The organism is Lysinibacillus fusiformis (genome assembly GCF_003049525.1).
GTDB classification, from domain to species: Bacteria; Bacillota; Bacilli; order Bacillales_A; family Planococcaceae; genus Lysinibacillus; species Lysinibacillus fusiformis.
This window is the reverse complement of sequence record NZ_PYWL01000002.1, coordinates 288,358-519,043: the sequence shown is the minus strand read 5'-3', so window position 1 is coordinate 519,043 and position 230,686 is coordinate 288,358. Positions and strand designations below refer to the sequence as shown.

The following is a 230,686-nucleotide window of genomic DNA, read 5'->3' as shown; positions in this document are numbered from 1 at the left end:
GAATGATACATTCCCTACTGCATTGCATATTGCGGCAGTTTTAAAAGTGGAAGATTACTTATTACCACGACTTCGTTTATTAAAATCGACTTTGGAAGACAAAGCAGCTCAATTTAAAGATATTATAAAAATTGGCCGTACGCATTTACAGGATGCAACACCTCTTACATTAGGTCAGGAAATTAGTGGCTGGGCAGCCATGCTAGCAAAATCAGAGCACATGATTCTTCAAAATATCGACTATATGAAAGAGCTTGCGATTGGTGGAACAGCGGTTGGTACTGGTATCAATGCTCACCCAGAATTTGGGGATCATGTAGCAGCGGAAATTAGTGAGCTAACAGGTAAACCATTCACCTCTGCTGCGAATAAATTCCATGCCTTAACAAGCCATGATGAAGCCGTTGTTGCGCATGGTGCTCTTAAAGCTTTAGCGGCTGATTTAATGAAAATTGCTAATGACGTTCGTTGGCTTGCAAGTGGGCCTCGCTCAGGGATTGGTGAAATCACAATTCCAGAAAATGAACCAGGCTCTTCTATCATGCCAGGTAAAGTAAACCCTACCCAAAGTGAAGCGATGACAATGGTAGTTACACAAGTAGTAGGTAATGACGCGACGATTGCTTTCGCAGCATCTCAAGGGAATTTTGAACTAAACGTCTTTAAGCCAGTAATTATTTATAACTTCTTACAATCAACTCGCCTATTAGCAGATACAATGAAATCATTTAATGATCATTGTGCAATTGGCATTGAGCCAAATAAAGAAGTGCTTGATCATAACTTACAAAACTCATTAATGCTTGTAACAGCATTAAATCCATATATCGGCTATGAAAACGCAGCAAAAATTGCGAAAAAAGCTCATAAAGAAGGCACGACGTTAAAAGCAGCAGCTATCGCAAGTGGTCTGCTTACAGAAGAACAATTCGATGAATATGTAGATCCAGCTACAATGATTTATCCGAACGTGAAATGATTTAAGTGTAACAAAATAGGTAAAAGGATTGGGGTTATGTCCCCAATCCTTTTATTTTTCATGAACGTTGATTATGATTTTTCAATATTGATTAGAGAATAAATATATGTATCATATGGCACATTATTTTGATGCATATATTTCTTTAGTAAGCCTTCTTTTTCGAAGCCTACTTTTGTTAATAGCTTGTTAGAAGCATCATTTTCTGTGAAAACGATGGCTCCTATCCGCAATAACGCCATCTCTTGAAAGCCAAACGAAATTACTTGGTCCAATGCCTCTCGTGCATAGCCTTTTCCCCAGCTGTCAGGGAAAAGGGCATAACTGATTTCAGCTTTCTTATGCTCTGTTGACCATTCTTGAAATCCAATAGTACCTATTAGGCCTTCTCTCCCCTTTAGTTCTATCCCCCATTTAATACCTTGTTGTTCCTCATAGTTTTTTGAAAAGCGATTAATGATTTGTTTAACTTGCTCTAAACTAGTTAATGGATTTTGACCGTAATGACGTAATACGTCAGGGTTAGAAAAGCAATTTAAAATAGCTTGTGCGTCATTTTCTGTAATTTCTCGTAATACTAATCGATCCGTATTTAAAGTAGGGAACATGTGGCCACCTCTTTCAAGTATGATATATCTTCCATATTTTATATGAATAGAGCGAAAATTGCTTCATTTATTTTTTAGTAACACTATTATTTAAGTTTAATTTTTTGAATTTCAGCAACAAATATAGACTCTTCCGTTATTTTCACATATTGATAGGTGGATTCTTTCAAATAGCCTTCTTTGTTTAAATACTCTTTTAGGTCTGACTTTCTCTCAAATATTTTTTCGTTCATCTGTTGCTCGTAATCCTGCTCATCATTTCCTTTAGTAATGGTCATCAAATAAATTTTCGTCATGTCCTTTTCCCCCCTTGGTTCATGCCATATTGATGCTTATCATAAAAAAACCCTGTCAGTGGACAGGGCGTCAGCAACGAAGCTGTTGATATCGTAAAAATATAAGTATTGATGGACGTACGACTAAACTCTTTATGAACATGACCATTTCGTCCAGTATTTTCTTTTGAAATGGCTGAATGGTCATCGGCTTGAAACGACGGGTTGTCCGTTTCTTTTTATTTGGCTTGCTACCGTAATATGTTCACGGTAATAGCCGTTGCTTTGATCGTTTGATGTTGCGGTGGTGTTTTGGGTTCCATATACAATGTTGTGTAATACGCATCCGCAATAACAATCAAGTAAATAATTAAAAGTAATCGTTTTGTTCAATGGCTCAAAAATTTCAGTTCTCCCTTTTCAAATCTAATCTGTTTCTACTAATTCATACGAACAGAGATGAAAAAGGTTTCAACTATTTTTAGGGAGACAAATATGCCTCCCCTTTCCCCCTATACTGCTGCCACCATCATTTTCCCAACGATCGATATCCCAATGATCCTGATCTTTTTCTCTGCTTCTCGGAACGAATGCCAACTCCCTCACCCTTTTCAAACGTTCTTATCTAGTTTATGAAAAGATAAGGGTTTTCGTTCATCGTAAAATAGGCTTAATTTTAAACCCTAAGGCAATCGCCGCTCCGATACAACTGGATAGACAGCCCACAATCAAATAAATGCTTACTGTAGATTCACCAATCAAAACAGAGGCAATGCCGCCAATAACAGGAAATAATGCGACCATATAGCCACTTTTGGCTCCTCCAATCCTTTCGACTAGCTTTAAATAAAATAGCCAGGCCAGAAACGAGGCAATAACTGTTAAATACAGCAATGCCGATAGATACGTAATGGATGTCGGAATCATCATTTTTTGTCCTTCCATCCAAACAATTCCACACATGACCACACTACCTACAGCAAAACCAATCGCATTGGCATATATCGGGTCAATTTGGCGCTTCGCATTTCTGGCAGAACTAGCATCACCGATTGCTGTCAATAGTGTTCCTAAAAACGCAATCAGAATCCCTTTGAAATCAGCGAATCCTGAGAAACTATGTAAAGTTGGATAGATTAATACACCCACTCCCATAACGCCTAAAATACCGCCAAGAAGAACACGGCGATGTAACGGCTCTTTCAGAAAAATTCGTAAAGCAATAGGCGTTAATATCACTTTTAATGAAAAAATTAACGTGACCATGGCTGCTGAGCTGAGCATCGTCGCGTAATACAAACATAAATAACTGAATGCAAAATTACACACTCCAAAAACAATGATAAAGGGGATATCCTGCTTTTGTGGTTTACCCTGTGGTTTCATGAACCAAGCAAGTATTAAAAATAACAGAGCTGTTATGACTAAACGATAGGTTAACGATAATTCTAAACTAACGGGGGTCCCTTGTATTTTTACAGCAATAAAGTTAAGACCCCAAACGATTAAACAAAATATATACATAAAATTCGTCATACTGTAAATTCCTTCAACTTCCCTATACCTTCCATCTGCCCATCATGATAGTGTGATAGTATTGTCCATCTGAGAGGCGCTTATCATGTTTTAAAATACCTTCTACCTCAAAGCCACATTTTTGATAGAGCTGAACGGCCTTATCATTGGATTCTAACACTTCTAATGCCATTTTCTGAATACCATTAGCATCTGCCCAGTCGATCGATACTTGCATCAGGGCTTTACCAATGCCATAGCCCCAAAAATCCTTCCTGACACCGACACCAAAAATAACCTTATGGGCAAGCCTTATCAATGTAGAACCCTCACATCTTGAGTATCCTACAAGTTGATCATCAACGACTGCTACTAAACATAGATTTTTAGGGCTTGCTAGGTCATTGGAAATGAGCTGCTCGAATCCTACTCGATCAATGAACCCCTCCCCTTGTGCTCGGTCAAAGTTTTCCGTTTCACCATCTAATTGTAAACGTAAATCTGACAAGGCTTGGGCATCGTCCGGTTCGGCACAACGGACCGTATAGCACAACTCTTTATATTGATAGTTTTTTTTTGTTAATCAGCATGCTGGAACTCCGCAACTGGCTGAATTCGTACAAATCGATTGTGCCAGATACATTCATGGTGCTGAATGATTTGTGGTGCTGCAAGAACATCATTAGATAATGTACTGTGGGCATCCTCCACTAAAATATTGTGATGATAGCCATGACTGAAAGCACTACGAATCGTTGTATCAAGGCAAAACTCCGTTTGTGCACCAGCAAATATTAATTGCTCAATATGTTGCTCCTGCAAGTATTGGGCAAGCTCAGTTTGAAAAAAGGCATCCCATGTTGGTTTTTGAATCACCTTATCCTCCGCTTGTTGATGAAGACCATGATATAGCTCCCATCCAGGCTGACCGTAAGCGAAGTCTACATCCTCGGCATCAGTATGCTGAATAAAAATAATAGGTACTTCATTGTGGCGCGCCCATGCAATTAACGAATTAATATTGTTGATGACCATTTCGTCATTCCATAGATTCTGTTGGCTGTCTAAAAAGAAGGCTTCTTGTATATCGATAATGATTAGAGCTTGTTTCATAGGATTCTCCTTTATTTGCGACTTTTTCTTAATTATTGTACTGAATTTTTTATTGGAAGAAAATATAAAAAAAGAAGTACCTAGCGATTTGCTAGATACTTCAACCTCTTTATTTCATTAATTCTTCAACAAACTCAACCGGCACATATGTTTTACCACTCTCTAATAAAGCAGGTGCTACGTCAAATTGGCGAATCGCTTTATTATAGCCATATTCTTTTTGACCACGAGTAATTGTGTAGGAAACAGCACCTTTAGAAATAATTGCACCTTTAGGCGTTACTTCTACTTCAAAGCCAAGCTTTTCTACGATTAATCGTAGAGGAACCATTTTTGTCCCTTCTACTTCATAAAAATCTTTTTGAATAATCTCTTCAATGGCTCCATTATCTGGTGTTGGTTCAGGCGTTGGCACTGGGTCCACTTCAACTGGCTCTTCCTTCTCAATATTATCTAACACGATAACCTTTGAAGGTGGTGTTTGGGCAGGAATACTCATTGTTGCGATTGTATAGAACACTACTAAGTGCTGCTCTTCTAAATCACTAGCTTTTAGCTCTTTGCCAGAAACACTTTCAATTTTTGTATCTTCCCCCACATTTAATTTCAAATAATTGTCAGTATCGATTAAGTTTTTATCGAAGTAATCGACTTCCACACTGCCCATATTATCTTTTTCTACAATAATTACTTCTGGGTTATACTGTGGTGGATAAATAGCAAGCATAGGCTTTTTCGCATAAGAGTAAGCTGACACCTTATCCCCTTTTTGAAGCTTCACTTCTTTCCCCATATTGTCGAATACTAATGAATCTTTATCGACAACCACAATATTCGTCTGTTCACCTTCTACCACCGTATAGTAGGTTGCGTTGTCACGGACATCAACGTTTTCAACTTTTCCAGTTACTTTAACAAAAACTGGCTGAGCTTGTTGCTCGTTAGTTTCTGAAGTATTCACAACAGCCTCAACCTCGCTCGCTGATGCAGTTGGAACGCCCATTGCGCTCCCTACTAATAATGCTGTCATAGCAAATGGTACGACCTTCTTCATTTTCATACAAAAAGCATCTCCTTCATTTCACGAATTCATAGAAGTAGTCGTCCTCATATGAAAAAGGTTACAATATGACCAAATTTTTTTGAAAGCAGTCATTATACAGGTATCACATTCCTTATTAAAATATAAATTTCAATCGGTTTAGGATGCGTTGCAAGAAGTATTGATGTTCGCTTTGTTTTGTCCTTAAATCGTGGGCAACATCAGGATGATCGGTAATGACGCCGCTCACATTTTTCTCGATAAAGGTTTGTAACGAACGGTCATCATTCAGCGTCCACACGAATAAATCCATCGGGTTCTGCTTCAGCTCCTCAATAAGCTGCTCTGTTACCCATGACTCCTCTAAGGCAATGAAATCCACACCTTCTTCCATTGGACCGATATTAAGCGCGTAGACAATACCCACTCTTAGATTCGGTACTAATTTTTTTAATTGGGTCATTTTCTGTCCATCTGTAGATTGCACATAATACGAATCCAGGACCTTGTATTTTCGTAGCTTTTCCACTAATTTGGGTAACACATCTTCCGTTTCCTTGCCATGTACCTTTAACTCAATGAGTAACGCAACATCTAAAGCTTTAGCAATTTCGATACAATCCTCTAAAGAGGCAATTTTATCACTATAGCCATTTTGATGAATCGTTAACGTTTTTAATTCACTTAAGGTCATATTAGCAATGACCCCGTTTTTACCTGCCAATCGCCGCAATGTACGGTCATGGAATACGACAAATTCACCATCCACTGTTTGCTGAATATCAATTTCAATGAGGTCTGCACCGGCATTAGCCGCGCTCACTAGCCCGCTAATCGTATTTTCAACATTGCCAGCCACATAGCCTCGATGGGCAATAATTTTTGTATCGGGTGCATAGACACTTTTCTCTAAAGAATTGATATTGATCATACTTAATACTACAAACACAACAAAGCTAATGAGCAGTAAAGGTTTATAACGTCGTTTCCTATGCTTACCCGATTTGTTGATTTTCCCTATAACCGATGTATTGTAAGTAATGGCAACCATGACTTGTGAAAACATAGCCTGTAATAAACTAAAGAGCACCACAAAGACCATTTCTAAAAAGGCGAGCGTTAACCCCGCTGTCACCAATGCGGCATTTGGTAGCAAGCGTTCCATTAAATAAAGTGGAACCGTGCTAATTACCGTTATACTGAGCATGACGAATAGATGCCCTGTTAAAAGCATGACCAATAAGGCTAAAAGCTCCAATAAACCTCTTTTGGAAAATCGCCAGCTTTGCTTGAATGAACGTAAAATAGAAATGTTTGGCTGAATCGTAAAAATAGGTAACGTTAAAATACTCCGAATGCCGATCATTACTAAAATACTTGCCACTGCGGTATATGCTAACCTACCTGTTCGACTACTCATGATTTCTTCTGTTAAAAAATTTGGAAGTGAGATGGATTGGGTTAAGGTGAGTGGTAGCATGAAAGAAGCGAGTGGCATTAATAGAGCAAGATAGACGATTAAAAATAGTACTTGGACACTAAAAAAATAAACAACCTTACGATTCAGTTGTTGCCATATAGAAAAAAATCGATAGCGCATTCCTCTTTGTTGATGAAAGGCCATTAAAAATAAAAAGCCCATTTCATAATAAACAAATAATAAGAACAACAAGATTAATAGACAAATCATCATAATGACAAAGGGATGGGCCACAAAGCTTTGCCAATTTTGCTCGGTAATATGTGTATATCCTGTTACTCTGAGCATGAGCTTTAACATCGTAGAGCTTACAGGGATCATTAATAAAAACTGAAAGATTCTAATTAATGCGAAAACCTGTACATAGTCAAATCGATATATATAAATATTATAAACAGCCTGTCGCATTACTTGTCCTGCCTTGTGCACATAATCACCCCTGTTACAGTTAAAATCGCTCTCTTCTAACGTATGTTTTGACCGCCACGGCACAGTACTCAAAGCAATAAAATAGCAATATGTTCAAGTATCCTATGCAGCTTGGAGAGAAAAGATTTGTGTATTTATCGTGACGTTCTCCATTTTCTTGAAACTTTTCTCGAAGCTATCCTGTATATAACTAGATACCCCGTAGCGAAAGGAGCGCAAACATGAAATTCGACATTGGCGATATGATTAGTACAACGGTTCTTCTATGCCTGTTTTTAGCTATCTTTTTCGGCATGATTCGTATGATCAAAAAAATGAAAGCAACAATACCTGTGCCTCCTCCACCAACCATGCAACAGCAAGTAGAGGACTTAACAAAACGAGTGACAAGCTTAGAACACCAAGTAAATAATTTTACAAATAGGAAATAACTAAAAAAATCGCTGCAAGGTTACCCTTCAGCGATTTTCATATACAATCTTACCATCTACCACAGTACAAAATACTTCAATGTGAGGTAGTTGCTCTATAGCCACAGTGAAAATATCCTCTTTTAAAATCGTAAAATCGGCTGTATAGCCTTCTGCAATTTTACCACGACTGTGCTGCTGTCCAATGATTTCAGCCGCTCCCCCTGTATACAAATGGACCGCTTCGAAACGAGAAATTTTCTCCTTAGGATTATAGCCATCATGTTTTTCTCCCACATTACATCTTGTGACAGCAGCATAGATTCCGATTAATGGATTCGGTACTTCAATCGGCGCGTCACTACCACCAGCCACCACAAGTCCACGGTCAAGAAGTGACTTTAAAGGATGTAAGCCTTGAGCGCGCTCCTCTCCAAGCTTTAATAGCTCGGCGTCATACTCCCCCTGTACAAATTGCGGCTGCATATCGATAGCAACAGGCAATTCAGCTAGTTTAGTTAATATGCCCTCATCGACCAAGCTACAATGGATTACCCGATCAAGCTGACCAGCCTGTGGTGGATGTGCCGTAAAAACATCTAAAATCAGTTCGATGGCTAAATCTCCGATTGCATGGACGGCGACAGTTTGTCCATATTGACGAGCTAGCTGCACATACTTCGTTAATTGCTCTGTCGTATGAATAAGCATTCCTGTATTGTCTGGATCATCATTGTATGGTTGACGTAGTGCTGCCGTTCTTCCGCCAAAGGCTCCATCAATAAAGATTTTCATGGCACCGAACTCCAAGAAAGGCGAGGAAGTAGTATCCAACTTTTCTACCTCCTTAAATACGGTATGATGCTGCAATAAATGAACTTTGAAAGATTGCTGAGATTCCACTATTTTACGGTAGGCTTGAATGGGTTGGCTTGGCGGTCCGTAATAGCTTAAATCTTCCGAATGACCTCCCACTAAACCATATGCTTGTAATGAGGCAACCGCTTTCACTAAAGCATCCTCTATATATACAGGTGTAATATGGGGCATCTGATTGACCACTAAATATAAAGCCGCATCCTTTAATACGCCCGTGAGCTGACCATCTATTTTTTCAACGATCCCCCCCTCTGGTGAAGGTGTAGCATTGGTAATCCCTGCAAAAGCAAGTGCCTTAGAATTAGCTAAAATTAAATGGTGACAGCTACGCTTGATGATTAAATAGGCTTCACCAAGCGCATCCAGCTCTGCTAAAGTTGGGAAAATGGGCTCTTCAAATTGGTTTTCATTTAATCCAATCGCTATGACCCATTCTTTGGGGGATGCCTTGGACATACGCTCTTGAAGCTTTTCAAGTAACGCCTCTTTACTCGTAATAGCCGATACATCAATATGCTTTAATTTTTCCCCGTAACCAATAATATGTAAATGACTATCTACAAAGCCTGGATACATGACATTGCCTTGTAAATGTCGAGTAGAAGTAGCTAATGGCGACAAGCTCTCCACTGAGCCTGTCGCCACAATTTTCCCATCTTCTTCAAGGACTGCTTCTACTGTTTCACCAACCTGAGCCATCGTGTAAATCTTTCCACCTGTCCATAATGTTGCCAAAACAATTCCCCCTATGTCCTATGCTATTGCTTCAATTAAATGTGCTCTTTCTAAGCGGCGACGGACAATCACACCAATCCATGCCGCCATTACCGCTTTGACAATCCCTACTACTATAAATGGTGCAGTACCACCCAAGAAGGCTGCTGTCCATGTATAATCTGCTACGATTTTTAACCATACCGTACCAAATGATAACGTAATAATCATGCCGATGATATTTGCAATAATCGCTTGGGTAAATGTAATACCAAATTTATCTAAGTATAAGCCCATAATAATCGCTGTGGCAAGGAATCCTACAATATATCCCCCTGTCGGACCAACTAAAATCCCTAGACCTCCAGACATTCCACTAAACACTGGTAAACCAGCTGCTCCTAGTAAAATATATAATAGAACAGATAATGTTCCTAATCTTGTCCCTAAAATAGTCACGACAATGCCGACTGCTAAAGTTTGTCCTGTAATTGGAATTAGAGGTAGTGGAATGGTCACCTGTGCCAAAACAGCAATAATCGCTGCTCCAAATGCCGCTAACACATATTGATATGTACTTCCTTTTTTCAATGTAAAAAGCCTCCCTTTGCTATACGTTAACTAACAATAAAAATAAGTTAACACAAATATAAAGCAAATGAAAACGCTTGTCAATGTATTTTGGTGTAAAAAAAAGAAATTGCTAGATAACTATCGCAATTTCTCTTCGCTATTATTATTACCATAAAGGTTCATTCATAGAATCCTTGTCTTGTAGCTTAAAGACATATGGCACGACTTGATAAAGAAAAATCAGCACCCCTACTAGAAAGAAAATAAAACCGATGAAGTAGTTATGGAACACATGTTGCAACATAATGAATAGTGGTATCGGCATTGAAAGCATGCCCCCTAATTGCATGGATTTTTTCGTACGATACTGTTTTTGTCCACAATGAGGGCACACAATTTCTCCATTTTTGCGATACAATTTGCGTGCCTCCTTTTCAGACCAGCTCTCCCCGCATTCTATACAAATAGGAAGTCCATATCCTTTTTTTAGTAATACACGCTTGACAATATAAGCAGCACCGATAAAAAAGCCCAACAACAAAATTCCTCGAACATAATCAGAATTGAATATTGTCCACCAGCTCCAGGCATCGGACTGTATAGTTGCTGCTTGGTGACCTGTGGAGCGCTGTTCCTTCTGCTCTGACAAAAGATAACTAAAACTAATGACCAATACAGTAAAGGTTGCTAGTACGACGCGGTACGTCCATTGATTACCTACTTTATGCTTTCCTTTCCGTCTAGCCTTTTCTGCGATTAATTGTTTACGCTTCTCAGAGAATTTTATATCTTGTAGTTCCTTTAATAGCTCTTCTTTAAATTGATTCATGACGTAGCACCTCCCAATCAAAGTCACCGATTGCTGTTGCCAGCTGTTTACGCGCTCGTTGTAGCCTTGTACGAATTGTCGCTTCTGGGCATCGGACAAGCTGTGCAATCTCTACAGTTGTCATCTCCTCAAAATAATACAAAATTAGAACCTCACGATAAGCGACCGATAACGTAAATAACGCCTCTGTCAGCTCTTGTTTGACCGACTTCTCGAGCACTTCCTTCTCTGGTGTAATCGCCGTTGTGCGGCCCGTAATCTTTTCAAATAATGTCAGGCGTTTACTTTTCCAGCTCCGTAAATAATCATGGCTCCGATTGACTGTCATTTTTACTAAATATGTACGCAATGATGCTTGCCGGCGAAACTGCTCCTGCTTTTGATAAAAAGCGATGAACACATCCTGCACAATATCTTCCGCTGTCGCTTTATTCTTCACATATAAATAGGCGACCTTTAGTAAGTAATCCCCATGCTCCTCGATCACTTGTTCAATATCCATCATTGCTCTCACCTACTTTCTATACTACTGACGGACGCTATTGCAAAAGCGATTCATTTTTTCTAAAAAAAATAAAAAATCCGCAACGGCTACTGCCAAGTCGTTGCGGATTTTTTGAATTCATCTATTAAATACCAATTTCTCGCATCGTCGTTGCAACTTTTGCCATTCGATCATTCAAATCTTTACCGATGAATGGTGGTAAACGCAATTCACTGATGATAGAACCATCACTCATAAAGAGAATACGCTCCGTTCGTGCAGCTATTTTCGGATCATGTGTCACAAGCATAACCGTTGTACCTTCTTGATTGATAGAGGCTAGAATATCCATAATTTCCTGAGCAGACGTTGAATTCAATGCGCCTGTTGGTTCATCACCAAAAATCATCGATGGACTACTAATTAAAGCACGGCAAATGCCTGCCCGCTGAAGCTGGCCACCTGAAACCTGCGTAATATCACGCTTTGCTAAGTCTGCAATCCCTACTTTTTTCATGATGCTTTGTGCTTTTTCCGTTAATGCATCCACATTTTTTCGCTGATCACGTACTGCAGGTAATACTATATTATCAAGGATATTTAAGCTTTTAAGAAAGGTTGGCTGTTGAAACACAAAGCCCATTCGCGTTCGGCGGAGCTCGGCTAGCTCCTTGTCATGGAGTGTTGCTACATCAACTCCATCAAAAGAAACCCGACCATGATCAATGCTATCCATACCACTAAGAGCATACAGTAAGGTTGATTTGCCGCAACCTGAGGGACCCATAATAGAAACGAACTCGCCTTCATATAAATCGATGGATACAGCCTTTAAAACCTCATGTCGTTCTGTTCCGACCTGAAATGACTTGACTATTTGTTCACCAGTCACAAGTTTTTTCATGTTCTACTCCTTTATATAATCCATTATTTTTAATTGTCCCGCCTTAACAGTCCCAATAAGCGTTGCTAGAAGTACGACGCATAGGAGGGCTAATGGGCAAAAAACATAGGCAGCTAGTGGATTAATTATAAAATTAAATGAAGCTGCACCAAAGGATGCAATGACCGTGGTCGTCAGAATTTCACCTAATGTGTTGGCGAGCAATGTCCCCACAAAAATAGCCAGTATTAAGACAACAACTGATCGTGCCGCATATTGTATGGAAATATCGACGTTTGTAAAGCCAATCGATTTCAAGATAGCGATGGGAGATCGATCCTTTGCGATCAGCATTTTCATAAACAACAGTGTCACCAGCACACACATAAAGAGAGCTACTATAAGTGCCGCACTCGATACTTGCTTCATAGAGCCGATGGTCGTTCCAAATGTTTGATAAATATATTCATCAATGCCTGAAACCTTGGCAAAATGGAAGCTATCTGTATACTCTGCAACCTTTTTTTCGACTTCCGATTGTTTCGATAGCGAACCATAGAAGACATTCCACATACTTTCTGTGGAATCATCAGAGAATGCTGCCTTCGCTGTTTTTCCACCATTTGTAATATCCGAATAGATGCCACTTACGGTTAGGGTTTTCGTTTCACCTTGGATGATAAGTAAAATGGTATCGCCCACTTTTTTTTGAAGCTCCTCCGCATTAAGAACAGAAAGTGCTATTTCATCCTGAGCTCTCGGCGCACTCCCTTGCGCATATTCTACTGGGAAAACGGTATGGTCGCCCAACTCAATTTTTAGACTTTCTTCCACCCCATTATTTGTAATGGTTGTAAACTTTTTCGTCGTCAAAACCGTATAATCTGTAATATCTTGATCACGCTCTAGCGTTTTGACCACAGTTGTTACATCCTGAACATGTTGACTGCCTTGCGAAATATCGATGCGGATGTCGCTATTGCCAATCCCCATATACGTAATAAAATTTTTGGAGGAAATGGTATGGTATAAATTTTGAGGCACAATGATAATAAAAGTTGCTACTATGAAGACAGTGAGCATTGTGGCATATAAACCTTTACGGGAAAGCACATCCTTCACGCCTAAAAAGAGATTGATTGGAAGGCTTTTATTGGAGCTAATATTTAGCCACTTCCCATGTTTTGCTTTACTTTGTATCACGCCAAATCGGATAGCCTGAACAGCCGAAAGCTTGCGAAACTGTTTCAACATTAATTGTACATAAATTAGGATAGAAGCAAATACTAGCACCAGACCGATAATGGTGAATAGCCAGACCAATGATGTATTGGCTGTATCCCCCATATATAGGCGGATATTGGCTAAAAGAATATCCCTCACCATAAAGGAAAGTATAAAGCCAAGCACACAGCCAATTGCCGCTATTACACCATATTTTGCAAAATACATTTTCTGAATATCTGAAACACGTATACCAATGGCCTTCATTACACCGATTTCACGATAATCCTCTTCCATTTTAGTTAGCAATGTAAAACGGATACACATAAATGCAATGACCACCACGAGTACGCTGATTAATAAAATAACAGCGATCATCAAACCATCCGATATGGCATTTAGCATTTTGAAGAGCGGCCATGTAATCGTTGGTCCGTTCGCTTCTAAATGTGCACGATGATAGTCCTCTTCAAAGCTTCTTAAATCAGCCAAATCTTTCAAACGAAACTCTATTAAATATTCAATAGTGCCGGCTGCCTGAATCGCTGCATAATCCTCTTCACTCACGAGGAATCGCTTGGATGATGCTAACATGGAATTCATTTGCGAATCCCGTAAAAAACCTGCAACCGTAAATGGCTTATTATGGACCATCACTGTATCACCTAGCTTGGCTGTGCCGTCCTTCATATAGCCTACAGGTACATAAATGTCTCCGTTATCCGCTTCAATTACATGGCCATCAAGGTCTAGTAAAAAATCAAACTTCTCACTTTGCGTAGTCAGCCCATTGTCCTGAACATTTTGTGCAAGTGTGTTGCCTGCAATGTTGATCTTGGTACCATCTACATTGAGAAATTCGTTGATCTGAAATTCATCCACCAGCTCATTTCGCTCGGCAAAGTCAATGAGATGCGCTTGATCGATAGTACCCGAATGCATCTGTAGAAAATGTGGTGTTTCCGCTTGCTTTAATAATGTATCAATAGAAGTTGATAAATGAACAATAAGAACGGCCGAAAGCGTAACAAGCATAGCCGCACCTGCTACAAACAGTGTTGTCAAACATGTAATCAGCTTACTATTCGCTATATCATTCCGTACAATTTTGAAATACATAGGTCACCCCTTTGTCAGTTTTAAGACCCTAAGTACAATTATTTCGTCCCGTCTTCCCCTTCATGACCAAACATTTTCATCATGTACAACAAACTACCGCTTTCCACGCCAAGCATTCGCTCCACATTGAAGATAAATGCTGGGACACGAGCAGCCCGCTCTTCATCTGACAACAACACCAAATCATCATCAAAAACGGTATTTGTATATGCGACAATCATCTCCATGCATTCGTATGGGTAGGGTGTATGATAAATCCCTTGTTCAATACCCTCACGGATGATACTCGTCAATAATGGCGGTACATGATTCATGACCACCTGCTGTATTTTTCGATGCATTAATGCATTTTGCGGCTTATGAATATGGTCCATAATTTCCTGACCATTTTCATTCTGCATATTTAATGCCATCACAGCCCTCAATATGCGCTCATTCACCGCAATGCTACTATCCCGTGCCACTGCCCTTGCCCTCGTTAACATCGTTTCCGTATAACGTTCGATGAGGGCATCCATAATATCTTCCTTGGATTTAAAATGATAATAAAGAGTACCGCGTGCAATTCCTACTTTTTCAAGAATATTATTTGTGCTAGTGCCATCAAATCCCTTCTGCGTAAACAGTTCATCTGCTGCATCTAAAATTTCATTTCTGCGTTCTTCTGCCTTTTTCATTTCCCTCATCTTAACAACCCCTTATAATCGACCGACTGACTGTCGAATTATCTTAGCTTTATCGTAGCACAACTATATTCCATATGGCAATATTTTCTACAGTCTTTTTTCAATAAAAAAAGCTACCTCGTTCCAATTAAATACGGATGACCCGCCAAGAAAAAACGACAAAAGCCATCGAGCGTGCTCGACGGCTTTTACCTACAGTCTTTATTCTTCGTTCCTTTTATATTCTAAAATATCCCCTGGCTGACATTCTAACGCCTCACAAATCGCCTCTAACGTTGAAAAGCGAATCGCTTTCGCCTTACCATTTTTCAATATAGAAAGATTCGCCATCGTTATGCCAACCTTCTCTGAAAGTTCTGTTACACTCATTTTCCGTTTTGCCAACATGACATCAATATTGATAATCATCGCCATAGTATTCACCTCAAACCGTTAAATCATTTTCTGATTTGATATCGATGGCATTTTTTAGAAGCTTTTGAAGAACAGCAGCAAAAACTGCAACTACAAAAGAAGCACCAATAATGACCATTCCAATAAGTATAAGACCTGGGGCATCGTCTACTTCCGCAGCATAGTATATCAGTGGCATGCCAACCACGTAAACACTACTAATGACAATTGCACAATATTTAATTTTAATTAAAGCTTTCACTGATAGCTCTGAAAATGCAATGTTTTGATCAATATAGCTTAGCAGCTTGATCGTCGTATATAGAGCAACAAAATAAGCAATTGCCGTTGCATAGACGCCAAGTAATGCAGTAATTGTTAAGACCGGTGAATGCTGAGCTGTATCTAAAGCAACACGTGGCACCACCCATATACATAAGGCAAAAACCGGCAACCCCATTAGAAAAACAGCAATCTTTAAAAAGAGTGTTTCCCGTTTCATATTACGCACCTCTTTTATTTAATATCCTGTTCAATTTACCATATAATTTATCGTTTTTCAATAAATTTTTATCTAATTTCATGGTATTAATAATATCCATTATTTGGTTTATTTTTCTTTTTATTGTGCTATAATCGTTTTTATCATTGTTGAAGGGGGTATTTCAATGAATTACCAAGCTGCAAAAAAAACAATAGAAACAGAGCGTCTCATGCTCCGACTATTCACAGAAGCGGATGCACCTGAAGTAAGTGCATTGTGTAATAATTTTGCTCTATATAAAAGCACGTTAAATTTACCTTATCCCTATACCTTAGACTGTGCATTGTCATGGATTTCCAATCATCAACAAAATTTTGAGCAAGAGCAGCTCTATGAATTTGCCATAACGGACAAACAAAGTGGGCAATTATACGGGGCCATTGGACTGTCGAATCGTCAGCAACACCAAAATGGAGAAATGGCTTATTGGATTGGTGAGCCGTATTGGGGAATTGGCTATGGAACAGAAGCTGCCCGTGCCATCATTGAATTTGCTTGTAAGGAAAAACAGTATCATCGTGTTTATGCGCAGTATTTTCTTTCCAATCCTGCCTCTGGCAAAATCATGGAGAAGTGTGGCATGCAGTATGAGGGAACGTTAAAGGATCATGTTTTTAAAAACGGTACTTTTGAGGATATCATATTTTACGGCATTATTAATCCTTACCGTAGCTTGTAAACGTACATGAAAGAGGCACCTCCTATAAAGTTATGCCTCTTTCTCTTTAAATACCATTTCCCACATCACAATAATGGTTATAGTGTGTAATTTGGTTGCGTCCATTACGCTTCGACTTGTAAAGCGCTTCATCCGCATGTTGGATAAGCTCTTCCACTATCTTTATCTTGCCAAAATCATTAGTACTAACACCAATACTAAATTCCAATTGAACTGTTTCACCATTCACCGTAAGTGACAAAGCCGTTAAGGTTTGATAAAGATTGTCGGCCAATGTTTGCACCGTTTCTCCCTCTTTTACTTGACTGAGGATTATAAACTCATCTCCACCAAAACGTGCGACAATCGATTCAAAGGGTTGAAAATAATCTTGCAATGTTTTGGCGGTATTCGTTAATGCATCGTCTCCAAATAGATGACCATTCATATCATTAATTTCTTTAAAATGGTCTAAATCCACCATCATTAACGCTAATTGCTGATTACCTTCAGCTGCTTTTTCGAGCATCCTCTTTGCATTTTCATCAAAATAGCGTCGATTGTAAATATTCGTCAGCGGATCGAAATAAGCATTTTTTTCAAATTGCTTCTTATGATCGTTATACTCCATTTCAAATAATACATGAGAGTAATTTTCACGTTGAATTTCTAACAAAATATTAATATATTCTTTCTGAACAGCACATAAAACAATTTTATTGCCCTGATCCTCTATAAGCTTCACTAATGAATTATAGATAATTTGAAGCAAAGACAGATCATTGTTTTGCAAAGCATAATGTTTAGTCTTTTGATATAAATCAATAGCTTCACTTACACGTCCCTGTCGTTCACAGAGAATGGCATAGGCATTGAAAACCTCTAATTGTACTTTTGAATAGGGTGGGTTATGAATCGTGGCTAGTAGTTCTTGTAATAGTACATTGGCCTCATCAAACTCATCCAGCCATATAAGTGATACGGCTAGGTTTGTTTTTGGATACATAATTCCTGTATAAGGCTCTTTATGCTGCACTTCAAACGCATTCGAGTAATAAAGACTTTTTAAGGCGAATTCCTTGGCTGTACGATAATTGCCCATCGATATTTCCAAATCGCTTAGATTATTATAAATTTTCCCCAAGCTCTCCACATGTTGAATAGATTCAGCAATTTTTAAGCCCTTTAGCATCAGCTCTTCAGATTTCTTTAAGTGACCAAATGTCCCCCAATAAATCGCGGCTATATTATAATACTGAATGAGGTCAATATCATTGCCATGTTGAAAAGTTAGCTCACGATATTGTTCAAGTACACTAATCGATAGCTGTAAATCACCTGTTTGAAAATAACTGGCACAGCTATAGCGTAATAAAAGGATTGCCTTATCATACATTCCAAGCTTAATGGCACTTTCGATTGCGGCACTACTTATTTCTATATATTCTAAAAAACGATCCGCGTTATATAATTCATTGAGCGTAATCCATAATTCTTCAAATTCTTGTACGTTCATACCGCTCCCCCTTATCTTCAACCTTACTTCTTTAATACTACCTGCATGAATAAAATATTACAATTCTTTGGACTCATTTATTTTTACAAAATTAAGCAATTAATACTAGACAAACAAATTATTGTGTATATTATCCTATGTTTCTAATTTTATATTTTAATGGTAAATTTAACATAGTACTTTCACTATAATTTTCTCGCTAACAAAAAACAAGCCTCTTTCACAGAGACTTGTTAAGATTCTTCTATACCTAATAATTCTTTTAATTTCTTGGCCTTTTCGGAGCTTAATTTGATTTCTCCACTCCCTATCTTTTGGAGGTAAAGTGAACCTCCATAGCCTTTCCATATTTCAATACGCACCCCTTCCACCTGAAGGGAGTAATCAGGGGGCCTTCGCATATAGTCAGCCATCTGCCAGGGCATATCCTGCAAGAATTCAGCTACTTCTTGTTCATTTTGCAGATTTAGCTCTACAGTGACATCAGGCTCTAATACCTCCACATCGTTTAATAAGCCATATATCCTGACAACCCCATTTTCCTCTATGCTACCCGTTTCAGTCGAATGAAGGGTAATATAGTCCCCTTGTTCTACAGGAAAATCGGCTAATACAGGGTACCAGTCAGCTTGCTCATACTTTTCCTCCAGCTGTTCTTCTGTCATATGATCGAAATCTTTTGGAATAATACCCTCGATAAATAAAAAGGCATTTGACTCAACCTTTGCAACGGTTCCCACTAAAGAGGTGCCAGATGTACTAGGAGGGTTCACGATGTTATTTTCCTTTTGAAAGGCCGTCGCCTGTTCAGCAAAATTCATTTGGAAATACCGAATAGCCTCAATATCTGCTACGCCTTTATAGGCATAAAAAGTTGGATATTTTTCCTTATACATCGCGTAGAGCTTCGTTCTAGCTGTATACATTGGCAGGAGAGGTTCCATATAAACATCCACATATTTACTCGGTTCTACACCTCGAAAAAAGGCTTTATTTTTAGGTGATTGCTGTAGCATTTCCATTTGCTCAACGAAGTTTTTCCTCTCCGTCTCAAGTTCATCCTTCGTATAGGTAATTCCTAATGACTCTGCAAAAAAATATGCGGCAACAAGCTTCTCATACGAACGATAAGCCTCTTCTTTATAATATTCCTTGTTTTGATTGGGCCACATCATTTGTGTTATACGCTCAAAATGATCTAGCTGTGTTTCATGAAACCATATAGTCGTCTGGGTCGTTTCCTTCCCTAACAGCTGTACCAATATAAAACCTGCCACACATAGGGTGAGCACGACCGATAAAAGTGTGAATCGATAAGGCTTCTTGTTGGAATTCTTAGAATGTAGCACATGTTGTTTAACACGTTCTTTGCTACTCGTCATATCCCCCGATACTTTCACCAATTCTTTGTGTACTTTATTCATCCTTTAGCACCTCCCATTCGTCCTGTTTTAGATAGGACCTTAATGCCTCTCTTGCCCGTCTCAGCCTTGTTTTCACCGTATTATCTGAAACCCCTAATAATCGGGCAATGTCATGTATTTTCATTTCTTCAAAATAATAAAGAACAATCGGCTCTCGATACAGAAGTGATAGCTTTAATATTGCCGCTCCCACAGAGGATCGCTCCTCCGCCACGACTAGCTCATCACGCTGTTTATTCCACTTCATAGGAAATACTTTTTCTTGTACAAGTAGTTTTTTATAATGCCAGCTTTTTAAATAATCCTTGCTTTGATTAATCGTTAAAGTGGATAAGAAAGCGCGTAGCTGCCCACGTTCCTCATAATTACACTGAGAGAATTTAATAAAAACCTCCTGTACAATATCCTCCGCCGTTTGCCGGTTCTTTACGTAAAAATAAGCGAGACGCAATAAATGCTCTCCATGTTCATCAATGATTTGTTCAAGTATGCCACCCACCTACCCTCTTACACAATAAACGATTCCCAATGAATCTCCGTTTCAAATTTTTTCTAAAAGTGTATTGACCTTGGAGCATACTCCAATGTTAGGATGATTGTAGGAGGTGCTCATATGAAAATTAAACAATTTGCCGAGAAGTTTCAATTATCCACCGATACAGTCCGTTATTACGAAAAAGAAGGACTCTTACATCCACAGAAATTAAACAATGGTTACCGTGTGTATGATGGCACATGTGAACAGACCATGAAATTTATTCTCGTCCTACGCCAGCTCGGCTTTACCTTACAAGAAATCAACTATTTACTGACACTCGAAAAAAAACCTATATCCACAGAGTGTAATGAAGAAACGGTACAACTATTTTCTGCAAAGATTGCCCATATTGAACAGCTCATGCACTTTTATCAGCATGCACGACAATCGCTACAGCTAACTAAAATATTAATGGCTGATGGACAATTTAAAAACAATCAAGAAAAAATTAATTCACTTATTGAAGATATGTACCAAAATTTACAGGAAGGTCGTGGTTACAATGAAACTACGTAAAATTATCTCTCTAGAATATGTCATCGCCTTTATCTTGACGGTCTTTTTCTATGCGCACTTAGATTTTTCATGGCTATCATTTATTTTATTTTTATTGCTGCCTGATATAACTATGGCCGGTTATATAATCAATTTAAAAATGGGTGCCCTTTGCTATAATACGGGGCATAGCTTCTTCATACCCGCTATCCTTCTCGTAATTGGCTATACGCTCTCCATCCCAACACTACTGATGGTTGCCTTGATTTGGCTGGCACATATTTTCTTAGATCGAGCACTCGGTTATGGCTTAAAATATGATGAAGCCTTTACGAAAACACATTTACAGCAGATAGCATAATGAACAAAATGAAGTATTAAAAATAGGAGCTTGGGTATCCACGCTCCTTAAGGGATCTATACATGTTCATTTACTTGAATGTCCTGCCAACCGTTTACATCACATTGGCCATACTCATTTTCACCGACTACAACCACAGTACCGTCAGATTGAAGGCCAAGTGTATGAGCGCATCCCGCCGCAATTGCCACAATATCTCGCCAGCCACTCACTTGACATTGGCCATGCTTATTCGAGCCTGCAGCCATCACCGTCCCGTCAGCCTTAAGCCCAATGGTATGATAACTACCCGCTGCAATTGCCACAATACCTTGCCAGTTCATAACTTCACATTGTTCATGTTTATTCGAGCCTACAGCTATCACCCTGCCATCCCGCTGTAGACCAATTGTATGTAGATAGCCTGCAGAGACTTCCACAATATGACTCCAGTCGTTGACATCGCATTGACGATATCGATTATTCCCCACTGCCACTACCGTTCCATTAGCACGAAGACCGATTGTATGCCAGTCACCTGCCGCGACCGCTACCATATCCCTCCAACCACTTATATTGCATTCCCCCTCCTTATTTTTCCCCACTGCCACCACAGTCCCATCTGCTGTAAGCCCAATGGTATGGCACCAACCCGCAGCCACTGCCACAATATTGCGCCAGTCACTGACATTACACTGATCATGCTTATTCCAGCCGACCGCTACCACCGTTCCATTCACGCGAAGACCAATTGTATGCGTGTTCCCCGTGTTCCTCGCCATATGAACATTACCAGCCCTAACCGCTACAATATCCCGCCAGCCGCTTACCTGACATTGACCATATCGATTATCACCTGTAGCCACCACAGTCCCATCCTCTCTAAGCCCAACCGAATGGCGGCACCCCGCCGTAATCGTATCTTTCGGCCACCTTTTCACCTTTAGCACTGCTTCGTTCGATGCCATAAAATCCATATTTCACCTCCAAGTGTATATGTAATTCGATTGTTTATTATGTAAAATGAATAATCATTGACCCATCATTTGTACGCGTATATTTCTATTATCACTTATCACAAAACATAATCACATTATAAAGAGCTGGAACAATCCATGCGAGTGCTAAACTTATCACTGCAGCCCATTTAGTTTTCCTCATTTTCCTTTTTTAGATAAAAACGTTAACATAAAATAGAAGTAAAGAACCATAAAAAAGGGCAATCACTTGAGCATGACCATGAATAAATGTAATCTACGATAAAACTTCCTTTTAAAAACCTTTTTACTTAAATATTGTAATAGATAACGTAATCGTACTATAAAAAGCAGGATCCTCAACCGAGATCCTGCTTCTAAACTTTTTATATTAATCGTTTTAAAAGTGATTCATAAAGCCCTACCATCAATAATCCAATCAATATCGGAATAAGTGAAGTAAAGCTGAAATAAAAACCGACTTCATCATATCGGCCCGTAAAATGAAATTGTAGCCAAGAAACTTGATAGGTATCGCCTACCCCGTATAAAAAAATAGTAGTAAATAAAAACAATGCAAGACTCTTCAACCCCTGTGCCCTTTTCATAGCATCACCTCATTGAACAAATTCCATTTGTTGTGCATAGCTTACAAGATCCTCAATCGTTAACTCTGGATTTTCGCCAACGATACTATACTGGTAGCCGTTTTCTTGCCAAGCAATCGAGCGGAAATTTTTATCATCCATAACCGTTCCTTTTTGTCCTCGAATATCCATCTCTTTTTCATTTAAGATGGGACCAATTTCACTCATACTCTCATCCGCTTTAAAAATAGTGATGAAAAAAGCTGGCTGCCCATCTAATCCAAAGTCAAAGGAATATTCTGGTCGATCCTCTAATCCTTTAACCATTGAAATTTTATCTATAGAAAGGCCATTTTCTTGCGGAACCATTAAAAACTTTTCTAGTTGTTGCTTTGCTTCGTCCAATGAAATTAATTCTGAAGTATCTTCACCGCTAATTTCTTGGATCGTTACATCCTCTGGTAGATCAAGTATAAATTGTTGATCATCTATTTTTTCATCAACAATTATTTTTGAGTATTCAGTGATCATCGCAAGACAAGCCGCTGGTAAACCGAACATCATAATTGGGAAGAATCCAGCTTGGAAATGTCCAGCTGTTGGATCACCTGCTAAGAAACGATTAATATCCCCTTTCACAATTTCTCCCGCGGCATTCGTAAATTCACCGAAGTCGAACCAAATAACCGTATTGATTACATGGTGAAGACCAACTGGTATTAATAGACGGTTGAAGAAACCATACATCCCAACACCAAGTGATCCTGCACCGATCATCCAATTGCCGACAGCATCAATACCGCCCTGAATTGGTCCCCAAACGATCGCTAAAATACTCGCTAAAATCGCCATGGTGATGGACGTAATTATTGGTACAAACCGCCGTCCACCAAAGAATGATAACCATTCTGGAAATTTCACATTATAATATTTGTTATACAGTAACCCTGCCGTAATACCAGCAATAATACCGCCAAATACACCCATATTTAATTCTTCATTAACCGTCCCTAAAACGGCTATTAATACGAGGTGAGCAATCGCACCCGCAAGAGCGGCTCCCCCACTGCTATCATGTGCTAACCCCATCGCAATACCAATCGCAAAAATAATAGGTAAATTGCCTAGTATAGCATTTCCAGAAGCGGCCATAATACTAGCAATATACTGAATGGCTTCATTCGGTACTGCTCCAAGCATATCCCCAGAACCTAAACGCAAAAGCAAGGCTGCTGCCGGTAATGTCGCGATTGGAAACATAAGTGACTTACCGATTTTTTGTAAGAAAGCAAACATTCTTTTTCCCCCTTTGGTATAGTTGTCTAGACCACTTTTATGAAAAAAAAAGCGTTTTCATTAAGTTGCTATTATTATAGGCGCAATTTGAAAAAAAATAAATACTTTTTTAATAATTCATGATATAAAAAAAAACCGTACCCCAATAAAGCATTAGGGCACAGTTCTTATTTAAATTATGCAGTAACATCTCGTTTCATAAAGGATGTATAACTAATCACTAGGAAAATTACGGCGTAAATAGCTAATACAGTTAGCGAGAATGGCATTGTCATATCTGGAACCATTAAAATATCTTTTTCATATTGAGTTAAATCTGAATGTGTTAGCCAAATGTATTTTACGATATCGTATCTACTTAAGAACATGACTATCATGCCACCTGTAAATGAAAGGAACATTGTTAAGCCGATTGCTAATGAGCTAGAACGGAACACTGAACCAACTAAAAAGGCAAATAATGTAGACATGACAAAATCACCTCCAGATAGTAGGTAATGATAAGCTAAATCACTCCATACTGCCTTTTCAGCCACCTGACCATTGACAATTTCTAATTCCACACCTGAGCCTATACCAAATAATACCAAACCTACAATTGCACTCACGACTACGTTTACAGCCACTAAAAACAAACCGAATAAGAAGGTCGTCAATAGTTTAGACGTTAACACTTTCGCACGGGACATCGGGCGAGTCAACAGCATTTTTATGGTACCTGTTGAAAATTCACTGGAGACAATACTTGCGGCTGTAATCACCGTAAATAAAGTGACAAGTGTTAGCATATTGCTTGTAAAGGACATAAAGCTTGCAAGGCTGTTATCTTTTTGACTCGGCGCATCATGGGCTAAACGGTACTCCGAAATAGCAATTTGCTCTTCAAAAAATGCTTTGTCTTCCTCGGATATATCCTCCTCAGCTAGCATTGCCTTATTATTTTGGATAGACTGCTGCTCTATCTCCTGCCATGATCCCTCATCTGACGATTTACCCTCATAATATTTCATGATGCCACCAGGAACTAGAATGACAAGGACAAGCATAGCGACCATTGCCCACGTCCCTTTTTTATGCCATAATTTCATCCATTCATTTTGAATTAGCTTCAGCAATTTGTCCGCCTCCAGTCATTTCTAAGAATTGATCCTCTAATGTTTTCTGATGTGGCTGTACGGCAAATAGCTGCATACCTGCTTGCACAAGCCCTAACGTCAATGCAGGAACATCTTCTTTCTTCAATTCAATTACATAGCCTTGATTCACTGCCTCAAACTTGTAATCATGTTGTGCCAGATGGGCAGAAACCTGCTCTTGTGGCTGTGCTTCCACATAGTAGAACGACGTACTTTCATTGTGAATTTCACGAATGTCTATCAGTTTCCCATTTTGTATTACGGCTACTCGATCACACATTAATTCAATTTCAGATAATAAGTGACTGGATACAAAAACAGAAACATTATCTTCTGCCGCAATTTTGCGAAGGTACATACGGAATTCCCGAATACCAGCAGGGTCTAAACCATTCGTTGGTTCATCTAATATTAGAAATTTTGGTCGATGTAATAGCGCCTGAGCAAGCCCTAGTCGTTGACGCATACCAAGAGAATACGTTGCAACCTTCTCATGGATACGATTTTCTAGACCCACCTGTTTAACGACTTCCATGATTCGTTCTTTTGTAACATTTTTATGCATCCGTGCAAAATGCAATAAATTTTTATAGCCCGACATAAATTTATACATTTCTGGATTTTCGACAATCACACCGACCTTGCTAATCGCTTCCTCATAATGCTCCTGTAGAGAAAGCCCATCAATGATTACCTTGCCCTCTGTTGGATGCATGAGACCTGTCATCATACGAATTGTCGTTGTTTTCCCTGCTCCATTGGGTCCTAAAAAACCTGTAATTTGTCCTGGATATAAATCAATGTTTAATTGTTGTATTAATTTCTTTCCACGAATGGTCTTCGATAGATTTTGCAATTGAACAATTGGTTCTGTCATATTTATTCACCCTTTCTTTTTTGTTACGGCTAAGCCTTTATCGTTAAAAGCTATTGCGGTCTGTGTCATTAGTAGAAGGACGATAAAAACCTTTCATCCACTCAACCGCATCTTTATTGGTCACATCACGTAATGTCTCTACATCTTCATAAGCTGTGATAGAGCCCGCTTTTAATAAAATTATTTGATCTAAAATAGGTTCAACCTCATATAATTCATGTGTAGACAGCAAAATGGTTTGATTTTCAATGTCCGTAAATTGAATTAAACCTTTAATGAGCTGCTCTCGCACAATAGGATCTAGCCCAGCAAATGGCTCATCCATTAAATAATAAGGAACTTCTCGGCCCAGTGTAGCAGCCATTTTCATACGACCACGATTCCCTTTTGATAATTGACGTAGCTTCGTATTTTTATCCACCTGTAAAAATTCTGCTACGATACAAGCCTTGTCATAGGAAAAGTCTTCAAATTGAGAGGCGTAGTGCTGAAAAAGCTGTTCACCCGTATAATAATCAAAAAACAAATCTGTATCTGGTAAGTAAGCAATTTGGTCCGCACTCCGTCGGGAAATGGGTTGACCATTCAATACTACTTCACCAGTTGAAGATCGTAGTAAGCCCGCTAAAACTTTGAGAAGTGTAGATTTACCACTACCATTTTCCCCAACTAGCCCAATTATCTGTCCAATAGGAAAGGAAAAGGATATATCCTGTAAAATGGGCTTATTCTTATACTGAAAAGAGACATTCGATAGCTGTAACATTCCTTCACCTCACGCTTTATTTTTTAAAACAATGAGCATTTCTTCTTTAGAAAATCCCAATGCCTCGATGGATGTTAAAAAACTTTCGGCTAACTTATTTTTCATATCATCCCGTAACACTTCAATGCGTTCCTCATTGGTCGTAATAAATGTGCCCTGTCCTCGTTTGGTTTCCGTTATATTCATTGCCTCTAACTCCTTATAGACTCGTTGCACCGTGTTAACATTGACACCCGTTTCGACTGCATATTCTCGAACAGAGGGCAGTCGATCCCCGAGCAATATGTGCCCCTTCAAAATGTCCCCGCATATCCGATCGACAAGCTGACTATAAATCGGTTTATCACGTGAAAAATCCATCGTCATCGTAATACCACCTTTTCAAGCCACTTGGATGCCGCTAAAAAGAGCAGCACGATGAGTAATATAGAAGCAACTTCTTCCACAACATAAATAGAGCCTAGCCTCCATTCCATCGTTGTCGCCGCTCTTACTTTGGGTAGAAATGGTTCTAATTTGCTTAACGAAATGGCGCCACGTTGGAAAACCGTTTCATAAAACGGACTCTCCGTTATTCGTACCCAAGCAGATGTTGTTAAGCCAAAAGCCACCATCGTCAACACAATGGAAAAACGCCCAATTACATGCTTCAATTGCAAGTAAAAAGCTAAAAAGAACAACAGTAAAACAAATAGCATAAATTGGAAAATAGTTAATCCAATAACGATTATTACTAAAACAAAAATGATTTGTCCAATATTTGCAATAAACTCTTCTTTTAGATGAAAGAGGGCAAAACTCACAAAGAGCGTATTAAAAAGCGCATACCCTATTAGTGAACAGGTTATCTTTGCTCCAATAAGCTTTGTGATGGAACTAGTGGAATGGAGCCAACTTTCCTTAGCTTTAATATCCAAACGCATACTCGCTAAAAATTGTAAGACGGAATAAAATCCACCTATAAAAAGGACGAGAAGTGTAAAGGCAAATGCAAGCTGATTTTCTTGAGCAAAGAGATCAACAAATTGATGCAATACATAGGGAACGATCCAGGAAAGCATAATGCCCGAAAATATTCCCATCAAAAACCATGAGCGATAAAGTACCCATTCTTTTTTTAAAAGTCCTACAAAACTTTTCATGCTCAGCACCTCGTGTCATAGTGTACTAGTCAGATATTACACTATGACTTCTTGATTTTCAAGTGCCAAATACAAGAAAAAGGAAGATAGAGCCTCATTTGATTAGAATGAAACCTTTAACCTGTATAGCATAGGGACTTCACGCATCAATTTAGTAAAATCACAATACATTGAGAGCACACAAAGACGAAGAAAAGGTGATAGTGGAATGGAAAAAAGGGTGCTATTTGATTTTGACATTGAGTTCACAAATGGAGGGGGCATTCAAGGACAAAAATTCCGCCTTGATATTGAAGGAGATGACATATCTGACGAAGAGTTAGCTCAATATATTGTAGAAGATATGAGGTTGCTAATGGTTGACAAAGTAAGCATTCTTAACAAGAAAATTATTAATGAAAAACATAAACGACAAGATTAGTCCAACTCAGACCTCTTAATGCATTAAAAAAGAAGAGCCCTCTTTAGGACTCTTCTTCACTAAACCATTTTCCCTACTACTTTTACTTTTAATCTTGTTGCGTTTTCTGGATGATAGGCTAATGGCGTTTCTTCCACTTCAACCAATTCAATGGTATCCGCAAGGGCACCTGCTAATACAGCTTGTTTCACTGCTTTATGTTGTGCATCCTTTAGAGATTCCTCTCGAGGTTCTTTGGAATAAATATAAATTTGCTCGTATTGTCCACTAATTTGTGCAATGGATGCTCCAATGGCATTTGCTACACCACCATATTCCGATTTGGCAATCGTTGAAACACCTTGAATTTTTTCTGGCACAATAATACTACCCCCGCCCACTAAAACAAGCGATACATCCTCTGACGATGTTTTCATTTTATCAATGGCCTGTTCTAGTAACGAGGAAATTTCTTCTTGAACGGCTTTAGCAAATGCTTCATCAATATGTGCCACTAAATTTGGATCTCCTACTTCTGCAAGACCTAAACGGACGGCAATATCTGTTGTTGTCATCGTCGACCCACCAAATACTAATGCCTCTTCACTAATTTTATAGCCAACACTATCTGGTCCAACGGTAATTTTATTATCCTTCACTCGAACAATACTACCACCACCTAGTCCGACTGAAATAATGTCAGGCATTCTAAAGTTAGTGCGGATATCCCCTACTTCCACCGCTACTGAAGATTCTCGGGGGAATCCATCTTGTAACACACCAATATCCGAAGTCGTACCGCCTACATCTAATACCATTGTATTTTGAATTTGTGATAAATACGAAGCACCTCGAATACTATTTGTAGGCCCACAAGCTATCGTCAAGATTGGAAATTGCTTCGCATAGTCGATGGACATTAATGTACCGTCATTTTGACAGAGGTACACTTCTACATTAAAAATGCCTTCCGCTTGAAGGGCTTGAATAAAACCCTGTGTTGTCGCCTCAATGACCTTGCATAGAGCTGCGTTTAGAATCGTTGCATTTTCACGCTCAATTAAGCCTACAGAGCCAATTAACGATGAGCAAGAAACCGGGAAATCTTCACCATAGATCGCTTGAATCCAATTACGAACCTGCAATTCTTGATCATTTTTAATAGATGAAAAGACACCTACAATGGCAATTGATTCTACTTGGTCACGCCATTCTTCTAAGAGCTTTGTAATCTCTTCCTGATCAAGCACACTCAATAACTGGCCATCGTATTCATAGCCTCCATGTGCGATCGCATAATTTCCTGATAATTTTTCAATCATATCGGATGGCCAAGCTGTATAAGGTAGCACCGATGCTGTAGCTGGATAACCCAGTCGAATCACACCAACCCTTGCTAGCTTCTTACGTTCAACGATGGCATTTGTACATTGAGTAGTCCCTAGCATGGCATGTGTAATTTTCGTTTTATCAATGTTTGCACCCTGTAATAATTGCTGTAACGATTGTTCGATACCTGTTTTAATATCTAAACTTGTCGGTGACTTCACACTATAAACAAGCTGACTATTATGATCTAAAAGTATGGCATCTGTATTTGTTCCGCCTACGTCAATTCCGATTTTATACATGTTCAGCTACCCCCTTTTTCACCAATTCTTCAATTGGCACGAAATCATAATCATAGCCAAAGTATTTTGGTCCTGCTGTTTCTATCCCTTTTGCTGTGCGCCATTTTTCATGTGATGGTAAACCAATGACACGCACACGTTTACCGTATTTTAAACTTTCTGTCGTCACAGGCAATAGTGTTTCATAATCGACTAAACAAATCAGGTCAGGTGTCATCGCCACAACTTGATCGTTCTTCTCTGCCAGTAAGTTTTCATTTTGGAAATGCACCTTCATTTGATCCTCTTTATAGCCATCAATTCCTTCAAGAAGCATTTTCCCTAAGTTAAAGCCGCCCTTCGTTTCACGAATCACATCAACAATTTTCCCTTGAAATAGCTCGTACCCTGCAATAAGCTTTAAAAGTCTTGCTAGCTTATCGTTTACCTCTTGATCTTTAGAAGCAATAATTTCACCGATTTTTTCAGAAAGTGTCACAATATGATGCACACCACTTTTTTTAATTTGAGCTCCAGTTGTTGGATACAAGCTCACTAAAGAGCTCGCTCCCATCTCAACAGTTGCCGAGCGGGCGATACGCTCTGTCCATTTATTATCAATCGTTTCAAAAATGCCGATATTACCCTTTTCATCTGTGATGGCCATAGGGGTTGCCGAAATACCATCTAGATTAAACGTCACCATTTGCAACTCTGGGAATGCGCGCCCCATACCATCGCAATCAATTAAAGGTAAACCTAGCTGAGCAGCCACCACAATCGGAATCATCGAATTGACCCCACCCGCTTCCATCGGGTATGTACCAGCAATTTTATCCTTCCCTAAATATTGCGCAAGCTTTTGGAAAACTTTTACGAACTCGTCGCCACGAGGAAATTTTTCAACTAAAACCGATGGTGCTCCCATCATAGCTGCGGGAATGAAAAAATCCTCATCCTCAATTTCATCCACGGAATACAACCGAACAGGGCCATTTTTTTCAATAGCAGAAAGTGCCATTAATTTCCCGATATACGGATCTCCGCCACCACCTGTTCCTAAAAATGCTGCACCTATAGCTATATGTTCAATAGCCGCTTGATCTAAATATCTCATCTATGTTCCTCCAATATGACAGTTTTTTGTACGGATACACGATACCCAATATAATAAATAGCAAATGAAATAATAATGCCGATCATCGGTTGATTAGGTAATGTCGGCAATTCAGGAAATAAAGAGAATACGACGGGCATACAGGCAATCACTGCCCCAATTAGCCAAGAAAACACCCCTAAGCGATTAACGCCTTCCACCTCAACCCAGCTATCTTTACGACCTTTATGGATGACCCAATAGGAAGCAATCATGACTCCTGCAACAGGTGGAATCATCGCGGATAGAATCGACATAATCGGTGTGAAGTAATTTAAAATCCCTATGACTGCTAAAATCGTACCAATTGTTCCAGCAACAAAAATTGCGATTCTCTCTTTGTTTTTTGCTACGTCAAATACATTAATTAAGGCAATACCGCCTGAAATCGCATTGACCAAATTGGTTTTCCAAGTAGCTAAAATCAAGCCAACCCCGCCGATAAATGGTGTAGCAATATGCAAAAAGACTGCGGTAATGTCACTTGTTTGATAAGCAATTGTTAAAATAGCGCCTACGCCAATCATTAGCACTCCAGCAGGAATAATACCTAACGTAGCAGCCTTGAAAACATCCGAACGTTTTTTGGAAAATTGAAAAAATCACCCGCTATAACTGCCCCTAATGCGAATGAACCAATTGTCACTGCTAAACCATCCATAAAACTCATATTTCCTTGTGGTTGGTAAGCACGTATGAACTCCAGCTGATCCCCTGTTAACGTTTGGACTAAACCATATACGCAAATAATGACTAATAATGGGACAGCAATATAGCTTAATGTACGTAATACTTTGATGCCATAAATAGCAGATACAACCATGACCATACCGCTTATGAACGAAGCTAGAGGAACTGGTATATTCAAGTGATAGATTGCTAGCAAATTCGCTAAGGCAACCCCGCAAACATTAGCCTGAATACCAAACCACCCTAAGCAAGCAATAGCTAGGATAATAGATAAAATAGTACGAGAGCCTTTTTTACCGAACACTTGCCCAGCGACATGGACAGTCGGCTTACCTAAATCACTACTTTGCATTCCTTGTAATATCATAATGAATACGACGATCGCGTAGCCTACAAACGCTACAGCCAATGCCTTCGATAAACTCATACTTGTAATGAGTGCATTTCCTACCAATAAACTAGGAATACATATCATGGCACCAGCCCAAATAATCCCTAAGCTATACCACGATTGAACATTGTTGTCATTTCTCAAGCGACTCCCTCCTTATTCTTGGGTGTGGATTAATGTTTTTAATTATAAAGAAAGCATAAAAGGGAGTCTTTTGCGTAAATAAAAAAAATAATCTGAAATTTTGTTCAAAATAACAAAATTCCAGATTATTCTAATCATTAATTAATCGAAAAAGCATGCAAGCCATATACACATCATAAAATTCAGCGTAAATGGTCACATCTGTGCCAATCAGCTCACTAATTTTTTTGATACGATATTTCACCGTATTTTTATGAATATAAAGTAGTTCCGCACAGCGCTCCACACTTGCATTCGCATCCAATAAAAAGGTAATCAATGTCTGTAATGTATCATGATCATGTAAAATAGGGTCAATGACTGATAAATATTCCTCAATCATTTCTTCCCCCTGCTTACTTATATCAATAGCTCGTTTCATGGAACGAACCTCGGCTGCCGTAAACAATTTTCGCATGGGGTATATCGTGTTGGCTTTATCACCTACCTGATTGACCAACTGATACATTTGACGAACAGCCTTTGTGTTTTTCATTTTTGGAGCATAGACGATTTCTGCAATTTGCCCAGCATAATTGGTAGTTTCATTATATTCGACAGTAATTTCCAACTCATGGTGTTTGTACAAGCAATTCCCGAGTAGCACAATCATACAATGGTCAATACATTGAATGACTCTTGTTTGATAGTATTTAGACAGCTGCTCTTCTAACTCATTTCGAACCTTTTTTTCATCCGCTAAATCATGCATATAAACTAACCACATCATTTGAATAGCAGAAACATCAATATGGAGGAGATTGGCTAATCTTCTCATTTTTTCACTTTCATCATTAATGATTGCTTTGACTAAGGCATATTCGCTGACCTCATCATGCTTGTCTCCCCATAAATTAATTGCGACTTGGACAACCTCACTCACCTTTTCAATTGTCTTGGCAGGTAAATCGGTATTTTCCTTTATAAGGAATAAAAAGAGAGGCTCCCCATTTTTTTGATGCACTCTTTTATAGTCAATCACACATGAGATATCACTTCGTTTTAACTCGAATTTACCTGTTTCACGATAAACTTGTGATTGTGAGCATTCATGCACAGCGTGGACCACATCTAATGATGAATTTCTTGGCCACATGACTTGATTGATAATATCCAAATGACTATTTGTTAACAGAATATTGGCTTTCAAGCGATCTGATAGCATTTTCAATGTAATTTCGACACTTCTTAAATGCTCAGGCAATAAGGATACCTTCTCTAATGTTTCCTTAACGAAGTGGTCATTGACACCCTGATTACTAACAATCGCTTCCATAACTTCATAAATAACCTCATTATAACGGAGAGAATAATCATTCTTTGGCATACAGATGATAATAAACCCTTGAGATTCGGCTAAGGCAAGCACTTCCTCAGGTATATGTGGCAACACAATACCAACATAATATAAGATAAGGCCCAGCTCTCCTAAATCGTGTAAATGCTGAATTGTTTCACATTGCTGTTCCACACTATCTCGAATGGAATAAAAGGAGCTAATCACCAGTTCTTCTGCATACCATTCCTCTTGCACACGATTGATAATTTTCGAATAAAAATCAACATTCGATACTTCTAAAACGGATAAAGAAGAGACCGTGCGATGCAGATTATCTCGACCTGTTAAAACCTCTGCCCCGCGAAAGGATGGCAATTGCAATAAATCTTTTACCGTTACCCCCATGTTCAACCACCACTACTTTTCTAAATTTTCTATACAACGTCTTGTGAAGAAGAATACCATAATCGCACCTGTCTTTCAAAATATGGTTGTATTCATATTTCATAAGCTAGCATGTACATGCTAAAATAATAGCTAAGTTTATGAGGTAAGAGAGGGAAAAAGAGGATGTCAAATCTAACAAATAGAGACTCATCGTTTGGCACGACAATCCGAGAAATCTTACAGGCAGATTGCCAAAGCTGTTTTGGGTTATGTTGTACAGCATTAAATATAGTGGCTTCTAGTGATTTTGCCATGGATAAACCAGCAGGCAAGCCATGCTCCAATTTAAAGGAGGACTATAGCTGTCAAATTCATAGCAAGCTAAGAAAAAGTGGCTATAAAGGCTGTACTGTTTTTGATTGCTTAGGGGCCGGTCAGCAAGTTTCCCAAGTGACATTTAAAGGGCAAGATTGGCGCCAATCACGAGAACATGCTGAGAAGATGTTTCAAGTGTTTCCAATTATGGAGCAGCTATATGAAATGATTGCGTATGTAGCTGAAGCTCTCTCCTATCCTGTTGACGATACGCTCCATGAACAGCTCCTCGTTCAATTAGAGCAGCTACAGCAGGCAACGGAGCTTGACGCTAATAGCCTATTGGCGCTGGACATAATTGCTATTCGTATGCCAGTAAACGCACTTCTTTTAAAAACAAGCGAACAAATGCGGCAACAGCTAGTAAAGGGGAAAACTTCTCCCAAATTAAATCAGCGTGGTGCTGATTGGATGGGTAAAAATTTCAAGGGGAAAGATTTGCGAGCTACTGATTTAAGAGGTAGCTATTTAATTGCTGCCAATTTACAAGGAGCCAATTTACAAGGGGTAGATTTCATTGGGGCTGATATGCGTGATACCAATTTACGCGGCGCAGATCTATCGACAAGTTTATTTTTAACACAAATGCAAATCAATGCCGCACAAGGTGACAGCACTACTAAACTACCTTCTTATATTAAACGTCCAGCTCACTGGCAGTAAAAAAGGATGCCTCTCTAAAGAGACATCCCTTTCCGGCCATAAGCGTTTGCTAAAGACACTTAGGCTTGCTTCTTTTTATAAATAATGGTTGCCACGATCAATGCTAGTAATATCGCTTGGCCAATCATCGTTTCTACGGTTGGATAGAAACCAATCATGCTTATGACAGGTAAGCCATCAACAATCGTTGTAGAAATCTTATTAGTTAGCTGCAATGTATGCAGACTGACACCGATAATTTTAAAGGCTAATATATAAATAAGCCATGTCGCTACGGCAAAGAATTTATGAATAGGCATTTTGCCACTTGCCTTAAACAACACAACGGCAAGCACGGCAAGGATAATGAGCGCCACGACAATCCCTAGGATAAATTGAGAAGTCGCCATTTTCGGTGCAATACCCGCATAAAAGACAAGCGTTTCTGCCCCTTCTCGGAAAACGGATAAGAAGCTAATCGCTGCCATCGCAAAAATAGAGCCACTTGAAATGGCATTGCCCATTTGCTTCGAAATATAGCGATTCCAACTGACCACACTCGATTTACTATGCAGCCAGATACCTACACCAATCATCATTGCTGCAGCCAGTAAGCCTACATAGCCTTCCATTAATTCACGATTCGTATCAATTGTAGCCGAATTTAAAATCGTTGACATAAGAACTGCGGCAACAGCTGATAACAGAACGCCCACAAACGCTCCGATATAAATCCATTTACGCATTTTCTTCTGCCCTGATTTATTAAGAAATGACACAAGAGCTAATATAATGAGTAAAGCCTCTAGCCCTTCTCGAAGTAATATTAACGCGGCATCCCAAACTGTATAATCTGAATCACCTTGAATTAACTCAATTTCCGTACGGAAGGTATTTAATTTTTTCGTAATAGCCTCTTGATCGACAGAGGATTTTAATAAATCACTCGCGATGATGGGCATATCACTTTCAATTTTTGTATAGAGGCTACCATTACGAGTTGAGATTTCTATTTCAACTCGTGGCCAAATCGTAATAAATTCTCGAACCTTATTAGAGGCTGCCTTATAATCACCATCATCTACATAGTCCAACGCCTCATCAATATAAGCAATTAATGTAGCTAACGAATAGTCCCCTTCTACCGCTTCAGCCGTTTCTTTACCCGCTACAAAATCTACAATCGTTTGTTGTAAATCTGCAAATTGAGTTTTCATTAATGCGATATCCGGCTCTTCCGCAGAAATAGAGATTCGTAGAAATGCCATCTGTGTTTCGATTTGCCCATACATGGCAATACTTTGCTCACGTACAGGTCGCTCACTTTTATTCCACTTAAGATTAAAATCCTTGTAGGCTTCATCAATAGCCTGAACATCACCACTAGCTAAAGCATTTTCAAAGTCTGCCAAAATTGGCTTCATCTTTTGCCCAAACTCTGCTCGCTGTGCAGCCTCATCCACTGGGTTTTCCAGTTTTTCTAGCGCACGTAGTGCATTCGACAATGCTGACAACGCCTCTAAACGGTCATCCTTTGACTTGGCCTCTGTTGCTTGCGCAAGGATCTCATCAACCTTTGCTTTCGCCTCTTTTTGTTCAGAAGAAACCTTAGCCCAGTCTGTGGCAAACTGTTCAATCGCCTGTTTCGCCTCTGCCTCTTTATCCTGCTTCGTATTCATCAATGCATCACTAATCGCAATATATAAAGGACTATACGATTGCGCAGCTTGCACAGGTAAAGCTAAAGTCAGAACTAAAGCAATCACCATACTACAGCGCGTTAAAAAGTGCTTCACCTAAATAACTCCCCTTTTGTACACCAGGGAAGCAAGCAAACACTGCACTGCCTCGATGGGTAATATACTCATTCATTTTATCCATACGCCCTAAGCTATTTTGTATCGTTGTAAATTGGGCTGGGTCCTTTTGAAATGAAATAAAGATAAGCCCCGCATCATGAGTACCTGTATTCGACATCACACCTGATGCATAGGAATAGGATCTACGTAAAATACGAGCTCCTGATTTACGGGCTAAATGAACATGTGATGTATCAGGCATAATATAATTCCCTTTATCATCCTTCGCCTCTACATCAAAATCATCAAATTCCTTTGTCTTACCCATCGGTGCCCCACTATCACGGTAACGTCCAAATGTAGCTTCTTGATCTTTTAAAGATGTACGATCCCATGTTTCAAGATGCATTTGCACTTTACGTGCAACTAAATAAGAGCCGCCTTTTAGCCAGCCTTTATCCACCCAAACAACCTTTTTTAAATCCTTTTCATCTGTAATGGATGGATTCACTGTGCCGTCCTTGAATGCAAAAAGATTTCTGGGGGTCCCACCACCTGCTGGAAACGAGTTAAAGCCAGACTGTGACCATTTAATCTCCACTTTCCCAGATGCTGCACGCACTAAATTACGGACCGCATGGAATGCCACCTGCGGATCATCTGCACAAGCCTGAATACACAAATCACCACCTGTATATTCTTTCAGTAGCTGATCCTTTGGGAAATGTGGTAAATCCTTTAACTCCGCTGGCTTTAAATGCTGCATACCAAGCTTATCGAATAAGGAAGCACCCACACCAATAGTAATTGATAAATTGGCAGCATCTAAGCCCTCTGCCTCACCGGTATCACCAGTCGGTACTCTCGTATTCGACGAAATATCAGCCATTAATTCACCATTCATTAAACGTACAACAAGAGGTGTCCATTGCTGGAATAACTCTTGCAATTCCTTCTTCGATGTCACTAACACATTTAAAGAAGCAAAATAAATATTCGTTTGTACAGGTGTTACAATACCTGACTGATGGTTGCCGTAGAAATTGACCTTATTGCTTGCCGTAGTACTGTCAGCCACAGGCTCAAAAACATCATAGCCCATTGCTTTCATTACACCACCTAAACCAGAGGCACCAATGGCAACACCTGCCACCCCAATGCCTGTCAGTTTCAACATATCACGTCTAGAGATTTTTTTATTCATCCATTTTTCTTCATTTGATGCTGTCATTTATGTTCACTCCAAAATGATTCCCATTTGACTTAATGGTTCTCCAAGCTGATTCACCGCTGCCGCAAGCGCTTTTGTGTTGTCCTCTGTTAATTCCTCATAGGATATATAACCACCATCGGCAGTTGCATGCTGTGCTAATAAATCGTCCACCGCTTTGAATTTTTCATCAAGTGCTGTGACTAATTTTGAATCTTTCGCTTCTAATTTTGAACGTAAAATTTCAAAGATTTTTTCAGCACCTTCAATGTTCGCTTTAAAATCATACAGGTCTGTATGGGAGTAAATTTCTTCCTCACCCGTAATTTTAGATGTGGACACTTCATTTAATAAATCAACTGCACCTGTAATCATTAAATCCGGAGTCACTTCAACTGTTTGTACAAGGGCATGTAATTCCTTCGCATCTGCAAGTAGCTGGTCAGCCACAGCCTCATAGCCTTTTGTTGTATTTTCTTCCCATAGCGCATACTCAAGCTTATGATAGCCTGACCATTCTTCTTCGCCTTTTCCTTCTTCCTGTATATCAGCTAAACGACCATCAATACGTGGATCAAGGTCGCCAAAGCTTTCCGCAATTGGTTCAGAACGTTCAAAATACATTCGCGCTGGTGCATAGGCAGCTTTTGCTCCTTCAATATCGCCAGCCTTAACAAGATTCACAAATTTCTCTGTTTCTAGTAAAAATTGATCCATTTGCTCTAAAGCAAATTGTTGATAGTCTGATAGTTCAGAAGATAAATCAACCTCTTGTGCAGCTTTGTCTGTTTGCTCTGTTTCAGGCTTATCTTCTTTTTTTGTATCTTCTGTATTACCACAGCCAGCCATTAGAATGCCTCCTGCTACTAATACTGACAATAATGATTTATTTTTCATACTTCGTACCTACTCCCGATTTTGTTTTATATTGTGATGATAATGATTATCATCCTCTAATGCAAGATAATTTTTTTGAAAAAGAAAAAAACGTCATTTTTAAGTTGTTTTCTAAGAACAACTAGAAAAAAGACGTTTTTTCCACAATATAATGATTCTAATCTACGAAATTTTTGATTGTTTCCATTTTTCATGTTTACCATGTAAGAAATAATAAAGCACAATTGATAATAAAATGACAAAGACCATCGCAAAGAATATGGCTCTGTAGCCCGCAGATGGAACAAATAATCCTAAGAAATATGGCCCTACACCTAATCCTAAATCATAAAAAATGAAGTAAGTAGATGTCGCAAGTCCTAAACGTTCATTCGGAGTTACTTTAATAGCAATAGCCTGTGCAACAGAGTTGAAGTTACCATAGCCAATACCGATACAAGCAGCAGCAATTAAAAAAGCAATCGTTGTTGACGCTGAACTAAATGCATACATACCAATAGCAAAAATCACCAAACATGGATAAATGATAATATTAGCGCCTCTTGTATCCAGTAATTTTCCTGTAAATGGACGTGTAGCTAAAATGACAATCGCATAGATAATGAAGAAATAACTACCTGCTGATACTAAATCAAGCTCCTTCGCATAAAACGTCATAAAGGACATGACGCCTGAATACGCAAAACCGATGACCAGTGCAACAAAAGCAATCGGTACAGCTCGCAATTCAATGAAGTTTGTCACCTTAAAGCCAGCCTTCGTTGCCGCATCCTTCGCCTTCTTCGGTGCATCTGGCACTGTTACGATAAAATACATGAAAAAGCAAATAATAGCTAAAACTGAATCTACAGCAAAAATCATGCGGTAATCCTCAAACAGCTGCGTTAATAAAATACCGACAAATGGTCCAATAGCTGTGGCCAAAATCGCACTTAAGCTATAATAACCAATTCCTTCACCGCGTCGCTCAGGAGGTAAAATCTGTGCAATAATCGTCCCCGTCGCTGTACTTGCCACCCCTAGGGCAATCCCCTGTACTAAACGATTTAGCATAAGTAAAGGTAAATTCCCTGCTATAAAATAGGACATCGTTGACAGCATAAATAAAAGCAATCCACAAAATAATGTTTTCTTACTGCCCCAATCCCCAATAATACGGCCCGTTCCAAGACGCCCTAATAATGTCCCGATAATAAAAATACTCGATACAAGACCCGCTGTACTTGTAGACGCATTAAAATGCTCCACTGCATAAGCAGCAATCGTAACCATTAATAAATAAAAGATTAACGTAATGGTAAAATTAATGAGTGAGACAATTAAAAAATCCTTTGTCCATAGTTTCTTTCTTGTTGTTCCTTCCACGTTACTCGCTCTCCTATTGATTAATATTCATACAAATTCTTTCAAAAACCTGTGTCGCTATTTCAATATCTCGCTGAGGTACACCTGCCAGTGCATGCTCAAAAAATGGCTTCAAGTGCGCTTTAATCTCCTGCACAAGCTTCTCCCCATACGCCGATAAATGGACAAGCTTTTCCCGCTTATCCTTGCCCGCCATCGTTTCCACATAGCCAAGCTCCACAAGTTTATGTACAAGCTTCGTCACACTCGGCTTCTCAATAGACATAAAATTCGCGATATCCACAAAGGAATGCGGACCTTTATCCTTTAAAAAACGAAGAACTGCCCACTGTGAGCTATATAACTGATACGGTTCAAGTTGCACATTCAGCTTATTGATAAATGGTCTATACATTAAACGATACTGATTAAAAAACTCCTGCTCACTTGTCACAAGATCACTTCCTCTTTATAATAGTTAGCCTAGCTAACTATATACCTAAAATCTTTATTTGTCTAGTTGGGATTTCTAGTATATAAAATAAGGGTATTTTGGTTAAATTCGTTATTTTTTATGTAACACTTGATGAAGTGGTGAATTTCTTTGGAAGGAGAAGGAGAAATAATGAAAAAGGGTATAATTTCAGGCATGGTATTTATGTCACTTTTATTAGTCGGCTGTAATGGAGAAGAGAAAGGATGGACAAGGAGTAGAAAGTGAGCAGGAGTATCCGTCACTTTTCCTTTTCTATCCGTCACTCTTTGCGATTCCCTCATTTCGCCTCTCCACCCGCGCCTTCTTCATGCGTATCCATCACTTTTCACTCTCTATCCGTCACTTTTTCCGTTTTATCCGTCACTTTCCTCCCTCTATCCGTCACTCTTGATGTTCCGCTCACTTTGCCTCACCATCTCCCCACAAAAAAACTACAATTCAGTCTGGCTAAATTGTAGTTCGTTTCTATTCCATGATTCAATACTGTCTATGTTTCTTTGTTCTGTCTGCTTTTAATGGGAGCTGCTGTAGTAGCTTGTAGGCGACGTTTGGGGAATCGATGGCAAAGAATTCGCGGAAGCTTTTATTGGTGAGCTTTGGACCTACTAATAATCGATAATCTTCGAGGGCTTTTTTCAATGCATCCTGGTCGACCCATTTACAGCGAGGGCAATGCCATTTTTTATAATGGTAGTTCATTGGCTGACCATTCGCACAATGGGGACATAGAACCCCCTTTACCATCTCCTCAAGAGGCACCTTCACCTCTCTTTTTATTGTGCTATGCAGGGACATAAGGTGCATAGCACATCGAAAGAGATTTTCAGTCTCTACTGGTTGATGCCGGTCGAACCATTTTTGTAAATGTGTACGTAATCCGGTTACATGAAATATTGGCTGTCCATGAAAACCTTCTGATAAAATTCCATTTTTTGTTACTAGCACGACTGCATGCAAAACAGGCAATTGAAATTTTTCTTGATGTAACAGTTTTTTCATCCATCCTACATGTCGTTCAAGTTGAAGAAATGGGTCAGTCATTCCCTCTACCTTGCCTTCTGAGGTCATCCGTGTCAATTGTGCAAAGGCGGTATCATATGAGAGAACGCCTGTTATATTTTTGATTTCTACAATCAGTAAAAAGTGTCGACATAGAAAAATGGTGTCCATTTGGTGAGTAGAGCCGAAGTTATTCATCGTTTGAAAATCATGGAGAAAATAATAGGGGGTAGGTAGGTCTATCTCAAGCCATTCTGCATCCACACGCTGTTCGCCTGCGTGTCCAGCCTTTAAACGTCTTTAGTTTTCATCATAATTCGAGTACTCCCGGTGAGAGTTTGAGAGTCTTCAAACAATGGCTTCTAGTGTCTTCTGTGTTTCCAATGTTCGACGTGCTAATAGAATCATTTATTCACCTTCTGTCTTGATTATATAAAAAAAGAACCTCAACAAATGAGGTTCCTAAAAACTTGCCATATACATTTAGTAAAATAAATCTTTCATTCATTTCAGTAGTTCAAAAGCCTTTGCTTTCGTGCATCCATTTACTCGTGCTATCACTTTTCTATACATTCTTCCGTAATAAATATAAAAAGTAAGGTGCCCCGATAAAGGCAACAATGATACCCGCTGGTACAGTTGCAGTAGCAATGGCAACACGACCAATAGTATCGGACAGCATTAATAGACTTGCGCCAATGAATAATGTCAATGGTAAAAAGAATTGGTAGCGTGGTCCGACAAGCTGTTTGGCAATATGAGGTGCCATCAACCCTATAAAGGCAATACCACCTGTTACAGAAACTGCTGCTGCTGCTAGTGCCACAGCGACGATTAATAAGCGTAACCGTTCGCGCCCGATATTCATCCCAAGACCTACAGCTGTTTGCTCCGTCATCGCCAAGACATTTAGGACATTGGATTTATAGAAAATATACGGAATCCCCACGACAAGCCAAGGCACTAAAGCCCAGAAAAATGGCCAATCCGTACCCCAAACACTACCTGCAAGCCATTGGGCAATAAATTGCACATCACTTCGCTCTGCTGAGGAAATTAATACCATCATTACGCCAGATAAAGCAGAGGCTACCCCTACCCCAATTAAAATCAGTTGGACGGGTTGCACTCCTTTATTGCGTTGATAAGAGAAAAAGTAAATGCAAAGGGCAGTGAAAAGCGCACTACAAAATCCTACAACTGGCAATATATAAGCAAAGTGTGGAAGATCTCCATTTACAAGTAAATAAAAGACTGTAATCCCGACACCTGCCCCTGCATTAATACCAATGATCCCCGGATCTGCTAAATCATTGCGTGTAACCCCTTGTAGGACTGCACCTGCTAAAGCTAATGCCATCCCAGCCGCTGCTAATACCAACATTCTTGGTAAGCGAACTGAGAATAATACGAAGGATTCTTTAAAACTACCATCGCCTAGCAAGGTTGGGAGAATGCGATCAAACGAAACAGAGGCAGGTCCTAAAGAAATGCCTAAAACAAAAATGAATAACGTGACGATAAGCCAAGTAAAAAACCATTTTCGCTGTTTTTTGCGACCTTCTTTAAACAAATTGGCGTCCTCCCTTCCGTACTAATAGTAGGAAGAATGGTAGACCAAGAATCGAAACAATCGCTACAACCGGCGTTTCAAATGGTGCATTAATCATACGTCCTGCAAAATCAGCGGTCACCATAAACCAGCCGCCAATAATTGCGCTCATCGGTAAGACAAAACGATAGTCTGTCCCTACAAATGCGCGAACAATATGCGGAACCATTAAGCCAACAAATGCTAGATTCCCAACAAGAGCTACGGCAGAGCCTGCTAAAATAACGACAGCAAACATCATAATACCTTTAATCAAAGTTGTGTTTTGCCCAACACCTACCGCTACTTCTTCATTTAAACTTAAAATCGTTAATTGACGACTAAAAGCAAATGACAATAGGAGACCAATGACAATGACCGGAACGATCAATAACGCCTGCCATGTCGTGCCAATGAATCCGCCACTTGTCCACATCGAAACATCCTTGGAAATTTGAAATAAAATGCCCGTGCCTTCAGCAACCGCTTGTAATAAAGCAGTAACTGCTGCACCAGCTAAAACAAGTCTCAATGGAGAGAAACCTTTCTTAGTAGAGGCACCGATCCCATAAACGATCATCATACCAATTCCAGCCCCAATAAAGCAGGCTAAAATTAACGTATAATAGGAAAATTTCGGGATAAACGCCATCGTTAAAGCAAGGGCAGCATTTGCCCCTGCTGTTAAACCAAGTAGCCCTGGATCAGCTAATGGATTGCGTGTAACCCCCTGCATAATCGCTCCCGCAACTGCGAGTGCACTGCCAACAAAAATGGCAGCAATGATACGAGGAAATCGAATTTCACGTAAAATCGTGTAATGCTTACCACCACTTTGTCCGACAATTGCTTGATAGACATCTTGAATGCTCGTATTCGCTGCACCTAAGCACAGCGAGATACTAGCCGTGCCGATTAATACGATCAATGCAAGCAATACCTGAAGCCAAAATGGTAACTGTCGAAACTTTGTCATTTGCCTTCGCTACTCTCTACTAATTATTGTAAAAATTTTTCTTCAAAGAACTTTAGTTGATGTTCTAAAGTGATCGGGTCATTGAAATAAAAGGCATTTGCATTCACTTCAAATAAATGACCATTTTTCACTGCTTCTAAATCTTTAAACCATGCTGCATCTGTAAATGAGTTATCTTGGTCTTGGAACATACTGAAAATCACATAATCCCCTGCATAATCCCCTAAAACTTCTTGAGAAATTGCATAGTAGCCAGGCTCTAAAGCTGTTTCTTTAACTTTTTCAGGCATTTTCAAGCCCATTTCTTGATATAAAATCTCTGTTCCACGACCCCAGTTATCGCCATAAATATAAAATTGTTTATTAAAGTTTTCCGCCACTGTTACAGTTGCATCTTCACCGATTTTTTCTTTAATTTTTTCACCTGATTCTGCTGCACGTGCTTTAAAATCTTCTACCCATGCTGTTGCTTCTTTTTCTTTATTGACAACTTTACCGATTTCAATAAATTGTTGTAAATAATCTACTTTCCCATACGTAAATAATACAGTTGGTGCAATTTCTGATAATTTATCAGCATTTTCAATACCATTTAAACCAATGATTAAGTCTGGCTCTAGCTCAAGAATTTTTTCAACATCTGTATTTTCTACAACTACTGCATCTTTAATAGCATCTTCAAAGTTTGGATTTTTTGCTGCCCATGCATCTACACCGACAACATCAACATCAAGCTGTAATAAATCCCCTACAAAAGAAGATAATACGACTACACGTTTAGGGTTTGCCGGTACTTCAATAGGACCTGCTTCTGATTGATAAGTAATTGTCTCAGCTGAAGTTGCTTCTTTCGAGCCTTCATCAGCCTTTTCTGTTTTCTCTTCTTTATTGCCGCACGCCGCAAGTACGAGTACAAGCATCATAAACATTGGTAATAACCACTTCTTCATTGTCTTTCATTCTCCTTTAAACGGTTTGTAATAAGTTATATGTAATGCACATTGGTTTGTTCGTTCGTGGATCTTGACCAATTACAGCATCAATATTAAACACTTTTTTTAATACTTCTGGAACCATGACTTCTTCAGCTGTTCCAAATTTCACAAGCTCTCCTTGTGACAGTGCCACAATATAATCAGAAAAACGTGCAGCTTGATTTAAATCATGGAGGACCATAACAATCGTGCGCCCTTGTTCTTCATTGAGCTTATAAAGTAACTCTAGAACCTCTAATTGATGTGCCATGTCTAAATAGGTTGTCGGCTCATCTAAAAATATAATGTCGGTTTCTTGAGCTAAAGACATTGCAATCCACACTCGTTGACGCTGTCCACCTGATAAAGCATCTACAGATTGTAAGCGGAAGTCTTCTGTTTTTGTCACCTGTAAAGCCCAGTCAATGACCTCTTTATCTTTCTGTGATAAATTGCCAAAGCCCTTTTGATAGGGAAATCGACCGTAGGATACAAGCTCTTCCACTGTTAAACCATGTGCACTTTCTGGGCTTTGCGGTAAAATAGCCAGTTCTTTCGCCAATTCTTTCGTGTTCATCTTGGAAATATTTTGACCATCCAGAATGACCTGTCCACTCTCGTGCTTTAAAATACGTGTAATGGCCTTTAATAAGGTAGACTTTCCGCAACCATTTGATCCAATGATCGTTGTGATTTTGCCATCTGGAATTTGCAGCGATAAGTCATGCACAATCGTTTTATTCTCATAACCAACACGAATCGATTCTACTTCTAAACGCAATTCGGACCCTCTCTTTCTTTTTACTTCATTCCATGCTATTATAGGCACTGTTAAAAATGATAATCATTATCACTAAAATTAGTCTAATTTTATGATAAGATTTTGTCAATTACTTTTTTACTATTAATTAAGGATGTGGCAATAAAAATGCAACATGTGTATGATGTGACAATTATTGGCGGAGGCCCTGCTGGCTTGTATAGCGCCTTTTATAGTGGTTTACGAGGATTAAAAACAAAATTAATAGAGAGCCAATCTCAACTTGGTGGAAAAGTATTACTTTATCCTGAAAAGCTTATTTGGGATATAGGAGGTCACCCCCCTATTTTAGGCGAGAAATTTGTTAAACAATTGATCCAGCAAGCTAAAACATTTGACCCTACGATCCTAACAAACACAAAAGTAGATTTTATTGAACAACAAGAAAATCTATTTATTGTACATACAGCAACTGGTGAAAGGCATTATTCAAAAACAGTTCTACTAGCGGTTGGTGGAGGGATTATTAATCCTCAGAAACTAACGCTGGAAGGTGCTGAGAAATATGAAATGTCCAATTTACACTATACCGTTCAATCCTACAAACGTTTTGTAAATAGGGATATCCTTATCTCTGGTGGCGGCAATGCGGCCATTGATTGGGCTGTCGAACTGAGCCCTATCGCTAAAAGTGTGACAGTGGTTTACCGTAAAGAAACATTATCAGCGCATGAGGCAACCGTAAAAGAAGCTATTGATGCTGGCGTCCTTATTGAATGTAATACGACGATTACAAAGCTTTTAGCAAATGACGATAAAACGGCTATTCAATTAGTGAGATGTGAAAACTCAAAAACAAAGGAAAGCTACACTCGTCAAATTGATGAGGTCATCATTAGTCATGGCTATAATTGTGAAGCGTCCCTCACGTTTGATGAAGCGATTTCGATTCCTAAAAAGGATGATTATTATTTTGAAGGCAAAGCAACAGGTGAAACCGTACAGCCTGGTATTTTTGCGGCAGGAGATATTTTATCATTTGAAGGAAAAATTAATTTGCTACTTGGGACATTCCAAGATGCAGCCAATGCGGTCAACTCTATTAAAACTTATTTAGAGCCAACTGCTTATCGCCATGGAATGGTGTCCTCTCATAATGAACTATTTAAAGAGAAAAACCGCTCCATTATCGAAAAGGAACTTGTCCCATCCCATTAATCATAATAGAAACCCTCTTAAAGAAAGCATTCTTAAGAGGGTTTCTTTCTTTTATCTGAATAAACTTAATAGTGCCCCCATCTGTCTTAACATATTTACGCCATTCGTAATCGTTCCAGCATGACCCATAATTGTATTTAGATGATCTGGCAACCTCCCTCCTATTCTAGGACCTTGAAATTGCTGATTGGGTGGATAGTTAGGTTGCATCGCTCTACCTCGAAATGGAGGACCAAAAGTTCCCATATTGTTTGAAGGATAGACTCCTCTTCTATAATTCGGCTGAAAATGTGGCATTTATACACCTCCTATCTAAAAGCTCTTCCCTAGTATATGTGCGTCTTTTATGAAGGAATTAGACGTATGAAGAAGTATCAAAAATTATCTATTTTTGTCCTATAAAAAATAGGGATTTCTAGCTTTTTACCATATGTAAGGGAACCATACTAGTTTTCTTTTCATACTATATAAAAAAGAAGGTGGTTTTCATTCAAAATTCTAATTATCTCCAATTTTTAGCGAAATTTGGTGTGGGTGGTGCCCATCCTGGGGGCATTAATCTATCAAAGGAAATCATGAAGAATGAGCGTATTCTACCAGCCTCACATATTTTAGATGTTGGCTGTGGAACAGGACAAACAGCTGCCTATTTGGCTTCCCATTATGCAGCCCACGTAACGGGTATCGATATCAATCCCATCATGATAGAAAAGGCGCGTCACCGCATGAAAAAAGCACATGTATCAGTCAATATTATTCAAGGCTCGATTGAGGAAACATCATTACCCAATGAAGCATTTGACTTTGTCCTTGCTGAATCAGTTCTTGCCTTTGTAAATAAACAACGTGCATTGCAAGAGATTTTCCGTTTATTGAAAAAAGGTGGACGCTTAATTGCCATTGAATTTACCGTCCCTATGCTCCTTTCCACACAGCAGGCAGACGACATCCAACAATTTTACGGATTTGATAAGCTCCTCACGAAAAAGGATTGGGTTGCTTTATTCCAAGAGACAGGGTTTCAAGATATTCGCATACAAAAAAACAAGGATATCTTATCCAAGCCAGAATTCCACATTTCTAAGGATATCGAATCCACCTTGTATGATGTCATGGATCAGCATATGAGGATGAACGAAAAATACGATACTATTTTAGATTATCGCATCTATATATGTACAAAATAATCTTTTAGCCAGCATACAAAGCGTTGCTGGTTTTTTGTTATGACACCTGTCATATAGTTTCTTTGACTCGTGTGAATAGGTTTTCCCTTCCTGTTTTTCTTATCATGAATATAAGAAAAACAAAGAAAGAGTGATAGAACAATGCAAACACAACAAAGGCTTCCCTTTATCGATATGCTAAGAGGCTTCGCTGTCTTAGGAACGCTCGGAACAAATATTTGGATTTTTGCTTATCTCGGTGATTTATCGTATATCACAACGAGTAATTATACTGGTTGGTGGTCTTTCAATGATTTTTCACGAATGTTAGTGCTATTTTTCGTCAATGGAAAGCTCCTAGGATTATTAACGATTATGTTTGGAGTAGGTTTACAGCTAAAATACCAGCAAGCACTTCGTAAAGGAAATGCTTGGCCAGGCATGTATCTATGGACGATTGTCTTTTTAGGGTTGGAGGGACTGCTTCATTACACACTTGTCATGGAATATGATATTTTAATGAGCTACGCCGTTACGGCTTTTATCGTGGCTATTGTAATTAGATTAGGCGACAAAGTGATGACATGGGCTTTCTATCTTTTTGGTAGCTTTCATGTCCTCCTCATTCTCTTTATTTTTGTCATTTCCTTGCTTGCTGGTAGCGTTTCCCTAAATGGTATGGAAACTGTTTCAGCCATCTATGAAAATGGTACATGGCTGGAGCAAGTACAGCATCGCCTAACAAACTTTTTATTTTATCGGACAGAAGCTATTTTTATTATCCCTATGAATGTTTTTTTATTTATTCTTGGCGTCAAGTTCATGCGCAATGAGGTTTTTTCACCAACGAATAAAGGTCATCAAGCTCGGCAAAAGCTGTTTACAATCGGTGTATTCATTGGAATTCCATTAAATTTGCTAATTTTTATTCCAGGGGGGCTTTTTGATTTACCTGTTCGTTATTTATGTGCTCCGATTCTATCGATTGGCTATATTGGAATTTTAGGTAAACTGGTAGAATATAAGAGGCTAGATTGGCTTTGGCAACGATTTGCCAATGTCGGCAAAATGTCATTAAGCTGTTATGTGCTGCAAAATGTGCTGGCGTCTATTATTTTTTACGGCTGGGGACTTGGCTTAGGTGGTCATGTAAATAGCATTCTTATCATAAGTATTTGGATTGCCCTTTCTTGCCTACAGCTAGTCCTAGCAACATTTTGGCAGCAGCAGTTCCATATTGGCCCGATGGAATGGGTACGTAAAAAAACGATTCACGCGCTGACAAAGAATAAGCAACAGAGGATGGTGTAAGCCATAAAAATATATCCCAGAGAACAAGTTAAACATTATTTAATTATCGATGTTGTATCTATAATTGTATTAGTAGCCATGGTGTTATGGTCTCAATCCGCTCTCCCTTTCATAGCTAAATTAGCTATTTTATTCTTGTACCTAGGTGCCTTCTATATGGCTTTATGGAATCGAGATTGGAAGCTACTACTTGCCTCAATTGTAGGCTTCCTTCTTATTACCATCCTTGCTATTTACGAGGACATCTTCATGCTTATTTTCGGATTTACCTTTGCCGATTTATTAGGAAGAGCGAAATCAAAATGGCATATTGCTAGTGGAATTTTAGGGATGGCTGTCATGTTTTTAATCGTTTTCTTGGCGACCACAAATTCCCTAGCACTTGTTGATTCACAGGTACTAGTACCCATGATGATCATTCAATTGGTATTCCCTATCCTCATTTATTTTGTAGAAAAATCGAAAAATCTACAAAACGAATTGACAGATGTTAATACCCAGCTTGTTCAGCAGGAGGAAAGACAGCGCATTGCTAGAGATCTTCATGACACCATTGGTCACACCCTGACGATGATTAAAGTGAAAACAGAATTGACTACTAAACTTATCGACCGGGATCCTTCCAGTGTCAAACAAGAATTAAACGACATATTAGCTACAACGCGTACAGCCCTAAAGCAAGTACGTGAGCTTGTTTCGGATATGAATTTCGTGTCTCTACAAACGGAGCTGCACCACTGCCAGCAGCTATTACAAAGTGCCAATATTAAGACCACCATTCACAATCACTGTCCAAAAATTGTTCTTTCAAGTGTTGAGGAAACAATGCTAGCTTTATGTGTACGTGAGGCTACTACTAATATGCTAAAGCATAGTCATGCTCAGAACTGCCATATGCAAATCCACTGTCGAACTAGACAATATACCATTGCTATTCAAGATGATGGGATTGGTTTGGAACAAAAGGGACTGGGCAATGGCATGAACTCGATGAAAGAAAGAATGCGTGTTCTGCAAGGGGATGCCCTGTTTGAAGACAATACAAAGACAGGCACAAAGGTGATATTGAGCATACCCATTCAAGATGGAAAGGAGCCCCCGTCATGATACGAGTTTTACTAGCAGAGGACCAACAAATGTTACGTGGTGCCTTAACATCCCTTTTGTCATTCGAACCCGATATTGAAGTAATCGCTGAAGTTTCTGATGGTCAAAAAGCATGGGACTACATTCAGCAGGAATTACCCGATGTTTGCCTTGTAGATATTGAAATGCCCCATCTCTCAGGGTTAGAACTTGCAGAAAAAATTAAAGTGGCCAATTTGCCCTGCAAAGTGATGATTGTCACAACGTTTGCACGCCCAGGCTATTTACAAAAAGCAATGGATTGTGAAGTACACGGCTACTTACTGAAAGATGAACCGATTGATTATTTAATCGCTACGATTCGCAAGATTATGCAGGGTGAAAAGGTGGTCAGTAAAGATTTAGCCGCTACTTTATTTATGAAGGAGCAAAATCCTTTAAATGAGCGAGAAATTGCCGTGCTACAACTAGTGAAGGAAGGCTTAACCACTCACGAAATCAGTAAACAATTATTTTTAACTAAAGGTACCATTCGTAATTATTTATCAACGACTATACAGAAACTACAAGTAGAATCAAGACAGCAAGCTGCTCAAATAGCGAGTGATAAAGGCTGGCTATAAATCAAAAAATCTCGCCACCACTGTGACGAGATTTTTTTATAGGAGAACGTATGACTGTTTATTTACCTTGTAGAACTACATTTGTCGCAGTAGCCCAATTATTTAATGGCATTACTGTATAGCTTACACCAGCTTTTAATGTGCCACCATTCGCAATATCAAAGATCCCTACTGCCCCTTTACGTGATGAATATCGATATTGAGCTTGTAATGTGCTGCCATCATTACCACGAAGTTCGACACTTCGGCCAGCTAATAAATCCGATTGGGGATCATTTGTTAATTGTAATTCAAATGATTGACTATCGATAGCATTAGCTGATTGCAATGTAAATGGTGCCTTTTTATTGGCAACAAAGCTCTTTTCATCAATTTCTGCCCATTGAGAATACACTCGGTATGTGACACCTTGTTTTAAAGTTTGACCTGCTGGTAATCTAAATTGAGGTGCTTGTTTACCATCAGCTGCTTGTGTGAAAGGCACATAATTAGCAACAAACTCCTCCCCTTCACTTGTTTTCACTGTCACATAGCGATCGCGTAAAGAAGAAATAACATCAAATCGCTTCCCACTTGCATCACGATTTTGACGATTTATGCTAAATGCAAGATCTCCACGTCCTCCACGGTAAGCCTCAATGATATTGGCATAATCCACCACACCATCCTCTTGGAATGACTCCAATGTAAAAGTATCATCAGTTACTTGCGTCACATTTCGTACAAGTACTTTTTCATCTGTCCCTTCAAAGACTCTATTACGTTGTTCTTTATAGCTCAATCTGTAGATGAAATCATCTTCCTGGAACGTAACAGGTACAATATATGTACTCGTAGAATCGGTCATTAATCGTGGAACATTGACAATCTCTAAATTTCCATTAAAATTAAAATCTTTTTTAATTGCCTCTAAATTGTTTGGATCAATATCGGCTGCTGCTAAAGGTTGGGTAAATGTAACTTGTAATGTCATTGTGTTGATTGGCTTAACTTTAGTAATTCTCGCCACCTGCTCATTGTTCGCAGCTGCTACTACTTTCTGACCTGCTGCATCTGCATTTAACGGCTCACTAAATGTAACTAGACCTGCTGATAATACCGATAAAGCTAGTACTGCTGGGACAATACGTTTTCTCAATTTCATCTTACAAACTCCCCTTTTGGTTTAATTTGGTTTACAATATTTATCATAAAGTCCATATCTAAACTGCCAATAAATAAAATATTAAAAAAGAATTAAAAAATAGAGAAATATATTTAAGATTAGAGTTGACGATAGAAAAGAGCCATCGAGAGTGAACTTCTCGACGGCTCTTATTCAGGACGACTATTAGATGAATGACTTTAGGGAGAAATGAGAAATATAGTGCTTTATGCAGAAAAGTGCTTGGAACGAAGAGCGACGACTCCTGTACCGGCTTTATTTGGCTCCTGCGGCAATAAGGATTTCTTCAATCTCCTTAAACCCTTTCTGTTTCGCGTGCTGTAAGGGTGACACATTATTTTTATCTGGAATATTGACGTCAGCACCATAATCAACCAACAGTTGAATGGCCGTTTGCTGTGTCGGATTGCCGTTATTTAATACAATCGCTTCCATTAATGCCGTCCATCCCAAATGATTGACATGATTCACATCGATATTAGTGGTAGTTAATAATTCCTCAATGACATCAATATAGCCGTGCTCAGCTGCAGGAATTAATGCCGTTCCCCCATAGCGATTTACAATTGTAGGATCGGCACCTGCTTGAATCGTTAGCTTTAATATATCCAAATAGCCTTCCGCACCAGCATATAAGAAAGGCGTGTTTTTCATATCATCCTGGATGTTTACATCGGCACCTGCATCGATTAGTAATTTCGCTACTTCCACATCCTGATTATAAGTAGCAATCATTAATGCTGTTCGATTATTTGAGTCCTGCGCATTAATATCTACTTTTTCATTGATAACCCTTTTAAGCGATTCTATATTTCTATTTTCTACCGCTTGAAACAATTGACTAGCCAAATCTGTTGCCACCTCCTCATTTCCATCTTTATTAAGCTTTATGGCCTCCGTATCATTTGGGGCACATCCCTGCAGTAAAAATGATAAAGCGATCGTGACCGCTTGCATTTTTTTCATTTACCATGCACCTTCCTCACTAGGTAATTTCGTTGTTATATTCTTAGTTTACAAGTCATTGCTAAATTGCCTATTAACCATTTCTTAAAAAAGTCTAAAATTTCAATAAAAAAACCTCGTCAAGACGACGAGGCGTTGATCTTATACATTTAGGCGGTAACCTGCACCCCATACGGTTTCCAAAAACTTGGGCTGTGCAGGATCACGTTCAATTTTTTCACGAAGCTTTCGTATATGCACAGTAACGGTGGAAACATCTGCAGCGGATTCATAGCCCCAGTTTCGCTCATATAATTGTTCTTTACTTAATACTTGATTTGGATGTTTGACAAAAAATACAAGCAAATCGAATTCCTTAGTTGTAAAGGCCACTTCTTCACCATTCACAAATACCTTACGAGCGGATGTATCGATCGTAATACCATGGATAGACAACATATTATTCGTTGGCTGGTTAGACGCTAAACGCTCATATCTTGATAAATGCGCCTTGACCCTTGCCACAAGCTCACTTGGACTAAAGGGCTTGGTAATATAATCATCTGCTCCTAAACCAAGCCCTCGGATTTTATCTATATCCTCTTTTTTTGCCGACACAAATAAGATGGGAATATTGTTCACTGCTCGAATTTGTTTACAAATTTCAAAGCCATTCATTCCTGGAAGCATAATATCTAAAATAATTAAATCATAATCTCCATGAAGTGCCTGCTTCAGCCCCTCATCGCCATTATGTTGTATATCTACCATAAAATCATTAATTTCTAAATAATCACGTTGGAGCTCTGCTATGCTCACTTCATCTTCAATTAATAGTATTTTTTTCATGATCTTTCCTCATTTCCTCATCCTTTTTCAATGAAATGAAAATGCTCGTTCCCTTTGTCAATTCGCTCTTTGCCCAAATATCGCCGCCCATTTCAAGGACGATTTGTTTTGCAATCGCTAACCCAAGACCGCTACCACCTGTTTGCGAATTTCGAGAAGGCTCCGCACGATAAAACCGGTCAAATATATGTGGTAATGCTGTAGGATCAATACCCGCACCATTATCCGTAACTTGAATGATGGCATCATCTACTCGTTCATGCAGGGAAATAATAATTTGCTTATAGGGTTTATCCATATATTTTTCACTATTGCTCAATAAATTAGATAAGACACGTCTTAACTTATCCCTGTCTGCCATAGCAAAAAGCGGTGAGCCTGCTGATATATATTGTAAATGAATATCTCTGGCAATAAAGTCAAAACTAGCATCCTCCACATAATCATGCATATATTGTTGAAGATTCACACTGTCCATTTGGAACGGAACCTTTTTCAAATCCAATTTGGAAAATAAGAATAATTCATCAATTAATACGTCCATATCCTTAGCTTTCGTATAGATCGTCGTTAAATATTTATCCATTTTCTCTTCGGTATTCGCTACACCATCTTTAATACCTTCTACATAGCCAATAATAGAGGTCATCGGTGTTTTTAAATCATGGGAGATATTCGATAAAAGTTCTTTCCGATTCTCTTCATATTGAAGCTGAATTTGTACAGACTCCTTGAGCTTGACTCTCATTTCCTCAAACGATCGATTGAGCTGACCTATTTCATCATTAGAACGAGATGATATTTCAAAATCTAAATCACCCGATTTAATTCGTTGAGCCCCTTCTTTTAAGGCTGTGATAGGGTTAATGATACTTCTAGACACTAAATAATTTAATAAACCAATAATCATTAGAAATAATACAAATAAAATACCTAATAAAATAGGTAATAATTCTCGCGTTATTTCCGCATGTGAACTTACCTCTCTTAAAACAAAGATACTCCCCTCCGTTTTGTCAGGGAAATAAAAATCAAACTTCACATACGTATAAAACGCTTGATTGATCATGATTGTGTCACGTGAATTAATATTGGTCGCCTCAAAACCTGGTAAACTTTGCAGTAATAATTGTTGATGCTCTTGCTGTGTGGCATAAACAATTTGATGGTCTTTCCGCACTACAATCTCAATGGAAGGAGCATTGATCGTTTGTAGCTGTTCAATATCTAAAAGCTGCTGGGGATTATTTTTAGCCAATAATTTCAAATCTAAAAAAGCATTTTCCTCTACTGTTGTTAAAGGCTTTTGGACATATGACTTTTTATAAAAATGCTCAATTGCTTTAACATCACCTGTGATCGCAAAGGCAAAAAGAAAAACAGCTGCAAGTAAAAGCGTGATTGCAATAATAATAACGCCTACATAAGATAGCAAAAACCTCGTTTTAATCGACATCTAAATTCCCCCAATTAGCTGAAACTAATAGCAATGTACCATACAAATCTTAAAACTTTATAAAATCGCGCTGAAAAATCTATAAATAATTTTTAGCATCAACATAGTATTCGGCTTACACCATATGAAATAATCAACACAAAAAAAGATACGACACCTTTTGGTTGTGCCGTATCCATTATCGTTATTTAGTTTCTTCTGCTCTTAGTTTCTTTTTAGTTTGCCATCCTAAAATGAAATATTCAATCAACACCACTGCGATCAATGAGGCACCGAATAATGGCATGATAATCCCTAAAATAATAAGGAAGATGACGAAAGGAAGTGAGATTTTATGTGAAATTTGTGGTGGAGCAGACAGCTCACCTTTTTTCCTACGTAAAATCCAAGTGCGAATTCCCCATACAATTACTGCTAAAAAGGCTAAACATACGAGTAAGTTTAACAGCTTATTTGGCCAGCCAAACAAATGTCCTTCATGTAAAGGAATGCCCCATGTAAAGAACTTCGCCAGCATACCATAATCCTTGTAGTTAACCTGATCAATAAACTTGCCGCTATATTGATCAAAATACATCGTTGCTTCGTCTGTAGGCTTGACATCAAGTCCTGTTACACCTGAATTACTAGCCTTTGCCACTGTATAAACGCCTTCTTCGTTTGACGGATAAATAATCGAATACGGTTTGGCGATATTCATGGCCGTGATTTCTTTTTCAAGATTAGCAATCGTCATTTGGTTGTCGTTTGTATAACGGACAGACCCACCACCGTGATGCTGTGCATGTTCTCCCTCAGATGTTGGAGCCTCTAATTGACGAGTTGCCCACGGAATCTCAGACACATCTGATGTTGGTGGCTTTTGCTGTAATAATGGGTAGCCGAAAGTTGGACTTTCTGACGCTATATTGGCCAGTATTGAACCTTGAAAAGCCGACCATAAAAGCCCTGTAGAAATAAACATCACCATTGGAATAGTAATGATGGTCCCAACAAGCGCATGGTATCTCTTACTTTTTTGTCGTTTATTTTCCGACTTGCGCTTTTTCAATAAATCGCCTTTAAATGTCATATAAAGTCCGGATAGCAATAAAAAGATCGTCCAGCATGCCGCAAGTTCTACTAAATAATTGACAAATGTACCACCAATAAATAGAGAGCTATGGGTATTTCTCATAATATTAGAAAATGTATAATTGGCATCCTGACTACCAACCATTTGATTTTGATCATCTAAAAATACATATTTCTGTTCATTGCCATTTGATAAAGTTAAACGTGTATTATAAGGCTCTTCCAACATAATCACTTTTGTCGTGGAGTATCCTGCAAATGCTGCCTCTGCTTTTTCCACTGCTTCATCAATAGTTAAGACCTCTTCTTTATGGCTATCGCCAAAAAAATAATCATCATATAAACGATTTTCTACATCTGTAAAAAACAAATAACCGATCCCACTTAATGTGAGAGATAGCAGTAATGGCGTAATACACAGAGCTGCGAAAAAATGCAAACGCCAAAACCTTGAATAAAGCAGATTTTTCATTTTTAATCTCCAATCTATTTGATCAAATACACCTCACCGTAATTGCCGCTGTTGTTAGGCTGCGACCAGATTTTGAAGAGGAGCTTGGCCGGAAAGTTCATCTTCAAAATCTGTGATATCCGCTTGAGGCATTATCTTGATTCAGTAGGCGTTTGAACACTCAATTAGCATGCATCCCCCTATGAAGGAGGAACCTTCTGTATTACAAACATTTGCTGAATGAAGATAAATATCAAATTTATTATATAAAGTAAAAGTGAAATATGAATGAAGTCCTAAAGGCAGTTTTATGACAAACAAATGTATTCCTAGTGGTATTATGCTATTTATCAATAAAAAAATCATAGCCAAACAAGTAATGATACAAATTTGGCTACGAATTAGGGTAAATTTATAAACTCATATTCACAAGGATTTTACATTGGCTACGATCTTTCATTAGTGCTTCAAATCCTTTTTCAACGATATCCTCTAAAGCAATTTGGCTTGTAATCACTGCCTGCCCATCGATTACCTCACGTGCTAGTAATCGAATGACCTCTGGGAAAATATTCACGTAAGCGAATGAACCGCTAATTTTCACTTCAGGTGAAACTACCGCATTCGGATTGAATTCAACTGGTTTTTCCCAAACACTGACGATTTTAAATTCACCACCCGGATGAACAGCACTTACGCCGCTTGAGAAAGTTGCTTGTACACCTGCTGCGTCATATGCAACATCCACACCGCCATTTGTTTTTTCACGAATAAAGGCAACAGCATCTGTGTCGATTGGATTAACGACATAGGTTGCGCCTAGCTCCAATGCTTTTTGGCGTCGTTCATCAGAAACCTCTACTACAAAGATTTCACTTGCTCCTGCTGCTTTCACAGCTTGCAAAATTAATAAGCCAATGGGACCTGCACCAAAAATAGCGGCTGTATCTCCTAGCTTTAATTGACTTTGACGAACAGCATGAACAGCTACGGCTGTAGGTTCAACAAGTGCGCCTAGCTCTAAGCTCATACCTTCAGGGAGATGATAAATATTTTCCTCACGAACAACAGCATATTCTGCAAAACCACCTGAAATCGTATAGCCATATGACTGGCCGCTTTTACATAAGTTTGAATAGCCACGTTTACAGTTCGCACATTTTCCACATGGGATAGGTGGTTCCACTGCCACACGATCTCCCACTTTGGTGTGAGTGACACCCTCTGCCACCTCCACCACTACTCCCGAAAATTCATGTCCTAATATTGGCTGTGTACGGAAGGCATAAGCACCTCCTACATACTCATGTAAATCACTGCCACATATCCCTGCAAATGCGATTTTTACTTTCACCATTCCATTTTTTAGTACAGGTAGTTCGGCTTCCTCTACGCGAATATCTTTCATGCCATAAAATTTTGCTGCTTTCATTGCGATTACCTTCTTTTTTAATAGTTTGTTTGTAGACCATTTAACACGAAATCGACTGCAAGATCTGCAATTTGTTCAGGTGTTAATGGCAATGCGGATCGATTTAAAAATGGATTATTGAGTGAGTACATTAATGTCCCCATGATGAAGTTAAGAGCAATATCAATGGAATCAAAATGAATTGATCGTTGCTCTAAACAAGCTTGTAAAATTGTCCGAAGCTGCTCCCAGGAAGGTAGAAATACGTCCTTCAGCATCTCTAATCGTGGACTATTCATCACAATTTCTTGCTGTAAAATATCAATTAATTCATGCTCATGTATGCGATAAAGGACAAAGTTTCTGCAAAAGCTACGAAGTGCTTCTAGTGAATTATTGACATCATAATGCGCATTCATAAAAGTATGGCGGAGTGGCTCGAATAGTGCATTAAAAACATTTTCTTTGCCACCGAAATGATAGGAAACAAGGGCGAGTGATACATTTGCTTCATCACAAATTTGTCTCACCGTCGTTCCATCGTATCCTCTTGAAGAAAACAATAATTTTGCCGCCTGTAAAATTTGATCTTTTACCTCTTTATTTTTTTCTTTTAGTATTAAATCTTTTTTATCGACAGGTCTCACCTCTTTTTTTGAACAAATGTTCAAAACGATTGTTCAGTAGAATCTTACGCCTCCTACAAAATGTTGTCAACAAATGCGCAATAAAAAAGGCTACCCCATAAAGAAGTAGCCCTTCAAACTTTCACTATCCAATTAATTCCTTCATCACATTTGCATACGCTGCTAAAATAGATTGCTCATGTGCCGTATCATGCCCAACATATTGTTCAACAAGCTCCTTCAAAGGCTTTGGCTCTTGCATAATTTCAAATTTAAATAAACTTTCATAGTACTCAACAACTTGTGGATTCATGTGGACCACTCCTTTAATAATTTACATAAAAAAGACATCTTTCCCTCATTAGAAAGATGTCTTTTATGACAAATACACGACATAATACGATGTTTGCCATATGGAAAAAAGCTTTCTATTATTCATAGAAGCTACCTTGTTAGCAATCATCATACTATGAGCATGCAGGAGAATTTCTCTAGTCACACTCAACACCCCCTATCCGCGTAGGTTTTTTGGCTGTACTGGATAAAGGCAGGTCTCCTGGCTTATGTTCATCACACCTTTCACCTTCCCATTACAAGGCGTAACAGTGGTCTCTTGAAATGTGCTCCCATTTACAGTTGCGGGACAGCGTCGGATTTTCACCGATCTTCCCTTTTAAACAAACCCAATTCGGTTTGTACCTCTATCCTATTATTCCGTTTTTATTATTATACCATAAGGTTTGTTCGATCTTAATAGATTCAAAAAAACTATAGTTTATTCACCCATTCAGCTATTTCCACCATATTTTTAGCATTGCACACCCTATTTAAAGTGAATATTGCAAAAACTAATTAAATTAGTTAAAATAAAAATAAGATTAGCTTATAGGAGGTATTATAAGAATGAAGGTTTCGACTATTAACACCGTATATCAATTGTCATTTATGCCGAGAATATTTCCTGTTAATTGTTATTTTGTAGAAGAGCAACATGAGCTAACACTGATTGATGCCGCATTACCATATAGTGCAAAAAGTATTATAGATGTAGCTAAAACTATAGGAAAACCAATAACGAAGATCATTATTACCCATGCACATAATGATCATCTAGGAGCGTTAGATACATTAAAAGAAGAAATACCTGATTGTCAGGTGTACATCTCTTCAAGGGATGCCCTCTTATTGGAGGGGAATAAAACTTTGCTTCCTAATGAAAAGGCTGTACCGATTAAGGGAGGGCTTCCTAAAAACATTAAAACGAAACCAGACCTATTACTGGAAGAAGGTGCACGGGTTGGTTCATTAGAAGTGATTGCAACCCCAGGTCACACTCCTGGTTCTATTACTCTTTTCGACACACGCAATAGAAGTTTAATTGCTGGAGACGCCCTTATAACAAGAGGAAAGCTTGTCGTATCAGGTATGATGAATCCATTATTTCCGTTTCCTGCCCTTGCTACATGGGATAAAAGCACAGCACTTGAAAGCGCAAAAAAATTAAGTAAATTAAATCCAAGCCTACTAGCTGTCGGACATGGAAAGATGTTAATGCAGCCACAGAAGCTTTTGGAAATAGCTATTGCAGAAGCAGAAAGAAGTTTACTAAGACAATAGGAGATGAGGAAATGTCTCGTCGTATGAAATTAGATTTATCTATTATTGTACAAAAGGCAATAGAATTAGTTGATGAACACGGATTAGACCAACTGTCAATTGGGCTATTAGCAGAGAAATTGGAAGTGCGACCGCCTTCCCTATATAACCATCTTGATGGATTACCTGAATTGAAGCAAAAGTTAGCCATTCAAGGCGTCAAGAGCCTGCAAGCATCTATGCTTCAAGCAGCAGCGGGACGCTCAGGCGATGATGCCATCCGTGCAATTAGTAAAGCTTATATTCAATTTGTTCGAGAGCACCCTGGCTTATATGATGCTAGCACTCGCTTTCCAGATGCTAATGATCTAGATTTGCAGCAGGCTCAAGAATCTATCGTACAGCTTGTACTTCGTGTATTAGAAACCTATCATTTGCAAGATGAAATGGCGATTCATATGGTCAGAGGACTACGCAGTATTCTTCATGGATTCACCTCTATTGAACAATTAGGGGGATTCGGGATGCCTCTTGATAGAAATAAAAGCTTTTCCATCTTACTAAACACTTTTATAGAAGGTATTCATGCAGTTATGCTCAATCAGCCTGAAACGTAGATGTTGACACACCACCCTAATTTGTAAATATTTAGTGATTAATCTATAATTAGCTATAAATATAATGGGAGGTAAAACTATGATTATTGCTTTACATCATGTGCAAATTACTATTCCAAAAGGTTCAGAGGAGCAAGGGAAAGATTTTTATTGCGGTGTCTTAGGTCTAAAAGAAATAGAAAAACCCCATTCTCTTAAAGGTAGAGGCGGGTTTTGGTTACAGCTTGGTCACCAAGAGGTACATGTAGGAACAGAGGATGGCTTTGATCGATTGTCGACAAAGGCTCATATTGCGTATCAAGTTGAAGATATTGATTATTGGAAGACGAAACTAGCCAAACATCAAATCGAAATAGTAGAATCTGTACCTATCCCAAGTTATGAGCGTTTTGAATTCCGAGATCCATTTGGTAATCGACTAGAAATCATACAGGCAATTGCCTAAACTGTCCTATTTGAGGGCAGTTTTTTTAAATGAAACCCGCACATATTACAGTTTACTGAAACATTTGTAATATAACTGTAAATTCCTTCGATAAAGCCATTTATAGCAGGCGTTGAGGCACTCCCCACTTCTCCCTGGCAACATTTACCGTCAAGAAGCCCTATATTTTCATGCTACGATTATTTCCAGGCAAGACGATACAGGAGAAATCCTACTAGAAGCTTCAGGAGGTAATATACAACATGAATAAACGATTTTTATCTACAACACTTGCATTAACAATTGGATTTAGCTCATTCGGATTAGTCCAAACAGCGATGCAGCCAATTCAAGTAGAGGCAGCTACAACAAATGCACAAAACAACGCTCAGGCAGTTGCCGCTAAAGCCGATCAATTGATTCAAACTGGTAAAAGCTTAATGGGTCAATCGACATATAGCAATACGGTTTACAAGCCTACATATCCTTATAAATTTTCTTGTGCTTCATTTTTAATGTATATCTTCGAGAAAAATGGTGTAGATCTTGGGACGTATAATGAAAACTATATGATACAACAAGGCACATATGTAGCGCGAAACCAATTACAAAAAGGTGATTTACTATTCTTTAAGAGTAAAAAAACAGGCACGGATCCCGATCATGTAGGTATGTATATTGGTAACAATAAAATGATCCACATGGCTGATTCCAAGCAAAATATCGTAATCTCAGATTTAAATAGTAAACCATATTATACTGAAAACTATGTATCCGCACGACGCGTTTTACCTACCCTACTATCTGCCAACCCAGCAACAAAAGGCGATAAAATTGTAGAGAATGCGCTAACGTATAAAAATAAAGCAACGATTAGTTCTTCAACGAATGAATCGAGCCTACGCTTTACAGCTCCAGCATTTGTCGATTTCGTCTATCGTAAAAGCGGTGTGACACTAGGCGCAAAAACGTTAACTGATTTAATGAACCAAGGATCAACAGTAGCACGTGCAAACTTGAAAAAGGGTGATTTAGTATTCTTTAATAGTGTGGCAGGCTCAAAAAATCCTTCAATTGTTGGGATTTATGCTGGTGATCACCGTATTATCATCCCTAATTCCGATGGTGTAATGACGAGAGTTTTATTAGTTGATTACTATAAAGAACACTATATTACAGCTAAGCGGGTTTTCTCTGACACCCCCTCGGTAAGTGCACCTTCAGCGAATACGTCTGCCGATAAGATTATTGCTACAGCTTCAGGTTTAACTAGCAAAGCAAAATTTGGCTATACGTATAATGAGAGTGCACTAACTTTCACAAGTGCGGGATTTACGTACTATGTATTTAACAAGAACGGCATTGATTTAAAGGATAAACTAGCGAGCAAACAGGCTTTAGTTGGTACAAAAGTACTCAAGTCTCAGCTTCAAAAAGGTGATTTATTGTTCTTCTCAACGAATGATGGAGGAGCAAATATTACACAAACAGGTATCTATTTAGGAAATAATCAATATATTAGTATGACTACAAACAATGTTGTCAAACAAAATTTAAGTTCCACTTGGGCGCAAAAGAATTATGTTACAGCTCGACGTGTGATAAAATAACAAAGCTTTAAATGGTAGGGTGTCTCAATATTGGAGACACCCTTTTTAGTTAGGATAGATTTTTAAGATTGTTGGCAAATTCAATCATGGATCTACTCGACATCGGTCCTTTTATGAGAACAATCGTGTCCGCGTCAAGCTTTGGTTTCAATATTTCTAATACACCTGTTACATCTTTAAACGTATGAACCTCTGCTTTAGTTCCATCTTTTTTTGCTTGGTCAGCAATTGCCTCTGCCCTTTTGCCGATCGTAATTAATGTATCTATCTGTCTTTCAGCTACTTTGGAGCCAATTTCCCGATGATATTTTTCTTCAAAATTTCCTAATCGCTTTATATCCCCTAGCACAAGAATAACTTTTTTCTCTTTTCCTACTGTATCTAACACTTTCAAGGCTGCTTCGACAGAAGTCGGATTATTGGTCCACGTATCATCAATAATCGTACTGTCACCTATCCCTTTCGTAAATTCTAAATGTCTCGCCATCTGTTTAAAGGTTCTTAACCCTGCAATGGCTTGACGTATGGAAAGTCCCATTTCGCTACAGGCAGCAATGGCGGCTAACGCATTATATACTTGATGCTCACCGTAACCAGGTACAAACACATTATACTTAGTGTCTGCTACTTCTAGCACGAATTTCATGCCTGTATGAGCAAATTCTATAGCGGAAGCTTTGTAATCAGCCGAATCCTGTAAGCCAAATCTAATAATTTTCCCTTTAAATTTTTGTAATGATATTTTTTCGATATTGGTATCATCTGCATTAATTAGTAGTGTACCATCTGCTCGAATTCCCTCGACTATCTCTGCTTTTGCTTTAATATAACCTTCAAGATTGAGACAGCCATCTAAATGGTGAACACCAATATTTGTAATAATGCCGATAGTTGGTTGATAGATCATGCATTGATGTTTTATATTACCTGTATTCCCTAAGCCTAGTTCAAAAATGGCTGCCTGTGTTTTATCATCAACACCCGTCAAATAGGGCAATGATTGCCTTGGCTCATTTTTACTACTAACAGATGCTTGCACTTGCCAATGTTTACTAGCGATATGTTTTAGCATCTCTTTTGTTGTCGTTTTACCACAGGTTCCTGTCAATGCCACTACCGGAATTTGAAAAAGGCCTCGATAATATTCAATAAATGTCCAGTATGCCTGTGCAACGCTTTTGACGTGTAAAACCGTTGTATTATCTAACGCATTTTTCAACTCAGTAGCCGGTTTATCAGAAATGACAAGGGAGGGCCCCTTTCTATCAATCTCTTGCCAATTGATTTTATCACTTCGACTAACAAACATAAGTGTGTGATTGTGAATTAAATCATGTCGATTATAGTAGATTGCATGCTTCACAGACCATTGATCTGATCCATGGATAATTTTCCCCTGTAGGACGCTTCTAATTTTTTGCACACTAATGGATTGCAAGTATACTACGCCTCCTTTCTTTATCAATCTTGTACAGACCTATTAATTCTCTTGATCAAGAATGCTACATTTCTGATCAATTACTATACGTTATTAGATTGGCATTCTATATGACACAGTTAATATCCTATAAATGAAGAAGTGAGCTAAATTGTGGGAGGTGGCGGTTTAAATTTAAGCTCAGCTGCTAATTTGGAAACCTGTTCACTATACATATCACCCTTTATAAGGACTATCGTATTTTCATCTACAATCTTCTGCAACAATGGATAAACAAGCGTGCTATTTTTATAGGTATAAACAGGAGCGTTAAACCCTAAATTCACAGCATGATCAGCCATGATTCGCGCGTGCTCTCCAATAGTAATGAGCACATCCACACCAATACGGTGAATTAATTCACCCGCCTGCTCATGAATAATATAGCCCCATGAACCCAAATCGGTAATCGTGCCAATAACAGCAATTTTTTTCTTGCCTTCTCCGAGATCATTCAACACTTTTAAGCCTGCCTCTAAGGAAGTTGTAGTAATACTCCATGTATCATCTAAAAGCATGGAATGATTAATGCCCTCAAAGAGCTGTAATTGCTTTTTCAATTGACGGAAAGATTGGAGTTGATTGGCTGCCACCGGAATGGGTACCCCTATTTCATAAGCCGCTGCAATGGCAGCAAGGGCGTTGTACACTTGATGTTGGCCAAACCCTGGTACAAATATGTCATAGATTTTTCTATTATGGTGCAGCTTAAAGTTCATACCCTTTTGATAATATTGGATATGGCTTGCACGAAAATGACAAGAATCATGGATGCCTACCTTCAATACGCGCCCATTAAACTTAGAGATATCTAGTTTTTTAGTATTCATATCCTCACCGTTTATGATGAGGGTCCCTTTTGGCTGAATGATGTCTAGCATTTCTCCCTTCGCCTGAATATAGCCTTCAAGCGTCTTACAATAATTCAAATGATGGGCACCAATATTAGTAATAATCCCAATAGTCGGCTTAAAATATTTTCCTGCATTCGTGACATCCCCCGGTGAGCCAACAGCTGTTTCAAATACAGCTGCCTCAGTGTCATCTTCAATATTCAGTAAATATTGCAATGATGCCGTTCTTGAGTTACTACTTAATGTCGTTGCTGTCACTTGTCGATCAGCAGAAAGAATATGTTTAATCATCTCTTTCGTTGTTGTTTTGCCTGAAGTACCCGTAATCGCAACAATCGGGATATGAAACTGATTGCGATAAAAATGAACAAATCTCCAATATGCCTCATCTACATTCGCAACCTGTATGATGATGATTTGGGTTGGAATGTCATTTGGCCGATATGCTCTGTCGGTCACTATTACAAGAGGAGAAAGTGGCTCAAGACTTTTCCAATTAACAATACGTTTACTTGTAAAAAGGGCTGTATTGGGCTTTTTCACTTGTTTTAATCGATAAGCACCATGCTGTATTAGCATTTCCTCAGACCCTTGCACTAAATAACCCGCCGTAATCATTGCTAAATTTTTCACCGAAAGAGGCTTCATATCTTTTCTCCCTCCTTTCTTTTCTAGTATATGTAACCTCTTAAAAGTTGCTTGGATGTAGACAAGATACACAACTAGAAGAAAACTATTTCGTTGCATATATATAAAGGTGATTAAGTATCTAAGTACCAATAGAAGGAGTGATATACCTGAAAGCGATTGTATTTATCGGTACAAACAAATCCGGGTCTAGTCGTGAAGCAACAAGAGCAGCTGAAAGATTAGGCTATTTCACAATACTTTTCACCAATAATGAAAAACAACTTCAGCAGCGCCGATCTTACCCCGATATTCATAGAATGATACTCATTGATACTTTGAATATCGAGAGAATGAAAGAGGAAATTGATAAACTAGGAAAAACCGGATTAGAGATAAAAAGTATCGTTAGTTTTGTTGATCCATTTGTCCATGTTGCTTCCATGCTATGTGATGAATTTTGTCATAACTATACATCCTCCTCCGCCATTGAAATTATGGAGGATAAAGAAAAGACTAGAAATTATTTAAAAAACCAACCATACTCACCAAAATTTTCACTCATGAAGCCTAATGAACCCATTGCGAAAAATTTAACATTTCCATTAATCGTGAAATCACCAAAGTCAACAGGTTCAAAAGATGTACTATTAGCAACAGATGCCGACCAGCTGAATAACCACCTCAAAGCATTGCGCAGTAAAAACCCCTATGAAACGATTATGATTGAAGAATATTTGGAAGGCCCTCAATATTTAGTGGAGGCGGTCGTATATCAACGTCAATCACATGTCATTGGCATTATTGAGCAGGAAATTACCCAAGGAAAACGGTTTATCATAACAGGCTATGGAGTATTAGTGAAAGCTCCTTTGGATATTCAGGCAGGCATTGAGGAAGTTCTTCAATCCATCGTCAAAGCTTTTGATATTGAAAATGGCGCTCTTCATTTGGAACTCCGCCTGACAAAAAACGGCTGGAAGCTCATTGAGATTAACCCAAGGATTTCTGGAGGTGCTATGAACAATATGCTTCAAGCGGCTCTCGGATTTAGTTTAGTGGAAGAAACACTAAAGCTCCTTCTTGGTGAAGAGCCTAATCTTAAGCCTAGACATAAAAAGTTTGTTTACACAAAATATGTCATTGTGGAAAGCAAAGGAATATTAGAAAAAGTGATTGGCAGAACAAGAGCGACGAATTCAACTGGAGTAGTTGAGGTTTATGTTAAGCCAAGGAAAGGTACTTTATTAACCCCTCCTTTATCAATGGGTCACCGTTATGCCTATGTCATTGCACAAGGTTCAACCCTATCAGAAGCTCGGACTCATGCAACAACTGCCGCCAAAGAAATTAAATTTATTTTAAGAGTATGAAAAAAAATCCCGAATAATTGCCGCTTGCCAGTGGACAGTTACTCGGGTTTTTATATTCATTCAGTTACCTTGAAGTCATTGATTATTCTTCTTTTAATGTTTGGTCCAAATATTTCACCGTTTCAAACATATTCGTTTTACTAGCACCCTTGACGAGAATCGTATCATGAGGTTTGATGAGTTTATCTAGCAGTGCATGCAAGGCATCTTTATTAATAAAATGGTGTACCCTAGCTGGGTCCATACCCATTTCAATCGCTGCATTGCTCATTTCATCTGTCCTAAATCCATAGGTAATGAATTCATCAATGCCTTCCTCGTAAATATACTCGCCAACCTTCCGATATTCTTCTTCCCTCAACACGCCAAGCTCACGCATTTGTCCAATAATCGCCACTTTACGTTTCTTAGCAATATTCGTCAATACATCAATAGCTGCTCGGACTCCTTGTGGATGGGAGTGAACCGTATCATCTATAACCGTAATATCATCGCGCAAGTTATAAATCGTTAAGCGTCTTGGTGGCTTTTTAAAGTTGAGCCCCGCCTGAATATCCAATGGACTAAACCCTAAATAATCTGCTACTGCTACAGCATTAAGGGCATTGTAAACATGATGCTCTCCCAGAATAGGAATATACAATTCTATTTCTTGCCCATGCAGCTTCATTTTAAAGGACATGCCAATATCCTTATACTGAAGATCATATGCTCGGTAATCAGCATCTCTTTTTATACCTACCGTTAGCATTTTCCCTTTAAATTGCTGTGTCTCTAAAAATCTTGAATTATCATCATCTTTATTCAATATTAATAGCCCTTGTTGATCCATCCCATGAATCAATTCAGATTTCGCCTTTGCAACGCCTCTTACATCCCCATCAAAGTTACCTACATGGGCTAAACCAATATTCGTCACAATACTAATATTCGGTTGAATGATGCTACAGTGATTCGTAATAATACCTGGATAGGCCATGCCATACTCTAATACGACAGCCTGATGGGAATCATTAATTTCTTCCTTATGCTTTTTTGTATGCTCTGTCGTATTCCAATAATCCTTTGATTCAAACACATTCCATTGTTTTGATAAAATCGAACCGACAAATGCTTTGGTTGTTGTTTTTCCCGCACTTCCCGTAATCGCAATAATAGGAAGGTTCTTTTTGATCTCCACTGGATTGCTTTTCTGTTGTACAATCTCCTTTTTGACCTCCACTGGATTGCTTTTCTGTTGAACCATTTTCTTTTTTACACGTTTTGGATTTTTTGCAAGATACATCGCATAGCGGATGGAATTAATCACGACATCTAATTCTAAATAAAAAGCAGGAGGACAGCCTGGGCGCCAATTTACCTCATACATCCAAATTTTTTGTTGTTGATCTAAACCGACATCAATGCCAATTTCATCAATGACTTCCCCAAATTTCTCCATTTGTATGTCATCTAGATGATGAGCCAGTGCTAAAGAGAAATGCTCGAGCATTCGCCGAATGTTGTAGGCTTCTTCCTTGAACTCTTGCTCTAAAAATGGATCTAAGTAATTGGTGAATCCGCCATTGTTAATATTCGGGATGATAGAGCCATTTGGAGCAATCCGAGGATAAACAGTCGTCACCACCCATTTACCTTCCCCATTCTTTTGGACATGCAGACGGAAATCATATACTTGGCCTGCCTTTGTAATCGATTGAATATAAGGCTGCATAATAAAAGTACCAGACGCTAGCTGCTCTTTTAACAAAGCATCTAATTGAGGCTTTGAATAGATTGTGTTCGTACTATCCTTTTTAACCTCAAAATTCTTCGGTCCCGCCTTCGTAATAAAATAAATTCCTTTTCCTTTACGTCCATCAATCGGCTTAAAGACAACCCTTTTATAATAATTAATGAACTTATGAAATACATCAGCATCCTTGACAATTTCAGAAGGAATCAAATACTGTTCGAATTCCTTGGCTTCCTTTAATCGCTTCATTACATTCCATTTATTCCCTATCGAATACGTCGTAAAGGGAATCTCTTCTTTTAAGCGATCAATAATCTCCTTGGACACAGATAGCTTTTCGGGACTCCCCGCATTATAAATAACATCTGGAAAAGGCATTGTTTTCTCCTGCCACTGCCCATCCTCATAAACCTTAGCTCGAATGGAACGTTTTGCAAAATCAACACTTTTAGGTGTAAAATAGAAAAACTGTGCCCCTTCTGCCTTTGCAACTGCTGCATACGCATAAGACTTGAGAACTGTCGTTGGATCAAGCCGATGATGCAGCATACCAATAATCGTCATAGCTAAACTTCCTTTCATTAAATTCTCTCTCTATTACATTCACACTTAATCCCTTTCATATAGACAGATGCTCTAGCTCTAGTAGTTTAATATGAGGCTACCATTTAGGCTCTATGATAAATTTCCCTTTTAGCATATCTGGCTTTAATAGTTGTATCGCTGAAATGCCACTAAGTTCAATGGATTTTTCTGTACTCGTTTTTTCTAGCCTCACAACATCTGCAAGGAAATTTGTATCGTTCCCCTCATAGTCAAAGGCGCGCAGCAATGACACCGTGCCACGATATCGATCCTTATCGACATCCTCTATACGGAAAAATTCCGTTTCAAAATTCTTTACCGTATCCATTAACCTTAAATGAGCGCCACTATTGGTAATTAAAAAAAACGGAATCGTATCACTCCCAACTATTTTGACAAGCAGCTGACCGAAATATTTAGAATGAAAATCCATCATAATATCCTGAAGATCCTTCAAATCGCATAAAGCTTCGCATAAAAAATGATTTCTTTTTTTCTCACTATTCAAATTGTAGCCCCCTTTCTAGTCTGAATAAGTATCTTGGTCCCCGTAAGTTGCCCTCTCGTTATAATATGTAGCGATCAATAATATGACGACCTTTTCACAAAGAAACTAAAAAAACCTCTACCATTCGAAATGAATGGTTAGAGGTTCGAAGCATTTCATTATTTGACAAAGCATGCCAGTAGACCTTCTAAATCATATTGTTCCAAGGTATCTATTGTATGATGACCTGTAGCAAAAGGTAATTGCTTGGTGATGGTATTGGGAACAACTACCGTATGAAGCCCTGCTGCCAAAGCTGCACGTGCTCCATTCGGCGAATCCTCCATAGCGATCGCTTCACTAGCACTTACTCCTAACTGTTCAAGCGCCTGCAAATACAGCTCAGGATCAGGCTTAACATTTGTCACCGTATCAGCCGTACAATAACAATCAAAAAACTCGCGTATCCCTAGTGCCTCCACAAACCGATCAATCCATTGACGACTTGAGCTACTAGCAATACCCATTTTTAAACCCGCTTCCTTTGCTTGCTGCAAAAGATTTAAAATACCAGGTCGTATCACTTCCAATTCCATCAGCTCCGCATGCTTTGCTTGAATAGATGTACGAAATGCCTCCACATCCAAACCCATGTGATGATGTGTCACGAGATAAGTATAAGGATTAAAATCTTGAAGATTTGTCCCAAGGCATTTTGCATAAGTCTCTAACGATAATTCCACACCATATGATGCATAAGCATCCTTAAAAACCGTATACCAAGCTGTTTCTGTATCAATAATCGTCCCATCAAAATCAAAAATAATAGCCTTCATTAACATCCTCCTCCCCTAAACAGGTAATCTGCTATTCTCGCAGGCTTTCTGGCAAAGTGCCTGCTCTATCCGGCACTTTGACTGCTCTATCCCTCACTTTGCCAGTTCTATCCGGCACTTTGCCAGTTCTATCCGGCACTTTGCCTGCTCTATCCCTCACTTTGCCAGTTCTATCCGGCACTTGGCCAGTTCTATCCGGCACTTTGCCTGCTCTATCCGTCACTTTACCTGCTCTTTCCCTCTATTCCTGCAGGCTATCACGCTCTTCCACTTTGCTATCGGCCTCTCTGCCATTTCGATCTCCTTGATTCAGCAAAATCACGCCGCCTATTATGAGGGCGATCCCAAGTGCAGAGTAGAGGTTAAACAAATCGTTCCAAATGACAATGCCTACAATCACCGTCAAGGCGGTACCGACACCTGACCAGATGGCATAGGCTAGGCTTAATGGCAAGGTTTTCAAGCATAGGGATAGGCTGTAGAATGATATTCCATAGCCAAGTGCCACCGCTACAGATGGTCCTGGAACAGTAAATCCATCCGATAGCTTCAGCATAGTTGTCGCAAAAACCTCACTAATAATCGAAAGTGTTAAAAATAAATAGCCTTTCATGGCGTTTGCCTCCTAATGACCACCCGCAAGATTGAGCACCACGACACCTACAATAATACAAAGAATCCCTAGTACCTTCTTACGATTGAATATTTCCTTATATAGCACAACCCCTACAATGGCTGTTAGTGCTGTGCCTAACCCTGCCCATATTGCATAGGCGGTGCCAATGGGTATGGTTTTTAAGGTTAAGGCTAAACAATAAAAGGCCGTTCCATAGCCGACCACCACACCGAGAGATGGCCAAATACGGGAGAAGCCTTCGGTGCGCTTGAGCATGGAGCTAGCAAAAACTTCTGCTACAATGGCGATGAATAAAAAACTGAAAACCTTCATTTAAGAAAAACCCTTTCTTGCTACTATGTTTAGATGACGAAAATTAATCTTCATCCTCGACATACTCTAATATATCTCCTGGCTGGCAGCCCAAAGCCTTACAGATGGCATTTAAGGTAGAGAAACGCACGGCTCTTACCTTGCCTGTTTTTAAATTTGAAAGATTGACGATCGACACATCAACCTTCTCTGCAAGCTCACTTAGCTGCATTTTACGATCCGCTAGCATCCGGTCTAAGCGAATAATTATAGTCATATTTTCACTTCCTAAGCTGTTGCATCATATTCATCTTGGAGAAAAGCACCGTAACGGAAAATACGAGCAATGGTCCAAATCACCAAGCCACAAAGTAATAGTGTCCAATTAATGCCTGTGAAATGATAGCTGATCCCTGTAATAAAATCTGTCTTTACCAATAGTGATTCAAGCTTAAATGGTTGCATCATTAGATAGACGATATATGTACGGAATGCACTCACAGTTAAGCTCAAGACTATCACACAATACGCAATTCTTTCTATTTTTTTACTATTATCTAGTGAAAATATGATCCCTTTTGATAAATTATTTAAAATATTCCTTACTTGAACAACCATCAAAAATAAAATAGTTATGTATATTGTAGCAGTTAATACTAATTTCACGACATCTATTTTGGAGTAGTGCATATCTTGAACTGTCTGCTCGGACAGCAGCATTTCCAGCCCCTCAAAATGGATGGAAGCTGTCACACTTGCCTTGGCTAACCAACCATTTACATCATTTTCTGACACAATCATTACGCCAACCAAAATAACTGCCATTAACGCCATGCCCAAAATCATAAGAACCATGATGATTGTAAAAATCGTACGAAGCCCCTTTGTCAACAATTGAAATTCTTTACTTTGAATCGTTTTCTCCATTGTCAGCATCCCCTTCCCTCTATTTCATTATACAGTTTCTATTATCTCTATCCATAATAAATTAACGTTTATCATTAAATTATTTATGATAGAAATAAAACCCTCTTGCATACTAATGCTCGAGGGTCCTATCGTTTATTTCAGTAAGCCGGCATTTACTAGATACTCATTGGCTACTTCTGCTGCTAGCTTTCCTTCTACATTCACTTGATAATTCATTTCTCGCATTTCATCATCTGAAATTTGATCAGCCAGTTTATTTAAAGATGTTTCAATCTCTGGATACTTGATCAGTGTTTCTTGCCGTAATAACGGAGCTCCTTGATAAGGGGGGAACAGCGCTTGATCATCCTCTAATACGTGGAGCCTATATTGACGAATTTCACTATCCGTTGAATAAGCATCGAGTAGGTTGATATCTCCCGATTCAATCGCTTGATAGCGTAGCTTAGGCTCCATAGTTGCAATAGAGGGAAACGCAATATCATAGCGCTTTTGAATACCAACATAGCCATCTTCACGATCATTAAATTCTAATGTAAACCCTGCCTTAACAGCTTGTTCTATCGATTTAAGGTCCGAAATAGTTTGGAGCTGATACGTTTCAGCCAAATCCTCCGATACTGCTAACGCATACGTATTGTTATAGTTCATTGGGCTAAGCATAACCATATCAAATTGCTTTAGCATCCCATCTTTCGCCTGCTGATAGACATCTGCCTCACTGTTATTAATGGCTTCCTGCTTTAAAAACTCCGAGATGGCTGTGCCTGTAAATTCTGGGTATACATCAATACTGCCAGACTTCAACGCATTAAATACAAATGAAGTTTTTCCAAGTCCTGGCTTTAATTGCACCGTTAAGTCTGTATCCTGCTCAATTAATAACTTATACATATTGATGAGAATTTCAGGCTCCGCTCCGAGTTTTCCAGCGATAACAATTTCATCTTGGTCTTTGTTATTGAGAAGCGGAATGCAGATCATCATCAAAGCCGCAATACTGACGATACTTACAGTTATTACTGTTTTTCTGAATGATAGCGATTCAAGCTTTTTCAGTAAAACATCGAAGATCAATGCTAATATCGCAGCGGGCACAGCCCCTAAAATAATGAGTGCGGTATTATTACGATCAATGCCTAGTAAAATAATATCCCCTAAACCACCTGCTCCAATTAAAGCAGCTAATGTGGCTGTTCCAACAATTAACACCATCGCTGTTCGAATACCAGCCATGATGACTGGCAAAGCAAGAGGCAATTCAACCTTCAATAAACGTTTAGGCGTGTTCATGCCCATTGCCAAAGCTGCCTCCTTCAATGAAGGGTCCACTTCCTTAATGCCTGTATAAGTATTTCGGAGAATCGGTAACAGTGCATAGACTACTAAGGCAATGATGGCAGGAACTTTCCCAATCCCGAATAATGGAATTAATAACCCAAGTAACGCTAAAGATGGAATCGTTTGTAGCACGGCACTCATACCAATTATCGTTTCTGCTATTTTCTTTTTATTGGTTAAATAGATACCTAGAGGAATGGCAATAATGATAGCAAAAAAAAGAGCTATGAAGGAGATTTGTATGTGTTCGAGTAAGGCTGACAGAAGCTGTCCCTTTCGTTCCTGAAACATTGCTACAAAATTAGTCATGGGCTCGACCTCTTTCCTGGAAATCCTTTGCTACATATTGCAGTATAGTTGTTCGAGTCACCATACCAATCATCTCTCCATCCTCTTCCACGCCAAGAACGCTATGCTCTGTCAGTTTTTCAAGAATCGTTGTGATCGGCTCATTGATAGCAATAGTATCCCCTAGCTCACCAACACTTACGATTGGTTGCATAACCGTCCGAATATCAAACCTATTGTGAACTGGATTTACCCCTATAAATTGTTGGACAAAATCATTCACTGGATTTTCTACAATTTCCTGAGGAGATCCAACTTGAACAATTTCTCCATCTTTCATGACACATAGTCGATCACCTAGCTTCAATGCCTCCTGCATATCATGCGAGACAAAGACGATGGTTTTTTGAATCTTACGCTGCATATCCAGTAGATCATCCTGTAACTTCGTACGACTAATGGGATCTAATGCACTGAAAGGTTCATCCATCAAAATAATTTCTGGATCAGCCGCCAATGCCCGAAGAACGCCCACTCTTTGCTGCTCCCCTCCAGATAACTCCTTTGGCTTGCGCTGACGATACTTTTCAGGCTCAAGCCCTACCAATTCCAAAAGCTCCTCTACTCGCTTTTGAATTTTTGTTTTACTCCATTTTTTTAATTCTGGAACAATCGCAATATTCTCTTCAATGGTCATATGCGGAAAAAGAGCAATTTGTTGTAACACATAGCCAATACTCCAGCGTAACTCGTGAATATTATAATCACTAACTCTTTTTCCATTTATCCAAATAGTGCCTTCCGTCAATGGAATTAATCGGTTAATCATCTTCAATAAAGTAGTTTTGCCACATCCACTCGGGCCGATAATAACAAAGAATTCACCTTTTTTAATCTCCACATTGAGGGCTTTGACAGCCACATGGTCGTTACTATACATTTTTGAGACATTATCAAATGTTATCATCTGCCAGCTCCTTATAATTCGCTAATGACATAGTAAATTCATATTCGTCTATATATTTCACAAATAATAGCCCTTCCAAACATCTTTTCGAAAGCTAGTTGGTTACCCTCACCTCCAACTTCTCAGCAATTGGTAACAATGGTCATAAAACCTCTTTAAGATTTATCATAGCATTTTATTCCCAATTGCACATAACTCTACCAATCTACTAAATTGACTGTTAATTCCTCCGTATGAGAAGATAAAAAAAACGGCAATTGGGAGGTAGTGAACTATGAAGAATGTCTTTCAATTTATACCTATTAACAAACTGGCTGATAAGTTTCCCGAAAACTCTTGGTGGGCAAGCCATTACACGGATTTTAGTGAGAACGACCTTGTTGCGTACTATGAGGGAGATTTGAAGCTTCCTTTTCTTGATTTGGATTGGGACATTCCTTTCCCACAGCAAGACAATGTGATCATTATTTTTATTGATGGTCATTTGACGGTAGATCATTTATACAATGCAGAAACGGATGGTGCAATAGGACTGATGGTAATGGGCAATTTGACAGCTAAAAATATAGCTGTAGGTGGTCAGGAAATCTATGTTCACGGACATCTGACAGTAGAGGATATTTTGTGTGGCTCCTATAATCATGGGGAAACGATTGTCAATGGTCATCTTCAGGCAAACGTATTAGTTCAAGACGATGAGTATCGCTTTAACGTTCATGGACAGAAGTCACTGCAATGTATCGTCAACATTTGGCACGGAGATGGCGTTTTTCAGGAACTCCCTATCCGTATACAAGATGTGTTAATTGACGAGGTTTTTTATGATATGGATGAAGAAGAGATTGAATTTTCATTCGTCACATTGGTGAGTATCCTTAAAGAAGGACGCTCCTCACTGACTAATTTACAGGAAATCCCCCACATCAAGAAGGCAACTCATGTATATTTTACGGACCATCACATCGATGTGGAAAATATACTAAAGCTAACAAAGTGTATTTTGATGACTGGAGACAAGCCTTATTTTGACCTTGAGGAACATGGTGTGCATTTCACTGTTCAGCAAGCGCATATCGATGATGACGGAGACAAGACGAATGATAGCATTTATATGAAAACCTCCCAGTATCATTATTTTATTTGGCTCAATGAAGATCAAACCGTCTCCCTATTGAGAAAATCATTCGATGAAGGAGATGAATGGTGGGACATTACGGATTTACCTCAGGAGCATTTAGTGGATATTCAGGATCACTGGATTATGTTATTAACTTATGTAAATGTCGCTACCCTTTATGTGCCTAAAATCGAGGTTCAATATGTAGAACGAATTTTACAACATCCAGAAATTCAAGGGCTTGACGAGGATGACGATGGTTTCTGGGACGGTTCTAAATATTATAGTTTCCGTCAGGCCTATACGGATGAAGATGGTGATTTTATTCATGCTCGTATTGAAATTAAGACGCCTGATGAAGCGTATTATTTTTATTCATTAGAAAATCCATCCTATGTTTCTCGACACTACCAACCACCTAACCATTTTGGTCGCCAAGAGATAGCTTTTTTAAATACTAGACGCTGGGAGGCTTCCGAACAATATTTTGAGAGATTTAAACAATTTATGTCTCAAAATTTTAAGATAGACATTTTAGCGGAATGACATGGAACTATTTAACGTTCGCAACGTTCTATTAATGATACAAGCTATTTATATATACAGTTCTTTATTTCTCTTTCACTCTTTGTCATAATAAGAGATAGCTAATCTTTTAATAGAAGGGAGGGAGATGTGGTCACTACCAACATCAAGCCTACCATGAAATACGTAGTTAATTTTTTAAAAGGACTTATGATTGCTGTCGTTGTTATTTGTATTTCATTTTTTATGGTGACACAGTTGTTTAATACGACAGAAAAAGAAGAGCCTGTCGTCATTGATGATCGCCCGAGTGCGGAAGAATTTATCGGCGAAATCGCTGAAACTGCACGAAATCTTGGTGCCAATAATGACTTATATGCATCCGTGATGATTGCACAAGCTATTCTAGAAAGCGAGAGCGGACAAAGTGGTCTTGGCTCTGCCCCCAACTATAATCTGTTTGGCATGAAAGGCAGCTATCAAAATAATTCCGTAAAACTCGAAACGTCAGAGGATGATGGATCAGGTAATTTGTCGACCATTATGGCTGATTTCCGCAAATACCCTTCCTATGAGGCTTCTATGCAGGACTATGTAAAGCTAATGCGCAATGGTGTTTCGTGGAACAAGGAATTTTATGCAGGTGTTTTCAAGAGTAACACCAAATCCTATTCAGATGCGACAAAGTTTTTAACAGGCTCCTATGCCACTGATTCAAAATATAACGAAAAATTAAATTCACTTATCGCTCAATACGACCTACAACAATATGACAGCCCCGTAAAGAATAAGAAAACGATAACGGTCACGGATGGTGACTCTATAGTAGATATCGCCGAGGTCTATAATGTCAACGTGACTTCTATTAAACAGTGGAATCAGTTGCGTTCAGATCGACTTGAGGCTGGTATGCAATTAAATATTTATCACTATTAGTCGAAAATCTCCATGCTCAGAAATTGTGCATGGAGATTTTTTGTGCGAAACCATTCTTTTTTTCAAACGTCCTTATGTAAAAATGAGGCAAGGCAAGGAAAGGATAGGAATATAGTGACTCGTACACAACTGCTCAGCCTGATCATCATCAATCTAGTACTATTGCCAATCATTCAGCTTAGCTATAATTTATTATTTATGACTCAAATAGCTGAAAGTTTGTTTCAAATATTCCTGTTCCCACTATTCATTATTGTCTTGAACCTGTTCCTTTGTTGCTGGCGATTAAAAATATCATTTTATATCCATTGGATCTTTATTTATGTAGGACAGGGTACTGCATTAGCCTGTTATTTCGTGTGGCATTATAGTCAATTAACGCCCTTCCCACATATGCCTCTCGGTGAAGCAGCCTTTGATTTATACATGGTCACTTTTTTAATCGGGTTATGGCAGCTGGTCGCATTATTTATCATCAATATCTGTACATTTGTCGTTTATTTATTTTGGCAAACCATCCAAAATAATGACCATAAAAAAAAGCTTTATAGGATTTGACCTCATAAAGCAAGACAATAAATATGCACTGAATTGATTAGCTGGTGTATGACGGTTTCTATTTCAAACACACGCGTATCCTAACGCCCCTGTATGATTCTTTACTTGAAGCGCGTTTTTTTCCGTACATTGACCCAAAATTCCTCTCGACATATTTTTTGAAATTCTGCTTGTTTATCCTTCAAGCCTGTAATTGACGAGTGCTAATTCTTCTCTTAAAACGAAACGTAATAATTGATGTTAATCTTGCCCCAACTGTTGCTTTGAAATAAAGTTTGAGCAAAAATACCTCGAAAACCCTTATTTTCTGTTAAATTAAGAAGAATCCCTTTTGAAAAAAGATTGATCAAAACGGATTCTTCCTCTGTGAAGTATTGTTTCATTTTTATAAAAAAATTTGAGCATTTTCTGTGATCTAATCTTTAACAAATACCTATCCCTTTTCCTCTCTTAAAATGCAGGTATCGGTTTAGTAGCCTTTTGAAATTTTGAAAATGATGATTTATGAAATTGATTCAGTTAATTTTAAACATAATAAAAAAGCACTCTCTCAAGAATGCTTTATAAGTCGGAATATATTGTGGTATGCCTTTATATCTATCTCAAAATATTGCTGATACCGGTTGAAATAAACTTTCTTTAACTAGCTTGATTTTTAGGATGATTTTTACGATGAAGCTCAGTAAGATCTTTTATATAATATAATGAATAGTCATCGTTAATATCCACTTCGAAAAAGTAATAATTTTTAGTTTCTATATCTTTAACTTCTATTTCAAACAAACCCATTCCTCTCAAGTAATCGATTTCTTCTGATTTTAAATTTTCTCTAGCAATGCCATAGTTAGTCTCAATATAGTTTTCCACATAGTTGTATACGATAGCGTTTCGAGATTTAGAATTAAAATAATTGTAATTAACAAACATAACTACTATACAAAATAATAAATTAAAGATAATTATTTTTTTCATTTCCCTCTCCTTCCGCCCTATCAAGTATCAAGACTATATTTATTAATAATTACAATTTTTCAAACTATAAAAATTCGATTTTAGTGTCTTTACCTACCAATTTAACAATAAAGAAAATTTATAATAATACAATTAATTATTAATTGAAAAACTCACCATCGATATAATTGCAGAGTTAACGTTATAGTTTATATCACGTATAGTACTGTTAGGAGCTAACGTTTGAACTCTTAACATTGTACCTGTGGAAGCGTAGATATATCCAAGTCCAGGTGTCCAGTGATAATCATATGCATAATCTGCATTAGGTTCAAAAAGAGTAAAGTATTTATCAAATTTTACTGCAAGCGGTCTATTATTATCTATTTCAGTCTTATATGAGAAAAAATTATTAAAACTACTTGATGAAGCTGAATATCCTCTTGCAATCGCTTCATTTTCTAGACCTGAACGCACACCTTTTACACTCATACCATAGAAAGTGCCTCCACGATTAGCATACATGCTATTAATAATGCTCCTTTAGCAAATCAACACCACCTACTCCCCATTTGTCCTTTGAGTTTAGTATAGCTGCTTTATTGAAGTCAAAAAGAGAAGCCTATCGATTTGGCTTCTCCGGAAATAAAGAACCTACTTCTGTTAGGGTTGTGGCTAAATCATGGCGATAGAGTGCATGCTGTTTATCTAAGCTATTAATGGTCACTTCATTACCACCAAGTGAAGAATGGACATATAGATTATCGCCCATATATAAAGCGATATGGCCTGGGAAATAGAGCAAATCACCTTTTTGCCTATCCTCTTTTTCTATTTTCACAATAGGAAAGCCCTCTACCATTTTAGCATCCCGAAAAATAGTAACCCCATTTAACATATAGGCCATTGAACATAAACCGGAGCAATCAATGCCTAATGGTGATTTGCCACCCCAGCGATAAGGTGTAGCTAAATAGCTTAGCGCTGTTTGGACTACGTTTTCTCGAAAGGAATGCTCGGTTATTTGAGTTTGAGATGGCTTTTCCTGTAGCCATTTTGTGCGAACATAGCCTATTTTTCCCGACACTAATTGTATAGCAGACCACTCTTCCGGTACGTCCTCTTGCGTAACAACGCCTATACTAGAACCTTTCACAAGAGTCATCAGCTTTGTGCTTTGGATACGAGGCTGCTGTAAAACATCTGCAAAGCTTTGAATAATGATAGGCTGTGCTTCGCTGTGCCATTTAGCAGCCGTTTCTTCATCCAGTAGCAAATCAGCCTTCTGACAATATCCTTTATAACGATAAGCAGTTTGAACATATACCCAATCCTCATGACAGTCTGTCAGAATATCTACTGTCATGCCATAAAGTACCTCATCTATTAATTCAGAAGTTTCATCAGGCTTGGCATGCAAATTGGCAATCATGGCTGTTACGATAGACTTCATTGCTGTTCCTCCTTCTGCTCCATCATATGGTCATAAACAACCTTTGAAAGACGACCAATCAATTGGCGAGCCAGATCATTATCCGTTACATTTGTTATGAAAATACCAATCAGATAATCAAACGAGCTACCGTAGACAATTCCTACATCATGATCGACTGTGTCAAGCCCACCTGTTTTATGGGCCAGTTTTACATCATCCACGAGGTAACGCTTTAAGCCTTCATATACGCGCTGTCTACTTAAAATGTCGATGACCAGCTCATTGTAAGGTGATGCTAGTAAATCCTGTTGATATATTCGTGTAAAAAGATGGGCCATGTCCCGTGCAGACGTAAAGTTGTCAATCCCCATTGCAAGTCGCTCGACATCCATCATTTTTCGCTGTAGCAACGTTTCCTGTAAGCCTATTTGACGGAAATAATCATTTAAAAAATCCATTCCCACTACATCAATTAGGACGTTTGTTGCTGTATTGTCACTCGTTATAATCATCCATACTAGTAGCTCGTAAACTGTGCTTTGCGTCAGACGTTGCTCACTTATTACACTAAAATCTACCCAATCAGTAGGAGTGATTGTTAAGGCTGAATGAAGGGATATGTTGTGTTTCCCGGTATACGCTAAAACAGCTAGAAGAATCGGCACTTTTATAATACTAGCGCTAGAAAATGACTCCTCTAGTTGATGACTAAATAGGAATTGCTCGGTTTTTGGATCTTTAACAAAGAGATGTACCTTATAGGGAGTTTTTTGGATGAGATTTTGGATTTGATTCTCCATTAGACACCTACCTAACAACACGAATTCGGTGATTATCTGCATCCATTGTAATGGTTCTTCCTAAAGGCAGTGACATCGTTGGTAAACAATGTCCACACGTGATCCCTGAAATAATAGGTTTGTTAAAAGGCACTAGAATTTCCTCGAAGATCGTTTGTAGCGATAAACTTTGCTCGGGCTTTTGTGGATTTTCAGGTCCACAATTTGTCCATGCTCCCAATAAGATACCTGCTACGTCATCTAATTTCCCCGCCAGTTTTAATTGCGTTAACATCCGGTCAACTCGTTGCTCACTTTCATCAATATCTTCTAAAAATAGGATTTTTCCTTTTGTATCAATTTCATAGGGTGTACCAAGTGATGCAGTCACTAATGTTAAATTGCCCCCAATAAGTGTACCTGTAGCACTACCAGCTACGAGCTTGGACATTGGTTGGTCTACAGGATTTTCTAAGTCATACTCCTCTACCCCTACCGCCATTATTTGCTGGCAGAAGGATTGCCATGTGTAATCGTCCATCTCCTGCCTAATAAATTCAGTCGATGGCATTGGTGTATGGTACGTAACAAAGCCACTAAGCTGGTTGAAGGCTATATGTAGAGCAGTCACATCACTATAGCCTACAAAGACTTTAGGATTCGCCTTAATTACCTCAAAATCTAAAAGCGGTAAAATTTTCGTAGCCCCATAGCCACCGCGAACACAAAAAATACCGTCAATCGTTGGATCTTGAAACATTCGATGAACATCCGCTGCCCGCTGATCATCAGTGCCTGCTAAATAACCATGTCGCGCGTGACACGTCTCTCCTACAACCACCTTCAACCCAAGCTTTTCAATACTAGCTATAGCTGGCTGTAATCTATCGGGTGGAGTAGCTCCTGAAGCACTTATTAGACCAATTGTGTCACCTTTTTTCAATGCCTTTGGACAAATCATTCATTTACCTCCCGTTTCAATGAAGTACGATAAACCGTTAGCTCTTCTTCATTAGCTAAAATAAAATGGCCATCCTCAATTTCCACAAATGACGGAGGACTGTCCGCATAACGATGTTGTGCTGGATCATATATCTCAACAACTTTCTTTCGCTCCTTATAAGGATTTGGCTCCGGTACAGCTGATAACAAAGCTCTCGTATACGGATGAAGCGGACGGGTGAAAAGCTGTTCTGTTTCAGCTAGCTCGACAATTTTTCCTTGAAAAATGACGGCCGTCCGATCCGTGATAAAACGGACAACGGATAGATCATGGGCAATAAATAAAAAGGTTAAATGATTTTTTCGTTGAAGATTAGCTAATAAATTCAACACCTGTGCCCGAATGGATACGTCTAAGGCGGATATTGGCTCATCAGCAATAATAAATTCTGGCTCCATCACTAAAGCACGAGCAATGCCAATACGCTGGCGTTGACCACCTGAAAACTCATGAGGAAATCGATTCGAAAATTCCGGAAGTAGACCAACATTTACTAATGCCTTGCGTACCTTTTCTTGCCGTTCCGCTTCATCTTTATATTTTTTGGAAGGGTATAATCCTTCCGCCACTATATAATCAACCTTGGCACGTTCATTGAGCGACGCCATCGGGTCCTGAAAAATCATTTGGATTTTCTGTGTAATTTCCCTATCCCAATCTTTTGGAATTTTCCCATGAATAGTTTTGCCATGATACAAAATTTGTCCTTCGGTGACCTCGTTGATGCGCATAATAGAACGACCAATCGTTGTTTTCCCTGATCCCGATTCACCTACTAAGCCAAATGTTTCGCCTTTAAAAATATGAAAACTGACATCATCAATGGCCGTAAATTTATGCTTCCCCTTACCAAAATCAACGGTTAATTTTTTCACTTCCAGTACTATTTCTTTTTCACTCACTAGCATACTGCCTCCCCTCTGCAAAAAAAGCTTGTAAGGCAGCAGGAGGTTCTACCTTTGGAGCAAGCGGATCTAATAACCATGTTCGTGCATAATGCGTGTCACTAACCTGAAAAAAAGGTGGGCGCTCGATAAAATCGATTTTCAGTGCATATTGATTGCGCGGCGCAAAGGCATCCCCCTTTATTTCCTGAAAAAGATTGGGTGGCGACCCTTTGATCGAATACAACGCTTCTCCCTTAGAGCCGAGCTGCGGCAGGGAGGAAATAAGGGCCCATGTATATGGATGCTTACTATTAAAGAAAATTTCATGAGTTTTCCCAACCTCAATTACATCACCCGCGTACATGACCGCAATACGGTCAGCCACCTTGGCGACCACACCTAAATCATGCGTAATATAGACGATCGTTAAGCCATACTTAAGTTGAAGATTTTTTAATAGCTGTAAAATTTGTGCCTGTATCGTTACATCTAGAGCGGTTGTTGGTTCATCACATATTAAAATATTTGGCTTACAGGCAATCGCAATCGCAATGACAATACGTTGGCGCATACCTCCTGAAAATTCATGAGGATATTGCTTATAGCGTTTTTTCACATCATGTATTCCAACATCTGTAAGTAGTTTTAATGTTTCTTCATAAGCCTCCTTCCCCTTTAAGTCCTGATGCAACACCACACATTCCTCAATTTGCTTACCAATCGTTTTAAGTGGATTTAAAGATGTCATCGGGTCCTGCGTCACCATGGCTATTTCCTTCCCTCGTATATGGAGCCATTCTTGCTCTGTCGTAAATTGTCCTAGATCCTGTGCTTGGTAAATGATTCTGCCCTGCTTAATGCTGCCATTTTTGTCGAGCAAGCCCATAATAGACTTCATTAGCACAGATTTGCCCGAACCAGATTCTCCAACAATCGCTAGACTTTCCCCTTTATATAAATCAAGAGAAATATCTCGAATTGCAGTTAAAACACGACCACGTAATGTGAATTGAATAATTAGATTTTGGATAACTAATAGGCGTGATTTTTTAGATGTCACTGATTTCATCTCCTTATACATGGTTTTTTGGATCTGCTGCATCTGCAAAGGAATTACCAATTATATAAAATGCAATAGTAATGACACTTAACACAATACTCGGGAAAATCAGCTGATATCGTAAGTCTGGCGACATCATGAGCACACGCCCTTCATTGATTAAATTACCTAAGGACGGTTCACTAATTGGTAGCCCTAAGCCAATATACGTTAAAAATACTTCTGCCCCTATAGCAAAGGGAATAGCTAGACTCATACGTAACATAATGACAGAAATTAAATAGGGTAATAGATTTTTTACAATAATACGGTAATCAGGTGTCCCTAAACATTTAGAGGCTAGGTTGTATTCACGGTCCCGCAAAATAACAATTTGATTGCGAATAAACCTAGCCATTTCCACCCACCCCGTTATACACATGGCGATAATAATCGTTGATATACTTGGTCGCAAAATATAAGACATTAAAATGAGTACAATGGTTGTTGGAATATTATCAACAACGTTATACAGCTGTGTAATAGGTACCTCTAGCTTTCGCGAAAAGCCCCATAGTGTACCAACTGTAATCCCAACCACAGCTTCTACTAAGGCGACTACACAGCCAATAAATAAGGATGTCCTTGTCCCCGCCCAAATTCGTGACCATAAATCCTGCCCAATTGAGTTTGTACCAAACCAAAATTCAGCATTGGGGGTAATATTACGTGCCTGCATCCCTGTTTGCTCATCTAGGTAAATTTCCGTTGGTGATTTTTGTGCTGGTAAATACGGCTGAAGGATCGTAAAGCCAACAATAATAAGCACGCCTACTAATAAAAAAACAGCTAGTCTATTTTTCAAAAAGGATTGCCATGTGGAACGCCAATATGAGTAATTAGAATGGCCTGTTTCTTCTGCTTGTCGCGCATCGACTTCCGCAAATTCAAACAATGTTTCCCGTGATTTATTAGAAATATTATGAATTTCATTCGAATACATGCCCATTAACGTACTCCCCCTCCTTTGCCGAGTTTAATCCGAGGATCAACAAGTGCCATGGCAATATCCCCTAAAATAAGTCCGATAATACCAAGGGAGGAGAACACCAGCACTAAGCCTTGAACAATCGTATTATCCTGTCGTTGAATCGCATCAACGAGTAAGCCCCCCATCCCTGGAATGGAATACAAAGATTCGATATAAATGGAGCCTGTAATGGTGAACAAAATGGTTGCAGGTAAATATTGCGCCATTGGGATAAAGGCATTTCGCAAAACGTGCTTGAACATTAATGTTCGTTCCTTTACTCCTTTAGCCCTCGCTAGTTTAATATAGTCCTTGTTCAATTCGTCCACCATATAACGCCTCATCCACATCGCGTAGGAGGCTGTAGGAGCCAACGCCATAGAAGTTAGTGGGAGAATCCATGTAATCGGTCTATACTCATCAAAGAGCATCGGTAATTGAAAGAGATCAGTAATATACATTTGTATCACTAAATAATAAACGGCTGCAGGTACAGCAACGACAAAAACAATATAGCCTGTCCCAAGTCGATCGAGCCAACGCCCCTTACGATAGGCCATCATAATACCTAGCGGCACACCAATTAGGAGTGACAGGACAACGGCCCCTAATCCAAAGAGTAGTGAATACATAATTTTGTCCGCAATAATCGTTGTAACAGGTACATCTGTACGATAGGTCACCGATTTCCCGAGATCCCCTTGTAATAATTTCGTGTAAAAGTTTCCTAGCTGAATAAGCAATGGATCACGTAATCCTAAATTCGTTAAATAAATTTCTTGCTGAGCAGGTGACATTTTATCGGCTGCCGCACCTAAATATCCTTCCTCCGGCATTAATCGTAATAATGAAAAAACAATTGTTATAATAATAAAAAGGGTTAACACAGATTGTAAGAGTCGTTTTCCTATATATTGCAACATCGCGCCATCCTCCCATGTCAAAAAGACTAAAGGAGATGCCGACTGTTCCTTTCGGTATCTCCTTTTTTATCTACGATCCCCTACTACTTTTTAGCATTCGCTAAAGCGTCAGCACACTCTTGTTCCCACTGAGCAAGCGCTTTCTTAAATTCATCATTACTCATTGGCTTTTCCAATACTTGCTGACCTTTAAATTTCTCGGCAGTTACACCAAATGGTGAATACTGTGCCTCGAAAGGATTTAATTTGGATGCAACATAGCCACTACCTCCAACGGAATATGGAATCACTAAGGCTTCTTCAATTAAAAAGGCCTCTGCCTTCGCAAACAGCTCATACCGTTTTGCCACATCAATCGTTACCTTTGCTTCATCCACAAGGTTTTGATACGTCGTTTTTCCATTGGCTTCTGTGTAACCCTCAGCTAATTCAGGTTTATTATAAGTACCGTCCACTGTAAATGGATCTGTATACGTGGATGGATCTGCATAATCTGGCCCCCAGTTAGCTTCTAAAAGTGCAAATTTCCCAGGACGACGCACCTCAGATAAAAAGCCTGTCGCTGGACCTGCCTCTACAATAATGTCGACATAATCTGTCCCCAGTAATTTTTCAATTTGCTGCTCCACTACTTGGGAACGATTTGCCCAGTCTGGACTACCCGCATTATATGGCAATAACACTTTTACAGGGAATGTAGCTTTACCCGCTAATGCCACTTTTGCTTTTTCTTTGAATTCAAGTGCTAGTTCTTTATTAAAGGAATCCTCATTGGAAATAGTTGCAAATGGCGTTAATTGTGTGTAATCTACCCCTGCAACATCTACAAAGTTTTTGGGGGTAATCGTGTTGCTCAGCAAATCGGCTGGATTATAAGGCTCCACCGTTAACATGGCGGAAACACGGTCCAGTGCATGGAATATTGATTTTCGGAAATCTTTGTTGTTGACGGCGATCTTCCAGTTATCTGGTTCATATTCTGCGTCAAATTGTGGGTTAAAGTTGAGAGCGTAGAAGTAGGTATAGAAGTTATTTTGTGTTTGACGAACTTGAGATTTTTTCTTATCATCCTTAAACCATTCATCAATAATGGAAGTAGGAATACTAGCGGAATCAATTTCTCCACGTAAAAACAGTTCGGGTGCTACCGTTGCAGCTTCTTTATTATATTTATAGCGGATACGATCAATCAGTACTTTGTCTTGATCCCAATACGTATTGTTTTTTACAAGAACACGCTCATTTTGCGGCTCAAATTTATCTAAAATATAAGCGCCATTATAAAGGAAATTTTCACGTGTTGTTCCAAAGTCCGCCCCTTTTTCTGCAATGAACTTACCATTCACTGGGAAGAAACAAACGTAGTTTAACATAGAAAGAAAATAAGGTGTCGAAGCTTCTAAAGTATATTCTACTGTATGTTCATCCAACGCCTTTATGCCTACCTGCTTGAAATCTGTCATTTCACCGTTATAGAATGCCTCTCCATTTTTGACAACTGTCGCAATCCAGGCTGTCGAGGATTCATTTTTGGCATCAAGGACATACTGCAAGCCGTCCACAAAATCCTGTGCAACTACATCCGCATATTCCCTCCCTTCATGTGTCACCCATTTGGCATCATCACGTAACTTGAAGGTCCATACGGTTGCATCTTCATTTGCCGACCATTCTTTCGCTAATCCCGGCTGGACTACCCCGTATTTATCATACTCAATAAGACCATCTACCATATTCGCCGCCACCGCAAACTCATTCGTTTCAGACGTTTTTAAGTAATTTAATGTTTTAATTTCCCCTGAATATACCACACGATATTCTGATGCTTTTTCACCCGATTTTTCATCATTGCAGGCTACACAAAACAATACGACCAAACATACGAAAAGCCACCAATATTTTCTCACATGCATCCCCCTAGTCATCTTTTTATAATGAAAATCCTATTGGAAGGACCGATGTCATGACCTTCAATAGGATTTTTCAAACATAAGCTAGGTCCCTCTATATGGACCCTCTCTCTATATACGAATCCAAAATTACTTATTCCACATGACAACAGCGTGTCCTATTGGCACACACACTCTAAGCAAAAGCTCATCCACACAGTCAAGTTAAAAATTGTAAAATACGTAATACTTCATAAAAATCGTCTGTGACGAATTCTACTGTATTATGTGGTTTAAATGTGGCATTTGGATAAAAGGAATTACGATAGGCACGTGTATGATCTCGATAGATGATTTCTACCATAAAGCGTTCTGGTAATGGTACCTGAATATGTTGACGTGGCACCTTCATCGAGGAAGCTACCAGTCGCTTGGTTTCCATAATCGTTAGCTTCGGGCTGACACTAATAGTTGCATTCCCTATTCCTTCTTTGGTCGCGAAGGTCACAATGTTTTCATTAACGGCATGAATTTCTTCAGTCAAGCCAACATCACCACTGACAAATGAAACAGGAACACCATGTAATGCTGCTGCATACGTATTAATTAAAAATTCACTCGCATACTCACCATTTATTTTGACATCCGCATACGTGCAAAGCGTATGGGATAGCGGATTACGCTCGCTTCCCCCCTTACTGTGATAGCCAATAAAAATCGCACGATCAAAGCTTTGATCGAGACCTGCTACCATACACATCGGATCGTAAGTCCAGCCACGGATTACCTTACAGTTGATAGGTAAATTCGAAATATCGAGATTGCGTGCTGAATCGTGCGCATCCTTCAATAGTATTTCTGTTGCTCCACCCGCTATCGCCCCTTCAATGGCCGCTTCTACTTCTCGAGTCATTTGTTGTTGAAAGAATTGATAGTCAGGTGCGTTTAACTCTGTTTCACTCCATGTAGTTGTACCCGTAATGCCTTCTATATCGGCGCTAATATAAACTTTCATTGATATCGAATCTCCTTTATTTCATGATCACGTATCGTTACCTGAATGGCTCCATAACAGGCTGTTTTAGCTTGCACTCGTCTCGCCCACTCCATATTATGGAAATCGTAATGCCACCATTCCTCTCCATAATTACTAAAGCCTACTTGTGTCATACAGTTGTATAATAAACGTCGATGTTGACAAGCCTCTGGATTCTCGTTTAGGTTATGTTCAAAATAACGTGTAGCTGATTTTTCATTCATTTCATCAAAGGCTGTACCGAGATTCAAAGCTTTCCCTTGTCTATCAGCAAGCGTTAGATCAATAGCACCACCTGTTAAATGGGGTGCCAAATGAGCAGCATCTGCGCTTGGCATTGCGACATACTTTTTGGTTGCCTGCAGTAATTCCTGTTCTGTGGCGTGAGGCATAATGCGCGCCAATTGCAGTGAAAAATAGTTAAATAAATACTGTTGAACTTGGAATGGGCGATAGCCGTCATAGAGGAGCAGGCTATACTCCTTCGGTAATAGTGTCAAAGCATGCTGCAAGCGTTCAACTACACCAGCACGTACATAAATGGCTCGTAAACTATTAGGAATCTTTTGCTGATAGTAGATAGGTTCTATAAAAATTCTTTTATATGCAGCAGTAATCTGTATTAGAGGCTCTTGGCTTTCGCTAACAGATGGGCTCTCAGGAGAGTTTCCATTCGAAGCCGTTCCAATCGGTTGAAAGAGGTTTACAATACTAGAACACCTCCGTTTAATTATTAGATAATTCAGTTTTTTAAAATGAATAGTATCATATCTCTCTATTATTGACTAGATAAAAATACAATTATTACAAATTAATGGCTATTTTCTTATAATGATTCATAATCCAGCAAAAAATCGTCGAAAAATCTCCTTTATCCTCTAGTTAAGAATTTATTCATCTCATGACCCACACATGCTAAAAAAATGTGGAATCTTATGTACTTACGCAAAAAAAGGTTATCGAAACATTATCTATGTCTCAATAACCTTTTCGCTATGCCTTTTGAAATGAGTAGGCTTCTACTTGATGTCCGTTGCGACCAATTGTTGTTTGTGCCTGAGCTAGTGAATTGAGAATGGCTTCCTCAGTTGCCTCTGCCGCAGCTACAAATAACTGATTCATAACGGGATGATCCTCACGGAGCTGTATTCTTGTTTCTACAAGCTGTTCAGACATATGCGGGATGTTATGTGCAGTTGTAAAGCCTATCACAATGTCTCCACTGCCATGTGAGTAATGACTACCTGTCCGACCTAAACCTATCCCACAGCGTTTAATGACTCTCTTCAATTGACGACTGCTAAGTGGAGCATCTGTAGCAAGGACTATCATAATCGACCCATCTGTAGGAGCTAGAGTCGAGGCACATTGGTTTGCGGGAGCAACATAACGTTCCGCTAAAAATTCCGAACTATGACCAAAATTACTAAGTACCATGCAGCCCACCGTATAGCTAATTTCATTTTTATCGACTTTGACAATACGAGAAGAGGAACCAATTCCCCCTTTATAGCCAAAGCACATCATCCCTTTTCCAGCACCAATCGCTCCTTCCTGTGCTGTATTCGGAGAGGCATTATGAATGGCTTCTACCGCATGCTCAGCTGTTACTGAACATGCTCGGATGGAATTTAAATAACTATCATTGCATTCGCCCACAACTAGATTGATGGTGCCAGTCGTATGCCCAATGTCCTGATTCATGTCGAGCATATATCGCAATGTTCCCTGCGTAACTGCTGGTACCCCAAATGTATTCGTGAGCATTATCGGTGATTCGATCACACCTAGCTCATTCACCTGTACGAGTCCAGTTGTTTTGCCGAAGCCATTTAACACATAGCTAGCCGCTGTAACTTTATGCTGAAATAAATTCTCCCCATGCGGTAAAATAGCTGTGACTCCTGTACAGGCGTAACCACCTTCATGATCTAATGACTCATCCAATGTGACATGTCCTACTCGTACCCCTGCAACATCGGTAATACAATTTTTCTGCCCAACCGGTAATGTACCCACTTCAATGCCGAATTGTCTTACCTTTCCCTGCATATTACGTTTCCTCCTGAATCGCCATTGACACAGCTGCCTGTGCATGAATTGCCGTTGTATCAAATACTGGAACATCGATATCCTGCTGTTGTATAAGTAAGCCAATTTCGGTACAGCCAAGAATTACTCCTTGCGCTCCTGCCTGCACAAGGTCATTAATCACTTGGATATAATAGGACTTTGAATTTGGTACAATGCTCCCCAAACATAATTCCTCATAAATGATCCGGTTTACTTCCATACGTGAGTGGTAATCTGGCACAATAACCTCTATTCCATACCCCTCTACCCTCGACTTATAAAATTCCTGTTCCATTGTGTACATAGTTCCAAGGAGCGCTATTTTTTGTAGTCCAGCCTCTTTTATTTGGTTAGCTGTGGCATCTGCAATATGTAAAATAGGGATGGTGATGGCCTCCTCAATAACCGCTACGACCTTATGCATCGTATTTGTACAAATAACGATAAAATCTGCACCTGCCTGTTCAAGTGACTGTGCGGCTTGAGCTAGCACGAAGCCAGCTTTGTCCCATTGTCCCCTCGCTTGAAAATGCTCAATTTGCTGGAAATCAACACTATACAAAATACATGTTGCAGAATGAAGGCCCCCAAGCTTTTGTTTGATCTGTTCATTTAGAAGCTTATAATATTCGGCTGAGGATTCCCAGCTCATCCCACCAATCAATCCGATTGTTTTCATCTTCCAATCTCCCTCCTTTATTCTATTATTATACGCGTTTGCAAAATAAAAATAAGAGAATTTTCGGAATTTACCACTCTTATAGGAAAACTCAAAACTTTATTATAATTTATTATATTAGAAAGGTTGATTTTTCATAAAAAAACAGTGTAGACTAAAGCGTACTGTGAAAGGAGGAATAACTTATGGAATGGATTTCAAATATTGTTGATAGTGGAAATAATATTTTATGGACATATATCCTGATTATCTTATTATTAGCTGCTGGACTATATTTTTCATTTGGTACAAAATTTGTACAAATTCGTCTTTTTCCTGAAATGTTTCGTCTGATTGTCGAAAAAAGGGAGGGAGACTCAGGGGTTTCGCCATTCCAAGCCTTTACGATTAGTGCCGCTTCACGTGTAGGCACTGGGAACATTACAGGTGTTGCCTTAGCCATTGGTGTCGGTGGACCAGGTGCAGTATTTTGGATGTGGATTATTGCTATATTAGGAATGGCAACAGCCTTCATTGAAAGTACTTTAGCACAGGTCTATAAAGTAAAGGATGGCGATACGTTCCGAGGTGGACCTGCCTATTACATGGAAAAAGCGTTAGGTCAAAGAAAACTAGGTATCATTTTTAGTATTCTATTAACACTAAGTTTTGGATTTATATTTAATGCAGTGCAGTCTAACACAATTGCTACTTCGGTTGGGGAAGCATTTGATATAAGTCCAAAGCTCATTGGAGGCTTACTTGTAGCACTAACAGCATTAATTATTTTTGGTGGTGTACAAAGAATTGTCAAGGTAACGCAAGTCCTTGTACCGGTTATGGCCATCTTCTATTTACTTGTAGCCCTTTTTGTTGTGGTGACAAATTTATCAGAAATACCAAATGTTTTTAAATTAATTTTCACACATGCATTTGGTCTACAAGAAGCTGCTGGTGGAGCAATTGGAGTCGCTATTATGCAAGGGGTACGTCGTGGTTTATTTTCAAATGAAGCTGGGATGGGTAGTGTGCCAAATGCTGCGGCGACTGCTAATACCTCACATCCTGCTAAGCAAGGGCTTGTACAAAGCTTAGGCGTCTTTTTCGATACGATTATGATTTGTACAGCAACAGCCTTTATCATTATTTTAGCTGGTTTATATGATAAAGGTGAAAGTAATGGTATTATTTTGACGCAAAATTCCCTAGCTGTACATGTTGGGGATTGGGCTCCTTATTTTATTGCCATTTCCATTATCTTCTTTGCTTTCAGTTCGATCATCGGTAACTATTACTATGGTGAATCTAATATCGAATTTATAAATGCCCATAAGGGTTGGATGATTATGTATCGCATACTAGTACTAGTCATGGTTATGTTCGGCTCTGTAGCACAAGTTCAACTTGTATGGAATTTAGCAGATTTATTTATGGGGCTTATGGCTTTCATCAATATTGCTATCATCATGATTCTTGGTAAAATTGCCTTCCTTGTATTAGATGATTTTACAGGCCAACGCAAAGCAGGTAAAAATCCTGTCTTTTATGCCAAATCAATTCCGACATTAAAAAATACTGATTGTTGGGAAGAAGATCGATAAAATAGGAACGCCCCTCCATTGTAATGAATGGAGGGGCGTTTTTTTTAATATTTGAACTGACTAATTAGTTGTTTTAATTCATCTGCCATATGTGCAAGTGCTTGTGCCGAGGCATTGATTTCTTCCATTGATGCTAACTGTTCCTCTGTTGAGGCTGCAACATCTTCAGAAGCGGCAGCATTCCCTTTGGCTGAGAAGGCTAAATCTTCCGTCACCGCTGCTACCTCTTGCACACCAGCAGACATTTGCTCGGAGGCAGAAGAAACCTCTTCCATTTTTGGCGTAATTTCATTCATACTTGTCCTAATTACTTGGAATTTCGTAATGGCTTCATCAGAAATATGTAAACCACTTTGAACATCCTCCGTTACCTTAGCCATAATACTTACAGATTGCTCTGTTTCTTGTTGAATCCCACGTATTAGATCAAATATTTGTTTAGCCGATTCCTGTGATTGCTCGGCTAGCTTACGGACTTCGTCTGCGACAACCGCAAAGCCTTTTCCATGCTCCCCTGCTCTTGCTGCTTCAATAGCGGCATTTAAAGCCAGTAAATTAGTTTGATCCGCAATGCTTGTAATAACATCTAAAATGGATGTAATTTGCTGTGAACGCTCATGTAAGGTTTGAATTTTAGCATTGGAATCAGCAACAGATAAATGAATAGACTGCATTTGATCCTTTGTATTTTGGACAGCTTGTCCGCCCTCATCTGCTTGTAATGTCGCATGCTGTGAAAGGTCCGTCACAGCGGAAGAAATTTCAGCAATATGAAGAATGGCTGTTGAAAGCTCATGTAATGATTCTGCATTTTTATTGGCACTAATAGTCTGACCATCTGCACTTGACGCAACATCTTGAATAGAAATAGCGACTTTTTCGGTTGCTATACTTGTTTGATTCGCATTAGCTGTTAGCTCTTCAGCAGACGATGCCACTTCCTCTGCATTTTGTTCAATTTTTTGAATAAGCGTCCGCAAACTTTCCTGCATATCGTTAAAGGCTTGTCCTAATTGTCCAATTTCATCCTTCGAAGTTATTGTAACAGTCTCTGTCAGATCACCTTTACTGATCGTAACGGCACTATCTTTTAATGCTTTAATTGGTTTAATGACAGCCTTCATCACGAAGTAGAAGATTATAGAACTAATCACGACAGCTGCAAGCAGAACTATGATGGTATGAGTTAAAATCGATGAAGCCGATTCATCAATTTCCTTAGAAAAGATCGTACCTGTAATTTTCCAATTGGTTACCTCATTCGTCGTATAGAACAAAATACGATCATCGCCGTTAAAGACGTATTCATAGGTGCCAGAGGGACTTTCGTACATTTTATCTAGGAAACTTTCTTTTAGCTTGCCACCCGCTTCTAATGTAGGATGTGAAATGACCAGATTGTCTTCCCCAAAAATAGAGGGATACCCATTTTTCCCAATTCGAATGGAATCTGCAATTTTTTGAAGGTTTGTTAACTTAATATCAATAGCAACAACCCCTGACCGGTCCTTGATCTGTTTAGCAACCGTTACAACCATATCACCAGTTCCCGCATCTTTATAAGGGTTAGTAATTAACGTTTCACCTTTTAAAGCAGTCGCTTGTTTATACCAATCTCGATCTAATGGATTATAGTCCGCATCATTCAATTTTGGTACCTGAGAAAACGAACCATCATTTGTTCCAACATAAATACTTAAAACGTCTGGATTAAGCTGTCCATATTGCTTAAACTTCGATTCGATAGAAGCTTGTGATTGCTTAACTTGTTGTGCATCTATTTCACTACTAAACACTTGAATGTCATTCATCTTATCAGTAATAGTTTGATCGATAAGCTTATTTAAAATGCCCACACTTTCATTGGCACTAAATAAGATTTCTTCTTCTATCGAATCTTTAGCTGATAAATAAGATAAACTACCTACAGATATAACAGGGATTAGTAATACTAGTGCAAATAGCGTATAAAGCTTGCCCTTAAAACTGCTAAATATTTTCTTCATATATTATTCTCCTTTTGTTTCTTGAAGTGAAAAATATCACTTGTCAGCCTGATATTTGCTACAACCATTCCCACTCTGTATCTGTTTTACATCTCTCCCATAGCTTTTATCGGATGAAATATTATTTTTCAAACATATTTATGATTTTTCTATTATTCAGTCTTTACAGATAACTATAAATCCCTGTAATTGTCAGGAAGAACAAACTATTAGCCCATCACTTCCTAATCATGACTATATGAAAAATGGCAACTATTGATCCCGATTCTAAAGGAATTTGAACTTGCTGAAATGATTGGAAAGTAAAAATAAAGAGGTTGTCCAATGATCTATTTGACCATTAGACACCTCCTTTATCATGACCTTAATATTTAAATGTTTGTATGGATTCCTGTAGATCTATCGCCATTTTCGCTAAATGGGTGGAAGCTGCCGCTACTTCCTCCATCGCCGCATTTTGCTCTTCCGAAGAAGCGGCAACGCTTTGCACATGACGGCTTGATTTCATAGATACTTCACCTATGTAATTGATCTCTTGGACCAGCTTTTCAATATCTTGATGGATAGTACGAATGGCTGCGGTAACTAATTCCGTTTGTGCTTGTACATCCGTAATGGCATCATCAATTTGTATAAAATTATCTCTTGCCACATTGACCTTATCACGACCTACATGCACCGAATCATTGCTATTGACCATATCTTCTTCAATTATTCTTGTACTGTCAGTAATCTGTGCTACTACTTTTTCAATTTCCACTGCTGCAAGATTCGACTCATCTGCTAGTTTGCGTACTTCCTCAGCGACAACGGCAAACCCTTTCCCATGCTCACCGCTCCGGGCTGCTTCGATGGAGGCATTGATAGCAAGCAAATTGGTCTGTGTCGCAATACTTTTAATGACGTTCACAGCGGCTACAATGGCTGCTGAATTATCATCTAAATCTTGGACGCGCGTATTTAATTCACTCGTGTTGGCTGAAATTTCATCCATCTGTACCGTGGCAACATGGACAGAAGAACGACCTAAACTCGCCATATTTTTCGTTTCGACGGTTGCATCATTAACGTTTTGAATGCTAGTGGAAATATCATTCATTTTCTTCAAAATATGGGCCGATAAATTTCGTACATCGCCTGTTAACGTATCCTGCTCATCAATTCCTTGTGCAATGTCTTGAATTGATTCAGTGACGACTTCCGTTGCCTGTGTAACCTCCAAGCTACTAGCCGTTAGCTGCTCAGAGGTAGCGGCTACTTGCTCAGAGGAATCTCCTACTTGCTTCATCATTTGACGAAGTTTTTCTGACATGCTATTGAATGACTCGGCTAGATGTGCAAATTCGTCCTTTGTTTTGAATTGTAGATGAGCATGTAAATTCCCCTCTGAGAATGTATCCATTTCTCTGACTGTTAGCTGAATGTTTTTAGCAACTCTTCTACCAAATACAGTAGCAATAATGATGCTAATGAGGAGAGAAATTGCCGCCAATATCATTATTTCAATACCACTTCTTTCCCCTTTTTCCTTTGTCGCCTCAATATGTGCTAGCATGTCTTCCTGTTGTGCAGTAGCCATTGTCTTACCAAAGACTACAAGCTTCAAAGAGCCATCCCCTAAAATCGGCAAGGCTACTTGCTGAGCCTGTTCTATTTCGCCACGTTTATAAAGCGGAATAATCTGTCCATCTATCGCCTTTTCCCAATCATCAAGCTGTTGTAAAAATTGCTCAAAATCTTGATTGCGAGCGCCTATTTCTTGGAGGCGATTAATGGATGTATGTAAGGTATTGCGAATTTCATGATGATTGTTCAACATTTCTTCCTTACCATATAATATAAATCCTCGAATAGCTGCATTTGCACGCACTGTTTGGAACGAGATATCTTGATATAGATGGATTAATTCCGTATTGTCTTCGATTTCAGCTAGTGTCTTATTATTATTTGTTAAGAAATACATCGCAATGGCTGTAATCATTAATAAGAAGGCTAGCACTATACCAAAAGCCATTTGTAGTTTACGTTCCACAGTTAATCTCATATGATTCCCTCAATTCTACTGTAATCACCATAGAGTATATCCTATCTAAATCTATTATCCTATAGAATATGTACCTTTCCTCACAAAACATCGCTAAAATTTAACAATAATGCAAACTCCACCTGAAAACTATTGACAATAATATCCACTATTTTGCTAGTTAAAATAGGAAATAATCCATTGAAAGCCATGGAGATAAAACGAAAAGATCGGGACAAGCAGGACCATTTTCATGAAAAGCTCTCTTTTTTCAACATATTCTCGAATACCTGAAGTAAGCATCATGACACTTAATAATAATAAGCTATGCTGAGCCCCATATATTTGCATCGAAATGGTGATGATTAATGGCAGGATGATAGGAAAAAGAAAATCAGCTGAAAGTCGCTTCCCTTTCTGTTTAATTAATTTTGTCGAAGTTGTTTTCGATGTACCTCCTATTAATTTCTTTGCAAGCAGATAAGCTAAACTAAAAAATAAAACGGTATAAATAATAAATAAAAACAACGGCATTCGGCTTTCTTCATTCAACCAACGAAAATAATCTACCACTTCTGCTGTTGGCAGTTGATAATACTGCATCGTTTTTTGGTCCATGAGAAATAATTCTTCATCCTCCACCATTACCTTGACGGCCATTTCCTTTCCATTATCAAAACGTATATATAAATCACTTGTTGGGGTAGGTTGGGCGGGTCGACTGATAGGGACTTTTTTAGTTCGTAAAGCTTGTAGAAGGTGTTCTGTATCTTGTACCTCATAACGGTTAAGGTAGAACACATGCTTTAATGGATATAAATATTGCTCCTTGCCATCACTTCCAGACATATACCATGCCTGTTGGATAGTTTGAAATTGACTATAAGAAAGAGATACTAGTTCGTCTCTTTGCCTCTCATTGTCCAAAAACAGTAAGAGGGTGATAAGGCTAAGCGTCATGCCAAGTAGTAATGTAAGTAAATGTCCAATCCGTTTCATAGCTAAAACTCCTTTAACCTTTACATATATAGTAATTATTGTAATATACAGTTTACCCATCCAATAGGTTTCATCTATACTAAAGGAAGGAGGTGGAACGGCAAATGAGCAAGCCAGAATTATACGTTAATGTAGTAGTAGGACCTAATTGTGATTTCGAATCAATGGCCATCCGTGCTGCACTTGAATCCTTTGGTGCAAGGGTAACCCTTCATTTAATTGGTAGACCCAATGATTTGATTGATGTTTTATCAGGCGTTGATCTACATGGCAAGATGGATTATCTAATTTTGAACTTTCACGGAGATGAAGGACGGTTTTGTCTGCCTGAGCTAGGGGAGGATGTTTATGAAGTTAATGAACCAAAGAGTATATACTTTGGTCCATTGGATGTACAAACTTATAGCCGCCTCCAAGGTGTAAAGGTTATTGCAGCAGGCTGTACATTAGGGTGCGAACAGCTGGCAACAGCATTTTTGCAAAGTGGCTGCCACTCCTATTTAGCACCAGATGACTATATCGATGGTAACGCCAATCTTATGTTTCTAATTCGCTTTTTCTATGAGATCATCTCTCATCATAAAAATCAGCAGGAAGCATTTGAACTAGCTCAAGCCATTGATTCGGAGACTGCGATGTACAAGCTTTATTTGTCATAAAAAAGATCGTAGCAACTACTAATTGCTACGATTTCTCTTATTTTTCATGGCTATTTTCAAGCATGGCCTTGTTAAACGCTTGCGACTGTCCTCTCGCTATACTTAACGTTTGCCACTCAGCTCCCTTTACTTGCTTCGCGATATAAATCATTTGACCAATATGCTGTGAATAATGAGCCATTTGCCTTTCTATCGCATCAATTACCGCTAGCTTTTCCCCTCTGATTGTAACATGCCCCTGCAAATCGGATTCTTTAATACTCGCCAAAGCATCTAAAAATACTTGCCAGCCCTCTTCCCAAACTGCGAGAATGGCTTCTTTTGTAGACAGACTATTAATAAACTCATCATCCCGATTTCGTGTAGTTTTCTCACCATCTGTCGTTAAAAAATCAGTCCAGCGCGAAAGCATATTACCACTAACATGTTTAACAATGACCGCGACACTATTGGATTCTTCATTATATGCCCAGTGCAACTCAGCCCCTTCTAGTTGGGCCAGTGCCCCATCCCCTAGCTCTTTCACATTGTTAAACCTTTTTTGGATGACCTGTAAATATGTTTGTGCAATCGTCATAAACGCACCCCCATCCCCTCTTTTTTATTATTATAAATGGAAAATCTTACTGTTTACCAGCTAATAGTCGTCATATAATTAAAACCGTCTCAAAAATTCGAGACGGTTGCTAATTATAAATTTTCATCAACATATGTTTCAATATCAGAAGCTATTGTATCAATTGGTACATCTTCAATATTTTCAGCGAAGCCATTATACATTTTAACGATTGTTCCATCTTTATCGACTAGGAAAAATTGATTACCATGGATAACTTGATCACTATTAGGATCGTTTTTCACTAAAATTTTCGTATTTTTAACCGCAAACTGTTCAATATATTTTTGTGAATAACCTGTAAGAAGATTCCATTTAGAATCATCTGGCACATTATATTTACTAATATAGTTGGCTAATACTTCTGGCGTATCAACATCTGGATCTACGGAAAAGGCGACGATATTATAATCCTCTACTCCTTTTTTCTGTAGCTTTTCTTGGACTTGTGCCATATTCAAGGACATTGGTGGGCAAATCGATACACAATTCGTGAAAATATACATACCAATCCATGGCTTGCCTTTTAAACTTTCAAGTGAAACCGTCTCTCCACGTTGATTGACATGTTCAAAATCAGGTATTTCCAAACTATAATCTGCTTTAAATTTGGAATTCCCACAGGCACCTAGAACAGTCGCACAGGCTAAAAGCAATACTAGCCCAATTAGTTTATGTTTCATGTTAACACTCTCCCTAACCTACACTACCATCATCCTAACTTAGGCTGTAAGCGTTGACAAGAACTTCTAGGTGACAGCTTTCGTACATATTTGTGAAATTAATTTCATTTTAAGGAAACAAGTGCCTCATGTATTGCATCTAGCTTTACCTCGACACGGTGTAATAAATAAAAGGACACTATTATCGGGAAACCAATATCTGAAATCATGCTTAACCACTGTTCCATCGTTATGCCCCCTTTCACTTAGGTAAAAATGGCCTTTGCATTTTTCTTAGCAAAGACCATTTTTGCATTATTCTGTTGCTACATCAAATTCTATTACTTTTCGTTCTACAATACGAGCGCCTTTAATAGCTGCTAAGGCGCCAGCTTGTCCTGAAAATACATTTTTAGTCACTATAGTTTGCATGACCTTTTGAATGTCTGTTGCGGTAATAGCAGGCTTCGGTGCATCAATCGTCAGCGTAGATGTTTTACCATCCGCTGTCACAAATTGTAACTCTAAAACTTGTGCCATCTTCTGATCCCCCCTTAAGATAATTCGCTGGTTTCTTGCTTTTCAATACTAACCACGGCTAGTGATGAAAGACTGGCCATCGCATGCGCGACAGCTACTAAATCGTCCTCATTATGTGTCTTAGCGAGATTTCGATACGATTTAGTAATGTATGTTGGCTCGTTTTGATCATTGTAGCCTTCCACATATTTAAGTCTTAGGGTAGCATGTAAAAAATTTACATTCGCCATCCATCCTCACCTCCCTTCAAACACTATATAAAGACGAATTGCTAAAAAAGGGACATTATAGGATGAATTTTCTTTCGGAAGCTTTTATAATAGAATCAGAGAAGGCAAAGAGGTGAACGATTTGTTACAAGGTTGGTTTTTATGGTTTATTTTATTTTGGGTAGTTGTCCTCATTTCATTGATGGCGATTGGCGGCTTTTTCATGTTCCGCAAGTTTTTAAAAGCACTCCCAAAGCAGGATGGAAAGTCTGATTTAGATTGGCAGGAATTTTATTTAGATAAAACAATCCATTTATGGGGACAAGCTGAAAAAGAGTTACTCTATGAGCTTGTAAGCCCTGTCCCAGAGCTCTTTAGACAAGTAGCAAAGGAGAAAATTGCAGGAAAAATTGGCGAGCTCGCTTTAGAGGAAAAAGCACCTGCTATTAATAATGACCTCATAATTCGCGGCTACATCCAAGCAACACCGAAACGCGATCACAAATTTTTACGCAAAAAATTAGAGCAAATGCAAATTGACATCGCCCCCTACGAACATTTATTTGAATAAAGAAAGCTACGCTGCACATACGCTTGTGCAGCGTTTTTTTTGGGGTTTAACGGGGTTGTTTACTTCGTTTTCTATGTTACTTTTTTAGCGGGGCATCCTTATTTGCGGTTTTATTCGGTATTTTTACGATTGTATCCGTCACTTTCGGCGCTCTATCCGTCACTTTTGCGATTCTATCCGTCACTTTCGCGGTTTTATCCGTCACTTCGCTGGTTTTATCAGTCAACTTTTACCGAGGCAGCCTCATTTGGTGCCCTATCCGCCATTTTTCCCACTCTATCCGTCACTTTCGCGGTTCTATCCGGCACTTCTCTTGTTTTATCCGCCACTTTTGCCTATGCAGCCACCTTTGGAGCTCTATCCATCACTTTTCTTCGTTTTATCCACCACTTCTGCCGAAACAGCCTCCTTTCTCGTGCACCAACCACAAATCCACCCCACCACCCAACTCAAGAGCATAAAAAAACTACACTAGTTTGAGTACTAGTGTAGTTGGGGAATCGTTCTTTTGATTTTTTTAAACTGGATTAGCATGGCGATTCGCCAAGGTACTAACATGGCGAAGGCTAGGATCCAGAACATGCCAGCTAATTCGCCGACATCGATGGAGTTGCTTAAAATCATTTTGGCCACTACTCGGAATATTAATAAACCAAATAATATAAAAACGAATGCTTTTGAACGTTTTAAATAAATATCTCGACCCTTCACTTCGAATTTGGAAGTGGCAATTAAAATGGTCGAGAACACCATTCCTACAGCGGCTGCTTCTAATATTTGCATGGGTGGCACTCGGAATTGTTCAAATAAAAACATGAGTGCACCAGAAGACATCGCGATTGGCGGAATAATAATTTTCTTCTCATTTGTTGGCATTTTGGAAGCTCTCATACGTATGACCATGACAAAGCTACCCATAAGAATGGCCATAATGGTTGACCCAATAACATAATAGTGAGAAGGGATATTGCTTAACATAAAAGATCCTCCTCTAATGTCAAATTAGCAATTTTGTCCAAGTAATTGGTCAGCGACGGCTCTTAATCTTTCTGGCTCAAAGGGCTTGGTAATAAAATCTTTTGCCCCACTTTCAATCGCTTCTACAATTAACTTTTGTTGGCCTAATGCTGTTACCATAATTATTTTTGCATTTGGAAACTCTGGGATAATTTTTTTTACTGCCGCAATACCAGTCATAACGGGCATCGTTACATCCATTGTTACTAAATCTGGTTGTAACTCTCGATACATAGCCACAGCTTCTTTACCATTTGCTGCCTTACCTACTACCTCGTAACCCCATTCTGAAAACATATTACTGATTGCAACACGCATAAATAGCGTATCATCCACTACTAAAACTGTAGGCACATGTTCATCTCCCTCCACGTTAAAGTACGGTATGCCTCTTTAGTGTATCAAATTAAAAGCCTGTAAATCCACCGAAAATTGGCTGTAATATACGAGTAATATACGTTAATCCATCAAAGAATAACAAAATACCCACGGCAATCATTATATAACCACCGATTTTCACGATTTTTTGGCTGTGTGTGCGAATCCATGTCATACGTGAAATAAAGAATGATAACACAAAGAATGGAATCGCGAACCCTAAATAATAGGCGAACATATAGCTAAAGCCCGCTCCTGGGTTTGTACTAGCCAACATTATAATAGAAGCTAAAATTGGTCCTGTACATGGTGTCCATCCTGCCGCAAAGGCAATACCAATTAAAACGGATCCCAAATAGCCAGATGGTCGATTTTTAAATTGAAACTTTCGATCCTTCATGAGGAAATCAATTTGTAGTAATCCTACAATCATTAAACCAAATACTACGATTAAAATGGCACCAACCTGACGTAGTAAAGTTTGATAGTTCAGGAAAAACTCTGCCGCATATGAGGCACTTAGTCCAATTATGATAAAAATAATTGAAAATCCTAGTAAAAAGAATAGTGTGTGGAAAATGGCACGCTTTTGTAGCATCCCTTTTTCTGATTTTAGCTCATCTAATGTCATACCAGTTATGTACGATAAAAATGCTGGATACAATGGGAGGGTACATGGTGAAATAAAACTTAAAAACCCTGCACCAAAAGCTAAAAATACGTTAATATCTGATCCCATATTTTCGATCGCTCCTTACAGTTACTGCATCCATCGTACCAAAAAACATGATAAATTGCGCCCTTCCTGATTGTGAACGTTTCATGGCAAAATGATGAGATTTCTGAAAAGTCCTTCCCATACATGTAGAACACCTAATAAGCTACTTCTGCATTATGCGCCCCTGTTGATTTTCTGTCAACAAAATTCGCCATTATTCTACAACATCAAATAGGTTGGCAAATCTCATTTAAATCAGCTCTACACCCATTTTTTATAGACCATATATGGTTAATTAGTGAGTGATTCACTAATCTTCATGTATACTATTCATAACAAACGTGCATTTGATTGAAAAAAAGAGGTGTAGCTCCTTGGAATTAAGAAAAATTAAACCTAAAAAAATCTATGAAGAAGTGTCCGAAATTTTGCATGAGAAAATAAGAGCGGGTGTTTTAAAGCCTGGTGACCGACTGGACTCGGTGGAACAGCTTGCTGAACAATTACAAGTTAGCCGATCTGCTGTGCGAGAGGCGCTGTCTGCTTTAAAGGCAATGGGATTGATTGAAATCAAACAAGGCTCTGGGACTTTTGTCAAAAGTGTGCCTCCAAATAGACTGGATTTTCCATTATCTACAGCCATGTTATCGAATAAACTTGATATTGCCCGTTTATTAGAGGTGCGCAAGATCATTGAAGTAGGAGCAGCCGCAAGTGCAGCCATCAACCGTACGGAACAGGATATTCAAGCAATGGTTCAAATTTTAGAGGACATGAAGCAAGCCCATGGAGATGGTGAACTTGGTGAAAAGGTGGATTATCAATTTCATGTGGCGATTGCGACTGCCTCCCAAAATCCCCTACTTGCTACCATTCTAGATCAAATTTCTGGCCTGATGATTGATACGATGAAAGAAACACGCCGCATTTGGTTGTACTCTAAAAAAACAACAAGCGAGCAACTATATGAGGAACATATGAATATCTTCCTTGCTATTCAGCAGCAAAATGAAGAATTGGCTAAGCAGGCGATGACCTTTCATTTAAGCAATGTTGAAAAGGTTCTATTGCAGTATTTTGAAACAACCGACTCTCATCCACTTTAAAACAGCCTAGCTCTCGACTAGGTTGTTTTATTTTTTCTGAAAATTCTATCAAAACATCTTCTTTCTTAGAAAAATTTGTAGTATGATTCATATAGCTATAAGTCATCTGATGACCTGTTGTTTATAAAAAGGAGCGATGCATATGAAAGTAACTCTCTTTGCTACTTGCCTAGTGGATTTGTTTCAGGGAGATGTAGGGAAAGCCGTAGTGGAAGTATTAGAAAGACTTGGCTGTGAAATTGATTTTCCTGAGGAACAAATATGCTGTGGACAGCCCGCTTATAACAGTGGCTATGTGAAAGAATCAAAAAATGCGATGAAAAGAATGATCGGTGCCTTCGAGCATGCCGAATACGTCGTCTCCCCCTCTGGTTCTTGTGCTTATATGTTTAAGGAATATCCAGAGGTTTTTAAGGGGGATCCTCTATGGGAATCAAAAGCAAAGGCATTGGCAGCCAAAACATATGAGTTTACTGAATTTATTGTCAACGTATTAAAGATAGAGGATGTTGGAGCACATTTAGAGGGCAAAGCTACTTACCATACTTCCTGCCATATGACTCGCCTCCTCGGTGTGACTGAGGCTCCATTGAAGTTATTACAAAACGTCGATGGTTTACAGTATGTGGAGCTTCACGGAAAAGATAGGTGCTGCGGGTTTGGTGGCACATTCTCTGTCAAAATGGGCAATATTTCTAGCGAAATGGTTCATGAAAAGGTCCACCATGTAGAGGAGACAGGGGCGGACTATTTAATTGGAGCAGATGCTGGCTGTTTAATCAATATTGGTGGTCGTATTCATCGCCAAGGTAAACCGATTAAAGTGATGCATATTGCAGAGGTTTTAAATTGTCGATAAGAGGGGGAAACATTAATGGCCATGAAAACTAGTAATGATCGCTTTTCGGACCGTGTCACAAAAGAGCTTGACAATCCATTTATGCGGAGTGCTGTTTCTAATGCTCAGGACCGCTTTCAAACTCGTCGTCTACAGCAAACTCTAGAACTTGGAGATTGGGAAGAATGGCGTTCACATGGAGAGGAAATACGTAAACATGTTTTAGAAAACCTAGATTATTATCTACACCAATTAAGTGAAAATTTTGCCAAAAGAGGTGGCCATGTTTTCTTTGCTCAAACTGCTCAAGAAGCGACAGCCTATATTCAAGGTATTGCGAAAAAGAAAAATGCCGCTAAAATTGTTAAGTCAAAATCGATGGTAACCGAGGAAATTAACCTTAATGCTGCTTTAGAGGAACTAGGCTGTGAAGTGATAGAAACGGACTTAGGTGAATACATTTTGCAGGTTGCAGATCACGAGCCTCCATCCCATATTGTGGCTCCTGCTCTGCATAAAAACAAAGAGCAAATTCGAGATGTGTTTAAAGAAAAACAAGGTTACGCTCAATCGGAAAAGCCGGAGGAGCTTGCTCTTTATGTGCGTGATAAACTACGCGATGAATATTTAACTGCTGATATCGGTATAACAGGCTGTAATTTTGCCATTGCTGAAAGTGGATCGATTACTCTAGTCACCAATGAAGGTAATGCTGATTTAGTTACGGCTCTACCAAAAACTCAAGTCACTGTTATGGGAATGGAAAGAATTGTTCCTACCTTTGAAGAAATGGAAGTTCTTGTTAGCTTATTAACACGTAGTGCTGTAGGTCAAAAGCTAACAAGCTATATTACTACGCTTACAGGAATTAAAGAAGAGGGTGATTCAGATGGACCTGAGGAATTCCATTTAGTCATAGTGGATAATGGTCGCTCTGCCATACTTGGTGGCGAATTTCAGCCTATCTTACAATGCATTCGCTGTGCCGCCTGTGTCAACGCTTGCCCTGTTTATCGTCATGTCGGTGGGCATACGTATGGCTCTATCTATTCGGGCCCTGTTGGTGTGGTGCTCTCTCCGTTATTAGGAGGCTATGATGATTTTAAAGAGCTCCCCTATGCTTCAACGCTATGTGGTGCCTGTACGGATGCTTGCCCTGTAAAAATTCCTTTACATCAGCTTATTCATAGACATCGTCAGGTCATTGTTGAAAATGAAGGCAAAGCACCCGTTTCCGAAAAGCTATTAATGAAGGCATTTGGCTTAGGGGCTTCTTCCCCTACTTTGTATAAAATGGCTACAAAAATGGCCGCTCCTGCAATGTCTCCATTTACGAAAGACCATACGATTACTAAAGGGCTAGGTCCTTTAAAAGCATGGACTGAAGCACGGGATTTCCCTGCACCGAATAAAAACAGTTTCCGAGATTGGATGAAGCATCGAACAAAAGGAGATGAGGAATCATGACTGGTACCATTCAGCATCGAGAGAATTTTTTAGCAAACATTGCACAGCAGTTAGGGCGTTCACCTATTACAACGCTCCCCCGCCCCACTTGGCAGCATCAACCTCAAAACCGTACATTAAAAGATGCCACAAGAGACGAATTACTAGAGATTTTCACGAAACAATGCGCCAATATTCATACGAATATCGTGATTTCTAATTGTGCGAAGCTTTCTCAAGATCTACAATCTGTGGTGGACCATTATGGCGGACAATCCGTCATTACTTCTAAGGATGAACGATTTCAAGATTACGGACTATCTAAATTAATGACAGAAAAATGGCCACAGTCTAATATTCAATATTATGAATGGAATTCACAGCAACCAGAGGAAAATATTCAACAGGCTGAAAAAGCAAATATCGGTTTGACCATTAGCGAAATGACGCTAGCTGAGTCAGGGACGGCTATCCTTTTTAGCAGTAAAGATCAAGGAAGAAGTATTAGCTTCTTACCTAAACAATCAATTATTTTGATCCCGAAAAGTACAATGGTTCCACGTATGACACAAGCAGCACAGTGGATTCGTGAAAAAATCAAAAATGGAGAAAAAATTCCTTCTTGTATTAACTTTATTACAGGTCCTAGTAACTCGGCAGATATCGAAATGATCCTAATTGTTGGTGTACATGGCCCCGTTCAAGCCACCTATATCGTCATCGAGGATCGCTAAGCTCATAAAAACAGGAAAGCTGTTGAGATCTGCTACTTCTGGCGGTTGCAGTACTCTTATAAAAAGAAAACAGCAAAAGCTATCGTGACGTCACGATAGCTTTTGTCTACAGTCATAAGCATGCAATTATGTTGTTGAATGAGGCACACTTTTTGTGATGACTTCTTTTTCATAATACTCCGGATGTGCTTCTTTTAAGATAGAAGTACGTAGCATCACAAGTGAAATGATAATGATAATGACGCTTGTAACAGGCAATATGATCATGGCTGGTATAGCATCGTATAATACTCCATACACAACCATACCAATAGGCATCATGGACATTGCCATTGTTTCCATCAGTCCGAAAACGCGTCCACGGAATTCTTCCGAGATGTTTTTTTGCATATAGACCCCTATTGGCATATTAATACCCATTTCGAAAATGGCGAAAATAAAGTAAATGATTAAATAAAAACTAACAATTGCGATATAGGAAAAATTCGTGACTAATGGAATGACGGCTAAGGCAAGACTACCTGCCAACAGCAATAAGCTTATTTTTGAGAAACGTAATGGCGCTTTGACTTCTGGTCTTGTCGCAAAATAAAGGGAAGCGATAAGCATACCCGCTGCACCTGATGCCTGAATAAAACCAAAATGCGTTGATTCTACTTTTAGCAATTCAATGATAATAAATGTTCCGCCAACAGCGATAGCGGAAAAGAATAGATTAATCCATAATGCCACCCACATGATTGTTTTTATGACCTTACGCTGTTTTATATAATAGAAGCCGCCTTTAAGCCCTTCCCATACTTTTTCCTTCTTTACATCTTCTCCTCTTGTACTATAGAGTTTAAAATCCATTGTTGCCTCTAAGCAAAACGCTATGATATACGCTCCGATATTTACCATTAAAAATACGTCAATATTGAAAAATCCATACATCATACCACCAATGACGGGTCCCCCAATGGCAGCCACGGACATCGATAATTGATTAAATGACATCGCGCGCTGTAAACGTTCTGGATTAACAAGTGTAGCAATTGCAGATGAAAACGTAACCCCTGAAAATGCTGAACATATCGTATTAAAAACAGTAGCTATGTAAATAGCATAAACAGACATCCCTACCGTTTCTGTATAAATCAGTAATCCCCCTACGGTCAAAATGGTCCCTGCCTGCGCTAATAAAATTGTTCGTTTTTTTGAAAAATTATCCGCTACATAACCAGCCAATGGTGCTACGAGAGCACGAGGTAACACAGAACAAATCATATTGGTCGCAAAGCTCATGGCAGACCCTGTCATGGCTAATATATACAAGCTAAAACCAAACGCCATGACATTTGCCCCTAGCATGGCAATCATTTTACTCGCTGTAAATGTCCATAAATGATAGGTCGCTTTTTTTAATTTTTCCGCTTCATTCATCTTAAAACCCCTCCATTTTTTAACTAAATTAAAAAGTTTAATTTTATTAAACAAAATATACCACAGCTCCCCCTTTTCATGCAAGAAAAAGTTTAATATAATTAAACAAAAGGAGGCGAGGCAGTGAACTCTCTAGGTGCACGAATTCGTAAATTAAGGAAAGAAAAAAAATTAACATTAGAGGCGCTTGCCGGTGATCGTCTAACAAAAGGAATGCTGAGTCAAATAGAAAATGAAAAGGCCAAGCCCTCTATGGAAAGCCTTGACTATATTGCTGAACGGTTAGGTGTCAAGGCTAGTGAATTACTCGAAGAAGTAACACCTTCATCCATTCGTTCACTTTTAGAGCAGGTCGAAATTTTATTTGCAGAGGTAAAATGGGGAGATATAGTTCGTCATCAAGAAATTGTTGATTTGATAAAACCATCAGTAGAGGGCCTTCCTGACAGCTACGAAGCAGGCCGTTTATTGTATATATATGCTGTCACGCAGTATGAAGTAGGATTAGCTTCATGGGAAACATCCCTCCTGCAAGCCCGCACTATCTTTAAGGAAATTAATTTACTTAGCCATTGGTTCAAAACTTTCATCCTGCAAATGAACGTATTGGCGGAAAAACGTCAATATGACTTGGCCTATGCCTGTATTTTACAGGCGCAAGAAATGATTGAACAAGAGGATTATCAGTTTGATTCTCGTGATGCTTTATTAATGGCTTATTATACAAGCATTTTACAGCTTGCCATCGGAGAACATGAAGAAGGGAAAAAATTAATAAACGAAACCATTACGAATGCTCATAAAAACCAACTGTTTTATCAAATCGATGATATGTATCGTATCGGTGCTTATTGCGCGATGATTGACCATGACTTTGAACAAGCTGAGCATATGTTTATGAAGCTGGAGCAATATCGGGCATTTGCCGAACGCGCACTAGTAGATGCTTTCATCTATATTTTACGGGCACATTATTATAATAATTACATGTTTAATTATGAGCAGGCGTTAATAGAAATTGAGAGCTTTAATGAGCTCAAGCATGAGGATTTAGAAATTTTGGATTCAAACTATTATTATGCGGAAAAAGGAAAGTCCTTATATTTACTCGGTCGTTATGAGGAGGCTAGGGCTGTATTTGAGCATTTTCAAAAAGCACCTAATTTTATCAGCCATCCATATGATATTTTAGGTTTAAATGAATGCTTTTCCTATAAGGCCCTTTGCTATGCACATTTTGGGGAACTGACAACCGCCTATGACATCGCAAAAATGGCATACAACGATTCACTAGATTTAGTTGACTTACCTTATAAACGCAAAATCGAAGAAGTCTATATGACGATTAAGGCACAAATTGATTCTACTTCTTAATATGAAAGGGATTGCACCGCTTCGTGCAATCCCTTGTTTTTACTTTTGCTGATCTTCTTTTATTTGCTTATGAATTTTGCGTAATGCTTTTTTGGACCCCCGCTCAATATCATGCTGAAGCTTACGTTCTTGATAGTCGACAAATAAGGTCTCAAGATCATAGCCTTCAGGGTATAATTCGGTTGCCGGTAGCTCTAATGCAAGTCGTTTCACATGAACCTCTAGCATTTGACCCTTATAGTACACAGTGACATTATAGAACTGATTCATCTCTTGATAAACAAGCCCGACATCATCATGATCCAATAATTTCACACGGTCCCCTTTGGCAAATTTAACGATTGCTGCCCTGCCAGCTTTCTCTACTTTCGGCTTACGAATTTTACTATCCTGCACCCGAGTCAGCTGATAATCCTTATTATTCATATAATCCTGTGCTCGTTGCAAAACCTCTGCACGGACATTCATTTTTTTAGAAATCCAAAGAGCATTACTCTCTCCAGACGTGCCAATCATCAACTGATACAAAGGCTCTAATGTTTCACTATTAAATCGCATAGCCGCATTCATAAAGTCTGGATGCATCTCTGAAAATCGTTTAATTTCTCCGTAATGTGTTGTCGCTACTGTCATACAGCCCATTTGATAGAACTCTTCCAAAATCGCAATAGCCAGTGCCGCACCTTCATTCGGCTCAGTACCACTGCCGATCTCATCAAATAATAATAGTGTATGGTTATTGGATGCTCTCATAATGTCGGAGAGATTTTTCATATGTGATGAAAACGTACTTAGCGCATTTTCCATACTTTGATTGTCACCTATATCGACAAAGATATGATCGAATATAGCCAATTCAGTGCCCTCATCTGCCACGATATGAAAGCCGGACATTGTCGCCAATGTTAATAAGCCAATTGTTTTCAACACGACCGTTTTCCCGCCTGCGTTTGGTCCAGTAATAATTAGACTCCTATAATCTTTTCCAATCGTAAATTGAAGTGGCACAGCATTCCCTGATAATAAAGGATGTCTACCATTGATTACTTGGATGAAGCCATAATCATTGAGGCGTGGCTCCATACCGCCAATTTGTTTACTAAATTTTGCTTTAGCAAAAACCATATCATATTGGCTAATCAACTCCATATTAATATGGAGGGCGTGAAGATGATCCATTAAAAGCCCCGATAAAGATGCTAAAATCTGATACTCCTCCACCGCCTCTTCAGCCTTTAAAGTAGCTAATTCTCCATTTAATTTAGCGACCACACTTGGCTCCATAAAAACAGTTGCACCCTTTGAGGAGATTTCCACTATCGTACCTTGTACATGGTTTTTATAGGAAGCCTTAATTGGAATCGTATAGCGTTCATCCTTTTGACTAATAAAGAACTCTTGTATATACGTTTTATTGGCACTGTTGTTCAAGAATTTTGTTAAGCGGTCTTTTATTTTTTCCTCTGTCGTTTCGATATGATGACGAATCCGCTTCAATTCTCGACTAGCAGCTGAATCAACGCGATTAGCTTTTATAGCAAAATTAATTTCTTCTTCCACACTTTTAAATTCAGCCATCGAATTCGCGTAAGATGAAAGAACTGGCGCAAAAAATTCCTTATCCAACATGAATTTTTTAATGTTACGACAGCCTCGTAAAAAGTCTGACATGCTGATGAGCTCACTGGGGTCCAAGATCATCCCTTTTGCCAGTTTGGTCATGATATGCTCAATATTGGATACGCCTAAAAATGGGACATGACCCTCCGCATCTACGATTACCCGTGCCTCAGTTGTTTCATTCAAGCGAGTTTTTACAACTGCTAAGTTTGAGCTTGGCATTAATTTATCTAATAACTGTTTGCCCAATCCACTTACACAATAGGATTTAACGATATCTTTTAATTCTTGGTATTGTAACTTCTCTAGCGTAGTAAAATTCATTTGTATATGCTCCTCATTCTGATATTTATCATTCATGAAGATACCTACCCAATATTAGATAGCAATGAAGTGTTAAATAAACTAAAAAAAGCTGTGAGGAATCCCCACAGCTCTATCTTCAAAAGGCGAGTGTTCATAGCACTACAAATAAAACCTCATTTTCAGAAGTTTCATCCATATATGCACCGCTTGATAAAGTATTGTAGGCATCTACATAGGTTTTGAAATAAATCCATGACCAAATAAGGGGTCTGTTCATGACATATATCCCCCTGTCGCCATATCATTTATTTCATTTAATTTTTACCTAGTTAGAACCTACCGCACTCACAAAAAGCACCTCTCAATTTTTATCATTGTTATCTAATTATTGACATCATCTTACTATATGTTGACTAAATTGTAAAGGTACGCTCTCCATGTAGTCCATTGAATAAAAAAAGACTTGTAGAATATTCTACAAGTCTACTGATTTATGATGAGCTTTTCTTGTTTCTATAATCTTGGAACCTGAGAATAGTAATAATGCTCCCCAAATGATGCTAAATGCTAAAAGCTCTATCTGACTAAATGGCTCTTTATACAGTACGATACCTAAAATCAATACAATAGTTGGTGAAACATATTGAATAAAGCCCAATAAATACAATGGAATATTTTGTGCACCTTTTGCAAATAGGATGAGTGGTACAGCTGTTACTAAACCACTGAAAATCATCAAAATATCTGTTTTTACATCAACATGTAAAAACGAAGCTTGATGGGTTGTAAATAGATACACATAATAGCCTAAAGCAAATGGTAGGATTAATAATGTTTCAATAGCTAATCCTCTCGTCGCATCCAGTGTAATTTTCTTTTTCAATACGCCGTATATCGCAAAAGATAGCGCAATCAATAGTGCTACCCATGGTACAGAGCCATAATTGATCGTTAAAATAATAACAGCCATAAAGGCAATTCCTGTCGCTACCCATTGTGCGCGACTCAATGATTCTTTAAAGAAAATTACTCCAAAAATAACAGATATGAGCGGATTAATATAATAGCCTAAGCTTGTCTCAATTAAATGGTTATGGGTTACTGCCCAAATATACAAGTACCAGTTCATTGAAATGACGAAGGAGGCACCCGCAAGCTGCCAGAAATGCTTTTGATGTGACCATAAATATTTTAAGTCCGCGATAAGGTCTTTACGCATTCGAAATACGATGACAGCCAGTACAGTAAAGACAAACGACCAAATCACTCGGGATAATAAAATCTCCATGCTTGGTACATGTTCAAGTAGTTTCCAATAGAGAGGAAAGGCACCCCAAAAGGCATAGGCAAAAAATGCCGCCAAAACCCCTTTTTTCTCATTTGACATTGCCACTAACGCTCCCTACTCATAGTGAAATCAATTGCGACCTCACATAATATTAAACTAGTTAAAGAATAGACTCATTATAGAGCTTTGAGTGGCAGCTGTAAATGCCAAATTTCTAGACGCCTTAGATCACCGTCCATCCTTCTGCTCTGATTCTAGCTCGGAGATATATTTACGCACTGTACTATAGCTAATATCTGGATTGATTTGGCGTTTGATGCGTATATGGATTTCCTTTATACCAACCCCTTGCTCTCGCATATTTCGAATCATCGACTTAAGAGGTCCCGTTAATGACTCTCTCGACAAGGACGTATATTTACTCAGTTCAATTAATAGCTCCGTATTTTGTTGTCGGAGCACCTGCATTTCCTCTACCACGCAATTATATTCCGTTACTTTTTTTTGCAGGACTATGTTTTGCTGCTTAGATTTTTGCAAGTCCTCTGTAAGTGCTGCATTTTGTTTTTTTAATGTCTTTCGTTCTTGTTCTATACCATTTTGCTTATGATCTAAATCTGTATGCCTCGCACTGTACACTTTTTCCTTATGCAATAACTCTAAATAACGGCTTTGTGGAATAAGCATTAAAGTTTCAGCTGCGTTAAGAGCAAGCGTTCCATCTTCAAAAGGCTCATACGACAATGTAGAGGATTTTATTTTATTGGTCATCATTTCACTCCTCCACGAATGATTTCATGTAATCGTATTGCTTTGTATAACATCTGTTCGCTTCCTTTTTCATTTGATAATCATTCTCATTTAATTTTATCATAATCAGTATTTTCCTTTTTGTCAAAGAACATTTAACGCAAACAAAATAAATAAAGCTTCTTGCAGAAATTTCTACAAGAAGCTTCGATTATTACATTTTTTTCAATTTTTCATATTCTAATTGCAAACGTTCAATACGTTTACGACCTTCTTCACGACTTCTCGCTGTTTCAGCTTGAATTTGCTTCGTTTCTTGAATACCAGACATAATCGTTTGCCATGTTGTTTCAATTGTTTCAATTTTTATGCTCGGGCTACCTGCTGCTCGTGCTATATTAACGCTGTTTTTACTAATGTTTTCAGCATTGCGCACAAGCATTTCATTCGTACGGCGATCTAGCTCAATCATAGAATCGGAAATCAGCTTTTGGCGCTTTAAAGTAACGGCATGAATTAAACCTTGTTTGAAAATAGGGATTGTCGTCACAAAGGCTGAGTTAATCTTCGCAATTAAATGGTTATTACCTTGCTGCATTAAACGTATTTGAGGTGCAGATTGGAATGATACTTGCTGCGCCATTTCTAAATCATAGCGACGTTGCTCTAATAATTCCACTGCACGTAGCATTGTTTCATATTCCATTGCCGCTAATTGATCGCCCGTCTGAGCCTTTTGTTCAAGGGCCGGTAATGTTGAACGAACATCTTCTATCTTTACTTCAATCGCAGCGACAAACTTACTTAAAGATTGGAAGTAATTTAAATTTTGATCGTATAGATTTTCAAGGTCAATTGTATTTCGCTTCATTTCACCTTCATATTTTTGAATTTCGCGGTAAATGACATCTACTTCCTTATTCATGCTGTCATATTTAGATAGAAACTTTTCCAATTGCTCTTTTCCTTTATTAAAGAGCTTGGAAATAAAGCCACCTTTTTTCTCCTCCGAGAAATCTTGAGGATCAAATTTATCCATAATTTTATTGAGATTATTTAAAAGGACACTCGATTCTTCTAGTTTGCTGGACTTCATAGTAGCCAGCATTTTATCAGAAAAAGTAGAAATGCCACTTGCTGTTTCTTTCCCAAGCTCTAGCATGGCAATTTGATCTTTAACATCAATTCGTTTAGCAAGTGCATGAACCTCTGGATCTTTCTTTAACATAAGCTGGTTTTGCGCAATTTGTGAAAGCTCTTGCTCAGATACAAGTACTGGCTTTTGTTCAGGCTCTTGTTGCATAAGCGGATTAGGTTGTAATAAAGGATTTTCAGTAGCGAATGGGTCCTTGGATTTTAAAAGATCATTGTTGAATTCAGACATACGTTTTACCCCCTGCAATTTATCTCTACAATTTACTTACGATTACTTTGGAAAAAGGTTTCATTTCCGATAGAAAGACAAAACCAATTTCAAGCTCTTTATTAAATTATAGCTTCTTTCTAAACAAAATTCGACTGATTACGCAAATTCCTTTACATTGTTTTCTAACGTTGGCATGAAACAACCAAAAAGCAGCTACATCATCGTGTAGCTGCTTATCATTTAAGTGGTAACCTTTAAAACTGTTTTAATTTTTTGAATGACCCCGCCTGAGCTATATGTCAGTACACTACGTTTATAGAACGATAAGCTAAATAGGTACACGACTATAATCGTTGCGATTAAAATACCTAAAGATAGTAATGGAACTAACCCTCCGATATCTGTAGCACCTATCCTCATAGGCATGATCATTCCTGATGTTAATGGAATATACGAGAATATTTTAATGATGATTGTATCTGGATTACCCATCCCTGTTAGCATCACATAGAAGCCGATAATCGTAATAATCATGGCAGGCATTAATACCTGACCTGCTTCTTCTACTTTCGATACTAATGAGCCAAATAATGCGCCAATGATAAGATACAGGACAACCGTTAGCAATAGGAATACAATGGCATAGATAACATAGCCAACAGACAATTCTTTGACAATGCTAGCAGCCGCATCCCAAACGATACCGCCTTTTACGAGCTTAGCATAAATCAGGAATACTGCTGCAAGAATGCCCATCTGCGTTAAAGCAAGCAGTAATACACCTGCAATTTTTGCTTTAAAATGAGTAGTTGGTTTGACACTTACTAAAAGCATTTCCATTGCTCTTGAGCCCTTTTCAGAGGCAATTTCAGTCGTAATCATAGATAGGAATGTAGAAATAAAGAAATAAATTAAAATTCCAACTGCATAGGAAACAACTAAACCTGATTGCTTTTCTTCTTCACTTTTTCCACCCGTTGATTCCTCATTTAAGTTTTTAGTGGAAATCGTAGTTTGAGCGGCCATAATTTGTGCTGCCTGTTCAGGTGAAAGCGATAATTGCTGTACGGCATAGTGCTGACCAGCATATTGTAATAAGGATGACAATGACGATTGATCGTTTAATTTCAGGGGTGTAAACGTAGCAATTTCTGCTTGTAGCTGACCACCTTGATCGTTAATCGTCACAATGGCATCTAGTTTGCCGTCCTTCACTTTTTTTTCAAGTGTCGGTCTATCCTTTTCATCTTGGATAAAAGCCATATCCCCATTGGAAACAAAGATACCACTTAAATCAGCAGATGTCTCATTAATAATGGCAATTTGCTGTGCTTCATCATCACCTGTAAATAGCTCTTTAATTTCGGACCAGAAAACAGCTACAGACATTACAAGTACATATAAACATGTCATTAAAATAAAGGATTTTGATTTTATTTTTGATTTATATAATTGTTTCATCAATAAATTAAACTTCGACAACATTGCCACCTACCTTATCTTTAAAGATTTCATCTAATGATAAATAATCCAGGCTGAATTTTTCAATATACTTCCCATTGGAAAGCTGCTCAAAAATACTTTGGGCAAAGCTTTCATCCACTAATGTTAAAACTGTTTGTTCCTTCTCAACACGTACATCCTTGACGCCTTCTAACGCCAATAGCTGTGTTGTTGACCAATCTGTCCGTACTGCCAGTTTTGTTTTGCCATATTGTTTCTTTAAATCTAGTAGACTACCAGAAAATAATGAAACACCTCTTTTTAATAGGCATAAGTGATCACAAAGTTCCTCCACATTATCCATTTGGTGACTAGAGAACAAAATTGTTGTACCCTGTTCCTTTAAAAGTAGAATGGCATCCTTCAGTAAGTCCTTATTAACCGGATCCAATCCACTAAACGGTTCATCCAAAATTAAAAATTCAGGTTTATGGATAAAGCTGGCGATAAGCTGTACTTTTTGCTGGTTCCCCTTTGATAGTGTTTCAGCCTTATCTTTTCGTTTTTCTTCCAGCTCAAAACGTTGAATCCAAAAATCAATTTCCTTTTTCAGCTCGGCTTTTTTCATCCCACGTAGCTCACCAAAAAAGTACAACTGCTCCTCTACTTTCATCGTCGGGAAAATACCACGTTCCTCAGGTAAATATCCTAGGACGTCTCTGTTAATCGCATTAACTGGCTGACCATTCCATGTAATTGTACCTGCCGTTGTCTCCTGTAAATCTAAAATCATACGGAATGTAGTTGTTTTCCCCGCACCATTTTGGCCAATCAAACCAAAGATTTCACCTTTTTCAATTGTAAAATTCAATCCATCTACAGCCGTAAAATCCTTGTACTTCTTCGTGACATGCTGTAACTGTAAAGTCATGTTGTCACCCTCCTTATCCTTCGAATATATGTAAATTTTCTTTCAATCTTTTTTTACGGTTTTCATTTTTAAATATAGAGATACACACCATTATGGATACGATAAAATTTAAACATCCTACACTAGTGTTGACGATTGTTACAGAAGGTCCCCAAGCTCCCATCGAAAAATTATAAAGCCCAGCCACTATATTGAATAGCAACAGTACTATAAAAATACGATTCATCGACTTTATATAGCTAATTTTAGAGGTAGTATCTGAGAATAATTCAAATGGCCCTTCTGCCTTTGGTTTTCGATAATACGCCCAAACACCGAATTTGTGCACACATTCTATATTCATCTCCTCTAGAAACTCAAAATAGTCCTTCGATTTGCTATTCACTAATTCATTCCGATAAATATATTGTTGTGGTGTTCCTTTTTCAAAAATAAAATAACCTACAACTGCTTTTTTTAAATTCCACCCCCGGTCTGCCATTTCATTGACCCACCGTTCTTCCTTTTCATAATCTATAAAAAAACGGTATATTCTTTTTTCCATCCTTTCACCCCTACTAGATTTATTGTTATTTTCTGATTTCCCAGAAAATAATAGACGTCCACTAATCTGAAAATATATTTAACTCCTTTTTCAATCGATTGCGGACTCGTCTAAGCCTATATAATGGGAAAGAGAATAAGATGACTATAATTAGATTTAAGCTATGTAAAATAAACCCTATCCAATTCGTCATTTCGTGAGAAAAATCGCCGATCAAGCCTGAAATACCAAAATATAAATTAAGTAGAATAAGAGGGAAAAAGAGTGCCATCTTTTTTGACAGACTTCCTATTTTAGTTTTTTTATCCGTATAAAGCTCAAACGGACCTCCCTGGGAAGCCTTTCTAAAAAACACAAAATTACCAGAGCGATCAACTTGTTCAATGCCTGAACTTTTTAAAAATGCTAGATAGTCCTCTTCGTAGTGAGTTCCAAATCGCTCTAATTCATCATGGCGATAAATATAGCTGCCTGCTTCTCCACGCTCAAACGTAAAACGAATCCATGTAAACTTTTTCAGATGCCAGCCCTGGCAAGCCATGTTATTGACCCACTTTTCAATTGCATATGGATTAATCATCAAACGATATTTATGCATATTATTCAACTCCTCTCGTTATACGGATACCATTGTCAAAAAGTTCCCTTAATCTCAAAATTTCATATTCAACTAACTTATCCCCAGTTTCTGTAATTACATATTCTTTCTTGCGACCATCCTCATCGAGCGCCTCAATCCAGCCTCGTTCAAGTAAAGTTTTAATGGCCCCATAAATGGTACCTGCGCCTAAGCGTACTCGCCCACTACTCATTTCCTCTACTAATTGCATGATGCCATAACCATGTCTAGGCTCATACAATGCTAATAAAATATAATATACGCCTTCAGTTAACGGCGGATGCTCCTGTGTCATACAATCCTCCTTTATATCGTCCACCAATATATCGTCAGCCGATACATCTAAACTATATCAGCCGTCGATATAGTTGTCAATGTTCTTATTGCTAATTATTTCCTTGAAACAAATAATTTTGTTGCAGAGAATTATGCACTATGCTAGCATGTAAGTGATTACTTGCATGAAAGGAAGTTTATGATTGACAACAAAGGGAACCGCAGAACGAATCATCGAAGCTGCTCTACAATTGATTAGTGAAAAGGGCTATACTGCCGCCACAACGAAAACGATTGCTGAATTAGCCGGCGTCAATGAAGTTACACTTTTCCGCCATTTTGGCAATAAGCGTGGCCTCTTGAAAGCCATAGTCGAACAATTTTCGTATTATCCCCTTTTACAACAGGAGATCCATCAAAACGTTACGTGGGATTTAGAAAAAGATTTATTAAACTTCTCATTAAAGCATTTTGATTTTTTAATGTCGATTAAAGATTTGGTGATGATTGGCTTTAAGGAGTCCATTCAGTTTCCTGAAATTAGTGAGGAAATTGCAAATATTCCTCTTCTAATCAAAAAGGAATTATGCCAATACTTCCAAGAAATGAAACAACGAGGGAAGATAAGAGAGGTTGATTTTGAAGCTGCAGCGTTATCACTAATTGCTCTTAACTTTGGTCATTTTATGTCACGTGCACGTCTTGGTACTATGGTGTCTGACATACCAACCGAAGAACTATTACAGACAAGTGTTGCTATTTTTTCTAGGGGACTCGTTTCCTAGAAAAAATTTTTCCTTTCAATGCAAGTAAGTACTTACTTTATTAAGGGGGATTAAAAATGAGAGGTTTACAAACTTTATTGAGAATTCGAGAAACATATATTGGCATTGTTGCTGCAATTGCCTTTCAATTAATTTTCTTTACAATTTGGATGACAGCCTATGACGGCGTCAATGAGCGAGCTGATCAATTATCGATAGGCTTGTTGACGGAAGATACAGAAATGGGGTCGCAAATAGTAAAGGACATGAAGGACAACATTCCATTTACGCTAAAAGAGTATTCCTCTAGGAAGGATGCCGAGCAAGCACTCAATGAACGCCAGATTAATATGATTATGCAAATTCCAGCTAATTTTACGAAGCAGCTTCGGACAGGAGAAAAAGCTGAAATCATTTATTCGATTAATCAGGCCAATGCTAGTGTTGCGAAAAACATGATGGATGGTGTAGCTAAGCAATTAACAGAAGAAATGAACCAAATGCTCTACCCATTACAACAAAATCAGGCGATCGAGGTTTTTTCCCAACAATTTGCCCAGCTTCCATTTGAGCAAAATACCTCACAGCAAATAAACGCATCTGTCCAAACAACCGTGATGACAGTTAAAGATCATGCCGTCAATGCGACCATCGTTAAAACGAATGATGTAGAGGGATTTGCAGCAAACTTTGTCCCACTAATGGTCATCATCTCCTCCTTTGTAGGGGCTATGGTGATGATTATGCAACATCAGCAAGCCGCACAAATGGTACAAAGTAGTGTTTCAAAATGGCAATTATTCCTTGCACGCCAGCTGCTCAATGTTGGAGTCGCTCTCACTTTACCATTCCTTACAATCGGCTTAATGCATCTATTTACTATTTCCAGTAATGAAAGCTTTCTATCCATCTATTTCTTCCAATCTGTGCTGTTTCTAGCTTTCCTTTGCCTAGCACAAGTTTTCGTCATTCTCTTTGGAAATATCGGCATGGTCTTCAATATTTGTGCTCTATCTCTCCAATTAGTAACCTCTGGAGTACTCGTTCCGAAAACCATGCTTTCTGAAGGCTACCAGCAATTAGCTGCCATGCTCCCCGCTACTTACGGTGCCGATGGCTATTACACTATTATTTTCGGAGGAAGTGCCGCTAATTTACTACAAAACAGTAGCTCCTTAGCCATCATCATCCTAGTCACTCTGGCAATCGCTACAGTAACCGTAGCAATCAAGCCCGCTCCTGCTCTTACCTCTAGTTAGTTGTATGCTATAGCCCCTTGCTCTGTTCATTTCTGGATGGACGGGGTGGGGCTATCCGTTAGTTTGAGTGAGCTATCCACTACTTTGAGCGTTTTTTCCATCCCTTTGAGCGTTCTATCCGCCACTTTCTCCGCTCTATCCGTCACTTTCAATGTTCTATCCGTCACTTCGGCCGTTCTATCCACCGATTTCTTCATTTCGCTTCATTTCAAGCGTCCCATCTCCTCTTTTTACGCTCTATCCTCCACTACGGACATTTTTCAAAATAGTGGCGAGTTGCTGATTTAAGACGCTTACGCTGTCGCTAAAGTCCCCACGGTACCATTGGATAATGAGTCCGATAATCGCGTTTGCTTGGTAGGCGCTATAATAATCAATCGAAATTGATTCTGTCATTTGATGCTCGTGATGTAAGGTAATGTCTCTCTTTAGCAATGAGTAAATTCCGTCAAACAGCATGTAATAATATGTCAATGGGACATTTTTGGAAAACACAATCCGATAAAACATTTTAAAGCGTTCAATATGATGAAAAATACGAATCGTGTTCGGATCTAGTTGATGTGTATCCAATGTTGTCACGGCACGATAAGGTTCTTCGTAGGATTGGTATAAATCCTCCATAATCTCTTGAAAGTATTCTTCAAAGAGTCCTTCCTTTTGCTCGTAATGCAAATAGAAGGTTCCTCTATTCACCTTGGCCTCTCTACATATTTCTGCAATGGATATTTGCTCCAAAGGCTTTTGACTAAGCAGTGTCAATAAGGCGGCGTGTAAAGCTTGCTTTGTTTTAATAATACGTAAATCTGTTGTAGACAATTTTTTCAGCTCCTTAGTAAACAGTTTTTCCAAAAGTGTTGATTACTCAACACATCCGGATATTTTGCATATTGAAATCGCTTTCATATTTATTATATGATTTTAATGAACAGATGTTCAATATCTATCGAAAAATAGTATGAGGAGGTCTTTGAGATGAGATTAGAAGGTAAAGTAGCAATTGTGACAGGTGCAGCTTCAGGGATGGGGAAAGCTATAGCAGAAGGTTATGCAAAAGAAGGTGCTAAGGTTGTCGTTTCAGATTTAAATTTAGATGGTGCCCAAGCGGTTGTGGAAGGCATTCAAGCGGCTGGGGGTACAGCGTTTGCCATTCAAACAAATGTCGCATCAACAGAAGACTTACAACGTTTATTTGATGAAACAAAAAGTAACTATGGACAATTAGATATTTTAGTCAATAATGCAGGTATCATGGATGGTATGGAGCCAGTTGGAGAAATCTCTGATGATCGTTGGGATAAAGTATTCGCGGTGAATACAACAGCTGTGATGCGCTCAATGCGTATGGCCACAGACATTTTCCTTGCTCAAGGACATGGTGTCTTTGTCAATAATATTTCTGCTGGTGGCTTATACGGTGCACGTGCAGGAGCTGCATACACTGCGTCTAAACATGCCGTTGTTGGATTAACTAAAAATACAGCCTTTATGTATGCTGATAAAAATATTCGCTGTAATGGTATTGCGCCAGGGGCAGTTATGACGAATATCGCCTCTTCCATGACAAATATGAGTCAAACAGGTGCAGCACGCCAATCACTTGGTTTATCGATTAATCCTCGTGCTGGTCAACCTGAGGAAATTGCTCAGTTAGCTATTTTCCTTGGCTCAGACGAAGCGAGCTTTGTGAACGGACAAGTCATTGCTGTCGATGGTGGATGGACTGCTTACTAATATCGTAAAAAAACAGCACGCACAGATTTCATTTTCTGTGCGTGCTTACTTTTAATTATAGTACTTTTTAGATGGAATTAGAGCTCCAAGTATTGCTCCAATAACCGCAGGCAATATCCACCCTAACCCTATATCATAAAACGGTAAGATGGAAGAATAAGCCTTCTCTACAACATCAAATACATGTAATTGCGCTTCAGGCACACTTACTACTAAGGCTTTATAGCCGTCTATTACGCTAATGAAAAATGTGAAAATCATCGCGATGGCATACACCGTTTGCTTATTGTGAAAGAACGATGAGCTAAGAGCCAGTAATATTAAAACAATCGCAAGTGGATATAGGAACATAAGAACTGGGATGGCGAACTGTATAATATTGTTTAATCCGAAGTTGGCAATGATGAAGGATACAACACACAATAAAAATACAAACCATTTATAGCTAATCTTCGGAAACACTTCGTGGAAAAATTCACTACATGAAGTGATTAAGCCGATACTTGTCTTTAAACAAGCGAGCACAATGATAACGGCTAATAAAATAGCACCGAATGAACCGAAATAATGGTCTGCCACTGAGGCAAAAATTAAACCCCCATTATCAAAGGTACCTACAGCTGAAATACTAGAAGCACCCATATACGTAATCAGGCCATAAATAAGCATCATAAGGGCCATTGCAAATATACCTGACGTCCATGTCGCCTTCGCTATTTCCTTCCGATCTGAAATACCTGCACTTTTAATTGCATTAATGACCACAATCCCGAAGGCAAGGGAAGCTAAAGCATCCATCGTATTATAGCCCTCTTTAAAGCCTGTCATAAAGGCAGCATCTATATAATCGCCCATCGGTTGTTGAAAATCCCCCATCGGCTTGACGATACTCGTAATAATTAAAATGAATAACACAATTAAAAAGGCTGGTGTTAAATATTTACCAATGTAATCCATAATTTTTGCTGGATTTAACGAGAAGTAAAAAACGATGGCGAAAAAAATGAAGCTAAACACGGCAAGCAATAATGTAACATGCTGTGCTTGAATATATGGCTCAAAGCCCACTACAAAAGGTACGGTCGCTGTACGTGGAATGGCAAAAAACGGGCCAATTGTTAAGTAAAGGGCCAATGAAAAGACAATACCGAAGACGGGATGAACACGGCTCGCTAGATCGCGTAAGCCATTACTACCTGATAAACCAATCGCTAAAATTCCGAGGAATGGTAGACCGATAGCTGTGACTAAAAATCCGATTAATCCAAGCCAAAAATGGGTCCCTGCTAATTGACCTAATTGGATTGGAAAGATAAGATTCCCTGCTCCAAAATACAGCCCAAATAACATAGTACCGATGACTGCATAGGTTGAGAAAGGTATTTTTTGTTGCATAATTGATGTGCTCCTTAGAAGTTTTTAACTATAGCAAATTATTTTAATCGAATGATTTTTCATTACAATTCAATTATGTTATCAAGCATTTATTATAATTACAATAGTTTTTTCGAATAACATTATGAATATAGAATGTTATTGCATAAAAAAAGAGCTGTCCTCTGACAGCCCTTCCTTAATTTGCAACTGACCATTCAATATGATCTAAAAATTTATAAACATCTTCATATACTTTGTCACGTTCTTTATCTAACGTAATAATATGACCTGAATTTTCATACCAAATGATTTCTTTGTCATCTGTTTCTACAGTATTTAATATAAACGGTGCACTTTCCTGATAAAGCTCATCGTCTAATGACCCTTGTAGAACTAATGTCGGAGCTTTAATTGTTGATAAATCATCACGTGTTTCAGTCGTTAAACGTGTTACACCATCTAATGAATCTTTTGGTGAAATACGTAATTCATGTAATTCTGAAATAATTTGATCTTTTGATTTATTTTCAAAATGTTTATATAAACGAGCATAGTGGTACAAACGTGTAAATAAGCCTTTTGAATTATCACGTGTAATTGGTGCACACATCGCTACACATGCTTTTACTGGAAATGTCTCTGCTACTTTCAATGAGAAAACACCACCTAGTGAAATGCCAACAACTGCAATTTCTTCATAGCCTTTACTTTGAAGGAAGTTATAGCCTTCAACAACATCGTTCCACCAGTCTTCTGGTTTTGTTTCTAATAATGCTTCTGGTTCTACTCCGTGACCACTATAAATAGGTGCATGAACGGTATAACCTCGTTGAGATAAAAATTCTCCTAGCTTTTTCACATCTTTTGTGCTACCTGTGAATCCATGCAATAATAGTACGGCTTTTTTGCCTCCCTCAATTGTTAGAGGTTGCGGCTTTGTTAACTTCATTTTAGGATATCCCCTTCACGGAAATTATTAATTGTGTATTTTATGTGTCTATCTTAACACCCTTTATTCATAATGTACAATTTATAGTTTTTATCAAATCAATGTGTCTCATGCATGAATGATGTCAACTTAACACCTGTACAATCACACTTTCTGCTACTTAACTTTTCCATTCTTCTAATTAAAGGCAACGTCTTTTTAAAAAGTTTTTGCCACCTATACTTCCTCTCTGTTTCCCGTTATAATGCAGTTAACTTAAAAATTACGAGAATAGAGGTGAAAAAATGGAGTGGCAACAATTAGAATATTTTGTAACCGTTGCAAAGTTAGAACATATGACACGTGCTTCAGAAGCATTGGCAATCTCACAGCCAGCTCTAAGTCGATCAATATCAAAGCTGGAAGAAGAACTAGGTGTACCGCTTTTTGATAGGCAGGGACGTTCCATTATGCTCAATCGCTATGGTGAACTTTTTTTATATCGTGTGCAACGAATGCGGAAAGAATATGAGAAAGCTGTCTTAGAATTACAAGAGCTTAATAATCCGGAGCTTGGGGATGTGTCACTCGGTTTTTTACACACTCTTGGGACTAGTATTGTGCCGGACTTAATTCGTGCTTTTCGTCAGAAGCACCCCCATATCCGTTTTCATTTCACCCAAAATTACTCACATTCTCAATTAAAACAATTGCTTGCTGGAGAGTTAGACCTCTGCTTACTAGCTGCGATTGATACAGAGCCTCCCGTTAGCTGGAAGGAACTATGGCGAGATGAGTTATTTATTATGGTTCCAATTGATCATCCTCTTGCTCATCGCAAAAGCATAAAAATGAAAGAATTGGAGCATGAGAACTTCGTGCTGATGAAAAAAGGGTACGCCCTCCGCCGCTCAGCTGATCGCTTGTTACATGCTGCGGGCATTAAGCCTAAAATTTCTTATGAAGGTGATGAGGTTTCTACCATTGCAGGTTTTGTTGGTGCAGGTCTCGGTGTTTCATTGCTACCTGATGATGAGGATTTGAATCCGAAAAAAATCGTCAAAATCCATGTGGAGGATATGGTTTGTGAACGTATTATTGGCATGGCCTGGATAGACAATCGTTATTTGTCACCATCTGCTCGCCAATTTCAACAATTTGTCTTTGATTTTTATGATAAAAAAATATCTCCTCCCGCTCAGGAAAACTAAAGCGGTAGGTTGCCCCATGCAGCCTACCGCTTTTTATTATACGTCTATATACTTTACTCTACAGGAATGAAAATCTGATAAATCTCCTTCTATCTGAAACAAGCCTTGCTCAATCATAATCATTATGCGTTTCATAATGAATTCATCACTCATATAATCATCCAAGGCAATGTGAATAGTACTGATCATAGGCATAAGTAAAAGCCATTCTTCTTTCTGTTGTGCATGCATATTCTTCACAGCGGCAATAATGTGCGCATCCAAAGTATCTTCCTCTACATGTACAATGCCCTCTTTCCACAATCTGAGGGGACTTGAATGTTCTTTAAGGTTTTCCCATTCCTTAGCAAGCTGTTGACATTCCTGAACTGAAAATCGTTTAGCATAGGGACGAAGCTTCATGAGCATGTCTGAGGAAAGCTCTCCTGTATGGCGAATATCGAGATGTGGTTGAATTTGCTTCAGGCCATCTGTGGCGTCAATCCCATAAACCATACTACATTTATGAATAAACTCACTCATGACATAGCGCAAACCAATCTGTTCATGTGTATTTTGACTATACCAAACCCAAACATCCACATCACAGGGCAGCTCGGCAATTTTTTTCTTCCAGCTTTCATACATATCTACGTATAATTGCTGATCTTCATTATCTTTTATAATATGAGTGTTTAACCATACTATGCGCTCTTCTAAGCTGTGAAGAGGTCCAATAGAGAAATCATCATGGACACTTAAAACGGATTCATTACGTTGCAAAAGATGTTGGCGTATAGCAAGCTTCATGGAACCCTGAGTTGCTAAGCTAAAGGTTATATGTAAAATAGCCATGTGAATTCCTCCTAATGTTTGCTAATGGCAATCTGTATCCCGATCAATGTAAAGAGGATACCTTCAATACTAAACAAAAAAATATTATTCATGCTTGTACTAAAAATACTATACCCAAAATAAGCATTTGAAACGCCATATGTTCAAGTGATGAATTGACAACTGTGATCACTACACAAGGGATTAAAGATTGTTCAATACTATCCCTTTTCTATATTATAAAAAAATAAGATTGGGAGGTAAATGACTCTATGCATCTTGGAACCTCCAATAATGCCCTTCCTTCACTACTTTTAACAAACTATTTTCATTATACTACATGCCTTACTTTACTTTAGATGTAAGTTTATGACTTTATTAAAATTTTTTCGTGAATGTCCGTTTCACAATTAATGCTCGTTTAAGCAATACTTTTCTCCTTTATTACATTATAATAGAAGAAACTCATCATAAAATAGACAACTTCAATAAGAGGTGATTATTAGATGGCAGTTAGTGATATTGTTTCACAGTACGAAGATGAGCACGGTCAGGTTTACTATAAAATGAAGTCCCATGACATTCAAGTAAAAGCTACACAAAATACAGGCTTAGCTCCTGTTATCACCTACTGGATGAATGACAAAGATATTACCGACTCTATTAGAAATTTACGTTTTAGTCCGCGTCCCCCATCAAGCTATATTCAGGATTATGAAGAATTTCAAGCAATGCTTTATTCGAAAGAGCAGCGTGCCATTAACATGCTTTATGAACAAATGAGCATAAAGCCAAAAAACATGTCCTCAGGAAAACAAGTACTATGGAGCTTCTTTGTGATTATGCTAGCAATGCTCCCCCTTTTCATCGCCATTTGGTGGTTTAAATAAAAATATCATGCCCTTTCTATCTTTTTTTCTTAATTTATCAAAACTTTCAAGTAATTTTCCCAATCATCTTGACAGGCATTTGGAAGTAGTGCATCCTTTACTCAATAGTTGAAAAAATTTATGATGAAAAAACGAACAAAGACCAGTAATTAGTAACTGCTTGAGCAGAGAGCGATGTCCATCGGCTGCAAGACATTGTGCAAGTAAGACTAATGAACCTACTTTGTCTATCGTCCTAGCTAAACTAGGCGCAGTCTCTAGCGTTATGAGGAAAGTGGAATGTCGCACGATATTCAATGTAGGTGGTACCACGGAAAGCAACCCTTTTCGTCCTAATTTTTTTAGGATGAAAGGGTTTTTATTTTGACAATTGGAGGTCGTTTGGTGGAAAAAAAGAGAATTGTCATCAAGATTGGGAGTAGCTCCTTAACAAATGCAAAAGGCGAAATCGATAAAGTTCGCTTAATGGATCATGTTCAGGCAATCGCGGAGTTGAAGAACCAGGGACATGACGTATTACTTGTATCATCAGGTGCAGTAGCAGCAGGCTTTAAACAGCTTGGCTACCCAGCTCGTCCTGTTACGGTAAAGGGCAAACAGGCGGCGGCGGCAGTTGGGCAAAGCTTGCTTATTCAAACGTACAGTGCCTTATTTAGTATTTATGATATAATGCCTGCTCAAATTTTACTGACGCGTACCGATTTTTCTAAAAAGGAATGCTATAAAAATGCCTATGCTACTTTCGAGGAATTGCTTGAACGCTCGATGCTACCTATTATTAATGAAAATGATACCGTTTCTATAAGTGAGTTAACCTTTGGCGACAATGATATGCTGTCTGCGCTTGTTAGTGGACTTGTACATGCAGATCAACTCATCATTTTAACAGATGTTAATGGCTTATATAACGCCAACCCTAGCAAAAACCCTCAGGCGGAACGCATCGATTACTTAACATCCATTACAGATGACCTGTTAAACTTTGCAGACGGTACAGGTTCCAAGGTGGGTACAGGTGGCATGGCATCTAAGCTATTGGCTGCCCGCACAGCTTTACAGGCAGGAGTTAAAGTTTTTATTGGAACAGGAAGTGGCGCTCAAAAGCTTGTTGATATTTTAGCAGGGCGTGGTGATGGCACGTATGTTGGACATGATGACCTAGCCGTGTTAAAGAATCATAAACAGTGGATTGCACTTACGGAAGTTTCTGGTAAAATTTTTATAGATAGTGGTGCTGAACAAGCACTTATGGTCAATGGTAAAAGCTTGTTACCTGCTGGTGTTTATCAGGTTGAAGGTGATTTTAACAATGGGGATGTAGTTGAAGTGTATAGTGAACAAGGTCTACTTGGACGTGGTGAAGTGCTGTATTCCTCACAAGAATTGATGTCCGCTATGGGCAAACGGTCAAATGCATTTTCGAAATGCCCGATCGAGGTTATTCATAGAGATAAATGGCTGAAAATTCAAACTAAATAAGGAGGTCTAAACATGATAAGTGAAATTCAAAAAAAAGGCCAACGTGCCAAAGCCGCTAGCTATATATTAAATATTAAAACGACTTGTGAGAAAAATGAAGCTCTAACTAAAATTGCCGAACAGCTATTGATGGACCAACATGACATCATTGCAGAAAATGCAAAAGACCTTGTCAATGGAGAACAACAAGGGATGTCTGCTTCTACATTGGACCGTATCATGCTCAATGAGGAACGCATTATGGCGATGGTCGATGCCATTCATTTACTTGTCTCTCTCAAAGACCCAGTTGGCACAGTCATCGAACGTATAGATAAAGATAATGGTCTCCACATCGAAAAGCGCATGGTACCACTTGGGGTCATAGGAATGATCTATGAAGCAAGACCGAATGTTACGGTGGATGCCGCGACACTGTCCCTAAAAACAGGCAATGCCGTGATTTTACGAGGGAGCTCATCTGCTACGTTTTCAAATAGTGCCCTTGTAGCAAGTATTCGTTGTGCATTGGCAAAAACGTCTCTACCGACAGATGCTGTCCAACTAATCGAGGATACGAGCCGAGAAACAGCTAAAGAATTATTTCATTTAAACGAGTTCTTGGATGTATTAATACCTCGAGGCGGCAAGGCTCTTATAGACTTAGTCGTCCGAGAAGCTTCTGTCCCTGTATTAGAAACAGGTGCAGGAAACTGTCATATTTATGTGGACGAAATGGCGGATTACATAAAGGCAGAAAAAATTTGTTTGAATGCAAAAACACAGCGTCCCTCTGTTTGTAATGCTGCAGAAAGCTTATTAATTCACCCAGTATGGTTTAAAACATATGGCACGCAGCTTCTATCATCGCTCCATAAAGCAGGTGTTACTATTATTGGTGACGAGCGAGTATGCGAGGCATTTTCAGGAGCCCTTCTAGCGACTGAGGATGACTATGCGACTGAGTTCCTTGATTTAAAAATAAGTGTTAAATTAGTTGAAAATGTTTACGAGGCCATTGAGCATATTCATCATTTTGGGACCAATCATTCTGAAGCGATTGTTACGGAAGATCCATTAGTGGCGGAAACGTTTTTAAACAGCGTTGATGCAGCGGCAGTTTATCATAACGCTTCTACCCGCTTCACGGATGGTTTTGAATTTGGCTATGGAGCAGAAATTGGTATTAGTACGCAAAAGCTACACGCGCGTGGCCCAATGGGATTACCTGCCCTCACCTCTACAAAATATTTTATATATGGTAGTGGGCAAATTCGCGAATAATGCTATAGCAAGATAAATGCTGGTAGGGATTTACCCTACTAGCTTTCATTTTCACATTTACAAATAAAAAATAGAAAGAAGGTTTTGTATGAACATCTCAGCCATTATTAAACTAACCGTATCGATGGCACTTTTTGGCTCCATCGGTTTTTTCACCGTTCATACGGGAGTTCCTGCAACAGAGCTTGTCTTTGTTAGATGTATTTGCGCAACCCTCTTTCTAGGAGTATTGTGGCTCATCACAGGTGGACATAAAACGGAGAAATGGGAAAAGAAAGAAATTATTCAAACGATTATTTGTGGCGTTTTCCTAGTGCTAAATTGGGTATTTTTATTTAAAGCCTTTGAGGAAATGTCCATTTCAATTGCGATTTCTATCTATAATTTAGCCCCTATCTTTGTTTTAATTTTAGGCGCTATCTTTTTAAAAGAAAAAATGACCATTCGAGCACTCGTAGCAACCATTACTTGCTTTATCGGTAGTATTTTTATTATGGGTCTTCAAAATTTTGTATCTTTCTCTGAATTTATGCAATCAGGATTTGTTTGGGCCTTACTGTCAGCGGTGTTTTATGCCCTTACTATGCTAACAAGCAAGACCATTACAAACCTTAGCTCTTACGCCTTAACATATATACAAACAACGGTTGGCATTGTGATGCTACTGCCTTTCATCGATTTCTCACTCTTTGAAGGTTTAACCACAACCAATTGGTTCTATATTTTAGGCACAGGATTTATTCATACTGGATTTGTTTATTATTTATTTTTTGATAGTATCCGCAGTCTTTCTACCATTCTAGTTTCCGTACTAGTATTCGTCGACCCAGTTGTCGCGATTTTACTCGATATGCTGCTGCTTGATTTTATGCCGAACTTTATGCAAACTTTGGGCATTCTATTCATCTTCGGCGGGATTTTCTATACGATCTATACACCGAAGAAAAAACGGCTACCACAGGAGGTATCCTAATGGGCAAACTCTTTACAATTGGCGAATTATTAATAGATTTTACGCCAACCCAGCAGCATGGTGACCTAGCCCTTATTGAGCATTTTACGAAGCATGCTGGTGGAGCCCCTGCAAATGTAGCAGCAGTGTGTGCCAAGCTTGGTCAACAGGCTGCCCTCCTAACACAAGTAGGGCAGGATGCGTTTGGTGATTTTCTGAAGAAGACCTTGCAGCTAGTAGGTGTGGATACACAATATATTCGTCAAACGACTGAGGGAGAAACAAGCCTTGCTTTTGTAGCACTCTCTGAAACTGGGGAGCGTGATTTTCAATTTTACCGACGTCATGCTGCAGATCTATTGTATAAACAAGAGTATCTCCCCTCACAACTATTAACAGACAAAGATATCATTCATTTTTGTTCTGTTAATCTTGTGGAAAGTCCGATGAAGTCTGCCCATTTAGCTTTTATTGAGCAGGCACATCAAGCAGGCAGCATCGTTTCCTTTGATCCGAATGTCCGCTTGCCTTTATGGCAGGATGAGACGGTATGTCGAGAAACGATTCTAGCTTTTTTACCAAAAGCCCATATTGTAAAGCTCTCCAATGAAGAACTGTTATTTCTCACAGCCGTTGAAGATGAAATGTCGGCTGTGCACACATTATTTCAGGGACATCTAGAGACGATTATCATTACACATGGAGCAGAAGGCGCAACATTATATACAAAGAAATATCATAGTAAGGTCAATGCTGAGAACGTACAAGCAGTTGATACGACTGGTGCTGGGGACGCTTTTATTGGGGCGATATTAAGTCAATTCCTGCAACATCAACTATCTGTGGATCATTTGGTGGCCTATTGTGAACAGCATGCGATATCCCTGCTTTCGTTTGCAAACCGCTATGCAGGAATCACAACAATGAAGCACGGGGCAATCCCCTCATATCCTGAACAATTATTGGAATGAATCTAGCATCATTCGAAACTTTTTATCCTTATTTTCCGTATGTACTGATGAGAAATCAATGGAAGGAGGACCTGCATGGAATCAATAACAAAAAAACGAGCCCTTGCTTTTTTAATGGATACTGCTATTTCAACAGCTGTCACATTAGGCGTAGAGTATTTTCTACGAAAGAAAGTGAAAAATGAGGTGGTTCATGCACTCGTTACACCGACCGCCATGTTATGGGCATTAGAGTATGCACAGCTTCGTAAAAATGGACAAACCATTGGCTACAAGGCTATGGGACTTGTACTCGAACATGAAGAGGGTCATACATTATCAGACCGTCAAATTATTAAACGCATGGCTTATCGTGACACAATCAGTTCATTTCACTATTTAAAAAATCGCCAAGCTTTCGAGCAACAGCAAGGTCAATGCCTTCCCCATGACAGCTTTGCGGGTACGGTTGTGAAAGAAAAATCAACGAATAGCTGAAATTAGTGGTAGATATGCAACACAATGACGTATGGAGCATGATGGATCATCGAACACATATCCAACTTTCATAGGTTAACAATAAAATACCTCCTCCCAAGGTCAAGAGGAGGAGGTATTATTTAATGACAATTAACTTCATGCTTTCTTCAATAAAGAGTACGTGGACATTTTACCAACTTTTCAATCCCTAGCACATTTACCAATATTTCTTCATTAAAATATGGGGAATGCCGCAATCCATAAACTCTTCCCCTTCACGCTTATAGCCTAATTTTTCATAAAAACCTTCTGCATACGATTGAGCATTTAATTTAGCTTTTGTCAGACCATTATCGCGGGCAATTTGCTCTAACCCAATAATGATTTCTTTGCCAAGACCAAATTTACGGAACTCTTCTACTATACAAATACGCTCCAATTTACCATAGCCCTCGACTACACGGAGTCTACCCGTTCCTACTGGCTGCTCCTTATAGTACACAAGAATATGATCACATGGTGCTTGCAGTGAATCAAATTCATCATACTCTTCTACCTCAGGTACTTGTTGCTCTTCAATAAAAACTTTTCGTCTAAAATCAAATGCTAATTGTAAGTCTGCTTCAGTTGTTACTTTTTTTATGCTCATGAATACTCCTCCTAGTTTCACTTCAATCATCCTCTTCTCCAGATGCATTTTTCGCCTGAAGATGATACTATTAGTATAGAACTATTTTTATTGCAAATACAATAAAAATCTAAGGAGGATAGAAAATGAAAGAAATCTTACGTGAAATTGGTGCGATCGCACGGGCATTAGACTCGATTAGTAATATAGAATTTAAGGAATTGGATTTAACGAAGGGTCAATATTTATATGTAATCCGAATTTGCGAAAATCCTGGGATCATTCAAGAAAAAGTCGCAGAGCTATTGAAGGTGGATCGCACAACCGCTTCTCGGGCCATTCAAAAATTAGAAACAAAAGGCTTTATTGAAAAAAGAAGTGATCAAGGAAATAAGAAAAATAAATTACTTTTCCCAACTAATAAGAGCTTAGACATCTATCCATTTTTAAAACGGGAGGGCGAGTACTCCAACGAACGAGCACTTGATGGTTTTTCTAGCGAAGAAGTCGATAGCATTCACCATTTACTCACGCGCGTCCTACAAAATATTGAAATTGATTGGGAAGCTGTAAAAAAAGGACAGAAGCGACACTATTAAAGGCGATTCCTGATTTATCCCGATCTGGAATCGCCTTGTACTAGACATGGGTCGCAAATACTCTTTTTAAAACAGCTACCATAAAATCAAGATCTTCATCGGTACAGCAAAGTGGTGGACTTAACGTAATGATATTATTATAGCCCTCCACTGTATCGCCATTTTTCCCAATAATTAAGCCATTCGCTTTACAAGCAGCTATGATGCTTGCCACACGTTCTTCTTTAGCAGGTTTTTGTGAGACTTTATCTTCAACAAGCTCGATACCAACGAGCAACCCAAGTCCCCGAATATCACCAACATAGGGCAGTTCTAATAAGTCTTGTAAGTCATGGAGTAATTGAATTCCCAAATCTTTTGCTCGTTGTACAAGTCCCTCTTCCTCAATGATCTTAATATTTTCTAATGCTACTGCACAGGCTGCTGGGTTACCACCAAACGTATTAATATGTCGAAAATGACTATAGCCATCTGATACTTTAAATTTTTCATAAATATCTTTTCTTACTGCTGTAATTGATAATGGTAAATAGGCGCTAGTGAGTCCCTTTGCCATCGTAATAACATCTGGGCGAATACCAAAATGCTGATGGCCAAATAGCTTGCCTGTTCGCCCAAAACCACAAATAACTTCATCGATAATGAGTAATACCCCATATTTTCTACAAATGCGCTCTACTTCTTGAACATATGTTGGTTGTGGAATTAAAACACCACCACCTGTTATGAATGGCTCCATAATAACTGCCGCAATTGTTTCTTTTTGCTCCCAAATAATTTTTTCCTCGATGTCACGTGCTCTTGCTAAATTATATGCTTCAATAGATTGTCCTTTTGGACGGCGATATGGATCGGGTGGGGCAACATGCAGGAAGCCTGGTGTTAAGGGTTCATATTTATATTTACGTAATGCCTGGCCTGTAGCAGCTAAAGCTCCAAGCGAGCTACCATGGTAGGCACGATAACGAGCAATCATTTTATAGCGGGTCCCTTCCCCGTTTTGTTGATGGTATTGTCGTATAACCTTGAACGCTACTTCATTTGCATCAGAACCACTATTCGAATAAAACATCATATAGTCATCCTCTAATAAGCTGTTGATTTTTTCAGCTAATCTAATAGCAGGTTCATGACTTTGTGTTAAAGGAGCATAGCATAGTTTTTTTAATTGCTCATAAGCGACCTTAGCAAGTCGCTCACGTCCATAGCCTACATTGACCGCCCATAAGCCCGACATGCCATCTAAAAATCGGTTGCCTAAACTGTCTGTTATCCAGGCACCTTCTCCCTGTTCAATAATGACGGGTGTATGGTCGTTATAAATGGACATATGGTGCCAAACGTTTTCACGATCTTTTTGCTGTAAGGTATGGGTGAACTGATCACTTCGTTCCATATCATGACCTCCAATCGTGTATCCTAGATGTCTTTTTTGTCTTTCGTCAATTTCTACTATTACGCTCATTCGTGTTGAAATTTTCTGACTTCTCAAACATAATAAAAAATAGACATTGTACATTCGAAGGGCAGGTGCTAATTTATGTCGAAACATCCTCTACTCGTACGTGATGTCCTGAAGCGCAAATATTTTGAATCGGCGAAGCTTATAGCAGGACACCATGGCCTTGAACGCCAAGTTCAGTGGACACATATTTTAGAAATTAAAGATTTTGATACATTAATTAATGGTGGTGAGCTCATTTTAACTACCGGTGTCGGATTACAGTTAGAGCGCGAAACACAAATTGCCTACTTACAAAACCTTATTCGGAATGAAGCAGCAGGGCTTTGTATTGAAATTGGAGACTATTTTGATCATGTACCCGTCGAGCTGATTGCCATGGCGAATGCGCATCATTTCCCAATCATTGTCTTTGAAGAAATAGTACGCTTTATCGATATTACACAAGATTTACATACGTACATAATTAACCAACATCAACAGGCACTTACACAGCTCGATACCCTTTCCAAAACATTTATGGAATTATCGTTAATGCCAAATGGTATTTTAAAAATTTTACAAGTCCTTCATCAAGATACCGAGGCACCATTTTTATTTGTCTCTGAAGATACCAAAAGCTTTTATTATCCAGTCGAAGCCAAAAAGTACTTACGTATGATGGAAGAACATTGTCAGCAGTTAGAACTACAGGAGCCCTTGCATCTTTTATCAATTGACAAGGATCATTTTGTCATTATCCCCGTAAATGGCCTTGGGCAAGTTTGGGGCTATTTATGTATGCATTCTGGACTGCCAAAACCGAGTGATTATACCTTATTAAACTTGGAACGTGCTACGATGTCGATTGCCCATATTTTAATGCGAAATCGCATGCTACAGGAACGTCAGCAAAGCCGTGAGGATGAATTTATTCTTGCGTTAATTCAAGGCCAGCCTGTCGATATCCAATACTATCAAAGCTATTTACCGATTGAAAGTCGTAATTTATTTTACCGTGTCGTCGTGTTCAATCTACATGACGAAGCCAAAGTGGTACCAGAGGAAGAGTGGCAGGAAATTCAATTACAAAATGCCATGTATGTCCGCTCCATCTTAAAGAAGCTAGGATTCTTCCCTACCGTTTCAGTACGACAGCATGAAATTATTATTTTAGCTTTCTATATTGCTGCAGATTATATGAAGGATAATCGAGATTCCTTCGATCAAGCGATAGCACAAATTGTTGCTAGAAAAGCATCGCAATTTTTTGAACAGCTCACCCTTACTTGCGGGATTAGCAATGTTTATCAAACGATAGAAAGTGTCCATCTTGGCTATAAGGAGGCTAAATCGGTTATCCAAATGCAGCATCATCAATTGACTAGCTCCATTTATTATAAGGATTTAGGTGTCTTCCGGTTATTACTACAGCAGGAGCAGACCGCCCTCTTACAATTTGTGAAAGATTATTTACAAGAACTATTATTGCTGGATCAAAAAAATGGTCATGATTTATTCCAAACATTAGCTGTTTACTTAGCTTGCAATGGAGCTAAAAATGATACGGCTGAGCAATTGTTTATCGTCCGTCAAACGCTCTATAAACGAATTGAACGACTAGAAAGTATATTCGGTGCTGATTTTTTACAAGCGCCACATCGACTAAACATTGAAATCGCAGTCAAGGCCTATGAGCTTTTGCAAAAAACAGCACCTGATTTATTACGATTTTGAACGCGGGTCCATAAAATCACGTAAGGCATTACTAAGCATATATAAACCAAGAACAAGAATCGTAATGGCTCCTCCAGGCGCATACGTATACCAAGGGGCACCGATTAAATAAGCCTGTGAATCTTTTAACATTCTGCCCCAGCTAGGGTTTGGTGGCTGAACACCAAGCCCTAAATAGCTTAGTGCTGCCTCTGCTAGCATGGCAGTTGCGAATGTGACCGTCGCCGCGACAATAATTTGCGATGATATATTAGGTAAAATATGACGAAACATGATGCTATGAGGCTTGACGCCAATTAATTTCGCTGCCAATACATACTCCGAGTCACGTTGTTGGACAAAGCCGCTTCGCGCAATTCGGGCAATAGCAGGAATGGCGATAATGCCCAATGCTACGGCCGTATTGACAATCCCTGGGCCAAATACAGCTACTAGCATTAACGCTAAAATAATGCCCGGAAATGCCATTAAAGCGTCCATTGTTCGCATAAATATTTCATCAATCCAGCCGCCAACATAGCCTGCAATTCCACCTATGGTAATCCCAAAAAACGTCCCAATTCCTACAGTTAATAATCCAACAGCGAAAGCAGTTTGTGTCCCCTTCATAATTCGGCTAAAAATATCACGCCCGAATTCATCTGTCCCAAAAAGATAAGCACCACCTGGCCCACGCAATTTCTCAGGTATGTTCATGGCGTTGACATCATGAGGTGTATAAAAAAAGCTGACCAACATGACGAGCAAAAAGCCGACAATGACGAGGAGACCAATGGATAAATTCAGTTTTTTAGTATAACGTTGTAGCTGTTTCATTGTATCCACCTCTTAGCGTAATCGGATTCTAGGATCTAATACAGAATATAAAATATCGACAATAAAATTTATCATAACTACAGCAACCGTAATATACATGACAATCCCCTGTACAAGTGGAAAATCACGGTTACTAATAGCCGTTATGAGAAGCTGTCCAATACCCGGCAAAGAAAATACTTGCTCCACAATAATTGTCCCCGCTACAACTTCCGCCATAATTAGGCCAAATACGGTTAAAATCGGAATCATGGAATTTTTCAATACATGCTTATACATGACATTGTGTTCAGACATTCCTTTACTGCGAATTGTGCGTACATAGTCGAGCTGAACCTGCTCTAAAATAGCTGTACGCACATATCGGAAGTTCACAGCAATTTGTGGTATCGCAATGGTTAGGGCTGGGAGAAGGAGCGTACTGAGCGCCCCTGCAACACTTTGTGTCCATGGAATATAACCACTAATTTTAAAGAAGCTAAACTGTAAGCCAACGTAAAGAATAAGCATCATCCCTAGCCAAAAGGATGGTACAGCCATCCCAATTTGTGTCACAGTCGATAATGACACATCACTTATTTTATTTTGTCTTCTTGCCGCAAACATCCCTAAAGGTAAGGAAATGAATAAAACAATGAGCAAGGTTATCCCCGCCAACGACATAGTGACAGGAAGTCGATCAAATAATAAATCTTTTACAGGCATTGAAAACCGAATGGAATCGCCTAGCTGACCTGTCAATAAGCCCTTCATCCAATCCACATATTGTTCATAAAGAGGACGATCTAAGCCGAGTTCAGATCGTAAATTTTCAATTTGTGTGGGATCCGCTTCTGTCCCTAACATCGTTCGCACCGGATCTCCAGGTAATATTTGAAAAACACCAAATGTGATGATGGATACTAGCAGGATGGTTGTTATTAACAGGATGATTCGACGTAAAATATACATCATGAGCACTCATCCCTTCCTAGTTTGAAAATTGAACCTCTGACATATCATGGAACCAGAATGGATAGCTCTTAAGCCCCGTCACTTGTTTGTCAGCACCCCAAACAATTTGGTAATCAGCAATATAAACCGCAGTAGCCTGCTCAGCTAAAATTTCCTGTGCTCGATGATAGTACTCAATTTGTTTGGCTTGGTCTGTTTCCTTTAGCACATCCGTCATAATTTTGTCATACTCGTCATTTTTAAATAGGAAGAAGTTTTCACTATCATTTGTAGAAATATAATCATTTAACACCTCGTAGGCTGATGCACGACCTGTTAAATCAATCGTTGTCATTTCATAGTCACGGCCAAAATAAACACGGTCTAGCCAAATCCCCCACTCCACAACCTCAATCTCTACATCAATGCCAATCTCTTGCAAATTAGCAACTGCAATTTGCGCAATATTCGAATACATATCATTGTGGGAAGATACCGTAATTTTTGTTTTGAACCCATCCGGATAACCGGCCTCTGCCAATAATGCCTTCGCTTTTTCTATATCGCGTTTATACATACTTTCTAAGCCCTTCTTTTGGAAATCGCCCATCGCTGGACTCATATTAGAACCAAGTGGGACAGCATAGCCCGCAAATACCGAATCAATAATATCGGATTTACTAATCGCGTAGTTAATAGCTTGTCTAACTTTTACGTTATCGAATGGAGCCTTTGTTTCATTAAATGTGATGATTAAAGAAGAGTTATTATTTTGATGCGTTAAATTGTAGCCCCCTTCAACCTCACTCACACGATGCCATGGTACACTTGTTAGATCAACCTCATTTGCCATCAAGCTCATAATCGCTGCTTGATCATCTGATTGGAAGGTAAACGTAACTTTATTCAAATAAGGTAAGCCTTCCTGCCAGTAGTTATCATTTTTCTTAAGTTCTAAATTTGTCCCTGGCGCGTATTTCACAAAGGCAAAAGGACCTGTTCCGATTGGATTCTCATTATGCTTCCCATCATTACTTTTAGGAATAATAGCTGATTGTCTTGCCGTTAATGAATACAGGAAGTTAGAATTAGGCTCCTTTAATTTAATCACAAATGTGCTGGCATCTGGTGCCTCAGTTGATGCCACGTTATCGAAGTTATTGGACATTTTTTCCCCACCGTTTTTCCCCATTAAACGGTCAAAGGAATATTGAATATCGTCCATCGTTAAGTCATCACCATTATGGAATTTCACTCCTTGGCGAATTTTGAAAGTATACGTTAAACCATCCTCTGAAACTTCATAGCTCTCTGCAAGTCCTTCTTTTAAAGAACCATTTGTTTCTGGCGCCATTAGCCCTTCAAATAAATTCATAATCATTTGATACGAAATGGATGCCGTTGCCTTATGTGGATCTAAAAAATCGGGATCATCATTTACACGCACAACAATTTCCTGCGGCACATCTGCTGTAGTTTGTCCATTAGGACTATTAGAGCTCGTTGAAACTTTCTCTCCATCACTAGAACATGCACTTATGATGAATACCATCATGAACATTAAGAGTATTACCCCACTGTTTTTCAAATTCATTGTCGTTCCCCCTTCTCCTAAGTGCTTATCTTTTGAATGCTTGTATAGCTTTCCACCCCTGCCAATTTATCTGCCGCTTGAATACCAGCAAGAATAGCTTCCTCCATCACCTTAGTCGCTAAATGTCCCAAGTAATCTAGCGCAAATGTCCGCTCTCCAGTACCTAGCACAAAAATAGTATCGCCATCAAGCATCGTATGGACAGGATAAATCGTTCGGGCAAGAGCGTTTTGCGTAAGCTGGGCAATCTTTTTTGCTTCTGCCTTCGTTAATTTTGCATTCAACGCTACTACGCCAATGGTTGTATTCGTGCCAGCAAGTGCCTCTGATTGTGCATGCTGTTCGAGATAGGCACAGCAATCCAACCACTGTCCTGTTTGAGGATTTCTCGCTCCCGCTAAAATTTGCCGTGTATTAGGATTCTTGACATCACCTACTGCGTTAACAGCCACAATAGCCCCAGCAATGAGCCCATCCTTGCCCGCAATTGATGCACTACCAAGTCCACCCTTCATGGCAAAGTCTGGTCCTGCCAGTTTACCTACCGTTGCCCCATAGCCCGCGCCAATATTGCCATTTTGAAATGAACCTACTTGGGCCGCTTGGGCCGCTTCATAGCCCATTTGTGCTGTAGGTCGAGCTTGAGGATCGCCAATAAATAAGTCAAAGAGGACGGCACTTGGCACAATCGGAATTCTGGCAACACCTGCATCAACCCCAATCCCTTGCTCCTCTAAAAATTGCATGACTCCTGTGGCAGCATCTAATCCAAAGGCACTGCCCCCTGACAGACAAATACCATGCACACGATCAATTTCATTGATGGGATCTAATGCATCCGTTTCACGAGTACCTGGTGCAGACCCTCGAACATCTACCCCACACACTGCCCCGCCTTCCATTAATAGAGCCGTACAGCCTGTAATCCCCTCTTCATTTTCACGATGCCCCACCTTGATACCAGGAACATCGGTAATATTGCCAAACATATCAACCCCTCCACTCCCAAATAAATTAAATATTCAGATTATTTATCATATAAAAAGCAAGCGACTCGCTGATTTGCATTTTCCTCTTGAAGCTTAGGCCTCTCCTGCCGACATCTTTCCATGACATGTGAACAACGCGTATGAAAAACACAGCCAACAGGTGGATTGATCGGGCTAGGTAGTTCACCTTGTAAAAGTACTTCTTGCTTTGACTCATCAAAATTGACGACTGGAATAGCAGATAGCAATGCTTGTGTATAAGGATGCAATGGATGAGCGTATAGCTCCTTTTTCGTTCCTATTTCCACAACCCGTCCTAAGTACAACACCGCCACACGGTCACTTATATGCTTCACAACGCTTAAATCGTGGGAAATGAATAAATAAGTTAACTGAAATTCATCCTGTAAATCCATCATTAAGTTAAGGACTTGTGATTGCACAGACACATCCAATGCAGATACTGGCTCATCCGCAATAATGAATTCTGGATGAATGGCAAGAGCTCTTGCAATCCCAATCCTTTGTCGCTGACCTCCTGAAAATTCATGAGGAAATTTTTGCATGGCATCCTCAGGAAGTCCAACCTTTTGTAGCAATTCCTTCACGCGTTCTTTTCGCTGTTCCTTCGTCAATGTTAATTGTAATTTCATCGGTTCCTCAATAATCGCTCCAATGCGCATTCTAGGATTTAGTGAGGCAAAGGGGTCTTGAAAAATCATTTGCATTTGATTGCGATACGATTGAAGCTTATTGCCTTTTAAATGCTGGATCGGTTGTCCTTTATATAATACTTCTCCGGCTGTTGGTTCAACGAGCTTCAAAATCGTTCGTCCAAATGTAGATTTTCCTGAGCCAGATTCGCCTACAATGCCTAGCGTCTCTCCCCGATAAATTTCAATGGAAATATCATCAACCGCTTTGACCATCTTTTTCTCTTCTTTCATAGACTTGCGCTTCACAGGAAAGTAAGCTTTTAAATGATTAATTTCCAGCAAAACTTCTTTCTCCGTCATGTGCCAGCTCCCCCTTCTCTGTGAATAAATGACAGCGCACTTTATGGGTCTCTTGAATATAGTGTATGGTCGGACTATCCTGATGGCATTGCGCCATAGCATGCGGGCATCGGGGTGCAAAGCGACAACCCTTTGGTAATGCATATGCGGGTGGCACAGTACCAGGAATAGATGGCAGTCTTTTCACCTCTGTTTCAAGACTCGGCATTGTTTTTAGCAGCGCTGCTGTATAAGGGTGCTGAGGATTTAAAAAAAGCTCTCTTACAGGGGCCTCCTCCACTATTTGCCCGGCATACATAACCATGACACGGTCCGCTGTTTCTGCGACAACACTCATATCATGGGTAATGAATAAAATCGCTGATTGATGTTCTTCCTTCATTTTCATCATCAGCTTTAAAATTTGCGCCTGTACGGTTACATCTAATGCTGTAGTCGGCTCATCCGCAATTAATAGCTGGGGATTATTTGACATCGCAATGGCAATCATGACACGTTGCCTCATTCCCCCTGATAATTGGTGAGGATATTCGGCGATTACCTTCTCCGCGTTGGCAATCCCCACCTCCTTTAATAATTGTAATGCTTTTTGCCAAGCATCTTTTTTTGAAACCTTTTGATGTCTACGAATGCCTTCGATCATTTGATTGCCGATCGTAAATACCGGGTCTAATGAAGTCATAGGCTCTTGAAAAATCATACTAATTTCATTGCCACGAATATGGCTCATCTCTTTATTTTTATAGGCTAATAGATTTTTGCCGTTAAAGTTGATAGTTCCTGCTGTAATTTCCCCAGGAGGGATTGGCAGTAAACGCATAATTGCTAAGGAGGTAATACTTTTGCCACTGCCCGATTCTCCCACTAATGCAACCGTTTCTCCCTTATGAATGGTAAAGCTCACATCGTCTACCACTTTTGCCTCTTTGCCATTCTTCAAATGGAATCGAATCGATAATTGATTGACCTCTAAGAGCACTTGTTTATCTTTTGCATGTTCCATAGGCGTCCCTCCCTGTCAGCGTTGAATAGGTGGTGCATAGCGTATGGCAATATTTTTCATTTGCGTATAGTTCCGCAGAGCAACAAAGCCCTTCTCTCGACCAATCCCACTTTTTTTATAGCCTCCGAACGGCATTTGAATACCACCGGCTGCCCCATAATTATTAATAAATACTTGTCCTGCTTGTACACGACTCGCCACATAATGAGCTGTATCGATATTCTGTGACCAAACACCCGCTACTAAGCCATAATCTGTGCTATTGGCAAGAGTAATGGCTTCCCCCACGCTCGTAAATGTTAAAACCGTCAGCACGGGTCCAAAAATTTCCTCCTGCGCTAAAGGATCATTCGGCTGTACACCATCTAGTATAGTTGGCTGCACATAGAAGCCATTTTCATACCCTTCCATCATCAACGGCTCTCCACCAGTGATGACATAGCCATCTTTCTTTGCTTGCTGTAATAATGTAGTAATTTTTGTATACTGACGTTCATTGAGTAACGGCCCCATATCCATGTCCGCCTCACCTGGCCCCACCTGTATCGCTTGAAATTTTTGTACTAATTGTGGGAGAAATGTATCTTTTATACTTTCTTCAATGAGTAGTCGAGCCCCAGCAGAACATGTTTGCCCTGAATTTTGAATAATAGCCCGCACTACCCCATCCAATGCTTGCTCTATATTGGCATCTGCAAAAACAATATTGGGTGATTTTCCACCAAGCTCTAATGTTACAGGGACAACATTTTCCGCTGCTGCCTTCATCACTGCAACCCCAGTAGGGACCGACCCCGTAAAGGTAATATGATTAATATCAGGATGTGATGTTAAATACGGACCCACATCTCTTCCTAAGCCAGTAATATGTTGAAAGATCCCTTTTGGCAGTTTTTCTGCAAGCCACTCCGTGATGGCATGTGTTGTTAGTGGCGTATCTTCCGCACTTTTCACAATAACTGCATTGCCTGTAGCAATGGCCGCAGCGACACTTCGTGCTGTTATTTGAATCGGATAGTTCCATGGCACGATATGTACAGTAATACCAACGGGTTCGAGCACTACTGCATTCAATAGGCCATCCTCAATTGGAATCGTATCCCCCATCACCTTATCAGCCGCTCCACCGTAAAATTCAAAATACCGAGCCGCCGCTTCAATATCTGCCCTTGCTTGCGTTAAAGGTTTACCTACGTCCCGGCATTCTAGTAGACTCCATTCCTCGGCATGCTGACGAATATAATGAGCGAAGTCGATTAATAACTGGCCTCGTTCAAAAGCCTTCCATTGACGCCATTCATCACTTTCAAAGGCTCTCCTTGCTGATCGCACCGCTTCTTCTACATGCGCTTGACTCGCATTACTAATTTGCGCAATGATTTCTCCCGTTGATGGATTGCCCACATCTAGCAATGCTTCTGCATCACCATAAATCCATTCCCCATTAATTAACATAGGAATAATTCTCATCGTATCCCTCCTATAATCCACGACCACCATCTACATGTAAGGTCGTCCCCGTGACCATGCTAGCTGCATCAGACAATAAATAACTAACGGCTCCTGCTATATCAGAAGGCTTCACCAATCGTCCTAATGGGACAGATTGCACAAACACACTTTGCTTTGTTTGCTCAACATCGGCGCCCTGTGCGGCAAATTGCCCAAGCATTTGTGTATCGGCAGGCCCAGGATGAATCGTATTAACTCGAATTTGGTTTGGTGCCAGCTCAATCGCTAGCCCTCTCGTAAAGCTTTCCGCTGCACCCTTCGATGCAATATAGGCTTGTAAGCCAGGTCTAGGGCGAACTGCTGATATGGAAGCAATCGTAACAATAGACCCCTTTTGCTGTTTTTTCATAAAGGGGACAACAGCTTTTGCTGTAATAAATAAACTTTTTACATTGACATCCATTAAGCGATTCCACTCGTCCATCGTTACTTGTTCAATTGGCGTTGCTGCCTGTGCAATCCCAAGTGCATTGACAAGCCCATCAATTCTCCCGTACTTATCAACAATTTGCTGGAAGATGTCATTCACTCGCTCCTCCTGCAATACATTGACTTCTAAGCATTGCAGGGAATCATGTGTTAAATTGGACAGCGCCTTTACAGATACATCAAGCCCTATAACCAGATTACCTTGCTTAAGCTGTTCTTCCATAATGGCTTTTCCCATTCCGCCACCTGCACCTGTCACAACAATCACCTTAGGCTCAGTTGTCATACTATACACCCCCTGCTGTTAAAGTCATATGAATGATTTCCTGACAAATCGCATCGCCCATTTGTGCTGTTGTTGCTTGTCCACCAATATCAGCTGTTTTCACGACGCCTTCTTCTAGCACTTTACTAATAGCTTGGACAATCAAATGTTCTAAATCCTTTCTGCCTTGATGTCCTAGCAGTAAGGCGAGCGACCATATTTGAGCGATTGGATTGGCAATTCCCTTGCCTGCTATATCTGGCGCTGAACCATGCACAGGCTCAAACATTGATGGAAATGTCTTCTCTGGATTTAAGTTGGCTGAAGGAGATAAGCCCAGCCCCCCAACAATGGCAGAGCCTAAATCAGATAAAATATCGCCAAATAAATTGGAAGCCACAACGACTTCAAATTCCTGTGGTCGTTCGACAAAATAAGCAACTAATGCATCGATATAAATGGCTTCAAGCTGTAGTTCTGGTGCAATTTGTGTCACTGTTTTTCTTGTATGCTCATCCCAAAATTTCATGGAATGAATAATCGCATTAGATTTTGTCGCACTTGTCAGCTTGGTTTTCCCATGCTGCTGAGCATATTCACAGGCTGCTCGAACAATTTTTTCAATCCCAATACGCGTCATAATCGTATTTTGAATCGTCATTTCTTGTGGCTGCTGTTGATATAGTCGACCCCCACTATCCGAATATTCCCCCTCAGCATTTTCACGGAAAATGACAAAATCAATATCGTTCCCGCCAGCCAGAGGTGAGGAAATCCCTGGCAATGACTTAATAGGACGGAAATTCACATACTGCTGGAAATTTTTCCGAATCGGCATAATGAGTTCCCATACCGTGACATCATCTGGTACGCGAGCATCACCAATAGCTCCAAATAATATCGCATCATATTTTTGTAGTGTCTCCAGTGCATCCTCTGGCATCATGCGACCGTGTGCTAAATAATAATCAGAGCTCCACGGAAAAACCATCGTTGTAATTTGTAAGGATGAATCCCGTTCTTGCACACATTTTACAACCTTTAATGCTTCCTGCATCACTTCTTTTCCAATGCCATCCCCTGGTATAACCGCCATTTTTATTGTTGTCATTGTGCATCACCAGCCAAAAATTTTAATGCCGCTAAACGATAAATAGCTGTTGTTTCCGCCAATTCTTCAATATCTACATATTCATTGATTTGATGAGGAATTTCACGATCTCCTGCACCAACCGTCACTATTGGAATACCATGGACGTGAAGAAACGTACCATCTGTTGCACCAGGAACACCGTTATACTTAGGTTCCTTTTCTGTCACCTCTGCCACTGCCTCGTATATGGCCTGTACAACAGCTTCCTCCTTAGCCGTTGCTGTAGCAGGTCGATTATCAAGGATCGTTAGTTCCACATTAAAATCTGGATCATCTGCCTGTAAGCGTTTAATAATTGCGTCGATTTTTCCTAGTAATTCATCATGATCTTGGGCAGGAACTGTACGAATATCAAGCGTCGTCATACAGTGATCAGGAATGACATTGATTTGTGCATCTCCTTTAACAGGCGCACGTAATATCGTTGGCGTAATAGATGGCCAATTCAGCATCGGGTCACGGCCTAACCGAGCCTGCTCCTCTTTTTCTAGTTTCTCCAGCTCTACAATCAATCGTGCCATTCGCCAGTTTGGATTAATGCCACTCCACGAGATCGCGCCATGTGCCATCTTACCGAAAATATCAACCTGTAAACGAATGGCCCCACGCTGTGCAATACATACATTGTTTTCCTGTGGCTCGCAAATAATAGCCCCATCTACTCCGTCTGCCCAGCCGTTTTTAATAAAATGCTTAATGCCTAGCATGAGCCCCTCTTCATCACAAGGGATACATAAAATAATCTTGCCTGTAAATTCTTCCTGATCTAGTAATAATGATTGACAGGCAGTAATCATACAAGCGAGATTGCCCTTCGTATCATTTGTTCCCCTACCATACATACGTCCTTCAACAATCTCTGCTCCAAATGGATCGTATGCCCATGCATCACGATTACCCTCCGTCACAACATCTGTATGCCCCTCAAAAAGTAATGTTTTCCCAGGCTTGCCCGAATCAATAATACCAATAACATTCGGTCGTCCTGGCACAACCTCCTCAACATGTGTCTCTATGCCAATATCCCGTAAATACGCCGCAACAACGTGTGCCACCTCTTCTTCATTACCCTTTGGATCATTCTCACGGTAAACGCTTTCAATTCGTACTAGCTTTTGTGTTAACGCGATGACCGCCTCCCGATCTCGCACGTACGATTTGGTTGTTTTTAAACTAGTTATTGTCATGCAAAGGACCTCCTATTTTAGGGAATATTCTGAATTTATGTTATTTTAACATTGACCCTTCTCTATGAAACTAGACAATATGTTAATGATTCATAGAATGACCTTAACTTTTTGTTTAGCAATAAATCGCTAAAAAACAACTTTTTTTCTACTTTACACCTATTTTTGATGATCCAAAGAAGATGCATCTATGATAATCAGGATATTGAGTATCTTCATTTCCTTGGAAAAAAAACTCTCCCCACAAAATAAAAAAACCAGCTGCTGCTGGTTTATTTCTTACATAACTATTGCTGGCGAGATTCGGTCATTTGCTTCCAAACGGAGCCTTTTGCCTCTTCACCTTGCTCGATACGGGCAATCGCCATTTTCACTTGTAGCTTCACTTCGAATTCTTTATCATCTGCGGCCGCTTTTAATACTGGTAATGATTGTTCTGTACCAGCCTCATATAAATACATCGCTGCACGCCAGCGTACCAATTTGTTCTTATCTTGTAGGGCTTGCTGCATGGCGCTTTCAAATTCTACAAAGCCAAGGTCACTCATGCAGTCGCCTGCTGTACGTCGCACGGCAGCACTTTTATCCTGAAGGGCTCTTTCTAAATACGGAACTACCGTAACATCTTCAACCATCCCTAAATATACAGTTGCTAGACGACGAATCGACATTTGCTCATCCTGTAAAGCTACATCTAAAAGTGGTAAATCATCCAGCTCCGGATCAGCCATTTGGTCTAATAACTGGAAGCGTTTCTCCCATTCCGGTTGTTGGAACTGCTCCACCGTTATTTTCAGCTTATTTGATTGAACGATAGCTTTTTCATCGTCATTATTAAGCGCAGCAACAATTTCTGCTAATCGTTCTACAGAATATGTGACATCAATTTCCTGTTTGACCGCTTCTGCGATTTCTTCTAATTCGCCATAGCGCACACCATAATCAATCCATTTACGCTGGAAAATATAGTTTTCATCTACTGCTGATTCAATAATTTGATTAAAAGCATCGACAAAACGATCACCACAGCTCACACGATGTTCACGTTGGTTATCAAACACTTTTACTTGTAGTGGTACTTGCTTATAGAACTGAACATGGACATAAACTTCCCCGTAAAACTCATTAGCTACTATTGTTTCATCTTGCGTTTCAACGTCTTCACCTAATACTTGACGGATACTTGCTAAAATACCTTCCCATGCATATTTGGCATTACGCTCCACCGCAAAGAAATCAGCTACATGATAAACGCCCTTTATCCCCTCAATGGCTAAAATAGCTGCTGCTTCGCCAGTTGCTTCATCTTTATTATCCTTTGTAAAATTATAGCTTTTCCCGAACGGTAGCTCTGTATCAACAACAATCTTCATAGAATTGGGACTTGGTGTCGGTTCAATTGTAATAATCTTCATGTCTATCGCTCCTTATCCATTAACAATTTCATCTAAATAAGACCATCTTTCAATCAGATGTTCATACTGTGCATTGAGCTCATCAAGCTGAGCTGTTAATTCCTGTAGTTTTGTAAAATCTGAACCAGTATTAGCGATTCCCTCTTCAGTCTCCATAATAGCTGTTTCTGTTTTTTCAATATCATCTGCAATCGTTTCCCATTCTTTTTGCTCTTTAAACGATAGCTTTTTCTTATCAGATTTTGGTTTTTCGGACTTCGGCTTTTCAGCCTTCGGTGCCTCAACTTTCGCAGTAGCCGTATGCTCACGCTTCTCCAAATACTCACTATACAGATCCAGCGTTTCCTCTACCTGCCCTTTTCCATCCAAGATCCATAGCTTTTTCGCAATACGATCTAGGAAAAAACGGTCATGGGAAATCGTGATGACTACGCCTGGGAAATGCTCAATGAAATCCTCTAGCACGCCCAAAGTTTCAATATCTAAATCATTGGTTGGCTCGTCTAATAATAAAACATTAGGCTGCTCCATTAATAAACGTAATAAATGAAGGCGCTTGCGCTCACCGCCTGATAATTTACCAATCGGTGTACCGTGAGCATGTAATGGGAATAAAAAGCGCTCTAGCATCTGAGCCGCTGAATAGCGGACACCCTCTGCATCTGTAATGTCATTCGAAGCCTCACGTATATATTCAATCATACGCTCATTTTCATTCATTTTCGGTAAAGTTTGCTTGAAATGAGCTAGCTTTACTGTTGATCCAACAAGAATTTCACCTTGGTCTGGTGAAAGCTCTCCTGCTAGCATGTTCAATAAAGTAGATTTTCCTACACCATTCGCGCCGATTATGCCAATACGGTCCCCTTGCTGGAGTAAAAATGAAAAGTTATCTAAAATCTTTTGCTGGCCAAATGCTTTCGAAATACTTTCAGCCTCTAGCACTTTACGCCCTAAACGTGTTGTAGCAAGTCCTATTTCCAATGAAACGTCCTCAGATCTACGCTCTAAATTATCCTCCAACTTTTCAAAGCGTTGGATACGCGCTTTTTGTTTAGTGGAGCGTGCCTTCGCACCGCGACGAATCCATTTCAACTCTGAACGATAACGGTTGCGATCCTTCTGAGCAGAAGCCGCCTTCATTTCCTCACGGATGGCTCGGGCCTCTAAAAAATCACCATAATTTCCTGTATGACGATACAGGGTTTGATCGGCTAGTTCGTAAATATGTGTCGATAATTCATCCAAGAAATAACGATCATGGGTAATAAAAATAACTGCGCCCTTTAGTCGTAGCACCATCTCTTGAAGCCACTCTGTTGCTTGCACATCCAAATGGTTGGTCGGCTCATCTAATAGGTAGAGGTCTGCTGGTTCAATTAATACTTTAGCCAATGCTACTCGTTTTTGCTGACCGCCTGAGAGCGTTAGCACTTCTTTATCAAATGTTTCAATGCCAAGCTTTGTTAAGGCTGTTTTTGCAAGCGCGTTGACATCCCATGCCTGCTCTTCATCCATACGCTGCTGCAAGCCAAATAAAGTCTTTTGCAAACTTTCAGATGTAGGATTTACTGCTAGTTCAGCCACTGTTTCCTCATATTGACGATTCAGTTGTAAAACCGGTGAGTCACCAGCAAAGACTGCTTGTAAAACCGTTTCTCCTGATTGGAATGTCGGTTCCTGTGGTAAATATGCGACACGGTATTTATTGGGGCGATCCATTGTGAGGGTATCCGCTTCGATATCCTCTGCTAAGATCGATAACAGGGTTGATTTCCCCGTACCATTAATACCGATTAGGCCTGCTCGCTCACCCTCATAAATGGTAAATTCAATATTTTCAAAAAGCGTTTTATCGCCAACAGTTTTTGTTAAATTTTGTACAATTAAATGACTCATTCCACTATTCCATCTCTTTCATGTTAGGTATTGTTCATGCCCTCACTACTTTTATGTAGACGATTATTGATATCCAATATTCATCATAACATCAATTGACATGTAAACAAAGAACAACAAACTATCAATGGTTTGTCCTATCAATGTTCCTATTCTCCTGTAAATACGTGTGCATTATCTGACAAAGTTTCATGACTCCTTGCTCTAGTTCATGTGGTTCTGGATAGGAATAACTAATTCTCATATGGTGATATTGAGGCTCTCCCGGATAACAAGCAGAGCTGGGTAAAAAAGTAATATGGGCTTGCTGCGCTTTAAACAACAGTTCATCTGTATTGCCATTACTAGGCAGAGACACCCAAATATTTAACCCTCCTTTTGGTTCCATCCACGTAACGCCTTGTGGTGCATATTTGTTCAATATTGCAATCGTCTGATCTCTTCTTACTTCAAGCGCAATGCGTAATTTTTCTAAATGGACATGCATGCGTTCTGATCGTAAAAAAGGAATCAATGCCTTTTGTGTTAATAGTGGATTGCCCGAATCGGCAAAGGATTTGGCTGATAGGAGCCTTTGATGGACAGTGCCATTCGAGATGATGGCTCCAATTCTACAACTAGGTGCTAACGATTTGCTAAATCCTTTTAAATAAATAACATGACCACTTTCATCTAACGCTTTAAGAGTAGGTGGCGGTGGATTATCGTCAAAATAAATTTCATTCCATGAATCATCCTCTACAATAAGAAAGCCGTATTGTTGGGCAAGGTCTAGTAACTCTCTTCGTCTAGTTTCGCTTAAAACAGTTCCTGTAGGATTCTGAAATGTTGGGTTTGTATAGATCAGTTTTGGTTGTTTGCTTAAACATAATGTCGCTAGAATAGTTGTCTGCATACCTTCTGCATCTACTGGAATCGGAATAATATGGGCTCCACGATTTCTAAAGACATCGATTGCTGCTGTATAGGTAGGAGCTTCGGTAATGACAATGTCTCCTGGTCCAATAAATGTTCTAGCCACTACATCAATTCCTTGTTGAACACCATTTGTCACAATAATTTCTTGAGGTGTTGTTTCAATGTCACCATACTTTTGGACATAGTCCCGAATTGCCTTTCGTACATCTTCATCACCTTGTACAGCCCCATAGCGCGTAACAATCTGAGGATCCGCGAGTAAAATTGCCACGATTTCATTCGTCAAATAAACTGAGGGTAATAACCCCGGATGGATGGTTGCACTTGAAAATTTCAGCGCATACTCTGTTCCTTTATTTAACATGGATTGTGAACGTTGAATGTAGTCGGGGATCGCTAATTGCCAATTGTAATTACGTTGGCTCACATGGATGCTCCCCAGTTCATTTTTACGCACGAATGCCCCCTTGCCATGTACCACTTGAATATACCCATTTCTTTCTAACAATGCATAAGCCTTGCTAATCGTTACAGGGCTCACTTGATTTTCTTTAGAAAAGCTCCGAATAGAAGGTAATTGACTCCCCTCCTGTAGAAAACCTGATCGTATTTTTTCTGTCATAATATTTGAAATCTGATGGATTAAGGTTTGATCTGATTGACGGTTTAGCTTTATTTTCATTGACCCTCCAACTGTTATAGTCATAATTTGACTGTTATATATATCACTATATAGTGTAGAGGCAGAAATAGCTAAATTTAAAATGAAGGGAAATGATGATCCATGACGAACATGAAGCAAGATCAGGAAAATATTGAAACGATTTTAACGGATGTTGTGCACCATGCTGCCAAGTTTTTTACCAGTCTTGAAGAAAGAGCCGTAACAAGTCAAGCTTATAACGTACCAGCTTCAACACTTCCTGAAGTAGGACATGGCGCTCAGTCGATACTTCAATACTTTTCACAGCATTATGCTGAAGGCTTAAGCGCCAGTGCAGGTTCAAGATATTTAGGGTTTGTTACAGGTGGGGCTACGCCTGCTTCGATTGTTGGAGATTGGTTAGTCAGTATTTACGATCAAAATCTATCCAATACGCAAGATTCTGTAGCAGGCTCAATGGAATTAGCGACGATTGATATGTTAAAGGATTTATTGCTAGTGAGTGAGGATTTTCAGGGAACATTTGTCAGCGGGGCTACGATGGCTAATTTCGTAGGACTTGCACAAGCAAGAGAGTGGGTGGCGCAATACTATGGGAAAAGCACTGCGATGGATGGGTTATATGATATCCCACCTATAAAGATTGTCAGTGGTACGCCACATTCAAGTATTGTCAAAGCAACTTCTATGCTTGGCATTGGGAGAAAGTCTATTCATCTTATTCCATGTCAGGAACAGCGTGAAGCGATCGATATCGCAAAATTACAACAATTCCTTGAGGACAATCAACAAGAACCCTGTGTTGTCGTAGCAAATGCGGGAACCGTCAATACGGTTGATTTTGACGATTTACTAGCAATTGGCAAGCTCAAAAAGCGCTATAATTTCTGGCTTCATGTAGATGCGGCTTTTGGAGGCTTTGCTGCTTGTTCACAAAAGTATCATCACTTAGTCGAGGGCATTAACCATGCTGATTCTATTACGATTGACGCACATAAATGGCTGAATGTCCCTTATGATGCGGCTATGCAATTCACCCGACATCAATCGTTACAAGTAGCTGTATTTCAAAATAATGCTGCCTACCTTGGTAGCTCGCTTGAGAATCCGAATTTTAGTGATCTTACCCCTGAAAATTCACGACGATTCCGGGCGTTGCCTGCTTGGTTCTCCCTACAAGCTTATGGTAAAAAAGGCTATCAACAGTTAATCGAACAAAATATACTGCTAGCTCAGCAGCTTGGTCAAAAAATAGAGCAAAGTGACCAATTTACTTTGCTAGCCCCTGTTCGTTTAAATGTTGTGTGCTTTGCCATAAATCATGAGGCACTAACAGCCGAAATGAGCAAACAATTTTTGACGACATTAAATCAACAAGGCAAAGTGTTCATGACACCAACTGTTTACCAAGGTGTGCCAGCTATACGTGCGGCTTTCAGCAATTGGCGTACAACCACAGAAGATCTAACTATTATTTGGGAAGCACTAACGACAGCCATACAATCCTTTTTCCGCGAGTCCCTCTAATCGATGATATCCAAATGAATAACAAGGGCGAATGCACAAATATATTTGTAAAAATTTATTACGATTTACCAGCTATGAAATCGCACAATATGGGAGTACTGCATATTTCATTTAAAAAAACTTCAAATTACAATAAAATGATTATGTCAAACAAATATGCAAATAAAACAACACAAACCGCCTTCAATTGAAAGGCGGTTCGTGTTGTTTTATTGACCTATTTCATGTTGTAATTGCTGTAAAAAGCTTTCCATAAATTGATGACGTTCAAGTGCCATTTGCTTGCCCTTTTCCGTTACCATTAAATCCTTTAGGAGCAATAGCTTTTCGTAAAAGTGAGTGACAGATGACGTATTTTTTTGACGATATTCTGATTCCGACATATTTGTGCGTGCTTCTTCATCCTTATCATAAAGCTTGCGGTCTTTCGCACCACCATATGCAAATGTTCGAGCGATGCCAATGGCTCCAATTGCATCTAAACGGTCTGCATCGCGAACGATTTTCGCTTCCATGGATGTAGCCTCTAGCTCATTTCCACCATTAAACGATACTTGTGCAATACAATCTCGAATATGTTGCTTTTTTTCCTCGCTAACAGGGAGCTCTGCAATAAGCTGTTCCTCCTGTTCCTTACTATCGGTATACTTTTTGTCGCTCACATCATGCAGCAGCACTGCAATTTTAACAACTTCTGCATCTGCTGCTGGCTCTGTATGTAAGATCGCTAGTGCATTTTGATAGACACGCTCAATATGTTGGAAATCATGGCTAGCGTCAAACTGTTCATAAATTTCTCGTACTTTACTCATTAAATCATCCATAGTTCAAACTCATTCCCTTCCTACACGATTATACTGTATTTATAGCCCTCACGAAAAATAAAAAATCAATACCTTTTCAATTGACTAATTTTTCAGAATATTATAAGATAAACTTGCAGAACAAACAATTTGTTCTGTACCTCATATTTTTCAGCTATGTACAAACAGCTATGTGTTTGACAGAATGAATATCAACTTCAGCGGGCTTACAATTGAATAGTATGTTTGCAAGATGACATAAGTAAAGAAAACCAATCATCAAACAAATAAAAGTGAACACTTTCCCTTAGAAATTCTTTGTTTAACCCGCATAGCATGATGTACAGCCGAAAATTGTGAACAACAAGTTAGTTGTTTTTACGACCAAAAGGTTATTATTAAATGGAAGCCATGTGTAATTGTTTTTCGTTATTGGTTGTTACCTTCTTCAAGTTGTATGAACGTAGCTCCTCCCTTTAATGAAAATCGTACACGATGATGACTGCCAGTTTATGAAACCACGTGAATGAGTCGTACAAACACAATGAAAATTCATGTAAGCCAAAATTGTTAGAAGTTATAAAGGAAGTAGGAACGATCGTGATAAAATGTAATACCTTCCCGCTGAAGGACGAATAAAAGCTGCCCATCTTACAGTCATGTAGATGATGGCAGCTTTTATTAGTTTATTTGCTAGTTAACAGTAGATCCTACAACACGCCCTTGATGACCTCATCAATTTCTTTTAATAGCTCTTGATTTTGCATCGTTGAACTTAATTTTAAATGAGATTGATCAACATGGATGACCGCCACATGCATTCCTTCTTTTATGCTCGCACTTGGAACTGGCAGCATCTTTTCCGTATCAAATGTCATGATAAGATCTGGAAATTTCGATTGTAGCTGTCCTTCTTTCGATAACGTCATATATTCATTCCAGAACGTCAAATCGTAATCGCCAACGGATAATTTCCCTACGTCAAAGCCATTTTCCTTCGTTAATGAATAATGTTGGACCTTACCGGTTACGATATGCACCCCATTCAATTGCTGCAAAATATGGGTCAATTTATCGTCAAAGGTTTGTCCATTGAGGAAACGATAGCCAAGCTCAATAGCCATTGTAATGGCATTCGGTGCCCCATGTTTCTGTAAATAATCTATCGTCACAGGATTCCTCGTCACACCTACTAACCCTCCTGCTAAAATAGACGCTTGTCGTGCCGTTTTAGCCGTGTTTTGTAGTGGACCTTCCACAAATCCTTGGACCGCAAAGTCATCTTTGCCACCTGCGTAAAATTGTACTGATTGATAGTCTTCCTGTTCATGAAGATTTAAGGAACCCATAATACCCGTTGGATGTGCCCGCCCATTACAAGGAGCATCTACGACAGGCACTTTTAATAAAACTGACTGCAACCAGCCATTAATCGTTGTGATGGCACCATTTTCATTGGTAATGATGCCTTTTAAACGGTGATTGGTATGTGTGTTCATATTGCGATAGCTCCAGCAAAGCTGCTCGTTCGAAATATATTGATCGGCTGCTGAAGGTGCGCCTACCATTGCGACGCACGCCACTAAATCTTGGCCATCTAATTCTGTCAGATCGACTAATTGAGGATCCCCGGCTGCAAAAATTTCCTCCAACAGTTTGAGTCCTTCCTCTAGGAGGCCACCTCCGCCTCCGCCAAGGATTGCACCTCCATACACAGCAGCAATTCCATCCTCATACGTTAATACTTTTGCCATCGAGCATTACTCCTTTCTATTTCCCTATTTTTAGAATAGAAGAGAAGAAGCTGTATAAAGCATCCCCAGCAATAACACCTGCTGCAAAGACAGTCATTTCAGATTCTCTCTTACCTTTCGTCACGTATGTGAAAATAACACGAAGTAAGATACCTGCTAATACCGCCCATCCAGCAATCGGATTGATCAGTAATAAACCTGTAGCAAAAAGAATACCCATTTGTCGTTTCGAGCCACCAATCAATTGGATCAATGCCCCTGGAATTGCCCAAATCATTAATTGTTTCGCTACATCCCCTGTAACACCAGATTGAATAGTTGCCGCATAAACATGGTTAACAGGGGCTACTAAATCTTGTGCAAAATAGGATTTGTAGGATAGTAAAACAACAATAGCAGAAATCGAGAACGCCAACATACCAGCGATCATTTGCTGTTTACGCCCTTCTTTTTCTAGTGCCGGATCACTACCATTTCCACGCAGAATAAAACCAGTTTTTAAATCATAGCCCATATCCGCAAATGCAACCCCTGTAGCTGCACTATAACCTGCTAACAAAGCAAGAGCTGGTGCAGGGAAGCCTATTAAAATACCAACAATCAATGTAATAAATGCCACTGCAAACGCTGGGAACCAACCCGCATGCATGGCCGCAATACCAACGATCAACTCATGGACAAATGCTGCGATTGTGGCAAAGAGAATAAATCCTATTAACATCCCAAATGACATATGTGTGATAATGCCGCCTAAAACAGCTATTAATAAGGCAATGGCTAAATAAGCAATAAACCCAACACCAAAGGCTTGGCGAATTTCTTTTGCATCTTTCGAATAGATTAACTCTTCTGACTTTTTAATCGATTTTTTATTTAGTAAAGCAAAGGCTACTTGGAAAAGTGCCACAATCCCAGCACCAATCATAACCCCATGCGGGATATAATAAGCATTTAAGTCAACATTAAATAATTGAACCGAATAGCCTCTTAGTAAAAGCCCAATCCCAAACATCGTAAGCGCCCAAATATTACCGATAAACGCTACCCCAAAAGCTGACATTGGAATTTTTAGAACTGATCCCACGATACCGATTAATACACCACCAACTAATACTTTGGCATTTTTACCGCCTTTATCGCCAGCCTTAATTGCTTCAGCTGTCGCAATCCCTGGTGGCCAAGTACCTGCTGCTGGGAAAATTTTTGTATCGAAAAATTTATATAATAATAAAGCATCCACAAACATCGCTAAAATAACACCGATAAACAACGGTAATACTAAATTTTCATAGCCCAAAACGTATGGAATACCAATTGGCAACATTAAGCTACTCGCTGCACTAAATGTTGCGGCTGAAATGGCCGTTTGGATTATATTTTGTCTATGCACCGATTTAAATGCAATGAGCTTGCCAATTGGAATTCTTCCTAGAATCATCGCAAATATTGCCCCTACGATAGATGTATTGGCAGAAATTCCTAAAGTCGTAATCAGCTGTATCCCGATAATGGCCCCAATGACTGATGTTAAAATAATCATTAGTAGCGTTACAGGCTCCAAAGCCCGTGGGTGTAATACTTTATTATTCATACTGTCAGCTCCCCTATTGCTGTTATAGTTTTGAAATATGCGATTGTATCTGATGAACTACTTTCACTAACTGGTCAAGCATATATTTCTCCCTTTGATCATCTATATCGTATACTAACCCAGAAATTGTAAGAGATGCGATGATTTCTTTTTTATAGTTGAATAACGGTACACTGATGCCAAAAGCGTGTTCATTGTATTCACCAACGGTTACACACCATTTATTTTGGCGTATACTTTGTAGCTCTTCCCTTAATGTCTCAAGAAATTCATTATGCTCCTCTTTCGATTGCTTGCTTTGAAAAAATGCTATTAATTCAAGCTGTCTATCCTCTTCTAAAAAGGCGAACATGACTTTACAGGAAGCACCGATGTAAAGGGGTGTCTTTGTTCCTAAAGACACCGCATACTTTACATTTTTATTACTTTCGGCAATTTTTGTTGTGACACCATATTCATTGTCCATATAAGTGAGAAACACCGATTCGTTTATTTCACTTGCAAGATTTTGCATTAATTCATAAATAGTCGAGTGTGGGTCCATTGTATGTGAGAGCACATCATAAAAAAGGAACATTTTGTAGCCTAATTTATACTTTTTCGTGCCTTCATCCTGAATTAAATAACCCGTTTCTGTAAATGTATGAATGGCTCTTTGTACGACACTTGTCGGCATTTTCATCATGCGCGAAATTTCACGAACACCTAATGCATTTTCTGTCGTCGCAAAACACTCTAGTATATCTAATGAGTTTTTTAATGTCTTGACAGTCATTCATTTCTCCCTTTAAGCGTTTTGATAACCGTAATGCTTTTTTGCTACTTCTACAGAAATATATTCATTTAACACATCACGCTCTATAGCCTCTTTACTTCTTTCAAGTGGATTACCATAGCCACCACCTGTTGCTGTAACTAGCTCAATACGATCGCCTTTTTGCAATTCATAATTGGCTAGTACGCCAACTGGTCCAATTGTGGAACCATCCTTTTTATGAACGATTAAATAGTTATGAGACCCTTCGCCTCCTCCACTTAAACCGAATGGAGCGAATTGGTGTCTCCCTAAGTTGACTGAAACCTTTTGACCATCATTATTGATGGTATATACACGACGTACACCTAAGCCACCTCTAAACTGGCCTGTACCTGCACCGTCACAGTTTAAGCTATATTCATCAATTTGAATGCCATATTTCGTTTCGGCAATTTCCACAGGTAGATTATAAGTTTCACCATCTCCCATACAATATTGCCCGCTTTGACCATCTTCATCATTCGATGCTCCCCAACCACCAACAGATGGTTCAACGATAAGGAATGACTCATCATTTTCAGGATTTTTACCTGTCAGAATAAATGTACAAACGGATTGTAAGTGTCCTGCTGATAATCTTTCTGGTAAATGTGGCGCAAGTGCTTTCCAAATTAAATCTGCTGCCCCAATACGTGCCTCAAAGTTCATGGATACTGGATGTGGGCGCTTAGCAGAGACAATGGAATTTTCATCCGTTAAAATAGTTAAGCGTTTAAAGACTCCCTCATTAATGACATCAATATCACCTAGTAATGCTAGGAACATGACACGCACACTTGCCATTAAACCAAATTTGGAACAGTTTACTGGCACATTCACCGCTGGGTGGGAGCCTCTAAAATCACAAATAAATTCTTCATTACTAATCGTTACTTTCACTTTAATCGGGTATGGTCCGCCCTTTAATGGATCTCCCTCAATAAAGTCCTCCGCGTAAAACTCACCTTTTGGCAAATGCTGAAGCTCTAGCTCTACAATTTTTTCACCCTTGTCCAATAGTTTTTGAATGGACAAGCTCACCGATTCAGCACCAAACTTCTGACAAAGCTCTGTAATTCGCCTTTCGCCTGTTTTTAAGGCCGCTACTTGTGCAAACATATCGCCGATAGATAGCTCTGGCAAACGAACATTCATCGAGATAATCTCATAAATGGCTTCGTTCAATTCACCTTTATGATAAAGTTTAACACCTGGCAGTTGTAGACCTTCCTGATAGATTTCATTAGAATTACTTGTAAATGAACCAGGATCCATGCCCCCAACTTCTGTCCAGTGTGCTTTATTGGCAGAGTAAGCAATGATTTCACCATTATAAAAAATCGGAAGCACTAAGCCAACATCGGATAAATGCGAGCCTCCCCCTACATACGGGTCATTAATAATAATGACATCGCCCTCATGTAACTTTTGTCCATGATCGAATTTTTCAATTACTCGCTGCACCATTGGACTTAGCATACCAATAAAGCTTGTAACACCATTTCCTTGGCTAATTAAGTTACCCTGTGCATCTGTTAAACCGCAGGCATAGTCTAATACTTCATAGATGACGGGACTCATAGAAGAGCGTGCTAGAGCGACAAACATTTCATCCCCTATGGCTAGCAATGAATCCTGAATAATCTCTACAGCAAAAACGTCTTTTTTCATGATTTATTTCCCCTCCATCTCTACAATCAAATTTCCATATTTATCAATTTCTATGGATTGCTTCTCATTGATTACGACTGTAGATGTTGGGTTTTCAACGATAGCAGGACCTGCAATGACATACCCAGGAGCAAGCTTTTGCTGGTCATAAACATTGACTTCAACCCAACCCTTTTCTTTCACATATAAGTTGCGCTTTGTTTTGATACATGTTGACACATCAATATGAGAGAAATCTAATTCTTTAAATTGAACAGCCTCATCTTTTCCATAGATGGTAATGTGTAGATTTACTAATTCAATTGGAGTAGTTGGCAAATCGAATGAAAATTCTTGTTTATGTTTTACATGGAACGCTTCAGCCAATTGAAGAAGCCCTTCATCATCAATCGTGATATTCGATGCGTTCAATTTGACTGCATGCTCTTGGCCTTTATAACGTAAATCATAATTAATTTCGAAATAATAATGCTCTTTCGATAAAGGTGCGTCAGCATAGGCACTTTCAATAGCTTGATCAATATTCGCTTGAATTTCCGCAAGATGCGTGTGATCAAAGCCCATTAAACTTGTTTGGATATAGTCTTGTCGATATTCTGTCATCATCATTCCTAATGCTGAAAAGACAGAAGAGCCATAAGGTATAATGACCTTTTTCATGCCTAATTCCTCTGCTAAATTAATAGCGTGTAGTGGACCACCACCGCCAAAGGCAACCATTGTAAAGTCTTCTGGATCATAGCCTTTACGAATGGAAATGAGCTTCAACGCATTTAACATATTGGAATTCGCAATATCTAATATACCTTGCGCTGCTTCTTCCGCTGAAACATTAAATGGTTTCGCAATCGCTTCAACAAGTGCTTCCTCTACTTTGTCGATAGAAATTGGATTATCGAAGTTTGCTAATGATAATCTTCCTAAATAAACATTAGCATCCGTAATCGTTGGCTGTGTATTGCCTAGCCCATAGGCTACTGGACCTGGGTTTGCCCCAGCAGAATCCGGACCAACCTTTAAGGAACCGAACTGATCCACACGAGCGATAGAGCCCCCACCATTGCCGATTTCAACAATATCTACAACTGGAGTTTTAATTGGATAGCCAGCAAATTTTTCATTTCTTTCAATATAGTAATCTGTCGTAACGTTTACTTTGCCATCTGTAATAAGTGAGCATTTCGCTGTCGTACCACCCACATCAAAGGCAATAATATTGGACTCATTTAGAAGCTCACCTAATTTTGCTGCCCCAAACATTCCTGCTACAGGGCCAGACTCGACTAGATTGATTGGTAACTCCATAGCTTTATCAAAGCTTGTTGTCCCACCATTTGATTGCATAATTTTTAAATGATCCGTAATACCAACTGTGCTCAATTTTTCTTTTAAGCTTTTTAAATAAGCGTGAGCAATGGGCTTCACATATGAATTTAAAACCGTTGTATTTGTTCTTTCATATTCACGATATTCCTTAATCGTTTCGCTTGAAAGTGTAATATACACCTCGGGCCAAATTTTTACTATTTCTTCTTTTAATTGCTGCTCATGAATGGGATTTTTATAGCCATGAATAAGCGAAATGGCAATTGCCTCTACACCTGATTCCTTAAATTGACGAACAATCTCTCCAACTTCGTTCCTATTAAGCGCTTTCATAATATTTCCTTTAAAATCAATGCGTTCATCGATTTCTTGTCGTAAATAACGCTCTACAAATGGCTCTGGCTTTTTATATTTAAAATTATATAAGTCTGGTCGGTTACCTCGTGCAATTTCTAAAATATCACGGAAGCCTTTTGTTGTAATTAATCCGACTTTGCCACCTTTTCTCTCTGTTAATGTATTAATAATTACCGTAGAACCATGAATAAACGATTCCATGAGAGAATCCTCTGTTACATGTCGTCCTAATACGTTTAATATCCCATCCTCAAAATGCCCTGGCGTCGTATGCCCTTTGTCAAAATGAAGATTTCCTTTCTCATCTGTATAAACTAGGTCGGTAAAAGTACCGCCAATATCTGTTGCGATTTTCAAGACTCCATCCCTCCGTGTTCCTATAATCGGAACAGTGTTCCGAATTAGAATTAAGTAAATTATATTTAAAATAAAAAGAAAATTCAATGTATTTTTTAAATAAAAATTCATTTGACAATTGCTTCTCTTTGTAAAAATTCGCTTTTTCCTTCCAATAACAGAGAACTATTGATAAAAAATACCAAACACATTTATATAAGGAAGCTCCTCGAGTTTTTAATCGCATGAAAAAAAATCCTAGTTTTTCAACTAGAATCGTAAATTTTCTAAAAAAAAATGGCGATGATGAATGTTTCGACAGGTTATCAAGTATAGAAGGAAGATATCAGAATCCTTTTTAGTGGCATTTGAGGAAGGATATGTTAAAATGACTAGGCTTTTAAATCAGCTAATAAATAAAAAAAGCTGCACCTCTGTTAAAGGGCAGCTTTTCAACATTTATTTAGAACAATCCTACCGCATGTCCGTCATTATCGACATTCATGCGTAAAGCTGCAGGAGCTTTTGGTAGTCCTGGCATTGTCATAATATCGCCTGTCAGACAAACTAAGAAACCAGCACCAAGCTTTGGAATCACCTCACGAATTGTGACCGTGAAGCCTTCTGGACGTCCAAGTAAGCTAGGCTGATCGGATAAAGAGTATTGCGTTTTCGCCATACAAATCGGTAGAGAATCCCAGCCAAATTTTTCAATTTGAGCCATTTGTTTTTTAGCTTGGTCTGTGAATTGAACATCTTTTCCACCATATACCTTTTGTACAATGGTACGCACTTTTTCTTCAATGGACTCTGTTACATCGTATAATGGTGAGAAGTTGTTTTCTTCTTCCAACACAGCTAGTACTTGTTCAGCTAAGGCTACTCCACCTTTACCGCCCTCTTCCCAGACATTTGTTCGGGCAATACGTACATGATTTTCTTGGCACCAGTTTAGAACTGCCTCTAGCTCTGCCTCTGTGTCTGTAATGAAACGATTTAATGCAATAATCGGTTCAACACCAAATGTACGTACCGTGTCGACGTGTTTAGCTAAATTTTCAATCCCTTGGAGCAGGGCTTCCACATTTTCACCGACAAGTGATGTTTTTGGAACACCACCATGCATTTTTAGTGCACGAATCGTTGCTACGATCACAACGGCACTTGGCTTAAAGCCTGCTTTACGAGCTTTAATGTTCATGAACTTTTCAGCACCTAAATCAGAGCCGAAGCCCGCTTCTGTCACCACAATATCAGCTAGCTTACGAGCAGTTTGTGTCGCCATAATGGAATTACAGCCATGGGCAATATTAGCAAATGGACCACCATGTATAATAGCTGGTGTCCCTTCTAATGTTTGTACTAAGTTTGGCTTAAAGGCATCCTTCAATAATAATGTTAAGGCACCCTCTACCTGTAAATCACGCACAAAAACAGGCTCGCGCTCAAATGTGTAGCCAATTACAATGCTAGCGATGCGCTCGCGTAAATCCTCAATGCTTGTTGCTAAACAGAACACTGCCATAATTTCGGAGGCAACCGTAATATCAAAGCCGTCTTCACGTGGCATGCCTTGAACAGGCCCTCCTAATCCGACAATCACTTTCCGTAATGAACGATCATTCAAGTCCATCACACGTTTCCAAATAATACGTCGTGGATCAATGTTTAAGACATTCCCTTGGTGGATATGATTATCAATAAATGCGGATAAAGCATTATTGGCTGTTGTTATCGCGTGAAGGTCACCAGTGAAGTGTAAGTTAATATCCTCCATTGGTACTACCTGTGCATAGCCTCCGCCTGTTGCGCCACCTTTTACGCCCATTACTGGACCAAGAGATGGTTCACGTAAAGCTACCATCACTTTCTTATTTAATTGATGAAGGGCATCAGCTAGTCCTACAGTCACAGTCGACTTCCCTTCACCTGCTGGGGTTGGACTAATAGCTGACACTAATACAACCTTTGCGTCCTCACCTTGAGCTGTAATTTTTAATGGGTCTATCTTCGCTTTGTAGCGGCCATACTGCTCAAGTGCATCCTCTGGAATACCTGCAGCATTGGCAATTTCCGTAATAGGTTTGATCACTGCTTGACTCGCGATTTCTAAATCTGTTAATGGTTGATTTTTCGTTGTCATTTGGCATCCTACTTTCTATGTTGTTCATTTCCATTATAGTCTTAATTGTGAAAAAAAAGAAAGTCAGATATGCTAGCATTCCGACAATCAATTGACATTTTTGTTCAATTCATGTATGTTCTAAGAGAAAATGCATTTTTTTCACATTTTCTCATTGATAGCACGACTTCTTTAACTTTATCTTACTTTCAAGCGCATTGGAGGCGAATGCTTATGCAACATGGGATCGTAAAGTGGTTCAATAATGAAAAGGGTTATGGCTTTATTGAATGTGATGATGGAGAAGATGTATTTGTACATTTTACGGGCATCCAGGAGGAAGGCTTCCGTACACTTGAAGAAGGTCAAAAGGTTTCATTTGATGTTGTGGAAGGCAATCGAGGCCCGCAAGCATCAAATGTTGTAAAATTATAAGCTAGAATATAGTAAGTGGATGAAGTATTTGAAAATGGCTCAATCCACTTTTTGCATGTTTGCACATAAAAATCCACTTCAACGATTGAAGTGGATTTTTAATTTATTTATTAATCCAATAAAAAGCACCTGGACACACTAATGTTTCCTTTGTTCGGTGTGGATCCTTTAATGTTACACCGATTGGCCCTTCTTTTAAATGACCGAGCGTCATGCTAGATGCTGAGGCTTCCTCATAAAAATCCAAGCGCATATTCGCTAGCTGTAGAGACATAAACTGCTCATGCTGCTCAAACTCGGGTAGTTGTAATACCTTCTGCCAAAGCTGCACCGTCTCCTCCACATCCTTGACAAAAAACTGAATGGATTCCATTGTAATGGCTTGTTTTTCATCAATCGCGCCACTAGCCTTTAATTGAGCCAAACGCTCCTCATCTCCATCTGCCCATTCAATTAAGAAAGGAAAATCCACTGAAAGGCCAGGTCTGCCAAAATGCAATAGCTTCCATTCGATTATCGTGCCGTCTGGTCTTGTGCGGCTACAAGCATCGGGACCATATACTTCATAGCCCAATGCACGCAATCGTTGACCATCGTCTTCAATATTTTTGGTGCGCAAGGCAATTCGTGAAAATCCTTGGCGCTCACGATCACGTTTAAACGTATAATGTAGGGAATATGGGTACAGGGCCGCTTGCTCAAATAAATCACGATCATAAATAGCGATTTGTTCAATATAGCTTAAGCCAAAATAACTTAGCGTATTGTAAGTCCCCCACATCGTGTGTTGACCACCGTTCACTGTATGGACATTTCGTTTATTGAAGAAAACCTTTATATTTTCCGGTGATTCTACTTGATGTACCAGATGATCAAAATATAAAGTCATGGCAATTCCCCTTTCTTTCCCCCATTAGCTTTACCTGGATGTGTAATTGATTTAATATTTACTTAAGAAAAGGAGTTACTATATGGTATGAAAAAAGTGCAATTTACCTACTAACTCCGTTAACTAATTTATTACTAACTATAAAGAGGTGATTTGAATGACAGATCATGTTGCTGCTTTTAAATTGGCATTAGGTAACTATCCTACAGGTGTAACAGTTGTTACAGCTTGTCATGAAACGAATCCAATTGGCTTAACCGTCAATTCTTTTGCATCTGTTTCTATTGATCCACTACTTATTTTATGGTCACTTGATAAAAAATCTCAGCTCCATCCTTACTTTATGAGTGCGGAAAAATTCGCTGTCAATATTTTAGCAAGTGATCAAGAGCAATTATGTACATTATTTGCAAGTAAAGTCCCAGATCGCTTTGCTCAAGCAAAATGGTCTACTTCTTCTTTAGGACTACCGATTTTACATGATACAGCAGCTATTTTACAATGTAAATCCTTTCAGCAAATAGATGCAGGTGATCATACTATTTTTATTGGCCAGGTGCTAGATATTACAAACTCTCAAAAGGAGCCCCTTCTCTATCATCGCCGTCATATCGGTCAGATTCCAAAAAGCTTCTATAGCTAATTGCCATAAAAAAAGGGCCACTTGTAAGCAACGGAAACCATGCTTATTGGTGGCCTTTTCACATCGTTCAACTGAAATGATCCTTTATTTCTTCTGAGGAAATCTCTGCTTTTCAAGCCTATTAATTTGAACAATTACACCATCCTGAATCGTAATATGCACTTCACCAAATTCAAGATTTTGAATGGCCTTTGCAATAGCCTCTAATTTCTTATCTTCTACCTTTGCCGACTGAGCCATACGATACACCCCTTCTTTTTCATCCTTGTTGTACAAAAGAGGCCAATGCATCAAACTGATTGATAGCCCCTCCTATCTCTCAGATACATCGGTTGGAAGTAGCACCTATGTTTCGGTTGCCGAGGCTTCATTGGGCCAAGTCCCTCCACCTATCTTGATAAGAGTACTGCGTTTCTTGAAAATAATTCTATAATTCTGTAATAAGATTGTCAATATAAAATATTAGAAAACCTAGCTGAATACTTTGTAATGATTATTTTAGATTAGAAAACTATCTATATCTAAAGTATTTTATGCCTAATCAACGAGAAATAGATGGCAATCCATTAATTTATTACGAACTCCATTTCCTCATCAAGAATTCAAGGGGACCTCGACGATGTTTAGCTCTCCACCAGACAGAAACAAGCACACATCCTACAAAGTAACAGCAGGCATATAGCATGGAAAAGGTAAGCGTCTGATTCTCCAACTTTTGGCAAACAATTAATATTCCAATCCCAATAAAAACATGGCCGACATAATGCGTTAAAGACAATTGTCCCGTAAAGATCAAAGCTTCAATTACTTTATTTTTACATGTCTCAACAAGATAGATGGAGCCCACGATAAGGACAATTGCCGACGCTGAGTTAGATAGAACATACATCATATTCGGTGGAATCGGTCCCGTATCAAATAAATACAATGCACTCTCTACATCTAATAAATGGATCGTTGTCATCTTAATAAATATCGTTGAAAAAGTCTCCGTCATTATGACTAGCAATAAGCCCATCACCAATAAGATTTTTCGTAATGAACGATTAGTTAAATCTAATGTGCCGATTACCATGCCAGTTAGAAAGAAACAAATCCAGGGAAATAGTGGATGATAGCCATTAAACATCAAATTTCTTATAAATCCTGCCGGTGTCCAAAAATCAAGATACTCTAGTAATACATATGTTGGATGCCACCCAGCGAAGTAATTAAATTGAATTTGGAGCCATTGTGAAAGGATGAGGATGACACCGATTATGAACATCATCATTTTCTTGGATTGGGCAATCAAACATGCGGCAACAAACATATACACGCCATAATAATGTAAGATATCTCCTGTCCAGCCTACTGCATATAGGACTATTCCTATCACGAATAACAAAAACGACCTCTTCCACAAAGTAAGTCGATTCTTACGAAGAAGTATTGGGTCCTTAGTCTCTCTAGCCTGACGAGTCATTAAAGCTGTTCCTATTCCTGCTAGCATGACAAATACGGCCGAGGCACGCCCCTCAAATAGATTTTGTAAGGCCATCAACCATGTTGAACCATTCGTTGTAGAACCCGTTATGACTCCAAAATTGACAATGAACATACCAAACATGGCGAGAGCTCTTGCAAAATCAAGACCTTCAATGCGCCGATTATCATCTCTTATTACCATCTTCGCCTCCTTGGATAACACTATGCACAGCCTCCTTCCAAATAGCTCTGTAGTCCAATTGGTTACCTGTTAACATGAAATTACCGATATTATCATAGACCAAGGCTAGCATCTGTGCCTTTGCTTCTATAGTGGGAGTATCCTCTAGAACCCCTAACTCCACGCCATATTGTAGGACTTCCACAAAGCTTGTTAAAAAGCTGGTTTCTAGCTCTACTAATTGTTTCTTATAGCTTTCATCGCGAGCTGCTAATAGTACATATTGGTTAAATATTTTATTAAAATAAGGATCCTTGCCCTGCGCCTCAATAGACTTATAGCCCAGCTCTAGTAATTCCTCTTTGAAATTAACGCGAGAAAGCTCTTTATAATCCACAGCGACATCCTGTTGAATTACTTTATACAGTTCATCAAATAAGTAAGTGATTAATTGATCCTTTGATTGAAAATAATAATAAATGGCTGGTTTTGATATACCGACCTCTGCAGCAATCATGGCTAAGCTTGTTTTTTCAAACCCTTTTTCTGCAAACATCACATAAGCAACTTCTATAATCTTTTGAAAAGTTTGTTCCTTATTCCCCATCATCATTCTCCTTTTTTACCGACCGTTAAGTAAATATTAAATGATACTCCTCTTTTAGACAAGAAAAAACTGTGTAGAAATATTTCTCTACACAGTTCATATTTATTGAAGTTGTAAATATATCATTAAAGCTTCGGCTGTTTTTTGCTTGCCCATTACTTTCATAGGCAGTCCATCAGCAGGTACAATCCAATGGGGCTCGTCCCCGCCATATAAAGATTGAGAGCTATTGGCTACCATCAATTGAGCATGAGCTGTTTCCATTCGCAGTCGTGCACGTGCTAATAAAAACTCCTCGTCATCGGTCGCTTCTAGCTTAAACCCTACTAGCGTCACATTCGGTTGCCAGCCTTTAATTTGCCCTAAGACTTTTGGCGCCTTTTTAAAATGAATAATAGGTGGCTCATCGGAAGGCATTTTCCCCGCTTCCTCCATCAAATTGCCTGATTGATCATATACTTTATCGATGACCCAATCGGAGCCAGCCGCAGCCATAATAACGATATCTACATGCTCTTGTTGGACAGCATAACGAACCTTTTCTCCTAAATCCTCAATACCTTCAAATCTAATCAATTTCATTTGATCGTGATTCACTGGAAGCTGTGCAAAATAACCATGCATATATACTACATTAGCACCAGCAGCGAGTGCCGCCTCCGCTAAATAACAGCCCATTGTCCCTTTTGATAAATTCGTATGCCCTCGTACACGATCCCATTTTTCAAGTGTTCCCCCACTTGTAATGAGTACGGTTTTACCTTGTAATGTCCCCATCCACTCACCTATTTTCTAAAATATATACACCTACTATTTTACCGTAATGCAAGGATAGGCTTCAATAGATTCCATCATAGTGCATTTTTTTGTTCCATTAACCATGCACTTAAAATTTCCGCAAATTTCTTCGTTACAGGTGATGCATTATGCTTCATCGCAATCCCAATCGTACGGTAGGCACCTTGCTTCAGAGGAATCGCTCTTAAGGTAGGCGGCAAAGTCTGAATGACCAATTGGGGTAAAATACTAATCCCAAGTTGATGAGAAATCATGGAAACAATGCCGACCTCCTCTGAAAGCTCAAAGCGAATATTGGGCTTCACATGATATTGTTCCAACAAAACTTTGACATCATTGGTCCCTTTATAGGAAGTCATAATAAAAGGCATATCTTCCAAATCAACAATATCGATCTCAGACTTATTAAATAGTGGACTTTGATCTGAAACGATACATAATAAAGGGTCCTGCTGTAATTCCGTATACTGATATTGCTCAGATTTTTGACCATTTAAAAAACCAGCCTCTATTTCCCCACTGAGTAGCCATTGTTCAATTTCATAATAATCACCCTCGCGTAATTCCACCTGTATTCCAGGAAACTGATTATCCATAATCCTAATAATTTCTGGCATCCAATTGGAAGATATACTTGAAATAACGCCAATACGCACGTTTCCTCTTGTTACTCCATGAATATGTGCTGCCTCTTGTTGCAATAATTCCTGTGCGTCTAAAACCTGACGCATCGCCCTTAGCATGGTTTGCCCCTCACTTGTCAGTGTGACACCCACTCTACTTCGATGTATGAGCGCAAATCCAAAATCTTTTTCTAAACTTGACACGGCGTGACTGACAGCAGACTGAGTTAGTCCGAGTGCATCTGCTGCTTTTGTAAAGCTTGCTACCTCTGCTACCTTTGTTAAAATCTCATATTTCACTAAGCTCATCAGCAATACCTCTACATACATGAATTTTTTTAATCCTAATCATTATAAACATTCGTTTTACTAATCTCAACACAAGATATATAGTAATTTTTAGTATAAAAACTGTTTTAGTACACAGATGGTAGGTGAACATAATGAGTATCCAAGGAAAAGCAAATGTATTGATGGTTATTGTCACAATGTTTTGGGGACTATCTTATACCTTTATGGTCATGGGGCTTGAAACATTGGCTGTTTATAATGTGGTGGCATTGCGTTGTATCATCGCATTTTTAGTAGCAGGGCTTATTTTTTATAAACGGATGATTAAGGTAAATGGTAAGACTTTAAAATATGCAGCTATCCAAGGATTTTTATTATTCATTGTGTTCGCATTAAGCTTATTTGGCTTACAGTCCACGTCAGTTTCAAATGCAGGCTTTATTTTAAGTCTAACGGTTGTATTAGTGCCGATTTTCAGTAGCTTTATTGATAAAAAATTACCTTCCAGAGCCGTCAGCTTTGCAATTATTTGTACGATGATTGGTATAACAGTATTAACGGCGCAAGGTTCATTCTCCTTCCATAAAGGAGATTTGTTAGTAGCAATCGCTGCTCTATGCTATTCTATTTATTTACTTTTAAACAGTTCATTTACACGGAATGTGGAATCTATTTCATACGGCATTTACCAATTAGGCTTCGCTGGCATTTATGCGCTAATCCTAACATTATTATTGGAAACACCGACGTTACCAAATAATACGACATCCTGGATTGCTATTTTAGGTCTTGGAATCATTTGTAGTGCGTTTTGCTTCGTTGGTCAAACTGTTGCACAACAGTATACTTCTGCTACACATACAGGTCTAATTTTTTCCCTAGAACCTATATTTGCAGCAATGTTTGCGATGATGTTCATCGGTGAAGGATTGACAGTGAAACTCGTTATTGGTGGTAGCTTTATTTTGATTGGTAATTTATTTGCTCAATTAGAGCATTTCCATGTATTGCGCTTTATTAAAAAAGATGCACCAGAAAAAGTAATTCATTAAAAAACAGAGTGATCCACAATGATCACTCTGTTCAAACTATGGGCAACAGCCATCGAGAAGTTCACTCTCGATGGCTGTTGTCATCCCTACAATCACCCATTTTTAGTAATACACTAGCTACTAGGGTGTACGCTTTCTGCGGGCGGGGTCGAGCTTTGCTTTACTTTATTTTATTTTATTGTCAAATTGTCAAAGAAAAAAGACTGTAGACAAACTCAAAATTCATTGAGAGTTTGTCTACAGTCTGAACAGAGTGATTCACAATAATCAAACTGTTTTCCTTTTATAAAAATCTTCTAAGTTGCTCAGCCTCATTCAGGCGTTCTTGTCTTAAACGCTCTTCCTGCTCAGCAGCTGTTTCCGGGTGTTGTGATTGTAGCGTATCATAATCATCATCCCGTTCTGCAAATAATACGATACTCCCCTGCTCTACAAGATGAGCATAGTAAGCGATTTGCCCCTCGGAAAGATTAAAGCGTTTTAATCCTTCTGTTACAGCAGAATCACCTGTAAACCAAGATTTAAATTGGTCCACCCAGTTACCAGCCTCATGTGTGTGGACATCATCATCCCATTTCACATCCTCCAACTGCTGGGAGTCTTTCGCAATAATATGGATATCCTCTTTATGGAAACCTTCTGTTCGCATATTTTCTAGAATATGAAGCATTTCGTCCCTTGTATGGGCCACCTCAATTTTTGGATTTTGTTCATTCATCATGTTCATGTTCATGTTCATGTTCAATTCCTCCTAATTTGTATGGCTTACTAAATAATTACCCTGACTATGGGGAAACAAACTCTTTTTGCCGCTTCGTTACCAAACTGTAATAAATGTTACTATGCTTTTATACAAGTCCTCTTTTTGTCATAAAGAGATAAAAAACCTAAAAAAAAAGCATCCCCAAATTGTCTGGGAATGCTTGTAAACCGTTTATTTGTCGAGGAAGGCTTTTAACATCCAAGTATGCTTTTCAAGGGATTGGTACATCGCATTCAGTAAATCCTCTGTACGGTCATCCCCTTCCTCTGCTGCTAGCTCCATTGTGGAATTCAACGCTTTCATAAGCTTTTGGAAATCCGAAATCGTCGTTGCTACCATTTCCTCCGTCGACTCATTTCCTGTTGCTTCCTCTACATAGGATAGCTCTAGATGTTCTTTTAAAGTCGCAACAGGCTTGCCATCCTTCGAAAGAATGCGTTCTGCAATTTCATCTAAATTCAACGTTGTTTCATTATACAATTCTTCAAATTTTGCATGCAGTGTAAAGAATGCGGGCCCTGTGACATACCAATGATAATTGTGCAGCTTTGTATAAAGTACTGACCATGTTGATACTAGCTTATTTAATTGTTTGTTTAAGTTTTGTGTCATAATTACTTCTCCTCCAATGTGTCAATTGTTCTAGCCTTTAGTATGCGTTACAAATGATGTTGGCTATACACATATTGTTCCCGTCTAGCAATATTTCAAACATACTCCTACTTACTGGATTAAAAAACAGGACTCTTTTCTTTAAGAATATTTCAACTATTCTATTAAATTATTTCACTTTCCGAAATAGTTTCGTTATAATGAAATCACTTATATGTAAAGGGGTGTTTATAAATGGAAGTTTTACCATTACGAAAAGATGTTGCAGTAGAAGAAACGTGGGATTTAACTGATTTACTGAAAAATGATGCAGATTTTGAACCTATTTTAGCGCAGCTTGTAGAGGAGGCTCTTAGCTTTGAACAAACGTATCAAGGCTCCATTACAGATGCGCAAAAAGTTATCGATGTATTAACGGCTTTCGAAAATTTGCAAAAAAGTATCGTTCCAATTGGTACGTATGCGAGCTTAAACCTACAGGTAGATCGAACAGATGATGTAGCCCAAATGCGTGCTGCAAAATTTGGTACAGCTATCGGTAAAATAAGCAGTGCCTTATCATTCGTACGGAGTGAATTACTTGCTTTGGATGAAGGGGTACTACAAGAAGCAGCAACATTAAGCCCTCTTTACAAACATTATTTAGAGGAATTATTAAAACGGAAACCTCATCAGCTACATCCAGAAGTTGAAAAAACGCTTGCTGCCTTTAGTTCTACTTTTGATGCGCCATACGAAACATATAATACGACGAAATTAGTAGATATGAATTTTGGTGAATTTGAAGCAGATGGTGAAAGGCATCCGTTAAGCTTTGTCCTTTATGAAAATAATTGGGAGTTTGAGGCCAATACAGAAGTGCGCCGTGCTGCCTTTAAAGCTTTTTCAAGCAAGTTGAGTGATTATCAACATACAACAGCACAAGTTTATAACACACATATTCAACAAGAAAAAACAATGGCGGATCTACGAGGCTTTGATTCCATTTTTGATTATTTACTATTCGATCAAGATGTCGATCGCTCCCTTTATAATCGCCAAATCGATTTGATTTCAAAAGAGCTTGCCCCACATATGCGTCGATATGCAAAATTAATTCAAAAAGCGAATGGCATTGAGCACATGACATTTGCAGATTTGAAAATCGCTTTAGATTCTGCCTATGATCCAAAATTATCGATGGACGAAGCGAAGGAATATGTTGATAAATCATTAGCGGTTATGGGTGAAGACTACAATCACCTAATGGACAGAGCCTTCAAGGAACGTTGGATCGACTTTGCACCAAATAAAGGGAAATCTACAGGGGCATTCTGTTCAAGTCCTTATGGTAGTCACCCATATATTTTAATGTCATGGAATGAACGTATGAATGAAGTCTTTACCCTCGTTCATGAGCTTGGTCATGCAGGACATTTTGCGAATACGTATGCGCATCAATCCTATTTTAACAGTCGCCCTTCCCTATACTTTATTGAAGCACCATCTACTATGAATGAAATGCTGCTAGCGAATTATTTATTAACGCATAATGAAGATGTGCGCTTTAAGCGTTGGGTGATTTCAAATATTGTTTCTAAAACGTATTATCATAACTTTGTCACACACTTACTTGAAGCCGCGTACCAACGAAAAGTATATGAATTGGTGGACGCTGGTGAGTCTGTCAATGCGAATATTTTAAACCAGTTAAAACGTTCGGTGCTAGAAGAATTCTGGGGTGATGCAGTGGATATTACGGAAGGTGCTGAACTGACGTGGATGCGTCAGCCTCATTATTATATGGGCCTTTACCCATACACTTATAGTGCGGGCTTAACTATTTCAACACAAGTATCTCAGCGCATTTTAAAAGAAGGTGATGCAGCTGTTGAAGAATGGTTAGCTGTCCTGCAGGCTGGTGGAACAAAATCCCCTGTGGAATTAGCACAAATGGCAGGCGTTGATATTACAACGGATCAACCACTTCGAGATACGATTGCCTATATTGGTCATTTGGTAGACGAGCTTGAGCGCCTCACACTGGAAATTGAGGCTGTGCAACAATCATAAAATTTCTAGAAAACGGTTCTGTGCTTGCAACGTACAGATCGTTTTCTTTTTTTAGTTCTAAGTGAAAACGTGCATACATATACTTGAATTAGGGCGTCCCTCCACACTTTTTAGATATTTCAAAATAGACAATCATTTTTCTTCATACAAAAGTACCGTTATTATTAATAGTACGCAAATTATTTAGCAATATACGATTAACAATTGTCAAAGGAAGTGTTCTAATTATGGTAAAACGTAATGATCCATGCCCATGCGGTAGCGGCAAAAAATATAAAAAATGTTGTGAAGGTAAACAACAAGTAACAGTGGAAACAGTACAAATCGAAGAATTAGAGCGTGTGCTACAAACATTTTACTTAGAGTATCCTGAGCGTAAAGATGTTCGTGCTTATATCGAGCATGTAGGCACATGGCAACCTAAATTAGAGAGCGTGCTACAGCGTGAGCTGATTGAAGCCATCGCTTTAGACGACTTTTTCTTCCATCAAGAGCCATCTATTTGGAAAAGTTATTTAAAGAAAACGAAGAAAAAAGCAGTTAGACCTTCTACAGTAAAAGTACTGGAAGACTGGTCTCACCCTACATTATTTATCGGTACGGTAACTGTTGTTGAGGAAAAATATTTTAAAGCTAGCCATTTACTTACAAATGAAGAGCTTTATATTCGTCGTGAAAATAATAAACCAATTCCGGAAGGCATGCATGTCTTTGCCTTTATTTTACCGGATGGAACGAAGAAATTGACACATTATTTAGCTGTGTCTACATTGATTTTCTTCCCTGAGGACCATTTAAAAGTATTTGAAGAATTCAAGAAAAACTTTGAAGCATCCGAGAAAAAGGTTGGAGCTTTCTTAAAAGAAGAACATCTTGCATTCTGGGAATTACTTGTCTCCAACGGCTATAAAGGGGAAGAATTCACTAATTTTGAAAGCACAGTCCTTACACAAGTAAAAGAATTCTTGGAGCAAAATGATCGTGAAACAGCTCCAATACTTGAGCTATTAGAGGACTATTTAATAGAAGGACAACCTACTGCGCGCAAAGAGGCGGCTATTGCTGCTGGTGCAATTCGTTATGGCCAGGAAAAAGAGCTCTTTGAATCTCTTTCTATGACGGTAAAAGAAATTGCCGCAACTTTTGATATTTCCGCTTCTTCACTTACAAAGTATTACCAAGATTTAACTAGCTATGTCGAAACAAAATAAAACCTAAAAAAGAAGCTACATTTATTAGCATTTGCTGATAAGTGTAGCTTTTTCTAAACGGTGCCTATTTATTTACTGTAAACTTTCAAAAGCTCTTCACCTAAAAACTGTAGCTTTTCTCCAATTGAACAAGCTTCAATACAGAAGCGATGAGCTCCTGGTTTACCACGTTCTTTACGTAATTGCTGAATGACTAAGCAATCTGCGCAATAGGTATCATGCAGTTCGTCTATATCCTTCATAACCGTCACTTTATCCATGTGAACTCTCGCTCCTTTCACGTCCAAAATTCACTTCCTACTATTATGAAGCGTTCATTTTGAACAAGCAACTATTTTGTTTATCCACTTCAGCAATTTTTTTCAAGCACATCACGACTAGCACATAGGTGTTTTACAGCGTATCCATGTTGTACAATTATATGGAAGTCAAATAGTAAAGTAGGGATGATATGTTAGAGGTTTATATAGATGCTGCTAGTGCAGGTAACCCTGGTCCAAGTGGCATTGGTATATTTATTAAAGGAGAGGGTCAACATATACAAATTAGTGAGTATATCGGGCTAACAAATAATCATATTGCTGAATTTACTGCTTTAGTCCGGGGACTCGAGGAAGCACAAAAGCTTAATTCTACACTTGTTTCCGTTCGCTCTGATTCTAAAATCGTTGTCGCTTCTATGGAAAAAGAATATGTGAAAAACGAGGAATTTAAACCTTTTCTGGAAAAAGCATTATGGCTCGCCAACACCTTCGATTTATTTTTTATTAAATGGGTGCCTGATTCTCAAAACAAAGCTGCTGATGCCTTGGCACGAAAAGCTATACAAAACAATAATCATTAACCAATGCATGCCACAGGACTGTTTACTATAACAGTCCCTTTTCTTTCCCCTTCTATTCAGATACTTACTATCTCCTGTTCCATTATTTTTATGAAATCAATTTTCTTACAAAGATCATACTAAATTAGCTATAAAATGCATAAAATTTTCTGATTAATCCAAAACGATATTGACATCCATTAGCCTCGGTGATATCCTTTAACACATTAGTAGTTTAGCAAACGAAAGCGATAGATTTATATAGGGGGAAATAAAGGATGAAACGTATAATCACTTTAGTTATGATGCTAACAACTGTAATTGTTTTAGCAGCATGTGGCACATCAAAAGAAAAATCAGCAGAGAAAGACCAATCTTCAGCTGATCAAGAAACCATCATTATTGGTATTGACGATAAATTTGCACCAATGGGCTTCCGTGATGATAAAAATGAAATCGTGGGATTCGATATTGATTTAGCACGTGCGGCAGCTGAGCATATGGGCGTAGAAGCTGAATTCCAACCAATCGACTGGAAAACGAAAGAGGCTGAATTACTCAGTGGACGTATTGATTTAATTTGGAACGGTTATACCATTACAGATGAGCGCAAAGAAAAAGTATTATTTACAAAGCCTTATCTTGAAAACTCTCAAGTGGTTATGACAAAAGCAGATTCTAAGATTATTAAATTAAATGATTTAGCAGGCAAAGAAGTAGGCATTCAATCTCTTTCTTCTGCTGCAGATGCATTAAATGGTAACCCTATCCATAAAGAAGTGAAAACCATTACAGAATTCTCGGATAACGTTTTAGCTTTATCAGACTTAAAAACAGGTCGTGTTGATGCCGTCGTAATTGATGCTGTTGTAGCAGAATATTACATGACACAAGAGCCTGATACATTTAAATTATTAGAGGAATCACTTGCTCCCGAACAATACGGTATTGGTGTAAAACCAGGGAACGAAGCATTATTGGAAAAACTGCAAGCTGCATTAGACAAAATGAATGAAGATGGTACAGCAGCTGACATTTCAACAAAATGGTTCGGTGAGGATAAAGTTTTAAAATAAGGACAGGATATTTATTGTAAGAGTTTCCTCTGCGAAACTCTTACTCTTTTTGGAGGGACATCACTATGGCAGATTACTGGCAAACTATGATATGGCCGATGCTAGAAGGCGCGAAAATGACAGTTATACTGTTTTTCATCGCCATTCTTATATCGATTCCATTTGGCTTTTTACTAACACTCGCAGTGAAAAGTCGTATTAAACCACTTTCTTGGCTTGCACATACGTATATTTATATCATGCGTGGTACGCCACTATTACTACAATTATTATTAATTTGCTTTGGTCTACCTATGCTGCCAGTAATCGGTGAATATTTAGTATTGGATCGTTTTGTAGCCGCATGTCTTGGCTTTATTTTAAATTACGCTGCCTACTTTGCTGAAATTTTTCGTGGTGGTTTACTCGCCATCGATAAAGGACAATATGAGGCAGCACAAGTACTCGGTTTATCAAAATGGCAAACAACAACACGTGTCATTTTGCCACAAATGTTTCGCGTAGCATTACCAGCTTTATCGAATGAATCGGTTACGCTAATTAAGGACACAGCCCTGCTCTATGCTGTAGCTGTTCCAGAATTGCTACATTTTGCACAAACAGCCGTCAATCGTGACTTTACGATTGTACCTTTCTTTATTGCTGGTGCTATTTATTTAATCATGACGCTGATCTTGACCGTATTCTTTAAATGGCTAGAAAAACGTTTTATATTTGAATAGAGGTGATCTATATGGCATTGATGGCAGTAACAAACTTAAAGAAATCTTTCAATCAAGTGGAGGTTCTTAAACAAATTTCATTTTCAGTGGAGAAGAACGATGTCATTGCGGTGATTGGTCCCTCTGGATCTGGTAAAAGTACAATGCTTCGAAGCTTAATTCATTTAGAAGAAATTGATGGTGGTAGTATTTTAGTAGATGGTGATTATCTTGTGCAGGACGGCGTTTATGCCAAGCCTCAGGAAATCAAAAACCTGACAGCTAAAATGGGGATGGTCTTTCAACATTTTAACCTATTCCCCCACTTAACAGTCCAGCAAAACCTTGAAATGGCCCCTCGCTTATTAAAACAAGAATCAGCTGAAGCCATTTCGAGCCGTTGTCTAGATTTATTGAAAAAAATTGGACTTTCCGAGAAGGCAAACGCCTATCCAGCTAATCTATCCGGTGGTCAAAAGCAACGAGTTGCAATTGCCCGTGCTTTAATGATGAACCCTCAAATTTTATTATTTGATGAGCCAACGTCTGCCTTAGATCCAGAGCTGACAGGAGAAGTATTAAAGGTCATGAAAAGCTTAGCTGAAGACCATATGACGATGATTGTCGTTACACATGAAATGGGCTTTGCGCGAGAAGTAGCCAATAAGGTTGTCTTTATGGATGATGGACAAATTATCGAATCCGACCACCCGGAAAACTTCTTTACGAACCCACAAAACGAACGGACAAAGGCATTTTTACAAAAGAACCTAAACTAAAAGGCGAGCAGACGTAACTGCTCTCCCTTTTTATTTATTATTCACAAAGCTGTCTCGTGCCAAGTTTAAAAAAGCATGGATGGCAGGCGAAATCCACTTTTCTTCATGCCAAAACATTTGGATGGCAAACGATGTGGCTGTCATATCCCATGGCAACGAGACTAGCTCCCCCCTACTCAATTCTGCTGTCACAGCCATTTCAGGTAAGATCGCGATGCCCATTCCGATTTTCGCACATTGTTTAATGGCCTCAGCACTGTTAAATTCCAATTCGGTAATTCCGCCCATACCCTTTTGTGAAAGACTCCGTTCAAAAAATGTGCGATAGGAACACCCCTTTTCCGTCAGCAAAAAGGTCTCCCCATTAAAATCTTCAATGTCCAATTCAGTACGTGAAGCTAAAGGATGATCGGGAGCTACCAAAATATAAAAGGGCTCATCCTGCATTTTTTCTCCGCAAAACCCCATCTCGCTTTTGTCCTCATCGAGCATAAAAATAATGTCCGCGTCCCCTTCTCGCAAACTCTGTTTCAAGTTCGAATGAGACAGCGGCCGAAATATGAGCCGAATTCCTGGATAACGTAAGCGAAACAGACGCAAAACAGCAGGCAGGCGGTACGTGCACAACGTTTCATCTGCGCTAATGACCAACGTCCCCGTCATTTCGCCCGATTGCTTAACGGCATGCTCTGCTTCTTCAATTTCATCCAATATACGGACTACATAATCTAGAAAACGTCTACCGGCATCGGTCAGAATTACTTTTTTCCCTAATCTATCCACCAGCTTAACACCGAGTTCTTCTTCTAATGCCTTCATTTGCATCGTAACCGTTGATGGAACATAGTTTTGCACTTCGGCAGTACGGCTAAAACTGAGGGTCGAAGCAAGTGTATAAAAGGTCTTTAATTGACGCAATTCCATAGTAAATTTCACCCCGTAATTCAAAAAAAATGAACATTTTATTCAAAAACGTTTCTTTGACTTAACAATAGCATTCTCGTAGAGTAATGACAAGAAAGGCCATTTAATCCATCTTTAATTACGAAAGGGAGTTTTTCACATGAGAGATTATGAACTTTATGAACTGGGAGACATTCAGCTACAATCAGGTGACATACTGCCAAATGCAGTTCTCGCCTATCAAACATACGGGACACTCAATGCAGAAAAGAATAATGTCATTGTTTATCCCACATGGTTTGCAGGCTTGCATACCGATAATGAATGGTTAATCGGAACTGGTAAGGCACTGGACCCAGAAAAGTATTTTATCATCATACCGAATATGCTTGGCAATGGATTATCCTCTTCTCCAAGTAATACACCAGCACCCTATCATCAAGCAAATTTCCCCCTCATTTCAATTTATGATAATGTGCGACTACAGCATCAATTGGTTACTCAAAAGTTTGGTATTACCAAAATAGCGCTCGTCGTTGGTTGGTCGTTAGGGGCTGTACAAACCTTTCAGTGGGGAGCAAGCTACCCTGATATGGTCGAACGAATCGCTCCATTCGGAGGGACTGCCATGACCAGACCACATGCCAAGGTTGTATTTGAAGGAATGATTGCTGCCCTTCAAGCTGATTCTAGCTGGAAAAATGGTTTTTACACCGAGCAACCTAAAGTAGGATTGGCTGCCATGGGACGTGTCTATGCAGCTTGGGGCTTCTCACAGGCTTATTATTTAGAACAGCTCTATCGGCAAGAAGGCTATGAAACGCTGGAGGAATATCTCGTAGATTACTGGGATCAAGTGTTTTTAAGCTTTGATGCCAATGATCTGATCTCCATGCTACGTACTGGCATTACGGGGAATATTAGTACCAATGCGATGTATGATGGTGATTTCGAGCTGGCATTAAGCAAGATTACAGCTCGTGCATTGGTCATGCCAGGAAGTACAGATCTTTTCTTTCCTCCAGAGGATAATAACTATGATGCACTACATATGCCAAATGCCCGCTTCCTCCCTATCGAATCGAAATGGGGACATTGTGCAGGGATTGGACAGCATGAGCCAGATTCTGAATTTATAGATCAAAACCTAAAAATGTTCCTGCTTGAATAAAAATTATTTTGCTCTTGACTTTCCCCTGCACGGGAAACTATATACTTCCATTATGATAGAGATTGGAGGTGATATTTTGTTTAAAATTAGTGTGTTTTCTAGGCTAAGCAAAGTATCCTTAAAAACATTGCGCTACTATGATCAAATCGGCCTATTAAAGCCAAGAAAGGTGGATCATGAAACTGGCTATCGTTACTATTCCGCAGACCAGCTACTTGAAATCAATCGTATTTTTATTTATAAGGAATTAGGATTCACTTTGCCACAAATCATTCATTTGCTCCATGAGGATATTACATTCAAGGATATTCAAGGGATGTTTAAGCTAAAAAAAAGTGAAATCCAACGCATTATTGATATGGAACAAGCCAAGCTTGCTCGGATTGAGGAACGTATGCAGCTTTTAGAAAGTGAGGGGCAAGTAGAAACCGTACAAGAAATCAGGATCAAGGCTGAAGATACCCAGCAGTTCCTTTCTTTGAAGGCGCACGGAAGAGAAGAAGACATTCCGGATCTATTTCGGACATTTAATCACATATTACTAAAGGAAACTCGCCAATTGACTCAAAGTCCTCAGGTCGTTTTATGGAAAGAAATAGAGGACCCAGAAGATGAGTTCGAATTTGAAGTCGGTTATTTTTTAAGCCGGGAGCTTCCATCGTATCCAGATACATTTCAATTACGAACACTTCCCTCTGAGCCGATGATGGCAACCTTGACCTTTCGCTCGGATTCTCATTTTGCTAGTACAGCCTGTGTAGACTTAGCTAAATGGATTGAAAAAAACAACTTTCAGATTAAAGAAAACGAACCTGGTAGGGAAATATATTTACCTACCTCACAGGGTGCGCAATTAATGGAAATACAGATTCCCATTATAGAGAGAAACTAAAAAGGCGGAGGGAATTGTGTTGAAAAATAATATGATTATCTATATTTTAGCATTTGTTGTTTTCCTTATCGGAACTGTTGAGTACATTATTACAGGAGTAATTGAAATGATTGCCGTAGACTTTGGAGTAACCGTTTCGGAAGCTGGGTTATTGGTGACAGTATTTGCCCTCGCTGCGGCCATTATCGCGCCCATTCTAATCGCCCTCACGATCAATATGGACCGTAAAAAGCTACTCATTATAACTATAGGTGTGTTTATTGTCAGCAACGTACTAATGTTTATAAGTCCTGCTTATGAAGCAGCACTGTGGATACGAATTATGCAAGGGGTTAGCGGAGGAATTGCTACAGTGGTAGCCATGGCAGTAGCTACACGACTAGTTGAAGAAGAAAAAAGAGGCCGTGCAATCGGGATTATTTTGATGGGTCTAAGTAGCTCACTCGTGCTTGGTGTTCCGATCGGTACCTTTTTTAGTGAAATGTTTGGATGGAGAGTTTTGTTTATTTTGATCGGTTTATTAACGATTCTCCCATGGCTAACTGTTTATAAAAGGGTTCCAGCAATCAAAGAAGAAGAAACTGTTACCCTTAGAATGCAGCTCTCTATTTTAAAAGACCCAAAAATTCTCACTGCCCTGGCTATTACTATATTTTATATCGGTGGATACGCTACTCTATTCACGTATATTACGCCCTTCTTGCAAGCCACATCCACCCTTTCCATAACTGAAATTAGTGGCATTCTATTTCTAGCAGGAATTTGTAGCTTCATGGGATCAAGAATGGGCGGACAATTAGCAGATACAAAAGGTTCGAAATTCACCATTTATTTCGGACTGTTCTTACAGGGAGTAACCTTACTTTTATTCACGCTAGCGGGCTTCCATCTCTTTGTGTTGATCTTAGTTCTCATGATATTGATGCTAGCAACATGGAGTATTTCCCCTGCTCAGCAGTTATTTTTGGTCACCTTGGTACCTCGAAATCCAGATATTGCCCTAAGCATCAATACGTCCTTTATTCAATTTGGTTTTGCGCTAGGCTCTGGATTAGGCGGGCTTGTCATCAGCCATACCTCCGTCCTAAATTTGAATTGGGTAGGATTGGGTGCAGTAATCATTGCTTTATGTCTTGCCATCATGCTATTCAGAACATGGAATAATGGAATTGAAACCTCCATTGTGCCTAAAGAAAAATATTAATTAACCCTGATATGCTAGATAAAAATAGGTTGTTTTTTACATAATGACAATACCTTCCATTATTGATACAATTTAATAATACTTTTAATTAAAGGGGAATTCATTATGAAGAAAAAACTCATTTTTAGCACGGCACTATTATTAAGTCTTGGCTTAGCTGGATGTGGAGAGACCGCTACAAAGGATGAATCAACAAATGATTCTAAACTAGAAGCATCCGCACCAGCTGCAAAAGAAGAAGGTAAATTGACAGAAGAAAAATTCAAACAAATTAAAGATGGCATGACATACGAAGAAGTTGTAAAAATTGTTGGTGCCGAGGGCAATATTATGTCTGAAACAGGCTCAGCTGGTGAACCTCACCACACTGTTATGTACGAATTTGAAACAGATGGCGTCATGTCATCTTCTACAATGATGTTCCAAGGTGGTAAGTTAATCAATAAAGCACAATTCGGTGTTGAAACGTCTGATATCCAAATTACTCTTGACCAATTTAACAAGCTAGAAAATGGAATGACAAAAGAACAAGTATTCGATATCCTTGGTGGCGAAGGTGCGGTTCTTTCTGAATCAGGGGATATCGTTATGTATACTTATAATGGTAAATCCTTAGGTGCCAATGCCTCGTTAATGTTTCAAGGTGGTAAATTAATGAACAAAACTCAATTAGGATTAGAATAAAATCAAACCAGGTACTCATTTGAGTATCTGGTTATTTGGTTTTCTCCCTTCTTATTTAAACCATTTGTTCTCCGATTAGATCAAACTTCAGCAGGTCATTGTCTCCCCCCATCTAGCCCTAAATCATCAGAAAAAAACCATGTTCATCCCATTGTAAAAAGTCTTTGTATTGTTATTTTATTGACATCTAACTGTAATAATATGATGTTAAAATCAATTTCGTATTAAATTTTAACATTATAGGAGGAAAGAAAGCATGAAGAGCAGTAAAAAGTATAGATGGGGCATGAAATTAGCGGCATTGGCATTAAGCGCATCCGTACTTTTTTCAACAGTAGAATCAGCATCAGCTGCGACCTATACCGTTCAATCTGGTGATTCCTTATGGAAGATTGCCAATCATCACGGTGTATCCTATCAAACATTGATGAACTTAAATCATTTATCGTCTTCCAATATTTATGTTGGACAAAAATTAACGATCCATCAACAACTGTCTACCACACCGAACGCGTCGTCCAAATTACTTCAGGTCGCCAAGCAACAATTAGGTGTCAAATATACATTTGGTGGGGTAAAACCGAGCACAGGCTTTGACTGCTCAGGCTATATCACCTATGTCCTTAATCAAGCTGGTAAGTCAACACCACGTAAAACGGCAGCTGGATTTTATCAGTCCGCTAAAAAAGTAAGTTCACCTCAAGTCGGAGATATCGTGTTTTTTGCTAATACATATAAAGCAGGAATTTCTCATGCCGGCATCTATATTGGCAATAATCAAATGATCAATGCTAGTAATGGGGGCGTTACTATTGCTAATATAAATAACGCCTATTGGAAAAAACATTTCGTTGGCTATGGTCGTTTATAATAAAAGCAAAAAACAGTTGGGTGTGTCCCAACTGTTTTACTATATATTCACTACTTTTTTCGGCTTTATCTTTGCAAGACGTAGGAGATAAATGATAAAGACCACTCCTAATAATCCGGCTCCTGATAAGTAAACAGAAGCATACCCTGCCTGTACGGCTACCATTCCTAATACATAAGAACCTAGGGCAATTCCAAGATCAAACATCGTGAAATAGGTTGCTGTTGCGTAACCGCTTCGTTGGATGGCTGTTGATTGAACGGCTAAAGCTTGTAAGCTAGTTGTTACTGCTCCGTAGCCAAAGCCTACAAAAATAGCTGCACTCAAAAATAAGATAGGTCCTTCAACGAAGGCTAACATGATAAGTCCGATAGCAAAAGAGATAATACCAGGAAGTATGACAAATTGAGGCCCCTTTGTATCATAAAGTTTACCTGTATATGGACGTGTAATTAACATAGCTGCTGCAAACACGGCATAAAAAAGACTGGCAACCGCCATTAAATCTTTCTGCTGTGCATAAACCGATAAAAATGATAAAACACTTGCATAGGAAAATGCTACTAAACTAGCGATGGCTGCAACGGGCAAAGCCTTACGCTCAAATAAATCGTGGAAGGTGAACGTTAATTTCCCTTTATGTGTTGGCTGCGGTAAATCGTCGGTATTAACCGTTAATGCTAAAATGCCCCCAGCTAATATACAAATACTCATGATAATAAATAACACGTTAAAAGTGCTATATTGAATTAATAAGAGGCCGATAAATGGCCCAATGACAACAGCTAGATTGGTAGACATCGTGAAATAACCTAAGCCTGCCCCTTTTCGCTTAGCTGGTACAATATCTGCAGCTAATGATCCTGCGGCTGTTGTAATAATACTAAAGAAAATCCCCTGAATAAAACGAAGACCAAGTAAAAGTCCAAATGGATGTATGAATAAATATAAAACAGTACAAATAAAATAGCCGGCTATGGATAGCACTAGCAATTTTTTCTTTCCAAACACATCTAATAATTTACCTGAAAATGGACGCACAATAATCGCTGAAAGTAAAAAACCTGACAATAATAAGCCAGCTTCCTTATCCGTTTGGTGTAGTTCACCGATGGCATAAAGCGGCAAAGTCGTAACTAGCCCATAGAAAACAAAAAAGACTGAGATATTTGTTAAAAAGAGACTAATGAACCGCTTTGTCCATATTTGTGTATTTTCCTCTTGCTGCATGTCAATCAACCTTTCATTTTTTCCAGTAATATCATAAACTGCTGCTGTTCCTCAGCCGTCAGTGATCCTACCATTTCTTCCTCAAACGCTAAAATCGTTTCTGTAATGGCTGGTAAGCGCTCATTGGCCTGTGCAGTTAAGGTTACAATTTTTTCACGCTTATCCTCCCCGTCTAATCGTTCCACCCAGCCTAAAGTTTCTAATCGTGTGATAGCTCTTGTAATGCTTGGTGCCTCTACATTTAAATATTTCCATATTTGCGTTAAGGTCATAGGCCCGTTTTTATGTAAACAATATAAAATGGTCCACTGTGAGCTATATAAATGATGCTGCTTCAAAACTTCATTTAAGCAGTTCGTTAAATACCGGCTTTTTTGGAATAAAGCATGGAATATTGGATTCATCTGGTCTACCTCCTAAAATTATTTACCTAGCTAAATAAACTATACGCTTCATTTTTTTCTTTGTAAAGTAACTAATTTGGCAAAGGTCGTTCTATGTTTGCAGGAAATTTTTTGCATATGTCGAATTAAGCAAGGAGATTCACAATGAAAAGGAGATGGAATCATGGGGAAAAAGGTTTTAATACTAGCAGGAGATGCAGTAGAAGCTTTAGAGATTTTTTATCCTTATTATCGTTGTCTTGAGGCAGGTTTTGATGTCACAATTGCTGCACCATCCGCAAAGAAATTACAAACTGTCTTACATGACTTTGTAGAGGGCGTCGATACGTATATTGAACGTCCTGCCTATGGCTTAGAGGCACATGCTTCTTTTGCAGATATTGATCCATCACAATTTGATGGATTAATAATTCCAGGTGGTAGGGCGCCAGAATATATTCGTTTAAATGAGCATGTACCAACACTTGTTAGCCATTTCTTTGAAACCAATAAACCGATTGCCGCTGTTTGTCACGCAGCACAAATTTTTGCAACCATCCCCGATATACTAAAAGGGCGCGAACTAACAGCCTATATTGCCTGCAAGCCTGAAGTCCAAATAGCAGGAGCCACTTACATTGATGCCAATCTTCACACAGATGGAAACTTAATAAGCGGACATGCGTGGCCAGATTTACCAGGGCTTATGCGTGAATTTATTCAAAAATTAGAGGGATAAGCATTGAGGATGCCTAAACATAGGCATCCCCTTTTTTATGACTGGCTTTCCTGTAATTCAATTTTTTCTACTTCTTGCGTTGAGGTAAGATAGCTAATTCTTACATGAACTCCAAATTCTTTGTCAGGTTGCTTCAGCCAAAGCTTAAATTTTTCAATGGTTGACGCCCCATGTACTTCCTTGCCCTCATGTAAATAATCCACAATCTTGGCATGAGGATACTTCCCCTTCACTTCTTCTACCGCCATCTTTCCCCACTTCGCATAGGCAGGTGTTTCTTGCTGTGCCAAAACCATCTCAGGGATATGTAATGGCACGGCAAACAGAAGTCCAAGCATTACATACACTTTTTTCACAGAAAACCCTCCTCATTAGACGGTATAGAATGATGAACCAAGTAAAAAATAAGAGCTCCACAAGCTTTTACTTATGGAGCTGAAGTGTTTATTGTTTTGGCTGTTGAGGATTATTATGAATGACTTGGTTGAACTCTGCTGAGTATTCTTCCCGATCATTCTTTTTATGTGTATCCTCTTTCTTTTTCTTTTTAAAGCTTGTTTTTCTTTTCTTCGCCATTGCTTACACCTCCAAATAATAATTAGCTTTTTTTATTGGATTGTTGATTTTTATCATGATTCGTTTTATTGTTTTTATTTTTGGCCTTCGCATCAAATTCTGCCGCGAACTCCTCATTCAAGTTGTCATTCGGGTTGTTATTATTACTATTACTTCTATCGAGGTCTTTGCTTTTGTAGGTGCCAAAAGGATTATGCGTTCTGGCATTCATTGTTTTTTTGCTGTTTTTATTATTTCGGTTGCCCACAGATATCACCTCCTACCTATAATTTGCTCATGTACTACCGTTTATATGAGGTCTTTTTTTCGGGCATTTTTGTAAAAAAAAAAATGAACACCACTAACTCCCGTTAGTCATGTTCATTCTTATCTGTCTTTAAACAATTGTATATTCCGTTATATTCAATAATGCTCCCACAGCTCCAGAAAAGCCATGATCATTAATAAAGACAGGTGTATGCTTTTTCGTGCGTGTATAATTGGCAATTACGCGGGTAAGATGCTCATTATTGCTGAGAGTCGATCCAATATAGACGATATGCTGTGTATTTTTTTCCTCGGCATATTGAATACTTAATGTTGTAATCACTTCGCCAACGAGTCCCTGTACAGTGGCAATAATATCCTCAGCAGGATGCTTCAATGATTGTGTAATGCCCACTTTACCAAAATTACTAGCAGTTAAATGACCATCAATCGGTGTGTCCATTCCTTGGTAAATGTCCTTGACCAATAAATCGATACTTTCTCGATTACCGTTAGCAGCCATTTCACGAATTTCATTATAGTCTGTAATGCCTGTTGTAAGCGCTGACAATCCTATTAATGTACCGCCACCAACGCCTGTCCCACCAACGCGTATATGTGTATTATCTTCCATATAATGTATAGAAGTTCCTGTTCCGATATTAGTAATCATACTACGTTCAAACAAGTAGCCTTCTTTATTTAATAAAAAACGAACACCTTTTAATGTAGCTTCAAATTCTACTATATAATGAATCGATTTCATCGTTTTAATGACATCAAGTAATTGTTCTGTACGTCCCCCCGTCACACCAATATCCTCAATATCTGGATGATCAATAATCCAATTTTTCACAGACAGCAAATCATTTGACGGGAAGGTTGTTAGAATAAGTTCATTGTCTTCATCTAAATAAGCAACCTTTGTCAATGTGCCACCTGCATCAATACCTATAGCCTTTGGCATACTATTCTCCTTTGTGTTTATTACGTAATCTCATCTACCTAATGACCATTACGCTAGTAGTCAGGCAACTATTTAAGTTTCATGCCTTCATTGGTGTCAAGGATTTTGCAAGGAGTTTTTTGTGTGCCAAAATCCTGACTAACTAGTTATTATACGAAACCATAATGCTTCGTACAGTCCCCCAAATCTTGTAATGACATTTTCGCCCTTTCTAAACTTTAACGCTGTTGAAATGATTGTGCAATAACTTCATAAACAATCATGAAAAAAACACGAAAATTATCAAAATTTTTCTAATCAACAGCGGGATCTTGACGAATTATAATACTTTAACATCATTCTACTAAAAAAACAAAAAAAGTGAAAATGCACTGCTTGAACACAGGCATTTCCACTTTCTTATCCTTTACTATTAATTAACGAGCTGAATAACCACCATCAATAACTAACTCAGCACCTGTAATATAAGAGGCTTCATCGGATGCTAAAAATAAGATTGCATTCGCCACTTCTTCTGGTTGACCAAGACGTCCCATTGGCGTAGTTTTTACTAACATATCCATAGCTTCTTTTGCTTCCGATAATTTTGCTGTCATCGGTGTTTCAATAACACCTGGGAATACCGTATTGACACGGACATTGAAAGCACCAAGCTCGGAAGCTGCTGCACGAGCGATCGCACGTAAAGAACCTTTAGATGCCGTATATGCATTGAAGCCTGCACCAATAATCGCCGTGTAAGATGATGTATTAACGATTGAGCCCTTTCCTGCTTCCTTCATATATTTAGCTGCATATTTTATGCCAAGGAATGGACCAAAAGCATTGATATTATGCATGATTGTCCAGTCCGCTTGTGTAATTTCATCTGGACCTTTTTCGGAAGAAATACCAGCATTGTTAATTAAAATATCAATACGGCCATATTTTTCGACAATCGCTTTTGTCACTTCTGCCCAGTTTTCGTCAGAAGAAACATCTAATTTCATACCCTCTACATTTTCTAGCTCTGAAATTTTCGCTAGGTTCTCCTCGTTAATATCCGCTGCAATGACTGTAGCCCCTTCTTGTGCAAACAATTTTGCCATCGCTGCCCCCATTCCAGATGCTCCACCTGTAATCATTGCGATTTTATTATTTAAACGTCCCATTACTTTATACTTCCTCTCACTTGAAATTTGTCTGTCGTACTAGTATAAACCGACACTTTTAGACCACAATAAAAGTATATGTCTAAATAGTTTACTATTAAACTATATCATTTTTAGTAACCGTTTTCAAAGAATATCTCCATAATCATGAACAATCTGTTTTATCTTTCCCCATTTTTACGATACGATATACTATAGATGTGGAACCATTTGAACGGAGGAATACAAGTGAAAGATCAAAAAAGACTTTATAAAGAGGCGATGCAAGTTTTAAAAGACACAAGTCGCACTTTTTATATACCTATCACTTTCTTAAAAAATGATTTAAAGGTATCGGTAGCAGCTGCCTATTTAGCAATGCGCGCCATTGATGAAATAGAAGATCATGAACAGCTTTCCAATGATGTAAAGTTTGATTTATTATCAGCAACTAGTGACCTTTTAAAGGACACATTTAATGATGAGTCATATCAAGAATTGTTAGCGCCTTATGCGGCACAGTTACCTGAGGTAACCCTCCGCTTAGCAGATTGGCTAACATTCTGCCCTGAGGAATCACGAAAAATTGTCCAAGCCTCTACAAGTGAAATGGCCTTTGGTATGGCGAAGTGGTCTAAAGCTAATTGGCAGGTGCATACACGCGAGGATTTAGATGATTATACATACTACGTAGCAGGGCTTGTTGGGACAATGCTGTCTGAGCTTTGGGCGTGGGGTGCAGACATTCAAACAGATCGAGATTTAGCAATTGGCTATGGTCGAGGTCTCCAGGCTGTCAATATTTTACGCAATCAGCATGAGGATATGGATGAGCGTGGCGTAAGTTTCGTTCCTGACGGCTGGACACGCGAGGACTTATTTGCTTATGCAGAGGAAAATCTCGCAAAAGCTGATCTTTATATGAAAGATATTAATAAACGCACCGTATTATTATTTTGTCGATTACCACTTGCATTAGCGCATAAAACATTGAAAGCCATGCAAGATGGTCGTGAAAAAATTACACGAACAGAGGTTGAACAAACGGTCGAAGAGGTACAGGCTGACTGATGAGTGGCCTGCATTTCTAGCATAACCCAATAAGATGCACAACCTATAAAACCCCTGCATGAGAATTTTCTCGTACAGGGGTTCCTTTTTGAGCAGCACTTATTATAAAGGTTTGCGTTACGCAAAGGTCAATCGCTAGTTTCAGATATTTTTTAATGAAAAACCTTCATAAAAATTATGGACAATCCCCCATTGTTTTAGCATACTTTCAAAGCTTCAACTCACAAAAAAAACAAAGCAGCTTACAAAAAAATACTCCCCATAGATAAACAGATGTTTTTGTCTGCCTACCTAATGGGGAGCATCTTACACTCTTAGGGGTTTCTTTGCTTAAATAGTAGCAAGAAGCTGCACAATAATTTCATAGCTAAAAAAGACTGAGAGCATTGTTAGCAATGTAAACACTACTTTTTCAACTTTACTACCTGTTTTTGTAGTAAGTGGTAGACGCACCGAAATGGATACTGGGAAAAATAGTTTAACACCCTTTTTGGTCCCCATATCCAGTAAAACATGACTTGCCATCCCTAATAAAATACCTATTGTAATGGATTTATACGGTATAAATGTATGTAGTAGCATCCCCATCAAAAATAAAAACAGTAAACTATGTGTAAAGGAACGATGTCCAAACAACGAATTAACCATTTTTGAAATGATGGGAAGCTTCCTTCCGATTTTGCTACCACCATGGCAAATATCTGGAAGTAATGCACCGATAACGCCTGCCCCTACCAAAACAAGCGGATTATCATTAGAAATTTGTGCAAAGGCTAGACTTGCTGTAATGCCCCCAACAATATGGGTATTCCCTTGCATAAATTACTTCCACCCTTCTTACGCATTTTGCGAACCTTCTTAATGTAACATACATATGCCCAAAAGGGAACATACATTCCGAACGTACGATCTAAAATATTTTCATCCAATAATTGTATAGCCATAAAATATATGGTTAAAAATAAGAATGGAGGTTATTTATGAAAGCGTATAGAGGACTACTACTTATTATATTGGCGATGGGAAGTAGCGCATGCCTTTGGTATTTTGCTACACCGCTGACACCCATTCATCCACTGAACAAGCTTGCCCATATTATTGGAGGCTTAGCGATTACAGGACTCTTCCTTGTGTTTCTTTTCTCTACAAGAATGAAAATATTAGAGCGCTGGTTCCATGGGCTAGAGCGCCTAAATTTTTATCATAAAGTTTTGGCCATGCTTTCACTTGCGTTCATCATTATCCATGGACAATTGCAAAAAATGGTTCCCGATGAAGATCTGCCACAAACATCTTTTCGTGAATGGGCGAAAGAGCTTGGTGAGTTCGCACAATATGGCTTTATTATTCTGATCGCCCTCGCATTCCTAGCAAAATTTTTAAAATATGAGCATTGGCGTTGGCTACACCGCTTATTGCTGCTTCCTTATACATTGGGCATTTACCATACTTATTTTTCGAGCGAATATGATTTATTACAGCCTTCAGCATTAGGTATTTTCACAGCTCTTACGACAACCATTGGATTTATGTCTGCCCTGTATATGATGACCATGTATCAAGATATGTTCTTCCCGTATAACGGAACTATTTCCAACATTCAAAAATTGAATGCCCATGTTATCGAATTAGAGCTAACCCTCACGAAAAAACTTCATTACCGCCCTGGACAATTTCTCTTTCTAAAAATCTTTCAGGAAGGCATTGAAAAAGCACCACACCCCTTCTCTATTTCTGGTGGGGATGGAATAACAATTAGGGTGACAATCAAAGCTGTCGGCGATTTTACAAAGCAGGTCTACAATGAAATACAAGTGGATACCCCTGTTGCCATTGATGGTCCTTTTGGTCATCTTGACTTTGCCAAAGGAGCCAATCAACAACTTTGGATTGCTGGGGGCATTGGCATTACGCCATTTATCGCCTATTTGCAAACAAAGCCAACTAAGAAAATCGATTTATATTATTCCTTTCATGGTGTAGATAATATTGTTTATAAAGATTTTTTACTGGACTATGCGCAATCCAATGAGCAATTTACGGTCACTTTTATAGATACATCTCAGGTGGACAGACTTTCTTTTGACCAGCTGACCATACCAGCTCATACAAGTATTTATCTATGTGGACCCGAAAAAATGATGAAGCACTTCAAATCGTCCGCTCCTACTAGCCATATAGAATGGGAGGCATTTAAATTAAGATAGTGAGGGTTGCCCTTCAGACTGTAGACAAGCTCAAAAAAGTTGAGTGGATCTATAGTCTTTTTTAGCGATTATCACTACGGCTGGACAGTTTCGAGCTACATCCCTCCCATCAGAAAATATCCCCTCTATCCACGACCTCAACTACCACTTTTCCCACAGGATTCGCCGTCCTTCGTTCCAATACATATTTTCTAAGACCAAAGATAGATTCTATCAAAAGCATGAAAAATACAGTTGTTGCTTCTTGCAAATTTTGAGCTTGATGCGTCATGACATTTAGGCGATCACCACCTCATCGAAAATCCTATATTCAAGACTCTTTAATTCGAGCAATTTACTTGGAATTTGAAATCATTTATCGTATAGTAAAAACGCATCTTATAATGAAGGAGTCAAAATAAATGACAGTGACAAAAAGCAATTTAAATAAAGTTATGCATGACCGTAAATCTGTTCGTAAATACGACGAAAATTATAAAATTCCTCAAGAACAACTAGAGGAACTACTAGTAGAAGCCACTTCTGCACCATCTTCAAGTAACTTACAGCCATGGCGCTTTATAGTCATTCAAGATGAGGCAATGAAAAAAGAGTTGCGTGCCATTGCTAACAATCAAGAGCAAGTGGAAACTTCCTCAGCTGTTATTGCTGTCCTAGGCGATACAAAAATGTACGAAAATGCTGAATCGATCTTTACAAAAAATTTCGATCTTGGTTATATTAATGAAGCAACAAAGGATTTAATGATTAATAATTCAATGAACTTATATTCTCAGCTTCCTCAGGAGGTTTTAAAGAATATCGTTACATTTGATGCTGGACTCATTTCCATGCAGATCATGCTTTTAGCAAAAGACATGGGCTATGATACAGTACCAATGGGCGGCTTCAATAAAGAAGCCTTCACCAAACATTTTGAATTAGCCGATCATATCGTACCCGTTATTTTAATTGCGATTGGTAAAGCAGCAGCCCCTGCCTATAATTCTTCACGTATTGAGCTAGAGCATATCGCCAAATTCATGTAATACATGTAAAATTGTTGTCACCTTTCTATATGGGAAGGTGACTTTTTTCTGAATAAAATGGCATGTCAGATACCACTACAAACATAGGATAGTAATGTTTGTAAGCAGTACAAGGTGAAAAACTTTAAAAATGATTCTCCTAAACTAGCATATTCATTTTCCCAAGGATATTTTTTGCATTTCTTTCATTCATTACTCAAAAAATCATCATAAAAGAATGAATAAAAAATTTCTTTCTAGTACATTTGTGCCGTTTCTACTAAAAATTACATATAAATGGTTGTAGATTAAACATAATAGGATTGGTATCATTAGGAGGTATTTTCTTAAGAAGGGAGGTTTTTCTGATGGACTATAATTATTATAACTCTGATTTGGATGCAGCCATGGGAGGCTTATTTATTATCGTAATTTTAGCATCTCTAGTTCTTGGGCTAATCGCCTACATTATTAGTGCACTCATTTATTTTATGACATCTAAAACAAATGGTTTTGGAGATGTAGCCTATATTGCTTGGATTCCTATCATTAATGTATACAGCCTTTTCCTACTGACTGCCGGTGGAGATAATCGAGAATCGATTCGTGCAACAGCTCTAAAAAATACCCTTATTTATGCAGGCTTGTTTATCGTTTCGTTTATACCAGTTATCGGTTTACTCGCATCTATAGGTATGGTGGGCTTTACATTGTATTTCACATATCGCCTATTCTATCGCTGGTGTGGTGAAACTGGTAAGGCTGTACTTTACACGATTCTAATGGTTATTACAGGCGGGTTGTTCTTTGCTATTTACGGTTTAATGCGAATGAACAGACCATTCGCTGTCTAGTTCACTATCCTAAAACCTCTTTAAGTCTTCAGACTAAAGAGGTTTTTTGGCATATTTTCACATAATAATCCCACATAGATTTAGGAATACCTTTTAATGCTAGGGTGCCATTATAGATTAAATATCGAATTCTATATTCTAAATAAAAGATGTTTGGCGATTCATCCATTCTAGCAAGTAGCTCTAAAAGAAATGTTCCAGTTTGAATAAAATCCACATGTCCCTGTTCCTGATGCATTTCTTTTAGCCTCTTCACGATGAGAGAGTCATAAAAATTTTCAGACACCTCTTGAATATGCTGTTGCTCCCATTGACGAAGCACTGCCGTTGATTCTGCCAGACCTTCCCATTGCTGTAGAAATTTTAGACGTTCTTTTACTGATAATCTCTTTTTTTCATACAGATTTGGATTCCACTGACGTTCGATCACTTGCTGTCCATTTGTATGTATAAGAAATATTTCATTGTGTTGATCACGCAATAAATAGAGGAAAAACCGAAGCCCACATTGTTCTTCTATATTGTCCCCACACCAAATATAGATAGGTAGGTGACTCGGAATATCCCGTATCTCTCGAATTGCCTCTTTTAATTTATTATGACCAACAAAGTTATCCACCTCATCATTACTATTTTCCATTAACCACTTTTGGCGGCATGCTTGTCCTCTTTCTTCATCAAGCTTCCACAGCGGTCCGATAGACAAATCCTCTGGAAAGCCAATGACATATTTAGGCGGAGCAAGTGCCACTCGTAAGGAGCCTGCTGCAATTCTGAGCAAACAATATGTACAACTTGGGCAGTTGTTGTCATCATACTCTTTCTTTGAAGCTGAATATAATCATTAATGGTGTCTACCAAATGACTAAGGTGTTCCGCCGCAACCCAAAAAGACCATCCCTCTTTAGGATCACTTTGTTCATGCCGAAATGTTGTAAATGGCTCTGATGGCAGAAGCTCATACCCCTCCCATTCTCCCTTTTCCACGACATTTGCTAATGTGATGTAATCGAGTGTTTGAATTTTATATACAAGCACCTGATTGCGTTCGTACAAAAAATAGATAAATGGATAGTGCTTCATTGTTTCCATATTCTTGGTCTCCTTTTCAATTTATAGAATCATGACAATCTCTTCCATTATTTATTAAAAAAGCAGCTAGCCTATACAAGAAGTATGTTATTATTATAGTTAGAAAATTTTGAATTTCTGTCAAGTAAAGGGGATTGATAATATGTATGAAAATATTTTAAGACATCCGGGACCAACACCGATTCCAAAGAGAGTTCAATTGGCAATGAATCGAGATATTTTTAGTCATCGGAGTCAAGAATTTGTGGAATTATACCGGGAGACGATTGAAGCCGTAAAGCCTGTCTTTGGCACGACACAGGACATTTTACTCTTGCCATCAGGCGGGACAGCTGCACTTGAAGCTGCGGCAGTCAATACGGTTGCGGCCGGTGAAGAAGTTGTGGTCATTACTGTTGGGGCATTCGGTGACTATTTCGTTTCCATTTGTGAGCAATATGGCTTCCATGTACATAAGCTCGAAAAAGAATGGGGACAAGCTTGCACTCCTGAGGAGCTACGAGCATTTTTACAGCCATTACAAAATATTAAAGCGGTTTTCGTCACATATAACGAAACATCTACAGGCATTTTAAATCCAGTCGCTGAATTAGCACAAGTGATTCATGACGAAACTGATGCTCTCGTTATCGTGGATGGCGTAAGCTGCATCGGTGGCGCGCCTGCTGAAATGGATGCTTGGGGTATTGATATTCTCGTGACAGGCTCGCAAAAAGCGATGATGCTTCCGCCTGGACTCTCTCTTGTTAGTGTGAGCGAAAAAGCTTGGCAAGTCATTGAAGACAATCAAACGCCAGCATATTATTTAAATCTATTAAGTTATCGTAGTTGGGCAGAAAAGGGGATGACGCCAAATACTCCTGCTATCACGCTTATTGATGGCCTGCATGAGGTTTGTCAGCTAATTGAACAGGAAGGCGGCTTCTCACAGACCATTGCCCGTCACGAGCTGATGAAAAACATGGTACGTAGTGCTATGAAAGCTTTACACCTCGAGCTCTTAACTGAAAATCAATACGCCTCCCCTACCATTACGGCTATTAAGGCACCAAAGGGGGTTGAGCTTGGTGAATTTTTATCGCACCTTAAGCAGCAATATCACTTAGATTTTGCAGGTGGTCTTGGTCATCTACAAGGTAAAATTTTCAGATTCGGCCATATGGGCTATTGCTTCCCAAGTGATATACTACAAGCCGTATCCTTATTGGAGGCGGGGCTCCAAGACTTCGCTTATGACTTCCAGCCAGGCGCAGGCGTCCTTGCAGCTCAAGAAGTATATTTAGCAGCTCAACGTAAAGCATTGCAACGTTAATAATAAGAAAACAAGTGAAGAATTTTTCTTCACCTGTTTTTGCGCTTTCGAATAACTTGATTGGGGCAAGACTTTCCCTGTTCGAACAAAAAGTATCATCATTTTCAAACTAAATCTCTGCTCTTAGCCAAATACGTAGCACGCATGCTGTCTGGGACCATACTGCCACCTGTTGCCCACACAAGATGGGTTGCCTGCGCCATATGCTTTGTTAGTCCGCGCTGAGCTAAATAGTGTTGACCTTTTTGGGACAAGCGAATAGCGCCAAACATTCCTGCATGTGCAGATGGCTCTAAAAATAGTTTTTCGCTATCGATAGCTAAACCTAAAGAGGTAAACAACTCTTCATCTGTCACTGTATAGCAGCCACTTATATACGTCTCCATTACTTTTCCTACAAACTTGGAGGCGCGACCCACTGCAAGACCATCTGCTTCGGTTTTATTATCTAATTCTATATCCTCTACACTGATAGCATCATGAAGTCCAGTCATTAAGCCTAGCGTCATACAAGGTGAGGCAACAGGTTCTGCGAAGAAAATATGCACATGTTCGCCAAATATTTCTCGTAATCCGTAGGCAACACCGCCTGGTCCTCCCCCTACCCCACACGGTAAATACACAAACAATGGATGTGTGACACTGACTGGTATGTTCATGTTTTCTAATTGCCCTTTTAAACGCAATGCTGCGACTGCATAGCCTGCAAATAGATCCTTTGAATTTTCATCATCAATGAAATGACATATAGGATCTAATTCTGCTTCTTGACGCCCCTGTTCAACGGCAACACTGTAATCAGCCTCATATTCAACTACCGTGGCACCTTTCTCCCTAAGTAAAGCTTTTTTCCATTCCTTGGCATCACTCGACATATGTACAACGACATTAAAGCCGAGCTTCTTGCCTATAATGCCGATACTTAAACCTAAATTTCCAGTAGAGCCAACCGCAATGGTATATTGCTGAAAGAAGGACTGAAACTCCGCTGATGCTAGTCGTTCATAATCATCTGTTACTTGAAGCTTCCCACTTGCTAATGCCAGCCTTTCAGCATGCTTTAAGACCTCATAAATGCCTCCCCGTGCTTTGATGGAGCCTGAGATAGGTAAAGCATGATCCGATTTTAAAAGCAACTGACCTTCTATCAACACGCCATATTTATTTTCAAGCGCACTTTTCATAGCAGGAATTTCTAGAATGTCTGATTCAATTAATCCATTACTTTCCTCAAGCTCAGGGAATGCCACTTTTAAATATGAAGAAAAGCGTTGTAACGTTTCCTCTGCCTCCTTTACTTCTTGCATAGTAAAAAGCGATGTTTCCGGCTGTTTCACCCAATTTGTATTTTCCCAAAGTACAGTATTTTTAGCAGCCATCGATTTTAACAGTGGAAATTGCTCTAAAAGATCATGCTTACGTTCATTTTTCACCTGTAGAGTCCTCCATTTTTTGTGCAAAAATCGCTCGTTCACAAATTTGTCGAAATTTCATTTCAAACGAAATATTGTTTTCTTGTGTCCTTTTTTTAGGGCCCTTGGTGCGTCCACCTGCTCGACGAATTTTTTGACCGACATGGCGCATATCGAGCAGGCGTTCGATATTTTCATTAGACATTTCTCGTCCATTTTGATCAATTGGATACCCTCCTCTTGCTAAAACCATTGCCGCTAGCCCATAATCCTGTGTTATGACAATATCGTGTTTTGAAAGCGCGTTCACTAGCGTAAAATCAACCGAATCAGGACCTTTCGGTACCATAATTGTTATTACATTATCACGTTCTACACGATGGGATGTATCGCAAAATAAGATAGTTTCAATCTCAAACTCAGATGATACAGATAGCGCCAAATCCACTACTGGACAGGCATCAGCGTCTATAAGAACCTTCACAATAAGGCATCATTCCTTTCTCATAATTAGATGAATACTATCACCTAACATTATTTTAAAATATCATTTTCCCGACCCCTCTTGCTCAATTTTTCACAAACTAAAAAAGTATTTTATTGAATAGTTTGAAAAATAAATATACGATACACCTATCAACTAAATGGGGGTTTTTACTATGACAATCACAACTGTTAGCAATGAACAATTAGCTAAAGAATACGTAGATGGCGTATTCAAGCAACTTAAACAACAGAACTGTCATCAAGCGGAGTTTCTACAAGCAGCTGAAGAAATTTTCATTTCATTAGTACCTGTATTCGTCCAACATCCTGAATATATTAAGGCCAATATTTTATCTCGTATTGTTGAGCCTGATCGCATCATTTCTTTCCGTGTCGCTTGGCAAGACGATACGAACCAAGTGCAAGTAAATCGCGGGTATCGTGTACAATATAGCAATGTCATGGGGCCTTATAAAGGCGGCCTACGCTTCCACCCTTCGGTAAATGAATCCATCATTAAATTCCTAGGCTTTGAACAAATCTTTAAAAATGCTTTAACAGGGCAACCAATCGGTGGTGGTAAAGGTGGGTCTAACTTTGATCCGAAAGGTAAGTCAGATTCAGAAATCATGCGTTTCTGCCAAGCCTTCATGACTGAATTATACCGTCATATTGGTCCAGATGTCGATGTTCCTGCTGGTGATATTGGTGTAGGTGCTCGTGAAGTAGGTTATTTATGGGGGCAATATAAACGTCTAACTAAAGCTAGTGAATCAGGTGTATTAACTGGGAAAATCCCTGGCTATGGTGGGTCCTTAGCACGTAAAGAGGCAACGGGTTATGGTACAGTTTATTTCGTCAATGAGATGTTAAAAGATGCGAACGATTCATTTGAAGGAAAAACAGTGGTTGTTTCTGGTTCTGGAAATGTTTCAACGTATGCGATTGAGAAAGCACAACAATATGGCGCAAAAGTAGTTGCTTGCTCTGATTCCGCAGGCTATATTTATGACCCAGAAGGCTTAGATTTAGATGTCATTAAAGAAATTAAAGAAGTTAAAGGTGATCGTATTTCAACTTACGTAAGTTACCGACCAAATGCTACTTTTACAAATGGCTGCACTGGCATTTGGACGATTCCTTGTGACATCGCTCTACCATGTGCTACTCAAAACGAAATTAATGGTGAGTCAGCTCGTACATTAATTTCAAATGGGGTCAAAGCAATTGGCGAAGGTGCCAACATGCCTTCTGATCTTGAAGCAATTAATGAATTCTTAAATGCTGGTGTATTGTTCGGACCAGCAAAAGCAGCGAATGCTGGAGGAGTTGCTGTATCTGCTCTTGAAATGGCACAAGATTCAAGTCGCGTATTTTGGTCATTTGAAGAAGTAGATGCGAAACTTCATCAAATTATGAAAGATATTTATTCAGATAGTAAAGCTGCTGCTGAAAAATACGGCTTCCCTGGCAACTTAGTTATGGGAGCAAACATCGCTGGCTTTATTAAAGTGGCAGATGGAATGCTGGCTGAAGGCATTTATTAATTATTAATAACTGTCCTAGCTATCTAGCATAAATCCTCCAGCGAACTTACGAAGCATTTCAAAACACAAGGTGATGACGATTATTCGTTATCACCTTGTGTTTTTATTGTAAATTAGCAATAAACGATAGAAACAAACACACAAAACGAACATTTTTAATATTAAACATTTAAAATATTCGTGTTATAATTTTAGAGTACTATGAATATTGGAGGTTTTTTTGTGGAATTAATGTATACAGGGAAAACGAAGAATGTGTTCAAATTAGAAGATGGTCATTATTTATTAAAATTTAAAGACGATGTAACAGGTGAAAACGGCGTGTTCGACCCAGGCGCTAATACGGTTGGCTTAACAATTGATGGTGCTGGCTTAGCGGGTTTACGCTTAACTTCTTATTTCTATTCTAAATTAAATGAACAAGGTGTTCCTACTCACTATGTAGATGCCAACTTTGATGATGCAACAATGACTGTAAAGCCTGCAACAGTTTTCGGAAACGGTTTGGAAGTAATATGCCGCTTTAAGGCTGTTGGTTCCTTCTTGCGACGCTACGGTGCCTATGTGAAGGAAGGCCAAGATCTTGATGCCTTTGTGGAAGTTACCATTAAAGATGATGATCGCCAAGATCCTCCGATCTCTGAAGATGCATTAGCTATGTTAAACCTGTTAACACACGAAGAATATGCCATTTTAAAACAACGTACAATTGAAATTTCTAAATTTGTTGGAACTGAGCTTGCTAAAAAGGGCTTAACGCTTTATGATATTAAATTGGAGTTTGGCCGTGATGCCCAAACTAACGAAATTTTATTAATCGATGAAATTTCTGGTGGTAATATGCGTGCTTACAAAGGTGAGCAATACATTGAACCATTAGAGCTTGAAAAAATGATGTTAAGTCACTAATAAGAGCCGCCTTTGTGCGGCTCTTTTGTTATGAAAATAACTTATTTTTACTTTCTACGAAACTTTTCACTGTATCACTCGTATACTAACTATGCGTAACATGCAATTATTCTATTATTTTGGAGGTAGTTTGATGGAAAACTTTAATGACACACAGAAAGAAGAAAGGCCAAAGGTGAATCCGTTTATATCCGTTTGGTTACATCCAAAGCAAACCGCTCGCTATATGATTAACGAAAAATCAATCGGCTTTGCTATTTTGATTATGTCCATCGGTTATATCGGTTCTATCATGTCAGGGCTGACGGATTCGGAGTTTTTCACTGACCTTTCCCCTTGGTTATTGGCTTTACTGTGTGTAATCTTTGCTCCAATCGCTGGTATTATCGGGACAGCTATATCTGCTCTAATCACATGGCTATTTGGTAAACTATTTAAGGGTACTGGCACGTATTCAGACTTATTTAAAGGGCTGAGCCTTACAGCTGTACCATTTATAGTGCTTATTCCATTTTATTTAATATGGTTATTCACTTCACCAGAATCTTTACTAGATCCAAACTTTATGGGCTCACTTCCATGGATTTTTTGGCCAGCTATTTTAGCTTCTATTGTTGTAACTATTTGGTCTTTCGTCATTTCAGTCGGTGTGGTAGCAGAAGCACACCAAATCTCTAATTGGATGGCCTTTTTCACTATCTTTATTCCTGGAATTATTTTATTCATCTTGTTCTTCGTTCTTTTCTTCATTATTCTCGTTGGGATTATTGGTGTTGGCATGATGTAAAAAAATCTCCCCTCTCATTTAAGAGAGGGGGAGATTTTTTTATAGTTTAAATTGGGCAATCAATGTCTTTAATTCTAAAGCTAATGTTGATAATTGGGCTGATTTCCCCGCCATAACCTCCATTGAGCTACTTGTCTGTTCTGTTGTCGCCGTCGTTTGCTCCACACCTGCCGCAGATTCTTCTGCGACCGCAGCGATTTCTTGAATAGCGCTATTCATTTTTTGACCATCTTCAGTTACTTTTGATAAATTGCTGGAAATCAATTGAACACTTTCCACTACATCATTAATAGAATTACTAATCGTCGAAAACGTTTCACTCGTAGCTTTAATTTGATTGGTACCCTCTTTTACTTCCTGATAGCCATCCTCTAATGAGCTCGTAACGACATCAAAATCTTGCTGAATATTTGTGACAATCGATGTAATATCATTGACAGAAAAGGCTACTTGTTCTGCAAGCTTACGTACTTCATCCGCAACTACCGCAAATCCTTTGCCATGTTCCCCAGCTCTAGCAGCTTCAATCGCGGCATTTAAAGCTAATAAATTCGTTTGATCGGCAATATCTTTAATGACCACCACCAATTTTGAAATTTCCTGTGCTTGGGCATCTAAATTTTTTACTTTCTCTACGGCATTTTGTACTATGCCATCAATCTTACTCATTTGAGAATTCGAAGATGTCATGAGCTGACTTCCTTCATTGGTTAAGCCTAATACTTCAACAGAAGATTGATGAATATGCTCCCCATGCTGATTTGTTTCACGTAAATCAGCAGTAAAACGTTCCATCAAGGACGTTAATTCGTTAGAATGATGCGCTTGTCCCTCTGCACCAGATGCTAATTCATTCATCGTAATTGCTACTTGCTCAGCACCCATATTCACTTCATTAGCTGATTGTGATAGCTCCTTACTGGATGTATTAATTAAATCAGACGCTTGAGCAATATTGTGTATCATGTCCTTCAATTTAGCTTGCATTTGATTCATAGCGTTTGCCAGTTTGCCAATTTCATCTTTTGAGCGAATCGACATATTTTCTTGCGTCAAATCACCCTCCGCAAATCGCTCCATCGCTTGGACCACTCGGTTTATTGGCTTAGCCATACTACTCGCGTATTGCCAAATTACAAATAGCCCGATCATAATAGCCACGCCAATCACAACAAGCGTTAATTTCAAAATACTCTCCGCGGGCTTATTAAAGTCTGCTAAATACGTACTGGCACCAATGACCCATCCCCAATACGGATCCGTTTCTGCATAGACCCCTTTTTCTTCTAGTTGATCAGAATTTGGTAATGGCCACGAATACGAGGCAAATCCACCACCTTCATTCCCCTTCGCAATGATTTCCTGCATATACTTAACCCCATTGTCATCTTGCTCATCCCAGACATTATTTCCCTCGATATTTGGATGCGCAATAGAGTTCCCCTTTTGGTCCACAACAAAAATATAACCACTCTCACCTAGTTTAATATTTTTATTAATAGGTCGCTTTCCATCACTATCCATTTCACCTAAAATAGCGACCTTCACTTTCTCTTGCGCTTCATCTAAAGATAAATTGCCTGCCTCTACCTCTTGATTAAATTGTTCAATCATGGCAATGGTCATTTCCACACTGTTTCTTAAATTTTCTTTTCCCACCGACTCTAAATTTGATTTACTTTGTTGATAGCTTAGATAGCCTAAGGTAATAAGGGGAATCATTAAAAGCAATAAAGAGAAAGCAATCAGCTTGGCTTTAATGGACCGGAATTGAACGAATGTTTTCATGTATTTTATCTCCTCTTTTATAGACTAAAGACCCATTTTTCTTTAAAAATATTACAACATTATGTATTTATACTTTACAATCAATTGCACAATTTATTACCTTGTACTCACCAATTTTATTACATAAAAAACTAAACAACAACATTTTTCGAGCAAATTCGATAAAAAATGTAGAAAAGCATATCTTTGCTTTTCTACATCTGCTGTATTTCAATATCTTTTATTTGTTAAACTGATAGCGCAGTAGTTTGTTGGAATAGTTCCGACACGCCAGATTCGACCGCTGCTCCGCTAACTGCACGAGAGACAATTGCAACGACACGCTCATCCAAAGATTTCGGAACAATATATTCCTCCGCGAGCTCCTCGTCACTCACAAGAGAAGCAATTGCTTCCACTGCAGCAAGCTTCATAGTTTCATTGATATCCGTCGCACGTACATCTAATGCACCACGGAAAATGCCAGGAAAGGCAAGGACATTGTTAATTTGATTTGGATAATCCGAACGACCTGTACCCATAACTCGCACTCCCCACGCCTTAGCATTTTCATACGTAATTTCTGGATTTGGGTTAGCTAATGCAAAGACCACCGGGTTTTCATTCATAGATGCAATATGCGCCTCTGATAATAGATTAGCTACCGAAACACCGATAAAGACATCTGCCCCAACGAGCGCGTCACTCAACGTACCATGTATTTTCTCTGGATTTGTTAAATGAGCAACCGCCTCTTTAATCGGATTCATCCCTTCTTTACGTCCCTCATAAATAATACCTTTTGTATCACACATAAAAATATTTTTATAGCCCATTTGCACAAGAATTCGCAAAATAGCGATCCCTGCTGCACCCGCGCCATTGATGACAACCTTCATTGTGGCAATATCCTTTTGCACAATACGATTGGCATTAATCATAGCGGCACCTACTACAATTGCTGTCCCATGCTGATCATCATGGAATACCGGGATATCACATTCCTGACGTAGCCGATCCTCAATTTCAAAACATCTAGGTGCTGAAATATCCTCTAAATTTACCGCCCCAAACGTAGGGGCAAGCGCCTTCACAATGCTGACGATTTCATCCGTACTTTTTGTATCTAAACATATTGGAAAAGCATCAACATTGGCAAAACGCTTTAACAAAATCGCTTTCCCTTCCATAACTGGTAATGCAGCTTTAGGCCCTATATCGCCCAATCCTAAAACTGCTGTACCATCTGATACAACTGCCACCATATTCCCCTTCATTGTATAGTCATAAACTAACGATGGATTTCTTTCAATTTCCACACACGGTGCGGCCACTCCAGGTGAATAAGCAAGACTTAGATCATAAGAATCCTGTACCGGTACTTTTGAAATCACCTCTAATTTACCACTATAGTGTGCATGCATTTCTAATGCTTTCTTCATGACATCCATTCCATCCCATCCTTTTCCCTTTGTTTTTCATTATATTTTAGAATCATATTACTTTGTGAAAATATAGTCAATGAATTTTCTGTCAATTTATTTTTTCTTTCGAAAATGCATTGTTACAAGACTTCTTATACATTTTTCTGTCAAATTAAGTTTTTCACAATCAATTATTTTGAAATAATTAACATCCTATAATGAGTAGTGGAAAATGTACAACTATCGCCTTTCAAGCTGTTCAATATTTCACATAGTATTTTTCTTGTGTAAATGAGAATTTTTTCACAAACTTATGTAAGCGTATCCATTGAGCCAATTGAGTTTGTCACAATTTATCCACATTTTTTCACAAAGTTTTTTATTATTGGTGTTACAGCTTTTAAGCCCAACAAAAAAGAGCCCTATTGCAAGGACTCCTGTGTAAAGTGACGGATAAAAGCATTGATTATATGTTTAGAGGACCATTGATCGCCAGACACTTTAACAATGGGATATTCTCGAGGGAAAATACTGGACGTCATCTCCTCTACTGAATAACCTTGTTGAAACAAGTGACGAACCTTCTCTTCCATTTCTTCAATATACGCTATTTTTTCTAGTATTCTATTTCGTCCATTGGCTAAATAGCCTGCATGACAACAATAAATTTCTTTAAAGTCATAGTCTAATAATTTCTTTAAGGAAGCTAAGGTATGTACAATATTTTCTTCATCGAGTACTACCTTGGTTTTCGTTTGAATGTATAAATCTCCCGTGAACATAGCACCTGTTTGGCGATTATAGAAAGCTAGGTGATCTGTCGTATGTCCAGGTGTTTCAATAACATCCCAGATAGCTGTTTTCGTCTGCAATGTAGTCCCTATCGGCTGCGCTAGAAAAGCCGGCCGCTCCCCCCATAATGCTTGACGATACAAAGGATAATCCCCATCCTGCGTACAAGTCTGAAGAGACTTACCATGAAGATAAATAGGTACATCCCTTTGTTGCTGAAGCCACGCGGCATTACCCGCATGATCCTCATGCGCATGAGTTAAGGCAATTTGCTCCATTGGCAAGTCTTTAAAGAAAGATTGAAACTCCTGTGCCAGCGAATTAGAGCCTGTATCAATTAATAAACCATCTACAAAAAAACTATACACACTCATACCAAAGCCCTGAATTGCTACCTTTCCAAGTGCACATTGTACATCACCGTGGTGTTGAACAACTATGCTCGTCTCACGTTTAAACATCCACTTTCCCCCTTTTAAAAGAGTGTAGCATAAAATGAATGGTGAGTCATTTTGACTTTTTTGGCTCTATCCGTCGGTTTTGGCTTTCTATCCGCTAGTTTCAGCTTTCTATCCGCCACTTTTGGCATCCTATACGTCACTTTCTTCTTTCTATCCATCACTTCCCCCACTTCTATCCATCACTTTCCCCCGGACCCGATCCACCTCTCCAAAAAAACGCTCACCTAAGTGAGCGTTTTTGCTGTGATCCTTATTCATTTGTACCTTTTTCAACATCGTATTGTGTAATCCAATCACTAAAGCTACCTACATATAATTGGATGTTTTCATAGCCTTCATCCGCTAATACGGCATAGAGTGGGGATGCGGTTACACCACTGCCACAGTAGACAACTACATGTTCATCTGGAGCCACTTTTTGACGCAATGCATCATTGGCCTGCAACTGACCGTCCTTCTTTAATTGCTCCCAGTCAAAGTTTTTCGCGGTTGGTATGTGGCCCGCTACTTTATCTAATGGCTCAACTTCCCCACGGTAACGCTCAGCCGCACGAGCATCTAGTAAAGTCGCTTTGACTTCACCGTCCACAATTGCCTTTACCGCTTGGCGTGGAGCATAAAGCTCATCCTTCCAGACAAAATCAATAAAGGTTGGTGGGTATTTAACAACATCTTTTGTAAATGGTATTTTCATTTCCAATGCAGATGCGCCCCCATTAACAATGACCACATTTGGGAAACCAGCATACGTCAGCATCCACCAAGCACGTGGAGCGAATGGTGCTGCTCCTTGATCATAGATAACGATTTGATCTTCATAACGTAAGCCTAATTCTTGAAATATCGACGTCAGTTTTTCTTTGTTCGGCATTGGGTGACGACCGTCTTTACTGTCCATATCAGATAGCTGCTGCTCTAAATCAATATAGATTGCTCCTATTGCATGACCTTCTTCAAATGCTTTTTTTCCAGCTTCTTTGTCTTGTAAATCAAAACGAGCATCGATAAAACGGACACCATCAAACTGAATTTCATCCACTGATTTGAACACTTTTCCCATAGGAATCACCTCATGCGTATTGTAATTGTGCGTAAATCGCTTTCCAAGAAGCTAAACGGCTTTCTTCTTGAAGCGCCAATCTTTCTGTTTCTATTTGCTCAAGCGCTTGATGATAAATATATAAACGTAATTTTTCTGCTTCCTCTGCAATAAATGTAATCGCCCATGTCATGAGAGAAACTTTCTGTGCATCTAAATAATCCTGTGCATCTGGTTTTGTCAATGTTTCTAATGCCTCGCTCAGCTTCACTTTTTCATTCTTCTCAAAGAAAGCTTTTTGATTGCGGAAGTGAGATTTTACGCTCGCATATTTCGAAATCTCACCAAATGGACCTTCAAAATCAAGTAAATTTGGCTCAGAAGATTCAAATGCTAAGAACGAGAAGCTACGGTTAAGCTCTTTTAGCTCACGTACTTCATCTTTAAAGCGATGCTGCATTTTCTTGCTAATAAACTGTGATAAACGGAAGTTTGTAACACGCATTTCCTGTGTAAAGTCGAAACGTAAGCTTTGCATTACTTCCTTCAATGCATGCTCCAATGCCTGCTGTGCTGGCATTGCCGCAAATGTTGAAGGATTATACCCTTCCTTAAAGAATTCAGGGTAACGATAGTAGACACGCTGTAGAACATAATAGAGAAGCTCATCAAGCTCTTGCTTTGTCTCACTTTCCAGCATACTTGTATTCAGCACACTAAACTTCGATTGAACATGCTTTTCAAGTACTGTTAATTCCTCTAAACGCTCATCCTTACGTTTTAGGTTTTCCTCTGTTTGCGCAATTAAGTCCGCTAAACGTTGCTCTGTTTTATCAACTTCCTCCGCAAGAGCCTGCACTGCTAATGCACTCAATTCATCATTTAAGAATGTATGGAAGTCATTTTCAAACGGTGGCATACCAGATACTAAGTCTGAACCTTCTACCTTTTCATTTAACGCTAGAAGACTTGATACACCATACAGTCGTGGGAATCGAATTCCAAAACGCTGTAATTCTTGACGAACATAGCCTTTTACATCTTCCTGCTCCTCATCTGTTGTCGCTAAATCAATTGCATTTACAATAAAGAACATTTTATCCAGTTCAAATGCATCTTTTACACGACCAAGCTGAATTAAAAACTCACGGTCAGCTTTGGCAAATGCATGATTATAATACGTAATAAATAGAATGGCATCCGCATTCCGAATATATTCAAAAGCTACACCTGTATGTCGAGCATTAATGGAGTCTGCTCCTGGCGTATCCACCAATGTAACGCCCATGCGTGTTAATGGACTATCATAATAGAAGTCGATATTGTCTACAAAGCATGATTTATTTTCTTGTGCAACAAATTTTTCAAATTCAACGCGATCCACTCGGATAATAGTTCCAAGCTCAGACTTGAATGATGGATACCCCTCTTTATAGGCACGAATAAATGATTTGTGCACATTTAAACGCTCATCTGTCAACTGGACAGCAAGCCCTTCGTCAGCACGATTATACGCTTCCTCCAATGAGTGGACAGATAAGCCAATCGCTGCATACGACCCTTGAATATCCTCTAACATTTGTTCAGCTGTTTTAAGCTGGACATCGGCCGTTTCATGAGGATGCTCTGGTGTAACTGGACGAATTTTATTGATAGCTGCGGTTGTTGGGTTTGGCGATACAGGTAATACCTTCGCTCCCATCAATGCATTCGAGAAGGATGATTTTCCAGCACTAAAAGCCCCAAACAAAGCAATCGTAAAGTCTTTTTTCTGTAGGCGTTCTACTTTATTTTCTAGATATTGAGCAACTTCAGCAAAACCTTGTACTTCTTTTACAGCATTGGCGGTATGCAGAGCACGATTAATCACACCATCGATTGGCAGACTCGTCGCACTAACAGTTTGCTGCGCTTCTTCCTGCTGAATGACTTGTTCTTTTGGTTGTAGCATGGACTCATCAAACAAACGAATCTCTGCTAAATCCTGTTTAAAGGAATTTTCCCAATTTGTTAGCTGCTCATTCGCAACCTTGCGGATTTCATTGCTCGCTTGATGCATAATGGTCGCACTATATTGTTGGTAGCCTTCGATTTCAAGTACAGCCTTAATAGCATCCACTTTATCCTGCATGCCTGCCATCTTTAACTTCGAAGGAGCCGCTGTTTCAGTTGCCACCGCTTCTAATGTTGTCGCTTGTGCTTTTTTCCAGCTATCTGTTTCCTGAATAAAATAGCGCTTTGTTGCCTCTGCCACACGGTTGGCAAAGTTTAATACTGCGTCACCTGTTAACAATGCTCCTGTTTGAACTTGCTGTTCAATTAATGCAAAAGGCAAATCAAATGGATAAGCATCAATAGCTGACGCACGTTCTTCATTTAAGGCACCGACGTCCTTCAATGCATTTTTCATAAGACCCTTTAAATGCCCTGTAATTTGCGCATGGACAACATTTTGATAGGCACTATAAGCATCTTCTTTACGACGGTTACGCTCTTCCTCTGTTTTTTTCTTCGCAGTAAAGAGCCCTCCTACCTTAAAGCCCTCCTGCATACTTTCTAAATAAAGACGTAAGCGATCACGTAAGTCAGCTGGCATAATGGCAGCATTGGCAAGCAATTCTTTTCGCTGCTCCTCAAATGTTTCGTTCCACGCCTCGACAGAGAACAGCTCTACCTGACGATTTAACTTGTTGTATTGCTCTAAAATATCTTGGTGGTTTGCCCAGTCATCTGCACTTAAAATCTCTTCATCTAACGCTAGACGATCCTCTTTTTCTTCTATTAAATAATTGTCATGCTCGCTTTGTAATAAACGCAATGTATTTGTTGCTGTTTGGACAAGCTGATCCTGCCAATCGTTCATACTATCCATCACAATTTTCTTGACGGCTTCAAAATCGTTATGTGGGTGGTCAGGCTCTCTCAATGATGTGAAAAATACACCTTTCGGCACAACGCCCCACGCCGCAAAGGAATTATGAACAGTTGCTTTAAACTCTTCAAAGCTCAACTCATTTTCTTTATGCTTATCAATCATATTAACAATCAAATAAACATTTGGATTATATTTCATTAATTGCTTCGTGAATTGAAAATTCAACTCCGATTGCACATGGTTGTAGTCCATTGTATAGAATACGATATCGGCAATATGGAGTGCAGATTCCGTCGACATACGGTGTGCATCATCTGTGGAGTCTACTCCAGGTGTATCCATCACGGTAACGCCAAACGGTAGTGTTGACGCACTATGACCAATTTCAATTTGAGATACCAAATCCCCATTTTTACTAAGCTCTTTGACCGTTTTAAAATCATAGCCTGCCTCAAATTTAACAGGCTTTTCATTGTGCATATAAACAATCGCAAAGTCTTCCTCTGATTTATGCACTTTAACAATATTTGCACTTGTTGGAATCGGACTTGATGCTAATAAATTCTCGCCAGACAGCGCATTAATCATACTCGACTTCCCGGCTGAGAAATGGCCTGCAAACCCAATCACATACTCTTTTTGCTGAATTTTACGAGCAAAAAGTGATGTTTTATCCATGCGCTCCGTATCACCATTATGCTGATATATTATGTATTGCAAAGCGGCTTGCTTTAGTAGCCCCTCCAATTGTTGATCAAAATCTTTCATGAAACCAGTAACCCCTTTTTCGTTAATTATTCATAATTAGTATTCTACCTTATTCAACTAGCAAAGTATAACACTAATTTACGGTAAAAAGCATGTATGCCAACGCTTCTATCCAACTAGTATTTATGAAAAAAGCATGGTTGTCTGAAATAATCTTTATCGAATGATAGATGCTCAACTAGATTGAATTTTATTTTCTTCATATTTTATAGTAACTGAATTCGGGGCAAAGGTTAAATTTATAAGAATGGAGTGTGATAACACATGGTCAACCCTAAGCATGGTCAAATAAGTAATAAAAGCTGTGATTGTAGCAATGAGGATCGATTTATTTGGCCCCGTATAAAAGCCTCTTATGGTCCAATCGTCCCTCCCACCGAAGTTGTCCCAGAAGGAGTAGTCATTCCAACGATTAACAGATATTTTTACATTTTAACAAGCGATCTTGATTTAACAAACGGAGCAATCCTACCCGCTACTCTCTTTTGGAATGATCAGACAGATCCCATTACTGAATTCGTGATTTTTTCACCAAATGGCTATGTCAATTTGTATATTAATGCTGTTATGCAAGAGGGCGGTATTTATACACTATCAAACACGGCCTTAACCATTACTCCTTACGATGGCACATTATTTAGAGGAACGCCCATCATAATTGAATCATTAGGCTTCACCATAAAATAAAGACCATAATGGGCGTAAATGAATGGCATTTCTATAGTCAATTATTTTTTGTAAGGAACGGGTATTTCTAACAGATAGCTGTTAAAAGTTTGTTTCTTAGTTAGGACAGCTGAAAAAAACCGAAAGCTCCAATCCATCATCTATTAGATTTGGGTTGAAGCTTTTTTTACGTGACTATCACAAAAGGGTTTTAGGGAATGAGTATGATTATAGGGGAAACAGCAATTCATATTTGTCGGAACGCTGCAAACAGTAGATTTTCTTATAACGTTCACTGATGCAATGAACTAGTTGCATGATTGTCTTATTATGCGAAATTAAATATCCTACACATTAAAAAGCACCAATACATGTAAAAAAACTACGAATGTATCGGTGCTTCTGTATTCTTATTACTATATTGTCACTTTTACTTTTATTTCTTATATATTAGGTTGCCTGTTACTTGGTTTATAATGGAGAGTTTCTCTACTTTTGAGGTTTCTTGAAAGTTACTTTACAGGTTTACTTGCTGGCCCACTCACTTTATTTTTATCATCCTTCAACCCTAGCGCTTCATCAAGTTGCTTCATCGCTTCTTCTTTCGTTAGTGTACCCGCTTCTACTTGGTCAAAAATGGTTTGCACCTTTTCTTTTGAAATTTCATTAGCATTCGATGGTTTACTTGTAGGTTTTTTATCTCCGTTCAACCCTAGCACTTCATCAAGTTGCTTCATCGCTTCTTCTTTCGTTAGTGTACCCGCTTCTACTTGGTCAAAAATGGCTTGCATCTTTTCTTTTGAGATTTCTTTAGCGTTCGATGGTTTACTTGTAGGTTTTTTATCTCCGTTCAACCCTAGCACTTCATCAAGTTGCTTCATCGCTTCTTCTTTCGTTAGTGTTCCCGCTTCTACTTGGTCAAAAATGGCTTGCATCTTCTCTTTTGAAATTTCATTAGCGTTCGTTGGTTTACCTGTAGGTTTTTTATCTCCATCCAGCCCTAGCACTTCATCAAGTTGCTTCATGGATTCTTCTTTCGTTAGTGTACCCGCTTCTACTTGATCAAAAATGGCTTGAACCTTTTCTTTTGAGATTTCATCAACGTTCGATGGTTTACTTGCAGGACCACTCACTTTATTTTTATCTCCCTTAATGCCTAGCGCAGCATCAAGTTGCTTCATAGATTCTTTTTTTGTTAGTGTACCCGCTTCTGCTTGATCAAAAATGGCTTGCACCTTTTCTTTTGAAATTTCATCAAAGTTCGTTGGTTTACTTACTTGACCTACCACATATTCACTTTTCTCACTCACTTGAGTTGGTGCCTCTGCTGCAAATGCAGACCCCATCGTGGATAGTGCGAATACGGCACCTAAAGTAGTAGCAGCTAATCTCTTTTTCTTTTTCATGTTTTTATTCTCCTTTTAAGATGTATTTTGTCTTACAGGTTTTATAATAGAGGCAGTATCTGTAGTTCATATGGTAATAGGGTGGAGAATTTCTAGAGATTTCCTGGAGATTATCTGGAGTTCCCTTCTTTCTTATTGTTCACCTTCACCACAACTAATAGAAAAGGTTTTATACAGCAAAAAACGCCCCCCATCAGGGGATTGCGTTTTTTTGCTGTCGTTTTATTTTTCTAAATATCCCCTTCATGTCGACAGGGTATTCTTTTGTTGTCGTACTATACTTAGTCTAGCAATTGTCATTCATAAATTTCGTCAATTCATTTATTGTTAGTGGTTTTGATATGTAATAGCCTTGTATTGAATCGTATTGGGCTTCAGATAAGGTATTAAGCTGCTCAACATTGTCTACACCTTCTATTATTACTTCTAAATCTATGGCCTTGATAATATTTGTCAGCAGCTCCATTACCTTTTTATTTGATTTCCCACTAATAAACAACCTATCTAGTTTCACTCCATCAAGGGGCAGTAAGGACATATATTGAAAATTCGAGTTTCCAGAACCAGAGCCGAAACCATCAATAAATATAATATGACCTCGATCACGTATAATTTTTAGATTTTCACTAGCTTCTATCCCCATTATAGTTTCCTCAGTTATTTCAAAAGCAATTCGGTTATTGTTAGTAATACCAATTTCATCTAGATGTTCGATTAACCAAGTAATATCTTTGATTAATGGCGCTGATAAATTAATAGAAACATAAACGACTTCATTATATCTACTCAATAAATCAACAGCTTTTTTGATAATATTCTTGGTTAATTCTATTAAACTTTCTATATTTAAAATTGGAATACATATACCCGGAGAGATAGAACCCATCTCTTCCCACCGCCATTTACTTAGTGCTTCAAAGGATAATTGCCTATTATGGTGTAATATCGGTTGGAAGACTATTTCAAACTCTTCAGTTACTAAACCTTTCTGTGAATTACACTCTTTTAGTTCATCGCTAGTTATGTTTTGCAAATAGACTTGTCTAACGTAATTTAACGCAGGAAGTTTTCTATCTTGGACATATAGATAGTGTATCTTTAAATATTCAATATTTGATAGTTCTTGACTAATTAAACGAGCTTGGGACTGAGCATGACAGACTAATAGAAATTCCTTATCAAATACTCTATACCATTCCACTTTTGGTTGATACAAAGTTAGCTTTCTCCTAACCACATCTATACATTTAGAAAGGTCCAAGTCATGCCAACTGATAATCGTAATGTATACTATTGTGAAAGATTTTTTATGTTCAATACTTTCTAATACAGATTTTCGATTTGATTCAAATAATGTCATACCGGTCTCCATCCTAATTCCTCCAATAGGGTCGTTTCAACCTCCATCTTTTATCAAAAAATTACTATTATATTATTTTATAAAGCTAATCTGTAGTCCATATGAATGTCGTGTGAAGTTTATGTGGAATATCAATGGATACCATTTTGAACTCTATTAAAAATAGCTAACAAATTTACGTGTTCATAAATTTGTTAGCTCAATATTCTTTTTACCATAAGAATATGTCTCTACTTTTATAAACCTTACCAAATATAATGATTCATTCGTTGGTTTTAAAGTTTGATACTAGATTTTGAAGCTCCTGAGACATCTCTGCTAAAGAACGAGAAGCAAATGTCATCTCAATCATAGTAGCAGACTGTTCTTCCGCTGCTGCAACAACCTGTTGTGTGTAACTCGATGACTGATCGGTAACATCTTTGGTTTTCAGTATTTCATTTACTAAAATCTCTGTATTAGCATTAATTTCTTGAATTTCCGTAGAGACAGATGAAAGTTTATTGTTAATCATGTCTACATCAGCTGCTATTTCATCAAATGTTTTCCCAGCGTTTGCAACATAACGTATACCCGTTTCAACTACACTTTTTCCTTCATTGACAATTTGTACTGTATTTTGTGTATGAAGTTGTATTTCACCTATTAGAGTAGAAATATTATTAGCTGCATTTCCTGATTCCTCTGCTAGTTTTCTAACTTCATCAGCTACAACAGCAAAACCTTTCCCTTGCTCCCCTGCGCGCGCGGCTTCAATCGCTGCATTTAAAGCAAGTAAATTGGTTTGTGCTGCAATGCTAGTAATGACATTAATAATTTCACCAATCTCTTGTGATTTACTTTCGAGCAATAGCATGGCTTTATTTGTCATTAAGTTCTGTTTATTTATTTGATTCATTTGTTCAACGGACTGTGTAATCACTTCATTACCAGAAAGAGAGACTTTAGAGGTTTCAATGGATAGGTCATTTAATTCTTTAATATTTTTCGTAATTGCTGTAAGACTCGATGATATCTCTGTAACGGAATGATTTGCTTCTTTCATTCCAACCAGTTGCTTTTCTTGTCCTGTAGAAATTTGCTGAATAGCCTTCGTAATTTCATCTGAAGCCGTGCTTGTCTGTTCACTACTCGCAGTAAGTTGTTCAGATGTAGCCGCAACTTGTTCGGCTGAGTTCGAAACGGTTTCAATCATTCCTCTTAAATTTGTAGTCATCGTATTTATTCCTGTTGCTAATATACCTAACTCATCCTTATTTTTAACGTTTAAATACGTAAAGGTTAAATGTTGATTGGCGATCTTTTCAACTCTGTCAGTAATCATTTGAACTGGAATGGCTAAATGTCTGGAAAATAAAAATATAACGATTACACCTATTAAAATACTGATACTAAGAGTAGTGATAATCGTGTATTGAATTAAATGAATGCCATGATTAAATGAAGCCATGAAGCTACTAGCGCTTACCACCCAACCCCAGTTCGGATCAATAGCAGAGTAGGCTATTTTATCCTCTTCTGCATCAGGGTCGTTGGGCATTGCTCTAGCGTAATATGTAAAATCCCCGCCATTTTGTGCTGCGTTTATCATATTTTGTACCATATAAACCCCATGACTATCGACACTTTCCCACGCATTTTCTCCTTCTGAGAATGGATGAGCGATCCTCTCTCCATCCGCTCCGTAAATGGCAAAATAGCCGTCCTCACCTAAATCAACATTTGTCGTTATTTCACGGGTACCATCAGTTCGTAAATCCCCAATTAAATTTTGTTTTACTTTCTCTTGGGCTTCTTCTAAAGTTATTTCACCAATTTGAACGGCATAATTCATTGAATCAATTAATTGAAGTGCCATTTCTACATTATTTTTTAGCATCCTCTCTCCCAAATCATCCAAGTGCTTGTTAGCAGAATTATAACTGCTCACGCCTATAATTAAACCTGGAATTAATAATAGGCTCAATGAAATAATAATTAACTTTGTTCTTATCTTCATTTTCAGTCGATCTCCTATCTAATATAAGACTCAATAAATCTAATTACTTTATTGAGTCATCTGTGTATGCTTTTGAGACGCCAATCTTCGTACCATTTATTTAATTTGAGGAAATGTAACTAAAAATCGAATGCCATTTTCAACATTATTAAAAGAATAATTTATAGAGAGTGATGTAAATATTTGCTTGACGATATATAAGCCTAATCCACTCCCACCCGTGTTCCTATTTCTTGATTTTTCGAGTCTATAAAAAGGCTGAAATAATTGTTGTAGTTCCTCTGCTTTAATTTGTACACCGGTATTAATGACTTGGATTTGAATTTGATTTTCTTTGGAATCCTCCGTCAATTCTAAATAGACTGTTTCTCCTTGTGGTGAATACATAATTCCATTATGGATAATATTTTTAAATGCTTTTTCTAGTAAATCATTATCTGAAAATACGTAAAGATTCGGGGGAATTTTATTTATAACAGTAATCTCCTTTTGAGATGCAAAAAAAACGAGGTCTTTCATTATCGTCTCAATTAAATTTGAGAGATTTGTTTCTTTCATTTGGATTTTAAATATATTTTGTTCTAGTTTGGACATACTCAAAATTTCACGGACAAGTTGTTCCATGCCCTCTATAATTTTATGGTTTTTTTCTAAATAGAAGTCACGATTTTCATAAGGTCCGATATTATAAATCATGCCTTCTATATATCCCTTCATTACAGTGAGTGGAGTTTTTAACTCATGTGCAACTGTAGCAAAAAATTCCCTCCGTTTTGTTTCGATTTTTCTTTCTCTTTCAATATCATCTTTTAATTGTTCATTGGCTATTCGTAAATCATCCATTGTTTTTTGCAAATTATTCGACATCTCATTTAAACTATTAGATAGCTCCTCCAACTCATCATTAGAACGAACTACTATATTTTCTGAAAAATCGAGATTTGCCATCTTTTGTGCACGTTCATTTATATAGAGAAGTGGTTTTGTAATGAACCTTGAATATAAATAGGCACTGCCCAAGCCAATACAAACAACAATGATACTTATATAAGGAAGAAAACGTACTAAAACCTGAGAGGCCTCATCGATGGGTTGAAATGTCGCGAATACAGTAACCATTAAATTACGTTCATTCAGAAATTGTATGGGCAAGGAATGATTAAAGGCATTAACATTTTCTTCATTTTGTGATGTTTTTCCGGTAATAATGGATGATTGCGTATTTCCTTGAAAATTAAAAGAAGGCGAATAGATAATATTTCCGTTCTTTTCTTGTAGGTAAATGATTGCATTATTTTCTTTGGAGTACTCATCCAAAAGCTCTTTAGCTTCTCTTACTGTTAAACTCTTAGATTTATGAATTATTTCTGCTATGCCGGATTGAAGCTGATTTGTTTTATATTGCTCGTAGAATGTTGGAAGGAAGAAGTATAAAGTTAAATAAATTAAGACCGCAAACGATAGCAATATAAGTGAAGTAATCATAAAGAGCTTATAGGTTATTTTTTTCATCTTCATGAAGTTTACAATCCTATTCATCGATTTTGTATCCGATACCCTTTACAGTTTTAATATAGGGTAAATTTAATTTTTTTCTTAAGTTTTTTATATGAGTATCAATCATCCGTGTTTCTCCCGAATAATCGTATCCCCAAACTTTTTCTACTATGATCTCTCTAGTGAGCACTTTTTTTTCATTATGGAGTAGTAGTTGTAAAATTTCGAATTCTTTTGTAGTTAAAGGTATTTCCTCCTTATTTACATAAGCTTTATACCCGTCACAGTCGACATTCAGTTCATTAAAATTTAAATGATTACCCCAATTTTTATGATTGCTTCTTCTAAGAACCGCTTGTACTCGTCTGATCAGCACATGAAATGAAAACGGCTTAGTAATATAATCATCAATGCCAAGATCAAAGCCTTTCATTTGATCTTGTTCTTCTTCTAACGCAGTTAAAAATATAATGGGTATATTAGATTGATTGCGTAGCATTTTGGCCACTTCAAATCCATTGAGATTCGGCATCATAACATCAAGGAGAATTAAATCAAATGATTGTGTATTTAATCTTTTTATTCCCTCTACTCCATCAGATGCCACCTCAATCGTATAATTTTGTGTCATCAAAAACTGCTTAATTAATTCTTGAATTTCTAAATCGTCTTCTACTACTAAAATATTATAGTTCATTAAGATATCCCCCCCTAGTTAGCCATTATAACCACGCAATCTGTAGTTTATGTGAAGATACCTACATTATTTCCTAAAAAATTTTATATGAATCCTACGATCAAAGTCATACATCCATATCATAAGAACAACATAACCTTCAGGTACAAAAATCCCCAAAGATTCATAGGTTAAATTTACAAATCTTTGGAGGTTTTATGTTGTTTTTTACGATAATTATGAAAGAAAATTAATACGGAGATGTTGAACCTTGTATACTTTCTTCTGAATGAGGTGTGGATGGATCCCACTGCTCAGGCATTTGTCCACCAGATTTTGATGTGAACTCCTCCCATTGTTCTGGGGTCAGTTTACCTCTCGGTTTTGGAGATTCCGAATCCCCCTGAGCCGGATTCATTTCATCTAAATACGAATTATAACCCTGATACATATTGCTTTCATTGTCACCTAAGTCACCATTGAAGGCCACTAAGTTAGTAAGCATTCCTATAGCTATACCAATAGAGACTAAGCCTAATGAGGTTACTATTTTTGTCCACATTTATACCACTCCCATTCTTGGATTAGCTAAGTTACTTATTCAGATTTTCACAAACTAAATTGCGTTTCTTAAGGTAAATAATCTTATCAGATTGTTTGGCTACTTCTTGTGAATGCGTCACAACAATAATACATTTATTTTCTTGATGGGCTAATTCCTGAAATAGTTCAACGATTTCAGCCGAGGTTTTCTCATCTAAATTACCCGTCGGCTCATCCGCAATTAATAAATCCACATCACTAGATAATGCTCGAGCAATAGCTACACGTTGTTGTTGACCACCACTAAGCTGTAAAACCTTTCTTTTTGCTTCTATTTCGGTCAAGCCTACCATTTCTAATAATTCGAGAGCTCTTTTCTTTTTATCTTTTACTTTAACCCCTGTAATTTCCATTGCTGTTACTACATTTTGAAGGGCCGTCATGTACGTTATCAGATTATAGGATTGAAAAATAACCGAAACAAATTTATTTCTATATTTATCCAAACCAATTTTTCTTATATCTTTTCCCTTATAGAGCACATGTCCTTCCTTCGGGTTATCTAAGCCACTTGCCAAACTAAGTGCTGTTGTTTTTCCTGAGCCTGAAGGACCTAAAACGCTATAGAAACAGCCTTGCTCAAACGTAAAATTCACATTCTCTAGTAAAGTATTCTTCCTGTTATTACTTACATAATAATAATATAGGTTTTTAAATTGTAATATTGTGTCCATATGGGACTCCTCCTACTCATCTTTTAATAGTATTTCTTTTGGATTTAAGCGAAGAATGGATAGTGCTGGAAGAAGCGTCGATAATATGGCAATTAACAGTCCTAATCCACCTAACTTCAACACATCTTGTGAAGTTATACTTACATCAATATCATCGATAGGCTCCACATCATTATCTTGCTTATTCATCATGCCAAATGAGAATCCTAAATTATTAGATTCTTGTTGATTTTCTTGAGAGGCAATAACCTCTTGCTGTAATAAACTATCTCCCATTTTTTGAGACACTGTCTCACCTGTAATTGTAGAAATACCAAATGCTAGTAAGGCTATACATAATACTTCTACTAATAGTTGGCCAATTAATTTTCTCTTTTTCTCACCGATTGCTAAGAGTATGCCTAATTCTTTACGTCGCTCTTTTATGGTTAACATAATAATAAGAGCTAAAATAATTGATCCTGTAATAGATACTAAATAGACCATCCATTTTGAAGTAGCAGCAATATTCTCAATAGGACCAACCATTTTCTGATATAAAGCATCATGTGCATCTAACTTGAACAAATCAAAATCGATATTGCTTTTCTTTGCGTCGGTTTTGAAATCTGCTATATTTTCTGGATCATTTAAGTAGTAGATAGCTTCATTAATGACTGAATTTTTTTCACCGCTCTCTTTCGTCGAGTCATAATTTGTGTATAGTTTGTTAGATGGATGCATCATAGCTGGTAAATTTTCCTCGAAGTCAGTTATACCAGAATTTTTATATACTCCTATTATTTCCAACTCTACTTCAGTCGTCCCTTCCATTGATTGGACCTTTATCATATCGCCAACTTGAAGCTCGTTTTGTTCTGCTAATCGCTTTTCAACTAGCACTACTTTCCTATTCTTATCCTCAGGTGTAATTGAACGACCTTCCATTATTTCATGTGTTCCATCCGTAAATTCTTGCAATAATTCAGAACTTCTCACACCTTGAAGAAACGTATTAGGCATTTTCATATTTCCAGAGACACTACTACCAACTGCACCGCTTACCCCATCATCACCTTCAGCATCGTTAATAGGTGTGTAATCATCTGCTACAACCATGTCACTTTTAAGATAGTTATAGTCTATTACATATGGTGATTTAGCTAACCGATCTGCATCATCTGCAAAAAGCTCAGGGTGTTGTATTTTTCCGTTTGGATTTTCTTGTCGCTGCTTTGCCACGTTTTCCATAAGCTTTTCTTCATCCATTCGAAGACTTACGTCTACACCTAATGTTTGTCTAGCATGGTCATTCGCCTTCTGTGACACATTTTGTATGGCGAAGCCGGCTAATACTAAATTGGAAACTACTAAAAATACTGTAAATAATATAATCGATTTCCCTTTCCTTGCCTTAACACTTAAAAATGCACGTTTGATAAAATTCATTTCCTTACCTCCTTGGTAGTTCAAATATATTTGAACTATCTGGAGTTAATATGGAGTGCGTGAAAACTTTATCTAGAGAATTAAGGGGGTTTATGTGAGTCATTTACTAAATTCTCAAACATGAGCTGCTAAACACGAAGTAACATACCCAGTTCTACTGTTAAGTCAAAGTAGGTCAACAAGAAAGGAATGCAGCAGATGAAGGCTACACATATAACATAATTCCAACAATTGAAAGCGAGAATTAAGTTTAATCTTATAAAGTCTTTAGACAATACTAATCTAGTAGACTTAAAAAACACCTTTACGTTGATTGATTATGGTTAAAACCATTTATCGACGAAAGGTGTTTTCTATGTTAACTTACACTAAATATTGTGATAAAGTTTAGGCTAAATTTTCATTATCCTTAAAGTAATTTTTCATTTTCACTGTATCAAAACGGCCTTCCCATTTCGCCATTACTAATGACGCTAATGAGTTACCAATTACGTTAACAACTGTACGTCCCATATCCAGGATACGGTCAATACCAGCGATAAATGCTAGACCTTCTAACGGAATGCCGACAGTACCCAAAGTGGCAAGAAGTACTACGAAAGATACCCCTGGAACCCCTGCAATCCCTTTCGATGTAACCATCAATACAAGCATTAACGTAATTTGTTCACCAATGCTTAGGTGAATACCGTACATTTGCGCAATAAATAATGCAGCGATCGCTTGGTACAGCGTTGAGCCGTCTAAGTTAAAGGAGTAACCGGTCGGGATAACAAAGGATACAATATCCTTTGGAGCCCCTAATTTCTCCATTTTCAACATAATTCGTGGCAACACAGCCTCTGAACTTGCTGTTGAGAATGCTAAAATGAGCTCATCTTTCAGTACTTTAATTAAAAATAATATATTGACACCTACGAATTTTGCAACAAGTGCAAGAATCACAAATATAAAGAATAGCATTGTAGCGTAAACAAGGATAGCCAGCTTAGCTAAAGGTATTAGAGAGGCGAATCCATATTTGGAAACGGTTACACCAATTAAACCAAATACCCCGAGTGGCGCAAATTTCATCACAAGGTTAGTTACCCAGAACATCGCATCTGCTACCCCTTGGAAGAAGTCTAAAACTGGTTTACCTCGATCGCCAATGGCCGCAACACCTAAACCAAAAATAACAGCAAAGAATATGATCGCAAGCATATCGCCTTCACCCATTGACTGAATGATATTGGTCGGTACGATGCCTACAATAATATCAAACGGTCCTTCATGCTGTACTTCTTCTGTAGTTGACACGTATTTTGAAATATCTCCTTGAGATAGCTCGTTCATGTTTAAACCTGCGCCAGGCTGGAAAATATTCGCGGAAAGTAATCCAACTACGATAGCTACTGTTGTAATAATTTCAAAATAAATAATGGATTTCCCGCCTAATCGTCCAAGCTGTTTCATGTCTCCAGTACCAGCAACACCTACGATTAACGTCGAAATAATAATCGGCACAACAATCATCTTAATTAAATGCAGGAAAATATCCCCTAATGGTTGTAAGTAGGTTTCAATTTTGGGGTTGCCATAAAAAATACCACCAACAATAATCCCTAAAATCAAACCGATTAAAATTTGACTGGCTAAACTAATTTTAAATTTCTTTTTCAATTCTTCGTACCTCCTCATATTATTTTTTTGGGGCTTGCCTAATAATAAGAGATACTTATAGAATCCGACAAAATCCGATGAAAAAACTTTTGTTTTTTTAGAAAAGTCAGAATATAAAGCTTGTTCGCTTCTTACAATTAAGTGCATTCTACCTTTATTTATCAGGCATTCACCGCAATTTGAAAACATTCCAAAACGCTAATAAGCCTTCAACTAATCAAATGTAAGCATGCTACCGTTATTACTTCCATTTGGCAGCATTTCATTGCCGAGTGTTGACAATTTGTCAACATCATTATACACTTCTGTTCAACAGTTATTTTTAATGAAGAAGGGAGAATCGAATATGACGGAAATGAAAGAAAATACGACTTTAGGTTTATTGTTGAAAGAGCTATTGAAAGAACGTTCATTATCTATGCGAAAGTTTAGTGAACTAACAGGAATCGATACGGCTACGATTTCACGGATTATTAATCATAAACGAAAAGCTACACCACAACATGTAGAAAAATTCGCTGAATGTCTTGGTGTTCCTTTTATTCAGCTATTTGAAGCAGCGGGATATCCTATGGAACAAAGACAAGAAGAGTCACAATCAGATATTCATACCTCAGTTGATGCCATACAAACCTTTCTTAAGGCATCAAATGTATACGACAACCAGTTTTCAGTGCAAGATGTTGAAAAAAAATTAGACGATTATGGACTATTTTCTCAAACGGAGGAAGGCAAACATACCATTCATACGAGTTTTAATGAAAAGATTCAAAAAGTAGGTAGTGTTGGACCATTTATAAATAAGCTAAAAGAGTTATATGAAAAATTTACAACAGATAAAGGTACACTATTTGAATTAACAATAATCGGAAGTACATTATTATATTTTATTATTCCTGTAGATGTAATTCCGGATTATGTATTTCCTATTGGATATTTAGATGATGCAATAGCTGTACAACTTACCGGAAAATCTTTGTTGAAAAATAACGGATAGGTGGATTTATTAATTTATGGAAAGTAGTAAAACAAGCCGTAAATGGCTAAAAAATTCATGTTTCATATTCGCATCAATGATTATAATAGGGGTTGTTTATTGGTTTTATCAGTACAATAGTGGGTTGGCCATGGCAGAAGACGACAGTAAAAATGAAGCTGAGGCTGAAGAAACTTTTGAGCCCTTCCAAGGCGCAGACCTACAATTTGGTGAGATTAATGTCCTCTTGATAGGTAGTGATACTAGAGGCGAAGAAGGTAGATCGGATGCCTTAATGATTGGACACTATAATCAAACGACGAATCAAGTAAAAATCGTTTCTATTATGAGAGATACGTATGTTGACATCCCAGATTACGGAAAGAATAAAATAAACGCTGCATTTGCTTTTGGAGGTCCAGAACTTGTTAGGAAGACCATTAAACAAAACTTTGATATTGATGTAAATTACTATGCTATCGTTGATTTTGAAGGATTCCCTAAAATTGTTGATCTTCTAGCACCCAATGGGATTGATGTGGACATCCCTTATGAAATGTCATATGGCATTGGCATGACATTATTTCCTGGAGAACAAACTTTACATGGTGATCAGTTATTAGCTTATGTACGATTCCGTCACGATCGTTTAAGTGATTTCGGACGAGTGGAACGCCAGCAGGAAATTATGACAAAGGTTAAAGATCAGATTAGCTTTCAAAGCTTAATGAATTTACCAAAAATATTAGGTGTTGCAGAGGCATACATCGATACGAACGTTGACAAAAAAACAATACTTGCAATTGGAAAAGGTTTAATGGATGGACACTCTAATGGGGTAGATACTTTACGGATTCCTGTTGCCAGTTCTTTTGAAAACAAACATGTAAATGTAGGTGCAGTTCTAGATATTGATTTAGAAAAAAATAAACATGAATTAGAAAAGTTTTTATCCTCCGAGGATGATGTGCAAGTGTCTAAACTAGAAGGAGTTTCCTCTTAAAGAAAATATGACAATAGATTATCAGCTTTTTAAATTACTTAACCAGTTTGCAGGACAATACCCTATTTTTGATCAACTTGTCCTCTTGTTTTCAAAATATGGCCCTATCCTATTTGGATTATTATTGATATGGCTATGGTTTTCAAACTCTCAAAATCAGCATGAAAATAGAAAAATAGTATTATACGCCGTAACGATTGCTATTCTTACACTTGGTATCGATAAAATAATAGAGATGGTGTATTTTCGACCACGTCCATTCGTCAATCATAGCGTAATATTATTACTTGAAAAATCAAATCTAGACCCATCATTTCCAAGTAATCATGCGGCAGGTGCATTTGCCTTAGCATTTGCTTTGTTTTGGAAACGAAGAAAAATTGGAGCTGTCCTCATCTTGCTGGCCTGCTTTATGGCATTTTCGAGAATTTTTATCGGTGTACACTACCCTTTAGATGTGTTAGCAGGTGCTTGTATCGGATTAGGGGTAACTTACATAGTGATGCGGCTAATTGGTCTTATTGAGGACGCCAAGAATCACAGAAAAATGTATGTAAAATAAAAATGCTCTTCCAATCAAAAAAGTTCGCCCTTTATGCGAACTTTTTTGTGTTTCAATCCATTATGCTGAAGCCATCTACTTTATTGTTGATGTAGTTGCCTCCTAAGAGCAGCAATCTTTTTAGCAAAGTCCAAGGTATGTGGACCATCTCCATGAATACATAAGGTGTGCGCCGCTACTTTTATTTTTTGAGACTCTATAGACAATACTTCATTTGCCGTTAAAATACCTTTGACATGCTCCAGCATTTCTTCTTCAGTTTGTATTAAGGCATTCGGTTCCTGTCTGCTCACTAATGTGCCATTAGAGTGATAACGGCGATCAGAAAAAACCTCCTCATATACTTGAAGACCCTTATCCCTTGCGATTTCTGCCATTTGGCTACCCGCTAAACAATATAAAATAAGCTGAGGATGAAGATCATACACCGCATGAACAATGGCTGAAGCTTTCTCCTTATCATTTGCACTTTGATTATATAGTGCTCCGTGGGGCTTGATATGATGTACTGTCCCTTTTTCGATATGGACATACGCTTGCAGTGCCCCTACCTGATAGACAATCATATCGTAAATTTCTGCTGGGCTAAACGCCATATCCCTTCGCCCGAATCCTTCACGATCAGGATACCCAGGGTGTGCACCAATATGAACATTTTTGCGAATTGCATTCCGAACTGTTTGGTGCATAATGGAATGATCACCCGCATGGTAGCCACACGCAATATTGATTGATGT

227 protein-coding genes, 3 pseudogenes and 2 riboswitches (2 of these 232 running past the window's edge) are annotated in these 230,686 nt (G+C 38.7%); of the genes and pseudogenes, 68 read left to right on the top strand and 162 right to left on the bottom strand.

Annotation, left to right across the window (positions count from 1 at the left end):
• Positions 1-979 carry the 3' portion of a class II fumarate hydratase gene (gene fumC, locus C9J29_RS07415; RefSeq protein ID WP_107921868.1) on the top strand. 413 nt of this gene lie to the left of the window's left edge, so the window shows 979 of its 1,392 coding nt (coding positions 414-1,392); the start codon falls outside the window, past its left edge; it ends in the stop codon at positions 977-979.
• Positions 980-1,050: 71 nt separating this feature from the next.
• Here the strand turns inward: fumC and C9J29_RS07410 are convergent, their stop codons facing one another.
• From C9J29_RS07410 to C9J29_RS07380, 7 genes are all read right to left on the bottom strand, one after another.
• Positions 1,051-1,587: a GNAT family N-acetyltransferase gene (locus tag C9J29_RS07410; protein ID WP_008175843.1), complete on the bottom strand. Its 537-nt coding sequence runs from the start codon at positions 1,585-1,587 to the stop codon at positions 1,051-1,053.
• 86 nt (positions 1,588-1,673) lie between these two features.
• A complete protein-coding gene (locus C9J29_RS07405; protein WP_008175842.1) occupies positions 1,674-1,883 on the bottom strand; it encodes a hypothetical protein in 210 nt (69 codons plus the stop codon).
• A gap of 633 nt (positions 1,884-2,516) precedes the next feature.
• Entirely contained in the window at positions 2,517-3,398 is an 882-nt protein-coding gene (locus C9J29_RS07400) for a DMT family transporter (RefSeq protein WP_107921867.1), read from the bottom strand.
• Positions 3,399-3,420: 22 nt separating this feature from the next.
• Positions 3,421-3,930 carry a GNAT family N-acetyltransferase gene (locus C9J29_RS07395; RefSeq protein WP_107921866.1) on the bottom strand — a complete coding sequence of 170 codons (510 nt, stop codon included), beginning with the start codon at positions 3,928-3,930 and terminating at the stop codon, positions 3,421-3,423.
• A gap of 26 nt (positions 3,931-3,956) precedes the next feature.
• Complete coding sequence (locus C9J29_RS07390) at positions 3,957-4,490, bottom strand: cysteine hydrolase family protein (protein WP_008175838.1); 534 nt, start codon at positions 4,488-4,490, stop codon at positions 3,957-3,959.
• 109 nt (positions 4,491-4,599) lie between these two features.
• The gene (locus C9J29_RS07385; protein WP_008175837.1) at positions 4,600-5,550 is read right to left on the bottom strand and encodes a copper amine oxidase N-terminal domain-containing protein; all 951 of its coding nucleotides are present in this window, start codon (positions 5,548-5,550) and stop codon (positions 4,600-4,602) included.
• A 118-nt stretch (positions 5,551-5,668) separates the two neighbouring features.
• Complete coding sequence (locus tag C9J29_RS07380) at positions 5,669-7,441, bottom strand: glycerophosphoryl diester phosphodiesterase membrane domain-containing protein (RefSeq protein WP_107921865.1); 1,773 nt, start codon at positions 7,439-7,441, stop codon at positions 5,669-5,671.
• 221 nt (positions 7,442-7,662) lie between these two features.
• On the opposite strand from C9J29_RS07380, the gene C9J29_RS07375 reads away from it, so the two are divergent.
• Positions 7,663-7,872: a hypothetical protein gene (locus C9J29_RS07375; protein WP_089984854.1), complete on the top strand. Its 210-nt coding sequence runs from the start codon at positions 7,663-7,665 to the stop codon at positions 7,870-7,872.
• Between the two features lie 27 nt (positions 7,873-7,899).
• Here C9J29_RS07375 and C9J29_RS07370 read toward each other — a convergent pair whose 3' ends face one another.
• The 9 genes from C9J29_RS07370 to C9J29_RS07330 all read right to left on the bottom strand — a co-directional run bounded on the left by C9J29_RS07370 (position 7,900) and on the right by C9J29_RS07330 (position 16,137).
• On the bottom strand, positions 7,900-9,465 hold the full coding sequence (locus C9J29_RS07370) for an amidohydrolase (RefSeq protein ID WP_107921864.1): 1,566 nt from the start codon (positions 9,463-9,465) through the stop codon (positions 7,900-7,902).
• A gap of 18 nt (positions 9,466-9,483) precedes the next feature.
• Positions 9,484-10,035 (bottom strand): biotin transporter BioY, encoded by a 552-nt coding sequence (locus tag C9J29_RS07365; RefSeq protein WP_008175833.1) that lies wholly within the window; start codon positions 10,033-10,035, stop codon positions 9,484-9,486.
• A 148-nt stretch (positions 10,036-10,183) separates the two neighbouring features.
• Positions 10,184-10,846 (bottom strand): TIGR04104 family putative zinc finger protein, encoded by a 663-nt coding sequence (locus C9J29_RS07360; protein WP_008175832.1) that lies wholly within the window; start codon positions 10,844-10,846, stop codon positions 10,184-10,186.
• On the bottom strand, positions 10,833-11,351 hold the full coding sequence (locus C9J29_RS07355) for a sigma-70 family RNA polymerase sigma factor (RefSeq protein WP_043990017.1): 519 nt from the start codon (positions 11,349-11,351) through the stop codon (positions 10,833-10,835). The genes C9J29_RS07360 and C9J29_RS07355 overlap by 14 nt, the downstream gene beginning before the upstream one ends.
• 124 nt (positions 11,352-11,475) lie before the next feature.
• Positions 11,476-12,234: an ABC transporter ATP-binding protein gene (locus C9J29_RS07350; protein ID WP_089984858.1), complete on the bottom strand. Its 759-nt coding sequence runs from the start codon at positions 12,232-12,234 to the stop codon at positions 11,476-11,478.
• 3 nt (positions 12,235-12,237) lie between these two features.
• Positions 12,238-14,556, bottom strand: coding sequence for an ABC transporter permease (locus tag C9J29_RS07345; RefSeq protein ID WP_107921863.1), 2,319 nt, complete (start codon positions 14,554-14,556; stop codon positions 12,238-12,240).
• 38 nt (positions 14,557-14,594) lie between these two features.
• Positions 14,595-15,242: a TetR/AcrR family transcriptional regulator gene (locus C9J29_RS07340; protein WP_008175826.1), complete on the bottom strand. Its 648-nt coding sequence runs from the start codon at positions 15,240-15,242 to the stop codon at positions 14,595-14,597.
• Between the two features lie 201 nt (positions 15,243-15,443).
• On the bottom strand, positions 15,444-15,656 hold the full coding sequence (locus tag C9J29_RS07335; protein WP_008175824.1) for a helix-turn-helix domain-containing protein: 213 nt from the start codon (positions 15,654-15,656) through the stop codon (positions 15,444-15,446).
• A gap of 10 nt (positions 15,657-15,666) precedes the next feature.
• Positions 15,667-16,137 (bottom strand): DUF2975 domain-containing protein, encoded by a 471-nt coding sequence (locus tag C9J29_RS07330; RefSeq protein WP_008175822.1) that lies wholly within the window; start codon positions 16,135-16,137, stop codon positions 15,667-15,669.
• Positions 16,138-16,303: 166 nt separating this feature from the next.
• Here C9J29_RS07330 and C9J29_RS07325 point away from each other — a divergent pair, with 166 nt between their 5' ends.
• The gene (locus C9J29_RS07325) at positions 16,304-16,858 is read left to right on the top strand and encodes a GNAT family N-acetyltransferase (RefSeq protein ID WP_107921862.1); all 555 of its coding nucleotides are present in this window, start codon (positions 16,304-16,306) and stop codon (positions 16,856-16,858) included.
• Between the two features lie 46 nt (positions 16,859-16,904).
• Here C9J29_RS07325 and C9J29_RS07320 read toward each other — a convergent pair whose 3' ends face one another.
• The 3 genes from C9J29_RS07320 to C9J29_RS07310 form a co-directional block, all read right to left on the bottom strand.
• Positions 16,905-18,353: a tetratricopeptide repeat-containing diguanylate cyclase gene (locus C9J29_RS07320; RefSeq protein ID WP_036225173.1), complete on the bottom strand. Its 1,449-nt coding sequence runs from the start codon at positions 18,351-18,353 to the stop codon at positions 16,905-16,907.
• A gap of 233 nt (positions 18,354-18,586) precedes the next feature.
• Positions 18,587-19,777 carry a hypothetical protein gene (locus tag C9J29_RS07315; protein WP_107921861.1) on the bottom strand — a complete coding sequence of 397 codons (1,191 nt, stop codon included), beginning with the start codon at positions 19,775-19,777 and terminating at the stop codon, positions 18,587-18,589.
• Positions 19,770-20,276 (bottom strand): sigma-70 family RNA polymerase sigma factor, encoded by a 507-nt coding sequence (locus tag C9J29_RS07310; RefSeq protein WP_089984866.1) that lies wholly within the window; start codon positions 20,274-20,276, stop codon positions 19,770-19,772. Before C9J29_RS07310 ends, C9J29_RS07315 begins: the two co-directional genes overlap by 8 nt.
• A 114-nt stretch (positions 20,277-20,390) precedes the next feature.
• On the opposite strand from C9J29_RS07310, the gene C9J29_RS07305 reads away from it, so the two are divergent.
• Both C9J29_RS07305 and C9J29_RS07300 read left to right on the top strand, forming a co-directional pair.
• A complete protein-coding gene (locus tag C9J29_RS07305; protein ID WP_043990015.1) occupies positions 20,391-20,831 on the top strand; it encodes a MerR family transcriptional regulator in 441 nt (146 codons plus the stop codon).
• Positions 20,818-21,171, top strand: coding sequence for a DUF4260 domain-containing protein (locus tag C9J29_RS07300; RefSeq protein WP_089984868.1), 354 nt, complete (start codon positions 20,818-20,820; stop codon positions 21,169-21,171). The genes C9J29_RS07305 and C9J29_RS07300 overlap by 14 nt, the downstream gene beginning before the upstream one ends.
• Before the next feature lie 56 nt (positions 21,172-21,227).
• Here C9J29_RS07300 and C9J29_RS07295 read toward each other — a convergent pair whose 3' ends face one another.
• The 8 genes and pseudogenes from C9J29_RS07295 to C9J29_RS07260 all read right to left on the bottom strand — a co-directional run bounded on the left by C9J29_RS07295 (position 21,228) and on the right by C9J29_RS07260 (position 27,931).
• A complete protein-coding gene (locus C9J29_RS07295; RefSeq protein ID WP_107921860.1) occupies positions 21,228-22,127 on the bottom strand; it encodes an RCC1 domain-containing protein in 900 nt (299 codons plus the stop codon).
• A gap of 386 nt (positions 22,128-22,513) precedes the next feature.
• Complete coding sequence (locus C9J29_RS07290) at positions 22,514-22,735, bottom strand: hypothetical protein (RefSeq protein WP_043990014.1); 222 nt, start codon at positions 22,733-22,735, stop codon at positions 22,514-22,516.
• A 507-nt stretch (positions 22,736-23,242) separates the two neighbouring features.
• A pseudogene (locus C9J29_RS24475) lies at positions 23,243-24,010 on the bottom strand (PTS transporter subunit EIIC); the annotation flags it as partial.
• Between the two features lie 176 nt (positions 24,011-24,186).
• Positions 24,187-25,125 carry an ABC transporter permease gene (locus tag C9J29_RS07280; RefSeq protein WP_107921858.1) on the bottom strand — a complete coding sequence of 313 codons (939 nt, stop codon included), beginning with the start codon at positions 25,123-25,125 and terminating at the stop codon, positions 24,187-24,189.
• Positions 25,103-26,023 (bottom strand): ABC transporter ATP-binding protein, encoded by a 921-nt coding sequence (locus tag C9J29_RS07275; protein ID WP_107921857.1) that lies wholly within the window; start codon positions 26,021-26,023, stop codon positions 25,103-25,105. Before C9J29_RS07275 ends, C9J29_RS07280 begins: the two co-directional genes overlap by 23 nt.
• Before the next feature lie 43 nt (positions 26,024-26,066).
• Positions 26,067-26,789, bottom strand: coding sequence for an ABC transporter ATP-binding protein (locus C9J29_RS07270; RefSeq protein ID WP_008175787.1), 723 nt, complete (start codon positions 26,787-26,789; stop codon positions 26,067-26,069).
• A 9-nt stretch (positions 26,790-26,798) separates the two neighbouring features.
• Positions 26,799-27,155, bottom strand: a complete 357-nt coding sequence (locus C9J29_RS07265; RefSeq protein WP_008175786.1) for a GntR family transcriptional regulator — start codon at positions 27,153-27,155, stop codon at positions 26,799-26,801.
• A complete protein-coding gene (locus C9J29_RS07260; RefSeq protein WP_107921856.1) occupies positions 27,152-27,931 on the bottom strand; it encodes a hypothetical protein in 780 nt (259 codons plus the stop codon). The genes C9J29_RS07265 and C9J29_RS07260 overlap by 4 nt, the downstream gene beginning before the upstream one ends.
• 208 nt (positions 27,932-28,139) lie before the next feature.
• Between C9J29_RS07260 and C9J29_RS07255 the strand changes: the two genes are divergently transcribed.
• A complete protein-coding gene (locus C9J29_RS07255; protein WP_008175784.1) occupies positions 28,140-28,352 on the top strand; it encodes a hypothetical protein in 213 nt (70 codons plus the stop codon).
• 59 nt (positions 28,353-28,411) lie between these two features.
• Here C9J29_RS07255 and C9J29_RS07250 read toward each other — a convergent pair whose 3' ends face one another.
• The 4 genes and pseudogenes from C9J29_RS07250 to C9J29_RS07235 form a co-directional block, all read right to left on the bottom strand.
• A complete protein-coding gene (locus C9J29_RS07250) occupies positions 28,412-29,962 on the bottom strand; it encodes a hydantoinase/oxoprolinase N-terminal domain-containing protein (RefSeq protein ID WP_107921855.1) in 1,551 nt (516 codons plus the stop codon).
• Complete coding sequence (locus C9J29_RS07245) at positions 29,955-31,058, bottom strand: DUF917 domain-containing protein (RefSeq protein WP_107921854.1); 1,104 nt, start codon at positions 31,056-31,058, stop codon at positions 29,955-29,957. The genes C9J29_RS07250 and C9J29_RS07245 overlap by 8 nt, the downstream gene beginning before the upstream one ends.
• Positions 31,055-32,262: pseudogene (locus C9J29_RS07240) on the bottom strand (cytosine permease). Before C9J29_RS07240 ends, C9J29_RS07245 begins: the two are co-directional and overlap by 4 nt.
• A gap of 190 nt (positions 32,263-32,452) precedes the next feature.
• Positions 32,453-34,045: a PucR family transcriptional regulator gene (locus C9J29_RS07235; protein WP_089984901.1), complete on the bottom strand. Its 1,593-nt coding sequence runs from the start codon at positions 34,043-34,045 to the stop codon at positions 32,453-32,455.
• 165 nt (positions 34,046-34,210) lie between these two features.
• Between C9J29_RS07235 and C9J29_RS07230 the strand changes: the two genes are divergently transcribed.
• Positions 34,211-35,065: a pentapeptide repeat-containing protein gene (locus tag C9J29_RS07230; protein ID WP_089984902.1), complete on the top strand. Its 855-nt coding sequence runs from the start codon at positions 34,211-34,213 to the stop codon at positions 35,063-35,065.
• A 59-nt stretch (positions 35,066-35,124) separates the two neighbouring features.
• Here C9J29_RS07230 and C9J29_RS07225 read toward each other — a convergent pair whose 3' ends face one another.
• The 10 genes and pseudogenes from C9J29_RS07225 to C9J29_RS07180 all read right to left on the bottom strand — a co-directional run bounded on the left by C9J29_RS07225 (position 35,125) and on the right by C9J29_RS07180 (position 46,111).
• Complete coding sequence (locus C9J29_RS07225) at positions 35,125-36,840, bottom strand: FTR1 family iron permease (protein WP_089984904.1); 1,716 nt, start codon at positions 36,838-36,840, stop codon at positions 35,125-35,127.
• Positions 36,815-38,074: an iron uptake transporter deferrochelatase/peroxidase subunit gene (gene efeB / locus C9J29_RS07220; RefSeq protein ID WP_008175764.1), complete on the bottom strand. Its 1,260-nt coding sequence runs from the start codon at positions 38,072-38,074 to the stop codon at positions 36,815-36,817. Before efeB ends, C9J29_RS07225 begins: the two co-directional genes overlap by 26 nt.
• Positions 38,075-38,080: 6 nt before the next feature.
• Positions 38,081-38,950, bottom strand: a complete 870-nt coding sequence (gene efeO / locus C9J29_RS07215) for an iron uptake system protein EfeO (RefSeq protein WP_090001875.1) — start codon at positions 38,948-38,950, stop codon at positions 38,081-38,083.
• Positions 38,951-39,112: 162 nt separating this feature from the next.
• On the bottom strand, positions 39,113-40,315 hold the full coding sequence (locus tag C9J29_RS07210; RefSeq protein WP_008175758.1) for an MFS transporter: 1,203 nt from the start codon (positions 40,313-40,315) through the stop codon (positions 39,113-39,115).
• Between the two features lie 13 nt (positions 40,316-40,328).
• Complete coding sequence (locus tag C9J29_RS07205) at positions 40,329-40,748, bottom strand: MarR family winged helix-turn-helix transcriptional regulator (RefSeq protein ID WP_107921853.1); 420 nt, start codon at positions 40,746-40,748, stop codon at positions 40,329-40,331.
• A gap of 519 nt (positions 40,749-41,267) precedes the next feature.
• Positions 41,268-42,065, bottom strand: a pseudogene (locus C9J29_RS07200) (nuclease-related domain-containing protein); the annotation flags it as partial.
• 289 nt (positions 42,066-42,354) lie between these two features.
• A complete protein-coding gene (locus C9J29_RS07195; RefSeq protein WP_008175751.1) occupies positions 42,355-43,362 on the bottom strand; it encodes a FecCD family ABC transporter permease in 1,008 nt (335 codons plus the stop codon).
• Entirely contained in the window at positions 43,355-44,356 is a 1,002-nt protein-coding gene (locus tag C9J29_RS07190; RefSeq protein WP_008175749.1) for a FecCD family ABC transporter permease, read from the bottom strand. The genes C9J29_RS07195 and C9J29_RS07190 overlap by 8 nt, the downstream gene beginning before the upstream one ends.
• A 23-nt stretch (positions 44,357-44,379) precedes the next feature.
• Complete coding sequence (locus C9J29_RS07185) at positions 44,380-45,306, bottom strand: iron-hydroxamate ABC transporter substrate-binding protein (RefSeq protein ID WP_107921852.1); 927 nt, start codon at positions 45,304-45,306, stop codon at positions 44,380-44,382.
• A gap of 16 nt (positions 45,307-45,322) precedes the next feature.
• On the bottom strand, positions 45,323-46,111 hold the full coding sequence (locus C9J29_RS07180) for an ABC transporter ATP-binding protein (protein ID WP_036125139.1): 789 nt from the start codon (positions 46,109-46,111) through the stop codon (positions 45,323-45,325).
• 147 nt (positions 46,112-46,258) lie between these two features.
• Here C9J29_RS07180 and C9J29_RS07175 point away from each other — a divergent pair, with 147 nt between their 5' ends.
• Positions 46,259-47,308 carry an NAD(P)/FAD-dependent oxidoreductase gene (locus C9J29_RS07175; protein WP_090001867.1) on the top strand — a complete coding sequence of 350 codons (1,050 nt, stop codon included), beginning with the start codon at positions 46,259-46,261 and terminating at the stop codon, positions 47,306-47,308.
• A gap of 51 nt (positions 47,309-47,359) precedes the next feature.
• On the opposite strand, the gene C9J29_RS07170 is transcribed toward C9J29_RS07175, so the two are convergent.
• Positions 47,360-47,605, bottom strand: a complete 246-nt coding sequence (locus C9J29_RS07170) for a hypothetical protein (RefSeq protein WP_036225075.1) — start codon at positions 47,603-47,605, stop codon at positions 47,360-47,362.
• A 182-nt stretch (positions 47,606-47,787) separates the two neighbouring features.
• On the opposite strand from C9J29_RS07170, the gene C9J29_RS07165 reads away from it, so the two are divergent.
• From C9J29_RS07165 to C9J29_RS07150, 4 genes are all read left to right on the top strand, one after another.
• Positions 47,788-48,495, top strand: a complete 708-nt coding sequence (locus tag C9J29_RS07165) for a class I SAM-dependent methyltransferase (protein WP_237068768.1) — start codon at positions 47,788-47,790, stop codon at positions 48,493-48,495.
• 141 nt (positions 48,496-48,636) lie between these two features.
• Positions 48,637-49,785, top strand: coding sequence for a DUF418 domain-containing protein (locus tag C9J29_RS07160; protein ID WP_107921851.1), 1,149 nt, complete (start codon positions 48,637-48,639; stop codon positions 49,783-49,785).
• 78 nt (positions 49,786-49,863) lie between these two features.
• Positions 49,864-50,892: a sensor histidine kinase gene (locus C9J29_RS07155; protein WP_107921850.1), complete on the top strand. Its 1,029-nt coding sequence runs from the start codon at positions 49,864-49,866 to the stop codon at positions 50,890-50,892.
• Complete coding sequence (locus tag C9J29_RS07150; RefSeq protein WP_008175733.1) at positions 50,889-51,494, top strand: response regulator transcription factor; 606 nt, start codon at positions 50,889-50,891, stop codon at positions 51,492-51,494. The genes C9J29_RS07155 and C9J29_RS07150 overlap by 4 nt, the downstream gene beginning before the upstream one ends.
• A gap of 58 nt (positions 51,495-51,552) precedes the next feature.
• On the opposite strand, the gene C9J29_RS07145 is transcribed toward C9J29_RS07150, so the two are convergent.
• The 8 genes from C9J29_RS07145 to C9J29_RS24235 all read right to left on the bottom strand — a co-directional run bounded on the left by C9J29_RS07145 (position 51,553) and on the right by C9J29_RS24235 (position 59,784).
• The gene (locus C9J29_RS07145; RefSeq protein WP_107921849.1) at positions 51,553-52,638 is read right to left on the bottom strand and encodes a hypothetical protein; all 1,086 of its coding nucleotides are present in this window, start codon (positions 52,636-52,638) and stop codon (positions 51,553-51,555) included.
• Between the two features lie 276 nt (positions 52,639-52,914).
• A complete protein-coding gene (locus C9J29_RS07140) occupies positions 52,915-53,625 on the bottom strand; it encodes an ankyrin repeat domain-containing protein (protein WP_107921848.1) in 711 nt (236 codons plus the stop codon).
• A 141-nt stretch (positions 53,626-53,766) separates the two neighbouring features.
• Positions 53,767-54,453 (bottom strand): response regulator transcription factor, encoded by a 687-nt coding sequence (locus C9J29_RS07135; RefSeq protein ID WP_036125131.1) that lies wholly within the window; start codon positions 54,451-54,453, stop codon positions 53,767-53,769.
• Entirely contained in the window at positions 54,431-55,909 is a 1,479-nt protein-coding gene (locus C9J29_RS07130; RefSeq protein WP_089984921.1) for a sensor histidine kinase, read from the bottom strand. The genes C9J29_RS07135 and C9J29_RS07130 overlap by 23 nt, the downstream gene beginning before the upstream one ends.
• A gap of 184 nt (positions 55,910-56,093) precedes the next feature.
• Complete coding sequence (locus C9J29_RS07125; RefSeq protein WP_089984923.1) at positions 56,094-57,455, bottom strand: PepSY-associated TM helix domain-containing protein; 1,362 nt, start codon at positions 57,453-57,455, stop codon at positions 56,094-56,096.
• Between the two features lie 391 nt (positions 57,456-57,846).
• Positions 57,847-58,866, bottom strand: a complete 1,020-nt coding sequence (locus tag C9J29_RS07120; protein WP_089984927.1) for a 2,3-butanediol dehydrogenase — start codon at positions 58,864-58,866, stop codon at positions 57,847-57,849.
• A gap of 17 nt (positions 58,867-58,883) precedes the next feature.
• A complete protein-coding gene (locus tag C9J29_RS07115; protein WP_043990041.1) occupies positions 58,884-59,492 on the bottom strand; it encodes a TetR/AcrR family transcriptional regulator in 609 nt (202 codons plus the stop codon).
• A gap of 124 nt (positions 59,493-59,616) precedes the next feature.
• Positions 59,617-59,784, bottom strand: coding sequence for a hypothetical protein (locus C9J29_RS24235; protein ID WP_008175715.1), 168 nt, complete (start codon positions 59,782-59,784; stop codon positions 59,617-59,619).
• A gap of 216 nt (positions 59,785-60,000) precedes the next feature.
• A riboswitch (cobalamin riboswitch) is annotated at positions 60,001-60,189 on the bottom strand.
• A gap of 185 nt (positions 60,190-60,374) precedes the next feature.
• On the opposite strand from C9J29_RS24235, the gene C9J29_RS07110 reads away from it, so the two are divergent.
• The 4 genes from C9J29_RS07110 (at position 60,375) to C9J29_RS07095 (ending at position 63,718) form a co-directional block, all read left to right on the top strand.
• Positions 60,375-61,088 (top strand): MBL fold metallo-hydrolase, encoded by a 714-nt coding sequence (locus C9J29_RS07110; protein WP_164908689.1) that lies wholly within the window; start codon positions 60,375-60,377, stop codon positions 61,086-61,088.
• A gap of 11 nt (positions 61,089-61,099) precedes the next feature.
• The gene (locus C9J29_RS07105; RefSeq protein WP_008175711.1) at positions 61,100-61,684 is read left to right on the top strand and encodes a TetR/AcrR family transcriptional regulator; all 585 of its coding nucleotides are present in this window, start codon (positions 61,100-61,102) and stop codon (positions 61,682-61,684) included.
• A gap of 79 nt (positions 61,685-61,763) precedes the next feature.
• Entirely contained in the window at positions 61,764-62,129 is a 366-nt protein-coding gene (locus C9J29_RS07100) for a VOC family protein (RefSeq protein ID WP_043989996.1), read from the top strand.
• Positions 62,130-62,371: 242 nt separating this feature from the next.
• Positions 62,372-63,718 (top strand): C40 family peptidase, encoded by a 1,347-nt coding sequence (locus C9J29_RS07095; RefSeq protein WP_089984929.1) that lies wholly within the window; start codon positions 62,372-62,374, stop codon positions 63,716-63,718.
• 49 nt (positions 63,719-63,767) lie between these two features.
• Here C9J29_RS07095 and C9J29_RS07090 read toward each other — a convergent pair whose 3' ends face one another.
• The gene (locus C9J29_RS07090; RefSeq protein WP_107921847.1) at positions 63,768-65,156 is read right to left on the bottom strand and encodes a UDP-N-acetylmuramoyl-tripeptide--D-alanyl-D-alanine ligase; all 1,389 of its coding nucleotides are present in this window, start codon (positions 65,154-65,156) and stop codon (positions 63,768-63,770) included.
• A 146-nt stretch (positions 65,157-65,302) separates the two neighbouring features.
• Positions 65,303-66,697: a Mur ligase family protein gene (locus C9J29_RS07085; RefSeq protein WP_089984933.1), complete on the bottom strand. Its 1,395-nt coding sequence runs from the start codon at positions 66,695-66,697 to the stop codon at positions 65,303-65,305.
• A 140-nt stretch (positions 66,698-66,837) separates the two neighbouring features.
• On the opposite strand from C9J29_RS07085, the gene C9J29_RS07080 reads away from it, so the two are divergent.
• Complete coding sequence (locus C9J29_RS07080; RefSeq protein ID WP_008175700.1) at positions 66,838-68,049, top strand: ATP-grasp domain-containing protein; 1,212 nt, start codon at positions 66,838-66,840, stop codon at positions 68,047-68,049.
• Positions 68,050-68,131: 82 nt separating this feature from the next.
• Here the strand turns inward: C9J29_RS07080 and C9J29_RS07075 are convergent, their stop codons facing one another.
• The 10 genes from C9J29_RS07075 to C9J29_RS07030 form a co-directional block, all read right to left on the bottom strand.
• Positions 68,132-70,366: a YheC/YheD family protein gene (locus C9J29_RS07075; RefSeq protein WP_090001852.1), complete on the bottom strand. Its 2,235-nt coding sequence runs from the start codon at positions 70,364-70,366 to the stop codon at positions 68,132-68,134.
• 79 nt (positions 70,367-70,445) lie between these two features.
• The gene (locus tag C9J29_RS07070) at positions 70,446-70,877 is read right to left on the bottom strand and encodes a hypothetical protein (protein ID WP_008175697.1); all 432 of its coding nucleotides are present in this window, start codon (positions 70,875-70,877) and stop codon (positions 70,446-70,448) included.
• 158 nt (positions 70,878-71,035) lie between these two features.
• Positions 71,036-71,698, bottom strand: coding sequence for an HAD family hydrolase (locus tag C9J29_RS07065; RefSeq protein WP_089984937.1), 663 nt, complete (start codon positions 71,696-71,698; stop codon positions 71,036-71,038).
• Between the two features lie 25 nt (positions 71,699-71,723).
• Positions 71,724-71,915: a hypothetical protein gene (locus tag C9J29_RS07060; RefSeq protein WP_107921846.1), complete on the bottom strand. Its 192-nt coding sequence runs from the start codon at positions 71,913-71,915 to the stop codon at positions 71,724-71,726.
• An 18-nt stretch (positions 71,916-71,933) separates the two neighbouring features.
• A complete protein-coding gene (locus tag C9J29_RS07055) occupies positions 71,934-72,305 on the bottom strand; it encodes a DMT family transporter (protein ID WP_089984939.1) in 372 nt (123 codons plus the stop codon).
• Positions 72,306-72,317: 12 nt separating this feature from the next.
• The gene (locus tag C9J29_RS07050) at positions 72,318-72,641 is read right to left on the bottom strand and encodes a DMT family transporter (protein ID WP_008175689.1); all 324 of its coding nucleotides are present in this window, start codon (positions 72,639-72,641) and stop codon (positions 72,318-72,320) included.
• 43 nt (positions 72,642-72,684) lie between these two features.
• Positions 72,685-72,897, bottom strand: coding sequence for a helix-turn-helix domain-containing protein (locus C9J29_RS07045; RefSeq protein ID WP_008175687.1), 213 nt, complete (start codon positions 72,895-72,897; stop codon positions 72,685-72,687).
• 11 nt (positions 72,898-72,908) lie between these two features.
• A complete protein-coding gene (locus C9J29_RS07040; protein WP_107921845.1) occupies positions 72,909-73,547 on the bottom strand; it encodes a DUF2975 domain-containing protein in 639 nt (212 codons plus the stop codon).
• Positions 73,548-73,682: 135 nt separating this feature from the next.
• Entirely contained in the window at positions 73,683-75,200 is a 1,518-nt protein-coding gene (locus C9J29_RS07035; protein WP_107921844.1) for an ABC transporter permease/substrate-binding protein, read from the bottom strand.
• On the bottom strand, positions 75,193-76,146 hold the full coding sequence (locus C9J29_RS07030; RefSeq protein ID WP_107921843.1) for an ABC transporter ATP-binding protein: 954 nt from the start codon (positions 76,144-76,146) through the stop codon (positions 75,193-75,195). Before C9J29_RS07030 ends, C9J29_RS07035 begins: the two co-directional genes overlap by 8 nt.
• 274 nt (positions 76,147-76,420) lie before the next feature.
• Between C9J29_RS07030 and C9J29_RS07025 the strand changes: the two genes are divergently transcribed.
• The 3 genes from C9J29_RS07025 (at position 76,421) to C9J29_RS07015 (ending at position 79,282) form a co-directional block, all read left to right on the top strand.
• Entirely contained in the window at positions 76,421-77,809 is a 1,389-nt protein-coding gene (locus C9J29_RS07025; RefSeq protein WP_107921842.1) for a hypothetical protein, read from the top strand.
• A 129-nt stretch (positions 77,810-77,938) separates the two neighbouring features.
• Positions 77,939-78,724 (top strand): glucosaminidase domain-containing protein, encoded by a 786-nt coding sequence (locus C9J29_RS07020; RefSeq protein ID WP_237068765.1) that lies wholly within the window; start codon positions 77,939-77,941, stop codon positions 78,722-78,724.
• 114 nt (positions 78,725-78,838) lie between these two features.
• Positions 78,839-79,282 carry a hypothetical protein gene (locus tag C9J29_RS07015; protein ID WP_237068764.1) on the top strand — a complete coding sequence of 148 codons (444 nt, stop codon included), beginning with the start codon at positions 78,839-78,841 and terminating at the stop codon, positions 79,280-79,282.
• 639 nt (positions 79,283-79,921) lie between these two features.
• On the opposite strand, the gene C9J29_RS07010 is transcribed toward C9J29_RS07015, so the two are convergent.
• The 14 genes from C9J29_RS07010 to C9J29_RS06945 form a co-directional block, all read right to left on the bottom strand.
• Positions 79,922-80,254, bottom strand: a complete 333-nt coding sequence (locus tag C9J29_RS07010) for a histidine kinase (protein ID WP_089984948.1) — start codon at positions 80,252-80,254, stop codon at positions 79,922-79,924.
• A gap of 132 nt (positions 80,255-80,386) precedes the next feature.
• Positions 80,387-80,758: a hypothetical protein gene (locus C9J29_RS07005; RefSeq protein ID WP_107921841.1), complete on the bottom strand. Its 372-nt coding sequence runs from the start codon at positions 80,756-80,758 to the stop codon at positions 80,387-80,389.
• Positions 80,759-80,855: 97 nt separating this feature from the next.
• Positions 80,856-81,686, bottom strand: a complete 831-nt coding sequence (locus C9J29_RS07000; RefSeq protein WP_089984952.1) for a C40 family peptidase — start codon at positions 81,684-81,686, stop codon at positions 80,856-80,858.
• Positions 81,683-82,468: a serine hydrolase gene (locus C9J29_RS06995; protein ID WP_107921840.1), complete on the bottom strand. Its 786-nt coding sequence runs from the start codon at positions 82,466-82,468 to the stop codon at positions 81,683-81,685. Before C9J29_RS06995 ends, C9J29_RS07000 begins: the two co-directional genes overlap by 4 nt.
• Positions 82,469-82,475: 7 nt before the next feature.
• Positions 82,476-83,408, bottom strand: a complete 933-nt coding sequence (locus C9J29_RS06990; protein ID WP_008175664.1) for a S66 peptidase family protein — start codon at positions 83,406-83,408, stop codon at positions 82,476-82,478.
• Entirely contained in the window at positions 83,405-84,358 is a 954-nt protein-coding gene (locus C9J29_RS06985; protein ID WP_174804706.1) for an ATP-binding cassette domain-containing protein, read from the bottom strand. The genes C9J29_RS06990 and C9J29_RS06985 overlap by 4 nt, the downstream gene beginning before the upstream one ends.
• Entirely contained in the window at positions 84,345-85,418 is a 1,074-nt protein-coding gene (locus C9J29_RS06980; RefSeq protein ID WP_008175660.1) for an ABC transporter ATP-binding protein, read from the bottom strand. Before C9J29_RS06980 ends, C9J29_RS06985 begins: the two co-directional genes overlap by 14 nt.
• Complete coding sequence (locus tag C9J29_RS06975) at positions 85,411-86,385, bottom strand: ABC transporter permease (RefSeq protein WP_008175658.1); 975 nt, start codon at positions 86,383-86,385, stop codon at positions 85,411-85,413. Before C9J29_RS06975 ends, C9J29_RS06980 begins: the two co-directional genes overlap by 8 nt.
• Positions 86,385-87,329 (bottom strand): ABC transporter permease, encoded by a 945-nt coding sequence (locus C9J29_RS06970; RefSeq protein ID WP_036125095.1) that lies wholly within the window; start codon positions 87,327-87,329, stop codon positions 86,385-86,387. Before C9J29_RS06970 ends, C9J29_RS06975 begins: the two co-directional genes overlap by 1 nt.
• An 83-nt stretch (positions 87,330-87,412) precedes the next feature.
• Positions 87,413-89,242: a peptide ABC transporter substrate-binding protein gene (locus tag C9J29_RS06965; protein ID WP_237068763.1), complete on the bottom strand. Its 1,830-nt coding sequence runs from the start codon at positions 89,240-89,242 to the stop codon at positions 87,413-87,415.
• 196 nt (positions 89,243-89,438) lie between these two features.
• Positions 89,439-90,233: a M55 family metallopeptidase gene (locus C9J29_RS06960; RefSeq protein ID WP_107921837.1), complete on the bottom strand. Its 795-nt coding sequence runs from the start codon at positions 90,231-90,233 to the stop codon at positions 89,439-89,441.
• Positions 90,230-90,766, bottom strand: a complete 537-nt coding sequence (locus C9J29_RS06955; protein ID WP_107921836.1) for a M15 family metallopeptidase — start codon at positions 90,764-90,766, stop codon at positions 90,230-90,232. Before C9J29_RS06955 ends, C9J29_RS06960 begins: the two co-directional genes overlap by 4 nt.
• A gap of 481 nt (positions 90,767-91,247) precedes the next feature.
• Entirely contained in the window at positions 91,248-92,306 is a 1,059-nt protein-coding gene (locus tag C9J29_RS06950) for a DmpA family aminopeptidase (RefSeq protein ID WP_008175648.1), read from the bottom strand.
• A gap of 1 nt (position 92,307) precedes the next feature.
• On the bottom strand, positions 92,308-93,006 hold the full coding sequence (locus tag C9J29_RS06945; protein WP_008175646.1) for an aspartate/glutamate racemase family protein: 699 nt from the start codon (positions 93,004-93,006) through the stop codon (positions 92,308-92,310).
• 185 nt (positions 93,007-93,191) lie between these two features.
• On the opposite strand from C9J29_RS06945, the gene C9J29_RS06940 reads away from it, so the two are divergent.
• Positions 93,192-94,586, top strand: coding sequence for an alanine/glycine:cation symporter family protein (locus C9J29_RS06940; RefSeq protein WP_008175645.1), 1,395 nt, complete (start codon positions 93,192-93,194; stop codon positions 94,584-94,586).
• A 44-nt stretch (positions 94,587-94,630) separates the two neighbouring features.
• Here C9J29_RS06940 and C9J29_RS06935 read toward each other — a convergent pair whose 3' ends face one another.
• From C9J29_RS06935 to C9J29_RS06925, 3 genes are all read right to left on the bottom strand, one after another.
• Complete coding sequence (locus C9J29_RS06935) at positions 94,631-96,592, bottom strand: methyl-accepting chemotaxis protein (protein WP_107921835.1); 1,962 nt, start codon at positions 96,590-96,592, stop codon at positions 94,631-94,633.
• 364 nt (positions 96,593-96,956) lie between these two features.
• Positions 96,957-98,636 (bottom strand): methyl-accepting chemotaxis protein, encoded by a 1,680-nt coding sequence (locus C9J29_RS06930; protein WP_089984964.1) that lies wholly within the window; start codon positions 98,634-98,636, stop codon positions 96,957-96,959.
• Positions 98,637-98,792: 156 nt separating this feature from the next.
• A complete protein-coding gene (locus C9J29_RS06925) occupies positions 98,793-99,614 on the bottom strand; it encodes a hypothetical protein (RefSeq protein WP_089984966.1) in 822 nt (273 codons plus the stop codon).
• A gap of 104 nt (positions 99,615-99,718) precedes the next feature.
• Here C9J29_RS06925 and C9J29_RS06920 point away from each other — a divergent pair, with 104 nt between their 5' ends.
• Positions 99,719-100,273, top strand: coding sequence for a hypothetical protein (locus C9J29_RS06920; protein ID WP_043989988.1), 555 nt, complete (start codon positions 99,719-99,721; stop codon positions 100,271-100,273).
• Between the two features lie 37 nt (positions 100,274-100,310).
• On the opposite strand, the gene C9J29_RS06915 is transcribed toward C9J29_RS06920, so the two are convergent.
• From C9J29_RS06915 to C9J29_RS06895, 5 genes are all read right to left on the bottom strand, one after another.
• Complete coding sequence (locus C9J29_RS06915) at positions 100,311-100,850, bottom strand: DUF1572 family protein (RefSeq protein ID WP_089984968.1); 540 nt, start codon at positions 100,848-100,850, stop codon at positions 100,311-100,313.
• 113 nt (positions 100,851-100,963) lie between these two features.
• Positions 100,964-101,572, bottom strand: a complete 609-nt coding sequence (locus C9J29_RS06910) for an SCO family protein (RefSeq protein ID WP_069480901.1) — start codon at positions 101,570-101,572, stop codon at positions 100,964-100,966.
• 104 nt (positions 101,573-101,676) lie between these two features.
• Complete coding sequence (locus tag C9J29_RS06905; RefSeq protein WP_083796479.1) at positions 101,677-101,799, bottom strand: YvrJ family protein; 123 nt, start codon at positions 101,797-101,799, stop codon at positions 101,677-101,679.
• Between the two features lie 67 nt (positions 101,800-101,866).
• Entirely contained in the window at positions 101,867-102,091 is a 225-nt protein-coding gene (locus C9J29_RS06900; protein WP_008175631.1) for a DUF2922 domain-containing protein, read from the bottom strand.
• 14 nt (positions 102,092-102,105) lie between these two features.
• Entirely contained in the window at positions 102,106-102,321 is a 216-nt protein-coding gene (locus C9J29_RS06895) for a DUF1659 domain-containing protein (RefSeq protein ID WP_008175630.1), read from the bottom strand.
• Positions 102,322-102,442: 121 nt separating this feature from the next.
• Between C9J29_RS06895 and C9J29_RS06890 the strand changes: the two genes are divergently transcribed.
• Positions 102,443-102,871: a DUF2621 domain-containing protein gene (locus tag C9J29_RS06890; protein ID WP_008175629.1), complete on the top strand. Its 429-nt coding sequence runs from the start codon at positions 102,443-102,445 to the stop codon at positions 102,869-102,871.
• A gap of 483 nt (positions 102,872-103,354) precedes the next feature.
• On the opposite strand, the gene C9J29_RS06885 is transcribed toward C9J29_RS06890, so the two are convergent.
• The 3 genes from C9J29_RS06885 to C9J29_RS06875 are packed head-to-tail and all read right to left on the bottom strand — an operon-like array spanning position 103,355 to position 105,005.
• The gene (locus C9J29_RS06885) at positions 103,355-103,849 is read right to left on the bottom strand and encodes a CcdC family protein (protein WP_107921834.1); all 495 of its coding nucleotides are present in this window, start codon (positions 103,847-103,849) and stop codon (positions 103,355-103,357) included.
• A gap of 24 nt (positions 103,850-103,873) precedes the next feature.
• Positions 103,874-104,260: a response regulator gene (locus tag C9J29_RS06880; RefSeq protein ID WP_008175626.1), complete on the bottom strand. Its 387-nt coding sequence runs from the start codon at positions 104,258-104,260 to the stop codon at positions 103,874-103,876.
• Positions 104,261-104,294: 34 nt separating this feature from the next.
• Positions 104,295-105,005 (bottom strand): cytochrome c biogenesis CcdA family protein, encoded by a 711-nt coding sequence (locus C9J29_RS06875; RefSeq protein ID WP_008175625.1) that lies wholly within the window; start codon positions 105,003-105,005, stop codon positions 104,295-104,297.
• Positions 105,006-105,358: 353 nt separating this feature from the next.
• Between C9J29_RS06875 and C9J29_RS06870 the strand changes: the two genes are divergently transcribed.
• From C9J29_RS06870 to C9J29_RS06855, 4 genes are all read left to right on the top strand, one after another.
• The gene (locus C9J29_RS06870; RefSeq protein WP_090001824.1) at positions 105,359-106,090 is read left to right on the top strand and encodes a FadR/GntR family transcriptional regulator; all 732 of its coding nucleotides are present in this window, start codon (positions 105,359-105,361) and stop codon (positions 106,088-106,090) included.
• A gap of 142 nt (positions 106,091-106,232) precedes the next feature.
• Entirely contained in the window at positions 106,233-106,949 is a 717-nt protein-coding gene (locus tag C9J29_RS06865) for a (Fe-S)-binding protein (RefSeq protein WP_096364120.1), read from the top strand.
• 15 nt (positions 106,950-106,964) lie between these two features.
• Positions 106,965-108,395, top strand: coding sequence for a LutB/LldF family L-lactate oxidation iron-sulfur protein (locus C9J29_RS06860; protein ID WP_107921833.1), 1,431 nt, complete (start codon positions 106,965-106,967; stop codon positions 108,393-108,395).
• On the top strand, positions 108,392-109,108 hold the full coding sequence (locus tag C9J29_RS06855) for a LutC/YkgG family protein (RefSeq protein ID WP_089984982.1): 717 nt from the start codon (positions 108,392-108,394) through the stop codon (positions 109,106-109,108). Before C9J29_RS06860 ends, C9J29_RS06855 begins: the two co-directional genes overlap by 4 nt.
• Positions 109,109-109,234: 126 nt before the next feature.
• On the opposite strand, the gene C9J29_RS06850 is transcribed toward C9J29_RS06855, so the two are convergent.
• Complete coding sequence (locus C9J29_RS06850) at positions 109,235-110,530, bottom strand: MFS transporter (RefSeq protein WP_008175620.1); 1,296 nt, start codon at positions 110,528-110,530, stop codon at positions 109,235-109,237.
• Between the two features lie 123 nt (positions 110,531-110,653).
• On the opposite strand from C9J29_RS06850, the gene C9J29_RS06845 reads away from it, so the two are divergent.
• Complete coding sequence (locus C9J29_RS06845; RefSeq protein WP_107921832.1) at positions 110,654-111,904, top strand: helix-turn-helix domain-containing protein; 1,251 nt, start codon at positions 110,654-110,656, stop codon at positions 111,902-111,904.
• A 39-nt stretch (positions 111,905-111,943) separates the two neighbouring features.
• Here C9J29_RS06845 and C9J29_RS06840 read toward each other — a convergent pair whose 3' ends face one another.
• The 10 genes from C9J29_RS06840 to C9J29_RS06800 all read right to left on the bottom strand — a co-directional run bounded on the left by C9J29_RS06840 (position 111,944) and on the right by C9J29_RS06800 (position 121,066).
• The gene (locus tag C9J29_RS06840; protein ID WP_107921831.1) at positions 111,944-113,848 is read right to left on the bottom strand and encodes an endonuclease MutS2; all 1,905 of its coding nucleotides are present in this window, start codon (positions 113,846-113,848) and stop codon (positions 111,944-111,946) included.
• A 133-nt stretch (positions 113,849-113,981) separates the two neighbouring features.
• Positions 113,982-114,107, bottom strand: a complete 126-nt coding sequence (locus C9J29_RS24920; RefSeq protein ID WP_008175617.1) for a hypothetical protein — start codon at positions 114,105-114,107, stop codon at positions 113,982-113,984.
• A gap of 198 nt (positions 114,108-114,305) precedes the next feature.
• Positions 114,306-115,217: an EamA family transporter RarD gene (gene rarD, locus C9J29_RS06835; protein ID WP_036125050.1), complete on the bottom strand. Its 912-nt coding sequence runs from the start codon at positions 115,215-115,217 to the stop codon at positions 114,306-114,308.
• A gap of 129 nt (positions 115,218-115,346) precedes the next feature.
• The gene (locus tag C9J29_RS06830; RefSeq protein ID WP_008175615.1) at positions 115,347-115,892 is read right to left on the bottom strand and encodes a hypothetical protein; all 546 of its coding nucleotides are present in this window, start codon (positions 115,890-115,892) and stop codon (positions 115,347-115,349) included.
• A gap of 190 nt (positions 115,893-116,082) precedes the next feature.
• Entirely contained in the window at positions 116,083-117,252 is a 1,170-nt protein-coding gene (locus C9J29_RS06825; protein WP_036125048.1) for a toxic anion resistance protein, read from the bottom strand.
• Between the two features lie 222 nt (positions 117,253-117,474).
• The gene (locus C9J29_RS06820; protein WP_089984988.1) at positions 117,475-118,719 is read right to left on the bottom strand and encodes an ABC transporter permease; all 1,245 of its coding nucleotides are present in this window, start codon (positions 118,717-118,719) and stop codon (positions 117,475-117,477) included.
• Complete coding sequence (locus tag C9J29_RS06815) at positions 118,703-119,608, bottom strand: ABC transporter ATP-binding protein (protein ID WP_008175611.1); 906 nt, start codon at positions 119,606-119,608, stop codon at positions 118,703-118,705. The genes C9J29_RS06820 and C9J29_RS06815 overlap by 17 nt, the downstream gene beginning before the upstream one ends.
• 13 nt (positions 119,609-119,621) lie before the next feature.
• Entirely contained in the window at positions 119,622-120,152 is a 531-nt protein-coding gene (locus tag C9J29_RS06810; RefSeq protein WP_008175608.1) for a DUF2812 domain-containing protein, read from the bottom strand.
• A 61-nt stretch (positions 120,153-120,213) separates the two neighbouring features.
• Positions 120,214-120,750, bottom strand: a complete 537-nt coding sequence (locus C9J29_RS06805) for a DUF2812 domain-containing protein (RefSeq protein ID WP_089984990.1) — start codon at positions 120,748-120,750, stop codon at positions 120,214-120,216.
• 1 nt (position 120,751) lies between these two features.
• Complete coding sequence (locus tag C9J29_RS06800) at positions 120,752-121,066, bottom strand: PadR family transcriptional regulator (protein WP_107921830.1); 315 nt, start codon at positions 121,064-121,066, stop codon at positions 120,752-120,754.
• A 184-nt stretch (positions 121,067-121,250) separates the two neighbouring features.
• Between C9J29_RS06800 and C9J29_RS06795 the strand changes: the two genes are divergently transcribed.
• The gene (locus C9J29_RS06795; protein ID WP_089984992.1) at positions 121,251-121,832 is read left to right on the top strand and encodes a TetR/AcrR family transcriptional regulator; all 582 of its coding nucleotides are present in this window, start codon (positions 121,251-121,253) and stop codon (positions 121,830-121,832) included.
• Positions 121,833-121,888: 56 nt separating this feature from the next.
• Positions 121,889-123,070 carry a YhgE/Pip domain-containing protein gene (locus C9J29_RS06790; protein ID WP_089984994.1) on the top strand — a complete coding sequence of 394 codons (1,182 nt, stop codon included), beginning with the start codon at positions 121,889-121,891 and terminating at the stop codon, positions 123,068-123,070.
• A gap of 237 nt (positions 123,071-123,307) precedes the next feature.
• Here C9J29_RS06790 and C9J29_RS06785 read toward each other — a convergent pair whose 3' ends face one another.
• Entirely contained in the window at positions 123,308-123,889 is a 582-nt protein-coding gene (locus C9J29_RS06785) for a TetR/AcrR family transcriptional regulator (protein ID WP_043989981.1), read from the bottom strand.
• Between the two features lie 156 nt (positions 123,890-124,045).
• Between C9J29_RS06785 and C9J29_RS06780 the strand changes: the two genes are divergently transcribed.
• Positions 124,046-124,804, top strand: coding sequence for an SDR family oxidoreductase (locus tag C9J29_RS06780; protein ID WP_008175594.1), 759 nt, complete (start codon positions 124,046-124,048; stop codon positions 124,802-124,804).
• Positions 124,805-124,855: 51 nt separating this feature from the next.
• On the opposite strand, the gene brnQ is transcribed toward C9J29_RS06780, so the two are convergent.
• Complete coding sequence (gene brnQ / locus C9J29_RS06775) at positions 124,856-126,199, bottom strand: branched-chain amino acid transport system II carrier protein (RefSeq protein WP_089984998.1); 1,344 nt, start codon at positions 126,197-126,199, stop codon at positions 124,856-124,858.
• 178 nt (positions 126,200-126,377) lie between these two features.
• Positions 126,378-127,130 (bottom strand): alpha/beta hydrolase, encoded by a 753-nt coding sequence (locus tag C9J29_RS06770; RefSeq protein WP_031419567.1) that lies wholly within the window; start codon positions 127,128-127,130, stop codon positions 126,378-126,380.
• A 284-nt stretch (positions 127,131-127,414) separates the two neighbouring features.
• On the opposite strand from C9J29_RS06770, the gene C9J29_RS06765 reads away from it, so the two are divergent.
• Entirely contained in the window at positions 127,415-128,320 is a 906-nt protein-coding gene (locus tag C9J29_RS06765) for a LysR family transcriptional regulator (protein ID WP_089985000.1), read from the top strand.
• 36 nt (positions 128,321-128,356) lie between these two features.
• On the opposite strand, the gene C9J29_RS06760 is transcribed toward C9J29_RS06765, so the two are convergent.
• Positions 128,357-129,154, bottom strand: coding sequence for a DUF1835 domain-containing protein (locus C9J29_RS06760; RefSeq protein WP_107921829.1), 798 nt, complete (start codon positions 129,152-129,154; stop codon positions 128,357-128,359).
• 485 nt (positions 129,155-129,639) lie between these two features.
• On the opposite strand from C9J29_RS06760, the gene C9J29_RS06750 reads away from it, so the two are divergent.
• The 6 genes from C9J29_RS06750 (at position 129,640) to C9J29_RS06725 (ending at position 135,165) form a co-directional block, all read left to right on the top strand.
• A complete protein-coding gene (locus C9J29_RS06750) occupies positions 129,640-130,023 on the top strand; it encodes a sodium:proton antiporter (RefSeq protein WP_089985002.1) in 384 nt (127 codons plus the stop codon).
• Positions 130,024-130,407: 384 nt separating this feature from the next.
• Positions 130,408-131,502 (top strand): glutamate 5-kinase, encoded by a 1,095-nt coding sequence (proB, locus tag C9J29_RS06745; RefSeq protein WP_089985004.1) that lies wholly within the window; start codon positions 130,408-130,410, stop codon positions 131,500-131,502.
• 12 nt (positions 131,503-131,514) lie between these two features.
• Positions 131,515-132,765 (top strand): glutamate-5-semialdehyde dehydrogenase, encoded by a 1,251-nt coding sequence (locus C9J29_RS06740; RefSeq protein ID WP_107921828.1) that lies wholly within the window; start codon positions 131,515-131,517, stop codon positions 132,763-132,765.
• Between the two features lie 88 nt (positions 132,766-132,853).
• A complete protein-coding gene (locus tag C9J29_RS06735; RefSeq protein ID WP_025115015.1) occupies positions 132,854-133,738 on the top strand; it encodes a DMT family transporter in 885 nt (294 codons plus the stop codon).
• The gene (locus C9J29_RS06730) at positions 133,738-134,688 is read left to right on the top strand and encodes a carbohydrate kinase family protein (RefSeq protein ID WP_107921827.1); all 951 of its coding nucleotides are present in this window, start codon (positions 133,738-133,740) and stop codon (positions 134,686-134,688) included. The genes C9J29_RS06735 and C9J29_RS06730 overlap by 1 nt, the downstream gene beginning before the upstream one ends.
• A 75-nt stretch (positions 134,689-134,763) precedes the next feature.
• Positions 134,764-135,165: an RDD family protein gene (locus C9J29_RS06725; protein WP_107921826.1), complete on the top strand. Its 402-nt coding sequence runs from the start codon at positions 134,764-134,766 to the stop codon at positions 135,163-135,165.
• Positions 135,166-135,364: 199 nt separating this feature from the next.
• On the opposite strand, the gene C9J29_RS06720 is transcribed toward C9J29_RS06725, so the two are convergent.
• Positions 135,365-135,796 carry a GNAT family N-acetyltransferase gene (locus tag C9J29_RS06720; protein ID WP_043990712.1) on the bottom strand — a complete coding sequence of 144 codons (432 nt, stop codon included), beginning with the start codon at positions 135,794-135,796 and terminating at the stop codon, positions 135,365-135,367.
• Positions 135,797-135,921: 125 nt separating this feature from the next.
• Between C9J29_RS06720 and C9J29_RS06715 the strand changes: the two genes are divergently transcribed.
• Entirely contained in the window at positions 135,922-136,374 is a 453-nt protein-coding gene (locus tag C9J29_RS06715) for a MarR family winged helix-turn-helix transcriptional regulator (protein WP_036125008.1), read from the top strand.
• A gap of 40 nt (positions 136,375-136,414) precedes the next feature.
• On the opposite strand, the gene C9J29_RS06710 is transcribed toward C9J29_RS06715, so the two are convergent.
• Entirely contained in the window at positions 136,415-137,770 is a 1,356-nt protein-coding gene (locus C9J29_RS06710; protein ID WP_090001801.1) for an aspartate aminotransferase family protein, read from the bottom strand.
• 144 nt (positions 137,771-137,914) lie between these two features.
• Between C9J29_RS06710 and C9J29_RS06705 the strand changes: the two genes are divergently transcribed.
• Positions 137,915-139,552, top strand: coding sequence for a PucR family transcriptional regulator (locus C9J29_RS06705; protein ID WP_008180245.1), 1,638 nt, complete (start codon positions 137,915-137,917; stop codon positions 139,550-139,552).
• Here C9J29_RS06705 and C9J29_RS06700 read toward each other — a convergent pair.
• The 13 genes from C9J29_RS06700 to pdxR form a co-directional block, all read right to left on the bottom strand.
• Complete coding sequence (locus tag C9J29_RS06700; RefSeq protein ID WP_008180243.1) at positions 139,541-140,368, bottom strand: ABC transporter permease; 828 nt, start codon at positions 140,366-140,368, stop codon at positions 139,541-139,543. The genes C9J29_RS06705 and C9J29_RS06700 overlap by 12 nt on opposite strands.
• Positions 140,369-140,380: 12 nt before the next feature.
• A complete protein-coding gene (locus tag C9J29_RS06695) occupies positions 140,381-141,322 on the bottom strand; it encodes an ABC transporter permease (RefSeq protein WP_036125000.1) in 942 nt (313 codons plus the stop codon).
• 16 nt (positions 141,323-141,338) lie between these two features.
• The gene (locus tag C9J29_RS06690) at positions 141,339-142,895 is read right to left on the bottom strand and encodes an ABC transporter substrate-binding protein (RefSeq protein WP_096364098.1); all 1,557 of its coding nucleotides are present in this window, start codon (positions 142,893-142,895) and stop codon (positions 141,339-141,341) included.
• A 17-nt stretch (positions 142,896-142,912) separates the two neighbouring features.
• Complete coding sequence (locus C9J29_RS06685; protein WP_089985015.1) at positions 142,913-143,884, bottom strand: P1 family peptidase; 972 nt, start codon at positions 143,882-143,884, stop codon at positions 142,913-142,915.
• A 38-nt stretch (positions 143,885-143,922) separates the two neighbouring features.
• Positions 143,923-144,900 (bottom strand): ABC transporter ATP-binding protein, encoded by a 978-nt coding sequence (locus C9J29_RS06680; RefSeq protein ID WP_008180234.1) that lies wholly within the window; start codon positions 144,898-144,900, stop codon positions 143,923-143,925.
• Entirely contained in the window at positions 144,869-145,903 is a 1,035-nt protein-coding gene (locus C9J29_RS06675) for an ABC transporter ATP-binding protein (RefSeq protein ID WP_107921825.1), read from the bottom strand. Before C9J29_RS06675 ends, C9J29_RS06680 begins: the two co-directional genes overlap by 32 nt.
• 15 nt (positions 145,904-145,918) lie before the next feature.
• Positions 145,919-147,373, bottom strand: a complete 1,455-nt coding sequence (locus tag C9J29_RS06670) for an aldehyde dehydrogenase family protein (RefSeq protein ID WP_107921824.1) — start codon at positions 147,371-147,373, stop codon at positions 145,919-145,921.
• Between the two features lie 10 nt (positions 147,374-147,383).
• Positions 147,384-148,130, bottom strand: a complete 747-nt coding sequence (locus tag C9J29_RS06665; RefSeq protein WP_107921823.1) for an SDR family NAD(P)-dependent oxidoreductase — start codon at positions 148,128-148,130, stop codon at positions 147,384-147,386.
• Position 148,131: 1 nt separating this feature from the next.
• Positions 148,132-149,220 carry a tartrate dehydrogenase gene (locus C9J29_RS06660; protein WP_089985023.1) on the bottom strand — a complete coding sequence of 363 codons (1,089 nt, stop codon included), beginning with the start codon at positions 149,218-149,220 and terminating at the stop codon, positions 148,132-148,134.
• A complete protein-coding gene (locus C9J29_RS06655; RefSeq protein ID WP_089985024.1) occupies positions 149,217-150,449 on the bottom strand; it encodes a M20 family metallopeptidase in 1,233 nt (410 codons plus the stop codon). The genes C9J29_RS06660 and C9J29_RS06655 overlap by 4 nt, the downstream gene beginning before the upstream one ends.
• Positions 150,450-150,736: 287 nt before the next feature.
• Complete coding sequence (locus tag C9J29_RS06650) at positions 150,737-151,864, bottom strand: conserved virulence factor C family protein (protein ID WP_008180221.1); 1,128 nt, start codon at positions 151,862-151,864, stop codon at positions 150,737-150,739.
• Positions 151,865-151,876: 12 nt separating this feature from the next.
• Complete coding sequence (locus C9J29_RS06645) at positions 151,877-153,763, bottom strand: ABC-F family ATP-binding cassette domain-containing protein (protein ID WP_089985026.1); 1,887 nt, start codon at positions 153,761-153,763, stop codon at positions 151,877-151,879.
• A 124-nt stretch (positions 153,764-153,887) separates the two neighbouring features.
• Positions 153,888-155,363, bottom strand: a complete 1,476-nt coding sequence (gene pdxR / locus C9J29_RS06640; protein WP_043990709.1) for a MocR-like pyridoxine biosynthesis transcription factor PdxR — start codon at positions 155,361-155,363, stop codon at positions 153,888-153,890.
• Between the two features lie 102 nt (positions 155,364-155,465).
• Here pdxR and C9J29_RS06635 point away from each other — a divergent pair, with 102 nt between their 5' ends.
• Positions 155,466-156,872, top strand: coding sequence for a pyridoxal phosphate-dependent decarboxylase family protein (locus C9J29_RS06635; protein WP_089985028.1), 1,407 nt, complete (start codon positions 155,466-155,468; stop codon positions 156,870-156,872).
• Positions 156,873-157,081: 209 nt separating this feature from the next.
• Here the strand turns inward: C9J29_RS06635 and C9J29_RS06630 are convergent, their stop codons facing one another.
• From C9J29_RS06630 to C9J29_RS06600, 7 genes are all read right to left on the bottom strand, one after another.
• Positions 157,082-157,696: an HD domain-containing protein gene (locus tag C9J29_RS06630; RefSeq protein WP_096364086.1), complete on the bottom strand. Its 615-nt coding sequence runs from the start codon at positions 157,694-157,696 to the stop codon at positions 157,082-157,084.
• A gap of 689 nt (positions 157,697-158,385) precedes the next feature.
• On the bottom strand, positions 158,386-159,429 hold the full coding sequence (locus C9J29_RS06625) for an S-methyl thiohydantoin desulfurase domain-containing protein (protein ID WP_089985031.1): 1,044 nt from the start codon (positions 159,427-159,429) through the stop codon (positions 158,386-158,388).
• Between the two features lie 16 nt (positions 159,430-159,445).
• Positions 159,446-161,020 (bottom strand): OPT/YSL family transporter, encoded by a 1,575-nt coding sequence (locus C9J29_RS06620; RefSeq protein ID WP_089985033.1) that lies wholly within the window; start codon positions 161,018-161,020, stop codon positions 159,446-159,448.
• Between the two features lie 22 nt (positions 161,021-161,042).
• Positions 161,043-161,795, bottom strand: a complete 753-nt coding sequence (locus C9J29_RS06615) for an IclR family transcriptional regulator (protein ID WP_008180206.1) — start codon at positions 161,793-161,795, stop codon at positions 161,043-161,045.
• A gap of 12 nt (positions 161,796-161,807) precedes the next feature.
• A complete protein-coding gene (locus C9J29_RS06610; RefSeq protein ID WP_107921822.1) occupies positions 161,808-163,487 on the bottom strand; it encodes a hydantoinase B/oxoprolinase family protein in 1,680 nt (559 codons plus the stop codon).
• A gap of 3 nt (positions 163,488-163,490) precedes the next feature.
• Positions 163,491-165,527 carry a hydantoinase/oxoprolinase family protein gene (locus C9J29_RS06605; RefSeq protein WP_107921821.1) on the bottom strand — a complete coding sequence of 679 codons (2,037 nt, stop codon included), beginning with the start codon at positions 165,525-165,527 and terminating at the stop codon, positions 163,491-163,493.
• Between the two features lie 442 nt (positions 165,528-165,969).
• Positions 165,970-167,649 (bottom strand): formate--tetrahydrofolate ligase, encoded by a 1,680-nt coding sequence (locus tag C9J29_RS06600; RefSeq protein ID WP_008180201.1) that lies wholly within the window; start codon positions 167,647-167,649, stop codon positions 165,970-165,972.
• A 213-nt stretch (positions 167,650-167,862) separates the two neighbouring features.
• On the opposite strand from C9J29_RS06600, the gene C9J29_RS06595 reads away from it, so the two are divergent.
• Complete coding sequence (locus C9J29_RS06595) at positions 167,863-168,063, top strand: cold-shock protein (protein WP_008180199.1); 201 nt, start codon at positions 167,863-167,865, stop codon at positions 168,061-168,063.
• Positions 168,064-168,166: 103 nt separating this feature from the next.
• Here the strand turns inward: C9J29_RS06595 and C9J29_RS06590 are convergent, their stop codons facing one another.
• Positions 168,167-168,952 carry a VOC family protein gene (locus C9J29_RS06590; RefSeq protein WP_008180197.1) on the bottom strand — a complete coding sequence of 262 codons (786 nt, stop codon included), beginning with the start codon at positions 168,950-168,952 and terminating at the stop codon, positions 168,167-168,169.
• Between the two features lie 157 nt (positions 168,953-169,109).
• Here C9J29_RS06590 and C9J29_RS06585 point away from each other — a divergent pair, with 157 nt between their 5' ends.
• Positions 169,110-169,595: a flavin reductase family protein gene (locus C9J29_RS06585; RefSeq protein WP_008180194.1), complete on the top strand. Its 486-nt coding sequence runs from the start codon at positions 169,110-169,112 to the stop codon at positions 169,593-169,595.
• Between the two features lie 84 nt (positions 169,596-169,679).
• On the opposite strand, the gene C9J29_RS06580 is transcribed toward C9J29_RS06585, so the two are convergent.
• The 5 genes from C9J29_RS06580 to C9J29_RS06560 form a co-directional block, all read right to left on the bottom strand.
• Positions 169,680-169,835, bottom strand: a complete 156-nt coding sequence (locus tag C9J29_RS06580; protein WP_080709351.1) for a YezD family protein — start codon at positions 169,833-169,835, stop codon at positions 169,680-169,682.
• A 69-nt stretch (positions 169,836-169,904) separates the two neighbouring features.
• A riboswitch (SAM riboswitch) is annotated at positions 169,905-169,999 on the bottom strand.
• Positions 170,000-170,169: 170 nt separating this feature from the next.
• The gene (locus C9J29_RS06575) at positions 170,170-171,264 is read right to left on the bottom strand and encodes a DUF418 domain-containing protein (RefSeq protein WP_107921820.1); all 1,095 of its coding nucleotides are present in this window, start codon (positions 171,262-171,264) and stop codon (positions 170,170-170,172) included.
• A complete protein-coding gene (locus tag C9J29_RS06570) occupies positions 171,248-171,850 on the bottom strand; it encodes a TetR/AcrR family transcriptional regulator (RefSeq protein ID WP_089985042.1) in 603 nt (200 codons plus the stop codon). Before C9J29_RS06570 ends, C9J29_RS06575 begins: the two co-directional genes overlap by 17 nt.
• Positions 171,851-171,952: 102 nt before the next feature.
• Positions 171,953-172,627 carry a phosphopantothenoylcysteine decarboxylase domain-containing protein gene (locus tag C9J29_RS06565; RefSeq protein ID WP_107921819.1) on the bottom strand — a complete coding sequence of 225 codons (675 nt, stop codon included), beginning with the start codon at positions 172,625-172,627 and terminating at the stop codon, positions 171,953-171,955.
• A gap of 74 nt (positions 172,628-172,701) precedes the next feature.
• Positions 172,702-173,580 (bottom strand): LysR family transcriptional regulator, encoded by an 879-nt coding sequence (locus C9J29_RS06560; protein ID WP_043990703.1) that lies wholly within the window; start codon positions 173,578-173,580, stop codon positions 172,702-172,704.
• A gap of 134 nt (positions 173,581-173,714) precedes the next feature.
• Between C9J29_RS06560 and C9J29_RS06555 the strand changes: the two genes are divergently transcribed.
• Positions 173,715-174,614: a DMT family transporter gene (locus C9J29_RS06555; RefSeq protein WP_089985046.1), complete on the top strand. Its 900-nt coding sequence runs from the start codon at positions 173,715-173,717 to the stop codon at positions 174,612-174,614.
• Between the two features lie 283 nt (positions 174,615-174,897).
• Here C9J29_RS06555 and C9J29_RS06550 read toward each other — a convergent pair whose 3' ends face one another.
• Both C9J29_RS06550 and C9J29_RS06545 read right to left on the bottom strand, forming a co-directional pair.
• Positions 174,898-175,353, bottom strand: coding sequence for a general stress protein (locus C9J29_RS06550; RefSeq protein ID WP_237068762.1), 456 nt, complete (start codon positions 175,351-175,353; stop codon positions 174,898-174,900).
• Between the two features lie 195 nt (positions 175,354-175,548).
• On the bottom strand, positions 175,549-175,989 hold the full coding sequence (locus C9J29_RS06545) for a Dps family protein (protein ID WP_008181825.1): 441 nt from the start codon (positions 175,987-175,989) through the stop codon (positions 175,549-175,551).
• Positions 175,990-176,223: 234 nt separating this feature from the next.
• Here C9J29_RS06545 and pepF point away from each other — a divergent pair, with 234 nt between their 5' ends.
• Together pepF and C9J29_RS06535 are read left to right on the top strand one after the other, a co-directional pair.
• Positions 176,224-178,041 (top strand): oligoendopeptidase F, encoded by a 1,818-nt coding sequence (gene pepF / locus C9J29_RS06540; RefSeq protein ID WP_090001781.1) that lies wholly within the window; start codon positions 176,224-176,226, stop codon positions 178,039-178,041.
• Between the two features lie 227 nt (positions 178,042-178,268).
• The gene (locus C9J29_RS06535) at positions 178,269-179,252 is read left to right on the top strand and encodes an SEC-C domain-containing protein (RefSeq protein WP_089985049.1); all 984 of its coding nucleotides are present in this window, start codon (positions 178,269-178,271) and stop codon (positions 179,250-179,252) included.
• A 68-nt stretch (positions 179,253-179,320) separates the two neighbouring features.
• Here C9J29_RS06535 and C9J29_RS06530 read toward each other — a convergent pair whose 3' ends face one another.
• Positions 179,321-179,512: a zinc-finger domain-containing protein gene (locus C9J29_RS06530; protein ID WP_012293843.1), complete on the bottom strand. Its 192-nt coding sequence runs from the start codon at positions 179,510-179,512 to the stop codon at positions 179,321-179,323.
• Between the two features lie 191 nt (positions 179,513-179,703).
• Here C9J29_RS06530 and C9J29_RS06525 point away from each other — a divergent pair, with 191 nt between their 5' ends.
• The 4 genes from C9J29_RS06525 to C9J29_RS06510 all read left to right on the top strand — a co-directional run bounded on the left by C9J29_RS06525 (position 179,704) and on the right by C9J29_RS06510 (position 182,631).
• On the top strand, positions 179,704-180,096 hold the full coding sequence (locus C9J29_RS06525; protein WP_089985051.1) for a ribonuclease HI family protein: 393 nt from the start codon (positions 179,704-179,706) through the stop codon (positions 180,094-180,096).
• 257 nt (positions 180,097-180,353) lie between these two features.
• Positions 180,354-181,151, top strand: a complete 798-nt coding sequence (locus C9J29_RS06520) for an amino acid ABC transporter substrate-binding protein (RefSeq protein ID WP_089985053.1) — start codon at positions 180,354-180,356, stop codon at positions 181,149-181,151.
• A gap of 65 nt (positions 181,152-181,216) precedes the next feature.
• Positions 181,217-181,873: an amino acid ABC transporter permease gene (locus C9J29_RS06515; protein WP_089985054.1), complete on the top strand. Its 657-nt coding sequence runs from the start codon at positions 181,217-181,219 to the stop codon at positions 181,871-181,873.
• An 11-nt stretch (positions 181,874-181,884) separates the two neighbouring features.
• The gene (locus C9J29_RS06510) at positions 181,885-182,631 is read left to right on the top strand and encodes an amino acid ABC transporter ATP-binding protein (RefSeq protein ID WP_107921818.1); all 747 of its coding nucleotides are present in this window, start codon (positions 181,885-181,887) and stop codon (positions 182,629-182,631) included.
• A 30-nt stretch (positions 182,632-182,661) separates the two neighbouring features.
• On the opposite strand, the gene C9J29_RS06505 is transcribed toward C9J29_RS06510, so the two are convergent.
• Positions 182,662-183,555 (bottom strand): LysR family transcriptional regulator, encoded by an 894-nt coding sequence (locus tag C9J29_RS06505; protein WP_107921817.1) that lies wholly within the window; start codon positions 183,553-183,555, stop codon positions 182,662-182,664.
• Positions 183,556-183,694: 139 nt separating this feature from the next.
• Between C9J29_RS06505 and C9J29_RS06500 the strand changes: the two genes are divergently transcribed.
• From C9J29_RS06500 to C9J29_RS06480, 5 genes are all read left to right on the top strand, one after another.
• Positions 183,695-184,705: an alpha/beta fold hydrolase gene (locus tag C9J29_RS06500; RefSeq protein ID WP_008181819.1), complete on the top strand. Its 1,011-nt coding sequence runs from the start codon at positions 183,695-183,697 to the stop codon at positions 184,703-184,705.
• A gap of 76 nt (positions 184,706-184,781) precedes the next feature.
• Positions 184,782-185,597: a MerR family transcriptional regulator gene (locus C9J29_RS06495; RefSeq protein ID WP_107921816.1), complete on the top strand. Its 816-nt coding sequence runs from the start codon at positions 184,782-184,784 to the stop codon at positions 185,595-185,597.
• 19 nt (positions 185,598-185,616) lie between these two features.
• Complete coding sequence (locus C9J29_RS06490) at positions 185,617-186,801, top strand: MFS transporter (RefSeq protein ID WP_107921815.1); 1,185 nt, start codon at positions 185,617-185,619, stop codon at positions 186,799-186,801.
• A gap of 105 nt (positions 186,802-186,906) precedes the next feature.
• Positions 186,907-187,485, top strand: a complete 579-nt coding sequence (locus C9J29_RS06485) for a DUF3862 domain-containing protein (protein ID WP_107921814.1) — start codon at positions 186,907-186,909, stop codon at positions 187,483-187,485.
• A gap of 256 nt (positions 187,486-187,741) precedes the next feature.
• Complete coding sequence (locus tag C9J29_RS06480; protein ID WP_090001773.1) at positions 187,742-188,356, top strand: C40 family peptidase; 615 nt, start codon at positions 187,742-187,744, stop codon at positions 188,354-188,356.
• 39 nt (positions 188,357-188,395) lie between these two features.
• On the opposite strand, the gene C9J29_RS06475 is transcribed toward C9J29_RS06480, so the two are convergent.
• Together C9J29_RS06475 and C9J29_RS06470 are read right to left on the bottom strand one after the other, a co-directional pair.
• On the bottom strand, positions 188,396-189,586 hold the full coding sequence (locus tag C9J29_RS06475; RefSeq protein WP_107922006.1) for an MFS transporter: 1,191 nt from the start codon (positions 189,584-189,586) through the stop codon (positions 188,396-188,398).
• Positions 189,587-189,591: 5 nt separating this feature from the next.
• A complete protein-coding gene (locus C9J29_RS06470; protein ID WP_008181866.1) occupies positions 189,592-189,990 on the bottom strand; it encodes a MarR family winged helix-turn-helix transcriptional regulator in 399 nt (132 codons plus the stop codon).
• A gap of 163 nt (positions 189,991-190,153) precedes the next feature.
• Here C9J29_RS06470 and C9J29_RS06465 point away from each other — a divergent pair, with 163 nt between their 5' ends.
• Positions 190,154-190,708, top strand: a complete 555-nt coding sequence (locus tag C9J29_RS06465; RefSeq protein ID WP_107921813.1) for a DJ-1/PfpI family protein — start codon at positions 190,154-190,156, stop codon at positions 190,706-190,708.
• Between the two features lie 35 nt (positions 190,709-190,743).
• On the opposite strand, the gene C9J29_RS06460 is transcribed toward C9J29_RS06465, so the two are convergent.
• From C9J29_RS06460 to C9J29_RS06445, 5 genes are all read right to left on the bottom strand, one after another.
• A complete protein-coding gene (locus tag C9J29_RS06460) occupies positions 190,744-191,064 on the bottom strand; it encodes a DUF3889 domain-containing protein (RefSeq protein WP_008181862.1) in 321 nt (106 codons plus the stop codon).
• Between the two features lie 88 nt (positions 191,065-191,152).
• Positions 191,153-191,284, bottom strand: a complete 132-nt coding sequence (locus C9J29_RS24915) for a hypothetical protein (protein ID WP_004269370.1) — start codon at positions 191,282-191,284, stop codon at positions 191,153-191,155.
• Between the two features lie 22 nt (positions 191,285-191,306).
• Positions 191,307-191,531 carry a hypothetical protein gene (locus tag C9J29_RS06455; RefSeq protein ID WP_025115069.1) on the bottom strand — a complete coding sequence of 75 codons (225 nt, stop codon included), beginning with the start codon at positions 191,529-191,531 and terminating at the stop codon, positions 191,307-191,309.
• Between the two features lie 129 nt (positions 191,532-191,660).
• Entirely contained in the window at positions 191,661-192,497 is an 837-nt protein-coding gene (coaW, locus tag C9J29_RS06450) for a type II pantothenate kinase (RefSeq protein WP_089985063.1), read from the bottom strand.
• 416 nt (positions 192,498-192,913) lie between these two features.
• A complete protein-coding gene (locus C9J29_RS06445; protein ID WP_107921812.1) occupies positions 192,914-193,648 on the bottom strand; it encodes an SDR family NAD(P)-dependent oxidoreductase in 735 nt (244 codons plus the stop codon).
• A gap of 228 nt (positions 193,649-193,876) precedes the next feature.
• Between C9J29_RS06445 and C9J29_RS06440 the strand changes: the two genes are divergently transcribed.
• A complete protein-coding gene (locus tag C9J29_RS06440) occupies positions 193,877-194,698 on the top strand; it encodes a squalene/phytoene synthase family protein (RefSeq protein ID WP_107921811.1) in 822 nt (273 codons plus the stop codon).
• A 330-nt stretch (positions 194,699-195,028) separates the two neighbouring features.
• Here C9J29_RS06440 and C9J29_RS06435 read toward each other — a convergent pair whose 3' ends face one another.
• Complete coding sequence (locus C9J29_RS06435; RefSeq protein WP_008181459.1) at positions 195,029-195,517, bottom strand: metal-dependent hydrolase; 489 nt, start codon at positions 195,515-195,517, stop codon at positions 195,029-195,031.
• Positions 195,518-195,678: 161 nt separating this feature from the next.
• Between C9J29_RS06435 and C9J29_RS06430 the strand changes: the two genes are divergently transcribed.
• The 3 genes from C9J29_RS06430 to C9J29_RS06420 all read left to right on the top strand — a co-directional run bounded on the left by C9J29_RS06430 (position 195,679) and on the right by C9J29_RS06420 (position 198,766).
• The gene (locus C9J29_RS06430) at positions 195,679-196,905 is read left to right on the top strand and encodes a ferredoxin reductase family protein (RefSeq protein WP_107921810.1); all 1,227 of its coding nucleotides are present in this window, start codon (positions 195,679-195,681) and stop codon (positions 196,903-196,905) included.
• Positions 196,906-197,306: 401 nt separating this feature from the next.
• Entirely contained in the window at positions 197,307-197,933 is a 627-nt protein-coding gene (locus tag C9J29_RS06425) for a nitroreductase family protein (RefSeq protein ID WP_090001767.1), read from the top strand.
• 347 nt (positions 197,934-198,280) lie between these two features.
• Entirely contained in the window at positions 198,281-198,766 is a 486-nt protein-coding gene (locus tag C9J29_RS06420; protein WP_008181464.1) for a hypothetical protein, read from the top strand.
• A gap of 28 nt (positions 198,767-198,794) precedes the next feature.
• On the opposite strand, the gene C9J29_RS06415 is transcribed toward C9J29_RS06420, so the two are convergent.
• Both C9J29_RS06415 and C9J29_RS24580 read right to left on the bottom strand, forming a co-directional pair.
• Positions 198,795-199,517, bottom strand: a complete 723-nt coding sequence (locus tag C9J29_RS06415; protein WP_237068761.1) for a DUF1835 domain-containing protein — start codon at positions 199,515-199,517, stop codon at positions 198,795-198,797.
• On the bottom strand, positions 199,406-199,858 hold the full coding sequence (locus C9J29_RS24580) for a hypothetical protein (RefSeq protein WP_237068760.1): 453 nt from the start codon (positions 199,856-199,858) through the stop codon (positions 199,406-199,408). Before C9J29_RS24580 ends, C9J29_RS06415 begins: the two co-directional genes overlap by 112 nt.
• Before the next feature lie 142 nt (positions 199,859-200,000).
• On the opposite strand from C9J29_RS24580, the gene C9J29_RS06410 reads away from it, so the two are divergent.
• Positions 200,001-201,170 (top strand): pyridoxal-phosphate-dependent aminotransferase family protein, encoded by a 1,170-nt coding sequence (locus tag C9J29_RS06410; RefSeq protein ID WP_107921809.1) that lies wholly within the window; start codon positions 200,001-200,003, stop codon positions 201,168-201,170.
• A 104-nt stretch (positions 201,171-201,274) separates the two neighbouring features.
• On the opposite strand, the gene C9J29_RS06405 is transcribed toward C9J29_RS06410, so the two are convergent.
• Together C9J29_RS06405 and C9J29_RS06400 are read right to left on the bottom strand one after the other, a co-directional pair.
• Positions 201,275-202,603, bottom strand: a complete 1,329-nt coding sequence (locus tag C9J29_RS06405) for a D-serine ammonia-lyase (protein ID WP_107921808.1) — start codon at positions 202,601-202,603, stop codon at positions 201,275-201,277.
• Positions 202,593-203,066, bottom strand: coding sequence for a YaiI/YqxD family protein (locus C9J29_RS06400; protein WP_008181474.1), 474 nt, complete (start codon positions 203,064-203,066; stop codon positions 202,593-202,595). Before C9J29_RS06400 ends, C9J29_RS06405 begins: the two co-directional genes overlap by 11 nt.
• Before the next feature lie 175 nt (positions 203,067-203,241).
• Between C9J29_RS06400 and gdhA the strand changes: the two genes are divergently transcribed.
• From gdhA to C9J29_RS06385, 3 genes are all read left to right on the top strand, one after another.
• Positions 203,242-204,615, top strand: coding sequence for an NADP-specific glutamate dehydrogenase (gene gdhA / locus C9J29_RS06395; RefSeq protein ID WP_107921807.1), 1,374 nt, complete (start codon positions 203,242-203,244; stop codon positions 204,613-204,615).
• A gap of 222 nt (positions 204,616-204,837) precedes the next feature.
• Entirely contained in the window at positions 204,838-205,524 is a 687-nt protein-coding gene (locus C9J29_RS06390) for a phosphoribosylaminoimidazolesuccinocarboxamide synthase (RefSeq protein WP_089985071.1), read from the top strand.
• A gap of 133 nt (positions 205,525-205,657) precedes the next feature.
• Positions 205,658-206,311 (top strand): Yip1 family protein, encoded by a 654-nt coding sequence (locus tag C9J29_RS06385; RefSeq protein WP_089985073.1) that lies wholly within the window; start codon positions 205,658-205,660, stop codon positions 206,309-206,311.
• A gap of 39 nt (positions 206,312-206,350) precedes the next feature.
• On the opposite strand, the gene C9J29_RS06380 is transcribed toward C9J29_RS06385, so the two are convergent.
• From C9J29_RS06380 to C9J29_RS06360, 6 genes are all read right to left on the bottom strand, one after another.
• Positions 206,351-208,099, bottom strand: a complete 1,749-nt coding sequence (locus C9J29_RS06380; protein ID WP_089985075.1) for a methyl-accepting chemotaxis protein — start codon at positions 208,097-208,099, stop codon at positions 206,351-206,353.
• Between the two features lie 227 nt (positions 208,100-208,326).
• Positions 208,327-209,529 carry an NAD(P)-dependent malic enzyme gene (locus C9J29_RS06375; RefSeq protein WP_089985076.1) on the bottom strand — a complete coding sequence of 401 codons (1,203 nt, stop codon included), beginning with the start codon at positions 209,527-209,529 and terminating at the stop codon, positions 208,327-208,329.
• A 395-nt stretch (positions 209,530-209,924) separates the two neighbouring features.
• The gene (locus tag C9J29_RS06370) at positions 209,925-210,755 is read right to left on the bottom strand and encodes an MBL fold metallo-hydrolase (protein WP_107921806.1); all 831 of its coding nucleotides are present in this window, start codon (positions 210,753-210,755) and stop codon (positions 209,925-209,927) included.
• Positions 210,756-210,769: 14 nt separating this feature from the next.
• The gene (locus C9J29_RS24230; RefSeq protein WP_164908687.1) at positions 210,770-210,913 is read right to left on the bottom strand and encodes a hypothetical protein; all 144 of its coding nucleotides are present in this window, start codon (positions 210,911-210,913) and stop codon (positions 210,770-210,772) included.
• Positions 210,914-211,005: 92 nt separating this feature from the next.
• On the bottom strand, positions 211,006-211,815 hold the full coding sequence (locus C9J29_RS06365; RefSeq protein WP_089985081.1) for a sulfurtransferase: 810 nt from the start codon (positions 211,813-211,815) through the stop codon (positions 211,006-211,008).
• Positions 211,816-211,825: 10 nt separating this feature from the next.
• Entirely contained in the window at positions 211,826-215,437 is a 3,612-nt protein-coding gene (locus C9J29_RS06360) for a dynamin family protein (protein WP_107921805.1), read from the bottom strand.
• Positions 215,438-215,701: 264 nt separating this feature from the next.
• Between C9J29_RS06360 and C9J29_RS06355 the strand changes: the two genes are divergently transcribed.
• The gene (locus C9J29_RS06355) at positions 215,702-216,124 is read left to right on the top strand and encodes a DUF4183 domain-containing protein (protein ID WP_089985083.1); all 423 of its coding nucleotides are present in this window, start codon (positions 215,702-215,704) and stop codon (positions 216,122-216,124) included.
• A 491-nt stretch (positions 216,125-216,615) separates the two neighbouring features.
• On the opposite strand, the gene C9J29_RS06350 is transcribed toward C9J29_RS06355, so the two are convergent.
• From C9J29_RS06350 to C9J29_RS06310, 9 genes are all read right to left on the bottom strand, one after another.
• Positions 216,616-217,509, bottom strand: a complete 894-nt coding sequence (locus C9J29_RS06350; RefSeq protein WP_107921804.1) for a hypothetical protein — start codon at positions 217,507-217,509, stop codon at positions 216,616-216,618.
• 286 nt (positions 217,510-217,795) lie between these two features.
• Positions 217,796-218,881 carry an EAL domain-containing protein gene (locus tag C9J29_RS06345; RefSeq protein WP_008176373.1) on the bottom strand — a complete coding sequence of 362 codons (1,086 nt, stop codon included), beginning with the start codon at positions 218,879-218,881 and terminating at the stop codon, positions 217,796-217,798.
• A gap of 250 nt (positions 218,882-219,131) precedes the next feature.
• The gene (locus C9J29_RS06340) at positions 219,132-220,868 is read right to left on the bottom strand and encodes a methyl-accepting chemotaxis protein (RefSeq protein ID WP_107921803.1); all 1,737 of its coding nucleotides are present in this window, start codon (positions 220,866-220,868) and stop codon (positions 219,132-219,134) included.
• A gap of 96 nt (positions 220,869-220,964) precedes the next feature.
• Positions 220,965-222,407 carry a sensor histidine kinase gene (locus tag C9J29_RS06335; protein WP_107921802.1) on the bottom strand — a complete coding sequence of 481 codons (1,443 nt, stop codon included), beginning with the start codon at positions 222,405-222,407 and terminating at the stop codon, positions 220,965-220,967.
• On the bottom strand, positions 222,400-223,062 hold the full coding sequence (locus tag C9J29_RS06330; RefSeq protein ID WP_008176378.1) for a response regulator transcription factor: 663 nt from the start codon (positions 223,060-223,062) through the stop codon (positions 222,400-222,402). Before C9J29_RS06330 ends, C9J29_RS06335 begins: the two co-directional genes overlap by 8 nt.
• A 229-nt stretch (positions 223,063-223,291) precedes the next feature.
• Positions 223,292-223,603: a hypothetical protein gene (locus C9J29_RS06325; RefSeq protein WP_107921801.1), complete on the bottom strand. Its 312-nt coding sequence runs from the start codon at positions 223,601-223,603 to the stop codon at positions 223,292-223,294.
• A 31-nt stretch (positions 223,604-223,634) separates the two neighbouring features.
• Positions 223,635-224,318, bottom strand: a complete 684-nt coding sequence (locus tag C9J29_RS06320; RefSeq protein WP_043990124.1) for an ABC transporter ATP-binding protein — start codon at positions 224,316-224,318, stop codon at positions 223,635-223,637.
• Positions 224,319-224,330: 12 nt separating this feature from the next.
• Entirely contained in the window at positions 224,331-225,746 is a 1,416-nt protein-coding gene (locus C9J29_RS06315) for an ABC transporter permease (protein WP_107921800.1), read from the bottom strand.
• A gap of 387 nt (positions 225,747-226,133) precedes the next feature.
• Positions 226,134-227,408 carry a cation:dicarboxylate symporter family transporter gene (locus C9J29_RS06310; protein WP_025115097.1) on the bottom strand — a complete coding sequence of 425 codons (1,275 nt, stop codon included), beginning with the start codon at positions 227,406-227,408 and terminating at the stop codon, positions 226,134-226,136.
• Positions 227,409-227,754: 346 nt separating this feature from the next.
• Between C9J29_RS06310 and C9J29_RS06305 the strand changes: the two genes are divergently transcribed.
• The 3 genes from C9J29_RS06305 to C9J29_RS06295 are packed head-to-tail and all read left to right on the top strand — an operon-like array spanning position 227,755 to position 229,949.
• A complete protein-coding gene (locus tag C9J29_RS06305; protein WP_043990126.1) occupies positions 227,755-228,405 on the top strand; it encodes a DUF1232 domain-containing protein in 651 nt (216 codons plus the stop codon).
• 16 nt (positions 228,406-228,421) lie between these two features.
• Positions 228,422-229,387 carry an LCP family protein gene (locus tag C9J29_RS06300; RefSeq protein ID WP_107921799.1) on the top strand — a complete coding sequence of 322 codons (966 nt, stop codon included), beginning with the start codon at positions 228,422-228,424 and terminating at the stop codon, positions 229,385-229,387.
• A 7-nt stretch (positions 229,388-229,394) separates the two neighbouring features.
• Positions 229,395-229,949, top strand: a complete 555-nt coding sequence (locus tag C9J29_RS06295; RefSeq protein WP_107921798.1) for a phosphatase PAP2 family protein — start codon at positions 229,395-229,397, stop codon at positions 229,947-229,949.
• Between the two features lie 80 nt (positions 229,950-230,029).
• Here the strand turns inward: C9J29_RS06295 and C9J29_RS06290 are convergent, their stop codons facing one another.
• A protein-coding gene (locus C9J29_RS06290; protein ID WP_174804710.1) for a 5-oxoprolinase subunit PxpA crosses the window boundary here: on the bottom strand, positions 230,030-230,686 show its 3' portion. It continues 78 nt past the right edge of the window; the window shows 657 of its 735 coding nt (coding positions 79-735); the start codon falls outside the window, past its right edge; it ends in the stop codon at positions 230,030-230,032.

Coding starts and splice junctions, on each gene's coding strand:
- pepF (WP_090001781.1), top strand. CDS start 176,224: ATGGAAGTTTTACCATTACGAAAAGATGTTGCAGTAGAAGAAACGTGG.
- C9J29_RS06720 (WP_043990712.1), bottom strand. CDS start 135,796: ATGAGCATAAAAAAAGTAACAACTGAAGCAGACTTACAATTAGCATTT.
- C9J29_RS06935 (WP_107921835.1), bottom strand. CDS start 96,592: ATGAAGAAAATATTTAGCAGTTTTAAGGGCAAGCTTTATACGCTATTT.
- C9J29_RS06330 (WP_008176378.1), bottom strand. CDS start 223,062: ATGAACTATAATATTTTAGTAGTAGAAGACGATTTAGAAATTCAAGAA.
- C9J29_RS06465 (WP_107921813.1), top strand. CDS start 190,154: ATGGGGAAAAAGGTTTTAATACTAGCAGGAGATGCAGTAGAAGCTTTA.
- C9J29_RS07135 (WP_036125131.1), bottom strand. CDS start 54,453: ATGAAAAAAATACTATTAATTGAAGATGAAGTGAGCATAGCAGAGCTC.
- C9J29_RS07325 (WP_107921862.1), top strand. CDS start 16,304: ATGAATTACCAAGCTGCAAAAAAAACAATAGAAACAGAGCGTCTCATG.
- C9J29_RS06580 (WP_080709351.1), bottom strand. CDS start 169,835: ATGGCTCAGTCGGCAAAGGTAGAAGATAAGAAATTAGAGGCTATTGCA.
- coaW (WP_089985063.1), bottom strand. CDS start 192,497: ATGCCAAAGGCTATAGGTATTGATGCAGGTGGCACATTGACAAAGGTT.
- C9J29_RS07340 (WP_008175826.1), bottom strand. CDS start 15,242: ATGAGGGAAATGAAAAAGGCAGAAGAACGCAGAAATGAAATTTTAGAT.
- C9J29_RS07010 (WP_089984948.1), bottom strand. CDS start 80,254: ATGAAAAAAATAATTATCTTTAATTTATTATTTTGTATAGTAGTTATG.
- C9J29_RS06335 (WP_107921802.1), bottom strand. CDS start 222,407: ATGAATAGGATTGTAAACTTCATGAAGATGAAAAAAATAACCTATAAG.
- C9J29_RS07270 (WP_008175787.1), bottom strand. CDS start 26,789: ATGTTACAGCTATCGAATGTCTCTTTTCAGTATAAGAATAAGCCCATT.
- C9J29_RS06525 (WP_089985051.1), top strand. CDS start 179,704: ATGTTAGAGGTTTATATAGATGCTGCTAGTGCAGGTAACCCTGGTCCA.
- C9J29_RS06475 (WP_107922006.1), bottom strand. CDS start 189,586: ATGCAGCAAGAGGAAAATACACAAATATGGACAAAGCGGTTCATTAGT.
- C9J29_RS06530 (WP_012293843.1), bottom strand. CDS start 179,512: ATGGATAAAGTGACGGTTATGAAGGATATAGACGAACTGCATGATACC.
- C9J29_RS07000 (WP_089984952.1), bottom strand. CDS start 81,686: ATGAAGTCTATCGTAACAGCCATGATTGCCAATTTGCATGCCAAGCCT.
- C9J29_RS06690 (WP_096364098.1), bottom strand. CDS start 142,895: ATGAATTTGAAAAACAGTGGGGTAATACTCTTAATGTTCATGATGGTA.
- C9J29_RS07145 (WP_107921849.1), bottom strand. CDS start 52,638: ATGAAATTGAGAAAACGTATTGTCCCAGCAGTACTAGCTTTATCGGTA.
- C9J29_RS06765 (WP_089985000.1), top strand. CDS start 127,415: ATGGAGTGGCAACAATTAGAATATTTTGTAACCGTTGCAAAGTTAGAA.
- C9J29_RS06610 (WP_107921822.1), bottom strand. CDS start 163,487: ATGAAAAAAGACGTTTTTGCTGTAGAGATTATTCAGGATTCATTGCTA.
- C9J29_RS07385 (WP_008175837.1), bottom strand. CDS start 5,550: ATGAAAATGAAGAAGGTCGTACCATTTGCTATGACAGCATTATTAGTA.
- C9J29_RS06740 (WP_107921828.1), top strand. CDS start 131,515: ATGATAAGTGAAATTCAAAAAAAAGGCCAACGTGCCAAAGCCGCTAGC.
- C9J29_RS06535 (WP_089985049.1), top strand. CDS start 178,269: ATGGTAAAACGTAATGATCCATGCCCATGCGGTAGCGGCAAAAAATAT.
- C9J29_RS07175 (WP_090001867.1), top strand. CDS start 46,259: ATGCAACATGTGTATGATGTGACAATTATTGGCGGAGGCCCTGCTGGC.
- C9J29_RS07150 (WP_008175733.1), top strand. CDS start 50,889: ATGATACGAGTTTTACTAGCAGAGGACCAACAAATGTTACGTGGTGCC.
- pdxR (WP_043990709.1), bottom strand. CDS start 155,363: ATGAAAATAAAGCTAAACCGTCAATCAGATCAAACCTTAATCCATCAG.
- C9J29_RS06660 (WP_089985023.1), bottom strand. CDS start 149,220: ATGACAACAATAAAAATGGCGGTTATACCAGGGGATGGCATTGGAAAA.
- C9J29_RS06810 (WP_008175608.1), bottom strand. CDS start 120,152: ATGGAAAAAAGAATATACCGTTTTTTTATAGATTATGAAAAGGAAGAA.
- C9J29_RS06900 (WP_008175631.1), bottom strand. CDS start 102,091: ATGGCACAAGTTTTAGAGTTACAATTTGTGACAGCGGATGGTAAAACA.
- C9J29_RS07350 (WP_089984858.1), bottom strand. CDS start 12,234: ATGAAAAAACTTGTGACTGGTGAACAAATAGTCAAGTCATTTCAGGTC.
- C9J29_RS07275 (WP_107921857.1), bottom strand. CDS start 26,023: ATGACAGAACCAATTGTTCAATTGCAAAATCTATCGAAGACCATTCGT.
- C9J29_RS06750 (WP_089985002.1), top strand. CDS start 129,640: ATGGCAGTTAGTGATATTGTTTCACAGTACGAAGATGAGCACGGTCAG.
- C9J29_RS06975 (WP_008175658.1), bottom strand. CDS start 86,385: ATGGGCATGTATTCGAATGAAATTCATAATATTTCTAATAAATCACGG.
- C9J29_RS06500 (WP_008181819.1), top strand. CDS start 183,695: ATGAGAGATTATGAACTTTATGAACTGGGAGACATTCAGCTACAATCA.
- C9J29_RS07125 (WP_089984923.1), bottom strand. CDS start 57,455: ATGAAAAATCTGCTTTATTCAAGGTTTTGGCGTTTGCATTTTTTCGCA.
- C9J29_RS06995 (WP_107921840.1), bottom strand. CDS start 82,468: ATGGAGAATCAAATCCAAAATCTCATCCAAAAAACTCCCTATAAGGTA.
- C9J29_RS07045 (WP_008175687.1), bottom strand. CDS start 72,897: ATGACTATAATTATTCGCTTAGACCGGATGCTAGCGGATCGTAAAATG.
- C9J29_RS06570 (WP_089985042.1), bottom strand. CDS start 171,850: ATGGGGAATAAGGAACAAACTTTTCAAAAGATTATAGAAGTTGCTTAT.
- C9J29_RS06705 (WP_008180245.1), top strand. CDS start 137,915: ATGTCGAAACATCCTCTACTCGTACGTGATGTCCTGAAGCGCAAATAT.
- gdhA (WP_107921807.1), top strand. CDS start 203,242: ATGACAATCACAACTGTTAGCAATGAACAATTAGCTAAAGAATACGTA.
- C9J29_RS07035 (WP_107921844.1), bottom strand. CDS start 75,200: ATGACTAATTTTGTAGCAATGTTTCAGGAACGAAAGGGACAGCTTCTG.
- C9J29_RS06355 (WP_089985083.1), top strand. CDS start 215,702: ATGGTCAACCCTAAGCATGGTCAAATAAGTAATAAAAGCTGTGATTGT.
- C9J29_RS06345 (WP_008176373.1), bottom strand. CDS start 218,881: ATGGAGACCGGTATGACATTATTTGAATCAAATCGAAAATCTGTATTA.
- C9J29_RS06850 (WP_008175620.1), bottom strand. CDS start 110,530: ATGAATGAAGCGGAAAAATTAAAAAAAGCGACCTATCATTTATGGACA.
- C9J29_RS06865 (WP_096364120.1), top strand. CDS start 106,233: ATGAAAGTAACTCTCTTTGCTACTTGCCTAGTGGATTTGTTTCAGGGA.
- C9J29_RS06585 (WP_008180194.1), top strand. CDS start 169,110: ATGACAGATCATGTTGCTGCTTTTAAATTGGCATTAGGTAACTATCCT.
- C9J29_RS06625 (WP_089985031.1), bottom strand. CDS start 159,429: ATGGCAAAAGTATTAACGTATGAGGATGGAATTGCTGCTGTGTATGGA.
- C9J29_RS06710 (WP_090001801.1), bottom strand. CDS start 137,770: ATGGAACGAAGTGATCAGTTCACCCATACCTTACAGCAAAAAGATCGT.
- C9J29_RS06980 (WP_008175660.1), bottom strand. CDS start 85,418: ATGTATAAGGAGATGAAATCAGTGACATCTAAAAAATCACGCCTATTA.
- C9J29_RS07230 (WP_089984902.1), top strand. CDS start 34,211: ATGTCAAATCTAACAAATAGAGACTCATCGTTTGGCACGACAATCCGA.
- C9J29_RS06735 (WP_025115015.1), top strand. CDS start 132,854: ATGAACATCTCAGCCATTATTAAACTAACCGTATCGATGGCACTTTTT.
- C9J29_RS07255 (WP_008175784.1), top strand. CDS start 28,140: ATGGAAAAAAGGGTGCTATTTGATTTTGACATTGAGTTCACAAATGGA.
- C9J29_RS07085 (WP_089984933.1), bottom strand. CDS start 66,697: ATGAAGCCTCTTTCGGTGAAAAATTTAGCAATGATTACGGCGGGTTAT.
- C9J29_RS06885 (WP_107921834.1), bottom strand. CDS start 103,849: ATGTTAAGCAATATCCCTTCTCACTATTATGTTATTGGGTCAACCATT.
- C9J29_RS07155 (WP_107921850.1), top strand. CDS start 49,864: ATGGTGTTATGGTCTCAATCCGCTCTCCCTTTCATAGCTAAATTAGCT.
- C9J29_RS07110 (WP_164908689.1), top strand. CDS start 60,375: ATGAAGGTTTCGACTATTAACACCGTATATCAATTGTCATTTATGCCG.
- C9J29_RS06350 (WP_107921804.1), bottom strand. CDS start 217,509: ATGAAAAAGAAAAAGAGATTAGCTGCTACTACTTTAGGTGCCGTATTC.
- C9J29_RS06655 (WP_089985024.1), bottom strand. CDS start 150,449: ATGACAATAACTAGTTTAAAAACAACCAAATCGTACGTGCGAGATCGG.
- C9J29_RS07130 (WP_089984921.1), bottom strand. CDS start 55,909: ATGTCGATTAAAACGAGGTTTTTGCTATCTTATGTAGGCGTTATTATT.
- C9J29_RS07065 (WP_089984937.1), bottom strand. CDS start 71,698: ATGTTAATGAAGGCTATTATTTTTGATTTTGATGGGACGATTATTGAT.
- C9J29_RS07390 (WP_008175838.1), bottom strand. CDS start 4,490: ATGAAACAAGCTCTAATCATTATCGATATACAAGAAGCCTTCTTTTTA.
- brnQ (WP_089984998.1), bottom strand. CDS start 126,199: ATGCAACAAAAAATACCTTTCTCAACCTATGCAGTCATCGGTACTATG.
- C9J29_RS06840 (WP_107921831.1), bottom strand. CDS start 113,848: ATGAATTTTACTACGCTAGAGAAGTTACAATACCAAGAATTAAAAGAT.
- C9J29_RS07250 (WP_107921855.1), bottom strand. CDS start 29,962: ATGTATAAAATCGGAATTGACGTAGGCGGAACAAATACAGATGCCATA.
- C9J29_RS06730 (WP_107921827.1), top strand. CDS start 133,738: ATGGGCAAACTCTTTACAATTGGCGAATTATTAATAGATTTTACGCCA.
- C9J29_RS07375 (WP_089984854.1), top strand. CDS start 7,663: ATGAAATTCGACATTGGCGATATGATTAGTACAACGGTTCTTCTATGC.
- C9J29_RS06550 (WP_237068762.1), bottom strand. CDS start 175,353: ATGAACATGAACATGAACATGATGAATGAACAAAATCCAAAAATTGAG.
- C9J29_RS07120 (WP_089984927.1), bottom strand. CDS start 58,866: ATGAAAGCAGCAAAATTTTATGGCATGAAAGATATTCGCGTAGAGGAA.
- C9J29_RS06320 (WP_043990124.1), bottom strand. CDS start 224,318: ATGGACACAATATTACAATTTAAAAACCTATATTATTATTATGTAAGT.
- C9J29_RS06770 (WP_031419567.1), bottom strand. CDS start 127,130: ATGAAGTTAACAAAGCCGCAACCTCTAACAATTGAGGGAGGCAAAAAA.
- C9J29_RS06815 (WP_008175611.1), bottom strand. CDS start 119,608: ATGACTTTACAGTTACAGCATGTCACGAAGAAGTACAAGGATTTTACG.
- C9J29_RS07305 (WP_043990015.1), top strand. CDS start 20,391: ATGAAAATTAAACAATTTGCCGAGAAGTTTCAATTATCCACCGATACA.
- C9J29_RS07290 (WP_043990014.1), bottom strand. CDS start 22,735: ATGAAAAGGGCACAGGGGTTGAAGAGTCTTGCATTGTTTTTATTTACT.
- C9J29_RS06635 (WP_089985028.1), top strand. CDS start 155,466: ATGACGAACATGAAGCAAGATCAGGAAAATATTGAAACGATTTTAACG.
- C9J29_RS07185 (WP_107921852.1), bottom strand. CDS start 45,306: ATGAAGAAGTGGTTATTACCAATGTTTATGATGCTTGTACTCGTACTT.
- C9J29_RS06480 (WP_090001773.1), top strand. CDS start 187,742: ATGAAGAGCAGTAAAAAGTATAGATGGGGCATGAAATTAGCGGCATTG.
- C9J29_RS06695 (WP_036125000.1), bottom strand. CDS start 141,322: ATGATGTATATTTTACGTCGAATCATCCTGTTAATAACAACCATCCTG.
- C9J29_RS06670 (WP_107921824.1), bottom strand. CDS start 147,373: ATGAGAATTATTCCTATGTTAATTAATGGGGAATGGATTTATGGTGAT.
- C9J29_RS06970 (WP_036125095.1), bottom strand. CDS start 87,329: ATGTTGCAATATATAGGAAAACGACTCTTACAATCTGTGTTAACCCTT.
- C9J29_RS07105 (WP_008175711.1), top strand. CDS start 61,100: ATGTCTCGTCGTATGAAATTAGATTTATCTATTATTGTACAAAAGGCA.
- C9J29_RS06780 (WP_008175594.1), top strand. CDS start 124,046: ATGAGATTAGAAGGTAAAGTAGCAATTGTGACAGGTGCAGCTTCAGGG.
- C9J29_RS06700 (WP_008180243.1), bottom strand. CDS start 140,368: ATGAAACAGCTACAACGTTATACTAAAAAACTGAATTTATCCATTGGT.
- C9J29_RS06425 (WP_090001767.1), top strand. CDS start 197,307: ATGACAGTGACAAAAAGCAATTTAAATAAAGTTATGCATGACCGTAAA.
- C9J29_RS06905 (WP_083796479.1), bottom strand. CDS start 101,799: ATGGAACAGTGGTTAAGCATGATTTCAGATATTGGTTTCCCGATAATA.
- C9J29_RS06790 (WP_089984994.1), top strand. CDS start 121,889: ATGAGAGGTTTACAAACTTTATTGAGAATTCGAGAAACATATATTGGC.
- C9J29_RS06435 (WP_008181459.1), bottom strand. CDS start 195,517: ATGCAAGGGAATACCCATATTGTTGGGGGCATTACAGCAAGTCTAGCC.
- C9J29_RS07040 (WP_107921845.1), bottom strand. CDS start 73,547: ATGGAGAAAACGATTCAAAGTAAAGAATTTCAATTGTTGACAAAGGGG.
- C9J29_RS06990 (WP_008175664.1), bottom strand. CDS start 83,408: ATGATTTGTCCAAAGGCATTGAAAAAAGGTGACACAATTGGTCTAATA.
- C9J29_RS07025 (WP_107921842.1), top strand. CDS start 76,421: ATGAAGAATGTCTTTCAATTTATACCTATTAACAAACTGGCTGATAAG.
- C9J29_RS06305 (WP_043990126.1), top strand. CDS start 227,755: ATGACGGAAATGAAAGAAAATACGACTTTAGGTTTATTGTTGAAAGAG.
- C9J29_RS06370 (WP_107921806.1), bottom strand. CDS start 210,755: ATGTTTAAACGTGAGACGAGCATAGTTGTTCAACACCACGGTGATGTA.
- C9J29_RS06410 (WP_107921809.1), top strand. CDS start 200,001: ATGTATGAAAATATTTTAAGACATCCGGGACCAACACCGATTCCAAAG.
- C9J29_RS06615 (WP_008180206.1), bottom strand. CDS start 161,795: ATGACTGTCAAGACATTAAAAAACTCATTAGATATACTAGAGTGTTTT.
- C9J29_RS06985 (WP_174804706.1), bottom strand. CDS start 84,358: ATGCTAGTGAGTGAAAAAGAAATAGTACTGGAAGTGAAAAAATTAACC.
- C9J29_RS07095 (WP_089984929.1), top strand. CDS start 62,372: ATGAATAAACGATTTTTATCTACAACACTTGCATTAACAATTGGATTT.
- C9J29_RS06895 (WP_008175630.1), bottom strand. CDS start 102,321: ATGGCGAATGTAAATTTTTTACATGCTACCCTAAGACTTAAATATGTG.
- C9J29_RS06325 (WP_107921801.1), bottom strand. CDS start 223,603: ATGTGGACAAAAATAGTAACCTCATTAGGCTTAGTCTCTATTGGTATA.
- C9J29_RS07100 (WP_043989996.1), top strand. CDS start 61,764: ATGATTATTGCTTTACATCATGTGCAAATTACTATTCCAAAAGGTTCA.
- C9J29_RS07030 (WP_107921843.1), bottom strand. CDS start 76,146: ATGATAACATTTGATAATGTCTCAAAAATGTATAGTAACGACCATGTG.
- C9J29_RS06360 (WP_107921805.1), bottom strand. CDS start 215,437: ATGAAAGATTTTGATCAACAATTGGAGGGGCTACTAAAGCAAGCCGCT.
- C9J29_RS07330 (WP_008175822.1), bottom strand. CDS start 16,137: ATGAAACGGGAAACACTCTTTTTAAAGATTGCTGTTTTTCTAATGGGG.
- C9J29_RS06925 (WP_089984966.1), bottom strand. CDS start 99,614: ATGAAACGGATTGGACATTTACTTACATTACTACTTGGCATGACGCTT.
- C9J29_RS07050 (WP_008175689.1), bottom strand. CDS start 72,641: ATGAAGGTTTTCAGTTTTTTATTCATCGCCATTGTAGCAGAAGTTTTT.
- C9J29_RS24915 (WP_004269370.1), bottom strand. CDS start 191,284: ATGGCGAAGAAAAGAAAAACAAGCTTTAAAAAGAAAAAGAAAGAGGAT.
- C9J29_RS07355 (WP_043990017.1), bottom strand. CDS start 11,351: ATGATGGATATTGAACAAGTGATCGAGGAGCATGGGGATTACTTACTA.
- C9J29_RS06470 (WP_008181866.1), bottom strand. CDS start 189,990: ATGAATCCAATATTCCATGCTTTATTCCAAAAAAGCCGGTATTTAACG.
- C9J29_RS06445 (WP_107921812.1), bottom strand. CDS start 193,648: ATGGGACGTTTAAATAATAAAATCGCAATGATTACAGGTGGAGCATCT.
- C9J29_RS06965 (WP_237068763.1), bottom strand. CDS start 89,242: ATGCATGTGAGAAAATATTGGTGGCTTTTCGTATGTTTGGTCGTATTG.
- C9J29_RS07400 (WP_107921867.1), bottom strand. CDS start 3,398: ATGACGAATTTTATGTATATATTTTGTTTAATCGTTTGGGGTCTTAAC.
- rarD (WP_036125050.1), bottom strand. CDS start 115,217: ATGTCAAATGAGAAAAAAGGGGTTTTGGCGGCATTTTTTGCCTATGCC.
- C9J29_RS06565 (WP_107921819.1), bottom strand. CDS start 172,627: ATGGGGACATTACAAGGTAAAACCGTACTCATTACAAGTGGGGGAACA.
- efeO (WP_090001875.1), bottom strand. CDS start 38,950: ATGAAAAATAAATCATTATTGTCAGTATTAGTAGCAGGAGGCATTCTA.
- C9J29_RS06505 (WP_107921817.1), bottom strand. CDS start 183,555: ATGGAATTGCGTCAATTAAAGACCTTTTATACACTTGCTTCGACCCTC.
- C9J29_RS06375 (WP_089985076.1), bottom strand. CDS start 209,529: ATGGATGTCATGAAGAAAGCATTAGAAATGCATGCACACTATAGTGGT.
- C9J29_RS06520 (WP_089985053.1), top strand. CDS start 180,354: ATGAAACGTATAATCACTTTAGTTATGATGCTAACAACTGTAATTGTT.
- C9J29_RS06545 (WP_008181825.1), bottom strand. CDS start 175,989: ATGACACAAAACTTAAACAAACAATTAAATAAGCTAGTATCAACATGG.
- C9J29_RS06910 (WP_069480901.1), bottom strand. CDS start 101,572: ATGAAACATAAACTAATTGGGCTAGTATTGCTTTTAGCCTGTGCGACT.
- C9J29_RS07170 (WP_036225075.1), bottom strand. CDS start 47,605: ATGCCACATTTTCAGCCGAATTATAGAAGAGGAGTCTATCCTTCAAAC.
- C9J29_RS06630 (WP_096364086.1), bottom strand. CDS start 157,696: ATGGATGATTTAATGAGTAAAGTACGAGAAATTTATGAACAGTTTGAC.
- C9J29_RS07410 (WP_008175843.1), bottom strand. CDS start 1,587: ATGTTCCCTACTTTAAATACGGATCGATTAGTATTACGAGAAATTACA.
- C9J29_RS07235 (WP_089984901.1), bottom strand. CDS start 34,045: ATGGGGGTAACGGTAAAAGATTTATTGCAATTGCCATCCTTTCGCGGG.
- C9J29_RS06420 (WP_008181464.1), top strand. CDS start 198,281: ATGGACTATAATTATTATAACTCTGATTTGGATGCAGCCATGGGAGGC.
- C9J29_RS06315 (WP_107921800.1), bottom strand. CDS start 225,746: ATGAATTTTATCAAACGTGCATTTTTAAGTGTTAAGGCAAGGAAAGGG.
- C9J29_RS07360 (WP_008175832.1), bottom strand. CDS start 10,846: ATGAATCAATTTAAAGAAGAGCTATTAAAGGAACTACAAGATATAAAA.
- C9J29_RS06555 (WP_089985046.1), top strand. CDS start 173,715: ATGAGTATCCAAGGAAAAGCAAATGTATTGATGGTTATTGTCACAATG.
- C9J29_RS07075 (WP_090001852.1), bottom strand. CDS start 70,366: ATGAAAGGAAGTTTAGCTATGACGATTATTGGTATGCTGCATCATCGG.
- C9J29_RS06800 (WP_107921830.1), bottom strand. CDS start 121,066: ATGACACAGGAGCATCCGCCGTTAACTGAAGGCGTATATTATATTTTA.
- C9J29_RS06945 (WP_008175646.1), bottom strand. CDS start 93,006: ATGAAAACAATCGGATTGATTGGTGGGATGAGCTGGGAATCCTCAGCC.
- C9J29_RS07260 (WP_107921856.1), bottom strand. CDS start 27,931: ATGAAAAGTTTTGTAGGACTTTTAAAAAAAGAATGGGTACTTTATCGC.
- C9J29_RS06380 (WP_089985075.1), bottom strand. CDS start 208,099: ATGAAAACATTCGTTCAATTCCGGTCCATTAAAGCCAAGCTGATTGCT.
- C9J29_RS07055 (WP_089984939.1), bottom strand. CDS start 72,305: ATGAAAGGCTATTTATTTTTAACACTTTCGATTATTAGTGAGGTTTTT.
- C9J29_RS06515 (WP_089985054.1), top strand. CDS start 181,217: ATGGCAGATTACTGGCAAACTATGATATGGCCGATGCTAGAAGGCGCG.
- C9J29_RS07245 (WP_107921854.1), bottom strand. CDS start 31,058: ATGAGATATTTAGATCAAGCGGCTATTGAACATATAGCTATAGGTGCA.
- C9J29_RS06830 (WP_008175615.1), bottom strand. CDS start 115,892: ATGATGACCAATAAAATAAAATCCTCTACATTGTCGTATGAGCCTTTT.
- C9J29_RS06760 (WP_107921829.1), bottom strand. CDS start 129,154: ATGGCTATTTTACATATAACCTTTAGCTTAGCAACTCAGGGTTCCATG.
- C9J29_RS07345 (WP_107921863.1), bottom strand. CDS start 14,556: ATGTATTTCAAAATTGTACGGAATGATATAGCGAATAGTAAGCTGATT.
- C9J29_RS07295 (WP_107921860.1), bottom strand. CDS start 22,127: ATGGATTTTATGGCATCGAACGAAGCAGTGCTAAAGGTGAAAAGGTGG.
- C9J29_RS06295 (WP_107921798.1), top strand. CDS start 229,395: ATGACAATAGATTATCAGCTTTTTAAATTACTTAACCAGTTTGCAGGA.
- C9J29_RS06860 (WP_107921833.1), top strand. CDS start 106,965: ATGGCCATGAAAACTAGTAATGATCGCTTTTCGGACCGTGTCACAAAA.
- C9J29_RS06855 (WP_089984982.1), top strand. CDS start 108,392: ATGACTGGTACCATTCAGCATCGAGAGAATTTTTTAGCAAACATTGCA.
- C9J29_RS06820 (WP_089984988.1), bottom strand. CDS start 118,719: ATGTTGTCGAAGTTTAATTTATTGATGAAACAATTATATAAATCAAAA.
- C9J29_RS06675 (WP_107921825.1), bottom strand. CDS start 145,903: ATGGAACATGCAAAAGATAAACAAGTGCTCTTAGAGGTCAATCAATTA.
- C9J29_RS06590 (WP_008180197.1), bottom strand. CDS start 168,952: ATGACTTTATATTTTGATCATCTGGTACATCAAGTAGAATCACCGGAA.
- C9J29_RS06485 (WP_107921814.1), top strand. CDS start 186,907: ATGAAGAAAAAACTCATTTTTAGCACGGCACTATTATTAAGTCTTGGC.
- C9J29_RS06595 (WP_008180199.1), top strand. CDS start 167,863: ATGCAACATGGGATCGTAAAGTGGTTCAATAATGAAAAGGGTTATGGC.
- C9J29_RS06715 (WP_036125008.1), top strand. CDS start 135,922: ATGAAAGAAATCTTACGTGAAATTGGTGCGATCGCACGGGCATTAGAC.
- C9J29_RS07005 (WP_107921841.1), bottom strand. CDS start 80,758: ATGTATGCTAATCGTGGAGGCACTTTCTATGGTATGAGTGTAAAAGGT.
- C9J29_RS06430 (WP_107921810.1), top strand. CDS start 195,679: ATGAAAGCGTATAGAGGACTACTACTTATTATATTGGCGATGGGAAGT.
- C9J29_RS07265 (WP_008175786.1), bottom strand. CDS start 27,155: ATGACGATGGATTTTTCACGTGATAAACCGATTTATAGTCAGCTTGTC.
- C9J29_RS06685 (WP_089985015.1), bottom strand. CDS start 143,884: ATGTTTGGCAATATTACCGATGTTCCTGGTATCAAGGTGGGGCATCGT.
- C9J29_RS06340 (WP_107921803.1), bottom strand. CDS start 220,868: ATGAAGATAAGAACAAAGTTAATTATTATTTCATTGAGCCTATTATTA.
- C9J29_RS07300 (WP_089984868.1), top strand. CDS start 20,818: ATGAAACTACGTAAAATTATCTCTCTAGAATATGTCATCGCCTTTATC.
- C9J29_RS06930 (WP_089984964.1), bottom strand. CDS start 98,636: ATGAGATTAACTGTGGAACGTAAACTACAAATGGCTTTTGGTATAGTG.
- C9J29_RS06805 (WP_089984990.1), bottom strand. CDS start 120,750: ATGCATAAATATCGTTTGATGATTAATCCATATGCAATTGAAAAGTGG.
- C9J29_RS06645 (WP_089985026.1), bottom strand. CDS start 153,763: ATGAGTCATTTAATTGTACAAAATTTAACAAAAACTGTTGGCGATAAA.
- C9J29_RS06620 (WP_089985033.1), bottom strand. CDS start 161,020: ATGAATAATAAAGTATTACACCCACGGGCTTTGGAGCCTGTAACGCTA.
- C9J29_RS07190 (WP_008175749.1), bottom strand. CDS start 44,356: ATGACAAAGTTTCGACAGTTACCATTTTGGCTTCAGGTATTGCTTGCA.
- C9J29_RS07320 (WP_036225173.1), bottom strand. CDS start 18,353: ATGAACGTACAAGAATTTGAAGAATTATGGATTACGCTCAATGAATTA.
- C9J29_RS06385 (WP_089985073.1), top strand. CDS start 205,658: ATGGAAAACTTTAATGACACACAGAAAGAAGAAAGGCCAAAGGTGAAT.
- C9J29_RS06920 (WP_043989988.1), top strand. CDS start 99,719: ATGAGCAAGCCAGAATTATACGTTAATGTAGTAGTAGGACCTAATTGT.
- C9J29_RS06600 (WP_008180201.1), bottom strand. CDS start 167,649: ATGACAACGAAAAATCAACCATTAACAGATTTAGAAATCGCGAGTCAA.
- C9J29_RS06300 (WP_107921799.1), top strand. CDS start 228,422: ATGGAAAGTAGTAAAACAAGCCGTAAATGGCTAAAAAATTCATGTTTC.
- C9J29_RS06665 (WP_107921823.1), bottom strand. CDS start 148,130: ATGACAACTGAGCCTAAGGTGATTGTTGTGACAGGTGCAGGTGGCGGA.
- C9J29_RS24920 (WP_008175617.1), bottom strand. CDS start 114,107: ATGAACAGACCCCTTATTTGGTCATGGATTTATTTCAAAACCTATGTA.
- C9J29_RS07405 (WP_008175842.1), bottom strand. CDS start 1,883: ATGACGAAAATTTATTTGATGACCATTACTAAAGGAAATGATGAGCAG.
- C9J29_RS24235 (WP_008175715.1), bottom strand. CDS start 59,784: ATGAATCCACAAGTTGTTGAGTACTATGAAAGTTTATTTAAATTTGAA.
- C9J29_RS06915 (WP_089984968.1), bottom strand. CDS start 100,850: ATGACGATTGCACAAACATATTTACAGGTCATCCAAAAAAGGTTTAAC.
- C9J29_RS06825 (WP_036125048.1), bottom strand. CDS start 117,252: ATGTCTGAATTCAACAATGATCTTTTAAAATCCAAGGACCCATTCGCT.
- C9J29_RS07140 (WP_107921848.1), bottom strand. CDS start 53,625: ATGAAAAAAATGCAAGCGGTCACGATCGCTTTATCATTTTTACTGCAG.
- C9J29_RS06680 (WP_008180234.1), bottom strand. CDS start 144,900: ATGACGGAGAAAGAAGTTTTGCTGGAAATTAATCATTTAAAAGCTTAC.
- C9J29_RS06725 (WP_107921826.1), top strand. CDS start 134,764: ATGGAATCAATAACAAAAAAACGAGCCCTTGCTTTTTTAATGGATACT.
- C9J29_RS24580 (WP_237068760.1), bottom strand. CDS start 199,858: ATGGAAACAATGAAGCACTATCCATTTATCTATTTTTTGTACGAACGC.
- C9J29_RS06940 (WP_008175645.1), top strand. CDS start 93,192: ATGGAATGGATTTCAAATATTGTTGATAGTGGAAATAATATTTTATGG.
- C9J29_RS06650 (WP_008180221.1), bottom strand. CDS start 151,864: ATGAAGATTATTACAATTGAACCGACACCAAGTCCCAATTCTATGAAG.
- C9J29_RS06575 (WP_107921820.1), bottom strand. CDS start 171,264: ATGGTAATAAGAGATGATAATCGGCGCATTGAAGGTCTTGATTTTGCA.
- C9J29_RS06365 (WP_089985081.1), bottom strand. CDS start 211,815: ATGGGAAAAGTGTTCAAATCAGTGGATGAAATTCAGTTTGATGGTGTC.
- C9J29_RS06560 (WP_043990703.1), bottom strand. CDS start 173,580: ATGAGCTTAGTGAAATATGAGATTTTAACAAAGGTAGCAGAGGTAGCA.
- C9J29_RS06875 (WP_008175625.1), bottom strand. CDS start 105,005: ATGGGATCAGATATTAACGTATTTTTAGCTTTTGGTGCAGGGTTTTTA.
- efeB (WP_008175764.1), bottom strand. CDS start 38,074: ATGACAGCATCAAATGAAGAAAAATGGATGAATAAAAAAATCTCTAGA.
- C9J29_RS07335 (WP_008175824.1), bottom strand. CDS start 15,656: ATGGCGATGATTATCAATATTGATGTCATGTTGGCAAAACGGAAAATG.
- C9J29_RS06510 (WP_107921818.1), top strand. CDS start 181,885: ATGGCATTGATGGCAGTAACAAACTTAAAGAAATCTTTCAATCAAGTG.
- C9J29_RS24230 (WP_164908687.1), bottom strand. CDS start 210,913: ATGGATAGAAAGAAGAAAGTGACGTATAGGATGCCAAAAGTGGCGGAT.
- C9J29_RS06950 (WP_008175648.1), bottom strand. CDS start 92,306: ATGCAGGGAAAGGTAAGACAATTCGGCATTGAAGTGGGTACATTACCG.
- C9J29_RS07160 (WP_107921851.1), top strand. CDS start 48,637: ATGCAAACACAACAAAGGCTTCCCTTTATCGATATGCTAAGAGGCTTC.
- C9J29_RS06960 (WP_107921837.1), bottom strand. CDS start 90,233: ATGAAAGTTTATATTAGCGCCGATATAGAAGGCATTACGGGTACAACT.
- C9J29_RS07315 (WP_107921861.1), bottom strand. CDS start 19,777: ATGAATAAAGTACACAAAGAATTGGTGAAAGTATCGGGGGATATGACG.